Consider the following 191,992-nt stretch of genomic DNA (forward strand, 5'->3'; position numbering starts at 1 on the left):
AGAGACATCGACCACCTCCTCGGCCTCACCGGCACCACGATCCCGCACCCCAGAAATCGGCAGATACACGGCTGAGACAGGTGAAAACGACCTCTAAGACGTCGTTTCCTATGGCCTGATCATTGGTTGAGTCGTGCATGACGGATCTGGTTGAGCGTCTGGTGCCGGACGAGTTATGGGTGGTGTTCCGGCGGGTGGTAGCGCCGACAGAAGTGATACGTCCGCAGGGCGGTGGCCGATGTCGAGCAGGCGATCGAGAGTCGCTGGCCGCGATCATCTTCGGGGGCGACATCGGGCTGCACCTGGCGGCAGCTGCCGCCGGTGTTCGGCCCGAGCTGGCAGACGGTCTATCGCCGGTTCGCTAAGTGGAGCCGGGACCGGGTCAGGGTCCGGCTCCACCGCCGCGATGAACGGAAGGCCGAGCATTTCCTCGCCTTCGTCGGCATAGCAGCGGCCCTCATCGGCTACCGCCGCTTGGCCAGCCTTCTCACGGCCTGAGCCCGTTCTGCTGCACGTCGAAGCAGACCAGGCCCATGGACTCCGCAACGGCCGCCGCGTAGGCCGACGCCTCTTCAGCCATGCTCCACCGCATGGGGAAGTAGATCAGCGGACCACTGGCTTCGCCGATCAACGGCCCGGTTGACCAGGGCGAGGTGTCCTCCTCGTCCTCGGTGATGTCGCACCACCGCTCAAGCAGCACGGCCACGTAGGCCGCGATGCGTTCGGATGGAGGCTCTTCCACGTCGCCGTCGATGTAGCGGTCGTACAGGTCGCTGAAGACCTGGCCTGCAGCCTTGTCATCCGCCGGCCTGTCGCCTTCCCAGACAGCGAGGTCGTAGCTCATGCCAGGAGGCTCTCACACTGCTCTGACAGCCATGAGAAACGACGTCCAAGCCGTCGTTTCTCATGGCGGGATGGTTCTTGAGCTGTGCACGGCGGATCTCATCGAGCGGTTGGCGCCCGACGAGTTGTGGGTCTTGTCCTCAGTGCGAGGTTCCAACGCTGCTGGTCCAGACAAGCAAAGGCGTGACCTCAGGCTCCGTCATGGCCTGCTCCGAGTGACTCTCCGCGTCGTTCAGGTCCGACCAGGCGACGACGCCGGGCATGCTGTCGGCCAGGAAGCCCTCGACGACCGGACCAAGACCGTCGGACATCACATAGGCGCTGTTGAACGGCAACTCGTCCGGAGGCACCGAGCCTGTCGAGCACCGGAGCTGCCCGGCCTGCCCGTCGTGCCACACATAGAAGGTCGCTGCTCCGGGAAAGCCCAGCTCGCGAATGCGTTCCCGGATGCCGGCAGCAGTCTGCTCGAAGGCGGCGACCACCTCGGCAGCGGACAACGGCCGCCCGCCTTCGGCCTCTGGACCCAGCGACCAGGTGTTGGTCTCCCACTCCACCCGCCGGTTACCCGGTTCCAATGCCAACGGCTCTTCGGCCACCTCGGCTATCCATGTCAACAGCACTGAAGCAGTATCCCCGCCTGGAGAGGCCCGGCAACCTCCAGGAGAAACGACGGCCCCGCGTTCACCGGACGGCGGGGGTCACTGGCTGAGGATGCCGCTCGTCCACTGGCCGGCGGCGCCCTGGATGAGGGGTTCGTCGCTCAGGAGCTGGGTGCCGATGCCGGCGGCGGGGGCGGTGCCGTTGTGGGAGCCGACGGTGTTGTCGCGGCCGACGTTGAAGACGTCTTCGCCGGCGATCTGTTGCAGGTCGCCGAAGACGATCGAGTACGTGTTGTCGATCGGCGCGTAAACGGTGAAGCCGTCGTCGGCGCAGGCGGCGGACGCGCCCGCGAGGAGGATGCCGCCGGTGGCGAGGGCGGTCAGGGCGCAGCGGATCGATCGCACGGGTTCTGCCTTTCGGGGAGGGCGGGGGAGCAGTGCGACGGTAGGCCGCCCCGCGCGGCAAGTGCCCGCACCGGGCGCCGCGGGGCCCGAGTCCATCCGTACGGCGCAGCCTCGGGTTCAGCGCGGCCAGTCGGGCGCGGGGTCCTCGTCGAGGAGGGGCCGGATCGCCCCGATGAGGGCGCCGACGCAGATGTCGCGGAGTTCGGCGCGGGTGCAGGTCTGGGTCTGCGGCGTCAGCCAGTCCACGCACAGCACCTGGACGAAGACCAGCCAGCTCTTGAGGACCCCCGACACGGCGGCCCGGCGGGTCGTGCCGTCGGCGAGCGGGAGGACGCCGAGGAGGCGTTCGCGCAGCGCGTCGAGTTCACCGGTGATGATCGTCTGGACGACCGGGTCGCCCGCGAGGACGCGGTTCGCGGCCAGGACGGTGTTGCGGTTCTCCGCGAAGTACGTGATGTGCGCGTCCAGGCCCTGGGTGAGCTGTTCCACCAGGGTGGCGGCGGGATCGAGCCGCGTCTCCGCGAGCAACTGGTCGGCGACCTGCGCGTAGAGGGCTGCGAAGAGGTCCCGCTTGCCCGGGAAGTGCTGGTAGAGCAGGGCGCGGGAGACCCCGGCGTGCTCGGCGACGTGCTCCATCAGCACGTCGTCGTAGGGCTGTGCGGCGAAGAGCCGCGCCGCGACGCCGAGGAGCTGGGTCCGGCGTTCGGCGGGGCTGAGCCGCTTGCGGGGAGCGGGAGGAGCGGGAGCCATTCCGACAGCTTACTTGACACGCGTCCAGTAGTGGCGGCTAGCCTGGTAGACACGCGTCCAGTAGGCGGAGAGGTGATCAGCCATGACCAAGGCCAGGATCCTGCGGGGGCTCGCACGGGCGATGGGGTACGCCTGCCTCGCGATCGGGCTCGCACACGTACTGCTCGGCAACCTGGCCGTCCCGGGCGCCGGTTCGGCCGGACCGACCATCGACAGCCTCGGCCGCTTCTTCGGGGCGGTCTTCGCCGGATACGGCCTGGCCTGGCTCTGGGCGGCCCGGCAGACACCCGTGCCCGCGCCGGCCGTCCGCGCGCTGGCCGGGGTGTTCCTGCTGGGCGCGATCGGCCGGCTGCTCTCCCTCGCGGTGGCCGGATGGCCGCACTGGTTCCAGGTGGCGCTGACGGTCCTCGAACTGGTGCTGGCACCGCTGTTGTTCTGGCTGGCCGACGCCGACGCCGACGCCGACGCAGCCGCGGACACCGAGGAGCGGCCGGCCCCGGCCCCCTGACGTCAGCCGGCTCCGGCCCCGGCTCCGGTCCCGGCCACGCCGCGGTTCGCGTGACCGGATCCCCTTGACCCGTATCGACCCGTAGCGCGGTCGAGGCCGCACCGCGAGCCGTTCCGTGCCCCGTCAGAACCAGTGCAGGCAGTGCGGGGAACGCCCGGTCCGGAACAGGGCGTCGGCGAGGGCGGCCGCGCCCGGGTGGTGGGCCCTGATGTGCCCGGCGCGCACGAGGGTGCTCGGGGCGGTGCCGCCGAGGTAGACCGAGGCCAGGTCGCTCACGTCCAGCGACAGGTCGGGCTCCCGGTCCGTCGGGACGCACTCGGCCTTGCCGTCCCGGACGGTCAGCAGGTGGCGGCCGTGCTCGCCGAGGAACCGGTCCTCGACGTCGAGGACGATCTCGCCGTCCGCGAACCAGCCGCGCGCGGCCAGCGCCCCCGGGACGTCCAGCAGCCGCACCCAGAGCCAGTCGCCGGCGCCCGTCACCTCGCCGCCCCGGAAGTCCTCGAACTGCCAGCGCAGCGGATGGTCGGTCGGCACGTGCTTGAAGGAGACCTGGCTGACGAGGTCGTGCTCCAGCAGGAACCGGGCCAGGGCCGTGTGGACGGCGTCGTCGGCGGTGATGATCTCGTCGACCTTCATCGTCCTGGAGGCTCCGGGCTCGATCGTGTAGCTCGCGTACCCGTCCGGGACGCCGTCGGCGTCCCGGTGGACGGCGACGTACCGCGGCGCGGGCGCGATCGGGGGCTGTCCCGCGCGCAGGGACCACCAGCGGTGCGGGCGGGACAGCGCGCCGGGCTGCGAGCGGCGGTACCGGTCGTAGACCTCCTCCAGGACCTCGCCGCAGTCGCTGCTCCGCACCACCTCGATCGAGCCGCTCGCCCCGCCCGTGACCGGCCGGCCGTTCTCCCCGCGCATGCGGGGAACGGCGAGTGCCGCCCGGTGGCGCGGCACCGTCAGCCCTGCCGTGTACGTCGCCGGGCCGTAGCCGAACCTGCGGTAGATCAGGGCCTCGGAGGCCAGCAGCACGGAGAGGAACTCCCCGCGGGCGCGCAGCTCGGCGAGCTGATGCCGCATCAGCGCACTGAGCGCGCCCCGGCGCCGGTGGGACGGCAGGACGCCGACGGCGGTCACCCCGGAGACGGGTACGAGCACCTCACCGGGCAGGGTGAGCTCGAAGGAGTACGCCCCGGCGGTGCCGACGCGCTTCCCGTCCGCCGCGACGGCGAACAGGCACCGGTCCATTTCGAGCGCCGACCACCACTGCCCGCCACCGTCGACCGGGGGTTCCGGGTGGAACCCGAACGCGGCCAGCATGGTGCTGACGAAGTCGTCGAAGTCCTGGTCGGTCGTATGACGGATCTCCACCTGCACCGCTGCCTTCCCCTGGTGACCACACCGCCGCTCGCGGTGCCCCGCCACAGTGCAGCGCCGGCCCGTGGCCGGGTCAACCGAATTACCGCCCGGCCGGCGAGCGGACGGCGGAAAGACGGCAGAAAGACGGCAGAAAGCAGAAATGCGAAAGGCAGGGAGAGCTCTCCCTGCCACTACCAAGCTATAGCGCACTGGGGGGCTTGCCGCAAGACCCCTCCTCCGGCGCAGAATCGTCGGCCGAAGCAACGAATGACGAGGATCGTGAGGATCCTGAGGATCGTGAGGAATGGGGCCGACGAAGTGACAGTGCTGCCGTTGTCGACGTTCGTGCGGGACCTCCGAGAGGGCGACGCCGCGCAGGTCGCCGTCCTCGGCGGCAAGGCCGCGCACCTGGGCGAGCTGTCGCGGATCGAGGGCGTCCGCGTCCCGGTGGGCTTCTGCGTGACGACGGACGCGTTCCGGCGGGTCCTGGCGGAAGCACCGGCCGCCCTGGAAGACGGGATCGACCGGCTGCGGCGCGTGCGCCCGGGCGACCGGGAAGCCATCCGCACGCTCAGTGCGGAGGTCCGCCGGGCCATCGAAGCGATCCCCGTCCCGGACGGTGTCGCGGCGCGGATCACCGACGCGCTCGCCCGGTTCGGCGAGGAGGCCGCCTACGCCGTGCGGTCCAGCGCCACGGCGGAGGACATGCCGTCCGCCTCCTTCGCGGGCCAGCAGGACACGTACCTCGACGTCGTGGGACCGGCGGCCGTCCTGCGGCACATCAGCCGCTGCTGGGCCTCGCTGTTCACCGAGCGGGCCGTGACGTACCGCCAGAGCAACGGCATCGACCACCGTACGGTCCACATGGCCGTCGTCGTACAGCGGATGGTCTTTCCGCAGGCGGCCGGTGTCCTGTTCACGGCCGACCCCCTCACGGGCGACCGGAAGGCCGCCACCGTGGAGGCGGTCCCCGGTCTCGGCGAGGCGCTGGTGTCCGGCCTGGTGAACCCGGACGTCTTCAAGGTGCGGCACGGCGAGGTCGTGGCCAAGGAGACCGACGCGCAGCGGCGGGAGCAGCCGACGCTGACGGACGCGCAGGCCGTGTCGCTCGTCCGTCTCGGGCGGCGGATCGAAGCGCACTTCGGGCGGCCGCAGGACATCGAATGGTGCCTGGCCGACGGCGACTTCCACATCGTTCAGAGCAGGCCGATCACGACGCTCTTCCCCGTCCCCGTCCCCGTCCCCGTCCCCGTCCCCGTCTCCGATCTCGATGCCGATGCCGGCGGCGACGGGAACCGCGTCTACGTCTCCGTCGGGCACCAGCAGATGATGACCGACCCCATGAAGCCCCTGGGCCTGTCGGTGTGGCAGCTGACGGCCATGGCGCCGATGCAAGAAGCGGGCGGCCGGCTGTTCGTCGACGTCACCGGGCGCCTGGCCTCGCCCGCGAGCCGCGTCGGACTCCTGGACCTGATCGGGCGCGGCGATCCGCTGGTCAGGGACGCACTGGAGACCGTCATCGCCCGTGACGGCTTCCTCCCGTCGCCACCCGAGCCCCCCGCCGCGGCTCCCGCCGGCCCGCCGGCCGACCGTGCGCCGACCCCGCTCGAAACCGATCCGGCCGTCGTCACCGAGCTGGTCGAGCGCAGCCGGCGGTCCCTCGCCGGCCTGGAGCGGGACGTCCGGACGAAGACCGGACCGGAGTTGTTCGACTTCCTGTCGGAGGCCTTCCAGGAGCACAAGCGGCTTCTCGGCGATCCGCAGATCCTTCAGGCCGTCATGGCCGGGATGGAGGCCACCTGGTGGCTCAACGACAACCTGCGGGCGTGGCTGGGCGAGAAGAACGCGGCCGACACGCTCACGCTGTCAGCCCCCGGCAACGTCACGTCGGAGATGGGACTGGCGCTGCTCGACGTCGCGGACGTGATCCGGCCGTGGCCGGAGGTGGTGGCGTTCCTACAGGGCGTCGCAGGCATGCAGGGCGTCGAGGGCGTGGAGGGCGTAGCGGACGGTGAGGAAGCCGAGGGCGGCGGCTTCCTCGACGGGCTGGCGAAGCTCCCGGGCGGCTCCGAGGCACGCGCAGCCATCGAGGACTACCTCGGCCGGTACGGCATGCGCTGCGCCGGCGAGATCGACATCACGCGACCGCGTTGGCGCGAGCGCCCCGCCACGCTCGTCCCCGCCATCCTCGACAACGTCAGGAACTTCCGGCCGGGCGCCGCCGAACGGCGCTTCGAGCAGGGCCTGCGGAGGGCGCGGGAGAAGGAGCGGGAGGTGCTGTCGCGGTTGCGGGCACTGCCGGACGGGGAGCGGAAGGCCGACGAGACCAAGCGGATGATCGACCGGGTCAGAACCTTCATCGGGTACCGGGAGTACCCGAAGTACGACATCGTCAGCCGCTCCTTCGTCTACAAGCAGGCCCTGCTGGAGGAGGCCGAGCGGCTCGTGCGGGCGGGCGTGCTCGCCGAGCGGGAGGACGCGTTCCACCTCACGTTCCAGGAGCTGCGCGAGGCCGCCGTACGTTCGCACCGGGTGGACGACCGGCTCATCCGGCGGCGCAAGGACGAGTTCCGGTCGTACCGGGCGCTCACACCGCCCCGCGTCCTGACCTCGGACGGCGAGGCCCTCGACGGGTCGTACCGGCGCGACGACGTACCGGCCGGCGCCCTCGTCGGCCTGCCCGTCTCCGCCGGGACCGTCGAGGGACGGGCCCGCGTCGTCCTCGACATGGCCGACGCCGACCTGGAGGCCGGCGACATCCTGGTCACGGTCTTCACGGACCCCAGCTGGTCGCCGCTGTTCGTCGGGATCACGGCCATGGTGACGGAGGTGGGCGGGCTCATGACCCACGGCGCGGTCATCGCCCGGGAGTACGGCCTGCCGGCTGTCGTGGGCGTCGCCCGGGCCACCCGGCTGATCCGGGACGGGCAGCGGATCCGCGTGCACGGGACCGACGGCTACGTCGAGCTCCTGGACTGACAGGCGGCCCGGTCGAAAGTCGCTCCGCGGATGCCGTGACCTTTCGGAGAGGGAATCGTTTCTCCTGTTGTCGCACGGCATGCACACCGCTCCCCCGCGGTACCGCGACGCAGGGCCCGGGAAGCCGCCCCCCGACTTCCCGGGCCCGACCGGCCACCGCCGGCCACCGCCGGGCCCTCCGCCACCACCCCGAACCAGGGTGACGGCCGCGCCCACGCCGCGGGCACGGGCACAATCCGGGGGTGTCTTCCTCCATCCCGCCCGCGGAGAGCGCCTTCGTGGGCCGCAGCACCGAGCTGGCACTGCTGCGGCCCCGCCTGGCGGAACCCGGACTCCTCACCCTCACCGGACCGGGCGGAGTGGGCAAGACCCGGCTCGCGGCGCACCTCGCCGCAACGCTTTCGGGTGAACCAGGACCCCCGGAGGCCGAAGCTGAGGCTGAGGCTGAGGTCGAGGTCGAGGCCGAGGCCGAGGCGCCCGGCAGCGGACCGGTCGCCTGGGCGCACGTGTGGCAGCTGCGCGACAGCCGGCTGCTGGCGGCCGCCGTCGCCGACGCGACGGGCCTGTCCGACCACACCCCCCGGCTGCCCGCCCGCGCCCTGGCCGAGTGGATCGGTGCCCGCCGCCTGCTCCTCGTCCTCGATTCCTGCGAGCACCTCGTCCCGGCCTGCCGCGAGCTGGTCCGCGAACTGCTGGCCGCCTGCGCCGGGCTGACGGTCCTGGCGACCAGCCGCGAGCCGCTCGGCGTGCCGGGGGAGTCCGTGCACGAGGTGGGCCCCCTGCCAGCCGACACCGAGGCGCTGGAGCTGTTCCTCGACCGCGCGGCCGCGGCGGGCGCCCCGCTCGGCCGGCCCGCCGAACGGGCCGCCGCTGCCACGGTGTGCCGCCTGCTGGAGGGCGTACCGCTCGCTCTGGAACTCGCCGCGGCGCAGCTGCCCCGGCAGCCGGTGGCGGCCCTGGCCGCCCGGCTCCGGGCCCGGCTCGACCTCACCACCGGCCCGGACGGGCACGACGGGCCCGTCCCCCGGCCGCGGTCGAGCCCTCCCCGGCTGCGTGCCCTGCGCACCACCATCGGGTGGAGCCATGAACTGTGCACCCCGCCCGAACGGCTCCTGTGGGCCCGGATGTCGGTCTTCCGGGCGGAGACCGGTGCCGCGGTGCTGCGCGCGGTGTGCGGCGGCGGCCCGCTGGAGGCGGCGGAGCTCGACGCGGCGCTGGAGGGGCTGCGGCGCAAGTCCGTGGTGAGCGTCACCGCGGACGGCCGGTACCGCATGCTGGACACCGTCCGGGAGTACGGGGCGATGTGGCTGGACGAGCTCGGCGAACGCGAGAAGGTGGCCCGCCGGCACGCCCACTACCACCTCGGGCTGGTCCGCGAGGCGGACCGCACCTGGTTCGGGCCCGGCCAGCTCGTCGCCTACCGCACGCTGGGGCAGGGCCATCCGGACATCGCCGCGGCGCTGGGCCACCTCAAGGACTCGGATCCCGGCGCGGCCCTCGAACTCGCCGCGCTGGCCGGGTTCTTCTGGGCCTGCTGCGGCCGCCTGCACGAAGCCGGGCACCACCTGGCCGAGCTCGTCGCGCACACCCGGGCGCCGGCGGCGGTCCAGGCCCGGGCCTTCTGGGCCCTGGGGGTGGTACGGGCCCTCCAGGGCGACTACGCGGCCGCCTCCGACCTCGCCCACCACAGCCGCACCTGCGCCGAACTGTCCGGGGAGGAGGACCGCCTCCTGGACGCCGCCTACCTCCGAGGAGTGGTACTGCTCCTCCAGGGGAACCCCGAGGAGGCCGGCGCCCACTGCGCCCGGGCGCTGGAGCGGCCGGACGGCTCCCCCGCCCGGCGGGCGCGCTGCCGCCTGGTGGGCGTGTTCGCGCTGACCGCGTCGGGGAGGCTCGACGAGGCCGGCCGGGCGGCGGAGCTGCTGCGGGCCGAATGCGAACGCCGGGGCGAGTACTGGACCAGGGCCTACGCCGACCACCAGCTGGCGCTGTCCGCCCTGCTGAGCGGGCGCCCGGCGGAGGCCACCGCCTGCGCCCGCCGCATGATCGCCGGCAAACACGCCCTCGGCGACGCCTTCGGAGTGGCCCTCGGCCTGGACCTCCTAGCCGCGGGCCTCGCCGCACAGGGCCGCGCGGACGAGGCCGCCACCGTGAACGGGACCGCCTTCGCGTGCTGGAGGACGGTGGGACACCCCCAGCGCGGCACCCCCGAGCTGGCCCCCCTGCGCGAACGCGCCGAGCGCACCGCCCGCGCACGGATCGGGGACCGGGGATACGAGCGCGCCTTCCGGGCGGGCGCACACGGCCCCCCGGCCGCCGCGGTCCGCCTGATCCTGGCGGCAGGCCCCTGACCGGACCGCACGGCCACCACGGACGGAGGCCCGGGCCTGCCACGGCCACCACCCCGGGCCGGCACGGCGTTCGCCCTCGATCCGGCGGGGGCCATGCCCTGGGGGCACCTCCCGGGGTAGCGGTGGGACGGTCCGCCGAACGGTGTCAGGGGCGGCTGCTACCGTCCGGTCATGACACGCCCCGACCGCGTACTCACCGTCCTGCGCGGCAACGCCGACCTGGTGAGGCTGGCCGCAGGATCCTTCGATTTCGATCTCGACCGCGCCGAGCACGGGGAAGAGGTCCGTCTGGCGAGCGGGGCGCCGCTGAGGGCCGTGGCGGGCGACGACACCGGCGGGACGTACTTCGTGTGTGCCGACGGATCCGTGCTGTACGCGAGCTCCGAGGGCGAAGCGGGCCTCATCGGGGCCGACCTGGACGAGGCCCTGGAGATCCTCTTCGGCCTGCCGGGCTGGCACGACCACACCGACCTCGACCCCGCGGCCGACGGCGATGAGCTGGAGGCGGTGTTCGACCGGACCGAGGACGGGATCCGGGACGCCTACGGCCCCGGGCTGGAGGTCGACCGCGACACGCTGCTCAGCGGGCTGGGTCTGCGCCGGCTCCCCAGGCGCGAGCTGCTGCGCAGGCTCCAGGAGTCCCTGCTGCGGACCGAGCCGGAGTTCCTGCTGCTGAACGCGGAGGAAGGCTGCGCGTACGCCTTGCCGGACCGTCTTCCGCGGCCACCGCTCTGGCAGACGGTCCTGGCTCCCGGCCGAGACGATCTGGCCCGGATGCGGGCGGACCACGACCACCACCGGGAAGCGATCGCGAACGACCCCGTGCGGCGGGCCACCGTCCTGCGCGCGGCCCAGTACGACCGGCAGCCCGGGGACCTGCAGCTCCTGCGCATGCTCCTGCGGCACGAAGTCCACTGCGGCCCCACCGAGGAGCTCCGCCTCGCCGCGGTCCTGGTCGGCCTGCACGGCCGGCCGGAGGACCACGCGTGGCTGCGGTCCCTGCGGGAGTCCGAGCCCGACGTCCGCTTCCTGCTCGGCGGTTTCCCGGACTCCACACCGGCCCTCGCCCAGTGGGCGGCCGAGTTCGACGAGTCGAACTACGGCCAGGACCCCGACGAAGAACACGAGCTCACCTGGACGGCACTGGCCCGCCGCCAGGGGCGGACCGAGCTGGCCCGCGCCGCGCTCATCCGCATCCTCGACGGCACGGGCCCGCGCGACGAGGCCCTGCTCGGATGCCTGGTCGGCGAGTTCAAAGCCGTCGGAGACCTCGGGCAGGCGATCCGGGCGCGCCGTCTGCACGCGTCCCTGCAGGACGACGCCGACAGGCGCGGCATGGCCCTCGTCGACCTGGCCTCGCTGCAACGCCGCCACGGCGAGGCGGAGGCGGCCCGGCAGTCCCTTGAGCGGGCGGTCACGGTACTCGACGGTCCGCCGCCGCCGTCGCCGCTGCCGCCGGCCGACCGGCCGGAGCTCGCTCCCGGTCCCGGTCCCGGTCTGCCGGAACCGTCCTGCCGGACCTCCACGTGGCGGGAACTCGGCCTGGGGGTGAGAGTCACCGAGGAGTACCTCCTCATCGCGCAGGCCGCCGCGCCGCTCGGTCTGCACGAGACGGCCGGGGCGGCACTGCGGTCGGGCAAGGCCATGCTCGACGCCCTGGCCCACCCCACCGAGAACCTGCGCCAGGCCGCGCAGGCCGCAGAGGCCGCGCAGACGCTCGCAGCACCCCGCCCCGCCTGAGAAGCCGTCAATCCGAGACGGTCCGTGCAGGGGCAGCGGCGAACAGCAGCGCGGCGAACGCGAGGGGGGCGACCGTCTGGTAGCGCATCCAGACTTCGCCGCCGGCCCCGCTGCCCCGCCACGCCATCACCAGCCCGGCCAGGGCCGCCAGCACCCAGCCGCCGTCGTAGGCGACCATGAGCCGCGTGTACGTACGCACCGACCGGCTGCGCACGTATCCGATCCCGACGCCGCCGCCGACCAGCAGGGCCACGCCCGAGACGACCATCAGCCAGGCCGGCGTGCCGAGCAGCCGGCCGAGCGGGGCGGCGCCCGCGATGCAGACGACGCCGAGCAGCACCTTGAAGGCGCCATCGGCGATGGCCCCCACCTTCTGGCGGGGCATCCGCCGTGCGACGACGACCTGAGTCATGAACGTTCCCCCTCGAAGCCCATCCCGACTTGGTTCCATAATGAGATTACGGCAATAATCAAATTATGAGAATGACGAGAGCGGAAGCCAAGGAACGCAACCGCCGTGCCCTGCTGGACGCCGCGTTCGAGGTCGTGTCCCGGGACGGGTACCGGGCGAGGCTCGAAGAGATCGCCGAACGCGCCGACCTGACCACCGGCGCCGTCTACTCGCTGTTCGGGAGCAAGAACGGTCTGGTGGTGGCCCTCGTCGCCGACCACCTGCGGCCCTACTACGAGGAGATCGAGCAGGCCGTTCCCGCTGGACTCGATCTGCTGGAAGCGGTCGACGCCTTCGCCCGGCACTACCGGCGCGGTTGCGACGCCCCGGACGCGCTGGCCCGCATGTCGCTCCAGATCACCCTGCTGGACATGGCCCTGCACGACCCGGAGCTGGGGAGCCGGCTCGCCACGTCCATCCGGTCGCAGGAGGAGCATCTGGTCGCGCTGTTCGCCGGAAGGCCGCACGGCGGGCGCACCGTGACGCCGCATCAGGCGCAACGCCTGACCACCGCGCTCAGGGCGCTCTTCGTCGGCCTCAGCCAGGGCGTCACCCTCGGCCTCGCCCCCGGCGCCGACGAGCAGTACTTCGCCGCCGCCGCGCGCGCCCTGGCGTCCGGCATGTCCGAGGATCCGGGGGAGCCGACACCCTGAGCCGTCTCCGCGCGGTCAGTCCCTGATGAAGAACACGACGAAGCCCGCGACGACCCCGGCCGCCACGCCGAGCAGGGCGTACCGGGCCCGCGACTCGCGCAGCACCGGAAGGACGTGGTCGACGGAGAAGCGGCCCGGCCCGGTCAGGGTGAGCGCGACCACGGAGGCGAACAGCACCGTCTCCAGCTCGACGCCCTTGGGAGGGAAGTACGCGCTCAGGCCCCGGACGTCGAGGATGTTGACGAAGACGCCGATGAGGGCCGCACCCGCGAGCGGGGTGAGCAGGCCGAGGGCGAGGCCGAGGCCGCCCAGGGTCTCGGAGAGACCGGACACGACGGCCATGACCTCCCCGGCCGGGTAGCCGTTCATCGTGAAGCCCTTGCCGGTCGCGCCGAGGCCCGGCCCTCCGAACCAGCCGAAGAGCTTCATCGTCCCGTGGCCGGCCATGCTGAGCCCGACCACGAGCCGGAGCAGGAGCAGGCCGATGTCGTGCACGGGGGTGGGGGTCAGCGTGGCCGGGGCCGCCCCGAAGAGCGTGCGGTTTCCGCGTTCATGCACCATCAGCGTCCGTTCGTCCGTTCGTCCGTCGCCTGTGAGCGACGGCCACCCTAGGACGCGCGTCCGGAATCTCCACCCCGCAACGGCGACGGGCCCGGCCTGCGCCCCGTTCGGCGGCAGCACTCGCCCTCACCCGGGCGCATGCGGGCTCCGTCCGGCGGAGCCCTCGCGCACCTCCCGCGCCAGATCCAGCAGCTTCTCCACCGGCCACTGGTCGTCGACGTGCTCCCCGTGCCCGGCGGCCAGGATCCGCCCGTCCGGCCCGATCAGGAAGTCCGCCGGGAGGCCGTAGCGCCCGCCGTCCGGGAAGAACGACGGCGCCTTCGCCCGGCCGCGCACCAACTCGACGGTGCCGTGGGCGAGTGCCCGCACCACCGGCCCCCAGGCGCGGGGGCTGAGCAGGGACTGGTAGGACGACTCGACGCCGTAGTCGGCGTACAGCCGCTTGCCGGGGTCCGCGACGACGGCGAACGGGAAGTCCGCGACGTGCTCGCGCAGTTCCGCGGCGGTCGAGTGGAAGACGACGACCTCCCGGATCCCGGCCGCCTCGATCTCGGCGTGCCGGCGCACGACGGAGCGCAGGTGCAGGTGGCAGACGGGACAGCCCGCGAACCGGCGGAACTGGAGGTGGATCAGCCGGTCGGGTCCCGCACCCGGGTCGGGGACGGCGACGGGCGCGCCGTCCCCGACCGCGGTCAGGGTGCGGGAGGGGACTGCGGAACCTACGGAGAGCTTCATCGGAGCTGGACCCCCTGGTTAGGCGTATGCCGTACACCAACCAGCGTAGGCGTATGGCGTACGCTGTCAATCACCATGCCCCGACCCCGCTCGCTCACCCCGGCCCGGCTGGCCGCCGCGGCCCTCGCCGTCATCGACCGCGACGGACTCACCGGGCTGTCGATGCGCGCCGTCGCCGTCGAACTCGGCATCAGCACGATGGCCCTGTACCGCTACGTCCAGGACCGCGAGGAACTCGAAGCCCTCGTCGTGGAACTGGTCCTCAGCGCGGTGGACTCCACCCCGCCGGCCCCCGGCCGCCCGTGGCGGGACCGGGTCACCGAGCTCGTGGCCCGCCTCCGCGGCGCGGTGGCCGCGCATCCGGCCGTCCTGCCGCTGGTCCTCACCCACCGCCACCGCTCGTCGAGCGTGACGGGCTGGGGCGAAACGCTGCTGGGGGTGCTCGCCGAGGCCGGCATCGGCCCCGAGCAGCGGATCATCGCCCTGCGGGCCCTCCTCGCCTACGTGATCGGCGCCGTCCAGCAGGAACACCTCGGCGCCCTCTCCGGCGCGGGCACGGCAGCCATCGCCGAACTCCCGCCGACCCGCTTCCCACACCTGACCGAGGCCGCCCGCAAAGCCCCGGCCCTCACCCCGGCCCGGGAGTTCGACGGCGGCCTGACCCTCCTCCTGCGCGGCCTGGACCCGGCCTAGCGGCAGCGCCGCTCTCCGGGTCGCCTTTGACCCGCCGCAGTACTACTGGCGGTCAGGTCAGGCGGAAGACCGGGCCCTGTGGGGTGAAGGGGAGGCCGGCGCCCTGGGGGATCAGGTAGGCGTGTTCGCGGCGGATGCGCAGGGTGTCGCACCAGCCGTCGGTGATCACCAGGAGCGGTGCCGCCGGCGGGAAGTCCTCGGCGCGCTGGAGCAGGTCGATGCCCGGCTGGAGCACCGTGCCGCCCCGCCCGCGGATGCGGACCCGGCCCGCGATCTCGGCCGGCGGGACGTAGCCCGCGTCGTACGGGGCCGCGTCGCAGAAGACGACCCGTGCCGCCGGTACGTCGCGCGCCTCGGCGTACGAGGCGATCGCGCCCAGTGCCTTGCCGAGCAGGGCGGCGTTCATCGACCCGGAGGTGTCGAGCACCACGCCGAAGGTGCAGCGGGCGGTCTCCTCGGGCGGGAAGTACCGGCCCGCGCGCGGGATGTCCGGGGTCGAGGCCTGGCGGCGCGCCGGGCGCGCGTACGACCGTACGGCCTCAGGCCTCGGCACGTACTCGTCGAACCAGCGGGCGAGCCGGGCGTCCCAGGGCACCGGCGGGTGGGACAGGGCCCGGATCTCCTGGACGAGCCCGGCCGGCAGCAGGCCGCGCCCGCCGCGGACGTGCAGGTCGAAGCCCTGGACGAGGCCGCGCCGGTAGAACTCGTCGAGATCCGCGTACGCAGGCCGCCCCGCGCCGTGCGCGAGGGGTTCGCCCAGGATGTCCCCGGCGCCCTTGCCGCGCAGGGTGGCGAGGCGCCGCATCCGGCGCAGGTCGGCGGCGATCCGGTCGTACACCTCCTCGACGGAGAGCCCGCGCAGCGCCGGGTCGTGCAGCAGCCCCTCCGGCATGCTGCCGATCCGCATCTCCACCAGCCAGTCGTTGACGACGTAGTCCGCGGCGACGTTGTGCAGGTACGGGTCGCGGCCGCCGCGGCGCTCACCGTGGCGCAGGGCGGCGTGCAGCATCTCGTGGGCCAGGATGAACCGCCACTCCTCGTCCTCGAAGGTGCGCAGCGGGTTGACGTAGATCTCGCCGGCGGTGGCGCTGACGGCGGCGACGGAGATGTCCTGGGCGCGGGCCAGTTCGGCGTCGGCGACGACGGTCAGCCCGGCGGCGATCCCGCCGAGCAGCGGGTACGAGGACACGAACCAGTTCAGCGCCCGGTCCCAGGGGTGCTGGGCGACGCGTTCGCCGGTGGTCCGGTCGCGGCGGCCGCCGGCCACGTCCATGGCGGCGGAGACGCTGCGGGTCAGGGCCGCGGCGAAGGCGGTCTGCCAGTCGGGGACGGCGGCGCCGCCCCAGGCCCGCCAGGTGGTCAGGACCTGGTCGGGGCCGCGGCCCGCCGTGCCGCAGTGCTCGTAGGCGGGCGGGATGCCGTCGCGGCGCCAGCGGGCGGCGAGTTCGTCCTCGTCGCCGCCGGGGTACTCGCCGGGCAGGTGGTCGGGGGCGCGGCCGACGGGGAAGGTCAGCAGGAAGCGGTTGACGACCGCGCAGCGGGCGGCGAGGTCGAAGGGGTCCGGCTGGGTGCGGTTCTCGACGGCGGCGGCCGGGACGTGGCCGAAGCCGAGGTGGAGCAGGGCGTGGGCGACGGCCCAGGCCCACTCGCGGGGTTCGGCCCGCCGGGTGGGGTGGACGTGGACGACGCCGTTGGAGGTGACGGCGGCCAGGCCCCCGTCCGGGGATTCCGGGCAGCCGGTCTCGCGGCAGATCTTGCCGCTGAGGGCGCCGAGGGCCGGGTTCTGCTTGACCAGCACCATGCCCTCGGCGAAGGCCTGTGCGGCCGGATCGGGCTTGGCGGCGGCCTTCGCCCGGGCCTTGCCGCTCCGGCTCACCGGCGGGCCTCGACCAGGCGGGGCATGTCGCGGGCGGCCTCGATCAGGAACCAGCCGGGCAGCACGGGCTGGCCGTCGGCGTCGTCGGCGATGACGGTCTGGGCCACCTCGACGGAGATCTCGGCGAGTTGGACGAGGAGCGACTTGAAGCGGTGGGTGTGCTGGCGCAGCGCGGGCGAGACGTGCTCCTTCTGCGCCGGGAGGTCCTTGAGCAGGCGGCCCCGGAAGGCTTCCGCGAGGTAGTAGAGCAGGTCGCGGTCCTGGAGCCGGGTGGGCCAGGAGGCGTCGCCCTTCAGGATGGCCTCGATGCCGAAGGTGTGACGGACGATCTTGGCGTAGCCGCAGAAGGAGACGGCGTGCGCGGGGGTGAGGGTGCCGTGTGCGACGACCTTGAGGGTCTGCTCGTCGAGGTCGTCGCCGAAGGAGTGCAGGGCGTCGGAGAGCATGTGCCAGGAGCGCGGGGTGGAGAAGGGCTCCTCCGTCTTGGGCGGCTGCGACCAGAGGTGGTCGGGGCGGTCGGTGAGGTAGTCGGTGACCCACGGGTGGACCCCGTGCTCGCCGGCCCACACCAGCCAGTCCTGTGCGGACGCCTGGAGGTGGACGTGGGTGAGCCGGTTGACCAGGGCGGAGGCGATGGGCCGTGCGAGGGCGTTGTCCGTGGCGCGGTTGCCCGCGCCGATGACGATGGAGCCGGCGGGCAGTTCGTAGGAGCCGATCCGGCGGTCGAGGATCAGCGAGTAGAAGGCCTTCTGGACGTCCGGGCCGGCGGCGTTGAGTTCGTCGAGGAAGAGGCAGTACGGCTCGTCGCGGGCGATGGCCTCGGGCGGGCAGAAGACCGACCGGCCGTCGCGGATCTGGGGCACGCCGATCAGGTCCTCGGGGGCGAGCTGGGTGCCGAGGAGGCTGACGCATTCCAGGCCCAGGGAGTCGGCGAACTTCCTCACGAGCGAGGACTTCCCGATGCCGGGCGCCCCCCAGAGGAACACGGGCCGCACGGTGGCGAGGCCGAGCAGCAGTTCGGGGATCTGGGCGGGGGTGACGGTGACGGCAGCCTGCACGCGCGGGAACGTCCTTCGGGGGGTGGGCCGGTGTGTGGTGCGGCCGGTGTGTGGTGCGGCCAGTGTGGTCACACCGGGCCCCGCCGGGCATCCGGTTTTCCCGCGGACGGTGCGCAGGCGCCGGGCGGGCCCGTCTCAGCCGGCGGCGGTCGGCGCGCCCGGCAGCGCGCCCGGCAGCGTGCCCGCCGGCCCGACCGCCGGCCCGACCGCCGGCCCGACCGCAGGCCCGACCGAATGCCCGCCCGCCAGCGTGCCCGCCAGCCGGCCCAGTGCCGCCTTGATCCGGTCGGGCGTCACCCCCCGCGCGCGCTGCTGGAGGAAGACTTCCGGTGCCAGGGGCGCGAGCAGGCCGTCCACGAGGGCTTCCGGGTCCGGGGTTCCGGCTTCGCGCAGCAGGACGAGGACGTGGGCGCGCCAGAAGCCGTAGGCCCCGACGGTGAAGCGCTTCTCGCCGGTCTCGGCGCCCAGCACCAGGTGGCCGTGGGTGTCGAGCAGGTCGACCATGGCGGCGTAGAACGCGGTGAGCCGCTCCGGCGGCGGCGCGCCGGGGCCCAGCGGGGGAGCGCCGTGCAGCAGCCCTTCCTGCAGGCGGCGTTCGTGCTCGTCGAGGAGGGCCGCCGCGATGGAGGTGACGTCCGGGTAGCGGCGGTAGAGCGTGCCCCGGCCGATGCCGGCGGCCCGGGCGATGTCCTCCATGGTGACCGCCCGCGCGTCCCCGGCGGCGAACAGCCCGGCGGCGGCGGAGAGCACCTTGGCCCGGTTGCGGGCGGCGTCCGCGCGTTCCCTCGTCTCCATGGTGCCCAGCCTACCGGAATAAGTGGACGGACTGTCCGGTTGAGCTTCTCGTCCGGTATAACTGGACGCCGTGTCCGGTTACTGTCTCCGTACCGAGGGGTCCCGTCATGACCACGCTGCTGCACCTCGACGCCAGCGCCCGCCGCCGTTCCTTCAGCCGGGAGGCCGGCGACGCCGTCGCCGCCGCCTGGCGCGCGTCCCACCCCGGTGGCACCCACGTCCACCGCGACCTGGCCCGGACCCCGGTCCCGCAGATCGGCGAGGCCTGGACCGAGCTGTGCGACCACGTCCTGGAGCACGGGATCACCGACCCCGCCCGCTACCGGGAAGCCGTACGCACTCCCGCGCAGGAGGCGGCCTGGGCGGTCGTCGAGCCGCTGCTGTCCGAACTCCTCGCCGCCGACGTCGTGCTGATCGCCACGCCGATGTACAACTACTCGGTCCCGGCCTCCCTGAAGGCCTGGATCGACCAGGTCACCTTCCCGCGCATGTCCCTGGCCGGACGGCGGTTCGTCGTGGCGTACGCCCGCGGCGGCGCGTACGGCCCGGGCACCCCGCGCCACCCCTACGACCACCAGGAGCGCTACCTGCGCGACTTCCTCGCCGGACACTTCGCGGTGCCGGAGCAGGACATGACGTTCCTCGGCACCGAACTGGTCAACTCCCTCACCGACCCCGCCCTCTCCGGCCGACGGGGGGCGCACGACGCGTCCCGGGCGGCCGCGCTGGAGGCGGCCCGCACGACAGGGGGGTCCCTGTGAACTGGCTGCTCCTCGTGGCGGCGGGCCTGGTGGAGGTCGCCTGGTCGCAGAGCATCAAGCCGACGGCCGGCTTCACCCGCCCGCTGCCCACGCTGCTCTGCTTCGCGCTCGCCGCCGTCGCGGTCTACCTGCTGTCCCTGGCGATGCAGGGCCTGCCGGTCGGCACGGCCTACGCCGTCTTCACCGGAATCGGCGCGGCCGGCGCCATCACCCTGGGCGTGGTGCTCCACGAGGACCCGGTCACCCCGGGCCGCCTCCTGGCCCTCGCCCTGATCATCGGCGGCGTGGCACTGTCCCACGCGACCGCCCAGCCGGGCTGAGACGCCCGCCACGAGGCGCACGAAGCCGGAGGCCGACGGTGCGCGGCCCCGGTCCCGGTCTCGCCCCAGGCCTGACGAGACCCGTCCGAGGAGGCCGCCCGGATCAGAACTCCGCACCGGACTCCGTATCGGACTCCGGATCAGACTCCGCGAGGAGCCTGGTAGGTGATGCCGACGTCCCCGGCGGAGGTCGCGGCGAGGGCCACGACCTTCCACACCGCGGCGGGAAGACCGGCCCTGGGGCCGTCGCAGTCGTCGTTCAGCAGGTCCACGACCAGGACCACGGACTTGCCGTCCGACGCCTTGGCCGAGAACTTGACCTTCTCCGCCATCCACGGCCGCTCGTCGACGGAGGCGAACTCCACCAGGGCGTGGTGCGCCGCGAAGTCACTGCCGTTCTGGGTGAGGGTGAGGGTGCCTTCCCGAAGATGGATTCCGACGTCGACCTGGGTGTCCTCCTGCACGAAGACGGGTTCGCCGATGGCGCTCAGATCCACGGTGGTCTCCAAAAGGTGGGAAGGGGAGTTCAGCTGATCAGCATGTCAGCTGACTGCCCGTGAGGAGAGGTTCCCGTCACTCTGCACGTCAAGTCGGCGAAGAGACCCGTCAGGACGGCACGGCCGGGCATCGGGTGCCACGTGGCGGCACCGTCAGGCCGGTCAGGTAGCCGTCGACGGCGTGCTCCATGCACGGGCCGCTGGTCACACTGCCGTGGCCCTGGCCCTCGTAGGTGAGGAGCACGCCGCTGCGGCCGAGTTGCCGGGCCACCGAGACGGCCCAGGGGTAGCCGGTGGCGGGGTCGTGGAGTGCGTTGGACACCAGGACGGGCGGGACGCCGCGGGCCGCCAGGCGGTGCTGCGGATTGGCGGTCGGCGCGCCCAGGCACGCCACCGTCATCTGGAGCGGCAGCAGGGTGGGCAGGTCGGGTGCTGCCCTGTTCATCACGCCGACGAGCGAGGCGTATTCGCGGTAGTCGCGCACCGGCAGGCGCCAGTCGGCGCAGAAGACGGAGGCCGCCGGAGGCAGCGGCGACACCGGGGCGGGCGAGGAGGGGAGCGGGCGCGGGAGCGGGCTGCTCGCCGCCATGGCGGCGATGGCCTTCGCCAGGCCCGCGTAGTCGACGCGGTAGAACTTCCTGAAGGCGGTCCCGTTGACCAGGTCCGCTGATGAGAGAGCGGTTCCCGGCCTGGCGGGGTGCTCCAGCTCACCGCGTTGGGCCCGGGCCAGCAGACCTCGCCAGACCGTGCGGACGTCGCGACCGTGCAGTGCGCAGGCCGAGTCGCCGGCGCACCACTTCACGAACTCGTCGAAGGAGTCCTGCGCGGCGGTCGCCCCGGACCACAGGAACGGGACACGCTGTGGTCCATCACGCTCTCCAGCACCATCGCCCGTACCCGGTGCGGATAGGCCTCGGCGTACTCCGCCCCGAGGAGCGTGCCGTAAGAGCTGCCGTGGAAGGTCAGTTCGGCCTCGCCCAGGGCGGCGCGCAGCGCGTCTAGGTCGTGGACCGTCTGGGCCGTGTCGAGGTGGTCGAACACGGGGCCGGTGCGTGCTCGGCAGTCGGCGCGGAGCCGCTCGTTGTAGGCCAGGGTGGCGTCGAAGTCCGCTTGGCTCGCCAGCTCCGGCGACGGCCGCCGGGCGAGCAGGTCGGCGGAGCAGGTCACCGGGCTGCTGCGGCCCACGCCACGTGGGTCGAAGCTGACGACGTCGAACCTGCGGCGGCTCTCGGGACTGAACCGGCTGATGCCGCTCACCACCCGCTCCACGCCCGAGTCGCCGGGGCCCCCGGGACCGAACACCAGCGAACCGACGCGCGCGCCGGGGTCGGTGGCCTGCCGGCGGGCCACCGCCAGGCCCAGCGTCGGCCCGTCCGGGCGGGCCCAGTCGATCGGCACCGTGAGGGTGGCGCACTCGGCGCCCGGGTCGCCCGGGGCGTCGCACGGCACCCAGTGCAGGGTTCTGGCCGTCACCGGCGCCGCGTTCACGCTGGGCGGGGCGGCGGCCAAGCCGGCGACGGCGGCCCCCGCGAGCACGGCCGTGCTCCACACGGCGGTGCGCCGGGGCGCGGACCTGCCTCTGAACAGCATGGATCTTCCTCCTGGCGAGACCGGGTGCGGGAGACGTGCTCAAGACATGTGCAGGTGCGGGCCCGACCGGGCCCACGGGACTCGCCGAGAACGCTAGGCGCGCGGCTGGCCGCTCGGTGCCGTTCTCAGGGGCCGTTCAGGGACCGGTCAGGGACCGGTCAGGGGCCGGTCAGGGAGGAAGCAGGGAGGAAGCAGGAAGGAACCAGGGGCGCTGCAGGGTCCGCCGGCGGGTCCCGCAGGACGGTCCGCCGGGGCGCTCGCGGATCGCACGGGCGCCGCACACCGCACCGCCGGCAGCCGCACGGCAGGCGGTTTCGGGGACGGTGTACAAAGGGACCTCACACGACCGGCGACGACCGCCCGGTCGGACCCGCACTTCCCAGGGGGGAACCACCATGCGCACGCACGCGCTCCGAAGAACCTTCGTGTCCCTGCTCGTCGTCTCCGCCTCGGCAGCGGCCCTGGTCCCGGCCGCGGCCGCCCCCGCCGCGGCCGCCCCGGCCCAGTGCCGCGGACCGCAGAGCGGCGTCCTCGCGACGCTCAACCCGGGCCAGCGCCTGGACCCCGGGGCCCGCCTCGTGGACAAGGTGAGCACGACCGAACTGGTCATGCAGCCCGACGGCAACCTCGTGCTCTACGCACTCGGCACCCCGGGCGGCTACAAGCTGCCCCTATGGGCCAGCGGCACGCACGGGAACCCCGGCGCGTACGCCACCATGCAGGCGGACGGCAACTTCGTCGTCTACAAGAAGGACGGCGGCCCCACCAAGGGCGGCGCCCTCTGGCACTCGAACACGCACGGCAGCGGCCCGGGCACGGGCAGCGTCAGGGCCTCCCTCCTCGGCGGCGAGTTCCTCGTCGAGGGCCGTAGCGCCAACCCCCGCTGGTCCACCCGCAGCACGGAGCGGCAGGGCTGGTTCTGCTCCGAGTTCGCGACGGCCGCCGAGGGCTGGTGGACGGGCAACTGGGCCCAGTCCGCGACCGTGTGGCTGGTCCTCCAGCAGGACAACAACCTCGTCATCTACCGCAAGCGGGACGGCAAGGCCATCTGGAGCAGCGGTACGTACGGCGGCAGCCGCCGGGTCACCCTGCAGATGGCTCCCAAGGACCGCGGGGACCTGACGCTCGTCGAGGAGGGCCGCACCACGGCCCGCTGGCGGACGGGGACGGCGAACAACCCCGGCGCCTACGCCCTGCTCCAGGACGACGGCAACTTCGTCGTCTACAAGAAGGACGGCGGCCCCACCAAGGGCGGCGCCCTCTGGCACACCGGCACCTACAACAAGGTCTGACCGGGCCCGCATGACGCACACCCCAGGGGCGGGCCGGCCCGAGCCGCCCGCCCCTGGCGGACCGGTCATCCGAGGCGGGCAGGCCCGCTCGTGATCCCCGGTCCCGGCAGGAGCCAGGACAGCGCGCCGGAACGGCTCGTCACCCGCTGGGCGCCACCGGAGTCCACCTCCAGCCGGTAGGAGGCGGGTGAGCCGGCCGCACGCCAGCGGTCGGCGACGTCGTGGAGCTCGGCCCAGATGTCGCGCGGCCCCCGGCCGGTGACCTCCCAGCCGCCGGCACCTGCCGTGCGGGCCCGCAGCCAGGACCCGCACCCGGGTGCGCCGATGGTCAGGCCGTCGGCGCTGAAGTCCCGTACGAGACCGGGCCGGAGATGGTCCAGGGCCAGCCACACGCCGCGCTCGTCATCCGCGGGCGGCCGCCGTCCTGGCGAGCACGGCCAGGCCCGGCCAGGACGGTGAACGGGTCCCCAGCGTCATCAACGCCCGGCCACCCGGCGCGAGCTGCTCGACCAGCGCCGACGGGATACGTGGCACGGCGAACGACACGAAGATCCGGTCGTACGGGCCCAGCTCCGGCCGGCCGGCCAGGCCGTCCACCCGTCCGGGCGGGCCAGGACGGCGCGCGGGTACTCCGCCACGGACACTGACAGCCCCCCCGGCCGACGCGATCACCTCACCGGCCACCGGCCATCGTCCGCCGCACCGCCGCACCGCCGGAACCGGAACCCCGCCGGCCCTGGCCGCCTCCCCCAGGGCCAGGGCCTCCCGCTCCGCGGCCAGGTCGGTACCGGGCGGGTACGACTTCACGAACCACCGGCGGCCATCGCGGTCCCCGACCAGGTAGTTGCGGGTCACCGTTCCAGCCGGGCCCTCGCCGACCGCGGCCGGTGCGATCCGGTACCGCGACGCCAGGATCCCGGCCACGGCGTCCGCAGGACCGACGGCCTCCGGCAGGTGCGCGGCCCCATCGGCGCCGCAATGCTCGACGAACGTCAACGAGTTCCCCTCGGTGGACGCGACGATGGTGTCGCCGTGCTCAACGACGCCGCACCGATTTCGAACACCTGCACTTTCGGACGGGTTGCGCACCCTGCGGTTGAGCGGATCCCCGAAGGTGCTCGCTGTACCGACCCTTACCGCGCAAGACCACGCACCCGGTGGCGGATTGGCCGAAACGCCGACGCTCGGGCAGCAGGACCCGTAGGAGTGGCGCGTGTCGCGCGACCCCGTTCCTCCCCGGTCACCTGAACAGCAGTCCGGTGAGCGAGCGGAAGACCTCCTCGGGGTCCTGGTCGTCCACCGAGCCGCTCAGGTTCCGGCTCAGCAGCAGGGTGGCGAAGCCGTGGGCCAGGCTCCAGGCCGCGACCCCCGCCAGCCGGGCGTCGTCGCCCCGACCCGCGTCCGGCAACTGGGCCACGCCCATGCGCAGTTGCTCGCCCGCGCGCTGCCGGGCGGCCGTCAGGTCCGGGTCGTCCTCGCGCAGCAGCTCCGGCTGGAACATCACCTGGAAGTGCGCCGGATGCGTCATCGCGAACCGCACGTAGCGCACGCCCCGTTCGCGCAGTTCCGGCGCGTCCGCGTCCGTGCCCGCGAGGGACTCGGCGAGCAGGCCGAAGCCTTCCGCCGCGATCGCGGTGAGCAGGCCGGTGCGGTCCTTGAAGTGGTGCGCCGGCGCGGCGTGCGAGACGCCGGCCCGGCGGGCGAGGTCGCGCAGGCTCAGGGCGCCGGGGCCCTCGGCGGCGATGACGTCGAGGGCCGCGGTCAGGACGGCGTGGCGCAGGTCGCCGTGGTGGTAGGTGCGCTGGCTTGTCACGGTGAACAGACTACGCAGGATCTAGTCATTGACAAGTTGGGGGCGGCGCGAGCAATCTAGTCACCGTCAAGTTCGAAGCGGCCGAGTCCGGCCGAGTCCCGGATGAGCACCGAACCGGTGGACCTGTTGAGGAGACGTCATGTCGGACCAGAACCACCAGAACCACCAGAACCACCAGAACCACCAGAACCCCGTGCCTGACGCGATCGAGCCCCGTCGCGTACGCCACTTGTGGCAGCTGCTGGAGCCGCTGCACGCCGTGCTCTACTTCGCGCCGGAGTCCTTCGAGGAGGCGGCCGCACTGGGCCTCGACACCGGTGAGCGGTGGCCGAGCTACTTCGCCTGGCGGGCCGCACCGCTGGGCGCGGCCGGGGCCGATCAGGTGGGGTCCGCGTTCTACAGCTTCAGCCCGGAGATGGTCGGGCGCTACGTCCCCGCCGCCTGGGACGTGACGTCACCCGAAGCCGTCCTCGCCGCCCGCGAGCGCGCCGTCGACCGGGTCTACCGTGCGCTCCTGGGGGACCGCGTCGACAGCCCCGAGCTCGCGCAGGCCGCGACCCTGGCCCGCCGTGCGGCCGAGGCCGCCGACGTCCAGGGCCGCCCGCTCGCCGCCGCCAACGCGGCCCTGGCATGGCCCGATGCCCCGCACCTCGTGCTCTGGCACGCCGCGACGATCCTGCGCGAGCACCGCGGGGACGGCCACATCGCGGCGCTCCGCGCCGCAGGGCTCGACCCGGTGGAGGCGCTCGTGTCGTTCGCCGCGATCGGGGCTGCGCCGGAGGAGACCTTCCGGAGCCGGCAGTGGAGCGTCCCGGACTGGGCCGCCGCCCGCGAGCGCCTCGTACGACGGGGCCTGCTGGAGCCCGACGGCCCCGCGACGGCGACCGCGGCGGGGCGCGCCCTGCGCGCGGAGGTCGAAGGCCGTACCGACGAACTCGCCGCGGGACCGTACGAGGCGCTGGGCTCCGAGGACCTGGAGCGGCTCGCGGGCCTGCTCGGCGACTTCTGGGTCGCGGCGATCGGCTCGGGCCTGCTGCCCATGACCACGACGCTGGGAATCGGCAAGGCCTGACCACCTCGCTCGCGGGATCAGCTCTGCGTCTCCTCGCGGCGTCCGACAGCGGCCGCACCGGGTACGACGAGCAGCTTGCCGGTGGTGCGCCGAGCCTCCAGGTCGCTGTGGGCCCGGGCGGCCTCGGACAGTGCGTAGCGGCCCGTCACGGTGACCTCAAGCGCCTTGGAGCGCACCCACTCGAACACATCGGCGGCCCGTCGGAGCAGTTCGGACCGATCGGCGATGTAGTGCCCGAGGCTGGGCCGGATCAGGGTCAGCGAACCGCCCTGGGCGAGCCGCATCGGATCAAACGGCGGCACGGCACCACTCGCCGCGCCGAAGAGCACGAGATGGCCGCGGGCTCGCAGGCTGGCGAGGCTCGCGTCGAAGGTGGCCGCGCCGACGCCGTCGAAGACGACCGGCAGTCCCTGACCGCCGTTGAGCCGCCTCACCTCGGCTGCGAGATCCTCGACCGCGGAGGAGAGGATCACCTCGGCGGCCCCGGCACGCTTCGCCAGCTCGGCCTTCGCCGCGGTCGACGTCGTGCCGATCACCCTGCCGCCGAGATGGGTGATGAGCTGGGTCAGAAGCAGCCCCATGCCACCGGCGGCCGCATGCACGAGCACCGTGTCGCCCCCCTGGACCGGATAGGCGTCCTTGACGAGATAGTGCGCGGTCATGCCTTGGAGGAGCACGGCGGCGGCCGTCTCGAAGCCGATGTCGTCGGGCAGCGGCACCAGCCGGGAGGCGTCCACGACGGCCCGCTCGGCATACGAGCCGGGAGTCTCCACCCAACCGACCCGGTCCCCGACTGCGACGTCAGCGACGCCGGGTCCGACTTCGACGACCGTGCCGGCGCCCTCGGTGCCCGGGGTGAAGGGCAGCGGGAGGCTGTACCGGCCTTCGCGGTGGTAGACGTCGAGGAAGTTGACCCCGGATGCGGCGACCTCCACGATCGCCTCGCCCGGACCCGGCCGCGGCTGGTCCACCTCGACCTCCCGCAGCACCTCGGGACCGCCCACTTCGTACACCTGAATCGCTCGCATGGCTCTCCAATAACGGTTTATCCCCCACCAACCCCGCTGATGGCGAACCGATTCCCGGCAAGCAGCCCAGCCCGCCGCTCCCGCACCGCCGTACGGCCGCCCACCGCAACCGGCGTAGCCTGCGGCAGCTCCACCGCGCGGCGCACGAAATAGACCACCGCCTCCGGATGCTCCTCCGGCTCACGGGCGGCCGGACGCGGTCGTGTCGTGTGCTGCCAGTAGCCCTGCCAGTGCGTCTACGGCCGCGGGGCCCACGAGTTGGTTCCTCGCACCGCGGCGTCGCCGAGACCTTGACCTGAAGGTTGGTTGAGGTTTCCCGATGGGGTCGAGGCCGTGGAGGGCGACTTGGCGGAGCCGGCGGTGTTGAAGCGCCTGCTCAAGGGGGTGCGCTCGCTGTTCCTCCTACCGAGCCTCGGTTCGGACGCCGGCATACTCGACGCCGCGCGCCAGGCTGGTGTGGAGCACGTCGTGCCGGTGTCGTCCATCACCGTCCAGCCCCACCCGCACCTCGGCCCCGCCCGCGGGAACCTCGCGGTGGAGCGACTGCTCAAGGCGAGCGGCATGGCCTGGACGATCCTGCGGCCGACGCAGTTCGCCTCGAACACCCTGATGTGGGCGGACTCGATCCGTGCCCGCGGGACCGTCCGCGCGCCGTATGCCGAGACCGCGCTGCCGACCATCCATCCGGCGGACATCGCGGCGGTGGCACGGGCGGCACTGACCGAGCCCGGCCACCGCGGGCGCACGTACGCGCTGACCGGTCCGGCGCCGGTGACCGCCCGGCAGCAGGCCGAGGCCATCGGGGCAGCACTGGGCCGGGAGGTCTCCTTCGCCGAAACCACCCGCGGGCAGGCCCGCGCACAGATGGCCGCGGTCTTCGGCGAGGAGGCTGCGGACGCGGTGCTCGACGTCACGGGCGGAGACGTGAACGAGGGACTGCTGACGGTGCGCGACACGGTCCCGCGGATCACGGGAGCGCCCGCCCGCCCGTTCCGGCAGTGGGCCGAGGAGAACGCCGACGCCTTCCGTTGAACCGCCCGCTGTGCCCGCAGTGGCCGTGGCCGTGGCCGTGGCCGTGATCGGCGCGGTGTCAGTGCCTCGTGCCACGCTGTCGCCCATGATCGACAACCTTGAAGGCGTCCACCGCGTCGACTGGTCGTCCATGGGTCACGCCTACGGCCCGGCCGACGAAGTCCCCCTGTGGCTGGAGCAGATGGCCTCGCCCGACCCCGCCGTCCGGGAGAAGGCATTCAGCCGCTTCTACGGCGCGGCCCACCACCAGGGCGACGTCTACGCGTGCACGGCGGCGAGCCTGCCGTTCCTGCTCGCGCTCGCCGACGATCCCCGGGCACCCGACCGGGCGGCCGTCATCCGGCTCGTGCTCAGCATCGGCAGGGCGGCGCTGGACTGCGACCCCGACGGCGTCTGCTACAGCCCGTCCGGCCACGCGTCGACGCCCCATGCGGACGTAGTGCCCCAGCTGCGTGAGCGTGCCGGGGACTTCGTCCGCCACGCGGCCGACCCGGACCCGCAGGTGCGGCAGGCTGCCGTCCCGGCCCTCGGGCTGTTCCTCGACGACGTCGACCCGGCGTTCGGCCTGCTGCGTGAGCGGCTGGCCGCCGAGAGCGGCACTGCCGAGCGGCTCCTGGTCATCGAGGCGGCCGCGACGCTGGCCCGGCGGCTGCCGGCCGCGCTCGCCCCGGTGACGGCCTGGCTTGCCGCTCTGGAGGCCGACACCGCGCTGGACGCCGACATCCGCCTCGCCGCACTCGTCCACCGGAGCGCCTGCGCACCGGAGGCGATCGACGCCGGCCTCGTCCCGACGGCGACCGACCTGCTCCACCGGCTCACACCCGAGCCCCCGCCCCCGAGCGGGGCCGAGGCCGACGCCGGGCCGGCCGACCACCGGCAGTGCACCTGCGCGGACGCCCCCGCCGCACCGGCAGCCGACCCCACCGTTCCGCCGCAACTCGCCGCGGCCTTCGCCGACCTCGACCGGCACGGCCGCACCCACGCCCCGACCACCTGGCTGCTCACCACCCTGCACGGCGTCCTGGACTCCCGCGTTCCCGAGCGCACGGCCCTGCTCACCGCCCAGCTCCGCAGCCCGGACCGGGCCACCCGGTACGACGCCATCGCCATGGCCGCGGGCCTGATCGGCTCCTGGCGCGGCGACCACCGCGACCTCGTCCGGCTGCTCGCCGACTGCCTGCTGCCCCAGGACCCGTACACCGCCGCTGAAGCGGCCTCGGCCCTCGGCCAACTCCCCGCCGTCCTCGCCGAACCCGCCCGTGAGGCCCTCGCCGCCCTCGTCGAAGCCCACCGCGCCACCCACGGCCCCGCCGTGTGGGCCACCCCGGACCCCCTGCTGCGCCGCGCCCATCAGGAGGCGGTCACGGCACTGGCCCGCCTCGGCGACGAACGCGCCCTGCCCGGGCTGTTGACGGCGCTGGACACCGACACCGATGCCTGGCGCGCGATCCAGGCCTGCGACCACCTCCCCCAGGCCGCCGCGGAGCTGCTGCCCAGGCTGGCCCGGCGCCTGGCCGGGGCGGACTTCTCCCAGGAGTGGTCCTGGTCGGAACGCCGCGCGCTGGTCGCCGCCCTCGGCCGGCTCGGCGACCCGGCGGCCGTACCCGCGCTGACCGCGGCCCTCACCGCCTCCGTACGGCACGAACAGTGGCACGGCGCAGCCGCCGCCCTCGACGCGCTGGCCCGCTTCGGCACCGGCGCCGCCTCCGCCCTGGAGACGGTCCGGCCGCTCGCCGACGCCGAGGTCCTGGACCTGCGCTTCGCCGCGGCAGCGGCCCTCTGGTCCCTCGAACGCGACCCGGCAGACTCCGTACCGCGGCTGACCGGACTGCTCGACACCTCCAGAGGACGGGACGCCGCCGACGTCCTCGGCCGGATCGGACCACCGGCGTCCGCCGCCCTGCCCCACCTGCGGCGGATGCTCCGGGCCGACTACGAGTGGACCCGCGTGCACGCCGCCGCCGCGATCCACGACATCGGCGGCCCGCCCGAGGCGGCGGTCGTCCTGCCGGTGCTGCTGGAGGCCTGGGAGAAGAACGACTCGACCGCCGGCCACACACTGGAGTGCCTGCGGCGGATGGGCCCCGGTGCCGCGCCCGCCCTTCCCCGGATCCGCGCGGAACTCGCCCTGGCCCGCCGCAGCGGCGGCTGCTTCACGAGCGTCGAGCAGGACGAGGCACTACGGCGCGCCGCCCGGGCCGTCATCGAGGGGCTCACTCACCTCCGGTGATCGCCCGGGGCGTACCGGCTTCAGGTCCCGCCGGTTCCGACGACCGGGCGGGTGGCTTCGTGGGCCGTCTCCGAGAGAGGTTGTCTGCCCGGCGACGGCCCCGCGCCGGGCCGGCGACGGGCCGGATGAGGGTCGGTCCGGCCGTGGACTTAGGGTTCGGGATCATGACGAGGACCACGCCACCGCGCCCGCTCGACGTGGAGGCGCTCTTTCCCGGGCTCGCCGCCCACCGCGGCACGACCACCCGGCTGCACCCGCGGCCCGGCAGCCCCGACGCGTCGGTGAGCTCCGTGGGCGGGCCGATGCTCTGGCCCGCGGACGAGCCGTGGCCGGTGTGCACCGATCCGCACCCCCACGGGCGTGGCCGCCGCCCCGCGGACATCCACCGGGAGCGGCAGCTCCTGGCCGCCGCGTGGGCCCGGGACCCGGACTCCGGCCCCACGGACGGGGAGCGCCGGCTCCTGGAGGAGCTCAGGCGCAGGCACCGGGTGGCGGGGGAGAGCGGGGAGGCGGATCCGCTCCCGATGATCGGTGTCGCCCAGCTGTACCGCCGGGACGTGCCCGACCTGCTCGCGGGGCCGGAGGACTGCGATCTGCTCCAGGTGTTCTGGTGCCCCTTCGACGCGCACGGCGTGAACCGGACCGGCATGCTGCTGGACCTGCGCTGGCGCCGGTCTTGGGAGGTCGTCAGGGCGATGGAGCAGCCGCCCGTGCCGGAGGTCGTGGGCTTCGAGGGTTACGTGCCCGAGCCGTGCGTGCTGCACCCCGAGCAGGTGGTCACCTACCCCTTCGCCGGGCTGCTGCCCGAAGAGCTGTGCGCCCGGATCGAGGCCAGGGAAGAGGCCCTCGAAGAGGAGGCCGAGGAGGCGGGCGCGGAGGAATGGGACTGGCCGACCTACCAGTTCGACCTGTCCATCCCGCCCGGCTGGCGCGCGGGGGGCTACGCGTCCTGGAACCTGACCGACGCCGCCGCCACGGACTGCCCGGCCTGCGCGGCCCCGATGGAACTGCTGCTGACCATCGACAGCTCGGAGTGGGACGGCGGCAGCGCCAGCTGGATGCCGCTGGAGGAACGGGACCCGGCCGTCGGCGGGGGCGGGGCGGACACCGGCGTCACGGTGGGCCGCTGGGGCAAGCTGAACGTCTTCGCCTGCCCCGCCGACCCGGGACATCCGCACCTCAGGAGCATCCAGTAACTGCCGTACGGCCCACCGCACCGCACGAGGACCTGCCGCCGGAGCGCCACCCCGCCGGCAGGCCGGAGTTCTCCGTCCCGCACGCCCGCCGCTGGCTAAGCTGTCCGTCATGCGACCGATGACCCAAGAGGAACGAGAGGCCTTCCTCGCGGAACCGTACGTGGGAATCCTGAGCGTCACGGCCGAACCGGAACGCGCCCCCCTGACCACCCCGATCTGGTACGAGTACCAGCCGGGCGGATTCGTCAAGGTGATCACGGCCCCCGGCGCCCGCAAGACCCGGCTCATCGAGGAGGCGGGCCGGTTCGCGTTGTGCGCGCAGGTGGCCGAAGTCGAGGACTACCGCTACGTGTCGGTGGAGGGTCCGGTGACCGGGATCAGGCCGACGTCGGAGCAGGAGCGGTTCGACATGGCCGCGCGCTACATGGGCGCCGCCGCCACCGACTACGTGAACGCGACGGAGGAGTCCGCGGCCGACTACGTCGCGATCCACATGCGGCCCGAGCGGTGGAACACCTTCGACTTCCGCAGGCTGCCCGACTGACCGTCAACCCGGGACCCGCAGCCGCGCGCCGGCGCAGACGGGGCGGGTGCGGGCGGCGTAGGAGCGGGCGGCCACGACGAGGCCGGTGCCCAGACCGGCGAAGGCCAGGCCGCCGAACCCGGCCGTCCAGACGATCCCCGAGCTGCTGGTGTACGGCGGGGAGGGCGGGATCTCGGGCAGCACGCCGACGGCCGTGAGCGGGGCCATGACGATGAGGACGGCCCCGTACAGCATCAGGGGAACGCCGGTCAGCCAGGCCGGGACCAACGGCAGCAGGCGCGGGACCCGCCGCCCGGCCAGGACCGTCGTCCAGCGCGGGAACACCTGCCCCCACGCGTACAGCAGCGCCAGCAGCAGGAAGATCCCGACCGTCGCGGCCAGCACGGTCACGTCGATCCCCGCCGACGCGGTCGCCTTCGCCGGCCCGGAAGCGCCGGCGGTCGTGATCCTCCGCCAGTCCTCGCCCGCCACACCGAGCGCGTCCCCGCCCAGCGTCCAGACGGTCTTGACCCCCGCCCACGGCACGAGCCCGCCCATCAGCACGTACACCGCCACCCGCGTCCGCCGTGATGCCCGGGAGGGGGCCGGGTGGGCGAGCGGGCCGTCGGCCGGGCCGGTGTGCGTCCGCCCGCACCGCGGGCAGTCTCCGCGCAGCCGCCGCTGCCAGGACAGGCCGACGAGGAGCAGCAGGGCGGCGCCGGCCGTGTTCAACAGCACCTGGACCAGCCCGGTGGCGCTCTCGATCCCCGAGAGCGTCGCAAGGGTCACGAAGTGGATCGGCAGCCCGGTCATCCCCACGACGAACACCGGCAGCGTCACGACGAGGGCCGTCGCCACCGCGGCACGGCCGGGCCGGGAGAGCGACCGCGTGCTCGCCAGGCAGGCGCCGCCGGCGAGGAGGGCGAGGGCCGCCAGGAAGAGCTGGACCCCCGGCGCGTACGCGGAGTGGTCCTTCCAGGGCACGGTGGTGCCCGTCACCGCCCAGGTGACCTCGACCGCGGCGTACGCCACGCCCCAGGACGCGGCGGCCGCGGGCGCCCACACCGGCCACCGCCGCCACCACCACACCGAACCCCGAACGCCGCCCGTCTCCGAGCCCGCAGGAACGACCACCGTGACCCCCGTCCATCCGGATTGCCGACGCTCCAAGACTCCGCGTCACCGGCGCCGACCACATCCCTCCCGCGGATCACGCGGCTTCCCCCGTACGGGGGAAGGCCCACCCTTTTTCCTTTCAGGAAAGAAGGTGGTACTTTCCTCATGAGAAAGTACTCGGAAGACCGATGACGAGGGACGCCACCCATGAATCCGCACGACGCCCAGACCGCCCTCGACGCCATACGCCACCGTCAGGAGCAGACGTTCGACGAGTACCTGCGCCACGCCTACTCGCGTCCCCAACTGATCGTCTCGGCCCTGGGCCTGTTCACCGTGTGCTCGTCCTTCGACGTGCCGAGCCCTTGGAGAACCGCCGCGGTCCTCGTGGGGAACGCGCTGGTCCTGGGCGGGCTGTTCGTGCACCGGCGCCGGGCTCCGGTCAGCCGGAAGGCCGTCGGCTCGGACGCGCTGGTCTACGGGGTGGCGGGGGTCCTGGTCCTCGTGCTCTTCTGGTCGGTGGCGATCGCCGGCTACTTCCTCGGCCTGCCGGCCCGGCACACGATCGCCGCAGCCGTCACCGCCCTCGCGGCAGTGGGCGCCTCGTACCTGCTGCGCCCGGTCGTGGAGAACGCCATCCGCAGGAAGGGCCAATGCTGATGGATCCCGACTTCGACGAGTTCCTGCACGTTCCGGCGCGGCTCTCGGTCGTCGCGCTCCTGGCTCCCGCCGACTGGGTGGAGTTCGGCTTCGTCCGGGACACGGTGGACACCAGCGACTCGGCCCTGTCCAAGCAGGTCTCCGCGCTGGCGGGCGCCGGGTACGTCGAGGTCCGCAAGACGCGGAACCTCACGGGACGCCACACCCACCTCCGCCTCACCCCGCACGGGCGCCAGGCTTTCCAGCGGCACGCATCCGCGCTGGAGAGGATCGTCGCGGCGGCACGGATGCACCTGGAATAGCGGCCCCGCCGCCCGCGGGGCCCGGGCCCCGCCCTACGGCGCCTCGGGAGCCACGCCGGGGCGTTCGCGCCAGAAGGCTCCGGACCCGGCGCGGCGCAGCAGCATCAGCACCACTCCGGCGCCGGCCAGGAACAGCGCGATGACCAGCGGCGCGCCCAGCCCGAACCAGGCGGTCGCACTGGAGGCGTTGGCCGGATCGGCCATGTCGGCGACGGACTCGGCCAGCAGCCAGATCAGCATCGCCGACCCGAGCAGCGGGCCCGCGCCGAGCAGCAGGAAGGGGCCCGGCCCCCGCAGCAGCCGGCGCCGGTACCAGACGGCGCAGGCGATGCCGGTGAGGGCGTAGTAGAAGGCGATGAGCAGCGACAGGGCCGTCAGGGAGTCCGCGAGGGCGTTCTCGCTGATCCGGTGGATGACGACGTACCAGACGATCGCCGTGCCGGTGACCCACCACGTGCTGGTGCTCGGCGTGCCGCGGCGGGCGTCGATGTGGGCGAACCCGGCGGGCAGCGCCTTGCGGCGGGCCATGGACAGGGCGGTGCGGGAGGCCGGGATGATGGTCGTCTGGGTGGAGGCGAGCGCGGAGGTGGCGACGGCGAGGAGCAGGATCCAGTCCCAGCCGCCGAGCACCTCGCGTGCGAGCGTGGCGAAGACGTCCTCCTCCGCGTCGGCCTGTCCGGCGAGGTACGCGGTGCCGGCGTAGGCGACGACCGCGAAGGCCACGGCCACGTAGGTCGCCAGCAGGACCACCGTCGACCAGATGCCCGCCCGGCCGGGGGCGTCGGCGGAGTCCTTGGTCTCCTCGGTCAGGTTGACGGCGGATTCCCAGCCCCAGTAGGCGAAGACGCCGAGCAGCAGGCCGCCGGTGAGCGCCGAGCCGCCGGCCCCGAACGGGTTGAGCCAGCCGGCGGCCGGGCGGACGGCGTCCAGGGATCCCGTGCCGGCGTACACGCGCCACATGGCCACGGCCGCGAACACGACGAGGCAGAGGACCTGGACCAGCACGAGCGCGTTCTGGAAGCGGGCCGACACCTCGGTGCCGCGTACGCACATCCAGGACATGAGGAGGATCAGCAGGACGGTGAGGACCTCGCGGACCAGGGTGTTGCCGGCCAGGCCGTCGGCCCCGACGGCGAGCAGGCCGAAGCCGACGGCTACGTCGGCGAGCGAGCCGACGACGAGCACTCCGGTCATCGCGATGGCCCAGCCGCCCAGCCATCCGGTGGTGGGGCCGAGGGCGCGGGTGACCCAGGAGAAGGTCGTGCCGCAGTCGGGATCGGCCCGGTTGAGGAAGTGGAAGGCGGAGGCGATCAGCAGCATGGGGACGAACGACGCGAGCATCACGCCGGGGGCGTGTACGCCGACCAGGGCGACGAGGGGGCCGATGACGGCGGCCAGCGAGTACGCGGGGGAGGTGGCGTTGAGGCCGATGGCGAGGGAGTCGAGGAAGCCGATCGCATCGGGTTTGAGGGCTCCGGCCGCCGGGGCCTGTGCCGTCGGAGTGCCGTTCCCGCCCGGTACCGGGGGCGCGGCGGTGGCCGTGGCGGTGGCCGTGGCGGCTCGGGGGGTGGTTTCCGGCGGGGTGTCTGCGGCCATCGTCCCTCGCTGTACTGGTGCGGTGTGCGGGCCGCGCCGGGGCGGGCGCGGTGTGAACGGGGGGTGAACTGCGAAGAGGAAACCCGCGCGGGCGGGAAGGGGTCAATGGTGTTGGCATAAGGAGCCCGCACGGGCCCCGGCGCGCGGCTGGCGCAGCCCCCGCACGGCGGCCCGCGCAAGGCCCCCAGGGCCGCCCGCGCAGCCCCCGGAGGCGGCCCGCGCGAGCCGTCGGCGGTGGCCGGGTCAGCCGGCCCGCAGGGCCTGGAGCCGCGACTGCGCACTCGCGAGCAGCATGTCCAGCGCGACCGGGTAGGCGCTGTGGTTCATGCGGGCGGCGAGCAGCCGCCTGGTGGCGCTGATGTGCGGGTACTTGTCAACCGGCAGCCGCGCGTAGGTGGACTCCCACTGCCCCTCGTCGGAGGTCCGGGAGGGCTCGGACAGGGCGAGGGCGCCGGCGTCCAGGGCCGCGAACGCCAGGCTCTGGTCGATGAACGCGTGGTAGATCCGGGCCGCCTCCGGGTCGGGGAAGCCCGCCGTGCGCAGGATGCCGAGGACGGCCTCGTCGGCGTCGATCTCACGGGGGCGGCCGGTCACGCGGACGGCGGTCAGTACGGCCGCCTGCGGGTGCGCGAGGTACGCGCCGTGGATGCGCAGCCCGAGTTCGCGCAGGTCCTGACGCCACTGGCCGGTGGCGGTCCAGCCGTCGAGGGCCCGGCCGATGAGCTCCTCGCCGATGGCGAGGGTGAGGGCGTCCATGCCGTTGAAGTACCGGTAGAGGGTGCTGGGATCCGCTCCGAGGGCGGCGCCGAGCCGGCGGGCGGACAGGCCCGCGCTGCCGTGTTCGCGCAGCATGCGCAGGGCGGTCTCGACGATCAGCCGCTCGGACAGGACCACGCCCTGCCGGGTGGGGCGCCGCCGCCGGCGGGCTTCCTCGGGAACCACGGGCTTCGCCACCGGACACCTTCCCTTCTCCTGCTCCCACCTTATGCCAACACCATTGACCTTATCTCGCGACCCCGGCTTTCATCCCTCCCACGAGGCGCGGATCTCCGCGGACCTCACCGAGAGAGGGTTTCGTCATGCGTGTTCTGCTTGTGGGCGCCGGTGGCGTCGGTACCGCGATCACCCGGATCGCGGCCCGCCGGGACTTCTTCGACCACTTCGTGGTCGCCGACTACGACCTGTCCCGCGCCGAGGCGGCCGTGACCGCGCTCGGCGAGGCCGGCGGCCGGTTCCACGCGCGCCGCGTCGACGCCTCGGACCAGGCGGCGGTGGCCGCGCTCCTCACCGAGGAGCGGTGCGACGTACTGCTGAACGCCACGGACCCGCGGTTCGTGATGCCCCTGTTCGAGGCGGCCCTCGCGGCGGACAGCCACTACGTGGACATGGCCATGTCCCTGTCCCGGCCGCACCCCGGCAGGCCCTACGAGGAGTGCGGGGTCAAGCTCGGCGACGAGCAGTTCGAGCGGGCCGCGGCCTGGGAGAAGTCGGGCCGGCTGGCCCTGGTCGGGATGGGCGTGGAGCCCGGCCTGTCGGACGTCTTCGCCCGGTACGCGGCCGACGAGCTCTTCGACGAGATCGAGGAGATCGGCATCCGCGACGGGGCGAACCTGACCGTCGAGGGCCACGACTTCGCCCCGTCCTTCAACATCTGGACGACGATCGAGGAGTGCCTGAACCCGCCGGTGGTCTACGAGCGGGACCGCGGATGGTTCACCACCGAGCCGTTCAGCGAGCCGGAGGTCTTCGACTTCCCGGAGGGCATCGGCCCGGTCGAGTGCGTCAACGTCGAGCACGAGGAGGTGCTGCTGGTCCCGCGCTGGGTGGACGCCCGCCGGGTCACCTTCAAGTACGGCCTGGGCGAGGACTTCATCGGCAAGCTGAAGACCCTGCACGCGCTGGGCCTGGACTCGACCGAACCGGTCACGGTCCGCGGCGCGGACGGCACCCCGGTACGGGTCTCGCCGCGCGACGTGGTGGCGGCGTGCCTGCCGGACCCGGCCACGCTGGGCGAGCGGATGTCGGGCAAGACCTGCGCGGGGACCTGGGTGAAGGGCACCAAGGACGGCCGGCCGCGCGAGGTGTACCTCTACCACGTGGTGGACAACCAGTGGTCGATGAGCGAGTACGGCTCGCAGGCCGTGGTGTGGCAGACCGCGGTCAACCCGGTCGTGGCGCTCGAACTCATCGCCGCCGGCGTCTGGGCGGAGTCGGGCGTACTCGGCCCGGAGGCCCTCGCGCCGCGCCCGTTCCTGGACCTGCTGACCGCGTACGGCTCCCCGTGGGGCATCCGCGACGAGGCCTGACCGGACGCCCCCCGGCCGCCGGCGCGGCGCGGCCGTGGCGCTGTCCCCCCGGGGGGATCAGGGCCGCGTCAGCCGGGCGGTCAGGCCGTCGAAGTAGCTGCGGTGGAGGGCGACCAGGTCGATCCGGTCGGGGTCGAGCAGCCAGAGCAGGTGGGCTCCCTCCAGGAAGGCGGCGACCTCGGCGGCCAGGGTCTGCGCGTCGAGGCCCGGGCGCGTGGTGCCGTCCGCCTCGGCGCGGGTGAAGAGGGAGACGAGGTGGGACCGCAGTGCGCGCCCCCGGTCGCGGAACCATACGTGCAGGGCGGAGCCGGGGTCGAGGTTCTCGGCGGTCAGGGCCGTGTGGAGGGCGGCCAGTTCCCGTTCCGCGGCGGCGGTGTGCTCGGCGTCCCGTACGAACCAGTCGACGGCCTGCCGCAGCGTGGGCTCGGCGTCCGCGGCGATGGACAGGCGTTCGAGCGCCCGCCGGTCGGCCTCCTGGAGCACGGCGCGGACCAGTGCGTCCTTGCTGCCGAAGTGATGGATCAGGGCCGAGGGGGTGACGCCCGCCCGCGCGGCGACCGCGGCCACGCCGGTGCCGCGCACGCCCTGCTGGGCGAAGAGCTCGATCGCCGCGTCGACCATCGCGCGGCGGCGTTCGACGCCCCGCTTCTGTACCTGTCCCCTGACTCCTGCCATGGGGTTCAGGGTGCCCGTCGGCATGCGGCGGCGTCCAGCCGCGCCCTGGGTGCCGTAAACCGCTGGTGGCGGGCGGCCGGCGCCATTAACCTGCACGACCATGCAGGAAAATAACGAGAAGATGATCGATGCCGGCGCCGGTCTCACGCTCTGGGCGGAGGACTTCGGGGCGCCCGGGGACCCGACGGTGCTGCTGGTGATGGGCGCGCAGGCCCAGGGCGTCCAGTGGAACGACGGCCTCGTGCGGCGCCTCGTCGACGGCGGCCGCCACGTCATCCGCTACGACCACCGCGACACCGGCCGCTCCTCGCGGGTGGACTTCGCGGCCCACCCGTACACCGTCGCCGACCTCGCCTCCGACGCCCTCGCCGTCCTCGACGCCTTCGCGGTGGACCGGGCCCACCTGGTCGGGGCCTCCCTCGGCGGGATCATCGCCCAGCGGCTCGCCCTCACCGATCCGCACCGGGTGCTGACCCTGACCAGCCTCTCCTCCCAGCCGCTGGGTACGGACACCGCCGGCGCGGTCCAGCGGGCCATGGCCGGCCTCGCCCCCTCGCCCGGTCAGCTCCCGCCGCCGGCGGCCGAGTTGCTGGCCGTCCTCATGGCCTCCTTCCCCGAGCCGGGCGCGGGCCTGGAGGGGTACCTCGCCGCACGGCTGCCGATGTGGCGCGTACTGCACGGCCCGGAGCTCCCGTTCGACGAGGAGGAGTACCGCGCCATGGAGGAACGGGTCCACCGGCGGGCCGAGGACATCGGGGCCGCGCTGAACCACACGCTGGCCGGAGCCGCGGGGGACTCCTTCACCACGGCCGACCTGGCCGCGATCGCCGCTCCCACACTCGTACTGCACGGCACGTGCGACCCGATGTTCCCGCCGCCGCACGCCGAGGCCACGGCCGCCGCTGTCCCCGGCGCACGCCTGGTCATGCTCGAAGGGATGGGCCACACCCTGCCCCTGGCCGTCGAAGAGCGCCTGGCCGCCGAGATCCTCGCCCACACCGGGGGCTGAGCGGCGAGACCGCCGGCGGCCCGAGGGCGCGACCCGGCCGGCCCCTCGCGCGGGGCAGCAGGGCCCCGGTCAGATCGTGACCGGGCCGCGGGCGGTGGCGAACTCGACCGAGACCAGGCCCGGTTCCTCCTCCTCGACCCAGGTGACGTCGATCTGGTCGAGGGGGTGGTCGGCCGGTTCGCCGAGGAATTCGGCGATGGATGCGGCGTCGCCGGCGATGGAGACCCCGTGGATGCTGCTGGAGGTCCGCGGGCCGGCGCTCGGGCGCTCCTCGACGGGAACCAGCCACTGGAGGAAATAGGGGAGCTGCGGGTCCTCCATCAGTTCCAGCAGGCCGATCTGCTTCCACCTCAGGTCGAACCCGTCGGGACGGACGCGGTGGCCCTCGGCCGAGGTGCGGCCGAGGCGGGCCTCGACCGGGGCGATGTCGTCGACGGAGACCACCCAGCCGAGCCAGCCGCCGCCCTCTGCGGCACGGCGCGCGACCGCCTGGCCGAAGGGCGCGCGGTCGGCGGCGGGGTGGTCGAGCGTGGTGACGACCTCGACGTAGGTGCCGCCGCTCAGCGGGAGGATGAAGTTGCGGGTGCCGAACCGCGGGTGCACGCCCCCGTCGACGAACCCGGCGCCGAGGGCCGATCCGATCCACTGGACGGTCGAGACGAAGCTGTCGCGGGCCACCGCATAGGACACGTGATCAAGTCGCACCGCGCCATCATCACCCGGCGGCCCGCACAAATCCCGACGCCACGCCCGCCGCCCCGGCCTTGTCCGCCCCGCCAGACCCGAGACGGCCGACGACGCCCGGATCAGGAAGCGCCGGAGAAGGTGTCCAGGACCGCGCGGGCCTGGCGCAGGGCCGCGGCGTCGACGAGGTTGCCGTCCTCGTCGAGCCACGCGCCCGTGCCGTCCGCCCCGGCCCGCTCCACGCCCTCCACGAGACGGCGCGCGGCATCGACCTCCCCGGCCCGCGGCGCGAACACGGAGTTGACCACGTCCACTTGGGCGGGATGGACCACCGAGCGCCCGAAGAAGCCCCGCTCCCGCCCGCGTACGCAGTCCTCCGCCAGCCCGTCGAGGTCCCGCACGGCCGGGAAGACGCTCAGCGGCGGCCTGGGCAGACGGGCCGCCGCGGCGGCGAGCAGGACGCGGTGGGCCGCCGCGTCCAGCACGTCCCGGTGGCCGGTGCCCAGTTCGGCCGCGAGGTCGGCCTCCCCGAAGGCGAGGCCGGACACCATCGCGTGCCCGGTGGCGAGGGCGTGGGCGCGCTCGACGCCCAGTGCCGTCTCCACCAGCGGCACGAGCGGCACCCCCGGCAGGAGCCGGGCGGCCTCGGCGACCTGCTCGGGCCGCTCGCACTTGGGGATGCGCACGCCCGAGACCCGGGTGCCGCGCAGGGCGGCCAGGTCCTCCTCGCCGCCCCTCCCCGGCGGGTTGACGCGTACGTACACCGGGCGCCGGTGGCCGCGGTCCAGGAAGTCGACGACGGCATCGCGTGCCGCCGCCTTCCGGACGGGAGCCACCGCGTCCTCCAGGTCGACGACCACCGCGTCGGCCCCGCAGGCGAGGGCCTTGCCGAAGCGCTCGGGGCGGTCTCCCGGTACGTAGAGCCAGGTACGGACCACCGCGGCCGGGCGGGTGCCGCCCGGGCCCGCACCGGCCGGGGCGGCGCCCGCCCCGCGCGGGGTGGCGGCCCCCATCAGATGACCCCCGCCCCGCGCAGTTCCGCGCGGCGCCGGGCACCGATGCCCAGCCGCTCGAAGACCTCGGCATTGTCCGCGCCCAGCGCCCGCCCCGCCCAGCGGACCCGCCCCGGAGTGTCGGACAGGCGGGCCGGGACGCCCTGCATGGCCAGGGGGCCGAGTTCGGGGTCGTCGACGTGCACGACCGTACCGAGTGCCGCGAACTGCGGGTCGGCGACGATGTCCGCGGCGCTGTACACCGGTGCGACCGCCGCGTCGGCTTCGTCGAAGGCCGCGACGACCTCGTCGGCGTCGCGCGCCGCGATCCAGCCGCCGACGGCGGCGTCGAGCTCCTCGACGTGCCCGGCGCGCCCCGATCCGGTGGCGAACCACGGCTCCTCGATCAGGTGGGCACTGCCCACCAGCCGCATCACGCGCTCGGCGACGGACTGCGCGCTCGTGGAGACGGCGACCCAGCGTCCGTCGCGGCAGCGGTAGGTGTTGCGGGGGGCGTTGTGCGGGGACCGGTTGCCCGAGCGCTCCTGGACGATCCCGAGCTGCTGGTGGGCGGAGATCTGCGGGCCGAGCAGGTGCAGGATCGGCTCGATGAGGGCGGTGTCCACGACCTGGCCGCGGCCGGTCCCGGCGCGTGCGTGCAGGGCCACCATGGTCGCGTACGCCGCCATGACCGCCGCGACGCCGTCGGCGAGGCCGAACGGGGGCAGCGTCGGGGGTCCGTCCGCCGTGCCCGTGCAGTGGGCGAAGCCGCTCATCGCCTCGGCCAGGGTGCCGAAGCCCGCGCGGTGCCGCATGGGGCCGACCCGGCCGAAGCCGCTCACGCGGAGCATGACCAGCCCGGGGTTGAGCTCGCGGAGCCGCTCGTAGCCGAGGCCCCACCGTTCGAAGGTGCCCGGCCGGAAGTTCTCCACCAGCACGTCCGCGTCGCGCACCAGCGCCCTGCAGATCTCCTGGCCCTCGGTGCGGCTCAGGTCGAGGGTGACGGTGCGCTTGTTCCGGGCGACCAGCTTCCACCACAGGCTCTCGCCGCGGACCTGCGCGCCGTGCCGCCGGGCGGGATCGCCCGTCGGATGCTCGATCTTGATGACGTCCGCCCCGAAGTCACCGAGGAGCGTCGCCGCGCCGGGCCCCGCGAACAGGGTGGCGGCGTCCAGCACCCTCGTGCCGGCTAAAGGGAGGTCTGTCGTCGTGTCCACAGCACATCACCTGCGCTTCCCCCGGGCGTCGGCGAGGACGCCCGGACCATTGCCGTAAGCCTTACGGTAATGGTCACCGTAAAATGGTCCTCGGTGGCCCGCAAGAGCGGCCTCCGGTCACGGCCGGGCGGCCGGGCGGCCGGGCGGCCGGGCGGCCGCCCGGGCCGGTGAGGGGAGAACGATGGCGAAGGATCCGCAGAACACGGCGCCCGCGGCGGCCCGCAGACGGCGCCGCGGCTCCCTGTCCCGGCCGATGGTCGTGGCGGCGGCCCTGGAGCTGGCGCGCGAGGAGGGCCTGGCGGCGGTCAGCATGCCGCGGCTCGCGCAGGAGCTGGAGTGCGGGGTGATGTCGCTCTACGGCCATGTGGAGAGCAAGGAGCACCTGCTCGAACTGCTGGCCGCGGCCGTGCTGGAGGACTTCCCGCTGGAGCGTGCGGACGACACCCCGTGGCAGCCGGCCCTGGCGCGGTTCTCCGCGTCCCTGCGGCGGAGGATGCTGGAGAACGGCGCCCTCGCAGAGCTCCTGATCACCCGTCGCATGTGGAGCGCGGGCCTGGCGGAGGTCTTCGAGTGGCTGCTGGGCAGGATGACGGAGGGCGGCTGGCCCCTGCGCGAGGCGGTCCGGGCGTACCACTCCGTGCAGACCTACACCCTCGGCTTCGTCCTGTACGAGATCCGTCGGACCACGCCCGAGCACGAGGAGGAACACCGCGCGTGGTGGCGCCACACCCTCGCGGACCTGCCGCCGGCGTCGTTCCCCCTGCTGCACGCCGCGTCCGGGTTCGTGCCGGAGGGGGCGGGGGAGGAGCAGTTCGCCTGGGGCCTGGAGCGGCTGCTGCACGGCCTGGCGGCGGAGATCGCCGACCGCGGCGCGGCGGGCGGCGGGCCGGGGTGATGGACCCCGGCCCGCCGCTGTGACACCCGCCCGCCACGGCGGGCGACGCGGCATCAGCTCCGGAACAGCCGGAACCGCTCCTCGCCCACGCGGGCGCGTGCCTGCGCGTCGGCCACGCCGAGCCCGGCCCGCGGTGCGAGCCCGAGCACGCCCACCTTCCCGAGGTGCTCGTTCACCTGCACGCTGCGCGCCGCCTCCCCGGCGTCGTCCAGGGCGTAGGTGGCGGACAGGGCCGGCAGGACCCTGCCCCTCTCGATGAGCCGGTTGGTCTCCCACTGCTCGTTGAGGTTGGCGCCGTGGCTGCCGATGATGTTCTTCAGCTTCATCCACAGGTAGCGGTTGTCGTACTGGTGGTCGTAACCGGTGCTGGACCCGCAGGTGACGACGGTGCCGCCGCGGCGCGCCAGGAAGACCGAGGCGCCGAACGTCGCCTTGCCGACGTGCTCGAAGACGATGTGCGGGTCCTCGCCGACCGCGTCGCGGATCGCCTTGCCCAGCTTCTTCCACCCCTCGGGTCGCTGGAGCATGGTGCGGTCGCCCTGTTCGATCGCCGAGCGGTCGATGACCGCCTCGCAGCCGAGCCGCCGCAGGACCTCCGCCTTCTCCGCGGAACTGACGACGCCCACGGGGATGCCGCCGCCGTTGCGCACCAGCTGGACGGCGTACGCGCCCAGTCCGCCGGTGGCACCCCAGATCAGGACCACGTCGCCCTGCTTCATGCGGGCGCCGCGGTCGCTGACGAGCATCCGGTACGCGGTGCCCGCGCACAGCGGGTTGGAGGCGGCCTCCTCCCAGGTGAGCAGCGCCGGCTTGGGGAGGAGCTGGCTGGCGCGCACGACCGTGTACTCCGCCAGGCCCCCGAAGTTGGTCTCGAACCCCCAGGCGCGCTGGTCCTCGCCGAGCATGCCGTCGCTGTGGGTGGCGGGGTCCTGCTCGTCGACGTACGCCGTCCCGATGACGACGTGGTCGCCCGCGTTCCAGCGGCGCACGGCCGACCCGGTCCGCACGACCACGCCCGAGGCGTCGGAGCCGAGGATGTGGTACGGCAGGTCATGGCGCGCGTCCCAGCCGCCGCGCCTGCCCATCTGCTCCAGGAAGCGGAAGGTGGGTACCGGTTCGAAGGTCGCGGACCACACGGTGTTGAAGTTGATGGCGCCCGCCATCACCGCGACCAGCACCTCGTCGGGCGCGAGTTCGGGCATGGGGACGTCCTCGACGTGCATCGACTTGCGGACGTCCTTGTCCGCGACGCCGTCGAACATCCCCGTCTGGTCCTTGTGGACCGTCACGGCCTTCATGTGGCCGGGCAGGGGCAGGCTCAGCAGCTCTTCACCGCTGCGGCCTTCGATCACGGCGTCTGCGAGGGGAGTACTCATGGGATCTCCATAGGTTTCGTACGGTTCGGGACGGCCGGAGGCCTCAGGCCCGCAGGGCCTTGAGCGCCGTGAGCACGGCGTCGGTGGAGTCGACGCGGGCGATCAGCGGCAGGATCCGCCGGACGGCGAACTCCTGGTGCTCGGCGGAGAACGTGCTCGTCGCGTCCTCCGCGACGACCACGTGGTAGCCGTGCTCGTAGGCGGAGCGGGCGGTCGACTCCACGGCGAGGTTGGTGGCGACGCCGGTGAGGACGAGCTCCTCGATGCCGCGGCGGCGCATCTGGATGTCCAGTTCGGTACCGGTGAAGGCGCCCCACTGGCGCTTGGTGATGAGCAGGTCGGCGGGGTGCGCCGCGAGCTCGGGCGAGAGCCGCGCGTACTCGGGGTGCAGGGCCGGGGGGTTGTGCGGCACGTCGGCGCGCGGCTGGAGCGCGGCGCCGCCGTCGGGGCCGTGGGCCACGTTGACGAGGACGACGGGCAGGCCGGCCGCGCGGAAGGCGTGGGCCAGGCGGGCGCTGTTGCCGGCGACCTGGGCGGCCGGGTGGGGCTGCAGGGGCAGCCCGAGGATGCCCTCCTGGACGTCGAGTACGACGAGGGCGGCCTTGGGGCTGAGTTCCACGACGGGCACGGGTGGTTCCTTTCGGACGGTGCGGAGCAAGGGGTGCGGAGTGCGACGCCGCGCGGGCGATCGGCACGGAGTACGTGCGCGCGTGCGCGGGACGGGAGGGGACGGGACGGGAGGGGCGCTCAGCCGTGGTCGGCCGTACCGCGCAGGTGCCGGGTGGAGGCGGCGTTGAGGAGGAGCACGAGGCTGATGCCCGTGATCACGGCGGCCAGCAGGTGGAGCCCGGAGTCGCCGGCCTGCCGGCCGACCGCGATGCCGACCAGGGCCGAGGCGAGGTTGGCGCCGATGTACTGGGAGGTGCGCAGCAGCCCGGAGGCGGTGCCGATCTGTTCGGCGGGCGCGGTGCGGTACATCAGCGTCTGGTTGCCCAGGCTGTTGAACCCGTTGGGCAGGCCCAGCACCGCGGCGATGACGAGGATCTGCCAGAGCGGCACGTTCGACCCGAACAGAGCCAGTGCGGCGCTGCCCAGGCAGAGGGCGGCGGAGCCGGTGACGAGGACGGTGCGCAGGCCGCGGCCGACGAGCCGGGTGGCCCACATGGTGGTGACGACGCCGAGACCGGCCATGGGCAGCATGACCAGGCCCGACTCGGCCTCGGACAGGCCGCGCCCCTGCTGGAGCCATTGGGGGAGGGCGTAGGTGATGGAGTAGAAGACGACGTACGTCGCCATGCAGCGTACGTAGGTCGCGGCGAGCGGACGGTTGCGGGCGATCATCCGGAGGTCCACGAAGGGCCGGTGCGCGCGCAGTTCGCGCCATACCAGCGCGGCGGTCAGGACCACGAAGGCGGCGAGCGCCCACCACCGCGGGTGGTCGGGCAGCGAGAGCAGGAACAGCATCAGCCCGCACAGCTCGCCGGTGAACAGCGCCATGCCCGGCAGGTCCAGTTCGCGCAGGGTGACGCGGGCACGGCGCGCCGCGTCGTCGGGGGGCAGCCAGACCAGGGCCATGGCCAGGGCGGTGAGGGCGAGGGGGACGTTGACCCAGAAGATGGCCCGCCAGTCGACGAGCTGGACGAGCAGGCCGCCGAGCGGCGGGCCGAAGGCCACGGCGGCCTGGGAGGCGGCGGAGATCGCCCCGAGCCCGCCGGCGGGCGCGGTGCCCCCGGTGCCCCCGGCCGCCGGGAGGGCGTCGGCACGGAGGCGGATCATCGACATGCCGGCCGGGTACGCGGCCGAGGTGCCGATGCCCAGGACCACGCGTGCGGCGATCAGCCAGCCGAGGGTGGGGGCGAAGGGCGCCGCGGCGGCCGAGCCCAGGACCAGGAGGAGCCCGACGCCGAATATCCGGCGGGGGCCGAAGGCGTCGGCCAGGCGGCCCATCGTGGGCTGGGCGACCGCGGTCGCCAGGTAAAGGCCGGAGACCAGCCAGACGACCGCGGCTCCGGCGTCGAACGCCTCCTGTACGGAGAGCAGGGCCACCGCCAGCATCGACGAGTTGAGGGCGTTGAGCATGGTGCCCAGGACGATCGGGGTGAGGAAGCCGAGCGGCAGACGGGCGGGGGCGGGGGGAACCGGTTCTCTCGCGGTCCGTGCGGTGCGTAATGCCACGGTTCCCCCTTGGGGACTGTCTAGGTTTCGGACAAGAGGTCGAGGAGCTTGTTCGCGGCGCCGAGGACTTCCCGCTCGACCGGCGTCAGGCGGGTGGCGATGGCCCGTGCGAGCCAGGCGTCGCGCGACTGCCGGTCGGCCGCCACCAGTCGGCTGCCCGCGTCGGTGATCTCCATCAGGACCTGGCGGCCGTCGCGGTCGTGGGGCCGACGGGTGATCAGGCCGCGCTCCTCCAGGGCGGAGAGCTGGCGGGTGAGCGACTGGGGCTGGACGCCCTCATGGGCCGCCAGGTCCTTGGGGCTGAGGGCCCCGACGCGGTCCAGCCGGCTCAGGACCGAGGCGCTGGTGAGTCCGAGGCCGTGTGCGGGGCGTTCCTGACGCATGCGCCGGCTGAGCGCGGACACGCTGTCGCGGGTCTGTCTGGCCAGGTCGATGGTGTCTTGATTGTCTTCCACGAACGAAGCCTAGCTTATAAGCATGGCTTGGTATTTCGTCAACCTGGCTCATCACCTCGCCCGGCTTCGAGGTTCTTCTCGGGGGACTCGGGCCGGGCAACTCCCGCCCAACTCCCGGGCAATTCCCATGAAATCTGCAAGAAGAGGCAAAGCGTGGCTGGAAAGGGGGGCTCGGATCAGGGTGTGACGCTGCTCGCATTTACTTCGTTGCACTGAACATGTTGTCTAGGGGGCATGATCAATCGCTCCGGCCCCGATCCCCAGGAACACCCAGGGCCCACCGGCGCCCCGCTCCCACTCGCCGGCCTGAAGGTCATCGACACCGCCACCCTCTTCGCAGGCCCCTTCGCCGCCACCCTGCTCGGGGACTACGGCGCGGAGGTCGTCAAGATCGAACATCCGGACGGCGACCCCGCCCGCCGCTACGGCGCCCAGGTCGACGGCGTCCCCGTGTGGTGGAAGGTCGTGGCCCGCAACAAGCGCTCCGCCACCCTGGACCTCCACACGGACGAGGGCCGACTGCTCTTCTGCCGCCTGGCCGCCGACGCCGACCTCGTCGTGGAGAACTTCCGCCCCGGCACCCTGGAACGCTGGGGCCTGGACTACGCCACCCTCAGCGCGCACAACCCCCGCCTGGTGCTCCTGCGCATGACCGGCTTCGGCCAGACCGGCCCCTACGCCCACCGCCCCGGCTTCGGCACCGTCGGCGAGGCCATGAGCGGGCTCGCCCACCTCACCGGCAACCCCGACGGGCCGCCCACCCTCCCCTCCTTCCCCCTCGCCGACGCGATCGCCGGACTCACCGCGGCCTTCGCCGCGCTCACGGCGCTGCGCGCCCGCGAGGTCACCGGCCGCGGACAGGTCGTCGACCTCTCCATCGTCGAATCGATGCTCGGCGTACTCGCCGGGCCCCTCACCACCTACGACCTGACCGGCGTCATGCCCACCCGGCAGGGCAACCGCTCGCCCAACAACGCGCCGCGCAACGTCTACCGCACCAAGGACGGCCACTGGGTGGCCGTCGCCGCCACCACCGTCTCCGTCGCCGAACGCGTCGTACGCCTGGTCGGCCGCCCCGAACTGGCCGAAGAGCCCTGGTTCGGCACCGGATCCGGCCGCGCCGCGCACACCGGCGAACTCGACGCGGCCGTCGGCGGCTGGATCGCCGAACGCACCCGCGACGAGGTCGTGGACGCCTTCGACCAGGCCCAGGCGGCGATCGGCGCCGTCTACGACTTCGCCGACGTCCTCCAGGACCCGCACATCGCCGCCCGCCGCTCCATCGTCTCCGTACCCGACCCGGAACTGCGGGAGATCCGCATGCCGGACGTCGCCTTCAGGCTCCGCGACACCCCCGGATCCGTGCGCTGGGCCGGCCCCCGCCTGGGCGAGCACACCGCCGAGATCCTCGGCGAACTCGGCGTCGGCAGCGAGGAGTTATCCGCGCTCGCAGAAAGGGGAGTCATTTGAACGCCGCACTGCACCGCAGCTACCTGTACGTTCCCGCGCACAAGGCCCGCCTGGTGGAGAAGGCGTACGCGAGCGAAGCGGACGCCGTCGTCCTCGACCTGGAGGACGCCGTACCCCCGGCCGCCAAGGAGGACGCCCGCCGCGCCGCCGCCGAGATCCTGTCCACCACCCCGCCCAAGCCGACCTACGTACGCGTCAACTCCCTCCCCAGCGGCCTCGCCCGCGACGACGTACGGGCCGTCGCACGGCCCGGACTCGCCGCCGTCCGGCTGCCCAAGGTCGAGCACCCCCAGCAGGTCCGCGAAGCGGCCCGGTGGCTGGAGGAAGCCCACAGCCGCGCCGGCCTGCAGATCCTCGTCGAATCCGCGCTCGGCGTCGAAGCCCTGAGCGACCTCGCCCGCTCCACGCCGCGCCTGGAACGCATCGGCCTCGGCGAGAACGACCTGCGGGCCGACCTGCGCACCGACTTCGACGGCCCCACCATGGACGCCGCCCGGGTCCGCTGCGTGTTCGTCTCCCGGGCGGCCGGGCTCGTCAGCCCGGCCATGAGCGTCTACCCGCGCCTGGACGACCCCGAGGGCCTGCGGCGCTCCTGCCGGGACGGGCTCGGCATGGGCTACCTCGGACGCTTCGCCGTCCACCCCGGCCAGCTCCCCGTCATCAACGAGGTCTTCACGCCCTCCGCGCGAGAAGCCGACGACGCCCGCGCCGTACTGGCCGCCGCCGCCTCCCGGCCGGACGCCGGATCGTCCGTGTTCGTCACCGAGGACGGCCGGACCGTCGCCCCGCCCCTGCTCGCCCAGGCCCGCGCCGTCCTGGCGATGGCCGAAGCCCTGTCCGCAGGCGCCCGCCCCTCGTGACCCCGGCCGCACACCCCGGCAGCCCCGACCCGCACTCCGCGCCGCGCCGCGCCGTGCCGCCCCGCCCGCCCGTGAAAGGCAACCGATGACCGACGCCCCGCCCGCCACCGCCACCGCGACCGACCCCCTGCTGACGGCCATCGCCGCGGGGACCACCGTCCACGACCTCGCCCAGCCCCTGGAGAACGGCATGCCGTGCTCCCCCAACCACCCGGGCTTCCGCATGGCGCTCCTGCGCCGCCACGGCGACGGGACCCGCCCGGACGGAAGCTCGGCCGCCAACGAACTCATCGTCACCGGCGGCCACGTCGGCACCCACATCGACGCGCTGTCCCACGCCTCCCACCACGGCCGGCTCTTCGGCGGCCACGACGCCGCCGCCGCCCAGCAGGGCGGACGCTTCGCCGTCCACGGCATCGACACCGTCCCGCCCATGGTCTGCCGCGGCGTCCTCCTCGACGTCGCCGCCGCCCACGGCACCGACGTCCTCGGCGCCGGATACGGCATCACCGCCGACGACCTGGCCCACGCCGCCGCCCTCGCCGGCGTCCTCCCCGCCGCACAGGACGTGTGCCTCGTACGCACCGGCTGGGCCCGGCGGTGGAACGACGCCGAGGCGTACATCGGCCAGGAGACCGGTGTCCCCGGCCTCACCGAATCCGCCGCCGACTGGCTCGCCGACCGCGGGGTACGCGCCATCGGTGCCGACACCACCGCCGTCGAACGGATCCCGCCCGGCCAGGGGCACGCGGTACTGCCGGTCCACCGCACGCTGCTCGTGGACCGCGGCGTCCACCTCATCGAGCACATGAACCTGGAGACGCTGGCCGCCGCCGGAGCCGCCGAGTTCCTGTTCGTCCTCAGCCCGCTGAAGATCACCGGCGGCACCGGTTCCCCGGTCCGGCCCCTCGCCGTCCTCACCACCGCCCCCGGCACGCCGCGGGAGTCCCGATGACGACCACCCGCCCAGGGCCCGCCGCCGAACCCCTGGTCCGCCGCCTCGCCGCCTTCGCCGCCCGGGCCCGCGACCGGGGCCTGCCCGCCCGGCTGCGCGCCGAGGCGGCGGAACGCGTCCTCGACTGCCTGGGCAACAGCCTCCTCGCACGCGACGAACCCGCCCCGCGGGCCGTCCTTTCCGTCGCCCGCGACTGGGGCGGCACCGGCCCCGCACACGTCATCGGATCGCACGAGAAGCTGGCCGTGCCGGCCGCCGCCCTGGTCAACGGAACCCTGGCGCACGCCATGGACTTCGACGACTCCCACATGCTGTCCGTCCTGCACCCCAGCGCCGCCGTGATCCCCGCCGCGCTCGCCGTCGCCGAGGCCACCGGCGCCTCGGGGCCGCAGCTGCTCGACGCCGTCACCGTCGGCACCGAGGTGTGCATCCGGCTCGGCATCGCCGGCTTCGACCCGGACCTCGGGAACTCGCTGTTCTTCGAGCGCGGCCAGCACGCCACTTCCATCTGCGGCACCCTCGGTGCGGCCGCCGCGGCCGCCGTGCTCCTCGGCGCGGACGAGGACACCATCGCCGCCGCCCTGGGAATCGCCGCGAGCACCGGCGCCGGCCTGCTGGAAGCCAACCGCACCGGCGGTACCGTCAAACGCGTGCACTGCGGCTGGGCGGCCCACGCCGGCGTGGCCGCCGCCCAGCTGGCCCGGGCCGGCATCACCGGACCGCCGACGGTCCTGGAGGGCCGGTTCGGCTTCTTCCAGGCCTGGTGCGGCGACCGGGCCCGCCCCGAGGCGGTCCTCGACGGCCTGGGCGAACGCTGGGAGACCAGCGAGATCATCGTCAAGCCGTACCCGTGCAACCACTTTACGCACCCCGGCATCGACGCCGCACTGCGGCTGCGGGCGCTGGGCGTCCGGGGCGAGGACGTCGTCCACGGCGAGCTGCGGGTCCCCACGGCCATGCACCGTACGATCGGCGAACCCGGCCCCGCCAAGGCCGCCCCCGCCACCGGCTACGCGGCGGCCTTCTCCGGCCCCTTCACCGTCGCCACCGCCCTCCTCGGCGGCGGCGGACTCGGCGTCTGGTTCGACGACTTCACCGACGCCGCCGCCCACGACCCGGCCCGGCGCACGCTCGCGGGCCTGATCCGCTGCGTGCCCGACCCCGCCCTCGACCCCCTGTTCCCCACCCGGCTGCCGGCCGTACTGCGGGTCGCCGTGCGGGACGGCCAGACGCACGAGATCCAGGTCGAGACCAGCAAGGGCGGCCCGGACGCGCCCCTGACCGCCGCCGAGAAGGAACGCAAGTTCCGCCTGTCGGCCGGCACCGCGCTCCCCCCGCGACGCGCCGAGGCGGTACTGCGCGCCGTACGCGCCCTGCCCGAGGGCGGCAGCGCCACGAGCCTCCTCGCACTGTGCACCCCGGAAGCCGAGCCGGAGCCGTCACGCCCCCCGGCGGCGTGACGGCCCGCAACGCCCGAAACACCCACACCCACACCCACACCCACACCCACACCCACACCCACACCCGTGATCCGGGAAAGGACCCGACCCGACATGTCACCCAGCACCTCGAAGCGCCTGCGCACACGCCTGAACCGCCTCGCCGTGGGCGGCGCGGCCGCCCTGTGCGCCACCGTCCTCGCCGCCGGCACCGCCCTCGCCGCACCCACCGTGCGGACCGCCGCCGCACTGCCGGGCTTCGGCCTCTACCCGGAGAGCCTCACCCAGGACCCCTCGACCGGCGACCTGTTCGTCTCCGCCTACGGCGACGGCTCCGTCCTGCGCGTGCCGGCGGGCGGGACGCAGGCGTCCGTCTTCCTCCCGTCCGGCACGGACGGCAGGACCCACGCGGCAGGGGTCAAGGCCGACGGCTCCGGCCGCCTGTGGGTCTCCGGCGGCACGGACCGATCGGTCACCGTCTACGACGACACCACCGGCATACGCGTGGCCCGGTTCCGCATCCCCTTCGCCTCCGGCGGCGTCAACGACCTCACCTTCGGCCCCGACGGCACCGCCTACCTCACGGACTCGTTCAACCCCGCCGTCTACAGAGTCACCCCCCAGCAGCTGACGGCCGCTCAGGCGCAGGGCGCCGACACCCCGCTCGACACCTGGCGCGACCTCACCGGCACGCCCGCCGACTACACGCAGCACTCCGGAATCAACCTCAACGGCATCGCGTACGTCGACGGCGGAGCCCTGCTCACGGCGAACACCACCACCGGCGCCCTGTACCGGATCGCCGCCGACACGGGCGAGGTCACCACCGTCCCCGGCATCTCCCTGCCCGGCGCCGACGGCCTCGCCTACCGGGACGGCAGGCTCTGGGCAGCCCTCAACCGCACGAACACCCTGGTACGCCTGACCGTGACGCCCGCCGCCCGGTCCGTCCGGCAGGACGCCGTCCTCAGCAGCACCGCGCTGCAGATCCCGACGTCCGTCCTCCGCTCGGGCGACCACCTGCTCGTCACCCGCTCCCAGTACGACAAGGGCGGACCCTTCGGCGCGGGAACGCCCGTCCCCTTCACGCTCGCCGAGGTCGACGGCTTCTGACGCGCCCCCGGCGTCAGGCGATCGCCTCGATCCGCCGCAGGGGCTCCAGGGGCACCCGGGCATCGGACGACGGTCCCGCCCGGAAGGCCGGGACGGGCAGCGGCGGTTCGGTCACGCGGCCCCTGGCTCCGGCCGGCACAGGCGGCGGCGCAGCACGCCGGCGAACGGGGCCAGGCCCGCGGCCCCCAACGCGAGGCCGCCGCCGGTGAGGGCGACGGGGTTGACCCAGCCCGGCACCTGCTCGGTGGCGTCGGGGTCCCCCGGGTACTCCTCGCACACGACCGACACCGGGAACACCGACCGCGTGACGAGCCGGCTCTCGGGCACCGACGTGTCCCGGAACCCCCGGCTCACCCGGCCGTTGCACACGGACGAGGGATCGATCGGGTCGAAGCCGGTCAGGTGCCCGGACAGGAGCGCGAGCCCCGCGCAGAACAGCGCGGCGACGGCGGCCTGGACGAACACCCAGGGGTGCAGGAGGGGTTCGGCCGAGCGCAGCCGCACGGCGGCCGCGGTGTGCACGGCGAGCGTCACCATGGAGGTGAGCCCCACCAGCAGCAGCGCCAGGCCCAGAAAAACGATCATGAAAGGCAGGGACGCGCGACCACTGCACCGCGGTTCCCGACCGGTCCGGCGACCGGCGCGCGAGGCGACGGGGGCGCCGCTCTCAGCGGAGGCGGACCCCGATGGCCGCGACCGGGCAGGCCTGCGCGGCTTCCCGCACCAGGGGGTTGCCGTTGCCGTCCTCCCGGCCCGGCAGCACCTCGCTGAATCCGCTGTCGTCCTGGGTGAACACGTCCGGGGCCGTCAGGGCGCACTGGCCCGCTCCGATGCAGCGGCCGGTGTCGATCGCGATGTGGACGGGACGCACGGCGCTCACCAGGCCACGGGGAGCTGGACGATGCCCTGGATGGTGTCGCCCGGTTTGAACGGGATCTCCCGCGCGGGCGCGTCCAGCCGGAGCCCGGGAAGCCGGCTGATCAGGGTGCCCAGGGCGATCTCCATCTCCGCGCGGGCCAGGTTCTGCCCGAGGCACTGGTGGATGCCGAAGCCGAAGCCGACGTGGTGGCGGGCCGAACGCTGCCAGTCGAGCACGTCGGGGTGGGGGTAGACGCCCTCGTCGCGGTTGACGAGGGAGAGGGAGAAGACCACTCCGTCGTCCTTGCGGATCGTCTCCCCCGCGATCTCGATGTCCTCGACGGCGACGCGCAGCATGCCTTCGACGATGGACAGGTACCTCATCAGCTCCTCGACGGCCGCCGGTACCAGCGAGGGGTCCGCCCGCAGCTCTGCCAGCCGCTCGGGATGCTCCAGCAGGGTGTAGGCGCCCAGCGAGACCATGTTGGCCGTGGTCTCGTGGCCGGCGATGAGGAGGATGAACGCCAGCCCCGCCAGTTCCCCGGCGTCGAAGGCGCCCCCGGCGGTCTGCTCGCGGATGATGTCGTCGAGCATGCCCTCGCCCGGCTCCGCCCGCTTGGCCTCGATCAGCACCCGCAGGTAGTCCTCCAGCCGGTCCCTCGCGTCCTCCACATCGGACAGCTCGGGGCCGCGCAGCAGCCGGCGCGACTGCTCCTCGAAGAAGGAGTGGTCCGCGTACGGCACGCCGAGCATCGAGCAGATGACCTTCGACGGCATCGGCAGGGCGAAGTCGCCCACCAGCTCCGCCTTCGGGCCCTTGGCGATCATGTCGTCGATCAGCTGGTCGACGATCTCCTGGATCCGCGGACGCATCGCGTGGGTGCGCTTCAGCGTGAAGCCCGGGATCAGCAGCCGGCGCTGGCGGTTGTGTTCGGGGTCGTCGACGCCCAGCAGCGGCGTGCGCCGGCGCAGCAGCCCGACGTAGCGCTCGGACGGCACGGGGAACGCCTCGTTCTCGCTGTCGCTGGACAGCCGCGGGTCCCCCAGCAGCGCCCTCGCGGCGGCGTGTCCGGTCACCGCCCACACCGAGCGGCCGTCGAAGAACCGCACCCGCTTGAGCGGGGCGCCGCCCCGGAGCGGGTCGTAGGCGGCCGGCGGGTGGTAGGGGCAGGTGCGGTCCTTGGGGAACGCGACGGGCTCGGTCATCAGGCATCCTCACGCAGACGGGCGGCGGGCGGCACACCCGCCGCCCGCAGCGTGACCGGCACCGGCTGCGTGGCGCTGAAGCGGGACCGGCCGCCGCTGGCCGAAGCCCCTCCGGACACGGGGTCAGAGTCCGGCCGAGGTGTCCTCGCCGCCCACGCCGGCCCAGGCCTCGGCGATCGCCGCCCACGCCACGTCCTTCCCGGCACGGCCGACCGCGGCGACGACGCGCTGCGCGGCGGCGGGGTCGATGCGCGCCACCTGCCGCACCAGTTCGACCGGCACCGTCGTGTACCTGATCCGGCCGTCGGGCTCGGCGAGCGTCAGCCGTTCCGCGAGGTCGAGGACGAAGCGGACGGCGGCGCCGGGGTTGACCGCGAGGAGCTGTTCCGTGATCCGCTCCCAGGCTTTCGGCGCATTGCGGCTGTCCATGTGCCGGACGATGTGCACGGCTCCGGCCAGGTTGACCGTGGCGGCCGCTCCTGCGGCTTCGGCCAGCATCTCGTCACGCCGGTAGGGGTTGTTCGTCAATCGGGCCATTCGAATCGCCACGGACGGGTCGCCCTTGGCCGCTGCGACGACGACACGCTTGAACTGCCAGTCGTCCTGGATGTCGATCTTCTTCCTGGTCCTGCGGACCATCTTCTCGGCGGCGTCGGGATCGAAGGGAGCCAGGTGCTCGGCCACGCGCAGCACGGCCGTGGCGCCGAAGCGACCGTAGGGTGCCGGATTCCTACGCGTCCGGGCCAGCTCTCTGGCCTCTTCGAACAGGGCTGCGGCCCGCTGTCGGTCGTATGCCGCAACACTGGCCGCGAAACGTGCCAGATCCTCCGCATTCGAGAGATGGTCGGAGTCGTGTGCGCAGGCCAGCGCGTGACGGACGGCGTCGTCCAGCAGTCCGGCGGAACGGACAGGATCGTTGCCGGCGACGACGGCCGCGACACGCAGCAGAGCCTCGGCACGGTCGAAGGAGCCGGGCATCCCGCGGGCGTTCCGTTCCGCCAGGTCAGGTGCGACCGAGGCCAGTGCCTGGCAGACCTTGAGCTGAACCCGCGTGCTGTGACGGTCGAAGTCGGCGGAGGAGGCAAGGCGCGCAGCCGTGCTCGCGTCGCCGGCCAGCACGGCCAGGGCGACAGCGTCCCGGGCTTGCGAGCGCGCGGAGGAGTCGATGGCGACGATGATGCGTTCCGCGTCTGCGGGGTCGTGTCCTGCGACGTGGCCGGCGACCACGGTCAGCGCGCCGGCACGCTGCTTCGGGGTACGCAGGGCGCTCGCGAACCCTTCGGCAGCTGGGGCGTTCGCCGTGACCAGGGCTCGGATCACCTTGGTCAGCAGCCAGTCCTTCGCCGGGTCGATCATGGCGGCCACCCTCAACGCGCCGTAGAGGTCCGAAGGGGCCAACCCGATGGCCACTTCGGCCAGGAACGAAGCCTGGGCGAAGCCGGTGCCGCCTTGACCAGGGCCGTTGACGAGGCGTGCGAGGCGCTCAGCCGTCCGCGGGTGCGTCGTGGTGACCGCGAGCGCGATCCCGCGCACCGCCCGCCCCCTGATGTCCCGGTCGGAGATGTCGCGGGTGAGCGCCTCGGCGGTGTCGGGGTTCAGCACGCTCCATGCCGAGGCGAGGTCCGCCAGGGCATGGTCCAGCATGTTCCGGCCGAACTTCTCGTCGCCGGCCGCCGCGTCACGGGCGCGCCGTTCCGTCTCGTCCAGAAGGCCGGCCGCGTGCTCCGGGTCGAGTGGAGCCCACACGCGGGCGACGGCTGCGATCTCACGGCTGCGGCGACGAGCGCCCCCGGCCAACTCCCGCTCCGCCTCGGTCAGCACCGTGCGAGCCGTGCTCGCGTCACCCTCGGTCAGGGTCCCGGCGATCGCTGCCAGGGTCAGCGCCCGCCGGCCCGCCTCCTCGATGCGGCGTGCCGCTTGCAGCGCCGCTTCCAGGTCCCTTCCGTGCCCGACGGGGCGACGGACGGCGAGCGCCGGTTCACGCAGTTGCACGGCCGTTTCGGCGGCGGTCGGACGCCGGCGCGGCTCCTTGGCGAGCAAGGCGTCCACGAGCACCTCCAGCGCGAAGGAGACCTCCGCGCGCACCGAGCCGACCCGGGGGGCCGGTACCGCGACGTGCATGTGGCGCAGCCCGTCGTGGCTCCGCGAGGTGAACGGCGGGCTGCCGGTCGCCAGGTGGAACAAGGTGGCGCCCAACGCGTACATGTCCGCGGCCGCGTCCACGGGTCCGCCCTGGAACTGCTCCGGCGGCATGTAGGCCGGAGTGCCGATCACCATCCCCGTCTGCGTCAGCTGCGGATCCACCGACTGCTGAAAACGGGCTATCCCGAAGTCGCAGACCTTCACCGTCCCGTCATGCACGAGCATGAGATTGGCGGGCTTGATGTCGCGGTGCACGAGGCCGGCGGCATGCGCGGCGGCCAAGGCCCCGGCGACCTGGGCGCCGTATTCCACGACCTGTCCGAGGGGCATCCCACCGGGAAAGCCGTCCTTCACGACCGTCTTGAGATCACGCCCCCGCAGAAGCTCGAACACCAGGTAGGGGGTGTCCAGATGGCTTCCGACGTCGTACACGGCAGTGATGTTGGGATGCGAGAGCCGCGCCGTGGCCTGCCCCTCCCGCTCGAATCTGCCCAGCATGCGGCGCTGCTGCGTGCCGTCGCCCAACAGTTCGGCCCGTAGCAGCTTCACCGCCACGAGCCGGTGCAGATGGAGGTCCTCCGCCTGCCACACCTGCCCCATGCCCCCGCGGCCCAGCTCGCGCTCCAGCCGGTACCGCCCGGCCAACTCCGTGCCCGTCCACCTCATGCCCGCAACCTTCACCACGCCGCGTGCAGTTCATGCAACGCAAGACGCGCGAGCCGCCGGACCGGTTCGCTACGGCCCGCCGCGGCCGGGAGCGAGGCGTTCGACCGCGACGAGTGCCGCGTCGTCGCCGAGGTGGCCGCCCGCGTACGACCGCAGGTCCGCGCGCAGCCGGTCGAGCAGGGTCGGCGGGTCGTCCCGGGCCCAGGCCGTCAGCCGCTCGGCCAGGGGGTAGAAGGCGCGCGAGTCGTCGCGGGCCTCGACGACCCCGTCCGTGTAGAGCAGGAGCACGTCACCGACGTCGAAGGGGAACGTCGCCACCGCGACGTCGGCGGTGAGGACGTCCGAGAGACCCAGCGGCGGCCTCGCCTCGGCCGTGTCGAGGGGGATCACCCGCCCCTGTCTCAGGAGCAGCGGTGGCGGGTGGCCGCAGTTCACCAGCCGTACCACCGGCTCGCGGTCCGGGATGTCGAGCACCAGCGCGGTGACGAAGGCCTCGTCCGTGCCGTCGGCCGCCTCGCCGGTACCGGGTCCCGAGTCCGGCGCGCTCCGGGGCTCCTCGGCCGATCCGACGCCCTCCTCCAGATGCCCGATCAGTTCCGGCAGCTCGTGCTCGCGGTGGGCGGTGACCCGGAAGGCGCCCAGGACCAGCGACGCCTCGCCGATGGCGTCGAGCCCCTTGCCCCTGGCGTCCCCGATCAGCAGCCGGGTCCCGGAGGCCGTCCGGGCCGCCGCGTACAGGTCGCCGCCCATCTGCGCCTCCTCCTCCGCCGCCAGGTACACGGAGGCGATGTGCAGCGGCCCCGCCCGGTGGGGGAGGGGCCGCAGGACGACGCTCTGTGCCGCGTGGGCGATGGTGCGCAGCCGCGCGAGCCGGTTCTCGTCGCGCTCCCGCAGATGGGCGAAGAAGGTGACGATGACCGAGATCAGAACCAGCGCGACGATCTGGTAGGTGTGGTTGAGGTCGGTGAGGCTCGTCCGCGCGACCGCCACCACCGTCTGTGCCAGCACCGCGACCGCGCCCACGAAGGCCGTCATGCGCGGCCCCGCGAACGAGGCCGTCACCGCGGGCGCGGCGACCAGGAACGGCCCCAGGTGCACCTCGGGCGGCGAGAGGACGTCCACCGTGGTGACGGCCGCGACCAGTGCGAAGGGCACGACGAGCAGCAGTCGTCCGCCGCGCCGGGAGGGGAAGGGGGCGAGGGGCCGCGGGCGGGCATCCATGCGAAAGGCATACATCACGGGACGGCCGATGTCCTGGCGCCGGGCCGTGCGCCACCCCGGGCCGGTGCCCCGCGGCCGCCGGCCGGGAGGAGCGGCCCGTCGGCCGGGAGGAGCGGCCCGTCGGCCCGGCCCCAGGCCGGGGGAGTCCTCGACGGGCTGCCGTCAGACGGCCTCCGAGGGCAGCCAGCCCTGCTGGACCGCGCGGACACCCGCCTCGAAGCGGCTCCGTGCGTCGAGCCGGCCCATCAGGTCCGTCGCGATCCGCCGCGCCGTGCGCTGGGAGACACCGAGCCGTTTGGCGATGGCCTCGTCCGTGTGCCCCTGCGCGAGCAGGGCGATCGTGGCCGACTCCTGCGGGTTCAGCCCGTGCCCGTCCCGCACCACTGCCTCGCCCAGCACCTGGGCTCCCGCCCAGACCGTCTCGAAGAGCGCACACAGCGCGGTGAGCATGCCCTGCCCGGTCAGGACGACCGCCGCGGCACCCGAGTCCTCGCTGTTGACCGGGATGACAGCGGTCGTGCGGTCGGTGATGATCAGCCGAGTGGGCAGGGACGGAACCGTACGGACCTGACCGCCGAGCCGGGTCAGCCAGTGCGCGTAGTCGACCGTGTGCTGGTCGTTGCGGACGCTGCTCAGGTAGACGCTGCGCATCCGCACCCCCCGGCCCAGCAGTTCCTCGTCCAGGGGCCGCGACGCGTCGAGCTGTTCCACCGGCTGGGCGCCGCCCGGGAGGAAGGCCATGACGTCCGTGGCGACGTAGCGCGTCAGCCGGGCGAGCGTTTCGCGGATCGCGTCGATCCCGATGAGGTGTTCGACCCCGGGCGTGGTGGATGCCGGCCTGAGGTCGGCGTACTCCGCGATGAGCTGGGCCGCCATGCTCCGCGACGACTCCAGACGCAGCTGCTGCGCGGCCAGCTCGGCCTGCTGGCGGGCCAGCAGGGCCTCCATGCCGATGTCGGGGGAGACCGCCCGCAGGCCCCCCTCCCGTTCCGAGGAGGGTCGTACGAGAGCCAGCTCGCTCAACACGTCGAGGGCGTCCCGCACCTCTTCCACGGGCCTGCCCACCCGCGCGACGAGTCCGGCTACACCGCTCGTCGGATCGCTCAGCATCGCGCGATAGACCGATTCCGCCACCGGATCAAGTCCCAATGCGGTCAGCATGCTCAAATCCCCCCGAAAGTCCGAGAAACCCCGCCCCCGATTTTGGATCATGCTGCCACAGCAGAGGCTCCCAGGTCAGCGGGATTTCGCCCGGCTCCCACGGGGTGGCCCCTAGGGGCCATGGACCGAACGGGCCATACCGACTTCCTGGCCGGGGAGCCGCCCAGTTGGAAGAGTCGGTTCCATGTATCTCGTCCACACGGGTCTGCGCGCACCGTGCGATGCCTCCGTTCCCACGGACCTGCGCTCACTCATCCGTTCCCGTCTCGGCCCTGACGACGGGATCGAGCACGTCAGTGTCCATCCGCGCGCCCTCCCGGATCCCGTGATCGGCCTGTATCTGTGCGCGGGCAGTCTCAGGGAGGCGGAGGACCGGGCGGCCGGCCTGGTCCGCCTGCTGCTCTCGCGCTGCCCCGAGCTCGCCGGCTGGACGCCGTCGAGGCCGGAAGTGCCCCTCATCGCGGCGGCCTTCGAATAGCGGCCGCTCCTCTTCAGGGCCGCCTCCGCGCCGTCGGTGGCCCGAAGCGGCCAATGCCGTTTCGGGCCAGCCGGATCCCCTTCCGCCTCGTCCGGCCTGCGTCGAAAGTAGTTCTAGCCGGCAGGGAGCGACGCTCCGGGCCGGCCAGGACCGGACAGCGCCACCGCGGGGCGCAGGCCGGTTGAGGACACGAATCCGTCGCTCGAACCGTCAGAAGAGGACACCCCCATGCTCCGCATCCGTATCGCCCAGGCCGCCGCGGTCGCCGCCCTCTCCGCCCTCACCGTGCTCGGTGTCGCCGCTGCCGCTCAGGCCGCTCCGGCCGCTCCGGCCGCCACGCAGGCCGGAGCCTCCACGAACTCCATGGGCTGGTCGTAGAACCGGGACGTCCGCCCTCCCCAGCAGGAGCTCAGGCGAGTTCGCGCTCGTACCAGATGTCCGGTTCCCCGCCGGGGTCGGCCGGGCCGACGGGGACGAACCCCGCCTTGGCCAGCACCTTCTGAGACGCGGCGTTCCGGTGGGCCGTCGCCGCCCGCAGCGTGCGCAGCCCGTGCCGGGCCGCCGCCAGCCGGCACAGCTCCCGGACGGTCGCGGTCGCGATGCTGCGGCCGGCGGTGTGCTGCGCGACCCGGTAGCCGAGTTCCGCGGTGCCGTCCTCGATGTCGACCAGGTTGAACCTGCCGAGTACCGAGCCGTCCTCGGCGACCAGCACGTAGAAGGCGCAGGTTCCCGCCCCCTGCTCGGTCAGCAAGGCGTCGTACCGTTCCGCGAACCGGTCGAAGAAGTCGTCGCCGCGGTCCGGGACCGAGGCGGCGAAGTAGGCGCGGTTCGCCAGCTCGAAGGCCAGGACCGCCGGGGCGTGGTCGACGTGCAGCAGCTTCAGTTCGGGCATGGCCCGACCGTACCGGGACGGTCCGCCGGAGCCGCCGCGTCTCAGCCCCAGTCGGGGCCCGGCGCCCGGTGGAGGGTGATCAGCAGCCGCCAGACGCGTCCCGCGATCTCGGCGGGGGTGGCCTCGATGAGGCCGTGCAGCCAGTCGGCGAGGATCCCGGCGAAGGTCGCCGCGACGGCGGAGGCGATGAGGTCGGGCTCCGGGGCGCCGGCCAGGGTGCGTTCCGCGCGGCTGCGGGCGCGCAGGTCCTGGTGGAGGACGAGGCCGAGCGGTCCGCCGCCCCCGGGGCGCAGCAACTCCCGGTAGAGGCCTCCGTGCCGGGGGAGCGAGCCGAAGAAGGCGGTCAGGGCCGGCGGCGGGACGGCGGGGTCGGGGATGCCGCGCCAGGCGTGCAGGGCGTCGACGGCCTCGCGGACGATCTCGGCGCAGGCGTCGACGGACAGTGCCTCCAGGTCGGAGTAGTGGAGGTAGAACGTGGCCCGGCCGACCCCGGCCCGCCGGACCAGGGCCGCGACGCTGACCGCCTCCAGCGGGCGGCTCGCGCACTCCTCCAGCAGGGCCGTCCGCAGTTTGGCCCGGGTCCGTTCCGTACGGGGGTCTTCCGGCATGCCGCCTACCCTGCCAGCAGGACCGCGCCGAGCGCCAACGCGCCCGGCAGCGCCTGGGCGAGCAGGATGCGCCGGTTGGCCGTGAGCCCCCCGTACACCCCGGCGACCAGCACGCAGCCGAGGAAGAAGACCCGGACCCCGAACCCGGTCGGGTCGGAGGCGAACAGGCCCCAGAGCAGGCCGGCGGCCAGGAAGCCGTTGTAGAGGCCCTGGTTCGCGGCGAGCGGCGCGGTGGCGCGGGCCAGTTCCGCGTCGAACCCCGAGAGCTTGCGGCCGGGTGCCCGCTCCCACAGGAACATCTCCAGGACCAGGATGTACGCGTGCAGTGCGGCCACCAGGCCCACCAGTACGGTCGCGGTCGTCTCCACGGGTAGCCCTCCTGAGTAATCATGGACAGGTGTCCAGAATACATGGACAGTCGTCCAGGAGTCAGCCCGCCGGGGTCATGAGCAGCACATGCCACCGAGCCCGCAGCCCGCAGCCGGGGTCAGGCGGCCGGGGGGACCAGGCGGTTCTCGTGGGCGAAGACCACGGCCTGGATCCGGTCGCGGAGCTCCAGCTTCAGCAGGACCCGCCCCAGATGGGACTTGACGGTCGCCTCCGCGAGGGACAGGACGGCCGCGATCTCGGCGTTGGAGAGGCCGCGGCCGACCTCGACCAGCACCTCCCGCTCCCGGGCGCTGAGCCGGTCCAGCCGCCCGTCGCGGACGGCGGCGGCGGTGCCCCCGCCGGCCAGCTGCGGACGGAAGTCCTCCAGCAGGCGCCGGGTGATCCGCGGGGAGAGCACCGCGTCGCCCGCCGCGACGGCGCGGATCGCGGTGAGCAGCTCCTCGGGCCGGGTGTTCTTCAGCAGGAAGCCCGAGGCCCCGGCGCCGAGCGCGGCGAAGGCGTACGCGTCCAGGTCGAAGGTGGTCAGGATCAGCACCCTGCTCCCCGGTGAGACCTCGACAACCTGCCGGGTCGCCTCGATCCCGTCCGTCCCGGGCATCCGGACGTCCATCAGCACGACGTCGGGCCGCAGCTCCCGGGCGAGGCGGACGGCCTCTGCGCCGTCCGCGGCCTCGCCGACCGCCGCCATGTCGGGCTGGGCCTCCAGGACCATGCCGAAGGCCATCCGGAGCAGCGCCTCGTCGTCGGCGATCAGGATGCGGATCCTCATACGGCGCCCGTCCCGCCGCTGCCCAGCAGGAGCCGGGTCCGCACGCCCCAGCCGCCGCCCGGCAGCGGCCCGGCCCGCAGCGTCCCCCCGTAGGCGGCCGCGCGCTCGCGCATCCCGGGGATGCCGTGGCCGGACGGCGGTGCGGCGCCGGCGGGAAGCGCCGGCCGGGGGCCGCTGTCGGTGACCTCCACGCCGACGCTCCCGGCCGAGCACTCGACCAGGACCCTCGCGCGGGTGCCGGCGGGGGCGTGCTTGAGGGTGTTGGTCAACGCCTCCTGCACCAGGCGGTAGACGGTGAGCTGTGCGGAGGCCGGCACATGGGCGTGGCCGCCGCGGACCTCCAGGCCGGTCGGCAGCCCGGCGGCGGCCATCTGGCCGGCGAGCGCCGCGAGCTGGGCGATGCCCGGCAGCGGGTGGCGCCCGGCGTCCGGCTCGTCGGCCCGCAGCACCCCCAACGAGCGCCGCATGTCGGTGAGGGCCTGCCGGCCCGTCTCGGAGATCTGCAGCATCGCGGCGGTGGCCCGGTCGGGCGACCTGTGCTGCGCGTAGACGGCGGCGTCGGTGAGCGCGACCATGACGGACAGGTTGTGGGTGACGATGTCGTGCACCTCGCGGGTGATCCGGGCCCGCTCCTCGGCGACGGCCAGCAGCGCCTGCTGCTCCTGGTGCAGCGCCTGCCGTTCGGCCCGCTCCTGCACGGCGGCCAGGTAGGCCCGGCCGGTCCGCACGTTCACCCCGAGGACGGCGGCGGCGACCACCGTCGCGGAGAGCGCGACGAACGGGGTCCAGAACGCGCCGTCCGACGCCCAGCGCAGGCAGGCCAGTACGGCCCCGCCCTCCACGACGGCGGCGGCGAGCAGCGTGCCGCGCCGGCCCGTGTGCGCGGCCGCCGCGTACAGGGCCACCAGCAGGGCGACGTCCGCGGGCAGTTGGACGTCCACCAGCCACTGGACGCAGGCCGCGGCCACCACGGCGGCGAACACCGCGAGCGGGGCCCGGCGCCGCCACAGCAGGGGCAGCGCCAGGGCGGCGGTGAGCGCCGCCGCCACCGGCAGTTCCCGGGCCGGGTACGTGGTCGCGACGTTGAGCAGGAGCAGCGCCGGCAGCACCGAGTCCCACACCAGGGGCGGTACCCGGTCCCGGTGGCGCACCGTCACACCCCCCCACACCTCTTTGCCGATCGGCCGTCGTGGGAGGCCCGGCCGGGGCCGCCACCGCGTACAGCCGCAGCGTAGGCCGCCGGTCCGCGCCGCACATGGGCCCGGCGTCGGAACCGCACCGGGCACGGGTACGACCACAGGAGGAGGCCGCCACCTCCCGCGGTCGCAGGCCGGCCCCCGGTCCGGGGTGCGCGGTTGCCACCCCGGTCGCACCGGCGGCCCGCCCCGGCTGCCATCCCGGTCGCAGCCGGCGGCGACCCGGGGCCGATGCGACGGCGCGGGCCCGGCGCCGAGCATGGCGGGGTGACCGAAACCACCCCGGGGCCGTCCCTGCACCTGCCCTTGTCCCAGACCCTCTCCCTGTCCCAGACCCTGTCCCTGCCCCAGAGCCCGTTCCTGTCCCTTCCGGAAGTACTCGTCCTGCTGGGCGCCGTCGCGCTGCTGGTGGCGCGCTGGCTCCCCCCGGCCGCCCGCCGGCCCGGCACCCTCGCGGCCGGGGCGGTCCTCGTACCGTCGGCGATCGTGCTGGGCGTCGTGGGGATCCGCTGGCAGATGCTGCCGGTCCTGGCCGGCGCCGCCGCCGTCTCGGCGTTCGCCCTCCCGCCCCTGCTGCGGCGCCGTACCGGCCGGCCGGCGCGGCGGGCCCGCTGGTGGCTGGCCCTGCCGGGAACGCTGGCCTGCGCCGGCCTCATCGCCACCGGCCCGGTGGCCGCCTGGGCCTTCCCCGTGCCCGTCTTCCCCGAGCCGACGGGCGACTTCGCGGTCGGCACCCGGGTGCTGCAGTGGACCGACCCGCTCCGCCCCGAGGGCTTCACCGCCGATCCGGACGACCGGCGCACCGTCGTCGCCCAGCTCTGGTACCCGGCGCGGAAGAGCCCCGCCGGCGTCCCCCGGGCCCAGTACCTGGGACGCACGCAGGACGAGGCGCGGACCGTCGCCGAGGCCCTCGCCGACGGGGTCGGCCTGCCCGGCTTCCTGGTCGACGGCGTGCCGAGGGCCCGCAGCCGGGCGGTCGTCGACGCCCCGGTGGCCGACGGGGGCGAGCGTTTCCCGGTCGTCCTCTTCTCCCCGGGGTCGGGCGGGGTGCGGTCCCAGAACACCGCCTGGGCGGAGGAGCTGGCCGGCCACGGCTACCTGGTCGCCGCCCTCGACCACCCGTACGACTCCGCCGTCGTCGTCGTCGCCGACGGCCGCACGATCCGCTCCACCACCGTCTCCTCCGGGGACCGCGACAAGGACGAGGAGCTGGCCGTCGGCTGGACCGCCGTCCGGGCCGCCGACCTCGGCTTCGCCCTCACCCAGCTGGAGCGACTGGACCGCGGCGAGACCACCGACCCGCTGACCGGACGCCTGGACACCGGCCGCGCCGCGGTGGCCGGCCACTCCCTGGGCGGAGCCGCCGCCCTCCAGGCGGCCCGCCGGGACCACCGGTTCGACGCCGTCGTCGACCTGGACGGCTACCCCCACGGCCCCACCGCGCCCGCCCTCGGGAAGCCGGCGCTCGCGCTCACCCAGGAGATCACCGCCGGCACCGACCCGCGCTACCTCCCCCGGCTCACCGAGGCCCTCGACCACAACACCGCGACGAGCTACCGGCTCACCGTCCCCGGCGCCGGGCACCTCACCTTCACGGACGGCCCCCTCTACCTGCCGCCGGTGCCCTCGATCGTCGGCACCCTGGGCCGCACCGAGAGCCCGCGCACCGTCGCCGCGGCCACCCTCGCCTTCCTGGACGCCACCCTGCGCGGCCGCCCCGGCGACCCGGCCGACACCCTCCGGGCCTACGGCACGGTCTCGTCCTCAGGGGCGCGGGGCACCGCGGCACCGACCCCCTGACCGGCCTGCCGCGCCCGGGCGCTCAGGGCCGGCGTCCGGCCCAGGCCACCAGACGGTCGATGGCCCGGGCGCCGGGGTCCACGGCCACCACGTCGCCGAAGGGGACCCGCCGGCCGCGGAACAGCGGTGCCGCAGCCGCCGTTCCGCATTTCATCCGCCGTACATGGAACCGGGGTTCCGCTGCGCCTACTCTCGTCGCCATGGCAGCAGGAACCCTCACCTCGCGCCGCCACGTCGACCAGGGCCTGGTGGCCAGCGCCCTGTGTACGGTCGCCCCGGCGCGCTGACCGCGCCCCTTCCCCTACGGGATCCCCACCCGGCGCCCCCGCCCGACTCCCGTGTCTTCCCCTCGCGCGCCGCGGCCTGCGCCGCCGCGCGCCCACGCACCCATGCGCCGCAGCATCCAGGAGGAACGGACACCATGAGCGAGAACAGACGACACCCGGTGAGCCGCCGCGGCTTCCTCGGCGGCGCCGCCGCCGTGGCGGCCACCACGGCCCTGCCCGCCACCGCCGCGCACGCCGCCGCGGCCGGCCGCCCGAACATCCTGCTGATCGTCACCGACGACCAGCCCAAGCACACCGAATGGGCCCTGCCCAAGACCGTGGCCTGGCTCGCGGGCCAGGGAGTGAAGTTCACCAACGGGCACGTCACCACCCCGCTGTGCGCCCCCTCGCGCTCCAGCGTCTTCTCCGGCCGCCACGCCCACAACCACGGCGTGCGCAACAACAAGGCCTCGCACGCGCTCGACCAGAGCACCACCGTGCAGAAGTACCTCCAGCAGGCGGGCTACCGCACCGGCCTGTTCGGCAAGTACCTCAACTCCTGGACGCTGGCCGACAGTCCGCCGCACTTCGAGGACTTCGCCCTCCTCCAGCCCGCCTACGTCGACGCCCAGTGGAACGTCAACGGAACCGTCCAGACGATCAACGGCTACACCACCACCGTCGTCAAGAACCGCACCCTGAAGTTCCTCGACAAGGCCGCCACCGACACCCGGCCCTGGTTCGCCTACGTCACGCCGTACGCCTCCCACGGCCCGCGCACCCCCGAGGCGAAGTACGCGGGCACCGCCGTCCCCGCCTGGAACGGCCGCCCCTCGGTCCCCGAAGCGGACCGCAGCGACAAGCCGGCCTACATCAGGAACGCCACCGGCACCCTCGCCGACGGCCAGGCCATCCGCGCCGAGCAGCTGCGCACCCTGCTCTCCGTCGACGACGCGGTCCAGGCCTTCAAGGACCGGCTCCAGGCGCTCGGCCAGCTCGACAACACCCTCGTCGTCTACGTCGGCGACAACGGCTTCAGCTGGGGCGACCACGGCTGGACCGCCAAGTCCGTGCCCTACCGCCCGGCGCACGAGGTGCCGTTCTACCTCTCGTGGCCGGCCGGGGGCCTGGGGGCGGGCACCCAGGACGACCGGATCGTCGCCAACATCGACATCGCCCCGACGATCCTGGAGGCGGCGGGCATCACCCCGGCGGCACCCCAGGACGGCCGCTCCCTGCTCTCCTCCCACAGCCGCGACCACCTGCTGGTGGAGTGGTGGAAGCAGGGCGCCGGCGCCGGAGGGGCACCCACCTGGTCCTCGTACGTGGCCAAGGACAAGCAGTACACCGAGTACTACGACCTGACGACCGACGCGAACGGCACCGTCTCGGGCACCGGGCAGGTCACGTTCCGCGAGTACTACGACCTCGTGGACGACCCGCACCAGCTCACCAACAAGCTGTACCAGGCCACCCCGGCCCAGGAGCAGGCCCTGGGCATTCCCGCCCTGGCCGCCCAGCTCCACGCCGACCGCACCGCCTGACCCGTACCGCCTCCACCGCACCGCCTCCACCGCACCGCCTGACCCGCACCGCCGGCCGGGCACCCCGCCACCAGGGCGGGGTGCCCGGCCGCCCATCGTCCCCACGGAGCCGACATGCCCGCCTGCTGCACCCCCGGCCACGACCACGCCCCGGTGCTCACCCTCGCACCGCCGCCGCCCCCCGCGGCCCCGCCGTCCCGGGCGGCCCGGCAGCTGCTCGCCCTCCCCGGCGGACGGTTCCTCATGGGCACCGACGACCCCGACGGCTTCCCCGCCGACGCCGAGGGACCCGTCCGGGAGGTGGCCGTGGAGCCCTTCCGGATCGCCGCCACGACCGTGACGAACGCCCAGTTCGCCACCTTCGCCAAGGCCACCGGGCACACCACCGAAGCCGAGCGCTTCGGCTTCTCCTTCACCTTCGGCGCGTTCCTCGCCGACGAGGTCGCCGCCGTGTCCCGCCCGGTACCGGGCGTTCCGTGGTGGCGGGCCGTCGAAGGGGCGTCCTGGCGCAGCCCCGAGGGCCCCGGCTCCCACGTGACCGACCGGCAGAACCACCCCGTCGTCCACGTCTCCTGGAACGACGCCCAGGCCTACTGCGCCTGGTCCGGTACCCGCCTGCCCACCGAGGCCGAATGGGAGTACGCCGCGCGCGGCGGGCTGGAGCAGCGGCGCTACCCGTGGGGCGACGAACTGACGCCCGGCGGCCGGCACATGTGCAACATCTGGCAGGGCGAGTTCCCGGTGCTCAACACCGGCGCCGACGGCCACGTGTCCACCGCCCCCGTGAAGTCCTTCCGGCCCAACGGCTTCGGGCTCTACAACGCGGTCGGCAACGTCTGGGAGTGGTGCTCCGACCGGTTCACCCCCGGCGACGAGACCTCGCGGGCGATGCGCGGGGGCTCGTACCTCTGCCACGACTCCTACTGCAACCGCTACCGGGTCGCCGCCCGCAGCTCGAACACGCCGGACAGCTCGACCGGGAACATCGGCTTCCGGGTGGCCGCCGGTCCCGCGTAGGCCACGCGTTCAGGAGACGGTGACGCGGGCCAGGGCCCAGGAGGTGTGGTCGAAGGAGGTGCGGTCGTTGGCGTCCTCGACCACCAGCCGCAGGACCCGTACGCCGCGCACGTCCAGGTCGACCGCCACGGGACCGCCCGCCGCCGTGAGGACCGGGGTGGTCAGCAGCAGGCGGCCGTCGCCGTACACCTTGGCCCGGGTGGCACCGGCCGTGCTCTGCTTCGCGGAGCAGTCGTCGATGCCGACCAGCGAGGTGAGCCGTACGGCGGCCCCGCCGAGGTGGTAGGCGATGTCGCTGGGCGCGTGGACCCCGAGGCCCTTGGGGTACGCGGTGCCGCCGAAGGAGATCGGCGGGCCGTCCCCGGCGGCGTTCCTGCCGTTCGACGCGTCACGCTCCACCGGCCCCCAGCCGTTCGCGGCGCTGATCCAGGCGAGGTCGGAGAGGTACGAGTCGCGCGTCGGGGCCGGCGGCGGGGTCGGCACGGTCCCCGTCGCCGCGTACCGGACCGGTCCTCCCGGGGCGGTGGCGCTGCCCTCCGCGGTGAGCGTCCACGCCGTCGCGGGGGCGGCGTCCGCGGGCGGGGTGACCCGCCAGGACGCGGCGAGCCGGCCGCCCGCGGGGAGCTGTCCGGCGTCCGTGGCGGACGCGGGGGCCACCGTCCACCCGGCGGGCGCGCGCAGGGCGAGCGCGGCGGAGCTCCAGGGCCGCGAGGAGCCGTTGTCGAGGGTGGCGGTCACGGTGAACGCCTCACCCGGGACGGCCAGGGCGGGCGGCGACAGCCGCGCGCCGAACGGGACGCGCGGATACGGGTCCTTCCAGGAGGACCGCATCAGCGCCACCAGCTCCGCGGCCCGCGCCGGGTACGCGCCGGCGAGGTCGCGGCCCTCACCGGGATCGGCGGCCAGGTCGTACAGCTCGACCTGCCACTTCGCGTCCGGGAGGGCGTGGTCGCGTTCGGGTGCGAAGCGCACGGCCTTCCAGTTCTCCCGGCGGACCGCCTCGGCGAGCCAGGTGCCGCGCTTGGCGTCCTGGGCGTTGGCCCGGCTGGTGACGCCCAGCTCGTCGCGGAACCAGTACAGGTGCCCGTGGCGGGCCGAGTCCGGGCTCCCGGCGAGCAGCGGCGCGGCGGACAGCCCGTCCACGTCGGCGGGGGCGGGGGCGCCGCCGAGCTCGGCGAGGGTGGGCAGGACGTCGGTCAGGGGGGTGGGACGGTCGCTGGTGCCCTGCCGGACCCGGCCGGGGCCCCAGGCGATGAGGGGGACGCGTACGCCACCCTCGTAGAGGTTGCGCTTGTAGCCGCGCAGCGGCCCGTTGGCGTCGAACAGGTCGGGGTTGACCCCGCCCTCCTCGTGGGGGCCGTTGTCGCTGGTGACGAGGAGGACGGTGTCCTGCTCCAGGCCGAGGGCGCGCAGCCGGTCGACGACCTTGCCGACCAGGGCGTCGAACCAGCTCACCTGGGCGGCGTGCCCCTTGTTGGCGGCCGTCCAGGACCGGTCGGCGTACGCGCTGGTGTCGGGGACGTCGCTGGGGGCGTGCGGGACGTTCGGGGTGAGCAGGAGCATGAACGGTTCCGCGGCGTGCTCTCCGATGAACTCCAGGGCGCGCCGCTCCAGCAGGTCCGGGGCGTACACGGCCTTCGCGCCGCCCGCGTTCGCCGGGATCGGCTCCCTGGCGCCGTTGTGCCAGAGGTACTCGGGGTAGTACTGGTGCGCGTGGCCGTGGTCGATGTAGCCGTAGAACTCCTCGAAGCCGCGCGCGGCCGGGTGGCTTTCCTGGCCCGCGGCCTCCGGACCGAAGCCCCACTTGCCGATCACGGCGGTCCGGTAGCCGCGGGCCCGCAGCACCTGGGCGAACGTGGTGTCGGCGGCCGTCAGGGAACCCTGGCCGCCGGAGGAGGGGTTGGCGCGGACGGTGGCGTGGCCGGTGTGGAGCCCGGTGAGCAGGAACCCCGCGAGGGCGCGCAGCCGGCGGCGGTGGAGTAGGCGTCGGTGAACCGGAGCCCCTCGGCCGCGAGCCCGTCCAGGCGGGGGGTGGCGATCAGCTTCTGCCCGTACGCGCCGAGTTCGCCGTAGCCGAGGTCGTCGGCGAGGACGGCGACGAGGTTCGGCGGCCGGCCGCCGGGGGCGGCCGCCGGCTGAGGGGCCGTCACCGAGGGCGCGGCGTGGGCCGCGCCGGCGGCGAGGCCGAGCGCGGCGGTCGAACCGGCCAGGAACGTACGGCGGGTGGACATGGCGGGGTGCTCCTCGGGTGCGCGGGACCGGTCGTTGTGCGCCGATCATGGGCGCCGGGCTCGGCCAGGACCATGCACAGCACATGAAGACCTTGTGACGCCCCGCCCGGCCCGCGCCAGGCCCCCCCGCCCGGCCCCGGACTCCGGCCCCCGCCCGGCCCCGGACCGCCGGAGCTACTCGGCCGACCGGGGCCTGTCAGCGGGCCGTGCGACGATCGCATGCGTGATCGCTTCTCTGGAATCCCTGCTGCCCTCCGGCGGTACGCACACCTCGACCACCTACGCCGACTGGGCCGCCGCCCACGACCCGGGCGCGGCCGGGGCCGCGCGCGACCTGGTCGAGTTCATGAGCGCCGAGCTCGGCCGGTCCTACGACAAGCCCGGCGGCTTCGTGGACACGATGGCGTACCGGGCGCGGCAGCTGCCCCCGGCGCACCTGCCCTGGTTCTGGGACACGGTGGGCCACCGCCTGATCGGGTACGGGAGCCGGGCGGGCGGGCGGGCCTATGCGGCGGCGCGGACGGCCGAGGCGGAGCACGGACTGCCGGTGGATCCCGGCTACCGCCGGGCGAACGCACTGCTGTTCGCGGCGGGCGGGGCCATGCCGGCCAAGGAGTTCGGCGCCCACCAGCGCTTCCTCACCGCGACGCTGGAGCCTGCCGGCGCGCACGCGGAACTGGAGAAGTTCCTCACGGCCTGGGCCGGATCGCGGGCGGACCTGCCGGCGGACCTGGTACGGCGGGTCCGGGCCTCCGCCAAGGCCGCCGGTCACGGGGACGACGAGACCGCGCGGATGACCGGATCGATCCTGGCGGTCACCCGGAAGAAGTCCGTGCCGGACGCCCTGCTGGACGCTGCGTGCCCGGCCCTGGGCACCCATCCGCCGACGGACGCGGTCTCCGCCGGACTGGTGGAGGTGTTCCCGGAAGGCGCGACCGACGGCGGGGCGTGGCTGCGGCTGCTCGACGGCTGCGGCGCGGCCGCGGCGATGGCCGACGGGCGGATCGTGCCGGAAGGCGGACTGCACCGCTGGGTGGGGCACTTCGTGCACATGTACCAGTACACCCGGGCCGGCGGCGGCGGTGTCGCGCGGCAGCCGCTGCCCGGCGAATTCCTCGACCTGGTCGGCGTCCTGGGGCCGCGGCTGAGGGCGGAGGGAAGCCCGGTGACCGTGCACACCACCCGGCACCACTACCAGGGCTTCGACGCGGACGTGCTGGACGCCCTGCTGGCGGCGGGGGTGGCGGTCGTCGACCCGGGCCCGGAGACACGGATGCGGTTCTGGGGCGAGCAGTCCCGGCGCGACATGGCGGCCCTCGCCGCCGACCCGGTGTTCGGCCCCCGGCTGGAGGGCACCGTGCACCAGCACCTGCTGCCGAACTGGCCGATGGCGCGGGTCCGCCGGGCCGGTACGGCCATCACCCTGCTGCCGGGCAACGAGGGCATCGCCCAGGAGGTCGCGGCGCGCGTCGGCAAGCTGGTCGACACCGTCGGCGGCGGGGGCATGGCCGGTGCCGAGGAATCGATGGCGGAGCTGGAGACGCTGCTGGACCGGCCCACGGTGACGGCCCTCGGCGGGATCGTCGACGCCCTCGCCGGAGCGGGTGCGGCGGGCGCGCTGCGGCGTGCGCTGGCCGCCGGCCTGCCGGAGGAACTGGGCTGGCCCGAGCTGGAGTCGGTGTACGCCGAATTCGCGTCGGCCGCGGGCCCCGGCCCCGGCCCCGGTTCCGGCCCCGGCCCCGGCTCCGGTTCCGGCTCCGAGCGGGCCGGCGGACCCCTGCCGGGCGTCGAGGGCGTCACCTCCACCTGGCCGGTGCTGACGGTCTTCGGACGGGACCGGGCCGTGGCCGTCGCCCCGGACGGGGTGCGCGGCACCTGCCGCTTCACGGTGCCCGACGGGGCGACCATGTTCGCGGTCCACTACGCCGGCGGCTCCTTCCTCGTCAGCTGGACCCTGGAACCGAGCCCGTACTTCTGCGACACCGCCGTGTGGGCCGACCGGCCCGACGAGCCCTTCAAACCGGAGCAGTTGCGCGGACTGGTGCCCTTCGGCGGCTCCCTGGACGGGGCGTACGGCTTCCAGTTCGAGACCGCCGACAAGGGCGGGCGGCACTCCGGGCAGCGGGCCCTGCGCCCGGGCGGCCGCGAGGGCATCGACGGCGACGAGCTGCAGCTCGGCGACGGCGCCCGGATCTGGGTCAACGGCGTCTTCAACGACCGGGCGTGGGAGTCGGTCGACCCGGCCTCCGGCGAGCCCCGGGGCCCGGTGCTCCTGCCGGACTTCCCGGGCCGCCCGGCCGGCGCCGGTCCCGCCGCTTCCGCCGCTTCCGCCGGTCCCGCCGGTCCCGCCGGTCCCGCCGCCGAGCCGTCCGAGGCCGGGATGAGCATCGCCAGGGAGGCGCTGCAGCTGGCGCCGCTGCCCGACGGCCTGACCGGCTCCCCGTTGGGCAGCCGGGACGGGCTCGTCGGCACCCGGATCCTGTTCCGCACCCGGCACCGCGACCACGCACCCGACCACTACCTCGTGGAGAGCATCGACGGCCGCAAGGCCCTGTTCGACATCGACCGGGCGGGGCAGGAGCCGTGGGGCCTGTGGGCACCGCCGGAGGGAGCGGTCCAGGACGTGGTGCTCGCCGAGGCGGAGACCCGGACGGGCGTGCGCGCGTACACCGCGGACGGCGTCCTGCTGTGGGAGCTGGACGGGCACGCCTCGCCCCGGCACCCGCGGGTGAAGCCGGTCCGGAAGGCCACCGCCTCGGGCGGCGTGGCCCTGCCGCCCGCGTTCTGGTACCTGCTGCGCACCCGGGACACGGCCGGGTCCCGGGCGCTGCGCGCCGTGGGCCGGGAGACGGCGGAGGCGCTGCTGGCCGCCGCCGGCGCCGGAGCGCAGGCGCTGCGGGCCGCCGTGGCCCGCGAGCTGCCCGCCGTCACCGACCCGGTGCTGGCCGGGGCCGTGGCGGCCGTCGCCGCCCGGGCCCTGCGGGTGGAGGAGCGCCGGCTCGCCCTGCACCGCCGGGTGACCCTGCTCGCGCAGGCGCCGCCCGTCCTGCCGCGCCGGTCCGTGCCGGACGGCGAACTGATGCCCGCGCTGTGCGGACTGGTGTCGTACGGGGAGGAGGACGCGTGGCGGCGCACGGCGGACGTGGCCCTGGCCGCGACGCTGAGCGCACTGGTGGCCGACGGCGCCTGCCTGGCGGGGACCATCGAGGAGGAGGTGCGCCGGCTGTCGCCGCCGGCGCCGCCGCAGGACTGGTCGCAGCTCCTCGGCACGATCGGCGCGGCGGCCTGGCGGGCGGCGGTGGCACCGACCCCGGACGGGGAACGGGCCGCGCTGATCGCCCTGCTGGACACCTGGGCGGACCAGCCGTTCGCCCGGCCGGGCGGCCGCTGGTGGGCCGGGCGCGCGGCCGAGGAGGTCCTGGACGGGCTGCGTACGGGCGGCACCACCGTGGTGTCCGCCGCGGTGCGGCCCGGGAGTTCGCAGTGCTGGTTCGTGGCGGCCGCCGCCGGCGACGGGGCGGACGACCCGGTCCCGGCGGCCGTTCCGGCGGCCCGGCAGGTCCGCGTGGAACGGGACGACGCCGCCCGGCTGCGCGCCCTGATCGCCGCCGTCGAGGAGCACGGCCCGCTCCCGGTGCCCGAGTCGGCGGCCGCCCGGTTCGCCGCGCTGACCGGCGTGCGGCGGGCGGTGGCCCGGCTCGTGGTGGCCGGCCTGGTCGGCCGGTTCGACCGCGAGGAGCAGCGCACCCTGGTGCGCAAGGCCCCCTACAAGGCGACGCCGATGACGGCGGAGGCGTACGAGGCGCTGCGCGCCCGGCTCGGCGGCACGGGCCGCAGGGCCGTCCTGGCGGCGGCCCTGCCGGACGACCCGGCCGAGCTGTGGCGGCCCGGCGGGGTCGAGGCCGCGGTGGAGCGGATGGCCGCGGTGTGGCGGGAGCTCGTGGGCGTGCTGCCCGCCGTCCACGACGAGGCGGCGGACGCCCTGGAGGACGCGCTCGGGCTGTCCGAGGTGTGGGCGCGGCGGCTCGCCGGCGGTTACGGGGCGGCCGCCGACGCCACCGTGGAGGCCGCCGGCTGGGAGCTGGCGGCGACCCCGTACGGGATCGGGGTCGAAGTCCGTGCCGTCCCCCCGGCCGGGCCGGAGCTGCCCTACCGCACCCCGGTGGGCCTCGACCTCGGCCGGATCGCGAGCGCGCTGGTGTGGGCGTGGACGGACCGCCCCGCGGGAGATCCCGCGGTGGCCGGGGCGACGGCCCTGTACGAACGGCTGCGGGCGGAGCTGGACCGCCCCGAGCTGCTGCTGCCGCTGGGCGGCGGGCGCGTCCAGAAGACCTCGGCCGACATCGAGGAGCGGTTCGGGCCCGGACGGCTGCCGGTGGCGATGGACTCCCGCAAGGAGGAGGGGCCCGTCCCGGTGACCGCGTTCGACTCGGGACCGCTGGTCGTGTGCGCGCCCGGCGGAGCCTCCTTCCTGCGTCCGGCGGCCGTCGCCGACCCCGAGGCGTGGGAGCGGGTACGGGAGCTCACCGATCTCACGGAGGAACTGGACCGGGTGGCGCCGCTGGTGGCCGGCGGCGGCCTGGAGCGCATGCTGCGCCGGGCCGCCTCCGGGGCGGTGCCGGCCGGGGCGTACGAAGCGGATCCGCGGCAGTCCTGCCCCGAACTGGTCGCCCGGGTGGGCGACCGGCTGGGAACGGGCACCGACGCGGCCGCGCTCTACCTCCAGCTGGCGACCCTGCCGGCCCCCACCGACCGGAACGTCCGCCGCTGGAACGGCTGGACGACCAAACGGCACGCCGAGGTCCGCACGGAACTCCTCGCCACGGGCACCGTGGTGGAGGCCAAGCGGGCACGAGCCGGCCGGACCCTGTTCATGCCCGGGGAATGGACGGAACTCAAGTCGCCGCACCTGCCCCTGGAGGCGGCCAAGCTGGCCCCGCACGAGGTGCGCCCGCTGTGGGGAAACACCATCCGCTCCCCGTTCGGCCGGATCCTGCCGACGGCTCCGCTCCACGAACTGTTCGCCGCGGCATGGGACCGCCTCCACCCCGAGGACGGTGACGCGCAGCAGCACTGACAGCCGCCCGCGCGCAGCGCCCGGACCACCACCCCGGTGATCCGGGCGGGCCGGTCACTAGGCTTCAGGGCCATGACCAGCGACACCGGTGCCGCGCCGGCCGGCCTGAGCCCCCGAGCCCGGAGGTTCGTCGAGGTGGACGGCATCCGTCTGCGTCGACAGGACGTCAGACGACACCGCGACGTGTGGACCGGGCACGGGATTCCCGCCGCCGAGGTCGAACGGGCCGCGGCCTTCCAGGACCGCTGGGGCGGCCTCGCCCTTCCGCCGGCCCCGTTCTACGAGGGCGGCCCGCGCGTCCTGGACGCCGACTGCCCCGAAGGGTCGGACGCGGCGGGCTGGTCCTTCCCGGCGGGGGACTGCCGGGTGTCCATGGCCTACGGATTCATGATCGGCCCCGATGGGGCGTTCGGGATCGACGCCAACCACTGGACACCCCTGCACGCGAGCACCGACGGCTGGGTGGAGTCCCTGGCGCTCGCCGCGCACGCCCGCCTCCGGGCCGGAACCGTCACACGGCTCAGGGGCAGTGCCGTCGAGGCGCTGGACCTCGGCGGCTTCGAGCCGGTGCCCGAGGTGCAGGGCGTGACCGACAGCTGGTGGCGGGGCGAGGACTCGCTCGTCGCCGTGTACCGGGGCGAGGCCGTGGGGTTCAACGCCCCGTGGTGCCTCGAAGCCCACGTCTACGGCGGTCTCGACGAGTGAGGCCTCCACGGCGGCGGCCGGCCGGCCGCCTACCGGCCCAGGGCGCCGCGCAGGGTGATCCCGTACCGGGTGCGCAGCCGGCGCAGCTCCCAGACGGACAGGGCGCTCACCGACAGGGGCGCCCCTGCCAGGAAGAGGAACCACACGCCCTGCGGGGCGTTGACCGGTGGCCCGTCGACGGCCTGGAGGACGGACATCGCCACGACGACGACCGGCGACAGCAGGGGCGGCAGCACCTCGTGGACGTCGGCGGTCCGGAAGGAGTGGTGGACGCACAGCACCGAGGACGCCAGGACGAAGGGCAGCAGGAACAGGGAGGCCAGCCCGACGGGCAGGCTCAGGGCGAAGCCGACGTCCCCGATCGCCCTGAACACCGGGTCGTGCAGGTCGCTCCTGAAGGCGAAGACCAGCAGGGCCGCCGCGCCCAAGAGCACGCCGAACGCCGTCAGCGGGCCGCGCAGCCGCCGGCGGTACCGGTCGCGCAGCGGCGGCCGGGCCGCGACCACGAAGGCGCCGACGACCAGAGGTCCCACGACCATCAGCACGGCGGCGGCGAGCAGCATCTCGGAGAGCTTGTCGTCGATGACGTCCTTGGCCTCCTGGCGCAGCGAGTACGCGTAGAACAGCCAGGCCGTGGCTCCCAGGCCGATGCCCGTACGGGCCACCTGGGCCCGGGACATGGCGGGGTCGGCCAGCCGGTCCTCGCGTCCCGGGCGCTGGAAACGGGCGGCCGCGACGAAGGGGGCCATCAGTGCCGTCACACAGCCGTGGCGCCCCGTCCGCTCCCGGCCCGCCGGCGGCGGCGTCCCGTACGGCGGGGCGCCGGTCCGCCCCGCCGGAGCCCAGCCGCCCGGCTGCCCGCCCCGCCCGCCGTACCCGCCCCGCCCGCCGTACCCGCCCCGCTGTGCCATCCAGTGCCCCGTCCCCCGAGTTGATCATGATCGAATGGGGACTGTACCGGCAGCATCCCGGCCCCCGGCCGCCGGGTTCGCTATCGTTCGGCCGGAGCGAACGGGGGTGGGACGTGGCGACGGTCGCCGTCACCGGGCACATGCGCATCGATCCGCAGAGGTCGGCCGCCATCGCCGACTGCCTGCGCGCCGTCCTCGCGCGCTCGTCCGCCGACGGGCTGACCGGCCTCTCCTGCCTGGCGGAGGGGGCCGACGCCCTGTTCGCGGACCTCGTCCTGGAAGCCGGCGGCCGGCTGGAGGTCGTCCTCCCGTCGCACGACTACCGCGCGAGGATGGTCGCCCCGCACTACGCCGCACACTTCGACCGCCTGCACGACGCCGCGGCCGCCGTGACGGTCATGCCGGGCAGCCTTCGGTGTCCCTGTCCCGGCTGATCGCGGCGGCGAAGACCGACCAGCCGAAGGCCGCTACTACCGGCTGACGGAGTCCGTGGCCGGAGTGCCGGTGCCGGTGCGGGGGGTCTTCGCGCTGCCGACCGGCAACGGCTCGGCGGTCGACATCGAGGATCTCGCCGTCGCGGACCCCGGCCTGCCCGGCTACGTACGCGGCGCCGCCGGCCCACAGGGACCGGCTGGCCCAACTGGCGCCACCGGCCCGGCCGGCGCCCAGGGCCCGAAGGACGACACGGGGGACACCGGCCCTCAGCCGCCGCTCGGCGCCGCGGGGGCCGGTGCGGGGATCGCGCTGCGCTCCACCGACCCGACGACGACTAATCCCAGGACACCGGCCGCGCATGCAGCCGACCACTCGGCCGGCGGTACGGACCCGGGTCGCGCTCACCCAAGCGCAGATCACCGGCCCGGCTGCCGCGCTGGCTGGTCTGCTGCCGCTCTCGGGCGGCATCATGACCGGCACCCGCACCAACAACGTGGCCTCAGAGGCCACGCCCGCAGTCGGCGGCGGGGTCACTGGCGACACGTTCGACCGGTGGCGGGTTCTCGCCAATGGGACCCTGGAGCTGGGCCCCGGCAACGCGGCGCGCGACACCAACTTGCGGTGCTCCGCGGCGAACGAGCTCACCACGGACGACGCGCTCGTCGTCGCGCTGATGTTCCGCCACATGGGCAGCTTGCTGGGTGTCTACTGGGCCGCTGCCGTGGCCAAGCCCAGCGTCACGGGCAGCCGAGGCGGGAACGCGGCGGTCGGCTCACTGCTCACCGCGCTGAGCACCCTTGGTTTCATCACCGACAACACCACTGCCTGAGGCACTGGCCGACCTTGCCCCCTCTCGCCTGCGGGCGTGAGGGGGCGCTTCCGTGCGTCCGGGGCCGCGAGTGCGTGCTCCGCCCTACGAGATCACCATGCCCAATCCGCCAGTTGGCCGGTACGGTGCTGGTAGCTGAGGTTCAGAACGGAGCCCATCATGCCCTCGTGGTCCGACTACAGCACGGGCGAGCGCATCAAGATCCTTCGGGGGAAGCAGATCTCCCAGGAGCAGCTTGCCGCCATGACCGACCTCGCACCGGCCACCATCCAGGCAGCCGAGCAGGACCGGCGCCTCACCCTCCAAACCCTCATGAAGATTTCTGCCGCCCTCGGCGCGGACATCTCCGTCATCGAAGGCCAGCAGCCACCCCGCCGTGCCATGGACCAGGACGATCGCACGATGGTCCGCGCGCTCTCGGCGGCCGTCCACGACACAGCCGCTGGCATTCTGCCCGAGGCCGCCGAACCCGCCACCCTCGACGACCTTCAGCGCGCTACCGACCGGTGCTGGCACCTGTATTGGAGGGGCCGCTACACCGAGGCCGGGGCGACCGTTACGCCGCTCCTGGTGGCCGCCGCAGCCACCCTGAGAGATCGTCCCGCCGGCGACCAGAGCCCTGCTTGGGGGGCCGTCTCCGACGCTTACCGCATCGCCGCCTACGTGGCCAACCTGGTCGGCGTGCGGGACCTCGCGTACGCGGCCATCGGCCACGCCCGGAACGCGGCGGAGAAGAGCGACGACGGATTGCGGCCGGCGCTGGTCGACTCGGGCCGTGCCTGGGTCTACCTGCGTGACGCGCGCCTGGAGGACGCCGTGCGGCTGGCGGAGAAGGCGGCCATGGACATCGAGCCGCGGTTCTCCCGCGCGACGCCGGACGAGCTGACCGTATACGGCAGTCACGTCAACTTCGCGGCCGTGGTCGCCTCGCGGAAGGGAGACAAGGCGCGCGCGGCGGACTACCTGTCGCAGTCCAACGCAACAGGCGCGCGCATGGGCGCGGAGCACCGGGCTCACGGGACCCTGTTCGGTCCCGTCACCGCGACCACTCAGGCCGTCGGCATCAACGTGGCGATGGGCCAGACGGGGAAGGCGCTGACCCTCATCCAGTCCATCACCGAAGGCGAGGACGGGGACACCGCCCGGCTCACCGAGGCGGCCCGGAACCGCTACGCGATGGACAAGGCCATGGCGCAGGCGGACGCCAAGATGTGGGACGCCTCGCTCACGACCCTTGAGGATGCGCTCCGCGCGTCTCCGGAGTGGGCCCGGCATCAGACCCTGCCCGGCGTGATCGCCGAGAAGGTCGGGCGGCAGTCGAACGCCAGACTCGCCCGCGTCTCAAAGCTGATCGGCGTCCGAACGCCTGTGGACTCCGGGTTCGCGGCGGCGGACCGACGCACGGCGCTGTAGCTCTGACGGCTCGTACGAACACCACCGGTTTGCCGTTCAACGGTCCTACGCCCCGTGCGAGTTGGGCGCCCACTCGGCGTCAATGTCGCACGGGGCGTTTCTGTTGCTGACCATGCGTCAGCGGGACCCTCTACACCATGAACCGAAGCCCCCAGACCCGCGAGCGGCGCCGGAACATCGCGGACGGCGCCCTCGGCCTCACCCGCGTCAGCGTTGCCGTCTACGCCAACCTCACCGACGCCTCGGGCCTGCCCCCCTACAGCGTGCTCGACGCACTTCGACGGTACGCCGAGGCCAGAGACTGGACGGTCCGCCCCGGCGCGATCCTCTGCGACGTCGGCCCCGCCAGCACACCCCGGGAGGAGCGTCGGGTCTGGCCGAGCCTCGCGCAGCTCATCGAGGACCGGCAGGTGTCCGGCCTCGTGGTCCCCACCATCTCCCACCTCGCTTCCGGCCCGGCTGCGCAGGACCGCTGGAAGAACTGGCAGAGCCAGCGCGGCATCTTCGTCGTGGTCCTGCCCGACGCCCTGACAGCAAGGACCGGCTCGTGATCGGGAACGAGGCTCGGGACGTGCTGGGCCTTGACACTCCTGACGAGCCCGGGTCCGGGCTCGCCGAGGTTCCGCCGCCCAGCGCCGACCTCCTCGCCCGCGCGCAGGCCGGCTGGCAGCGCTTCGTCCTCACCGCTCGGGAGATGTCGGATGAGTGAGTGCTACGAGTACGTGCCGCACCGTCTGCTACGCCAGCGCGTCCGGGACATCGCGTCCGGTGTCGAGGGCGAGCTGATGGCCGTCATCAACGAGAACGTCTCGGACACCGGCATCGAGCACTGGACGGAGCTGGCCTACATCCGTGGGGCGTCCGGCCGGGAGTTCACGACCGCCGTCGACAACGTCATGCCGGCCATGGGCCAGTGACCGCGTTGCCGCCAGCCGGTCCGCACTGGCACGCCTACGCCTACACGGGCCAGCGCGGGCACCTACCCGACTACGAGCGGGAGGTACACCTCGACGCGGGAGGCTGGCTGCGCCGCCCGGCGGACGGGATCGCCGCCACGCTGGAGACGCCCGAGGAGGCCGAGGGCGGCCACGCGAGCGCCCTGCTCAATCTCCGCATGCAGCTCTACGTCGAGCACTCCCCTCCGTGGGCGTTTTACATCGACCGGCACGGCCGGCACCTGGCGCGCTACCTCGCACCGTCCCCCCACCCGCACAGGCCAGGCCGTTCGAGCGGGAGAGTCCCCCGCCGCCGTGCCCGCTGTCCGAGCCCACTCCCTAAGGCCCCTGGCCGGCCGCGCGAAGTCGGCGCCCTCATTCTCCCGGCCCCGCCCGGGCCCGGGTTCATCCACCGATCGGAGTCCCATGTCCATCACCTACTCCACGCCTGTCGCCCCGTGGGGCAGCAGTCGCCTCGCCCCGTACGCCACCACCGTGCAGGTTCCGCACGCCTCCGTCACGATCGACCCCGACACCCAGCTCGGCATCTACCGCGACCGGAACGGCCGGACGGTCGAGATGGGCCAACACGGCACCGCCAGCGCCACCGGCACCACCCAGACGACCAGCCCGGACGGACAGCCGGGCGCCACCGACCAGAGCACCGACCAGGACGACCAGCAGGACTGACGCCATGACCGAGAAGAGGCCGGTCCTGGTGGCCACTGAGGCGGACGACCCCACCGCCGACAGGGTCATCACCCACCTCAACCAGCGAGATGTGCCGGTGGTGAGGTTCAACCTCGCCGACATCGGCGACGGCCTGACGGTCTCGGCTCGGTACGGCACCCGCTCGGCCCACACGGCCGGGCGGGTGCTCACCCTGCTCACCCCATCGAGAGCCGCCCGCCTGGATGACGTACGGGCTGTGTACTGGCGCCGACCAACCTGGCCGACCTTCCCCCACCTGGGCCCCGACGATGCTCGATTCGCCGCCGCGCAGACGCGCCACGGACTCGGCGGCGTCCTACACGGCCTCGACGGCCTGCTGTGGGTGAACCACCCGGCGCGGAACGCCGAAGCCGACTACAAGCCCCACCAACTGGGTCTCGCCCAGCGCCTCGGCCTCGCCGTGCCACCCACGCTGATCACCAACGACCCACCCGAGGCCCGAGAGTTCGTCGCGGCGCATCCGAAGGTGATCTACAAAACTCTGCGGTTGACGTCCTACCAGCGAGACGGCGTGCGCCTGGCGCCCTGGGCCGAGCCGGTCTCCGCTGATGAGATCGACGACCGTGTCCGGGTCGCCCCACACCTCTTTCAGGTGTGCATCGACAAGACGTGCGACGTCCGTGTCTTGATCGTGGGCCGCCATGTCTTCGCCGTACGCATCAAGTCCGATCTCCTGGACTGGCGGCGGGACTACTCTGCCCTGACGTACTCGGTCGTCACCCTGCCCGCCCCGCTGGAGACGGCCCTGTTCGCCTTCCTCGACGTCTTCGGCCTCGCGTCCGGAAGCTTCGACCTCGCCGTCGACCGCGACGGAGCGCACTGGTTCCTGGAACTCAACCCCAATGGTCAGTGGGGGTGGCTGGAGGAGTGCTCTGGGCTTCCCATGGCGGCCGCTTTCGCTGACCTGCTTGCCCGAGGAGAAACCCCTTGATCGACACGAGCCCCCATCGTCAGGCCCTGGCCGACCGCCTCGAAGCGGCAGGCTCCATCCGCACCCCCGCGTGGCGGAAGGCCGTCGAAGCCGTCCCCCGCGAACTGTTCCTCAACCCGGGCGTCTTCCTACCCGCTGGAAACGGGCACTGGCGACCCGTGACCGCGGCCGACACAGACCCGGCCGAGTGGGCCGAGATCGCCTACTCCGACCAGTCCCTCGTGACGCAGCTCGACAACCACCTCACCGCCGACCAGGCGCCGAGCCCGGTCCCCGGCATCCCGACGTCGTCCTCCACGGATCCGAGCCTTGTACTGGAGATGATCGAAGAGCTGGAGGTCGAGGACGGGCACCGGGTGCAGGAGATCGGCACCGGAACCGGCTACTCCTCGGCGCTGATGTGCCATCGCCTGGGCCAGGACAACGTCACCACAATCGAGGTCGACCCGGGGGTGGCCGCCCGCGCGGACGCCGCCCTGGAGGCCGCCGGGTACTCCACCTGGACCGTAACGGGGGACGGACTCCTCGGCCTGCCCCGCCGGGCCCCGTACGACCGGGTGGTCGCCACCTGCGGCGTCCGGCGGATCCCTTACACCTGGGTCCGGCAGACCCGCCCCGGCGGGGTCATCCTGGCCACCATCGGGTCGCTGACCACGGGGACCGGGCTCGCCAAGGTCACGGTGCGCGAGGACGGTACGGCCGACGGGAGGTTCATCTCGCACGCGAGCTTCATGCCGGCGCGTTCGCAGGCCATCAGGCCGATCGCCGGAGACCTCTCCTCGCGCGTGGCGTACGCCGACAGTGACCGGCGGGCCCGCGTCGCCCCGACCACCCTCGACGAGCTCATGCCCGCCTTCCTGGCCCAGCTGGCGGCTCCGACCGCCCAGGTTCTGCGCGTACAGGACAGCGACGGCCGACCCCGCGTCTACCTCTTCGACCCGAACCAGGAGAGCTTCGCCGAGCTCGTCCAGGACGGCGACGAGTGGACCGTCCGCCAGGGCGGACCCGTCCGCCTCTGGGACGACGTTGAGCGGGCACTCCTGGGATGGGCAGACCACGGGCGGCCGGACGTCACCAAGGTCCGGCTAGCGATCACCGAGCGGGGGCACACGTACGGCCTGGGGAGCGCCCCCGAGCTGCGCTGGCATCACCCGGTCTGCTGACCGCAGCACGCAGCCCCGGTCGGCACCCCTCCCGCCGGCCGGGGCCCTCGGCTACCGCTCAGCCGTCTCCTTCAGCCACCCGCCGAACCACGCCATCAGCTGGAAGCTGCTCTTCAAGCCGAGCCGATCACGAGCCTCCCTCACAGCCCGCTGAACCATCCGGTCGCTGACCCCCAGGCGCCTACCCGCAGCCTCTTGGGAGTCGCCGGCCTGTAGCCGTTCGAGGACGTCCATTTGCAGTTCGGTGAGTACGACCTCGTCCTGCCGTACCGGCAGGCCTCCGCGCGGGCCTACAGCGCCGCCAACCGCGTGCTCCTGGGCCGGGCCGACCTGCTGGTGGCGGTGTGGAACGGCCTGCCGGGCCGCCCGGGCGGCACCGCGGACACGGTCGCCGCGGCACGGGCCGCCGGTCTCCCCGTCGAGGTCGTACCGGCTTGACCCGCCGTCCGCGCGCGCCCCGGCCGGGCTGCGGGCACGGCCCGGCAGGCCGCCCGCCCTCCCGGCTCGGCTCCTCCGTACGGGCGACGGCGGGCCCGGGGACGCCACCGGTTCGGACGGGCCGGGGTGCCGGATCGGCCGGCGATCCCCAGAGTGGGCCCTGAGGACGCACGGCCGCCACCCGGGGCGCAGACGCCAAGGGCCGGATCGTGCCGGTGCAGCGCAGCGCCCGGGCGCGGACGAGTAAGGACCCCCATGACCCAGCCCGTCCAGCCGGCGCAGCCACCCGCGGACCACGTCATCGTGCTGTTCGGCGCCACCGGCGACCTCGCGCGGCGCAAGCTGCTGCCCGGGCTGTTCCACCTGGCACGGGCCGGGCTGATGCCCCGGCGCTACCGGATCGTGGGCACGGCCCCGGCCGCCGGGGCCCCCACCGACGCGGAGTTCCGCGCCCACGCGCGGCAGGCAGTCGCGGAATTCGGCCGATCGCGGCCCGAGGGCCCGCAGTGGGAGGCGTTCGAAGCCGCCCTGTCCTTCGGCGCGGCCGACACGGGAGCCGCGGAACCCCTGCTGGCGGCGGTACGGGAGGCCGAGACCGCCCTCGGCGGCCGCCCGCGCCGGCTCTTCCACCTCGCCGTGCCCCCCGTCGCGTTCCGCTCGGTCATCGCCCTGCTGGGCGACACGGGGCTCGCCGAGGGAGGCCGGGTCATCGTCGAGAAGCCCTTCGGCACCGACCTCGCCTCCGCCCGCGCGCTCAACGCGGCCATCCACGCCGTCTTCGACGAGTCACGGGTGTTCCGGATCGACCACTTCCTCGGGAAGGAGGCCGTCGACAACGTCCTCGCGCTCCGCTTCGCCAACGGCCTCTTCGAACCGCTGTGGAACCGCGAGCACATCAGCCACGTACAGATCGACGTGCCCGAGCGCATCGACATCCAGGGCCGCGCCCGCTTCTTCGAGGGCACCGGCACCTTCCGCGACATGGTCGTCACCCACCTGTTCCAGCTGCTCGGCTTCGTCGCCATGGAACCCCCCGTCGCCCTGGAAGGGGACGCGCTGCGCGACGAACAGGCCAAGGTCTTCCACAGCATGCGCCCGCTGGACCCCGCCCACGTCGTCCGGGGCCAGTACACCGGCTACCGCGAGGAGCAGGGCGTCGACCCGGCCTCGGACACCGAGACCTTCGCGGCGCTGCGCGTCGGCATCGACAACTGGCGGTGGGCGGGGGTCCCCTTCCACCTCCGCACGGGCAAGGCCCTCGCCGAAGGCCGGCACGTGGTGACGCTCGGCCTGCGCGAGCCGGTCCTGCGGATGTTCCCGCTGGACGCCCGGGCCACCGCCGGCGGCCGGAGCAACGCGCTGGTCATCGACTTCGGCGACCCCGGCTCGATCACCGCCCGCTTCCTGGCCAAGGAACCCGGGCCGTCGATGCGGCTCGCCGACGCCGCCATGGTGTTCGACTACCGCACCTCGTTCGCCGCGCAGAACTCCCTGGAGGGGTACGAGCACCTCCTCCTGGAGGCCATGCGGGGCAACCAGGCCCTGTTCACCCGGTCCGACGGCGTCGAACGCCTCTGGGAGGTCGCCGCCCCCCTCCTCGACGCGCCCCCGCCGGTCGAACCGTACGCCCCCGGCAGCTGGGGCCCGGACGGCATCGAAGCCCTCGTCGCCCCCTACCGCTGGCACCTGCCCGACCGGGGCGCGACGCCCTCGTCGTAGGTACCGGTCGGCCGGTCGCCGGTCAGTCGCGGTACACGAGGACGAACTCCCCGTACGGGTGGGTGCCGTGGCCGTCCGCGGTCTCGTCGAGGGCCCTGCGCAGGGTGCGCAGATGGTCCACGGTGAGCTGGAGCGGCGGCTCGTCCGGCTGGTGCACGGTGCCGCGGGGGTAGTCCTCGCCCGGCGTGGTGGTCATCTCGACGTGGCAGCCGAGGACATGGCGGACCGGCCGGGTGGCGCAGAAGTCGAGCAGCCGGTCGACGGTGGCCGAGTAGGCCGCCCGGTCCTCGACGTAGAGGCGCCCCGGGTAGAGGGAGTCGCCGGTCAGCAGGAGGCCGGTGTGCCGGTCGTGGAAGACCAGCGCCGCCCGCTGGTGGCCGGGGCCGGGGATCAGGTCGACGATCCGCCCGCCCAGGTCCAGCGTCCCGGCGCGGTGCGGCCAGTCGGCGAGCCCGAAGGCGGCCGTGACCTCGTCCAGTCCCGGGCCCACGACCGTGGTGCGGGGCCGGTCCGCGAACTGCCGGTCCGCCGCGATGTGGTCGCCGTGCCCGTGGGTGTGGGCGACCAGCAGCGGGTACTCGGGCCTCGGATGGCGTTCCAGCCAGTCCGCGACGAGCCCGTCGACCGTCTCCCGCAGGGGGAAGTGGTCCGGGTCGGCGGACGCGCCGGTGTCGAGGAGCAACGCCCGGTCGTTGCCGAAGAGCAGGAAGAGGAAGGGGGCTTCGAAGTGCACGGACATGTTCTGGCGCAGGAGCACCGTGTGCTCGGAGTAGGCGTGGACCTGGATCTCCGGAGCGGGGTCGTGCTTGGGGGAGGGCCAGCCCGCGTGCCAGACGACGTCGAGGCTGCCTTCGACCGGAGCGTCCCGAAGAAAGTCGATCACGGTGCCAACCTACCCTCGCGGCGCTGCCCGGGGAACGGCCTCAACTCCCGGGGTGCCCCTCGTACGAGCGGACGAGGCGGGCAGCCGTCGACCCAGCCCGACTCGCGCAGCGCGGAGGCGAGTTGCCGGGAGCACGCGAGCACCGCCTCGGCGGGGTCGGCCTCCGCCGCCAGGGCGGTGCGCAGGATCGAGGCGAACTCCTCGCTGCTGTGCCGGATCGCGGCCACTCCGACGGCCTCCTTGCCGCCGGGGAAGAAGTGGTAGACGGAGCCGAGCGTGGCCCGCGCCTCGCCCGCGATCTACCGGCTCGCCATGGGCATGGCCAGCGTCGAGCACGTCCTGCACACCCACGCCGACGCCGGCGTCCGGAACCGGCGGGTGGCCTGCGGTGCTGCGGTCACGTCGGGGCAGGGCAGGGCATGGCACGGCCGACGGCCGGGACGCCCGTTCGGCGCTGAAGAGATCCGGCCAAGCGAAGCACCCCTCGGCGCGCCTGTGCGTCTTGTGCGGTCGTCTCCCCTTCGATGGTTGCCCACCCTCCCGCACCGGACAGGCGGCTCCATGACGTCCCACTCCCTGCGGCCCTCCCGCCGCGGCGTGTTCTCTGCCGCGTTCGCGTTCGGAGCCGCCACCCTCCTGCCCGCCGCCGCCTCGGGCGCGGCCCGCGCCGCCACCGGCCCCCGGCGGTCCGGCGGGTGGGACGGGGCCACGACGCCCACGATCACGGACTGCGACGGCTGGGGTGCCCGCGAGGCGTCCGAGGAGGTGGTGGTCCTCGGCACGCGCCCCGAGCGGATCATCGTGCACCACACGGCCTCGGCCAACGTGACCGACTACTCGCGGGAGCGGGCCCAGGCGCTGGCCCGGGCGATCCAGAGGTTCCACATGGACACCCAGGGCTGGATCGACACCGGCCAGCACTTCACCGTCAGCCGCGGCGCGTTCGTCCTGGAGGGCCGCCACCACAGCCTGGCGGCGCTGGAATCCGGGGGCCGGCTGGTGCGGGGCGCCCACTGCGTGGGGCAGAACAGCGTGGCCATCGGCATCGAGAACGAGGGCACGTACACGACCGCCGAGCCCCCCGCGGCACAGTTCTCCGCCCTCGCCGACCTGTGCGCCCACGTCTGCCGCCGCTACGGCGTCTCCCCTTCCGAGATCTACGGACACCGGGACTTCAACAGCACCGCCTGTCCCGGCGACCGGCTCTACGCGATGCTGCCGCGGCTGCGCCAGGACGTGGCCCTGAGGCTGGGAAGCACCCAGCCCGTGGAACAGCCCCGCTGGCCGGTGAACCTGCCCGTCGACTGGTCCGCCGACCCGGCCGCCGCCGCCCGGTCCCTCGCGGAGTACCTCCCGCCGGGACTCCTCGACCCGCTCCGAGCCCGCTGACGGGCAGCCGGCAGGGCCTCGGCCGACGCCGCAGAAGGTCTGCGCGAGCGCGTACCAGACCGTGGACACGGCCCTCCGGATCGAAGCCCCCGAAACCTGCCCTCCCCGGAGGTCAGGGCGGGAGCGCACGGGCCGATCGGATCAACCCGTGACGGGCAGGCACTCGGAGAGCAGGTCGACGATGTCACGCCAGGCCCGCTGGGCGTGCCGTGGGTGGTAGCCGACGCCGGGAGGCGTGGGGTGGTCGACCGGCGGGTGGTGGAAGGCGTGCAGGGCTCCGCCGTAGACCACGAGGCGCCAGTCGACGCCCGCGGCCTGCATTTCCGCGGTGAACGCGTCCCGTTGCGCGGGCGGCATGATCGGGTCTTCCGACCCGACCCCGGCCCATACCGGGCAGCGGATGCGTGCCGCCTCGCCCGGCCGGCCCGTGGTCACGGCGTTGACCGTCCCGATCGCGCGCAGGTCGACGCCGTCGCGGCCGAGTTCCAGTGCGACCGCGCCCCCGGTGCCGTAGCCGATGGCGGCGGTCCGGCGGGGGTCGGCCCGTGGTTCGGCACGCAACACGTCGAGCGCGGCGTGGCCGATGCCCCGCATCCGGTCGGGATCGGCGAGCAACGGCAGGCAGCGGGCCAGCATTTCCTCCGGGTCGTCCAGGTAGCGTCCGCCGTGGAGGTCGAAGGCCAGCGCCACGTACCCCAGCTCGGCCAGGGCCTCGGCCCGGCGGCGCTCCACATCGCCGAGCCCCATGCCCTCGGGTCCGATCAGGACCGCGGGCCGACGCCCGGCACCGGCCGGGAGCGCGAGGTGCCCGACCATCGTCAGGCTGTCGGCCGGGTATTCGACCGTACGGGTTGTGACCGTCGTCATGCGACGCGACGGTAATGGCCGTCGAGCCCGCTCGGACCGGTGTTCACTGATGGCAGACGGCGGTCTGTCCCGACTGCATCACCCGGACGCATGAGCGGATCAGGCCGGCCCTGTCGCCCGGCGGCGTTCGGCGTGGCGCGCGACCCGGGCGCGGTTGCCGCAAGACGGCTTGCACCAGGCCTGTCGCCCGTGGCTCCGCAGGAAGTACCGCACGCAGCGCGGCGCCGAGCAGGAGCGGAGCTGTTCGCGCTGCGGCCCGGCCAGGAACTCGATCGCGGCCCGGGCCAGCGCGGCGAGCACCCGGTCCCGCACCCCGGGCTCGGAAGCGGCCCCCGCCCCGGCCCCGGACGCGGCGGCAGCCGGGTGCAGGGCTGCGGAGGAAGGTCCGGCGGCTGGCCAGGCCAGCTGCGGAACGACGGGTTCCAGTGCCGCCGCCGCGTTGAGCGCGGCCACCGCCTCCGCAGCCGGCATCAGCCGGCCGGCGTCCGCCGCGCTCGGCGGCGCCGGGCTGACCGCGCGGGCGAACAGGGCCCGCACCGCCCTTCGCAGCCCGGTGACTTCCTGCCGCAGACGCTCATCGACCGGCAGTCCCGTCGGCAGACCGCCCGGCAGCAAGTCCGACTGCTCGTTCAGCCAGACCGCCAGGCCCTCGACTCCCGCCAGGTCGTCCGCGACACCCCCCGCCCCGTCGTGCCGGATGGTGCTTGCCAGCTCCAGCGCCAGCCAGCGCTCCACAGTCGTCTCCGCTCTCACGCCCTTGCCCGCTTCCCTCCGTACACCTTAGGGTCAGCCTCGCTAACGGTAAATGAAAAAATTCCATTAGGGGGAGCTGGAATGACTCTGCTGCTGGCCCAGATCAGCGATCTGCACCTGGACGGCACCCCGCGAGCCACCGCACGCGCCGCGCGCGTCCTGGAGCACCTGCGGAGCCTGGCCCGGCCCGTGGACGCCCTGCTGGTCACCGGGGACATCGCGGACCACGGAACCGAGGCCGAGTACGAGGAGGCCGCCCGCCTGCTCGACCTCCCGTTCCCGGTCCTGACCTGTCCCGGGAACCACGACATCCGGCCGGCCTACCGCAAGGCGCTGCTCGGGGAGGCCCCCGCCGAGGGGCCGGTCAACCGGGTCCACCACATCGGCGCCACCGCCGTCCTGATGTGCGACACCACCGTCCCCGGCCACGACCACGGCCTGATCGACACCGAGACCGCGCAGTGGATCGACGCGACGCTCGCGGGACTGCCGGACGGCGTTCCGGCCCTGCTCGCCTTCCACCAGCCGCCGGTGGACGTGTACCACCCGCTGCCCGACGCCAGCCGGCTGGAACAGCCGGAGCGGCTGGCCGCACTGCTCGACGCGCACCCCCGGGTGGCCGCCGTCCTCACCGGCCACGCCCACACCGCCGCGGCCTCGTCCTTCGCCGGGCGCCCGCTGATCATCGGCCCGGCGGTGACCTGGACCCTGCGCCTGCCCTGGGAGGGCGAGGCACCGGCCGACCGGGACCAGCCGCCCGGCCTGGCCTTCCATCTGCTGGACGGAGACCGGCGGCTGACCACCCACTTCCGCGTGGTGCAGTGACCCGTGCCCGACCACCCGTACGTCCATCCGTACGCCCTGGCCGGCTTCCGGGCCGCGGTGAGCCGGGTCACCGCGGTGGCGCTGATCGGCCTGGGAGTCCGTACCGCCGCGACGGCCTGAGGCCGGCACGCCGTCAGCGAGACCGGCGGCGGTCCTCAGGGGCGAGCCGGGCGGCACCGCCCGTTTGTCCACCGAACGCGCGGGTAACGGGGCGGAACCCGCCCGCATTTGATAGATGTGGGTTGGTTGGCGTCCTGCGGGGCCTGGAGGGGGTGGGGTGATGGGGCTACTGCCCACCACGCTGTGCAGGTGCCGGTTGTGCAAGGCGGACGAGGACAGCGGTGAGGCGCGCACGGTGGTGGTCGTCGAGGGCGGCCTGTCGGTGACCTGGCACCTGCTGGACTGCCCGCACTACCAGGCCGATCGGGTCCTCGCCGGTCGCGAACCCTGAGCCGTCTTCCACCGGTGTGCCCGACCGGAAGCCCGGACACAGGCACGCTCCAGCCCGACCCGACCCGACCCGACCCGACCCGACCGCGCCGCGCATACCTCACCCGGCACGCGAGAGGCTTCACACGATGGCGTGAACGTCACCGCCCGGAGGCTGTCCGCGACCGCCTGGACGGCATGTGCGCGACGGCTTGCGCGCGGGCGCCGACCCTACACTCCACGCACATGTCCCTATGGCTGCTCAACCACTTCAGCACCTTCACGCTCGCCGTCGTCGCGGTCGGGGGAACCGTCCTCCTGGCCGTCGGCGGCAGCGTGCTGCTGCGCCGCAGGCACCCCTCGCTGGCGGGCGGCGAGCACAACGACATGGTCGGCGTGACCCTGGGGATGTTCGGCGCCATCTACGGGATCATCCTCGCCTTCGTGATCGTCACCCTGTGGACGCAACTGGACGACGCCGAGACCATCGTCGCCAACGAAGCCACCAGCGCGGCACTCATCACACGCGACGCCGCCGCGTTCCCCCAACCGGTGCGCGCCCGCCTCGACTCGGCCATGAGCGGCTACGTCCACGCGGTCGTCGAAGACCAATGGCCCCGGATGCGGCAGGGCAACCCGAGCTACGGCGCCACCGAAGTCCACCTGCAGAACGCGTTCCGAGTGCTCCAGACCTACGTCCCCCAGAGCCCGGCACAGCAGGTGTTCTACGAACAGGCCGTCGACCACCTCGACGACGTCGCCTCCCAGCGCCGCGCCCGCATCACCATGGCCCGCCAGGAACTGCCACCGCTGCTCCAAGCGCTGGCCTTCGGGGGCGCCCTGGTCCTCATCCCCCTCACGTTCCTCTACGGCCTGCGCAAGCTACGGGTCCAGATCCTCTTCGTCGCCTCGGTCGCCGGACTGATCGGCTTCAGCCTGCTCCTGGTCTTCGTCCTGGACCGCCCCTTCTCCGGCGACCTCAGCGTCAGCCCCGCCCCCTACCGGGAAGGGGCTCTCGCCCGGTACTGGGCCCCTTGAACCGCGGCGACGACGGAAGCATCCGGTCCAGCCACTTCGGCAGCCACCAGTTGGCCCGGCCGAGGAGCGTCATCGTCGCCGGTACCAGCACCATGCGTACGACCGTGGCGTCGATGAGGATCGCGGTGGCCAGGCCGAGCCCGAACATCTTGGCGGAGGGGTCGTCGGCGACGGCGAAGGACAGGAAGACCGCCACCATGATGAGCGCGGCCGACGTGATGATCCTGGCCGTACCCGCGATGCCCTCCACGACCGCCGTGGCGTTGTCGCCGGCGCGCACGTATTCCTCACGCACGCGCGAGAGGAGGAACACCTCGTAGTCCATCGACAGGCCGAACAGGATGGCGAAGAGGAACATCGGGATGAACGACACGATCGGAACCGTCGCTTCCAGCCCGATGAGGGAGCCTCCCCAGCCCCACTGGAAGACCGCGACCATGACCCCGTAGGCCGCGCCGATGCTCAGCAGGTTCAGCAGTACCGCCTTCAGCGGTACGAGTACCGAGCGGAAGACCAGCATCAGCAGCAGGAACGACATCGCCAGCACGGCGGCGACGAACGCCGGCAGGCGCTGGCTGGTGCGCCGGCCCACATCGGCCAGGCTCGCGGCGGCACCGCCGACGTGCGCCCTGGCCGGGCCGTCCCCGATCGCCGTGGGCAGCACCTCGCCGCGCAGCCGGGCGAGGGTGTCGGCCGTGGCCCCGTCCTGCGGGCTGGTGGTCGGGAACACCACGAGGGTCGCGATGCCGGTGTCCCGGTCGACGTGGGCCGGCGCGACGGACGCGATGCCCGGATCCGCCGCGACCGCCCCGACGAGACGGTCCAGCACGCCCGGATCACCGGCGGGGTCGGCGGCGATGACGAGGGGACCGTTGGTGCCCGGCCCGAACCCCTCGGCGACGAGGTCGTACGCGCGGCGCTCGGTACGGCTCCGAGGCAGCGACCCGTCGTCCGGCAGGCCGACGTGCAGGCCGAGCACCGGCAGCGTCGCCGCCAGCAGCAGCCCCGCCGCGCCGGCCGCGTACGGCACCGGGTACCGGCTGACGTGCCCGATCCAGCGACGCCACCCGGCGGCGGGGACGGCGCCCGCCTCCGGGTCCCGCCGCCGCCCGAACCGGCCAGGCCGCCCCGCCCGAAGAGCCCGCGCGATCCGGCCGGCCCGGCCCAGGCGCGGGCCGGCCGCGCCGAGGAAGGCCGGCAGCAGCGTCACCGACGCGAGCACCATCGTCAGGACGACGATCGAGACGGCGACCCCGCCCACCGTCATGAACGGCACGTTCGCGACCGCCAGCCCGAGGATCGACACGACGACGGTGCCCCCGGCGAAGACCACCGGCCGCCCCGCCGTCGCCACCGCGCGACCGGCCGCCTCGTGCGGATCGAGCCCGCGCGCGAGGTACTCCCGGTGCCTGGCGAGCACGAACAGCGCGTAGTCGATGCCCACTCCGAGCCCGACCATGCTGCCCAGCACCGGTGCGAAGGCGGGCACGTCCGTCACCCGCGCCAGAACCGTCATCGTGGCGACCCCGACGGTCAGCCCGAACACCGCCATGCCGATCGGCAGCGCGGCGGCGACGAGCGAACCGAACGCCAGGAACAGGACCGCGGCCGCGGCGAGGAGGCCGATCAACTCGCTCACGCCGCCGTCGGGATCGGAGAAGGCGTAGAAGAGGCTGCCGCCCATCTCGACGCGCAGGGGCAGTTCGGCGCGCAGCCGGTCGCCGAGTCCGACGAGGGCGTCGAGGTCCCCGGCCGACAGCCGGCTCTGCTCGGGGTACTGCACCCGGACGACCGCGATCCGCCCGTCGGCCGAGACGAGGCCGCCGCGCACGGCGGTGTCCCCGCCCGCGCCGAGCGCCCCGGCCGGATCGCTCGCGCCGAGCACGTGCGGCAGCCGCTCCACCTCGGTCCGCAGCCGGGTGAGAGCGGTGCGCGCGCTCTCGTCGCCGAAGAACGTCGCACCCTCGTCGAGGGGGGTGACGACCAGTTGGGCGGTCATCCCCTCCTGGCCGGTGCCGGCCCGCCCGATCAGTTCCGCCGCCCGCTGGGAGTCCAGCCCCGGAGCGGTCATCGAGTCCGCGGTCCGCCCGCCGAAGGCGACGGCGGCGAGGACGGCGAGCACGGCGGCGACCAGCCATGCCGCGATCACCCGCCAGGGATGGCGGGCGGCGCCTGCGCCCAGGCGCAACAGGGCTTTCGAGAGCATCGGGTCCTCCAACCACCTCGTCGGCCGTCCTTGTACGGCCGCCGATGCCGAGGCTCGCCGCCACGGCGCTCCACGGCATCGGCCCGCGGGCCGCGGATCCGTCGGCCCCAAGTCGGAGTGAGAACCCGTCCTTTCGGCCGATGCGCGGCGCGGCGCGGTCCCTAGGCTGAGTACGTGCTGCGAGACGACCTGCGAACCCTGTGGACCGAACCCCGGCCGCCCGGCGCGCCCGCCCGGGTGCGGCGGGACTGGGCGCTGCTCGCCGCGGGCCTCGCCGGTGTGGCGCTGGAGGCCGCCCTGCGTGAGGACGTCGTGTGGCGGCCGGTGGCGGTGGTGTTCGCCGTGTGGCTGTGCCTGCTGCCCCTGTGGCGCCGGACCCGCCCGCTGGCGACGGTGACGCTGGCGTTCGGTTCGGTGGTCCTGCTTCCGGTGGCCTCGCTCGTCGCCGCGCCGCGCGAGCAGCCCGTCGGCCTCTACACCGACGCGGTCGTGCTCGTACTGGTGTACGCGCTGCCGCGGTGGGGATCGGGACGCGAGGTCGTGCTGGGCGGCGCGGTGATCCTCGCGGCCGGCGCGCTGTGTTCCGCCATGGACGAGACCCCGGTCGCCGAGAACGCCGTGGGCCTCGCCTTCCTGCTGCTGCCCGGCGTGCTCGGGGCCGCCGTGCGGTTCCGGGTGACCGCTCACGAGCGGCAGCTGGAGCAGGTGCGCTCCCGCGAGCGCGAGCGGCTCGCCCGGGAACTGCACGACACGGTGGCCCACCACGTGTCGGCCATGGTGATCATCGCCCAGGCGGGCCGGGTGCTCGCGGGCACCGACCCGTCGGCCGCCGTCGAGGCGCTGGAGGGGGTCGAGGAGGAAGGGGCGCGCACGCTGGAGGAAATGCGCGCCATGGTCGCCGCGCTGCGCGACCGCGGGGTCGGCGCCGAGCTGGCGCCCCCCGCCGGAGTCGCGGACCTGGAGCGCCTGGTGCGCACCCCGGGCGGCCGCCTCCGGGTCGACCTGGGGCTCGACGGCGAACTGGACGCGCTGCCCCCGGCCGTGGACGCGGCCGTCTACCGGATCGTGCAGGAGTCGGTGACCAACGCGCTGCGCCACGCGGTCGACGCGACCGAGCTCGTCGTCCGGGTCGCCGCGGAACGGCACACGGTACGGGTGAGCGTGCGCGACGACGGCCGGCGCACCGGCCGGGGCCGCGACGGATACGGACTCACCGGACTGCGCGAGCGCGCGACCCTGCTCGGCGGGACACTACTGGCCGGCCCGGGTACCGACCGGGGCTGGCACGTCGAAGCCGAACTGCCGAGAGCGAGGAGCGAGAGCGGTGCCCATTCGCGTCCTCGTCGCTGACGACCAGACGATCATCCGCACCGGGTTGCGGATCATACTGAACGCCCAGCCCGGCATCGAGGTGGTCGGCGAGGCCGCCGACGGGGGCGAGGCGGTACGTCTGGCCCGCGAACTGCGCCCCGACGTCTGCCTGTTCGACATCCGCATGCCCGTACTCGACGGGCTCGAAGCCACCCGGCTGCTCGCCGGCCCCGGCGTCGCCGACCCGCTGGCCGTGGTCGTGATCACCACGTTCGACCTCGACGAGTACGTCTACGGCTCACTGCGTGCCGGCGCCCGCGGGTTCCTCCTCAAGGACACGGGGCCGGACCTCCTGGCGCAGGCCGTACGGTCGGCGTCCGACGGCGAGGCGCTCATCGCGCCCAGCGTCACCGTCCGCCTGCTCCAGGCCTTCGCGGACCTGCCCGCCGGCCGGCCCGCGGCCCAGCCGGTCTCCCCGGTCACCGCCCGCGAGGAGCAGGTGCTCCTCGCCGTCGCCCGCGGGCTGACCAACACCGAGATCGCCGACGCACTGCACATCAGCCTCAGCACGGTGAAGACGCACCTGGCCAGCCTGATGGCCAAACTCGGCGCCCGCAACCGGGTCGAGATCGCGATGTGGGCCTACGAAACGCGCCGCATCCTCCCCGGAACCTGAGCCGGGTGCCGGGCCTGCCGCCGAAGAGCCCGTCGGGCCGCCGCGTCGGTCCGTACTCGTGGGGCCGACTCACGGGAGGCTGGCGGCATGCGGAAACTGATCTACGGCATGAACGTGACCCTGGACGGCTACATCGCCGCGCCCGGTGACGACATCGGCTGGAGCGTGCCGAGCGACGAGCTGTTCCGGTTCTGGTCCGACCAGCTGCTGGCGACCGAGCTGTCGCTGTACGGGCGCAAGCTGTGGCGGACGATGAGCTCGTACTGGCCGACCGCCGACCGGCAGCCCGGCGCGACCCCGGCCGAGATCGAGTTCGCGCGCCGCTGGCGGGACATGCCGAAGGCGGTGTTCTCCTCGACGGTCGGCGAAGTCGACTGGAACACCCGCCTGGTCACCGGCGACGCGGTCGCCGAGATCACCCGGCTCAAGGCCGGGGACGGCGGCCCGATGGACATCGCCGGCGCGACACTCGCCGGCGCGGCCATGCGCGCCGGGCTGATCGACGAGTACGTGCTGGCCACCGCGCCGGTCCTGGTGGGTGGCGGCACGCCGTTCTTCACCGCGCTCGACAGCTGGGTGAACCTGAACCTGGTGGAGACGCGGACGCTGCCCTGCGGGGTGGTCCTCACCAGGTACGAGACGAGGCGCTGAGCGCCCGTCGTACGGATCAGTGCTCGCAGAGGGAGAACTCCCGTTCGTAGAGCTGCTCGTTGTGTTCGGCGACGAAGAACTTCCGTTCCTGCATGAGCTGTTCGCGGTACTCCACGGCCTGCGAGAGCGTCATCGTGGAAGTGGCGGCCCACGGCTGCTGCGGCGGGACGTCGGAGGTCGAGACGATCGTCGTCGAGGGGTCGACCAGGAAGAAGGCGAGGATCTTGCGGTGCCCCGGCCGGGTGGGGTCCGCGAGGCGGAACGAGCCGACGCGGTGCTGCAGGATGTTCGGGAACGCCAGGCAGCGGCCCGCCGGCGTCGCCGCCGATCCCAGCACCTGGTTGAGCGCTTCCTCGTTCTCCAGGCCGTAGACCTCGCGCACCCCCTCGTCGTCGTTCTGCTCGTAGTCCGGGTCGTCGAGCGCCGCGCGGAAGCCCAGGCTGCTCTCGGTGATGTTCTCGCCGTCCCAGTAGTAGATGCCGGTCGACACGATCCGCTCGTTCAGCATTCCCTCGACGTGCCAGGAACCGCCCGCGTACTCGGGCCGGTCCGGGGTGAGGTGGATGGTGGCGAGCTTGACGATCACCTGGAGGCGGCGCCCGCGCAGGTCGACCCGCGCGGCTTCGTCCGGCAGCGCCGGCGGGGCGAAGTCCGGCGCGTCGGGGACGACCGGGCGGCGGGTGTCCCACCAGATCTCGTGGGCCTCCTCCCACGCACTGCGCGCGTCCGCGTAGGCGGCGTCGTCACTGAAGGACGACTTGACCGGATACTCCGGCTCCGAGTCGTACCACCCGTAGGGATCGGCCTCGATCCGAGGCGGCCGGGGATGGCGCAGATCGGTGAGGACGTTCTCCCACAGCGGCCGCATGCGCGCGAAGACGTCCGGCAGGACGGCGGCGAGCTCGCGATGGGCCTCGGGATGGACGTTGTTGACGTACGAACGGAAGACGGCACCGCCCTCGTCGCCGACCTCGACGTCCGTGGGCAGCCACTGGAACTTCTCCGAGAACTCGTGCTTCGAGTAGTGGTTCGTGGGGTTGCGCCAGGCCTCCTCGGGGCCCCCGCTCACCTCTCGCACCAGGCAGAACAGTGAGGGGTGCACCAGGTCCAGCACCTGCCCGTCCGATCCCGGATGCCAGTCCCGTTCCGCTTCGGGGACCTCCTCCAGGGGCCGGACCGCCTCGCGCAGCCGGGACCGGAGCTCTTCGTCGACCAGGGTGTCCGACTGCCACACCCCGTCGACGGCGGACACCTCGATGCCCGTCCGCCCGTCCCGCAGCCCGGCGTAGTGCCCGAGTTCAGCCAGCACGTACCGGACCTGTGCCTCGGTGAGCCCCTGGGCGACCGCCTCCTGCCGCCACCGCGCCACGATGGCGGCATCGTGCATCTTCTCGAACCACCCCGGCTTCGCCCGGATGTGCGCGCTGCACTCCATCATCTCCAGTTCCCGCAGCGTCCGGGCTTTCGCGAACGCGATGGAACGCGACGCTTCGAAGGGCAGGGGGAAGGCAGGCAGGCCGGTCAACTCTGATGATCCCAACATTCGGCGAGCGGTGCCGGAAGGATAGCCCAGCGCACCGACACCCCGGCCGTACCCCAGCCCGAGGCCGTCACGGCCTGAGCGGCCCCGTCGCTCACGCAGGGTCCGGCAGGTCCACGAGGGCGAGCTTGGCCGGGTCGGTGACGGCCGTGATGCGGGTGATCCGGCCATGGGTGACGGTGAACGCGAGGAGTGAGAGCGGGGAGCCGTCCGCGTGCCAGGAGATGACGCCGGGGGAGCCGTTGACGAGCGCCGGCCGCCCCCGCGCGGCCGCGCCGGCGGCCGACTGCGCGCCGGCGGCGACCTTGGTGGCGCCGAGGACGACGATCTCCCCGGCCGGGGCGTCGACGGTCAGCCTCACCTCCGGGTCGAGCAGCCGGAGCAGTGCCTCGAAGTCACCGTCGCGGGCCGCGGCCAGGAAGGCGTGGACCACCTCCCGATGCCCTGGTTCGACCACGGGCGGCCGTTCGGCGGCCCGCACCTTCCTGCGGGCGCGACTGGCCAGCATCTTGGCGGCCGCGGGGGACTTGCCGAGGATCGTGCCGATCTCGTCGAACGGCACGGCGAACAGGTCGTGCAGGACGAACGCCAGCCGCTCGCCCGGCCGGAGCGATTCGAGGACGACGAGGAGCGCGAGCCCGACCGAGTCGGCGAGCACCGCGTCCTCCTCCGGCACGGGGCCGTCGTCGAGCCTCACCACGAGCTCGGGCAGGCGATCCTGATAGGACGCCACGGGGCGGGCCCGGCGCGATCGCAGGACGTCGAGGCTGATCCGGCCGACCACCGTGGTCAGCCAGCCGGCGAGGTTGTCCACGGCCGCGGCGTCCTGGCGGGAGAGCCGCAGCCACGCCTCCTGCACGACGTCCTCGGCGTCGGCGTGCGAGCCGAGCATCCGGTGGGCGACCGCCCGCAGCCGGTCGCGCTGGGACTCGAAGACCTCGGTCACCGGGGTCTGGGTGCTGCTGTCGGACATGTTGTTACCTTCCTCGGATCCGCGCCGTCATGGGTGATGACGGGCCCCGAGGGGCTCAGGTAACCGGAACCCCTGCCGGAAGGCAGAGGCGGACATGCGGAAGGACGACAGGATGCTGACCAATGTCATGTACGTGACGCTGAAGGTGACGGATCAGGACCGCGCGTTGAGCTTCTACACGGAGCGGCTCGGCCTGGAGAAGCGCATCGACCATCCGGGCCCGGACGGCCGTTTCCTCACCGTGGGCGTTCCCGGAAGTCCGCTCGAGATCATCCTCTGGCCGCACGCCGCGGCCGCAGGGCAGCGGGCCGACGTGCAGCCGGACTCCGTGCCCGGCCCGATCTTCCTGGAGTCCGACGACCTGTGGGCGGACTTCAAGGTGTTCCGCGAGCGTGGTGTGGGGTTCGACGCACCGGAACCGGTGGAGTACCCCTTCGGGATCCGTATCGAGGTGGTGGACCCGGACGGCAACCGCATCGCACTGCGTGAGCGCGGCCGGGCGGGCCGGGGCAACGGCTGACCGGCGCAAGCCCCGGCGTGGCCCTGGCACGCCGGGGCCACGCGGGCCACGTGCCCCGAGGCCGGCTCAGGGCCGGTCGACGGCGAAGGCCCGCGCGGGGTCCCGCGTGACCGGTTCGAGCCGTAGCGTCCGGCTCGGCCACGGCGGTGGCTGCGCCGCGCCGAACCAGAGCCTGAGGTCCTGCCCGGTGCGGACCGGCAGGCGCGGGTAGTCGTTCTCGGCGTGCTCGGTGCGGTGCAGGGCGTGGCCCGGGCCCAGGTGCCGGGCGGCATACCTGTCGAAGGCGGTCGTCCCCGACGGACGGCAGATGGTGGCGAGCACCTCACGAGCACCGGGCGCGGGCGTGAAGCCGGGCCCGCGCAGCAGCAGGACGTCGTCGCTGTCGACCATGGTGGCGTTGGCCGCCTCCCGGTGTTCCCGCCAGACCGGGCCGGAGTAGAAGGACTCCAGTGAGCGCCGACGGCGCGCCATGTCGGGGAACGACCGCAGCCAGACGAAGCGGTTCGGGTCGTCCAGGTCGCGGAACCGCCCGCCGACGGTGATGCCGACCGCCTGCTGGCCGGTCACGAACTCGTGCTCGAACAGCTCGATCAGGGTTTCCCGGGCTCCGGGACGCAGGGTGTACTGCCGGAGTTCGACGATGCTCATGCGCGGGCCCACCCGTTTCGGGCGCTCTTCGTCGGTGTCGTAGTCGTTCATGCGCCGCAGGTTAGAGACGGTCCCCTGACATCTCCTGTCAGTGGACGGATGCGGATACTGGGCGGCATGCGCGCGAGCCGGCTGGTCACTCTGCTCCTCCTGCTCCAGAACCGGGGCCGGATGACGGCCCGGGAACTGGCCGAGGAGCTGGAGGTGTCCGTCCGTACGGTCTACCGGGACGTCGAGGCGCTCGGCGCCGCCGGCATCCCGCTGTACGGCGCCGCCGGACACGCGGGCGGCTACCGGTTGGTCGGCGGTTACCGGACCCGGCTCACCGGACTCACGGCGGACGAGGCGCAGGCCGCCTTCCTCGCCGCGCTCCCCGGCGCCGCCGCCGACCTGGGGCTGGGGGAGGTGCTCGCCACCGCTCAACTCAAGCTGCATGCCGCCCTTCCGGCGGAGCTGCGCGAGCAAGCCGGACGCATCCGCAAGCGCTTCCTGCTCGACCCGCTCGGCTGGTACCGCGACGCCGACCACACGCCCTGTCTGGCCCCGGCCGCCGCCGCGGTGTGGGAGCGGCGGGCAGTGGTGCTGCGGTACCGGCGCTGGCGGGCGCCGGAGGAGATCGAGCGCCGGGTGGAGCCGTACGGGCTCGTGCTGAAGGCGGGCCGCTGGTACCTGGTCGCGGGCGGACGGTCCGGGATACGCACCTACCGGGTCGATCAGATCCTCGGCATCCGGCCGCTGGAGGAGTTCACCGCTCCGGAGGGGTTCGACCTGGCCGCGTACTGGGACCGGTACCTGGCCGACTTCCGCGGCCGGCTGTACACGGGGAAGGCTCTGGTGCGGCTCACCCCCGAGGGCGCCCGCCGGCTCGGCGTGAGGCCCGAGGGCGACGGCTGGACGGAGGCCTGGGTGCCGATCGAGTCGGTCGACCACGCCTACGGGGAGTTCCTGCGGCTGGGCACGGACGTCGAAGTGGTGGCACCGGCCGAACTCCGCGACCGCATCGCCGCGACCGTACGGGCGTTGGCCGCCCGATACGATCGCTGACCCGCACTTCCTTCCGGCGGACGCCGGGGTCCGTCAGACGAGGTGGATCGTGAAGCGCCTGGTGACCGGGTCCGGGGAGGTCGTGATGGAGTGGACCGAGCCCCGGGCCTTCTCGTACTTCCCGGTGCCGCCGGTGATCGCGCTGTCGAAGGGGCCCTGGTCGAGGTAGTTGAAGTACACCCCCTGCGTGGTGAGCTGGCCGCCCGGGAGGATGTAGGTCACGAGGCACTGCTCCGCTTCATTGGCGCCGCCCCGGGTGGTGACGCAGCTGCCGTGGGTCTCGCCGATCTGGTGGTCCTCCTCGTCGAAGAGGAGCGAGCGGACGACGACTTGATCGCCCTGCTTCGGGCTGCCGGTGACGACGGGGGGGACGGGGAAGCGCTTCACCTCCTGCACCACGGCCACGACCGTGATGGTCCGGCCCTTGTCCCGGGCCTGGGCGGAACCGGTGTCCGTCGCGGCGCCCGCGACGGAGGTGCAGGTGAGGAGGGTGACCAGTGTGGCCGTGCCGAGGCAGGCCGCTTTGATGGGGCGCATCGTGCGACTCCTGAGGCTTATGTTCTGGAATGACCGGATGGCTAACTTCCATCCGATTTAGGTCGATTCCTTTCATAGCCTCGACTCCGCCGCCGCACGGAGTACCCCGGCACGACCCACCGGCACATCCAGCCTGTCGGACCAAAGTCAGCCGTCGAAGCGGTGGCGGGAGGCTTCGATGTGGCCGAGGTGGCGGTGGGTCCAGTCGCACAGTCCGTCGATGGTCGCGCGCAGGGCCCGGCCCGGTTCGGTCAGGGTGTACTCGACCCGCGGCGGCACGACGGGGTGCACGGTGCGCTCGACCAGGCCGTTGCGTTCGAGCATGCGCAGGTTCTGGGTGAGCATCTTGTGGCTGATGTTCTCGATCCCGTCCCGCAGTTCACTGAAGCGCAGAGTGCGCTCTCCCAGGGCGTCGATGATCAGGAGGGCCCATTTGTTGGCGACGTCCGAGAAGATCTCCCGGGCCAGGGTGTCGGCGCGCCTTACGTCCGCTTCGTTGATCGAGCTGCTGAGCTGCTTGGTTCCCATGAGGTTCCCCAGTCACTGAAAAGTGCGTTCTTCCAGGTCAGCGAAGACTCTCTTACGGTTCCCGAGTAACCACAAGAGAGCACGTGCGTGGCGGAGCGCACGCTCCACGACAAGGAGGTACCGGCATGCCCATCACCCTGGTGAACCCCGGCGGACTGCCGAGGATCGACGCCTACCGGCAGGTGTCGGTCGCGACCGGCTCGAAGCTGGTCTTCGTCGCGGGCCAGGTCGCCTGGGACGCGGACGGCGTCGCGGTCGGTGAGGGGGACCTCGCCGCTCAGGTCGAGCAGTGCTACCTCAACGTCGGTACCGCCTTGGCGGAGGTCGGCGCCTCGTTCGACGACGTGGCGAAGCTGACCGTCCACGTGGTCGACTGGACCCCTGACAAGATGCCGCTGCTCATGGAAGGGATCGCCCGGGCGGCCGCGAAGTTGGGCGTCACCCCGACGCCCCCCGCCACCTTGCTGGGCGTCGCGGCGCTGGACGTACCCGAGCACCTGGTCGAGGTCGAAGCCACCGCGGTCTGCGGCTGAACAGGCCCTGCGCACCCGGGGCCGGATCAGCGCGACTGCGGTAGCCGCAGTCCCTGGAGGAGCAGTTCGACCAATCGGCGGGGGTCGTAGCGCGGGTCGCTGTCGTGGCCGATGCAGAGGTTGCCGATGCCGCGCATCAGCTCGTAGGCCTGCGTGCCGGCCCGGATCTCACCGGCCTCGACCGCGGCGTCGAGGAGTTGCGTGCAGACGGGCACCAGGCGGTCGAGGAAATAGGCGTGGAGTGCGTCGAAGCCGCTGCCGTCCGATTGCAGTGCGCCCGCGAGTCCGTGCTTGGTGACCAGGAAGTCGATGAAGAGCTCCACCCACCGGCGCAGTGCCTCGATCGGCGGGCCGCCATCGGCCAGCAGGTCCGGGCCGGCCGCGGCGCACGCCTCCACCTGGTGGCGGTAGACGGCGGCGACGAGATCCGCCCGGGTGGGGAAGTGGCGGTAGATCGTCCCCATTCCGACGCCCGCGCGGGCCGCGATCTGCCGGATCGGTGCCTCTACTCCCGAGGTCGCGAAGACCTCGGCGGCGGCATCGAGCAGTGTCTGCTGATTGCGCACCGCGTCAGCCCGCCTGCTGCGGGCTGACGTTCCTCCGGGCTTGCCGGCAGTGGGCACCGCACTCTCCTTCCAACGCCTTTGACGATGACGGCCGTTGACGAAACGGAACAGTGCTCCGTATTCTGAAACGGAACCGCGCTCCGTTTGCAGCAGGATAGCCGAACCCGCGGTCCGCTCCTGCCCCGATCCAGCCCTGCCCCGCCCCGCCCCGCCCGCGGCCCGGCCCTGCGCGCCGGGCCGCCCGGGCCCTCGAAGGGAATGCGCATGATGACCGCACCGACGCACACGGCCGACACCCTCGGCTCGCCCACTCCCGTCATCTCCGTCAGCCCGGTCGTGCTGCCTGCTCCCGGCCGAGCCTCGGACCTCCAGGTACGCGTTTCCGCCCCGGTGTCCGGAGACGACCTGCCCGTCATCCTCCTCTCCCACGGCCTCGGCTTCTCGAACAACCTCTCCTCGCTGAACGGCTACGCCCCCCTCGTCGACTTCTGGGCGGCGCACGGCTTCGTCGTGATCCAGCCCACCCACCTGGACTCGCGGACGCTGGGCCCGGACCCCGGCGCCCCCGCGGCGGCCCCTCACTGGCGCACCCGCGCCGAGGACATGACCCGCATCCTCGACCAGCTCGACGCCATCGAGGCCGCCGTCCCCCGGCTCGCCGGACGCCTGGCGCGGAACAAGGCCGCCGTGGCCGGGCACTCGATGGGCGGGCACACCGCGAGCCTGCTCCTGGGCGCCCGGCTCACCGATCCCCGCGACGGACGGGAAGTGAACCTGGCCGAGCCCCGGATCAAGGCGGGCGTGCTGCTGGCCGCACCGGGCCGAGGCGGCGACGCCCTCACCGAGTTCACGGCCGAGAACTACCCCTTCTTCCTGACCACGGACTTCTCCCCGATGACGACGCCCGCCCTCGTGGTCGCCGGCGACAAGGACGACTCCGCCTTCCTGACCGTCCGGGGCCCGGGCTGGCACACCGATCCCTACACCCTCGCCCCGGCCCCCAAGGCCCTGCTCACCCTCTTCGACGCGGAGCACGGGCTCGGCGGGATCTCCGGCTACGACGTCGCCGAGACCACGGACGAGAACCCCGAACGAGTCGCCGCCGTCGCGCGCCTCACCCTGGCCTACCTCCGCACCGCGCTCCACCCCGGTGACCCCTCCTGGCCGTCAGCGCGCGCCGCGCTGACGGCCGGCCCACACCCGATGGGCCGGGTCGAGACCAAGGAGACGGCCTGACCGGGCCGGCGTCCCAGCCCCTGACCGGCGCCGTCCTCACGCCAGGGTCAGGGCCTCGCGCGCCAGCCCGCGCAGCCAGGCGTGGGCGGTGTCGGTGTCATAGCGCTGATGCCACGACAGGTACACCGGTGCCGACGGCAGTTCCAGCGGCAGGGGGAGCACGACCAGGCCGAAATCGTCGACCCCGGAGCGCGTCGTGGCCTCGGGGACGCTGAGCACCAGATCGGAGCCGCGCGCGAACGCCAGCGCGGCCGCTTCCGTGGGCGCGGTCGCCACCACGCGGCGGCCGAGGCCGAGCCGTGCGAGGGCCTCGTCGAGGGCGTTGCCGAAGTTCCCGCGCCGCGAGACGGCCACGTGCTCGGCCGCGGCGTACGCCTGCGCGGTGAGGGTCCTCGCGCGGGTGAGGGGGTGCCCGCGCCGCACCACCACGACGAGGCGGGTCTCGCCCACCTCCTCGGCGCGGACGTCCGGTACGCCCGGGCGGTTCGCGTTCGCCTCCAGGTCGACCTCGCCGCGCCGCAGTCCGGGTGTGTCGACGCCCGATTCCGCGACGAAGCGCAGCCGTACGCCCGGCGCCTGCGCGCGCACCGACGCGAGCAGCGCGGGTCCGCCCAGGGCGACCAGGGAATCGTGCCAGCGGAGCGTGAAAGTGCGCTCCAACGTCGACAGATCCAGTTCACGGCTCGGTGCCAGTACCCCCTGGACCTGGTGCAGCAGCTCGTGCACCTGCGCCCGGACGGCGATCGCATACGGCGTCGGGGTCATCGTTCGGCCGGTGCGCACCAGGATCTGATCCCCCGTCGCGCGCCGGATCCGGCCCAGGCTCCGGCTCATCGCGGGGGCGGTGACATGGAGGCGCGCGGCCGCCCCGGCCACGCTCCCCTCCTCCAACAGCGCGTCGAGCGCGGTGAGCAGGTTCAAATCCAATTGCATGCGAGTAATCCTAGGAGTGCTTTACATGCAGTTGAAGTCAACGGTGCGGCTCCATACCGTTGAGGCGAAGCGCACGACGGAACGCGGAGGCCCGGCCCGCCCGGCCTCACCGACGCCCCTGACCGACGCCACCTCGCCAACCCCACCTCACGACAGGAGCACCACCATGTCCGAAACGCTCCGGACCAAGGCCGTCACCACCTCCGACGCCGACCTGCTCGCCCACACCGTGACCGCCGTACGCACGGCCGGTTCGGCGCTGCGCGAGCGCTTCGGCGAGGTGGTCCGCCACCAGACCCGCGACGAGCTGATGCGCGCGCTCGCCGCCAACGACGACACGGCCCTCGACATCCTGCGCCCCCGCCTCACCCAGCTGCGCCCGGACGCGGGCTGGGTGGAGGACGAACTCGACGGCGGCGCGCTGCCGCCCGGCGAATGGTGGGTCGTGGACCCGGCCGAAGGCAACGTCAACCACCTCCACGCACTGCCGGAATGGGCGGTCACCGCCACCCTCGTGCGCGAGAACCAGCCGGTACTCACCGTGGTCCACCTGCCGTTGACCGGCGAGACCTACACCGCGCTCAGCGGAGCGGGAGCCCACCTCGACGGCCGGGCCCTGCGCGTCTCCCACACCGCGGACCTCGGCCTGGGCATCGTCGCCACCAGCCAGGCCCGGCCGGACGAGGACGAGGAGGTCGTGCGGCGCGTCGGCTCCTCGATCACCGCGATGCTCTTCGACGCACTCGTCGTCCGCACCGCCGTCCCCGCGACCCTGCACCTGGTGGACGTGGCCGCCGGCCGGACCGACGCCTTCTGGCAGTTCGCCGGGGCCCGCGCCGATCTGCTCCCCGGCGCGCTGCTCGTCCTGGAGGCCGGCGGACGGATCTCCGACGCCGAGGGCAACCCCTGGACCCCGCGGAGCGACAGCTTCCTGGCCGCCGCACCCGGCGTCCACGCCGAAGCCGTCGCGACGCTCTCCCGCTGACCCCTGACGAGTACCGGAAGACCAAGAGCAACCAAGAAGAACCAAGAAGAACCAAGAGGAGCGAATCGCCATGAAGAAGATCGCAGTACTCGGAAACGGCCGCGTCGGCGGCAACCTGGCCACCGCCCTCACCCGGACAGGGCACCAGGTCACCGTGGCGGACCGCACGCCGGGCGCCGCCGCCGACGCCGCCCGCACCGCCCGGATCGTCATCAACGCCACACCCGGCGCCGGCTCACTGGAACGCCTCACCGCCCTGCGCGAGGAACTCCGCGGCAAGATCCTCGTCGACGTCTCGAACGCCACCACCGACGGCCCGGACGGGCTGCCCGCCGACCTCCTCCTCCCCGGCTCCAGCCTCGCCGAGCAACTCCAGGAAGCCCTCCCCGACACCCACGTCGTCAAGACCCTCAACACCATGCTCTTCCCGGTGATGACCGCACCGGCCATGCTCACCCGGCCGCCGACCGCGTTCCTCTCCGGCGAGGACCCGCACGCCAAGCAGACCGTCCACGAACTGCTCACCGACCTCGGCTGGCGGAAGGAGTGGATCACCGACCTGGGCGGAATCCAAACCGCCCGCGCCACGGAGGCCGCGATCCTGTTCGTGCCCCACGTCATCCGCTCCGGCGGCCTCGCACCCTTCGCGCTCACCATCGCCCGCTGACCGCCCACCGCACCGCCGCGGACGGCCTCCGTACCCTGTCGGCCGGCCCCGCGCCGGGAAACCCACTGGACAGGACGAGGCCGCCGGCGGTGTGATGGGTCGGCCGCCCGCCGCACCGAGCGGGCCCAGCTTCGGAGGCAACCCTGACGGCACCCATCCGCCCCGAGATCGGCACGGCACTGGTCCGCCGGCTCGTGGACGCGCAGTTCCCGCACTGGGCGGGGCTGCCGCTGCGCCCCGTCGAGCCCGCAGGGTCCGACCACGTGATCCACCGTCTCGGCGAGGACCTCTCCGTACGGCTGCCCCGGCACGCCGACGCGGCCGGCCAGGCGGACAAGGAGGCCCGCTGGCTGCCCCGGCTCGCCCCCCGCCTGCCGCTCGCCGTCCCGCAGCCGGTGGCGGTGGGCCGGCCGGGGGAGGGGTACCCCTGGCACTGGGCGGTCACCCGCTGGATCCCGGGCGCGACCGCCACGGTCGAGGCGCTCGGCGAATCCCGCACCGCCGCCCGCCAACTGGCCGGATTCCTCGGCGCCCTGCACCGCATCCCGGTCGGGTACGGTCCTCCCGCGGGCCTCGGTACCGCCGGTCCGGCAGCCGAGGCGGCCCCGCTGGCCGACCGCGACCGGGACACCCGGGCCGCCATCGCCGCGTCGGCGGACGTCTTCGACGCCGACGCGATGACCCGGCTGTGGGACGCCGCCCTCGACGCCCCGGGCTGGGCCGGCCCGAGGGTCTGGTGCCACGGCGACCTGCACACCGGCAACCTGCTCACCAGGGACGGCCGGCTCAGCGCCGTGATCGACTTCGGCGAACTGGCCGTCGGAGACCCGGCGGTGGACCTGACCATCGCCTTCACCCTGCTCACCCCGCGGACCCGCCCGGTCTTCCGGCAGGCACTCGCCCTGGACGCCGCCGCCTGGACCCGCGGCCGCGGCTGGGCCCTGGCCACCGGCCTGAGCGCCCACACCGCCTACGCCGCGACGGTCCCGCGCGTCGCGGCCCAGACCACCCGGCAGATCACCCAGGCACTGCTCGGCTGACTCGTCGCGGGGCCGTATCGAACGCTCCTGCCCGGTGCGACCGGTCGGTCAGACGAGCGCCGGTGCGGGAGCGGTCAGGTACGGGGCGATGTTGCGCCAGGCGCGCTCGACGTATTCCGTCTTCTCGCCGACGGGGGCGACGTAGTGCAGCGCGTCTTCGGCCGCGTCCTTCCCCTCCAGGCGGGCGATGACCCAGGCTGCGAGGTACTGCGAGGCCAGGCAGCCGCCGGCGGTGGCGACGTTGCCCTTGGCGTAGAAGGGCTGGTTGAGGACCTCGACGCCGGCGGCGACGACCCACGGCTTGGTGGTGAGGTCGGTGCAGGCGGGGACGTCGTCGAGCAGGCCGAGCCTGGCCAGCACGAGCGCGCCGGAGCACTGCGCCGCGATGAGCTGGCGTGAGGGGTCCAGGCCCCGCAGGACGTTCATGATCGCCGGGTCCTCGGTGACCTCGCGGGTGGCGATGCCGCTGCCGACGATGACGGCGTCGGCCTCGCAGGCCTCCTCGAGCGTGGACATCTGCTCGATGACCACCCCGTTCATCGACGTCACCTTGGGGCTGGGGGTCGCGATGGTGACGCGCCAGTCGTCGGACTTGATGCGGTTGAGCACACCGAGCGCGATCAGGGAGTCGAGTTCGTTGTAGCCCTCGAAGGTGAGGATGGCGATGTGCACGACGGGTGTCCTTTCCGGATGGGTGGCCTGACGGTAAGGAACCGCGCGCAGGACAGCCAAAGAATTGTCATGGATACAATCCGGCGCATGGCAGCTCCGCGGTACAAGAAGCTGGTCGACGCGCTGGCGTCCGACATCCGGACCGGGCGCCTCAGCCCGGGGGCGAGGCTGTCGACCCACCGCGAGCTCGCCGCCCGCGAGGGCATCGCCGTGGTGACCGCGACCCGGGTGTACGCCGAGCTGGAAGCGATGGGCCTGGTGAGCCGGGAACAGGGCCGCGGCACGTTCGTCCGTGACATCGCGGTCCCCGCCGGCCACGGCATCGATCAGCAGCCCGTCGCCGCGGACGCGGTCGACCTCAACTTCAACTACCCGTCACTGCCCGGCCAGGCCGATCTCCTGCGGCAGGCCCTGCGCGAGGTCGCCACCTCCGGTGATCTCGACTCGCTGCTGCGCTACCAGCCGCACCGGGGGCGTCCACAGGACAGGGCCTCCATCGCACGACACCTCGGACTCCGCGGGATCACCGCCGACCCGGAGCAGGTCCTCATCGCGGGCGGCGCCCAGCACGGCCTGGCCATCACCATCATGGCCACGCTGAGCGCCGGCGACGTCGTCGCGGTCGACGCACTCACCTACCCGGGCTTCAAGGTGCTCGCGCACGCCTTCCAACTCGACCTGGAGCCCGTCCCCACCACCGCCGACGGACCGGATCTCGATGCCCTGGAGAGACTCTGCGCGACCCGCCCGGTGCGCGCGATCTACACCATGCCCACCCTGCACAACCCCCTGGGCTGGGTCATGCCGGCAACCGACCGCAACCGCCTGATCAGGATCGCCCGACAGTACGGTCCGCTCATCATCGAGGACGCCTCGTACGCCTACCTGGTCGAGGCCCCTCCACCGCCTCTGGCCGCCACCGCGCCGGACATCACCGTCTACGTCTCCGGACTGTCCAAGAGCATCGCCACCGGGCTGCGGGTCGGCTTCGTCCTCGCCCCGCAACCCTTGGTGCCCTCGCTCGAACGCGCCATCCGGGCGACCACCTGGAACACCCCCGCCCTCACCACCGCCATCGCCTGCCGCTGGCTCGACGACGGCACGGTGAACCACCTGGAGGCGCAGAAACGCGCCGACGCCAAGACGCGCCAGGCCATCGTCAGCCAGGAGTTGGCGGGCCTCCCGCTCATCGGTCACCCCTCGTCCTACTTCACCTGGCTCCCGCTGCCCGACGACGCACGCGCCGACCGCCTGACCGCCACCCTCGCGCGCCGGCACATCTCGGTCACCACGGCGGAGCCGTTCACCACCTCGACGCACACACCACAGGCGATCCGCCTCGCCCTGGGCTCCACCGACCTGGACGGTCTCCGGTCGGCGCTGCGCACGGTGCGCCGGGTCGCCACCGAGGACGCCTACGCCTGACGGCCGTTCCCGCGCTTCGCCCGTCCCTCCGCAGGACCGATACCCAGCTGAAACGCAACTGCGCGGCCCCCGAAGGGCTCCCCTCACGCCCCGGAAGCGCGCGTCTTCGAGGCTGTTCCCGTACCCGATCACCGGCGTACGCGACACCGGAAGGCAGTTGCCGTGCTGAGCACCCCTTACCGTTCCGAGGCCACTGGGGAAGAGGAGCCGCCCGGCGGCCCGCTTCCGCCCCGTCCCGTCGGCCGCCTCCGCGCACTCGTGGCCACCGGCCGTGGCCGGCTGACCGCCGCCGGCGCGGTGTGCGCGGCCCTGGCGATGGCCCTGCACCCCTGGATCCCGAACGGGGCCGTCAACCTCGGCAGCCTGTTCCAGACCTTCCTGCCCTGGGCCGGGCTGAGCATCCCCGTCCTCCTCCTGGCGGCGGCGGTACGTCGCTCCCGGCTCGCGGCCGTCGCCGTCCTGGCCCCCGTGGCCGTCTGGGGCTGCCTCTTCGGCGGGACCCTCACCGACAAGCGGTCCGAGCGGTCCGAGCGGCCCGAGCGGTCCGGTGGCGGGAACTTCACCGTGGTCAGTCACAACGTGGACGAGGAGAACCCGGATCCGGCGCGGACCGCGCGAGCGCTCGCCGCATCGGACGCTGACGTGCTGGCCCTGGAGGAGATGTCCTCGAAGGCCACGCCCGCCTACGAACGCGAGCTCGCCGCCGGCTATCCGTACCGCTCCGACACCCTCGGCGTCAGACTGTGGAGCAAGCACCCCCTGAGCGGCGTGGAAGCGGTGCCGATCATGCCGTGGACGCGTGCCGTACGGGCCACCGTCGAGACCCCGGGCGGCCCGGTTGCCGTCTTCGCCGCGCACCTCGCCTCGGTACGCGTGACCCCGGACGCCGGATTCACCACCGCCCGCCGCAACGAGGCGGCCCGGAAGCTGGCCGAGGCCGTGCGGGCGGAGCCGCTGGCCCGGGTCGTCGTGATGGGCGACTTCAACGGGACGGAGCAGGACTCGGCCCTGCGACCGGTGACCTCCCAACTGACCTCCGCGCAGCGCGAGGCGGGCGCCGGCTTCGGCTTCACCTGGCCCGCCCGGTTCCCCGTGGTCCGCATCGACCAGATCCTGGTGAAGGGGATGGGCGTGACCTCCGCATGGACCCTTCCCGCCACCGGCAGCGACCACCTCCCCGTCGCGGCCTCCCTCCGGCTGTGACCGCACCGCAGACCCCACTGACTAGGATGGACTCAACAAATGTCCGTTTCTGAGGAGGTAGGTGGCGTGTCGGTACCCCGGGTCCCGGACCCCGTCAGCGTCCTCGTCGTCGAGGACGACGCCACCATCCGCCGCGCCGTCCAGCTGTCCCTGGAGCGGTACGGCTATCAGGTCGCCGTGGCCGCGGACGGACTCGACGGCCTGGAGGCGTTCCGGGCCGGCAGGTACGACCTGCTGATCCTGGACGTGATGCTGCCCGAGCTCGACGGCATCGGGCTGTGCCGCCGGATCCGCGAGGAGAGCCTGGTCCCGGTCCTGATGATGTCCGCGCGCGGCGACGCCCTCGACGTGGTGTCCGGACTGGAGGCGGGCGCCGACGACTACGTCGTCAAACCCGTCGACACCCCCGTCCTCGTCGCCCGCATCCGGACGCTGCTGCGCCGAGCCACCTTCCGGCCCGCCGAACCGGAGACGACTCCCGCGGTCGTCCCCGCGGATGCCGGGACGACGGCCCCCGGGGAGCTGGTCTTCGGCGACCTGTCCGTGAACACCCTCGGTCTGGAGGTACGCCGGGGCGGACGCCCCGTTCCGCTGACCCCCACCGAGCTGCGGCTGCTGCTGGAGTTCGCGGCGGCTCCCGGCGCCGTGCTCGACCGCCGGCGTCTCCTGAGGGACGTGTGGGACTACGGCTGGGAGGGCGACACCCGCGTCGTGGACCTGTGCGTGCTGCGGCTGCGCAAGAAGATCGGAGCCGAGCGGATCGAGACCGTCCGGGGCTTCGGCTACAAACTCGTCCGCGGCTGAGGGGCCGACCGCACCCATGGCCCTCTTCAACCCGCGCGCCCTGCGCTGGAAGATCGCCGCCCTGACCGCGGCCGCCTGCTGCGCGGTGGCCGCCGTGATCGGCGTCCTCGTCCACCAGGCGATGGCCGAACGAAGCGACCGCACCGGCGACGAACGCCTCTCCGCCCGCCTGGCAGCCGCGGAGCGCGAATACACCCGCACGGGCACCGCACCGCTCGACGTCGAAGTCCTCACCCCGCAACAGCTCGACGCACCGCTCGCGCGGGCGCTGGCCGCCAAGGACCCGGCCGCTCTGTACGCGACGTGGAACGACCGCAAACCCCCCAACTGGTACTGGATGTGGGCGGCCATGCCCGTCGACGGCGGCCGGGTACTCGTCGCCCGGACGGACATGAGCTCCGAGGTGCGCGGCCTCCAGCTCCTGGACCGCAGCATCGTCAAGGCCGTGCTCGCCGCCCTCCTGGTCGTCGTACCGCTCGCCGCCCTGGCCACCGAACCGGTGAACCGCAGGCTGCGCCGGGGATCCCGCACGGCCCGGGCCATCGCCGACGGCGACCTCGACGCCCGGATCGGACCGGGCGGCCGGGCCCGTGACGAGATCACCGAGATGTCGGCGGCCGTGGACGAGATGGCCGCGGCCCTGCAGCGCAAACTGGAGGGCGAACGCCGCTTCACCGCGGACGTCGCGCACGAACTGCGCACCCCGCTGATGGGGCTGTCCACCGCCGCCGGACTCCTCCCGGAGGGCGACGAGGTGGCCGACCTCGTCCGGGACCGTGCCCGGGCCCTGAACGGACTGGTCGAGGACCTCCTGGAGATCTCCCGGCTCGACGCCGGAGCCGAACGGGCCCGGACCGACGCCGTGCCGCTGGACGAACTGGTCGCCGACATCGTCCGCCGCACGGGGACACCGACCACCGTGACCGTCCGTGCCACCACGACCCTGGAAACCGACCCGCGCCGGGTGGAACGGATCGTGACCAACCTCGTCACCAACGCCCACCGGCACGGAGCCGCCCCCGTCGAAGTCACCGTGGACGCCACCGCCACGGGCGCGCGGATCCTCGTACGGGACCACGGTCCCGGCTATCCCGCGACGTTGCTTACGGAAGGCCCGCAGCGCTTCCGCACGGGAAGCCCCGAGCGGGGGCGCGGCCACGGGCTCGGGCTGACCATCGCGCTCGGGCAGGCGGGCGTCCTCGGCGCCGGGCTGGCCTTCGCGAACGCTCCGGAGGGGGGCGCGGTCGCCACCCTCGACCTGGACGGCGTACCCGGTCCGTCCCAGCCGCCGGCGCAGTGAGCCATTCCCGTGGACCGACCCGCGCCCTAGACTGCGACCGCTCCAACACCTGGCGATCATCGAGAGGGCGTGCGGGATGAAACGAACACTGATCAGCGCATTCGCGGCCGTGGCGTTAGTCGTGTCCGGGGGGAGCGTCGCCACCGCTTCCGACGGCGCTCCGCCGCGCACCACGCACGGACCCTGCCAGTACACCCAGACCCCGGACGAGCCGCCGGCGCGCCCCGTTCCGCTGCCGCCCGACCCGCGGCGCACCCCCAGCCGCGGCACGGTCGACATGGCCGTCCCGACCAGCCGGGGCCCGCTCCCGCTGCGCCTGGACCGGGCCAAGGCGCCGTGCACGGTCCAGAGTTTCCTGCACCTGGCACGGCACGGGTTCTACGACCGCACGGTGTGCCACCGTCTGACGGCGTACCCGACGCTGAAGGTCCTGCAGTGCGGCGACCCGACCGGTACCGGTGAGGGCGGGCCCGGGTACAAGTACAAGGACGAGCTGCCGGTCGACCTGCCGCCGGCACCCACCGATCCCACCGGCGCGCGCCGCCTCTACGGGCGAGGCCTGCTGGCGATGGCCAACGCCGGTCCGAACACGAACGGTTCACAGTTCTTCGTCGTCTACGGCGACTCCGCGCTGCGACCGAACTACACGGTGTTCGGCACGGTCGGCGCCGACGGCCTGACGACACTCGACGAAGTCGCCGCCGCAGGCATCGAGCCGACCGCGGAGAACCCGACACCGGTCGACGGCACACCCGCGCTGCGAACCGAGCTGCTCCGCGTCCGGCCGTCCTGGCCCTACTGACGCGGCCCCGCAGGGTGCGTCGTCGTCTCTGCCGGGAGAATCAGGTGGTCCGAGTACGGCCGACAAGATGACCGGAGAAGCGAGTGACGGCTCAGCAGCCCCCTGACGAGGCCCCGGCGACGGTGGCCACGGATGCCGGAATGCTCGTCCTGTGGGATCCGCGGCGGTTCGAGGCCGTCGTCGATGACGACACCTGGGAGGACGAACTCCTGGAGGACGAGGACATCGTCCGTCACATCGAGGCGGGCGCTCTGGTCCCGCTCAACGTCGGTGGCGACGGCGCGTTCCGTGTTCTGGTCCGGTCGGGCACCGCGGCCGCCCCGGCCGGGTTGACCGAGCGGGAGACAGCCCATCAGCTGGTGGCCTCCCAGCCCTACCTCTTCGTCTGCCACGGCCGCGCGCTGCTGGGTGGCATCGAAGACGTCAGCGGCGACGCCTCGGACGGTGTGATCGAACACCCCGTGCCCGAGGGCCGCTGTGCCGTGGTCGTCCACCTGATCGACTGGCAGGCCGAACCCGGCAGTCAGGACGGGGCGGGGCGGCCCGTTCCCGGAGCCCTGCCGGACTTCGCGGTGCTGATCAACCCTGCTCGGCCCGGTCGGGAAACCTTCCGGACGGCGGTGCGGACGTTCGAGGCGCCGAACGGCTGAGGCCGCTGTGCCCGCCCGGAACCGGATCGGGCCAATCCTGTCCTGCGGCCTTGACCGCCACGGCGCGCTCGTCCAGCGTCGTCCGCAAGTACCCGCAACTGGCTGGACAGGGGAGATCGCCATGGCGCTACGGTTCGTCGGGATGGACCCCAACACCGGCGGCGGGGGGTCGCCAACCGTCTGGGTCGACGAGGAGCAGCAGGAAATCGTGATCCAGGGCTGGAACCTCGACCCCGCCCGCACGGCCGAGGCGGCGTCGACCGAATGGGTCGCAGGACACGCGGTCGGCATCCCCGACGGCGAGACCCCGGTACGTGTGCCGTTCCGGCTGGTTCCGATCCTGAGGGAGGCATGTGATGTCGCAGAACGCTCCGGACTTCGCCGCGCTGATGAAGAAGGCTGAGCACAGCGCGGTCCACCTGGAGATGCGCGACGGCTACGGAGTCGGCGACGAGGCCGAGGAGTTCGCGGAGTTCAAACGCACCGGCAAGGTCGACCTCGACCCCACCGCCCGGTGGTGGCCCGAGTGGCTCGGCATCGTCCGCGACACCGTGGGCCGCGGCGTGGCCATGCGGCGGGCGCGGATCGTCTCGGAGCCGGTCACCGACTACATCCGGTGGGAGCACGCCGTCACCCCGCTGAACATCGAGGCCGGCGAGCGGGTCCGCTGGTTGCCGCGCCGAAAGGCGTCCGACATCGCGCTGCCGGGAAACGACCTGTGGCTGATCGACCGCCGCCTGGTGATGTTCCACTGGTGGACCGGTGACGGCGACTGGGCCGGTCACGAGTTCGTCGAGGAGCCAGCCGTGGTCAAGATGGTCTCCGACGCCTTCGAGAGGGTGTGGGAGCGCGCCACCCCTCACGACGAGTACGACGTCTGACCGCCGGCCCACCGCCTCATGCCCGCGTCCCCTTCCTCCAGCGCCCAGGCTGCCCGCGAAGCCCTCGCGGTACGGCTGACGCACCTGCGCCGGGACGCCGGCCTCAGCGGCAAGGAGCTCTCCTCCCGCTGCGGCTGGCACCCCGCCAAGACCACCCGCATCCAGAAGGGCGAGGCCGCCCCGTCGGACATGGACATCAGGGCGTGGTGCTCCGCCTGCGACGCCGAAGACCAGGCGGCCGACCTCATCGCCACCGCCCGCGCGGTCGACTCCATGTACGTCGAATGGCGCCGACGGCACCGCGACGGCATGCGCCGCACCCAGGAGGACTTCAACGCCCGGCACGCCCAGGCCCGGATGTGCCGCGTCTACGTCTCCAACGTCGTGCCCGGCTTCCTCCAGACCCCCGCCTACGCCAACGCCCTGATGCAGTCCATCACCGAATTCCAGGGCACCCCGAACGATGTGAGCGAGGCGGTGGCGGCCCGCGTCGCCCGGTCCCGCTACCTCTACGAAGGCGGCCACCGGTTCGTCGTCCTCATCGAGGAGTGCGTGCTGCGCTACCTCCAGGGCGACAACACGACCATGGCGGCCCAGCTCCGGCACCTGCACACCGTGATGCCGCTCCCCTCGGTCTCGCTGGGGGTCATCCCATTCACCGCACGGCGCACCATCTGGCCCCTGGAGGCGTTCTACGCCTACGACGAGCACCTCGTGGTCGTCGAGACGCTCACCGCCGAGATCGACGTCCGCCAGCCCCGCGAGATCGCCGACTACCTCAAGGCGTTCAACGAGCTGCGCGAGCTGGCCGTCTACGGCGACCAGGCCCGCGCCCTGGTCGACTCCGCGATCAGCGCACTCGGGTGAGTTCCCGCAATTACCCGCAACTTCGTTGAGCCCGGCTCCCCCGCCTCCCTACGGTGTTCCCGCACCCCGGATCAATCCACCGGCTCCGGAGCGGGCCGCAGGCTCCCCACGGCCCGGGGCGGGCAGCACCGCACCACGCACCACTCGAATCACGATCGAGAGGAGCACCACATGACCATCACGCTCGACACCCCGGCCAAGCAGGACGCCGGCGGGTACCGCGACCCCCGGGACCACGTGAGCCCCGAGGTGTGGGACCGCGAGGTCACCCTGCTGATGCGGGACCACCCCTTCGACGAGGTCATGGCCACCCGCCTGTTCCACGCCGCGGTGTCGTACCTGATCACCGCGATGGAGAAGTGGGACGGGCCGACACCGCTGGAGATGTGCTGCGGCCGGATCGTGGACATCGCCGTGCACGTGTTCATCCTCGACACCAGGAACTACCGCGAGTTCTGCGCAGAGCACTTCGGCGGCCGGTTCCTGGAGCACGTCCCCGAGATCGCCTTCAAGTACGACGGGTCGGTGGAGCGGACCGCGCAGATCATCCACGACAACGGGTTCGAGGTGGACTGGAAGCTGTGGGAGGCCGACTACGCCAAGTGCGGCCCGTGCCACCCCGGATCCAAGTGCCACTGACCCCGTAGGCCCGTGAGGGCCGCCCCGCCCGGAGGTGCCCCGCGCACCTCCGGGCTCCTTTCATGCCCATACATCCAAGTTCATGCGTTCTGTCCCCACCGGAACCCCGACGGGAGTAGCTTGGCGGCCGCCCCACATGCCCCACCCCTCCCGGAGGACCCTTCATGTCCAGCGCCGCCCCCAGCACCGCAGCCGAGTACTGGGACAAGTACCGCCCCCACCGCGAGCGCCCCGCAGCCGACCGCTTCGACTGGACGGGCCTGCCGGACACCGGCCCCGGTGCCGAGATCCTCGGCACGCCGAAGACCGCGCTGGACCTCGGCCCGGCCGAGGGCGAGAACGCCGCCTTCCTCGCCCGCGCCGGCATCCAGGTGACCGCCGTGGACTTCTCCCCGGTCCAGGTCGACCGCGCCCGCGCGTTCTGGACCGACGTCCCGGGCCTGGAATTCGTCCACGCCGAAGCCTGCGCCTTCCTCGACCGGGACGTGCGGCCGTGGGACGCCGTCTACTCCACGTGGGGCGCCGTCTGGTTCACCGACCCCGACGAGCTGTTCCCCCGCATCGTCAAGCGCCTCGCCCCCGGCGGCACCTTCGCCTTCTCCCACCGCGAACCCGTAGCAGGCCAGTACGGCGCCCAACGTATGGGCGGCCGGTGGCTGGAGGGCCGCGAGGGCGAACTGACCGTCCTGCGGTGGCAGCACACCCCGCCGCAGTGGACCGACCTCCTCAAGCGCCACGGCTTCACCGAGGTCCGGGCCGAGGTCGTTCCGTCCCCCGACGCGACCCCGGGCACCCTGTTGGTGACCGCCAGGACGGCCGGGTGCGACCCCGACGCGCCCGGCCGGGGGAGCGGCCGGGGCCGGGGAGACGCCGACGCTTTCCGGTGAACCTCACCCGAACTCCCAGCGCAGCCGCCGCTGTTCGTCCACCGCGGGCGTGTGGCCGCCCAGGGGCCGGCCCGTTTCGAGTGCATCGGCCGTCCCCTCCAGGAGCGCCGGGAGCGAGGTCCACGCCTGGTGCGCCACCCGCACGAGGCCTGTCACCGGCTCGGCTTCGTGGACCCGGCCACGGTCGCTCCAGGTGCGCTGGTCGAGCACGAGGCGGCGCCCGGTGACGTCCCGGGCGACGGGGATGAAGTCCGGGTGCCCGTAGAGGGCGAAAGCGGCCCCGTTCCCCAGGAAGTGGTCGTCGGCGTCCGCTTCCTCTTCCTCCGGCATGGTCCGGTCGTGGTAGCGGGTGAGGAGCCGCCAGTCGTCCGCGATCTCGCGCGCGCTCATCGGCGCGTAGAACCCGGGCAGCAGCGTGACCCCTTCACCGGCCGAGCCGTCGTGCCGCAGCAGCGACGTGACCAAGGGCTTCAGGAGCGGCGAGCCGATGACGCGTTCGGCCGCGGCGATGTCGGCCGGATCTGCCGGCGGTGCCAGTGCGGCGCGGCTCGCCGGCGCGTGCTCGGCCAGCCAGTCCTCGATGCGCGTCCAGGATTCACTCACGTGTGCGGTCATGGCACGCCATGCTGCCGCACACCGCTGACAGCGGTGAGGTGACGGGTCTGTTCCTCGGGGACACTGACACCGGCGCCGAACCCGGCACCGGCACGCGGGCACCGAGCGCGCCTTCACGCTGTCCTCTGCCCCTCGGCCGGACCGAGGGGCAGAGGGGCGGCCAGGCTGGTCAGCCTTCGGCAGCGGCCAGTTCCGGTTCCAGGGCGCGTAGGTTCTCCAGAGCCCTGGCGTAGTCGACGGGCAGTACACGGCCCGACCGGATCAGGTCCAGGGCGGCTCGTGCTTCGACGAGCCCGAGTCCGGACGCCTTCCGCATCCTCGACAGGGCCTTGGAAGCGCGGCCTTCGGCTGCCAGCGCCAGTGCCTCGTGCTGCACCTCCAAGGACATGGGGGTGATCAACGCGGTGGTCTCTTGTTTACCCATTGTCATCACCTCTGCCTGCCCGGCCTACCGGCAATTGTTCCTGATGCTGTCGATGCCCAGGATGGAGCCGGCCAGGCCACCGAGGGTCGCTCCGCCGGACTCGGGCCGCGCTGTTCCTGCGGCGCGTTCAGGCCAGGAGCCGGACCACCTGCCAGGCGAGGACGAGGTGGACCCCGGCGCAGGTCGTCCAGCCCGTTGCCCGGCGGAGGCCGTTGCGGACGGCCTGGATCCATCCGGTGGCGATCAGGAGTACCGCCAGGCCGACGCAGATCCAGGCCCCGATGAGCCATGGAGCGGCCAGGTCGGTGATGATCACGATGAGCCCGGAGGGGAACAGCACGAGCATGGGAACGGCCCATGTGCCCTCCGTCGCCACGTTCTCGACGGCCTCTTCGCTCATATCCGTCCGAACCCTCCTTCCATGGTGTTCGGCCGGGTCAGTGGTTGAAGTGCCACCAGATGTCATACAAGGACAGGCCGGGCATGACGGCCTTGATGGGGTAGCGGACCCATGCGGGCTTGCTGTCGAACCACTTCTGGAAGTCGGCGTACTTGCCGCCGACGGCCCTGGCGAAGCCGCCGATCTTCTGGAAGGCGGATGCGATCGCCTTCCAGTTGGGGTCGGCGACCACGGGGAAGGCGGTGTTCTCGTCGAAGGCGACCGTCTGGACGATGCGGTTGCCTTCCACCCGGTAGGAGGTGGCGACGGGGTCGCCGTTGGCGTCCTTGGCCCACGGGGCGTCGAGGAGGCCCAGCGGCATCCGGTCCTTGACCACGAGGAGGGAGCCGTCGGCCAGCTGCTTCACCTCGGCGCCGGCGGGCAGCCCGAGGTCGAAGCCGTACTCCTTGGGCGCGCTCTTGTCCTTGACGACGACCAGGGCCCGCGCCCCGTCGGCGGTGGCCTGCACGGCGAGGTCGGCGCCGGGCACGGCGTCGGGGTAGACCGTGGTGCCCCTGCCGGTGCTGACACCGGCGCTGTCCTTCGTCTCGGGCAGGCCGATCGAGACGCGTTCACCGGTCCCCGTCGCCACGAAGACCTCGCCCGCCGAGCTGGCCGGAAGGCTGTTCCCCGGGACGGCGGCAGCCAGGAGCCCGGCCGTGCCGGTGGCCTTCTCGACCGCCTGCCCGCTGCGCTCGACCCCGGTCGGGTTCGAGTCGGCCAGGGCGGCGGAGGACATGCCGCCGACCAGGGATACGGACACGAGGCCGGCCACGGCCGCGCCGCGAAGTGATGCTCTGTACACGGATTTCCTCAACACGAGTCGTTCAGGCGCCTGGCGGGGAGTCGCTCCGGGCCGCGGCGCCGTCGGTCCGCACCAGCATCGGATCGGCCGGGCCCGCGCCGTACCCCCCGCAGGGCGGTACCCACCCCGCCGACCGGCGGGTTTCCGGGTCCTGCCCCGGGCCGTGACGCCGGCGTCGTCGCCCCCCGCGGGCTCCGCTGCGGTCACCGCGCGGGTGCCTCGTGCGCGTGGGGGAAGACCGCGGTGACGGTGTAACCGCCGTCGGGGGCGGGGCCGGCGGTCAGGGTGCCGCCGAGGAGGCGGGCGCGTTCCGCCAGCCCGGTGAGGCCCTGGCCGCTTCCGGGGATGGGAAGGGGGCGTGCGTCGTCAGCAGGAGGTCCAGGGGGTCCAGGGGGTCCGTTGCGGACCCTGACGTGCAGGCCGTGGCCGTCGGCCGTGACGGCCACCTCCACGGGGGATCCGGCAGCGTGCTTGCGGACGTTGGTCAGGGCTTCCTGGACCGTGCGGTAGACGGCGCCCTCGACCTCGCGCGACGCGTGCGGCCAGGCGCCGGGGAGGTCGAGGCGGACGGCCAGGCCGCTGTCCCCCACCAGCTCGCCGAGGCTCGCGAACCCTGGCGCCGGCGGTGGCCCGGCCCCGGCGCCCTCGGCGGTCCGCAGCATGTGGAGCAGGCCGTGGAGTTCGGTGACGGTCTGCGCGGCCAGCCGCTGGATCTGCCGGGCACTGTCGTGGACGTTCACGCTTTCGGGCCGGGCGACCTGGAGTGCCCCGGCCCGCAGGCTGATCAGGCTGATCTTGTGGGAGACCGTGTCGTGCATCTCCCGTGCCAGCCGGCTGCGTTCGGCGTTCAGCACCTGCTGGGTGTGCAGCCGTTCCTCCAGCACCCGGCGGGCCCGGGCTTCTCTCAGCTGCTCGTGTCGGGCCCGTGTGGAGCGGCCGATGACGATGGCGAGGACCGGTCCGACGCAGCACTCCAGCGGAGAGGCCGCGTCCAGGTTCTCCAGGCCGACCGTGAGGGGGATGTTGCCGGAGGCAGGGGAGACGAGGCCGTAGAGGAAGGCGGTCACCGCTGCCGCGGACCACCCCACCACCACCGGTCCGCGCCGGGCGGCCACGTAGTACAACGCGATCAGCGGTGCCAGGTTGAGGTACCCGAGGCAGTACGCGGGCAGCGTGACGAGCAGGGCCACCTCCGGGGCCCTGTAGCGCAGGAGCAACGAGGTCGCGGACGCCAGGGAGAGGGCCAGACTGGTGACCGACTGGGAGGGGACGTTGATGATGAGGGCATCGGCCATTGCGCCGAGAACGGGCACCAGGCTCCAGGCAGGACGCCCGCCGGCCGAAGCGTGATGGTCCTCGACCGACGCGCCGGGGACGGTCGCGCCAGGAGCAGGACCCGGCCTGCTGCGCAGGGCCGGGAGGCCGGCGCGCAGACCCGTCGGCATCCGCACGATCACGACCGGTCCCGCCCGGGCCCGAGCAGCCCCGCACGGTCGGCGACGACGGCGGCCTGGACACGGTTGAGGCCGCCCAGCTTCGTCAGCACCGAACTCACGTGGTCCTTGACGGTGCCGTGAGCCAGGTGCATCCGCTGCGCGATGCCGAGGTTGTTGTGGCCGGCGGCCACCTGGGCCAGTACCTGGAGCTCACGCCTGCTCAGCCGGCCCACGAGCCCGACCGCCTCGGCGTCGTGGCCCGAGGCGAGGTACCCCTCGATCACGGGTCCTGCCGCCTCGGGCGCCAGTACCCGGCCGCCGGCCGCGAGGGTCCGCACCGCGTGGACCAGCTGCTCCGGCGAGGAGTTCTTCATCAGGAACCCGGCCGCCCCGGCCCGCAGCGCCTCTTCGACGTACTCCTCCAGCCCGAAACTGGTGAGCATGGCCACGACCGGAGCCCCCGGTGCGCCGACGGTCCGGCGGAGCACGGACATCCCGTCCACGCCCGGCATCCGGATGTCCAGCAGCAGCACGTCCACGCGATGGGACCGCACGCTCTCCACCGCGCCGACGCCCCCGGCCTCGGCCACCACCCTGATGTCGTCAGCGGAGTCCAGGATCAGCCGCAGCCCCGCCCGGACCACCGGCTCGTCGTCCACGACCGCGACTCGAATCACAGCTTGTTCCCCGCCCCATGTACGTGTGCTACCGCCTACGACGGCATTCCGCCGCAGCGCGTTGCCCCGCCCGAGTGTGCCGCGCGACACACCGCCCGCCGTGCCCGGCGCCCGACCACCCCGTCGTGGCCGTCCCGGGGTCTTCACGCTCCGCGGGATGCCGGGCTGGTCCGCGAGTACTACGCCGACACCACCGCGAAGTTCCCCAAGACCAAGCGCTTCGCGTGACGGTGTAGGCCCGAGCGCCCCTCCGCCTGGTGGAGGGGCGCTCACCGCGATCACGCTCAGGGTGGTGGTGGCGGTGGGGTTCGTGCGGTGTCGGCGGGCCGCCTGGTCACGGGCGTGGATCCGGCGGGGCGGGGGCGTCGTGCGGCCGGGCCGCCGCGAGCCGCAGCGCGTCGAGGACGGCGGCCGCGACGCGCTGTTGGCCGGACGGGGTGAGGTGGACGCCGTCGTCCTCCAGGTGGCCGTGGGCGGCGGCTCGCGTGTCGACCGTGACCTCGGGTTCCGCGAGCAGGAGTTCGGCGACGGCGTCGAGGTCCGCTCCGGACCAGCCGATGCCCGCCCGCCGGAAGTGGACGTAGCGCACGACCCGGTCGGGATCGATGCCGGTCGGGGTGAGCCAGACCCACCGGGCCCCGGTGCGGCGGACCGTCAGGTCGCGCAGGGTCCGCAGGGCGCGGCGGGTCTCGGCAGCGGCGACGAGCGGGACCCCGTCCAGCCGCTGGACGTCGTTCGCCCCCAGCATGCACAGCACCCAGTCGGGCCGCTGGAACGCGAGCATCGGTACGTTCGCCAGGGCCTGGGTCGTCGTACTGCCGGACACGGCCAGGTTGGTGCAGCGGACGTGCTCGGGGAGCAGGTGCCGCAGGATCTCGAACCAGGAGAGCCGGTCGGCGGTGGAGCTCTCCCCGACGGCCACGACGTGCTCGCCGGGCCGGAACGGCAGCGCGGCCGGCTGCGCGGCTGCTCCCGGCGTGGCCGCGAGCGCGGCGGCGGCCGCCCGGTTCCGTGCCGTGAACCGGTCCAGGCGCGCCCGGTAGCCGGCCGTGTCGAGCCCGAACAGGGCTGCCAGCGCGGCCTCGTCGGGGGTGGGGCCGAGGTGGCGCAGGACCTTCTCGGGCTGGTGGAAGCGGAGCATCCGTTCCGCCGGATCAGGGGTGGTCGCAGTGCTCGTCATGGCGGTCAGCCCTCCGTGCGGACGCGGCGGCGCGGGAGCATGAACCCGGCCGCGACCAGCCACAGCAGGCCGGTGAACCGGGCGATCGGCAGCAGCAGGGCGGCGCCGTCGGCCAGCAGGACCAGCGTGGACAGTTCGGCGACCGCCGCGACGGCCAGGCCCGCCACGGCGAGGGCGCGCGGGAGCAGGCCCGCGAGCAGCGCCGGTACGGCGATCCCGGCGACCAGCAGGCCGAGCAGGACGACGTGGGCGGGACCGCCGAGCCCGAAGGTCAGGTAGTGCAGGGCCCGTACGAGGTCACCGCGGGCGGTGACCTCGGGCCGCGACAGTACCCAGGTGACCAGGCCGGAGCACGCGAGGAAGGCCGCGGCGAGGACGCCTCCGGCGAGGGCGATGGTGGCGCCGGGGGCACGGACGCCGAGCTTGTGCAGCCGCGCCGAGACGGTGGCCGCGTAGATCGCGAGCGGCACCGAGGCGGCGAACTGGAGGGCTCCGAGCACGCGGACGGCACCGGTGTGGTCGCGGAAGTAGGAGGTCGCGGTGTCGGTGGAGCCGAAGGGCGAGGGGAAGGGGTGCCCGTCCGCGAGGAGGATGCTGAGCAGGAGCCCGGCGAGGAAGAGGGCGGTGAAGACCACGGCGAGGATGCCGGGCGGCGGCCCGGCCTGCGGGTCGCGGCGGCTGCGTGTCCCCGCGGTGGCGGTGGTGCTGGCGGTGGTCGCGGCGGTGGAGGTCACGGCACAATCCGTTCTCTCAGGTTAATCGTTCACCGGTCAGAATCATTTCCGTGGCTTACGATAGACGCGTGAACAGTCCCCGGCAACCGCATACGACGGGCCCCACCCCGGCCGCCGGGCCGCGCGGGGCCGCGTTCCTGCTCGCCCAGATCGGCGCGCACGCCGCCGGACGCTTCGCCGAACGCGTCGGCCACCTGGGACTGACCCCGGCCGACGTCGGACTGCTGCGCATGATCGCCGGGCAGCCGGGGCGCAGCCAGCGGGCCCTCGCCGAGGACCTGGGCGTCGTACCGAGCCGTGTCGTCACGCTCATCGACACCCTGGAGGGCAAGGGCCTCGTCGAACGGCGGCGCAGTGCGGAGGACCGCCGCAACTACGAACTCCACCTCACGGCGGAGGGCGGACGCACCCTCGGCGCGGTCTCCCGCGCGGCCGCGGCCCATGAGGACGCCCTCCTCGCCGGCCTCGACCCGGAGCAGCGCGCGCACCTGCTCGGCCTGCTCGAACGCATCGCCGCCGAACAGCAGCTGACGCCCGGAGTCCACCCCGGCTACCGCGGCCGCGGCTGAGACCCGTACCGGTCCGGGGAACAAGGGCGGGGTCGGCGGCCGACGGCGAGGACCATGGGTGCGCGGCACCCGACCCGTCATCCACGACGACGCGGAGCGGCCGGGCGACGGCAAGTCGGCTGCAAGTGGGCTGCAACAGGCGTCCGCAGAGTGGGGGTCATGACTTCGAGCAACGCCCCCGAACCCACCGTCCACGCCTACACCCGCGAGATGGCGATGATCCACCAGGTGTTCCGCCGCGAATCGCGCCTGCTCGCCGAGCTCGTCCAGGATGTCCGCCCCGCCGACACCGCCCGCGCCCGGGTGCTCGCCGAGCACTGGCGGCTGTACGCCGTCGGCCTGCACGCCCACCACACCGGCGAGGACGAGATGCTCTGGCCGGTGCTCCTGCCCCACCTGGACCTCGACGCCGAGCAGGTCCTGGCGATGGAGGCGCAGCACCGCGAGCTCGACGAGGGGATCACCGAGGTGCACCGGCTGATGGACCGGTGGCAGGCACAGGCCCTGGCCGCCGACCGCGACGAACTCTCCGACGCCCTGCGCCGGCACCACCGGCAGCTGTGCGCCCATCTCGACGAGGAGGAACGCGAGGTCATGCCGCTGGTCGCGCTCCACGTGAACCAGGAGCAGTGGCAGGCGGTGGGCGAACGGGGCCTGGCCGAGACCCCGAAGAACCGGCTGATGATCGCCCTGGGCGCCATCCTGGAGGACAGCTCACCTCAGGAACGCGAGGAGTTCATGGCCCGGCTGCCCCTTCCGGCCCGGGTGCTGTGGCGGCTGCTGGGGCAGCGGCAGTACCGCCGCGAGACCGACCGGATCCGCGGCGGCCGCGGCACCGCCGCCTGACGCACCGTCCCGCTCCGCCCGCTCCCCCCGCTCCCCCCGCCCCTCCCGCACCGATAGACCGATAGAGGACCCCGCACCGATGCGCATCGGATTCTCCGTCCCCCAGTTCGGCCCCTTCGCCGACCCCGACCGCACCGCCGCGATCTGCGTCGCGCTCGAGGACCTGGGCTGCCACAGCCTCTGGGTGGCCGACCGGCTCCTGGCACCGCTCACCCCCGCCGAGGGATACCCCGGCGGGAAGGAGATGCCCGCCCGGTACGCCACCCACCTCGACCCGCTGCTCGCCCTGGGCCTGGCGGCCACCGTCACCGAACGGGTCCGCCTGGGCAGCAGCACCCTCAACGCCCTGTGGCAGCCGCCCCTGGTGCTCGCCCGGGCGCTGACGACCCTCGACCTGATCAGCCACGGCCGCCTCGACGTCGGCATCGGGCTCGGCTGGATGCGCGAGGAGTACACGGCCGCCGGAGTGCCCTGGCAGGGCCGCGGCGCCAGGCTGGAGGAGACCCTCGACGTCCTCGACGCCGTCTGGCGCTCCGAACGGGTCGCCCACACCGGCCCCCTGTGGACGATCCCCGAGTCGACCGTCCTGCCCAAGCCCCTCCAGAGCCCGAGGCCCCCGGTCCTGCTCGGCGGCTTCACCCCGTACGCCCTGGAGCGGGTCGGCCGGCGCGCCGACGGCTGGCTCGCGGCGTCGATGCCGCTGCCCCACCTCCAGGGGCTGTGGGCCGTCGCCGCCGAGGCCGCCGAGCGGGCCGGCCGGGACCCGGCGGCGCTGCGCCGCGTGTTCCGGCTCAACCCCGAGGTCACCACGGCGGACGCGGACCCGGGGGAGACCCACTTCCGCGGCACCGTCCGCCAGCTCTGCGACCACCTCGCGGTGATGTGCACGCGGGACACCGACGAGGTGCTCGTCGACCTCCAGCTGACCACGGACACGCCCGAGGAGTACCTCGACCTCGCCGCGGAGTTCACGGCGGAACTGGCCTAGCGCCTAGGAACCGTCCGGCGGCCCGTCCAGCTCCGCCAGCCCGGCCCGCGCGGCCTCCGCCCACAGGGGCGAGTCCCACGCGGCGGCCACGCGCGCGGCCTCGTGGAAGTGGCGGCGGGCCCGTTCCGGCCGGTCCAGGAAGCGGGCCAGCTCGCCCAGCGTCTGGGCGACGGGCCGGAAGACGACGCTGAGGCTGCTCGCCCCGCCCGCCATGTCCGCCAGCGGCAGCAACTGCTCGTACACCTCGGCGGCCGCCCCCCGGTCCCGGAAGGCCACGGCGGCCATGCCGCGCAGGCCGGACAGGATGCCGTACGCGAAGTCGCGCCGCAGCGGCACGCGCTGCCCGAAGACCGCCCGGGCCTCGTCGGGGCGGCCCGCGGCCAGCAGCGCGAGCGCGGCGAGCGACTCGTTGTGCGGCTTGTACTGCTCCCACACCACGAGCAGTACGGGCAGCATCTCCGCGAGCCGGCCCTGCTGCAGCCGCATGCACCCGACGCTCAGGGCGGCCAGACCGCTGAGGTCCACCGCCCCCAGGGCCCGCAGCTCCGCCACGGCCGCCCCCAGGTCCCGCTCGGCCTCCTCGAAGCGCCCCTGGGCCATGGCCAGCATCGGCCGGCGCAGCCTGGCCACCGCGAACGCGCCCTGGAGACCGTACGTACGGGCGATCCCGTCGGCGCGCACGAGGCAGCGTTCCATCTCCGCCGGGTCGTTGCGGGAGGCGGCGATCCGGGCGGCGATGTAGGCGCTCATCCACGCGTACTCGGGACCGTCCTGCGCCCCGGCCACCTCCGCGAGCTCCCGGTGCAGCTCCAGGTAGGCGGCGGGTTCCAGCTCGACGTCGACCTTGCGCAGCAGCGACGTCAGCGTCAGCCCCCGCAGCCGGGGGTCCCCCGTGGCGCGGGCGAGGTCCACGGCCCGGCGGGCCACGGCCACCGCGCGGGGGTCGGTGTCGTCGAGGGCGTCCGACAGCTGGTCCAGCAGCAGGCACCGCGTGCGGTCGTCCGGCCCCGAGTCCGCCGGCAGCCCGCCCAGCAGCCCGCCCAGCTCCTCGACGGCCTCCGGATCGGACGCCGCGTACGGGCGCACGCGCCACGGCGTCGGCTCCGTCCACGTCGAGTACGCGGCGGTCAGCAGGTCGGGCCGGCCCTCCGCACGGGCCACCCGTACCGCCTGCTCCTGCGCCTCGCGCGCCGGCACCACCGCCCCCATCCGGATCCGGCAGTCCACCAGCTGCCCCAGCAGCACCACCCGCAGCAGGGCCGCGTCCTGGTCGGCGAAGGCCGCCGGATGGTCGTCGAGCAGGCCGAGGGCCGCGCCCAGCAGGGCCTCGGCGTTCTGCGGGGCGTAGCGGCGCACCGCCTGCTCGCCCGCCAGCCGGGCGTGACGCACCGCCGGCCCGGCGTCGGCCGACACGACCGGGGCCGCCCGCAGCAGGTGGTGGGCGGTGGCGGCGACGTCGTCCGAACCGAGGGCGATCAGGCCCCGGCCCAGCCGGGAGTGCATCCGGGCCAGCCGCAGCCGCGTGAGCTCGCCCTCCAGGGCGTCCCGCACGAGGGCGTGCGTGAAGCGGACCGTACCCGGACGCGGCTCGGTGAGCAGACCGGCCGTCACCCCCGCGTCCAGGGCGTCGAGGAGCTGCTCGCCGTCGCCGTCCGAGGCGTGCAGGAGCAGGGCGACCGGAGCCTCCCGGCCGGCGACCGCCGCCAGCCGCAGTCCGGCCGCCACGGCCGGCGCGAGCAGCGCCAGCCGCCGCCGCAGCACGTCCTGCACCCCCTGCGGGACCCGGGCGAGCGCCTGCTCCTCGCCCTCACCGGCCAGCAGCAGCGAACTCTCCCGCAGGTGGAAGGGGTTGCCCCCGGCCCGCTCGGCCAGCGCCACGGCCGCGTGCTCGCTCATCCCGGCCGCGCCGCGCCGCAGCAGCTCCTTGGCCTGGTCCGCCGACAGCCCGCCGAGCGCCAGCCGTACGGGCGAGCAGGCCGCCAGCCGGGCCAGCGCCCCGGTCAGATCGCCCTCACCGGTCCGGTACGAGCCGACCAGCAGCAGCGGTACGTCGCGCAGCCGCTCCGCGCACAGCAGGAACAGCTCGACGCTCTCCTGGTCGCCCCGGTGCAGGTCGTCCAGCACGACGGCCAGCGGCCGCCGCCGGGCGACGTCCCGCAGCCAGCCGAGCAGCGCCCTGTGCAGCCGGAAGCGCCGCGCCGGGCTGCCGTCCGGCTGCGCGGAGCCGCCCGCCGCGCCCGGCGCCAGCAGCGGGGCGAGCTCGTCGGCGTACGGGCCCGGCGGAGCGTCCTCGGCCAGGCCGGGCAGCATCTCGAACCAGGCCCACCCGGGCGGGGCGCCGTCGGTCTCCGGACACTGCCCGGCACCGACCAGCCAGCCCTGCGGCGGCAGTTGGCGTACGACGGCCTCCAGGAGGCTCGACTTCCCGATGCCCGCCTCACCGGAGATCAGCACCACCTGCGCCCGGCCCGCCCGCGCCCGGTCCGCGGCGGCGGCGAGAGCGGCCAGCTCCCCGTCACGGCCCAGCAGCCGGTCGGCGTCCAGCACTGTCCCCGCGCCCGCGCCTGTGACCGCGTCCGCTGTCGGCCCCGCCTCCGCCTCCGCCGCGACGCCGGCCACCCGGACGGCCCCTTCTGCGGGATCACCGGCCGGGGCGGGCGTCCCGGTGGCCCGGTGGAGCACGTCCAGCCGCTGGTGCAGCAGGGCCTGCTCCAGTTCCAGCAGGGCCGGCCCGGGCTCGACGCCGAGTTCCTCGCCGAGGACCCGGCGGGCCTGCCGCAGCGAGGCGAGGGCGTCCCCCTGCCGGTCACGGGCCCACAACGCGAGGGCCAGCAGCCGCCAGCCCTCCTCGTGCAGCGGCCGCTCCCGGGTCAGCGCGCCCGCCTCGGCGAGGGCCTGCGCGGCCTGCCCGCAGCCCAGCCGGGCCGCGGCGAGCCGTTCGCGGGCGCTGCGGTGCACCTCGTCCAGGCGGGCACGCTCACCGGCGGTCCACGGCTCGTCCGAGAACTCCGCGTAGGGCTCGCCGCCCCAGGCCGCGAGCGCCCCGGCCAGCCCCTCGACGACGGCGCCGGCGGGCACCTCCCGCGCCGAACAGGCCGCCACCCGCTCCTCGAACACCCAGGCGTCGACGGCACCGGGCTCCACGGCGAGGGCGTAACCGTACGGCGCGCTCACCAGCACCCGCGCGGGCGTACGCGGCGCACGCCCCGGTTCGAGGACGCGCCGCAGGCGCGCGATGTAGGCGTGGAGCGAGGCCTGCGCGCTCGACGGAACACGGGCCGGCCACAACCGCTCGATGATCAGCTCGGTGGGCACGACCGCCCCGCGCGCGAGCAGCAGCTGGACCAGAACCATCCGGGCGAGCCGGCCGCCCGCGTCGACCGCACGCCCGCCGACCTCGACCCGGAACGAGCCGAGCACCTTCAATGTGACCATGACAAGCACATCGTAGATCGCCGTGAAAGGGCCCAAGTACCGCGGCACCACCCGCTGCCGGCCTACGGCGTGGCGGGAAGCCGGATCGTGACGAGGAGACCCCCGCTGGGGCGGGGCGTGAGGTCGAGGGTCCCGTCGTGTGCCCGGACGATGCTGTGCACGATGGCCAGCCCGAGGCCGACACCGGCGTGCTCGTCGGTGCGGATGCGTGTCGTTCCGCGTTGGAAGGGTTCGGTGAGGGTCGGCACCAGTTCCGGTGGGAGCCGATGGCCGCTGTTCTCGACCCGCAGCACGCTCGCGCCGTGCTGCGCTTCGGTGTGGACCGTTACGGCGCCGTCGGCGGGGAGGTTGTGGACGACGGCGTTCTGGACGAGGTTCGTCACCATCCGCAGCAGGAGCGCCGCGGAGCCGACGGTCCGTGCCTCCTCGCCGGTGACGTTGAGCGTGATCCGGCGCTGCTCGGCGAGGGGGAGCAGCGTTTCGGCGGCTTCTTCGGCGAGGAGGGACAGGTCGACGGGCTCGCGGGCGAAGCTCCTGCGGTCGGCGCGGGTGAGCAGCAGCAGGGCCTCGGTGAGGTCGATCGCCCGCGTGTTGACGGTGTGGAGGCGTTCGATGAGTTCGCCCCGGTCCCGTGTGGGGTCGTTGCGGGCGACGTCGAGGAGTGTCCGGGAGATGGCCAGAGGGGTGCGGAGTTCGTGGGAGGCGTTCGCGGCGAACCGTTGCTGTTCGCCGAGGTGGGACTGGATCTGTTCGAGCATGGTGTCGAACATGTCGGCGAGTTCGCGGAATTCGTCCGTGCGGCCTTCCATGCGGATCCGGTGGGACAGCGATCCGTTCGAGGCCATCCGTGCCGCGTCCGCGATCCGTGTGAGCGGTGCGAGCATCCGGCCGGCGAGGACCCATCCTCCCAGGAGGCCGAACACCAGGAGGAAGGCCATCGCCGTGGCCGCGGCGGGGGCGAAGACGCGCACGAGGAGGTAGCGGTTGGGCGCGACCCCGAGAAGCCCCTTGGGGCTGTCCGGTACGTAGCGCAGCAGGAACACCCGTACCACGGCCAGCAGGAGAGCGCCGGCGAGGAGGAGGAACCCGGCGTAGCTGATGGTGAGTTTCAGCCGGGCGCTGAGCCCTGGGCGTCTAGTCATGAGGGTTGCCGGTGTCGATCCGGTAGCCGACGCCGGGCACCGTGGCGATGAGCCCGGGTTCGCCGAGTCGTTTGCGCAGGGCGGAGACGGTGATGCGGACGGCGTTGGTGAAGGGGTCGGCGTTCTGGTCCCAGGCCCGCTCCAGGAGTTCTCCGGCGCTGATGACACCGCCTTCGGCGGCGAGGAGGACTTCGAGTACGGCGAACTGCTTGCGGGTGAGAGCGACGTAGCGTCCGTCACGGAAGACCTCCCGGCGGAAGGGGTCCAGCCGCAGGCCCGCGATCTCGCGGACCGGGGGCCGGGCGTAAGCGCGCCTGCGGTCGAGTGCCCGCAGCCGCATGACGAGCTCGCGGAGCTCGAACGGCTTGGTGAGGTAGTCGTCGGCGCCGAGTCCGAACCCGGAGGCCTTGTCGTCGATCCGGTCGGCGGCGGTGAGCATGAGGATCGGGACACCGCTGCCGGAGGCGACGATCCGCCGGGCGACCTCGTCACCGGAAGGGCCGGGAATGTCGCGATCAAGAACAACGATGTCGTAGACGTTGATGCTCAGCAGTTCCAGAGCGGTGTCGCCGTCACCCGCGATGTCGGCGGCGATCGCTTCCAGCCGGAGACCGTCACGGACGGCTTCGGCCAGGTAGCGCTCGTCCTCCACGATCAGCACACGCATCCCCGAAGCCTAAGCGGCACGGCATATCGCCGGCATATGGAGCATGCCTCAACGGATGTGACGGCGAGCCACGTATCGCGGGCGTATCGAAAACCGCATACGCCACCGCAACGGTCCTCCGTCTTCAGTGGAGGCATCGACCGCAGCAGACCCGCAACGGTCGGCTTCTCGATCGGGAAAGGATCGTGATCATGAACTCGGATTCCGTACGCGCTGTCGACCGGCGGCGGCTGCTCGGGTGGGGCGGGTTGGTGGCCGCCGGCGTGGTGGCGGCCGGCGCGCCGCCGGCGGGCGCCCGACCCGGCCACGCCGCAGCCGGGGGACAGCACCGTCCGGCCCCGTCCGGCCCCGACGTCCCACCGGACACCCGGCCCGGCGGAGCCTACGACCGGTACGTGGCGAAGCTGGCCGCCGAGGGCAGGTTCTCCGGCGTGGTGCTGTTGTCGCACCAGGGCCGGACGGTGCTGTCGCGCAGCTACGGCACGGCCGACGAGGAGAAGGGGATCCGCAACCACGAGGACGTCGCGTTCAGCCTCGGCTCGGCGGGCAAGCCGTTCGAAGCGGTGGCCGTCCTGCAGCTGGCCCAGCAGGGCAGGCTGCGCCTGTCGGACACGGTGGGCAAGCACCTGACCGGCTTCGCTAAGGACATCGCCGATCGGGTGAACATCCACCACCTGCTGTCCGGCACCTCCGGGCTGGACAGCCCGGACGGGGACGTGCAACGCACCTTCCAGAGCCGGGACGAGGTGCACCAGTACTACGAGCAGCGGGCCCGGCAGGCGAAACCGCTGGGCGTCCCGGGTACCACCGGCACCGCTCACGCGGAGGCGGAGGTCACCATTGCCGCGCTGTTGGTGGAGGCCGTCACAGGCACGACGTACTGGGACTACGTCGAGGAACACATCTTCGAGCGCTGCGGCATGACCGGCTCGGCGTTCTACACCAGGCCGCAGTGGCTCACCGACCGGCACATCGCGCACCCGTACATGACGCTGGCCGACGGGAGCCGGGTCGACGCCGTCCGCAACCTCGACAAGAGCAGCCCGAACTCGGAGGTACTCGGCAGGAATCCGGGCCGCGCCTTCATCGATGCCCCCGGGGACGGCGGCTTCGCCACCGCCTCGGATCTGGTCCGGTTCGCGCACGCGCTGGGCGACGGCACGCTCCTGGACCGGCCCTGGGCCGACGTGCTCACCGGGGCCAAGATCCCCCACGGACCGGCGTCGTTCGGCGCCTACGGGATTTCGGTCTCCATCGTCAACGGCCAGTGGGTGTACCAGCGCGCCGGAGCCAACCCCGGCGTCGCCGCCAACTGGACCGTCTACCCGTACACCGGCTGGGTCGGCGTCATCCTCGGCAACGTCGACGGCGTGCCGCTGCGGGACATGATCGGGCGGGAGACCCAGGCCGTCACCGGGGCCGCGCCCGGCGGCGGGTCAGGTGGCTGAGGCGGCCGGCCTTCAGGAACCGGGGTACACCCGGACGACCGTGCGGGCAGCGGAAGCGGAGGCAGTGTGATCATCAAGGGATGGCACGGCTGGGTCGGTACGTTCACCGGCGTGGCCCTCATCACGGTGGCCGTACTGCCGTTGGCCGCGCTGACGGTGGCGCTTCTGGCACGTCGCCGGAGGGCCACCGGCACCGCGCGGGCGTGGGCGGTGTCGCTGGCCGAGGTCGGCATCGTCTACGGGACGCTGCCGTGGGTATGGATGATCATGCTGCCGGGCGGCCGGGCCGGCACCGTCCCCCCGCGAGTGAGCCCGGTGCCGCTGCGGGACCTGCTCGCGACCCTCGCAGGCGACCCGCTGACGGCGACGGTCCAGGTCGTCGGCAACCTGTTGGTCTTCGCGGCGCTGGGGTTCCTCGCCCCGCTGCGGTTCGCGGCGCTGGCGTCGCTACCGCGGATCCTGGCGCTCGGCGCGGGCTGCTCGATCCTGGTCGAGACCGCACAGTACGCCCTGCGGCTGGACCGGGTGTCCTCCGTGGACGACGTACTGCTCAACGCCGCCGGCGCCGGGCTGGCCGCACTGGCGTCGCACCGCTGGTGGCCCACTACGCCCAGAGCGCCGTCGACCCGCCCCCGACCGGCCCCGGCACGGGGCCCCACCACCCCGCCCAAGCAACCGGTCGGCTCGGGCCTGGGTCGTGGTCGCGGGCGGTGGTGGAGGCCGCCGACCCGGAGGCGGTGCGGGCGCCCGGCCCGACCCCGCCACGGTCCCTGACCCCCGCTCGAACACGGCGTCGGTGTTCGTCCCGTTCTCCACCCGGCGATATGGCCGAATTCCCGGTTGCCGTTGCCGTTGCCGTAGGAATGGCCCGCGATATCAACCGCGGGCCGGTGATCCCGCGCCGCGGTAAGGAGCCGCCTTTCGCCGCGCGGGGACCGGAATACGGCTAACCCATCAGGGGCGAGTTCGTGAGCTGCCAGGTGATGGGGCCCTTGGTGTCGCCCGCGATGTCGTACACGACGGTCGCGCCGGCGGACCACTGCTTCTTCGGGTCGAGTGCCGCCGACGGGGTCAGGCAGTCCAGGTTGCCGATGTCGATCGAGTTGATGCGGCTCGTGACGTCACAGGTCCTGCTGGTGACCACGGTGTCGGTACCGCCTGGTACCCGGCCCTCCAGGCGGACGGTCACCTTGAACGAGCTGAAGCGCTTGCTCCGGTCGATCTGGCCGTCGTGGGTGAAGCTCCAGTTGACGTCGGTCTTTCCTCGGACCTTGCCGCCCGGGACCGCCTCGATGCAGGTCGGAACGTACATCACCGCCTCGGGGATGCCGCCGGGCATCGACTGGATCCGGCTGTTCTCGATCGTCGTGCACGTCTCCGCCGCGCTGGCGGACTGCGAAACGGAGATGACCCCGGAGAAGGCGACTACGGCAGCGCCGACTGCAGAGGCCCGAAAAAGGCTACGGTTCATGGCTTGATTTCCCCCCATGGAAGTACGGAACAATGGCTGTACGCCTCGCAAGACAGCGAATGCGGCCCCGCCGCTCCCCCTCCGGAACGGTGATATGAGCGGGTGGTCCGGAGCCGCCAATGAAGTTGATCTTAGGTGATTACATCGCCCCTGGACAAACAGAAAAGCATTTCGGATCGGGCAGCGAAACCGCTTGGACGCGCGGCCTCCGTCGTACGAGGCGGTCAGGTCAGGGAGCGGTGCCGCGGGCGGGAAGTCCTCGGCGCGCTGGAGCAGGTCGATGCCGGGCTGGAGGACCGTGCCGCCCCGGCCCGCGCTGCGGGGGCCGGGGCGCGGAGGCCTTGGGGGAGCCGTTGTGGTGCCGGGCCGCGGGTGACCGCGGTGGCGGCCGGCCACCTCGTGCGTGCGGGTCTGTTGGCCCGCCTCGGCGAGGACCTGGGGTTTCCCGACGTCGACCGGACCAGGTGCCGGGGGCGTGGCGGATGTAGACGATGCGCAGCGGGGAGCCGTTGCGGGCGGCGACGTCGTACTCGTGCACCAGGTGCTGCTTGAGGGCGGAGCGGACGGCCGGGGTCACCGGCCTGTCGGGCAGCCGGGACGGGAACGGCAGGAACTTTGCGCCGTTGACGGTGGTGTGCTGCAGGGCCTGCCTCGGCCGGAAGCGGGAGGCGTTCGTCGCGCTGTGGTCGCGCAGGGTCCGGGTGTGAGCGGCGTAGTACGCCTTCGCGGTCTCGGACAGGGGCATGGACGGATCTCCTTCGGATCAGAAGCCGAGGTCGAGGTGGACCGTGATGGGGATGCGGTGGCCGCCGTGGTTGCGGCGCGGGTTGGACGGTGCGCTTGTGCGCGGAACCGATGATGCGGGCCTCCGGCGGGAGGCTGTCGTCGTTGAGGCAGTGGAGCAGCTGTTCGTCGTCGAGTTCGTCCAAGCGCTCGTTGAACAGGGCGGGGCGCCCCGCCTGCCTCGCCATGCTGAACTCCCCGCACGCCAAGACCCGGAGCCGGCCACCTGCGGGGACACGCACTCCGGCTGGTCGCTCGTGCCGGCGCCCCACCGCGCGCCGCCGCCCAGCAGCTGCGGCAGGTCCTGGCGCTGCTGATGGAAGATGGCCGAAGGGCCCATCACGCCGGCCGTCACCGAGTGGGTCGACTTCCGCGCGGCCGCGCACGCCAGCCCAGCACGTCCCGGGCACGTACGACGCAGGGGCGTCTGGCGTGTCCGTGGCCGTGTGCGCCCGGCGTAGGAAGATCTGCTTCGTTCCGGCATGTGGAGCTCGACCCACGGGATTTGGGCGGGTGGGTGCCCGCGCCGCAGACTTCCTCTCGTGACGACACCTTCCCGCGAGCGAGGCCTCGGCCGAGGCGTTGCCCAGCTCATTCCCCAGTCCCCGGCCGCGCCGGCCGAACAAGCGGCGGCAGCCCTCGCGGCGCTCCTGACCGTGCCCGTGCACGTCGGTGTGCTCCAGGCGGCCGTCGTCCTCCTCGACGCCACCACCTGCCAGTCCGACGACGGCCAGCTCCGCGCGGCCGCCCAGGCCACCGTCGCTCACCTCCGCAAGTCCATGGAGACCTCGCCCGCCCCCGGTCCCGGAGCGAGCGGTGTGGGCCCTTCCCCGGACGACAGCGACTGGCTCTCCGTGCTGACGCCGAGAGCACCCGAGTAGGACCTCCGGCCACGTCGTGGCCGGTGCATCCGGGCGGGCGGGCCCGGCCGCACGCCTCGGCCCGAGGTCGCCGTCGTCCGTCCGGAAGACCGTCGGGAGGACGACGGCGGCTGAGCGGGGGCGGCGCGGAACCGTTGAGGCCCACCCCGTACCGGGGTGGGCCTCCTCGCTGTGTGCTTCAGCGCCTGTTCCACTGGACGTCCTCGCCGAGCGCCTTGCCGAGCGGCCCGCCGAGGGACGTACGAATGAGCACCGGGCAAAGCCCTCCGGGCCGCGTTCGCCCCCGTCAACGGGGAGTCCGGGACAGGGTGGTGGCGGTGACCGCCACCTGCACAGCAGGCTGCTTATCGGCACCAAGCTTCCGTTCGGGGAGCGGTCACTGTGACCGCTCCCCGAACCCGTTTCGCGGCGGCTGTCACTGGAATCGGGCCTCTACCTGCGGAAACGGGGATATGGAAAAGTCGCTTCAAGCTGCCGCTGAGCACGCAGTCCCGCCGGCTGTCAGTTGCCTCGGAGCAGGCGTTCGAGTTCGCGGCGGGCGGCTTCCTCGGTCAGCCCGAGCGCGGCCGCGGCCTGCGCCGGGGTCGAATCCTGCTGGGCGTGGCGGGCCGCCCAGTACCCGACTCCGCCGACCGTGGTCTCGATCCTGCGCACCGCGCGGATCGCGGCAAGGGGCGAGGTTTCGGCGAGTTTGCCGATCTCGGCTTCCAGCCGGTCCAGGAGGCTGGTGACCGTCTCGGGCAGCGGAATGGTGGTGGCTTCGACGGCGGAGGTGTGGCCGTCCCAGTCCTGGCAGCACGCGTCCGCCTGTTCGTCGGCGGCGTCTTCCAGGTCCTGCTCACCGATCGCTTCCCAGTCCAGGGGGTGCTCCGGACCGGTCCACCCGCACGAGCACACGCCGCGGAGCGCGGCCGCGCGGGGGATGTGGGGGAGGCGGCCGTCGTAGACGGACCAGTGGGAACTCTCGTGCACGTCCGGGCCCGACCCGGTGTCGAAGAGCGCCGGCCGCGGGACGCTGCCGTCGGCCAGGAGGACTCCGACCGAGCCCTCGTGGGAGCGGCCGAACTCCTCCGCCGTCCAGGTCTCCCGGTCATCCCTCATGCTGTCACCCTGCTTCCGCGTGGCGGGCCGCCACGATGACAGGCCCCTGCCACGAACATGGCGTACGTGCAACGGCGCGGTCAGAGGAACGGGGAAAGTTTCCCCTGCCGTCCTGCGCTGGGCCTGGAAGGTACGCACTGCTACCACCCGAACCCGGGTCCGGTCCGGTCCCCGGACGGCGGGGAGCCGGGCTGTCAGTCGGTGCAGGGGCCGATCGGTGTCGGGGCGCAGTTGGTGGGGATGTTGTCGGTGACGGTGGTGGTGCCGGTGAGGTTGAAGATGCCGCCGGGGCGGCCGGTGCGGGCGGAGTTGCGGGTCACGGGGCTGTCGCGGACGGTCAGGATGGCGCCGCGGTTGGCGAGGCCACCGCCTCCGTCATCGCCGAAGGAGCGGTTGGCGACCCGCTTTCGAGGCGTTCAGTGGTCGATGCCGAAGCGCTGCTGGGCGTCGGACGGTCACTGTGACCGTTCTCCGAACGATTCGTTCCGCGACCGCCAAGCCCCCATTACGCACCGCCGGGAGCAGTAGACGACGTCCGAACGCCGATCCACGCCGGCCGGCCACCCAGGCCGTCCCGCACTCGGGACACGTCACCCGACCCGCCCCGTTCAACTCCGCCCGCCGTCACCCGGCGCCTCCCTCACTGGAGCACGACGGTGACGCCCTTCTCGCGCAGAATGTTCACGGTCTCCTCGAAGTAGGACCGGCCGCCGAGGTGGGCCAGGACATGTCCGGCGAGGGCGCGGCGGGCGATGTCGGCGTGGTGCCAGACGAGGGTGAACGGGGGGACGACGGAGGGCCCGCCGCACAGGCTGTCCGCGACCGAGTCCAGACATCTGCCGTAGTTGGCGCCAGGGCCGAGCAGGGCTTCGCCGAGCGCCAGGAGCAAGCCGCTCCTGTCGGTGACGTGCTCTCCGTCCAGGTGGTACGTCCCGCCGGAGTGGCCCTGCAGCCCGTACGGGCCGACGCGGGTGAGGGCCAGCCACTCGGACCGGCCCTCGGCGTCGAACTCTGCCCACTGGTTGGGCCGCGTGGGAACACCGCCGGACCAGATCTCCCAGACCGCGCGGGCGGCCAGGGTGGGGCGGTCGTCACCGGGGTCGGTGACGGTGACGTCGATCAGGGCTCCGCCGAGGACGGATGGGCGTGCCTCGACGGTGCCCAGGTCGAGGCGGTACCCGGTCATCGTCCGGCCGTGGCGATCGAGGCGCCGGAGCGTGACCGGGCCGCCCTCCTGCGGAAGGGGACGACACAGCAGGGCCTGGAGTGGTGCGGCGGGTTCGCAGCCGATCAGGTGCACGGGCTGGGCGGGTCGCTGCGGGCGCGGGGTGAACAGGCCGTCGACGGAACGGCAACCGCCCGATGGGCTGTCCCCCCGGATCGAGGGGAACCACAGGTCGAACCGCGGACTCGAAGGCAGCCGCTTGCTGCCCCGGTAGTCGTCCTCCCTGACGCCGGCGCCCACGACGATGTCCACGCGCCCGGGATCGCCCGGCGTGGGCCACTGGGCCAGGACAGCCGTGTCCTCCAGGTCCCAGAAGCGGGACGGCCCGCCGTGCGAGGGATCCACAGGCTCGATCGAGAGCATTCCGTCCCCCAGCAGCCGCATCGGTTCGGCGCCGGCCGCCACGGCCCGGACCAGCAGGCTCTCGCGCGGGCAGCCGCGCAGCGTCAGGACCTCGCGCGGCAGCGGAGGCGCGTCCATGAACAGGCCCTCGACCTCCGCGCACCGCCCCCACAGCACGCCTTCCTCCTCGCCGTCGAGGTCCTCCCGCACCAGGAGATACCGGACCGGGAAGTCCCGCTCCCACCCCGCATGTTCCTCGGACCGCACGCTTCTCCCCTGCTGCCAGGCTGTCTCGGCGCGCCAACCCTACGACTTGCTGACGCCGAAGCCCTCCGAATATCGCTTGCTCGGAATGACGCTCCCCGCCAGTCGGGGGGTCGCCGCCGGACCGACTCCGAGCCCCGTCATCGGCTTGACGCCGCTCGCGCACCGGCAGCCGCTGCTCCCCGTGCCGTGCCGTGCCGTGCCGTGCGGTGCCGTGCCGTGTCTTGGCGAGCGCCCGAGCCCGCGTCGGCGAACACGAAGCGCCGCGGGCTGACCGTTCTCAGCGCGTCACACGTCGGCGATCAGGACATAGCGTTCATCGTCCACAGGGCCACCCCAGAGATCCGGGTCATCATCGAGCGGCTCAACGCGCAGCCCAGAAACAAGGGACCGCACTGCTGCTGCCAGGTCGCCGGCACGGATTCCGCCGTTCCACGGCAGCGATTCGGCGCCGCTCACGTACGGCACACCGCTTTGGCCCGACTCCCTCCACCGGCCTTCGACCAGCACCAGCCGACCGCCCGGACCCAGGCGGGACACCCACTCACGCAACGCGGCCTCCGGATCAGGCAGCGTCCACACCAGGTGCCGCGACAGCACGACGCCGAAGCGCTGTTCCCCAGTCGGGGGCATCATCGCGTCGCCGACCAGGAAACGGCCTTCGAGACCAGCGCTGCTGAACTTCGCACATGCCTGCTCGACCATGCGCGGGGCCAGATCAACTCCTGTTACCCGGTGCCCTGCCTCGGCCAGCAGTGCGGACATCGATCCGGTGCCGCAACCGATGTCGAGCACGTCGACGGGATCGGCCGGCATCCAGGAACGCAGGAGTCGAGCCCAGGCAGCACGTGTGTGGTCAGCCCGCAGGCCGTGGTCGGGCTCGTCATCGAAGGCCGCTGCAGCGGCATCCCAATACGCGGTGATCAAAGCAGTGCGGTCAGTCATGAACCAATGTTCCCCGCAACCACTGACACTCCCGAAGCTCGGTGCGGTGTCAGTCCTCGGTTCTGGCACAGATCTTGGGGAGCGGTCGCGGAACGTCACCGGGGCAACAGCACGAGTTGGGTCAGCCCTCGGGGTGGTGTGACGGACAGTCGAAATTTCCGGGCACTCTCGCGCGATCATGTGGAACTGGTCGGCGGCCCGCTGGACGGGCTGCTGCTGATGTCCGATCACGGCGGGTGCGCTCCGGCGAGCCCCGTCAGGCCAGCAGGAGGAGCGGCTGCCACCTGCGGCGACGGTCAGGACTGCCGGGCCGGTCCGTCAGCGCACCGGCCGCCAGGACGCCCCGCTGCGGGGAGTGGGCGGAGAGGGTACGGACCAGGACGGTGGCGGCCATCGCGGAGAGGGCCACAACGGTCAGGGTGCCGGGGCGGGGCGTGGACATGGCGGGTTCCGTTCCGTGGGGCCGCGGGCCGTGTGCCCGGCCCGTCGGCCTATGGGACGCAGAACGCCGGTCGGCGCGGGGTGTCCGCCGCGCCGGTCACCGCCACGCCACCCGAACGGCCGCCGAGGCAGGCGGCGGATGCGCCGTACGGGCCAATCCGGCGCTCTCGGCTGGCCCTCCCGCCCAGGAATCGATCAAGGTGTCCAGCGTGGCCGAGTATCCCGCCGCCCCGGCATCCTGTGCCCCGGCACCCCCCACCGCACCGCCCCCGCCACCCCTCGTGCCCGAACCGCGCCGCCCCGTCGCGCGGTCGCGGTCCGCCCGCCCGGGCCCGGCGAAGTCCCCGGTCACGGGGCGCCTCTTCGGCCTCCTCCACGGCCGCAGCCTGGTCTACAACGTCTGCTGGGAGGACCCCGCCCTCGACCGCGCCGCACTGCGGCTCGGCCCGGACGACCACGTCCTGGTCATCACCAGTGCCGGATGCAACGCCCTCGACTACCTCCTGGCCGGCGCCGGCCGGGTCAGCGCCGTCGACGTCAACCCCCGCCAGACCGCGCTGCTGGAGCTGAAGAGGGCCGCCGCCCGCAGGCTGGAACACCCCGAGTTCTTCGCCCTGTTCGGCCACGGCCGCACCCCCCGCGCCCGCGTCCTGTACCGCGACGTCCTGCGGCCCGACCTGTCCCCCTTCGCACGCCGCTACTGGGACCGGCACATCGACGCCTTCGCGGGACGCGGCCCGCGCGGCTCGTTCCACCACCACGGCACCGCGGGCCTCCTCGCCGCAGTGATCATGTTCGTCCTGCGCCGCGCCGAAGGGGTCGGCCGCGCCTTCGAGGACCTCTTCGCCGCCCCCACCCCCGCCCACCAGGCCCAGGTGTACGAGTCCCGGCTGCGCGAGCCGCTGCGCACCGCGGCCCGCCTCGCCTCCCACCCGCTCGCGCTGGCCCTGGCCGGAGTCCCCCCGCAGCAGCGCCGGGAGATCACCACCGAGTACCCCGGGAGTACGGAGGGGCTCGTCCAGGACGCCTTCGACGCCGTGTTCGGCCGGCTGCCCCTCCAGGACAACTACTTCTGGCGCGGCTACGTCCTCGGGTCCTACACCCCCGACTGCTGCCCGGAGTACCTGAAGAGGGAGAACTTCCTCCCGCTGCGCGACGCCCTCGACCGGCTGGACGCGCACACCGCCACCGTCACCGGATTCCTCACCGCAGCGCCGCGACCGAGCGTCTCCAAGTTCGTCCTGCTGGACCACATGGACTGGATGGGCTGGGCCGATCAGGGCGCCCTCGCGCAGGAGTGGCAGGCGATCGTGGACGCCGCCCGCCCCGGCGCCCGGATCATCCACCGCAGCGCCGGACTGACCACCCGCTTCCTCGACCCCGTCCGTGTCACCCACGGCGGCCGCCCGCGCCCCGTCAACGACCTGCTGCGCCGCGACACGGACCTCGCCGCCCGGCTCCACGCGCGGGACCGGGTCCACACCTACGGCAGCTTCCACATCGCGGACCTCCCCTGACCCGCCCCGCCCCGCCCCGACCCGACACCCGCCCTACCGAACACGGAAAGGACGCGCCCCGCATGGGAATCAGGTCGGAGCTCCAGGTCGTCCGCCACATGCTCTTCCCCCGCGCCCGCGGCACCAGGCCGACCGAGCGCATGGAGTCGTACTACGCCCCCACCGCCCACGCGTACGACGCGTTCCGGGCGGGCGACCGCCTGCTGCACGCGCGCGGGGCCCTCTACGGCAGGCTGCCGCTCCGCGAGGGCGACCACCTGGTCGACTTCGGCGCGGGCACCGCGACGGGCATCGAACGCCTCGGCGACGAACGGCGGCGGCTGTGCCGCCGGATCACCCTCGTCGACGCGTCGGAGTCGATGCTGCGGGTGGCCCGCGACCGCGTCGAGCGGCGCGGCTGGCACAACGTCACCACCGTCCACGCCGACGCCACCCGCCACCGCCCGTCCGACGGCCCGGCCGACGTCGTGGTGTTCTCGTACGCGCTGACCATGATCCCGGACTGGTTCGGCGCGATCGACCACGCCCTGTCGCTCCTGCGGCCCGGCGGAGTGATCGGCGTCTGCGACTTCCACGTCTCCGCCAAGCACCCGCCCGCCGGACTGGTCCGCCACGCGGCCTGGCAGCGGCTGCTGTGGCCGGTGTGGTTCGGCCACAACAACGTCTTCCTCTCCGCCGACCACCTCCCCTACCTGCGCCACCGCTTCGAGACCGTCCACCTGGAGCAGTGCCTGGCACCGGTCCCCTACGTACGCGCCCGCGTCCCCCACTACGTCTTCATCGGCCGCAAACCCGCCGCCGCTTCCCCACACCCCGCCGAGGAACCATGCGCCTGCTCCTGATCCGCCACGGCCAGACCCCCGCCAACCTCGACCACGTCCTGGACACGGCCGAACCGGGCTCGGCCCTGACCGGCGAAGGACTCCGGCAGGCCGCCGCGCTGCCGGACGCGCTGGCGGGGGAGGACATCGGCGCGCTGCTGGCCTCCACCCTGCTCCGCGCCCGGCAGACCGCCGCCCCCCTCGCCCGCGCGCTCGGCGTGGAGCCGCTCGTCCGCCGGGAACTGCGGGAGCTGGAGGCCGGGGTGTGGGAGGGCCGCCGGGACGCGGACGCCGTCAGGTCCTACATGTCCACGGCCGTCGCGTGGGGGGCCGGGCACACGGGCGTCCCCATGCCCGGCGCCGAGGGCGGCGCCGCCTTCCTCGCCCGCTACGACGCCGCGGTCGCCGAGGCCGCCGCCCTGGGCGCGCGGACCGTCGCGATCGTGGCGCACGGGACCGCGTTCCGGGTGTGGACGGCGGCGCGGGCGCGGAACGTGTCCGTGGAGTTCGCCACCGCCCACGCCCTGCCCAACACGGGCGTCGTGACCCTGGAGGGCAGCCCGGAGGAAGGCTGGACGGCACGGTCCTGGACCGGCACGGCACTGGGCCGGGACGCGCCCGCCGCCGTCAGCGGCTGACGACCCGCTCCGCCGCGAGCTCCCCGGCACACCCCCGCACCGAGGGAGCGGCCCCGTCCGCACGCCGGCCGGGGCGCCGCCGCCCCGGCCACCCCACGGCGCTGGCCACCGCCTCCCGCGTGTCCGCGCCGGCCTCGTACGCCTCCACGGCCCGGCACAGCAGGAGCACCTCGTAGTCCATGGACAGTCCGAAGGCCACGCACAGGACCAGCACGGGAACCAGGACATCGGTCACCCCGGTGGACGTGAACCCGCCGAGCACGCCCCGCAGGTGCCCCCGCTGGAAGACCAGCACCATCGTGCCGAACACCGCCGTCAGGCTCAGCACGTTCAGGACGAGGGCCTTGAGGGGCAGCAGGACGCTGCGGGTGTACCGGCCGTGGTCGCCCTGGCCGTGGTCAGGGCGACCACGGCCAGGGCCCACGGAAGACCTGCCCGGACGTCGTCCTCCAGGTCCGCCAGCCATGCACGAGTGCGGACCGGCCTCCCCGGCCCGCTGCCGCCTCACGGCCGGCGCCCTGCCCGTGGCGCGTAGGTGTCGACGTAGACCTGACCGGACAGCCGCGACACCCTCCGCATCAGCAGCAGGGTGAGCTCCCGCAGGACCGCCGTGGTCGCGAGACCGTCCGGGCGCCGCTCCCGGGCGAGGAACCCCTCGTAGGGCAGGGGAGGTCCGAAGCGCACGGTCACCGGGTGCGGGCGCAGCCCCGAACGCCCGACGGGCTGTACCCGGTCGGTGCCGGTGATGCCGAACGGCACCAGCGGCGCGCCCGAGGCGAGGGCCATGGCCGCGACCCCCGACCGGCCCCGGTGGAGCCGGCCGTCCGGGGAGCGGGTGCCCTCCGGGTAGACGACCAGGCCGGCGCCGCCGGCCAGGGCGCCGGCGGCGAGGGCGAGGGACCGGCGGGCGGCGGCCGGCCCGCCGTCGCGGTCCACCGGCAGGAAGCCCAGCCCGGTGCACCAGGCCCGGGACAGCAGCCCGCCGGGAGAACGCGTACGGAAGTACTCGGCCTTGCCGAGGAACACCAGCCGTCTGGGCACCGCTGCCATCAGGAAGAAGGTGTCGCAGGCCGACAGGTGGTTGCCAGCGAGCAGGGCCGGCCCGTCGCGCGGCACGTGCTCGGCCCCTTCGACCCGCAGGGGGCAGAGGGTGGAGGCGGCGAGGCGCATCACCGCCCGGGTCCCGGCGTAGACGAGCACCGCGCTCAGCCCGCCCGGGCGGCGCCGGCGCCGCCCGCGTCGCGGACGAGGACGTCCACGGCCTCCCGCCAGTGCCCGGCCAGGACGGCCGCGTCGGGCACCGAGGCGTCGGCCGTGAAGGAGCACACCGCCTCGTCGCGCCACAGGGCGAGCACCGGCTGGTACGGGAAGTCGGCGGGCAGGCAGTTCAGGCCGGTGAGCCGTACGGCGGGGCGGCCGGCGAACCCCAGGTCGGCTGAGGTGGTCAGGACCGTCGTCTGCACCCCCGTACGCGCGAAGATCCGATCGGACACCGCCCTGGTACCGGCGACCCCGAGCCGGCCCAGCGCATCGCCCAGTGCCCAGCGCGTCGCGGGCTCGCGGCAGCGGCGCGTCTGCCGTGACAGCAGCCGGGCCCGGCGGGCGAGGTCGGGCTCGTCGTACGGGACGTCGAGGAGGACGACCGAGAACCGGTTGCCCGGGTAGGGGTCCCGTCCCGTGCGGGCGAGGGAGACGGGGACGGCGATGCCGCGCGGCCGGCCCAGTTCCGTGGTCCAGCCCGTCCGGTCCGTCCGCTGCGCGGTACGCGACAGGGCGCTCAGGTGGACGTCGAGGACCGAGCAGCCGAGACGGCGGGCGGTCGACCGCAGCAGGTCCACGCTCACCGAGGCCGTGGACAGCACCCGCCGGCCCGCGCGGGGACCGGGCGTGAGGGCGGTGCGCGGCGGGGGGAGGAAGAGCCGCAGCGAGGCCGCGGCCTGGCGCGCCTGCGCCGGGAGCCGGGCGGTCAGGGGAGGCACGGCCGGGCGGCCGGTGGCCGCGGGACGGTCGGTGCCAACCTCCCCGGTCCGTTCTTCCGCGCCGAAGAGGACGGGCAGGAGCCGGGCCATGCTGACGCCGTCGTGCAGGCCGTGGTGGCCGCGGTAGGCCAGCAGGTGGCGGCCGGGCTCGTGGCCGTGGACCAGCCAGACCCCCCACGGGCGTCCCACGCCCGGCACGGGGGCGTCGAGGAGGGCGTCGTACGGCTTCGCCCCGGGCGCCAGGCGCAGTTCCCGGACCCGGTCGCGGAGGGCGGTGCCGCCGTCCGCCGCCTGCGGGAGCCCCGCGCTCCGCCGCAGGACGTGCTCGCGCACCGCGTCGAGCCGGGGCGGCGGGCCCTCGAACTCCAGCGCGGCGCCGATGTGCAGGTAGTGCCCGGAGCCGGTGCGCTCCATCTCCCAGATGACCTGGTCCACCGCCGGGTAGGCGGCGGCGTCCGGCACGGCCATCGTGCTCCTCTCGTCCAAGGGCCGCCGCTCAGCCGTCATGCGCGAGCTCGGGCCAGGTCAGGGTCGTCGCCGCCCAGGCCAGGCCGGCGCCGAAGGCGGCGACGGCCGTGCGCTGCCCGGGCAGGAGCAGGCGGCCGCGGTGGGCGTGGTCCAGCAGCAGGGGCACGGACGCGCCCGTGGTGTTGCCTACGTGCTCGATGTTCGACAGCCACCGCTCGCACGGAACGCCCAGCCGGGTGGCGAGGGCCCGCGAGATCCGGGCGTTGGCCTGGTGGACGGCGAACCGGTCCACCTCCTCCAGGGCCCAGCCCGCCCCCGCGGCAGCTGCCGTGACCGCGCCGCCCATGCGGTCGAGAGCCTGCCGGAACACCTCCCGGCCGTCCATCCGCAGATAGGGGTCCGGGGCGTGCGCGGTGTACCGGTACCGGGTGAGCGAACCGCCGGCCGGGAGCTGGATCAGGTCCGCCCGGTCGCCGTCGCTGCCCAGGACGAACGGACCCAGGGCGCCCGGTTCGCCGGAGCGCCCGGCCCGCAGGACGACGGCACCGGCCCCGTCGCCGAAGATCGGCGAGGTGGCCCGGTCGTCCGGGTCCAGCACCGCCGACATGGTGTCCGCGCCGATCACCAGGATCCGCCGGCAGGTACGGGCGCTGATCAGTCCGGCGGCGACCGAGAGGGCGTAGACGAAGCCCGAGCACGCCGCCGACACGTCCAGGGCGGCCGCTCCGTTGAGCCCGAGCCTGGCGGCCACCTCGGGGGCGCTCGCCGGGCAGAGCCGGTCCGGTGTCGCCGTCGCGAGCACCACGGCGTCCGCCTGCCCGTGGCCCTGCGACTTCAGCGCCCGGGCCCCGGCCTCCACCGCCATGGTGACGGTCGCCGTCCCGGGTTCGGCCCGGCGGCGGCTGCGTACGCCGGTGCGCTGCCGGATCCAGTCGTCGGTGACCCCGAGCCGGGCGGCCAGGACGTCGTTGCCCACCACGTCCGGAGGCAGCCACGACCCGACCCCGCACAGGACGGCCGCTGGGGGCTGGGGCCCGGTCACCGAGTGGCGGACGGCTGGACGTGCCGCTCCATGAACGCGGCGACGTCCCCGACGGTCCGCAGGGCGTAGAGCCGGTCCTCGTCCAGGGTGACGCCGAGTTCGTCCTGGACGATGAGCACCAGTTCCGTGACGGCGAGGGAGTCCAGCCCCGCCTCGTCGGCGGTGGCCTCCGGCCGCACCGCGTCGGCCGGTAGCCGGAGGCGTTCGACCATGATGTCCCGCAGCCACTCGTACATGGGGCTCTCCTCTGGTGGACGTCTGATTGGACGGATCCGTCGCGGAAGAGAAGCTTCCATATGGCGCGGTCCGATGGCCGCCGTGGCGGCCGCCCGGCACACGGCAACCGCAAGATCAACACGAACGGCGGAAGCACCCTCCGTGCCGCCGCCCCGAAGGAGCGCCCACTGCGGCCCCCAACCACCAGTTCCTCAGGGCCGGTTGGCGGAGGCTGCCCCGAGCTCGCGGCATGCGTGAGGTACCCGCCCGCCGTCAACGCGCCGCGCGGAGGTTACCGGTTAGGGGGCCGAGGCCCCCGTACGCCAGGCGGCTCGGCGCCGGCCGGTGCCACCGCACGTCAGGTGTCAGCACGAATCCGGGTGGGGTGGGGAGACGTAGATCGCGGACAGCACCCCGGCGCCGTTCACCGTGACCGGGACGGGCGCGGTGGTGTCGGCCAGTTTCAGGTCGTACGGCAGGGCCTGCAGCGGCAGGTCCTCGCCGAGGTAGGCCACCGAGACGGTGCCGCGACAGGCCGAGGCCCCCGGCGGCGCGGTGTCGGGTATCCGGCCGTCCTGCGGGCCGGCCGGGTGGGAGGCGGTGCCGACGAGGGTGTACGAGTACTCGTAGCGGGCCCCGCTGACGACGTTCGCCTCGTGCGTCTTCTTCAAGTCGACCCAGTAGTGGGCGAGTTTGACCGCGACCGCCTCGCAGGGGCGCTTAATGTCCTCCGGGGTGAAGTTCAGCCCGGAGGAGTCCAGCGTCAGGCCCTTGGTCTGGTAGCCCCCGCTGGCGCTGCGCAGTTCCTTCAGATACCCGGTCAGCTGCTCGACGCTCATCCCGGCGGTCCGCACGCACTCCTTGGGCGCGGTGGACGACGGGCTCGCGCCCGGGGCGGGGGAGCCGGTGGCGGGCGTGTAGTGCGCGAGCCCGGAGGGCGTCGGAGCCGGGCCCCGGGCGGAGGTCTCGCCACCCCCCGAACATCCCGAGAGGGCCGACAGCGCGGCCACGAGGGTGGCGGGCAGTACGAACAGCGCACGCGCGCGGTGCATGTGTCCCTCCGGGTGTGATCGGGGCGGCTCCACCAGCCGGATCCTCTCAAGCGCGGAAGGACACGCGCAGGCGTTCGGACCAGGAACCGGGTCGGGAGGGACATGACATCCGGCTGCCGGCCGGACCTGGCCTTGAGCGGCCGACCGGACGCGTCCCGGAACGTACCGGCCTGCCTCAGCCGGTACCGTCCCGTACCAGATAGTTGATGATGGCCACACCGCCGGTGGCGTAGTTGGCGACATCGGCTGCCAGCCGCTGGCCGTGCGGCGACGCCAGCGCCGCGTCCATGGCGGCGGCGTCGGCGAAGTCGGCTTCGAAGACCGCGAAATACGGCGCTTCTCCCTCGCTCGCCGCCACGTCGAGGCTGTAGCGCCACGCGATCGGGCCGGGCCAACTCGCGACCAGCGGGAGGTGGCTGGTCACGTAGTAGTCGCGGAAGTGCTCAGGGTCGGCGGGCTCGGGATACAGGACGACGAGCTTATGCACGCCGACCTCCGTCCGGAGACGTCAGCCGGCTGCCCCACTCGCAGGCACCCCACCCGTGCATGGCCGTCTGCGCGAGCGCGCCGGCCTGGTCGGTGTCCGGCGGTTCCAGCTGGGCTGTCCGTGACATCGGCTCTCCCGTCGAGTTCGTTTCGGAATCAGAAACGCCAGGGATGCTAGTGTTTCGAATAACGAAACGCAAGGAGGGGGAGGGTCATGCCGACACCGCGCCCAGGAACACCGGTTCGCGGATCGACGACCGGCCGTCCCCTCATGGCCGCGATGGACCTGTTCGGCCGGCGGTGGGCGCTGCGCATTCTCTGGGAACTCCGGGCGGGTCCGCTCGGTGCCCGCGCGTTGCTGGCACGGTGCGAAGGGCTGTCGTCCAGCGTCCTCTACCAGCGGCTCCGCGAACTCGCATCGAGCGGGATCATCGCCCCCTCGGACGATGGCTACGAGCTGACCCGGCTGGGGACAGCGCTCCGTGATGCCCTCGGTCCGCTCGACGACTGGGCGATCACCTGGGCGAAGGAGCAGGAACGCAACGATCAGGAGCCCACGGAGCCGTGAGGGTCACGCCTGACCGGGCGGACCGGTGACGTCCCGGACACCGACTCGGGACACGGGCTGCTCAAGCGGCCTGTGAGAACCCCTCGGCCACGGTCTCGTCGCCGCGCAGAGGGACGGAAGCTGACGTCGTCCACGTCCATGGCCCGGTCCCGGACGGTACGACCGCCCTTCCTCCGGAGGATCGAGGAGGGCACCAGCGACCCCCTCTTCACCGCCCCGCTGGACGGTACCGGCCTGGCGTCCGCCGGGTGGTGACCGGCCGTGAGGTGTGTGTTCTGCCGGCGGGCGCCCTCCTGTTCGGACTGGGGCCGTTGGGCTACCGGCTGGCCGGCGCCGAACCGGGCACCGTCCCCGAGCAGGTCCGGTGGGTCCTGCGGCGGCGGACTGAGGAAGGGCTGTCAGCGGTCACGCACTTCCCCACGGTCTACACGATCAGCGTCACGTAATTCCCCACCCTCGCGGTCGCGCTTTCCCATGGGGACGGCGGTCGTGTCTGGACGCAGTGGAGGCACAGGCAGGGGACCGACTCACTGAGCGGGCGTCATCTGTAGTCGTCGGCTTTCCGCACCTCGCCGAAGCGCGGGAAGATCCGCTCCACGGCGAACTCGTGCTCATCCGCGGTCAGTCCGGACATCGCGTCGGCTACGAACTCCAGTTGGTAGCCGTGGTCCGCCGCGGCCCGCGCGGTGGACTCGACGCCCATCGTGGTGACCAGTCCGGCGATCACCAAGGTGTCCGCACCCAGATTGCGCAACTGCTCGTCCAGATCGGTTCCGTAGAACGCGCCGATGGTGCGCTTGACCACCACGATGTCGCCGCCGTGTACCAGGCCGTCCGCGAAGTCGCTGCCCGGCGGTTGCTCGGCGACGTTCGGGCGCTCCACTCGCACCAGTACCACTGGCCGCCCGCTCGCCCGGAACGACTCGGCCAACTCGCGGCAGAGTGCGAGGACTTCGTGACCGGAGTGCGGGGCGAGGGGGAGGGCGATGATGCGCGGCATCAGGTCGATGAGGATCAGTGCGGAGGTCATGACGCCGATCGTAGGGCCGGCCGGTGCGCCGGCAGTCAGGTACCCCGCCGGCACCCGTTGCGTGCTCGCTGCACAGACGGCGCCAGCCTCGGCCCGGCCACCGTATCAACCGGGAACGGGGGAATCGCGCGACGTCTTCCCTGGGGAATCGCGTGACCGTCGACAAGGGCACGCACGAGCGCCTCGACGCCCTTCCACCGTGGGAGGGGCTGATGGGGCGGGGCCGTGGAGGCGGCGGCCGGCCGCTCGCGTACCCAGCACTATGAAAGGCTGTGGCATGCCCCATCACCTGCGGTTCTTCTTTGAGTGCGGCGTCGACACTCCGTTGTGGCCAGGCCCATCGGGCATGCCGGACCTCGACAGTCCCTACGGATACCCCTGCGCTCCGGAGGAGCTGCCCATCACTCCGGGTACCAGCGATGAGCTCGCCAGGCTCGCCGACCTGTATCAGTCCTCACTCGACTGGGACAACCCGGCGGGCCCCTCGCCCTGGACCCGCGACCAGCAGGAATCGTTCCAGCGCGAGGCCGATGCAGCCCTGGAGGCATTGCGCCGGGAGCTGGGGGACGACTGGACGGTTGAGGACCAAAGGCGCTGACGGCCGACAACTCGGCTCAGCCCGCCAACCGGAACGCTCAGCCACACCCGGGTGACCTCTGACAGGTGACCTTGACCGTTTGCCATCGGATCTTGACCGCCACCTGGCTCCTGCCACCTGATCTTGACCAGTGTTGGGGAAACGGTGGGGGTTGCTGCACACCCACGCGATGCGCACCGGCAGGGCCGTCATCCGGCGAAGTTCCTCGGCGGTCGGCGTCTCGGAGCTTCGCCGGAGCGGTGACCGCCGGGACGTCTGCACGGCCTCCACGGGACACGTGGAGATCGACCCGTTCTGAGTTTCGTGTAACCGGTCTGCGACAGCGGTGTACTGGAACGAAACGTCGGGAGCTCTTTGATGCATGTTGCATTCATAGTGATCGGACAACGGCCGAGATCCAGACCGCCTCGGCCCGACCATTGATGACCAAGGGGCTCTTCCATGTCCGGCAACCGCCGCAAGGCCATTCTCGTCTCCGCAGCCCTCATCGGCGGCACCATGCTGATGACCGCGTGCCAGGCCTCGGACGCGGCCTCGGACACCGGCGCCGCACAGGGCTCCACCCCCTCCGCCCGGTCCACGCCCTCCGCTGCTCCGTCCGGGAAGCCGGGTACCCCGTCGGGCTCGCCCGCGGCCAACGGCAAGGGCTCGGGCGCCGGCGACGGCAGCGGCGGGCCCAAGCAGGTCGGGCAGGCCTGCCGCGCCAACGACATCGCCTGGAGCACCAAGTCCGAGAGCCAGGCCGGCGGATACATCCTGATCACCGCTAAGGCGAAGCCGGGGATCACCTGCTACCTTCCCGCCAAGCTGCCGACGGTGGCGTTCGGATCCGACGGTACGGAGGCGGGCCCCGCCGAGCAGTCCCCCGGCCGGCAGATCGAGCTGACCGGCGGCACGGCCGCCTACGCCGGGGTCAACCCGAAGACCACCAAGGAGAACGGCGGCAAGGAGCTGGACAGCATCATCGTCGCCGTCGGCAACGACGACCCCGACCCGGTCTCCCTGAAGGTCGGCACGATCACCGTCAACCGCCCCGTCGTCACCAACTGGCACACCTCCCCGAAGGACGCCGTCCCCGTGAAGTGAACGGCCCGTTCATCCACGGGCGCGGGCCTCGGCGGCGGCCTCCAGGTCGCCCATCCAGGCTCCGAGTCCCCGGCGGAGGACGGCAGTCGCGGCAGCTCGGGTGCACGGCGTGCCCCTGCTGCCGTCAGGCGCCGCATCGATCGCGCCCGCCTGGGCGAACCGGAAACCAGACCTGATCGCGTCGGTCAGGGGCAACCACCCTGATGAATGCCTGCGGGACAACCCTCAGGTGCCGTCCTCCGGGAGCGCGGCGAGGGCCTCGGCGGTCGCGAGGGCCCCCAGCGCCGTCCGGCGGACCGACTCGTCCGCGTCCTCGGCGGCCCGTTCGCGCAAGAAGCCGAGGGTGGCGGGCAGCCTCGGCCATCCGAAGGCGGACACATGCAGCGCGGCCGCACGGACCGTCCTGCTCGGGTCGGTCGACGCAGCCGTACGCACCGCCTCGCGGGCGGCCGGATCCGCCTCCATCAGCCAGGCCATCCAGTGCAGGGCGTTCCGCCGCACGTCGCTGTCGGGATCGGCGGTCATGCGGTCGAGCAGCAGACTCCGTACCTCCGGACGGTCGGGCCAGTGGCGGGCCAGGATCTCCAGGGCCAGCCCACGCGGACCGCGTGCCTGGTCGGTGCCGGCGCGCCGCAGCAGCAGCTCCCGGATCTCGTGACCGTCAGCCCACACCTCTCCCAGCAGCCACATCGCCTCCTGGCGGGGCCCCGGGTGGGGGTCGGCGTCGGCCCGTCGCAGCAGCAACTCCCGGACTTCCGGGTGCTCTCCCCAGCGGCGCACCAGGAACTGCATGGCCACCCGCCGCACGTCGTGGTGGGGATCGGCCGACGCTCTGCTCAGGACCAGTTCGCGGGCGTCCTCCCGGTCACGCCAGCGCCAGGCCAGGGCCTCCAGGGCCTCGATGCGCGGTGCCGGATCGGGGTCGTCGACCGCCCGCCGGAACAGCAGTTCCTCCACGCCCTCGTGGTCCTTCCACCGCCAGGCCAGCACTTCCAGCGCCCCGCGCCGGGGTTCGGGGTCCGGATCGGCCAGCGCCTGACGCAGGGCCAGGTCCCGGACCTGCGGGTCGGTACCCCAGATGAGGGCCATCGCCTCCAGCGCCTCCCCCCGGGGGCCCGGGTCCGGGTCGGCGTCGACCCGGTCGAGCAGCAGCTGCCGGACGCCCTCGTCCTTCCGCCGCTCCTGCGCCAGGAGTTGCAGCGCACCCTGACGGGGTCCGGGGTCCGGGTCCGCGCCGGCCCGGGCGCTGATCATCCGCCAGGTGTCCGCGTGCTCGGGCCAGTGCTCCCGGAGCATCCCGAGCGCCTCCCGCCGGCACCCCGGGTCCTCGTCCATGACGGCCTGACGGAGGACCAGCTCACGGGCGTCCTCGGCGTGCCGCCAGCGTCCCGCCACGGATTCGAGGGCGGAGCGGCGGGGGCCCGGTTCCGGGTCGGCCACCGCCCGGTCGAAGAGCAGCCGGCGGATGCTCTCCTCCTCCTTCCACCACCGGCCGATGTTCTCCAGCGCCGCCTGGCGCGCTGCCCCGTCCTCGGCGTCCAGAGCGGCCAGGACCAGCTGCCACGCCTCGTCGAGGTCCGGCCGGCGGTTGATCACGGTGCGCAGTACTTCCCAGCGGGCGGGAGCCGGCGAGTGCCGCGCGAGGAGGAGCGGCATCCCGGGTTCGGCGTGCAGGGCGCAGGCGATCCTCGGGGGCAGCGGGAACGGGGAACGGAACTGGCCGCGCAGCAGGTACCAGCGCAGCAGCCGGCGGCGTCCGCTCCAGCGGGGGCCGAGCACCGCCAGGGCGGGCAGTACGCCCTCCAGGGCCAGCTGGGCCGTCCGGCCCGGGTTGCGTTCCAGCGCGTCGATCAGGGCGTCCGTGACCGCCCGGCTCTGCGCGCCGAGCGCGCCGACCCTGCGGACCTCCGCCAGCGCCCGTACGGCCAGGACCAGCATGTCGTGCCGGGTCGTCCGCGCATCCCGGGCGTGCAGCTCCAGGAACGCGTCGACGGCGTGCGCGGCGTCCCGGTCGCCGAGCTGCCCGATCAGCAGGAGCAGGACCTCGTGCCAGGCCGGGTCGTCGGCGCGGCGTACGAAGACCTCCCGGACCAGCTCCTCCTCGTCCCAGGCGCGGTCGCGCTGGTAGCGGCGGGCGATGTCGTCCGCCGCCAGGTACTCCAGGAACGCGCGGTGCACGAAGCCGTACACCTCGTCGCCGAAGCGGCTGAGGATGAAGTTCCGCTCCCGGAACTGCCGGATCATCTCCCGCCCGGCAGCGGCGGCTTCCTGCCGCGGCAGGTCGTACCGCTCGGCCAGGTAGGCGGCGAACACCGACTCCACCTCCTGGCCGTGGATGTGGTTCCCGGCGATCCCGTACGCCCCCTCCTGCATGCGCCGGGCCAGCAGCCGCAGCAGTTCGCGCCGGTCCTCGTCGTCCAGGTAGCGCAGGGCGTCGGCCCGCGCCGGGGCCGCCAGGTACTTGGCGTCCTGGTCCCAGTGGGCCACCAGGATGTCCACCGCGTGCCGGTAGACGCCCTGCCGGTCACGGGGCAGTTCCTGCCGCCGTCCGATGATCGACAGGATGGTGAGCAGGAGCGGGTTTCCGGCGAGCTCCCGTACGGGCCGTGAGGACGCGACGGTGTCGGTGAGGCGCCCGCGCAGCCGTGCGGCCGAGTCCGGGTCGTCGGGACAGACCACGGCGTACCAGCGCCGGACGAACTCGGCGATCTGGTGCCGGGCGAGATCCTGGATCATCCAGTGACCGAAACCGGCTTTGCGCAGGACCTCGTGGTGGTAGCCGATCACCCGGGAGGTCACCACGATGCGGGTCTGCGGATACTGCCCGGCGAAGCCGGCGATGCGCCGTGCCGTCTCGGCCCGGACCCCGGGGTCGAACAGCTCGTCCAGGCCGTCGAAGACGACGAGGGCCCTGCCCGTCTCCAGCAGGACCGCCAGCACCTCGCGCGGCACCGACATCCCCTCCATGGTGCACACATGGTCGAGGTAGTCCTCGAAGGACCGGTCGCGCCAGCGCGCGTCGGCGTACCTGCGCAGTTCCAGCACGACCGGAACCCGGTCGGCCAGACCGGCCAGCGACGGGGGCGGGGAACCGGAGGTGAGGGCCAGCGCCAGGTAGTGGGCGAGGGTGGACTTGCCGGCTCCTGGATCGCCCAGCAGCACCAGGCGCCCCTGCTGGGGGTCGGCCAGCACCTCCAGGGCCTCCACCGGCGGCCGGTCCCGGTAGGCCCGGCGCACCCGTTCCAGCCACTCCCCGTCGAGCCCCGGAGGCAGTTCCTCCGGGCGCAGCACCCCGCCGTTGTCCGCCAACCGCTCGCGCAGCTCCCGGGGCAGCTCCACCGGGGGCGGGTCCGCCCGGAGCCGCGGCGGTACGAACACCTCGCGGAGCTCCACGGCAGGATGCTCCCATTCCTGGCGGGGGATCAGCACCTCCAGGTCCAGCCGCCCGTACGCCGACCGGACGCGGGCCGCGTACCGCTCCACCTCACGGGCGATCCGCTGCTCGTCGGGGGGCACGTCGGCGGCGGGCCCCAGGTGGATGTTGGTGACGACGGCGCCCGCGGCCATGGCGTTGCCCACGGCGTTCCCGCCGACGCCGATCGAGTTCCGGCCGTTGGCCGAGACCTGCCGGGGCGCACCGTGGGGGCCGGGAGCCGCATCCGCGCCCCCGCCGTTCGGCCGGCCGCCGGCGGGCGGGGGCGGGGGCGGGGGCGGTGCGGGCGGGGAAGGGGCCGAGGCGTCCCGCTGCCCGTCGGCGCGGGAGCGTCGCCACGGCCGCCGGCGCCAAGGGGTCACCGGCCGTCGACCTCGCTGCCCTCGCCCGGGGCACTGCCGGTGACGTCGCCGCCCGCGGCGAACGCCCCGTCGCCCTCGGCCGTCACCGGACCGGCCGCAGCGGCACCGGCACCGGCGCCCCGCGCCGGAGCGGCGGGCCGCCCGGTGACCTTGCTGTTCCTGCCCGGGGCGCTGCCGGTGACGTCGCCGCCGACGGCCACCGCGCCCCGCCCGTGGGCCCGCACGCCGGCCGCGCCGGCCGCGCCGGCCGCGTCAGCCGCGGGCCGCAGCGCCACGACCGACCACGCCAGACCCACGAGCCCGGCCACCGCCCCGGCCACGCTCGCGACCCGGTCCCCGGTGTCGAGGTCGACCAGCACCGCGACCAGCACCAGCGCCACCGCGCACGCGGCGCAGAGCATCGCCGCGATCCGCACCAGGACCCGGGACGCACCCGACGACCCCACCATCTCCGGCCCCCTCGCCGCCTCGCCCCCCGCCGCCTCCTGCCCCTGGCGGAAAGCATCCTCGCAGCCCGCGCCGGATGTCGAGGGGACCGGCAGAAGTACGTCGTCCGCGCCGCCCGATACCGTTCAACAACCGTATGGTCAACGGATTGTGACGATCCCTCACCCCATGTACTTTCGGGGTGGCCGCGGAGCACGAGCCGTCCGGGGGAGCGATGAAGATCGGCCTTGTCCTGCCTCTCGCCGAGTACCCGTCGGGGCAGCCTTCGTACGCGGAGATCAGATCGCTGGCCCTCCAGGCGGAGGAGTCGGGCTTCGACTCGGTGTGGGTCTTCGACCACCTCCTGTTCCGGGGGGCGGACGGGGCGAGCGAGGGCATCTGGGAGTCCTGGACCGTCCTGGCGGCCCTGGCCGAGGCCACCGATCGGGTCGAACTCGGCTCGTTCGTGATGTGCACGGCGTTCCGCAACCCCGCCGTACTGGCCAAGATGGCCGTGACCCTCGACGAGGTCAGCCGGGGCCGGCTCATCCTCGGCCTGGGCGTCGGCTGGCACCAGCCCGAGTTCGAGGCCTTCGGCGTCCCCTTCGAGAACCGGGTGGACCGGTTCGAGGAAGCGCTGCAGATCATCGTCGGGCTGCTGCGGACCGGGCGCGTCGACTTCACCGGCAGCCACCACTGGGCGCGCGCCGGCGAACTGCGCCCCCGCGGGCCCCGGCCCGGCGGCCCGCCCGTCCTGGTCGGCGCGAACCGGCCGCGGGTGATGGGGCTGGCGGCGCGCTACGCGGACCTGTGGAACTCCTGTTGGTTCGGCTCTCCCTCCGGTGCCGTGGAGGTCCTGGCCAGGGTGCGGGAGAGCTGCCTGAAGGAAGGGCGCGACCCGGCGACGCTGGGCATCACGCTCGGCGTCAACGTCAGCGTCGAGGGGGAGGACGGCCGCGGCGAGCAGGCGCCTTTGGGCGTCGACGTCCTGACCGGACCGCCGGGAGCGGTGGCCCGGGAGTTGCGCCGGTACGAGGCGCTCGGTGTCTCCCACCTCGTCCTCAACCTCAATCCGCATCACGGGGAAGCCCAGAGCCGCCTCGGCGCGGCCGTGCGGCTGTACCGAGCCGGAGTCCGGCCGACCACGGAAAAGGTGGACCAATGACGTGGACCGTCGACGAATCACGGGTGCGGCCCTTCCTGTCGGCCGCCGAACGGCGCGATGTCAGCGGCATGCTGAGAGGGGCGCCGCAGCGGGGCCGGACCTTCTCGGAGACGGAGGAGGCGGACGCGGGTCCCGATCCCGTGGTGCCCGAGGCGCGCAAGAGGTGGAAGGACAGCAAGGACTTCAAGGACTACAAGGACATCAAGGACGGTAAGGACGGCAAGGACGGAAAGGAGTCCAAGGACGTCAAGGACGGCAAGGAAACCAAGGACATCAAGGACTACAAGGACAGCAAGGACAGCAAGGACTACAAGGATTCGAAGGACAGCAAGGACAGCAAGGACTACAAAGACTCGAAGGACAGCAAAGACGGGAAGGACGGGAAGGACGGCAAGGACGGGTTCGACGGGGCCATGACCCCGCCTGGCCCCGGCACCTTCGTCGACCGGTCACCCGGGTCCGCCGCCGGGGTCGACGACCCCGGCCGGGCGGGCACCGGCATGCGGAACGCGTCACCGGCCCCGGCGGGACGGCTCACGGAGGAGCAGGAGGTCGCGGCGGAGCTGCGGGACTCTCGGATCAACCGACTGCTGAGGAGGCGCGGTGTCGTCATCTGAGGTGCCCCACGCCGAGTTCTCCGGACTGGTCATCGTCGCCGACCCCGAGGACCAGGTGGCGGTCGAAGTGCGGGACTTCGTCCGGGAGAGCGGGCACGAGGCGGCCGTCCTCGACGTGTTCGACGCCGCGCAGATGTTCACCGTGACCGTCGACGAGGACACGGCCGTCGTCGAGCCGGCCTTGCCGATGGTGCTCCGACTGCCCGCGCCGCCCCTGCTCAGGATCAGCTTCGACGCCGAGTTCCAGCTCAACGAGTGTCTGGCGCACCTGTGGGCCGTCGCCGCCCTCACTCCGGCACCCGTGATCAACCGTCCGGCACCGGGCGCCCTGGGCAGCAGCGTCTCCGCCTCCGCGGCCCTGACAGAACTCCGGGCCGGACTGCCCGCAGGCTCGGTGGAGGTGTTCTCCTCCCGGCCGCCGGAACCCGACGGCCCGCCGGCAGCGGGCGGGGCGGGGGAGCACGGGGACGGCGCCCAGTGGTGGGTGCAGGACCTGGGCTCGTGGACCACACGGCCCTGGCCCGAGCAGCCGGCCGGCACCGGCCCCTACCGCGCGCGCTGGTCGGACCCCGAGCCCCTGTTCGAGAACGTGGTGGTCCTCGGGGACCACGCCTGGCCCTGCAGCGCCGTCGAACTCGACGGGCTGCGCCTGGAGGAACGCAGCAGCGAGGTCGTGGCGCGACTCGGACTCCTACTGGCCTCCGTGGTCTGGCGGATATCTCCGGACCTCACCAGCGCGCAGCCCGTCCTCGTCGAGCCGTTTCCCGACGTGGAACAACTGCGCATGGTCTGGCTGGGCCTCGGCCCCCGACTGCTGAAGGTGCTCTTCCCGTGATCTACACCGTCGGACTCGCCTCCGAAAGCACCATCGCGCACTTCACCGACGCCGCCGACGCGGCCGGAGTCCACGTCGAGACCGTCGACCTGAGCGAGGCGGTGCAGCACGACGACTGGTGGCTGGCCATCGGCGGGCCCCGTCCCGCACGGCTCGGCGAGCACACCCTCGACCCCGAAGGCTCGTACTACTGCCGGATCAGCGACCTGTCGTCCCTCGCCGAGGACCGGGAGCAGGCACTGCGCTGGCGCTGGCTCACCACCGCCCTCACGGCCTGGCTCGACCAGATACCCGGTCTGGTCGTCAACCGCCCCTCCATCCGGTCCGACAACGGCTCCAAGCCGCTCCACGAACGGTCACTGGCCCGGGCCGGCTTCAGGGTTCCGCCCGCCGTCACCGGCTCCTCGCCGCAACGGCTGCGGGCCTTCGCCGAGGCCGGGCCGACCATCGTGAAGGCGGTGTCCGGGGTACGGGCCGACAGCCGGCTCCTGCGGCCCGGCGAGCTGGCCGACTTCGACCCCTGGCAGGGACCGGTCCACCTGCAGCGCTACGTCCGGGGCCTGGACGTCCGCGCCCATGTCGTCGGCGACCGGGTGCACTCCGAGGTGATCTGCTCCGGCGCGGCGGACTACCGTACCGACCCCGACGCGGTGTTCACCCCGTACGAGCTGCCCGGACCGCTCGCCGAACAGGTGGTCCGGCACACCGCGGAGCTGGGCATGACCCTCGCGGGCTGGGACTTCAAGGTCGCCGACGACGGCACCCACTGGTGCCTGGAGGTCAACCCGATGCCGGCGTACGACTGGTACGACCGGCGGCTGGGCGGTGACATCACCGCATCGCTCCTCGCGCTGCTCCAGGGGAGGCATCCGTGATCGACAGGCTGACCGTACTCACCGAACCCGACAGCGAAGCGCTCCGCGAGACCGTGCACGGCCTGCGCGAGCACTGGATCCCGCGCGGCGCCGACCCCGCCTCCTTCTTCACCCTGGGCACACCCAGCTACCTCGACCTCGCCGAGGGCCCGGACACCGGCGAGTACCGGAAACGGGCCGACACCTCCAGGCCGCTCCTGTGGGAGGCCTTCGGCGGGCTGTACGAGCGGCTCGCCGACCTCCTCGAAGGACATCTCGGCGCCCCCGTCCACTACCCCGGACACCTGGCCATGCCCGGATTCCACGTGTGGCTGTCCGCCGCCGTGTTCACCAAGCCCAAGGCTCCCGTCCACTTCGACATGCAGTACCGGGCCTTCGACTGGCCCCCCGGGACCGACCTGACCCGGCTGCTGTCCTTCACCCTGCCCGTGCGGCTGCCCGCGGCCGGCGGAGGCCTGAACATCTGGGACGCCGACTACGAGGACTTCCGGCGGGCCGCCGGCAAGGGCTGGATCGAGAGCGCCTCCGACCTCAAGCGCTTCCACACCAAGCAGTACGTCCCCTACACGCCCGGCCAGATGGTGATCCACTCCGGCCACACCCTCCACCAGGTCGCCCCGAGCAGCCGCGTGGAACCCGACGACGAGAGGCTCACCCTCCAGGGACACGGAGTCTGGTGCGACGGACGCTGGCTCCTGTACTGGTGACCGGCGGCCGCAGGGTCCGTAGGATGCGCTCGTGGCTGAGTTCGACGAGGTCAAGACGACGTTCTGGGGCGAGGGCCGGTATGGGGTTCAGCCGCCGTTGACCGACGCTGCCGTTCAGGACGCCGAGCGGCAGCTCGGTGTCCGTCTGCCGGCTTCGCTGCTGGAGATCCTGCGGGTCCAGAACGGCGGTGTGGTGTCCCAGCGATGGAACGCGTTCCCGACCGACGTGCCGACGTCGTGGAGCGAGGACCACGTTCCGCTCGACGAGATGATGGGCATCGGCCGTGCCGAGGGCCGGCTGTCCTTGCTGGACACGACGTACCTGGTCGAGGAGTGGGGTCTGCCTTCGCCCCTGGTACTGCTGTCCGGTGACGGCCACTGCTGGATCGCTCTCGACTACCGGGCCTGCGGAGAGCACGGAGAGCCGTCCCTGATCTGGCTCGACGTGGACGACGGCACGCAGCTCCTGCTGGCCGCGGACTTCCAGACGTTCGCCGAGCGGCTGAGGGCGGCCGCGCCGCTCGATCTCGATCACACGGACGGCAAATGAACCAGCACCGCCTCTCAGCCGAGCGGATCGCAGACCCGCTCGCACCGCCGCTGCGCGACAAGCTGCTCGCGCAGGTCGCGAAGGACGTCCTGGCCACAGGCAGCTAGATGCACGAACCCAGCACCGCAAGCCGCCCGTGCCCGCGACCTCATCACCGCAGCCGGGCCCCGAGCCGAAGCCGCATGTCTCCGGCCGCACGACGGACATCCTCTGACAGGGCCTCGACTTCCAGCACCCCGAGGAGCACCATCAGCGCCCGTGCCTCGTCCTCGGCCAGCAGCCGCAGGCGCGGCTCGGGCACACTGTCCAGCAGCGAATCCAACAGGTCCAGCACACCGTCATCCATGCCGGGACAACGCGGCAGGCCAGCCGGAGTCACCGGCCCGCAAGGGTCACCCCTGTGGCGGAGGCGGCACCTGCCGCGCCCACCGCCACGGCCGCACCGGCCATCCGTTCGCCAGGCGTTCCGTGCTCCCCGAGGCACGTTGAGAGCGCGGACGCGGCCCTCGAAGAACGCCTCCCGACCCGCCGAGGCGAAGATCCTTCTCCGCACTGTCGAGGGTGCCGGAGCGGCTCCCGGTCAGACCGCGATCGGCAGCTCCTCGATCCAGCAGGCGACTGACTTCGCAGTGATCACGGCTTGTGCTTCCTCGGCGTCGGCTCTGGTCAGGAAGACACCCGCTCCGGTGACATCGGGTCCCTCGGGGCGGATCACCCGTGTCATGACCACGCAGACGTGGCGGTGACGCTCTCGGCGGATCGTGACGTGGGCGGCGTCGGCGGCCTTGCGCAGGTCGGCCGCGTCCAGCCCGCAGCTCTCGACGTCTTCGGCGATCACGTGCAGCGACGCGACGACGGTCTCCCTCCACCGCCCGTGGCCGGAGCCGCCCACCGGGCCCAAGCAGGGCCCGGCGACCGCCTGGATCTGGAGGCCGGTGAGGCCCTGCTGAAAGGCGTTGGCGGGCCGCTCGACGACGTGGAGTTCCACGGGACTTCCTTCCGGGCTGTGAGGACTTGGAGGGGGCGGGGCGGCAGTCTGCTGGTCAGGCCTTGCGGTTGCGGGGGCGGCCGCTGAGCTCCAGCACGACACCGAGCTGCGAGGGCCGCATCGCGGCGGCGATGCCGGTGGCCCGGCGGTTGGCGTGCGGGCTGGTGGCGTCGGCCGCCGCGATGTGACGCTCGCGGGACAGCGTCAGGTGGGTGACGAGCCGACTCGGCAGGCCGGTGGAAGCGAGGGGCTCGGCCGCACAGGGCGGGAGCACATCCCCGCGCACCCTCACCGCTGTCCCGAGTCACCCGCACGCCCTCGCCCCGGGCCCTGTCGCTGGTCCTACCGCCGCTCACCAGCCATCGGGTGCGCTGCCCACCCACGTGACGGGCCGACCTTGTACGGCCGTGGCGTGGGGCCTGGTCATCGCCGGGGCCGCGGGTATGTTCGCCACGAGCCCCGGCCGCGACTGCCCCCCCTGCGACCGCGTCCCCTCCACGCCGAGTTCACCGAGCCGGCCTTGCTGCTCTTGGCGCGTCCGGTTTGATTTCTCTCGCGCCGATGGCGATGCCGATGCCGATGCCGGGGACGGGGTGCTGTGGTCAGGTGAGGATGGGCAGGATGATGGCCTGGGTGTCGGTGATCTGTCCGTTGTTGTCGATCCAGACGTAGCCTTCGCGGTTGTCCTCTTCGGATTCGATGGTGGGGTATCCGCCCATGACCAGGAGTTTCCTGCCTTCGGGGCAGGTGCACACGGCTTCGACGACGACGTCGATGTCGGTCCGGTCGAACTTGAGCATCTGCGCTACCTTCGCGACGGCGCCGGGGGTGGCGAGGAAGTTCTTGGTGTCGTCGTTGCTGCCTGCTACGAACTTGGTGCACTTGAATTTGGCCATGGGGCTGTTCCTTCCGTGAGCGGGGGAGCCGGTCGGCCATGCCTGGTGCGGGGCAGGTCCGGCCCGGACGGGGGTGCGTCCAGAGCGGATCTTTCTCGCCCTGATGCCTGGGTGCAACGCCCTTGGGCTGGAGTGGCCCGATCGTGTGCCGGTCGTCTGATCTTCGACGTCTCACCCCGGACATCCGTTGGTGAGTCCCGAGAACCGGCCTCCTGGGCCACCTGCAGGCCTCAGTTCGCCCAGTCGATTCCGAGCCCGGCGCGTGCGGCGGGCTGTGCCGGGCGGAGCCGGTCGCGGCGCTGCTTCCGGTTGGCGAGCCACACCCCGGTCCGGTGCTCGGTCCCGTGCGGGAGGCGCTCGACGTGCCGACGGCGGGGCAGGCCGCCGCCTTCCCGCTCGATGTACTGCGTCAGGGCTCGGAGGCCGGTCCGGAAGGCTTCTGCGCCGCGCCCGGCCTGCCGGCCGTGCCGGTCTTCGCGGCCGCGGTACGGGCCCGTACGACCCTCGCCGGGGTGATGCCGAGCGCACGGAGCCGGGCCTGCTGCTCGGCGTTCAGCAGCGCCCGGTTCCGTCGTTGGGTGGCGACCCAGCGGCCCACGTCTTCGCCGACCAGGTTCACCTTCCGCGCCACGCCGTAGGTCGTGCCGCCGAGGATGCCGGCCGCGTGGGTGCCCTGGCCGTTGCAGTCGCCGCCGCTACGGCCGTCGCCGACCGCGTCGAAGCCGCGGACGACACGGCCGCCGAGGTCGGGGTGGCCGTAGTCGATGCCGGTGCCGAGGACGTATGCGGTCACGCCCTGGCCGCTGCCGTGGGCGCTGAAGTTGTTGTCGAGGGGCAGGGCACGCTGGTCGATCCGGTCCAGCCCCCAGTTCCCCAGCCACTGGCAGTCGGTTCCACGTTGGGCCTGCTCGCCGCTTGCTGGTAGCCCTGGCCGCGACCACCACAGCCTCGGTCTTCCCTGCTGCCTTCCCTTCGCCCAACCGCCCCGGCCCTCTGCGACCGCGCCCTGGCCCTGACGCGGGACCGGTCAGGGCATCCGGGGACACGGCGGCCGCCGCGGGCCCATGGTCTGGGCGAGTCCGGCTGTGGGTACCGCCTCGGCGATGTCGCCGGGCTCCACATATCCTTCCCGGCCCGTCTTGGGGGTCAGGAGCCAGATCATGCCGCCCTCGGCCATGGCCCCGGTCGCGTCGACCAGGGTGTCGAGGAGGTCTCCGTCCTCGGCGCGCCACCACACGAGCACGCAGTCGGCGTTCTCGGCGTCGTTTTCGCCGAGCAGCTCGGATCCGGCTCGCTCCTCGACTGCTGCTCGGAATTCGTCGTCGGAGCCATGCGGCTTCCTCCATTCGGACACGCTTAACGCTTCGCCGTAGTCAAGAAGCTACAGAGAGTCCTGACCACTGGCGGGGGTCTCGGAGAACGGCTCCGCCCGGAGTTCCGGGGCCAGGTCCTGGACGCCGGGCTGCTGGTGTCCGGGTCCGACCCGGCGGGTCCGGCCGGGCGGTTTCAGTGGAAGCCGAGCATGCCGGGGGTGTCGATGCCGATGGCGAGGATGCCGGGCGGGTAGCGGTGTTCGTCGTCGGTGAGGAGGATGGGCATGCCGTCGGTGCCGGTGCGGCGCAGGGCGGTGTAGAGGGCGTGGCAGGTGTCCATGCCGCCGTACCCGTCGCGGAACATCGTCCCGACCGCGGGCGCGTCGATCTGCCCGAACGTCTCCACGTCCGTGCACGGATACCCCAGCACGGCTCGGGCGGCGCCCGCACGGTCGGCTTCCGCCTGCGCCAGGCACAGGGCCGGCACCAGCAGCCGGTCGCCGCCGGCGGTCACGTTCACCGCGAGCGCGTTCAAAGCCTTGTGCCCGTCGGCGAGGGCGGTCACGGCACTCGTGTCGAGGATGATCACGCAGCGTCCCGCCCCGGCAGCGCGAGGACCTTCTCCGCGGCGATCCGCCGCAGGTTCCCCAGCACGTCCAGGGAGGCGAACTCCTCGTCGCTGATGTCGACGCCGATCACCTCACGCGCGTGGGCCCGCGCGGCGGACACCTGCTCGGCCCGCTGCGCGGCGGTCGGCTCGCCTGCGGCCAGGGCGTCGACGAGCTGCCCGATGCTCAGTCCCCGCTCGTCGGCGAGCTGGGCGAGGTGGTCCCGGGTCTGCTTGGTCACCTGGATCGTCGTATTCGCCATAGAGCCACCATAGCGTTCCTATGGCATGTGGGAAATCTGGTGGGCCAAGGTCCTGCCGGCCGATACCGGGCCCTGACAGCGGTCAGGCGGGCGCCGTCGTCGGGGAGCTGCGCAAGGTAGACGTCCGGTGCCCGGACGGTGCGGGCCGCCGGCGGACGAGGCGCGCGCGGAAGCATCGTCGTGCCCGGCGGCCCAGGACACCTGCCGACCCATGGCCGAGGCACGCTTCGCGACCGGCATCGAACCGCCGGGCCACCGGGGAACCCGTTGTAGGCCGGCGTGTTCGTGAGCTGGACCATCGCTGGGCGGCTGACACCCACTCGTGCCAGTCGGCGCTGGGCGCCTGATGACCGCGGTGATCCGCGGAAGCATCCGGTTCCCACAGAAGGCCGCTGGAAAGCCTGCTCTCTTCCCCCAGCCCGCGACCCACCGGGGCCGACTCGACCCCCGCACCATTCCCGCGGTCCTGCCCGAGCGCTGGACCGCCCCGCTCGACGAGCGCGACGCACCGAGACGGCAACTGCGGCGGGACGCGGCGATCCGGCTCGTCCAGATGGCCACCGGCTGTTCCCGACGCTCCGCCGCTCTCTACCTCCGTATCCCTATGGGATTGCTGCACGCTGCCACCGTCATCGTCCACCCCTGGCAGCAGGAACCAGGCAATGCTTTGGCGTACCAGAGCGCCCTCCACCGCGTCGCCGAGATTGCCATCGCCGAAGGCCAAAGCGACGGTGAGAGCGTCCCGGCCGGGTGACAGCACTCCTGGATGGGCGAGGCTTTGAGCGTCGAACACCGACGACGCCCGTAGGCGCCCGGCTCCGAGCCTGGAGTGGATACGGCAAGGGGACCGGGGGCCTCCTCCCGCCAACGCGTCATCCCGAAGGCTGACTCAAGGCTCCCCCATGCAGACGGCGGTACCACCTCGGGGATGACGACCGGCCGCCGGGGACCGAAGAGGCTGATGCCATGACAGCGATCGTAGGACCTCGCCCGACCACGACTGCGCACGGCACCGAACGGCCGGTCCCGCCATGGGCTTCCATCACCGCGCATGCGATCCCGTTGCTGCTGCTGCCCCAGTGCTTGTGGCGGTTGCCATTCGCCTTCGGCTTTGAGATGGGGCTGGACGTGGACGGGGCGATACCGTCGTTGTGGGTGTCCGTCCCCTATGTCTTCGGGCTCAGCTTGATCACGGAGGGGTTGGCACTGCTGTCCTTCGGATTGGTGCGGGGATGGGGCGAGGTCGCCCCCGCATGGCTACCGTTCATCGGAGGGAAGCGGATCGCTCCCTCTGCGGCGATCATCCCCGCCACCCTCGGCGGCCTGGGCGCGACCGTGTTCTGGGCACCCGTGCTGCTGAGCTGGTTCGGTGTGGGTGACGCCGCCCCGTTCAGCAGTGACGGCTGGCGGACACTGGCCCACCTCTGCATCGCCCCCGGGATGCTGTGGGGCCCGCTCGTACTGGTGCTGACCTACGCCTACTACACGCGCCGCCGCCCTGCCAAACACCATGGGCACAGTGGCGGTTCAGTGGCTGCCTGAAAACACGTCACGAGGTCCGGACAGGCGTCACGGCGACGCCTGTCCGGACCTCGTCGAGTGCTGGACCGCGTCGGTGCCACATTGGTGCCGCGGAGTCGGGTGTCAGCGGATGGCGACGATCAGTGCCTCCCGGGTGGCTGATCAGGCGTGAAGCGTGACGGTCACGATTCGCCCGGGCCACCTGCCACCGGCCCTGACCGCACGCCCTATCCGCGCGAGCGCTCGGTCCACGTCAGCAGGGGCGGAGCATCGGGCGGTGTCAGTGGTGCTGCTCCAACAGGACGGCGAAGCCGTCGAGGATGCGCTGCAGGCCGAACTCGAACAGGGCGTCCAGATCGAAGTCGTACCCGGTCTGGGTAAGCCTTGACAGGACCGGGAAGTCGCCGGTGGCCAGGATCTCTTCGAATGTGGATTCTTGACTGTCCATCCACTCCTCGCTGTCAAGTCCGCTGAGCGCCTCCGCGTCCGCCTCCAGCTCGACGCTGACCGCGGTGCCCCGGATGTAGTTGAAGAGGGTGAGGTGCGCGGTCATGACCGTCGGAACGTCGAGACCGCGGCCATCCAGGGCGGCGAGCGCCCATTCGGTGTAGGGGACCGCACCGGCGACCGGCTGCGGGCGGGTCACCGACAGGGCCGGCGCCAGCCACGGGTGCCGGCGGAACATCGCCCACAGCAACCGAGCCACGAGTTCGAGCCGCTCCCGCCAGCCCTCCGGTGGATCTGCGGGCAGTGGCGAGTCGCAGAAGGCCCGGTCCATCATCTGTACCAGCAGGTCGTCCTTGTCGGCCACATGCCGGTACAGCGACATGGTCGCCACGCCCAGTTCGGCCGCCACCCTTCGCATCGAAACCGCAGCGAGCCCTTCCCGGTCGGCTACCTCGACGGCCACGGCGACGATCCGTTCAGGCGCGAGTGCGGCTTCCGATGCGTTCCTTCGCCGCCTACGCGCTGCCCGCTCCCCGGTATCGGCGGGCGTTGCGACGACGGTACCGACGCCCGGCACGGCGCGGACCAGGCCCGCCTGCCGGAGTTCGGTGAGGACCCGGGTGGCGGTCGCCATCGCGACGCCCCACTGCCGGGTGATCTCACGGGTCGATGGCACCCGGTCGCCCGGCGCCAGCTCGCCCGATTCGATGCGCTGTCGCAGTTCCGCGACGATCTGGCTGAAGCGCGGCACGACCTGCTTGTCCACGAATTCCCCTCCGCACTAGTGCACCTATGGCGGTTGCCCACCTTAGCCGCAGTGCGCCAGATAGCCCCCGACTCCTCATCCGCACTAGTGCAGTGGATTGCCAACTCCCCTGACTGAACAAGGATTTGACGGCTTGCAGCGCATCTGCGTGCGCCGTATATTCCGATGCTGTGCAGAACACCAAGATACTCATCTCTGGCGGCGGCATCGCGGGACCCGCCCTTGCGTACTGGCTACGCAAGGCAGGCTTCACGCCGTACGTCGTCGAGCGCGCGCCGGCTCCCAGGCCGGGTGGTCAGACCGTGGACCTGCGCGGCGCCGGCCGTACCGTGATCACCCGGATGGGCCTGATGGATCGGGCCCGGGCAGTGACTGTCGACCAGCGCGGCCTCGCCCTGGTCAACGCCTCCGGCCAGATCACCGCCCGGATACCCGCGGACAGCTTCGGCGGCGAGGGCATCGTCTCCGAGATCGAGATCCTCCGCGGCGACCTCGCCGACCTCCTCTACGGGGCGACCCGCCACGACACCGAGTACCTGTTCGACGACACCATCACCGCGCTCGACCAGGACGAGGACGGAGTCACCGTCACCTTCGAGAAGGCCGCCCCGCGCCGGTTCGCCCTGGTCGTCGGCGCGGACGGACCGCACTCAGTGGTGCGCGCGCTGGCCTTCGGCCCGGAGCCCGACCACGTCCGCCCGCTGGGCCTCTACCACGCCTGGTTCACCGCCGCCGGCACCATGGAGCTGGACGGCTGGTTCCAGATGTACAACGCACCCGGCGGGCTCGTCGCCAGCGCCCGGCCGGGCCGCCTGCCCGGCGAGATCAAGGCCGGACTCAGTTTCCGCTCGACACCGATCCCGTACGACCGCCGCGACAGCGCCGCGCAGCGGGAGCTGCTGGCCCGGCGCTTCGCCGGCGTCGGATGGGAGGTCCCGAAACTGCTGCGGGCGATGCACACCGCGTCCGACTTCCACTTCGACTCGATGGGCCAGGTACACCTCGACACCTGGTCGCGCGGCCGCACCGTACTGCTCGGTGACGCCGCATACTGCGCGACGCCGCTCACCGGCCTGGGCACCAGCCTGGCCCTGGTCGGCGCCTACGTACTGGCCGGTGAACTGGCCGCCGCCGGCGGTGACCACCGCGCCGCCTTCCGGAACTACGACCACGTCATGCGCCCCTACGTCGACCAAGCGCAGGAACTGCCGCCGGGCGGCGCAAAGGGATTCGCACCGTCCAGCGCCCTGGCCATCCGCCTACGGGCCGCCTCGATGCGCTCGATGACCCGATGGCCCATGCGGAACCTGCTGGCCGCGCAGTTCGCCAAGGCCTCGAACATCGCCCTGCCCGACTACGGCCATCTGCCCCCGCACCAGCGCTCGCACGGCTGAGAGGCCGCAGGCGGGCCGGGTCCCAGCGGGGCCACTGGGGCAGCTGCGACGGAGCAGGTGACGATCACCTACGAAGACATCACCGCCGAGTAGCGATCGTTTCTGCCCGGCGGAACATGTCCGGAGCCCCATGCCCGTGCCGGGGCGCGCCCGTGGCGGAGCGGTGTCTTCCTCAGCCCAGGAGCCCGGCGGCTTCCCGGCGGGCCTGCTCCAGCCAGGAGGCGCGCTCCTCGGCGGTGGAGTCGCTGACGGTGCGGAAAACCGTCCGGCGCACGTCGCGCACTCCGACGTACGGCAGGACGCACGCCGACCAGATGCTTTGCAGCGGGTCGCCGAACTCGCTCTCCTCCCGTCCGGCAGGAGTGTCGGAGGTGTTCAGCACGAGGGCCTTCCCCGCAGTGAGGAGTCCGGCGGGTTCGCCTTCCGCGGCTCCCAGTTTGTACGCCACCCCCGGCACGAGCACCCGCTGCACCCAGCCCGTGAGGACCGCGGGCGGCATGCCCCACCAGTTCGGGTGGATGAACACCAGCGCGTCCAGCGCGGCCACCTCCGCCCGGTGGAGGGCCACCCGCGCGTCCTGCGCGTCCGCCGCCGACTCGACCGTGTCCGTCTCGGCGCCGGAGAGCAGGGGCGGGAAGCCCTCGGCGTAGAGGTCGTGCGCCGACACCGCCGCTCCCCGCTCGCGCAGTTCCCGCACGACGGCGTCGAACACCGCGTGGTTGAAGCTCCCCGGCCGCGGATGAGCCACATACACCCCGATACGCACCTGTCCCCCAGCTGGTTCGACCCGACGAGCGTCCTGCGCCATTGTCCCCCAGCGGTCAGTCCGCCGGCCGGCCCCCGTCGGACCGACGTGCCCGGGCCGCCTCACCCGATCGCCCCGGCATTCGGGCGGACGTCCACTCCACCGGCGGACTCGGGCGGCGGGCGGGTGGACGACACGCAGGACCTGGCGCGCCTGTGCGAAGTCGCCCACGTCGGACGCCTGAACGCCGAAGAGGCCGGCATGGTCGGGGCGCTGCTCGGCCTGCCCGCCCGGGCCGTCGCCGAGATTCCCGGCCTTGCCCCCGGCGCTCGGGGGTGCGCGGCTTCCCGGGAGCGAGGGCTCATGCCTGGCGGATCGCGTGCCCCAGATACGTCACCAGCGGGGCTGTCCCGGGTTCGAGCACCATCTCGACCAGCTCCGGCAGCTGTTCATCGGTCAGCGTGCCGCGCCGGCGCCCGCGCGCCGCCCGCACGAGGCTCCGAACGTCGCGCGGCTTGAACGCCGTGACGTCCTGCGGGGCCAGACCCACCCGCTCGAGCGCCTCGGCGAGTTCTGCGGGGCGGCGCAGCCGGTGTGCGGCGTAGCGGCCACGGGGCATGATCCGTGTGGCCGGCACGGTCTGGAAGGCGCCCAGGTAGACGAGGCGGGACACGGGGGTGCGGTTGACCGTGTCGTAGGCGAAGACCCCGCCGGGACGCAGTACCCGGGCCGCCTCCGCGAGGACCGCGTCCGGCCGTTCGGTGATTTCGAGGGTGTCGGCGCAGTACAGGAGGTCGAAGGAGCCGCCCGGAAGGCCGAGTTCCTCCGCGGGTGCCGTCACGTAGGTGATGCCGAGGCCGTGGTCCGCCTCCCGGGCGAGGGCCGTGGCGGCGCGGGACGGGTCGACGGCGGTGACCTCGCAGCCGAGCCGGGCCAGGCCCCGGGCCAGCACGCCGCGCCCGCTCCCGACGACGAGTACCCGGCTTCCGGCCGCTGCGACACCAGCCTGCGGGAGCACGCTCCGCAGGTACTCGAGGCGGACGGACTGGAAGGTCACGGCCCGGATGTGACGGCCGTCCGCGGCCGAGGGGCCGGCTTCGTCGAGTGCGATGTGCGGGGTGGTGGCCATGGCGGACTCCCTCGACAGGTAGCGGTTGGGTTCCCTGAGTAAACCTAGCATCGTCGAGTTTCCTCAGGGAACCCGACGGCGCTACGATCGGTTCGTGACCCGTACCCCGCTCTCTGGCGTCGCGTGCTCGATCGCCCGCGCGGCCGATCTCTTCGGCGACGCGTGGACGGCCTTGATCATGCGAGACGTCCTCCTCGGCATCCGCCGGTTCGACGAGCTGGCGCAGGACCTGGGCCTGTCCCGCAAGACCCTCGCCGCGCGCCTGGCCCGACTGGTCGAGGAGGGTGTCGTCACGCGCGAGCGCTACCAGGCCTCCCCGCCGCGCGAGGAGTACGTGGCCACGGAGAAGGGCCGGGAACTCTACCCCGTCCTGCTGGCGTTGATGGCCTGGGGCGACAAGTGGTACGCGGAACCGGCGGGGCCCCCGGCGCGGGTCCGCCACGACGCCTGCGGGCACCTGGCCACCCCGCTCGTGACCTGCGACGCCTGCCGGGAGCCCCTCACGGTGGCCGGCACGACCCAGCTGCCCGGCCCCGGCGGCCGGGTGGGGCCGGGCACGCTGCTGCTCGGACCGCTGATCGCCGCGCGCGGCGGGGAGGGGGGACCGGGGCCGGCTCCCGGCCGGCCGTCGACCCCCGGGTGATCCCGCGCGCGATCCACCGGCTGGCCGGGGCCTTCCCCGGTTCCTCCCCGGCGCGGCACGCCCCCAGCTACGCCGCCCGGTTCGCCTAGCGCCCGGCGCCGGACCGCCGCAGGACCAGCAGGATCAGCAGCGCGAAGGCGGCGAACGCGGCGCCGCTGCGGGCCAGGTCAGCGGTCCAGGGTCCCGGCATGGTCCACGGGCGCCGAGGTGACGGCCCATTTCTTGATCCGGCCGTTGACGGGGATGTCGTCCAGCCGGGTTGTCCCGAAGGACGCCGGCGCCGGCAGCCCGCCCCGCCGGCCGGCCACCGCGGCGTGCGGGCCTCAGGAGCCGTCCGGCCGGACCATCCTGCGACCCGCGGTGCTCCCGCCGTCCACCGCGATCGAGGCGCCCGTCATGTAGGGGAAGTCGTCGGACGCGAGGCCGAGCACCGCCCGCGCGATCTCCTCGGCATCGGCCATCCGTTCGAGACCGTCGACGTTGAGCGGACCCCACGCCTGCTTGTACTTCAACCAGTCCGCGTCCGGAATGCCAGGCGGTCGCACGAAAGCGGTGTCAGTGGTGCCGGGCAACAGGGCGTTGACCCTGATCCCCTTCGGCCCGTACGCGAGGGCCGCCGACTTCACCAGCCCCTGCACCGCCCGCTTGCTCGCGGTGTACGCGGCGCTGTTCGGCCGCGCCTGGTCGGCCGCTGACGACGAGGTGCAGATGATGACGCCGCGCTGGGCCCTCAGCATGTGCGGGATCTCGTACTTGACTGCGAGGAACGTGCCCCGGGCGTTGGTCGCCTGGACGTCGTCCCATTCTTCGACGCTCATCTCGTGGGGCAGTTTGCCGCTGCCGATGCCGGCGTTGTTGAAGGCCACGTCGATGCCGCCGTAGCGGCTCGCGACCCCGTCCACGAAGGCGCGCACCTGCGCCTCCACCCGGACGTCCGCCTGGATGTAGGTCGCTTCGCCGCCCGCGTCCCGGATCTCCCGTTCCACCTGGCGCCCCAGGTCGCTCCGTCTGCCGCAGAAGCCCACGTGGGCCCCCTCGGCCGCGAACGCCTTCGCGGCCGCCCTGCCGATGCCCGACGTGGCACCGGTGACGAGGACCGACTTCCCCTGGAAGCGGCCGGTCCTGCCGCGGGAGCTCGACGGGGCGGCGGCCGCGCGGGCGGTGGTGCCGAAGGCCGCGCCGCCCATGCCCAGAGCGGCCGCACCGCCGAGGAGGGAACGCCGCCCCAGCAGCGCGGACCGCGCTTCGGTGCCGGTACCCGTGTCCGTGTTCTCGTCCATGGCCGTATCCATGGCCGTATCCATGGCCGTATCCGTATCCGTATCCATGGCGATCACGCTCGCAGCCCGCACCGTGCCCCCGGCTCCCCCCGCGGGACGGACATCGCGGCCGGTGGGAGGAGGCGGCCTCCTCCCACGGCAGGACCCCCGGCCCGCGGACGAGCACTTATCGTGAGCGGTGTGAACCGACCTTGGATCGAGCCCGCGTTCGACAGGAGATTCGCCACCTTACGGATCCTGGCGCTCGCCGGAGTCCTGGTCGGATACTCCCTGCTGCTCCAACGGCCCTCCGGGGCCCAGGACTGGAGCCTGGCAGCGGCCGGGCTGGTGCTGTGCCTGGTCGCGGGCAGATGGGTGTTCGCCGCGCTCCTGGCGCAGTCGGGCCTGCTCGCCGTCGCACACGCGGTGGGCTCGGGCACCGTCTCCCCGCTGAAGGTCCTCGCCGCGGTCACCCTCTTCGAGCTGGCCGTACAGACGTCCGGGCGCCGCCTCGCCGCCGGGACCGCGGTACTGGCCCTCGCCGTCGCCGTGAACCGCTTCGGGGAACTGCCCGCCGGCTTCCTCCCGGTGCTCTACAAGATGGGCATCGTCGCCGGCACGCCGCTGCTCCTGGGCGCATACGTACGCGTGACCCGCGACGCCGCACTGCACGCGCGGGAGTACGCGACGCAGCAGGAACTCCGGGCCGAACAAAGGCTGCGGGACGCCCGCGCGGCGGAGCGCACCACCATCGCCCGCGAACTGCACGACCTCGTCGCCCACCACGTCTCCTCCATGGTGCTGCGCGTCGGTGTCGCCCGGCACGTCACCGCCACGACCGGCACCCCCACCGACCCGCGCATCACCGAAGTCCTGGACGATCTGCACGCCAGTGCCGGAGCGGCCCTGACGGACCTGCGCCGCCTGGTGGCCGTCCTGCGCGCCCAGCACCGGAACGGTCCCGACACCGGCTCCCTGGCCGCGCCCGGGGCGCTGCCGGCCGCGCTGGAATCGGTGGTGGAGCACAGCCGCCGTACCGGCCTGGCCGTGACCGTTTCCGTCGACCCCCGTACCGCGCGGCTCGACGCGGTGCGCGGCCTCGCCGTCCTCCGCCTGGCGCAGGAGGGCCTGGCCAACGCAGCCAAGCACGGCGGGCCCGGCACACAGGCCGAACTGGACGTCCGGGTCACCGACGACGTCGTCCGCGTGACGATCCGCGACGACGGGTCCGGGAAGGCCCGTACACCCGCCCCCGGCCCTTCCGGACACGGCTTGATCGGCATGCGGGAACGCGTGGACCTGCTCGGCGGCCGCCTGGACGCCGGCCCCACAGCCGAGGGCTGGCTGCTCGCAGCCGAACTTCCCGCCCTCGTAGGAAACTTGGAGACCAGGCAGTGATCCGCATCCTCGTGGTCGACGACCAGCAGCTTGTCCGCATGGGACTGCGCATGCTCTTCGAGCAGGCGCAGGACACGAAGGTCCTGGGCGAGGCGGACAGCGGCGCGGAGGCCGTGCGGCTGGCCGGACACCTCGTTCCCGACGTCGTCCTCATGGACCTGCGGATGCCCGGCATGGACGGCATCACCGCCACCCGCCGCATCCTGGACGCCCGACCCGCCACCCGGGTCGTCGCCCTCACCACGTTCGACGACGACGACCACCTGTACCCCGCGCTCGCGGCCGGAGCCTGCGGGTTCCTCGTCAAGGACACCCCGCCGGCCGAAATCCTGGAAGCCGTACGCCGGGCCGCCGACGGCCAGGCCCCCTTCAGCCGGGACGTACTCGACCGCCTCGTGCTCCAGGCCCTCCACACCCGCTCCGCTCCGGACACCCGGACGGACACCCGGGTACCGGCGCTCACCCCGCGCGAACGGGAGGTGCTCGGCTTGCTCGGCGTCGGCCTCTCCAACAAGGAGATCGCCGACCGGCTGCACCTGGGGGTCACCACGGTCAAGACGCACGTGGCCAGCCTCATGGCGAAGACGGGCCGGGACAACCGCATCCGGCTCGCGGTCCTCGCCGTCCTCACCGGCATCACTCCGGACTGACGACCGTCGCGGCCCCGGGCGACCGGGACGGGTCCGGCGCGGGAGCAACCCCGTCGGTCAAGCGGGGGTGGCACGTTCGTTGGGTGTGTCGTCGGCCGAGGAGTATCCGCAGGTCGCGGCGGTGTGATGCCGCGCGGCTGTGCGCAGCGCTGCGATGACGGCCGTGGTCGTCGGGTTCTCGGTTTCCGTTTGACGGGTCGCGGCGAACAGGAGGCGCTGGATCGGGTGGTCCTCGATGGGCGCGGTTTGGATTCCGGGTGTGGCCGGGTCGATGGCTGTCCGGGGGATGAGCGCGGTCGCGAGGCCGGCTCGTGCGAGGGTGAGCTGGGCGGCGATGTCGGCGGTGATGTAGTGCGTCGTGGGTGTGAAGCCGGCCTGGCGGCAGGCGTGCAGGATGGCCTGTCCGCAGTCCGTGGTCGCCGGCGGCATGGCAAGGCTGTGCGTGGCCAGTTCGCGCAGGGCGACGGGCCGTTCGTCGGCTCGGCCGGCTGCGGTGACGACGAGCAGCGGATCGTCCAGCAGCGGCGAGACCGCGATGTCCCGGGGCGGGGTGTCGGGAAGGTGGTGATACCGCTGCCCCAGCACCACGTCGACGGCGCCGAGGGTGAGCTCCCGCAGTTGCGCCTGGTCGGTGACGAGACAGGTCACGGTGAGCTGCGGCTGCTGTGAGCCCAGCTCGTTGAGTGCGGGGGCCACGATCCGGGCGACGGTCGACGGCAACGCGGCGAGCGTGACTGTGGTCCCGACCGTGCCTTTGACCGCCGCGACGGCGCTTTCGGCCTCCTGCACGGCGGCGAGGATCCGGTCGGCGTGTTCAAGGAGCACCCGGCCCGCCTCCGTCAGCGCCACGGTTCGCCCGTCGGGGCGCAGCAGATCGACTCCCACGTCACGTCGCAGCGCGGACAGCTGCTGGGAAACGGCACCGGCGGAGAGTCCCAGGGCCTGGGCGGCTGCGGCGATGGAACCGCGGGCGGCGACGGTTTTGAGCATGTACAGACGGCGGATATCCAACATGACTCGATAGATTACCTAAATGGTTTCATCAGAAAACATCCCCTTGACCTATCGGGTCATGGTGGGCGACCTTCAGCGCATGGAGATCTTCGACTGCATCGCCGCGGTTGCCCGGCCCATCCACGATTTCGGTGACGAGTTCATGTCCGACGAGACGACCGCCACTGTGGGGCTGCGTGCGGGGTTCTCACCCGGGCGCGGCTTCTACTGCCGCGGCCGGTTCGGAGTGCTCGGCGAGGCACCGGTCCCGGTGGTCCAAGCGGTACAGGGCTTCCTCGGTCCCAACCTGGTCACCGCGGGCTGGCTGGCGGGGCGGGCCGTGATGCCTGCGGAGGACGCCGTCGCCTGTTACGCACAGGCCGTCCGGGCATGGGGGCACGCCAACATCCCCGCCTACGTCGACGTGGAGCACTTCAACCACTTGGCCCAGCAGCTGATCGACGCCGCTGACGCCGACGCCCTGCCCCTGTTCGCGGGCTGGCGTGCGCAGCCCTGCCCCGCCGACGACCCCGTCGGGGCGGCCATGCAGCGCATCCACGTACTGCGAGAGCACCGGGGTGCCTGCCATCTGGCGGCGGTGCGCCTGTCCGGGCTGACCGCCCAGATGGCAATGGTCATCAACCTCGGCGTCGAGCAGGCGACCCACTACGGCTGGCAAGAGCCACATCCCGTCGCCGCAACCCTGATCCCCCGATGGCAGCGCGCCGAGCAGCTCACCGACGAGCTGCAGGCGCCGCTCTACACCACGCTGACCGACCGGCAACGCACCGAATTCGCCCAGCTCGTCAACGCCTTGACCGCCTCTCCCACCTCATGACCGGACGTCGAGAACACCAACAGGAGCACGAGGCCCAGCCGACCGTCACCACTTGTCCACGCCGAGGGCCGGCATGGCCGTCGCCGCAGCGACCGGCGTCATGTACCTCGACGCCGTGGGCATCCCCGTCAAGCCCACCCGCGACGACGCGATCGCCCTCAAGGACCTGCTCCTGGACCCCGCCTGTACCGCCGGGAGGATCGCGGATCTGCTGCGGACCTGGCCCACGGTGACCTGACGCACGCACAAGGGCCCCAGCGTTGGGGGCGCCGCAGGGTGACAGGGCAGGCCGGCAGCCTCGTTCGCGCCGGTCTGCTCCTTTACCCCGGCGGGGCGCCCGAGCTCCCCGACATCCACCCGGACCAGGTAGCCGCCCTCCGACATCGCCGGGACCTGCCGGTCCTCCTTGAACGGGACGTTCCCCTCGGCCCGGACGAGGCCCCGTCGGCTTGCGGTCCGCCGAGCTGACTTCGATCACATCGCCGGTCGCCTCGGTTGGCTGCGCCCGGGTCAGCTCGGTGGAGATCGACTACAAGCGGCAGGGCGGCGGTCGTGGGGTGGCTGCTCGCGCATGGCAAGGCCAGGGGGTGCGACCACGCTGGGTGATCAATCGGGTGCTTCAGGGGGCATTGACCTTGAGTCAGAATGGCGGGTCGTCGCTGTAGCCGCCGGCCCAAGAAGCGCGGCCGGCCCTGAGACGGGCGTAGTGCTCGCGCGCCGCGATGTCGGACGCGTTCTCCAGTTCAATCGTGTCGTGGCCCCAGGCCTTCAGCGCGTCTAGGACGCGGTCTCGGTGGCGCCGGGGAGCGCTGCCGGCCAGCAGGAGGCGGGCATGGTGGGCCAGATCGGCCTGGTACCGGGTGAGGAGGGGGTGCTCGATCAGGGGGATAGCGGTGACCAGGGCGGTGTGGCGGACGTCGGCATCGTCATGACCGAGCAGGGGATGAACAGCGGAATAGATCGCCGGGCGTGCGTCACGGAACGCACGCATCTCGTCGTACTCATCGAGGAAGCCCCCGTCGAAGAGGCGTTCGCCGGTGGCGACGCACTCGTCGTCGGCGTCGTAGGCGGTGTCGCCGAGCCAGTCGAGCAGCTGCACAAGGGTCGGGTGGTTCCGGGTCTCGTCGTCGCGGTTGTCGTCGCCCGCCGTGACGGCTGGGTGGTTAAGGATCGCCGCGACGTAGAGAGCCACCGGGACGGTTGCCTCGTAGATGCTGTTCTGGTGAGTCACGGGCTCCAGGGCATCGTGGAGGGCGGACTTCCTGACGGCCGGGTCAGGGTCGGTGAGGAGTATCAGTGCGGCCGGCAGGGCTTCGCCGGTCCCGCAGGCTGTGGCGAGCGAGGCCCAGTCCGTACTGTCCAGCAGTGTCTGAAAGGGAAGGAGCTCGGCGGGGTGAGGCGGCTCGGTCCGTCTGCGGCGCGGGGTCACAGGCTGAGGCTATTGCGCTGGCGAGCCAGCCCTGTGCCCGGGTGTCCGTCGCGGGAGTCGGTGTTGGCCGCGCTCCGCGCTGCGGTGCTGCGCGAGGAGCCGTTCGGGCCGCAGGGCGGGCTCCCGGAGAAGGTCCGGGTCGACCGGGGGCAGGGAGTTCTAGTCGAAGACGGTCGCGGCGGCGTTCGGTGCGCTGGTGGTCGAGGTGGAGGACTTGCCCGCCGACACCCCGCACCTGAAGGGCACGGTCAAGGGCCTGAACCGGGCGGTGGAGTCGATGTTCCTCGCCCCGTTGCCGGGCTACGTACGCCAGCCGCGTTCGGGCCGGCGCCCTGTGCGTCCGAAGGACGAGCTGCTGCTCGGTTGTCGGAGGAGCCTGGCACTATCCGGGATGTGAACGCAATACGTACAACCCCACCGCGGCCGTGCGATATCACCGCGGTGTTTCCGCAGTTGGCACCGCTGGCCCGCACCACGACCCGGCTGCATCCCCGGGCCGGATCGCCGACGCCCTACGACAGCTCGATCGGCGGGCCGCTGCTGTGGCCCTCCTCGCAGCCATGGCCGTACTGCGACAAGTGGCACGAGGGCCCTGTTTCCCCGATGGTGCCCGTGGCCCAGCTGTACGTACGCGACGTGCCCGAGCTGCCGAAGCCCGGACGGGCAGACCTGCTGCAGGTCCTGTGGTGTCCCTCCGAACACCCGCCGTTCTACAAGCCCACGACCAAGCTGGCCTGGCGGACTGCTGCCGACGTCACCGACATCCTCGACACCCCGCCCACCCCGGCCGATCCGCAGTACGGCTACCTGCCGACGCCGTGCGTGATTTCACCGGAGCAGGTCACCGAGTACCCCAACTTCCTGGAACTGAGCGAACAACTACGAGAACAGGTCAACGACTGGAGCACCTGGCGGGCGGCCGGCATCGCGATGGACGATGACTACGAGGAGCCGCAGGAGTACTACTCCGACGAGCTGTCCGAGGCCCCCGGGTGGAAGGTCGGCGGGTGGCCGCCATGGGGCCTGACCGACCCCGCCCCACGGTTCTGCATCAACTGCGGAACCGTGATGGCCCCGCTGCTGACCATCGCCTCGGAGGAGTCCCGCGACTACCGACGCGGTTGGCTTCCGACGGAGGACCAAGGCATCGCCGTGATCGACGACGACCCTGTGCACAACCCGCCCGGCATCCAGGTCTCCAAAAGCAACCATCTGCAGTTCTACCTCTGCAGGACGTGCTCCAACCACACCACCCTGATCCAATAGGCCCGGACCCAGGACTTGTCCGGGACGATCATCTGGTAAAGCGGCTTGGTGACCCTTTGGCCGGGATCGTGGGAGGGGTGGGCGGATCTGTGGAGAGAGACCTGCGGCGTGCGGTCGTCTTGAAGCTTGGCGAACTCGGGCGGAGCGATGACTGGCGTGACCGGGCGGACGCCGGTCACGGCCCGGGCCGCCCTGCCGCTCGCCCCGCAGCTCCTCCTCTCACCGCTCATCGCTCAGAGCCGGCCAGGGGTCACGACAGGGTCCAGCAATTCGGCTATGAACACCTGATAGCGGGCCACCCCCCCCACGCGATGGCGTCTGCGAGCGGCAGCTCGTACACGACCGGCCCGAACACGCTCGGGTCGTCCATCGAACACGCCGGCTCCGCCGGTCTGCTCAAAGGCGCTCTCGTTGACGAGGACGCGGGGCTGGTGAGAGCCCACAGAGGGACATGGCCGCGCCGTACTTGGCCTACGAGTACACCTGCCACCAACGGTCCGCCTCGGCACGAGCCACTTCGGTGTCGTACTGGCTCGCGTCGAAGTGGAGCTGCGGCGGGGGATAGGGCATGTCCGTGTGCGCCGCCCACGGGACCTCCCAGTCCGACCACTGCACGATCTCCCCGAACCGCTGCACGACCACGGTCAGGAAGCCGCAGCACCCGCCGGTGCACTCGGGTTCCCCCAGCTCCAGGCGGCGGGCCCTTCCGGTCGCCCGAAGAGGGCTGGGTCGCCCCGCCGGCAGCACATCGGCGGCGTACGGTCCGCGGCCGCCCTCGTCGACCGCCTCTTCGACGATGTCCTCGCCGTTGACCCAGAAGCGCACCTGAGCCGCGAACCGGGGTCCCGGCGGCAACACCCTGATCTCCAAACGATCGAACATCAGACCACCCTACGGGGCGCGCCGACGTCTGCGCGTAGCCCAGCCGACGCCTACCTCTACCCGGCCGACGGAAGGGCCCAGGATCTCGCCGCCGGCCGTGACGCAGCGTTTGCCGGTGTTCCAGCGGTTTCCGGTGTGAAGGTGGGCCGGGAGCCAGCCGACGCCCGTACCGCGTTCCACCAACCACGCCGGAGGCTCGGGTTGTCCGGCTGGTCGACCGATGCGGGCGCCGACCAGCCGGCCGCCCTGGCGGCGGAGCAGGTGGCCGCCCTCGCCCGCCCGCCGGGACCTCCCCGTCCTGCTCGACCGGCATGTCCCCCTCGGCCCGGACCAGGCCGCCCGCCGCCGCCTCGGGGTCCGCAGGGTCGACTTCGACGCCGTAGTACTGCTCGGGTTCGTCACGCCCGTGGGATCGGTGGAGATCGACCACAAGCGGCAGGGCGGCGTCACTGCCGTCCCGCTGTACTCCGCCGAGGAGGGCGCGCTGCTCCCGGTGGTGCGGCCGTTGTGGACCGGCGGGCGTACGCCGTCCCTGCGGGTGCCCGCTCCGCGCTCGCCGCGCTGGACGCGAGTCCGGTGTGGGAGCGGGTGCTGCTGGCCGAGGTGGCACGCATGGCCCGTGTGGGCGCCGGGCCGCGGTTCGTGCCTTGCCCGCGGCACCCTCCATCCATATACTCGGATCCGAGTGATCGATACCGAGTGAATTGGCGTGCCGACGTATTGGAGTCCCATGCCCGCCCGTGAAGCTTCCACCGCCTGCCAACACCCGAAACGCCCTGCCAACGCCCTTGCCCTTGCCGTACTCGGGCTGCTGCTGGAACATCCGGCGCACCCCCATGCCATGGCCGGCGCGCTCCGCGACCGCGGCATGGACCGCACCTTCAAGCTGACGACCGGATCGCTCTACGACACCGTCCGGGCGCTCGTGCGGGACGGGTGGATCGAGGCGGACGGCACCGAGCAGGTCGGCAACCGCCCGGCCCGCACCGTCTACCGCCACACCGCCGCCGGGCGGGAGGGCTTCACCGACTGGCTCGACGAGCTGATCCGCGAACCCTCCCCCGAGTACCCGCGGTTCCTCTCCGCCGTCGGATACCTCGGCGCGCTGGGCCGCGACCGCGCGGCGGGGGCGCTGCGTGAGCGGGCCGCCGCGCTGAGGGAGCGGATCGAGCGGGACGCCGAGGCCTACCGTGCGGCCCGGGAAGAGCACGCCGTGCCGCGCCTGTTCGTCATCGAGGCCGAATACGCCGCCGCCATGGCACGGGCCGAGCTGGCCTGGGTGGAGGACACCGCCCGCGAGGTCGAGCACGGCACGCTGGCATGGCCGCAAGAGGGCGGGCGGTGAGCGGCGGCGTGCCGCAGGACGAGGCCGTCGACGTCCTGATAGCCGGAGCCGGCCCGGCCGGGCTCACGCTCGCCGGGGAGCTGGCGCGCGCGGGGGTGCGGGCACTGGTCCTGGAGCGGGACCCGCAACCGCCCGGCTTCTGCCGCGGGTTCAACCTCAACGCCCGGAGCCTGGAACTGCTCGGCCGCCGGGGCCTCGCCGACCGCTTCCTCGCCGAGGGGCCGACCGTCCCGACGACGGCGTTCGTCGGCACCTCCCGCCTCGACCTCGCCGCCATGCGAACCGGACACCCCTACGTGCTCGGCATCCCCCAGACCCGCGTGGAGGAACTGCTCGCCGAGTGGGCCGTGTCCTCGGGTGCGCGCCTCGTCCGCGGCCGAAGCCTGACCGGCCTGCGGCAGGACGCCGACGGCGTGACCGTCGAGACGGACGGCGCCGGCGGCCCGGCAACCGTGCGCTGCCGATGGCTGGCCGGCTGCGACGGCAGCCGCAGTACGGTGCGCAAGGCGACCGGGACCGGCTTCCCCGGGACGCCCGCCCGCAGGTTCACCCTGCTCGGAGACGTGGTCCTCACCGACCCGTCGGCCGTCCCGTTCGGCCCCCACACCGGGCCCGGCGGCCGCTCGGTGTTCGCGATCCCGCGTCCCGGCCACGTCCGCCTCCTCACCGAGGACCCGGCACCGCCCCAGGACCCGCACGAGCCGGTGCCGCTCAAGACCTTCCAGCAGGCGGTCGACGCCGCGCTCGGACGCCAGGCCGAGATCGCCGAGGCGCTGTGGCTGACCCGGTTCGGGGACGCGGCGCGGCTCGCCGAACGCTTCCGGACGGGCCGGGTGCTGCTCGCCGGGGACGCCGCGCACATCCACCCCCCGGCAGGCGCCATCGGCGTCAACGCGGCCATCGACGACGCCGTCAACCTGGGCTGGAAGCTCGCCCTGGTGACGCGCGGACAGGCACCGGACACCCTGCTCGACACCTACCACGACGAACGCCACGCGGCGGGCCTGCGCCTGCTCCGCAATACCCGCGCGCAGGCGGTCCTCGCCCAGGCGAAGGGAGACGAGGACCTCCTGGCCCCCGTCCGCGACCTCCTCGCCGAGCTGGCCTCGGACGGTGACACGGCCGGACCGCTGGCCGAGGCGATCACCGCCGTAGCCACCCGCTACCCCGCCTCGGGAGACCCCCGACACCCGTGGGCGGGGAAGATGGTGCCGGACGTCCCGCTGGGCGGGGACGGCGGGGACGGCCTCGCGGCGCTGCTGGCCCGGTCGCCCGGCGGCGGCGCACTTCTGCTCGACGGCGCGGCGGGCACGGACGCCCTCACCGCCGCCGCCCTGCCCTGGGCGGACCGCGTCACCGTCGCCCGTACCCGCGCGGACGCCCTGGCGGGCGCCCGCGCGGTCCTCGTCCGCCCGGACGGGCACGCCGCCTGGACCGGCGCCGCGCAGGCCCCCGCGGACGAGGCCGCCGAGGAGCTGCGGACGGGCCTCACACGCTGGTTCGGGCATCCGACGCGAACCCCAGGGGCGGCATAGGACGCTGTGGCACGCGCAAGCCGAGGGACTGGGGTGTCGGCGGAGGCCGCGGACTGGAGCGGCCCGCCATGCTGTTCCGCCACGTGCCGCGCGGCCCGGACCAGGCCGCCCGCCGGCTCGGCGTCCGCCGCGTCGACTTCGACGCCGTGGTGCACCGGGTCCGGGTCGCACGTCCCCTCGGTGGAGACCGGCTACGAGCGGCAGGGCGGCGTCGACGTCGTCCCGGTCGGCGCGGCCGGTGGCATCGACGACGGGTCGGCGTGCAGCTGCTCGGTGCGCTGTCCGCCGGTGGCGGCGATGACGGCACGGCGCCGGTGACTTGGCGGCCGTGGAGGTGGACCCGGAACTGGGTCGGCATGGCCGCCGTAACGGCTCCGTCGGTGACGTACTCCGGCGGGCTTGCCGGCGCGGGAGCCCGCTCCCCGCTCGCCGCTCTGGCCCCGGTCGTCCCGGGCGTTGACCGGGTGTTCCCGGCGGAGGTGGCGGGGATCGCCCGGGTGGGCCGGGCCCCGGCCAGGACCTCAGGCTGGGGCCGGTGACATCCCAAACTCCCGAGCCCGAAACTCCCGAACCCGATGACCTTGCACAATGGTCAAGGATCGTTGACCATTACTCGCATGCCTACCGATGATCTTCCCGAAGCCCTTCACGTCACCACGGACGAGCAGTTGCGCGCCGTCTCCAACCTCACGCGCCACCGCATCATGGCCGTGCTCCGCTTCGAGCCGGCGACGATCACGCAGATCGCCGACCGGGTGGGCCTGGCGAAGGGGAGTTCCAGCTATCACGTGCGGCTGCTGGAGCGGGCCGGGCTGGTGAAGGTGGTGCGGACGCGGAAGGTGCGGGGGGTCACCGAGCGGTACTACGCGATGGCCGCGCGGTCGATCGTGCTGCCGGATCCGGGCGAGGGCGGCCCGGACGTGCTGATGCGGCACGCGCTGGCGGACCTCGAGGCGTCGCCGGCGGACGGCGAGCGGCACGTACGGATGGCGCACCTGCGACTCACCGACGAGCAGTTCGCGCAGTTGGGGGCGCGGCTGCAGGCTCTGGCGGACGAGTACCGGGAGCTGTCCGATCCTTCGCTCCCGGACTCGTCACTGGTCTTCGCCCTGTTCCACCCGGCACGCCGCGACCAGGCCGAGGGGGACGTCAAGTGACTTCGGACGTAAGAAAGTTGCCGACCGGGTTCGGGCGGCTGTGGACCGCTCAGACGGTGTCCTCGCTCGGTGACGGGGTGTCGCATGCCGCGCTGCCGCTGATCGCGCTGACGCTGACGCGGGATCCGATGGCGCTCGCGGTCGTCACGGCCGCCGGGACGCTGCCGTGGCTGCTCTTCGGGCTGCTCGGCGGTGCGCTGGTCGACCGCTGGGACCGCCGGCGCACGATGTGGGTCACGGACGCGGCGCGTGCGGTGCTGCTCGCGATACCGGTGGCAGCCGCCGCGCTCGACGTGCTGAGCATCCCGCTGCTCGCCGCCGTCGCCTTCCTGCTCGGCCTCGGCGGACTCTTCTTCGACACGGCCGCCACCGCCTACCTGCCGGATCTGCTCGGCCGAGACCCCGCGCTCCTGGAGCGCGCCAACTCCCGCTTGCGCGGCACCCAGACCGCCGCGTCCGGCTTCGCCGGGCCGCCCGCGGGCAGTGCCCTGCTCGCGCTCGGGCGGGCGGTCCCGCTGCTCGCCGACGCGGTGTCGTTCCTGCTCTCCGCACTGCTCGTACGGTCGCTTCCCGCGATGCCCCGGCCCGTGCCGGAGAACCGCGAGTCGCTGCTTCGGCAGGCGCGCGCCGGAGCCTCGTACGTCTTCCGGGACCGCCTGCTGCTCGGGCTCGCACTCCGCCCGGCGGTCGGGAACGTCGCCTTCGTCGCCGTGGAGACCGTCCTGGCCCTCTTCGCGCACGACCGCCTCGGCATCGGCTCCTTCGGCTTCGGCCTGCTCCTGACGGCGGAGGCCGCCGGCGGCCTGCTCGGCGCGGGCATCGCCTCCTACCTCGGCCGCCGACTCGGCACCGGCACCGCACTGACCTGCACGGCCGCGATCGAGGGACTCGCCATCCTGGGCCTTGCCGCCGCCCCGAACTCGTACGTCGCCGGCCTCGCGCTCGCCGTCTGCGGAGCGGGCATGGGCGCCACGATGGTGCTCGCGCCCTCCCTCCGGCAGACGATCGTCCCGGCCCACCTCATGGGCCGGGTCGCCTCCACCTCCCGCATGCTGGCCATGTGCGCCGCCCCCTTCGGGGCCTTCCTCGGCGGCTGGCTGGCCACCGCCTACGACATCCGCACCCCGCTCTACGCGGCCGCCGTCCTCCTCCTGGCGATGACGGCCGTCACGGCATCCATGACCACCAACCGCCGGGTCGAAGCAGCGCTGCGCGCCGCCCCGACCGATGATCCTGACCACCCGGAATCCAGGGATCCTGTTCAGGCAGGTGCCCTTTAGGGCTCCGAGGAGCCGTTGAGGCAGCGCCAAGCCCAGCTCGGCGTGCCTGGCCCACAGCGCGGCCATGTCCAGGTCCGCGTCGGGCTCGGTATCCAGGTCCGACTCATCGGCGAGGACCTTCGATACCTTCGCCAGGATGCGCGCCGCCTTCTCCGGCTGCGGCAGCATCGCGAGCGTCGGAGCCGGCCGATCCCGCCCCCGGCCCCGGCCCGCGGCCGGGTCACGACTACGTGGAACTCGTCGGCGGCCTGCTGGACGGGCAGCTGCTCGACGTCACCGGCCGGCCTGCCCAAGAGGTCGTGGACGGGGCGCTGCTGATGTCCGATCACGGGCGTTCGGTCCGGGCGGCCGATCCGGGGGCCGCTGTCGCCCTGGAGTTCGTTCACCCACACCTGCGCCGCCGTGAGGTTCGGGGCCGTGCCGACGGGTTCGTACGCGAACCCGTTCCACTCTTCCAGGACGCGCGCTTCGCCGGGCCGGAGGTGTCCGGCGCCGCCGTGGACCGGCCGGTGGCCCTACCCGGGTGTGAGTGGTTGCCGTACGGAAAGTGCCGCTGAGATTGATCTTGCCGACGCCTGGCTACTTCGCGGGGGCTTGGAGCCGGCGGGGTACGGCTCGCAGTACCCGCAGGTCCGGGATGTGGTTGTAGAGGGTGCCGGGCGAGCCCCCCAGGAGTTTGGCGATCGAGGTGATCGAGCGGCCGGTCGATCAGCGGGGCAGGATGCGCATGACTGCCTCGCGTTCGCCGCTGACCCGCAGGCCCTGCTGTACTGCGGCGCTCAGATCGAGGTCGCCGAGCAGGGTGGCGGCCAGCAGGTGCGGCGGTCCGGTCAGTGACGCGGTGGGGTGGTCGACCCGGCCGGTGTGTGTGTGCACCGAGCCGTCCTTGACTTCGATGACCAGGTCTTCGTTGCCGTCGGCGTGCAGTTGCAGGGCGATTGCCGGCTGGTCGGGGCGGTGGTCGATCAGTGCCCGGGCTGGCATGTCCAGCCAGTGGGTGCGGAAGGTGTCGTTGCCGCCCGGCTCACGCAGCAGCGGCATGCCCCACCGGCTCAGTTCCCGCAGCACCGGCTCGAGCTCGCGGCCACGCTCGGTGAGGGAGAACAGGGTGGTGGCCACCGGCGGCGGGGCGGCCTCGCGGCGGATCAGGCCGGCTTCCTCCAGTTCGCGGAGCCGGTCGACCAGCAGGTTGCTGGCGATCCCGGGCAGCCCGTTGCGCAGGTCGGTGTGCCGGCAAGGACCCAGGGCGAGCAGTTCGCGGACGATCAGCAGGGTCCATCGGTCGCCGACGGTGTCCAGAGTTTTCGCGATGCCGCAGTACTGCCCATAGGTGCGCATGCCACCACCCTACATCGTGGTGTTGAGATTCAAAACTAGCTTGTTGACTTTCTCAACAAGGTCGGTCTAGCGTCGCTGCCCATGACCCCCACCCTTTCCGTCCGTCGGCTGGCCTGGGCCGGCGTCGAGATCCGTCTCGGCGACACCCGCCTGCTGATCGACCCGCTCGAGAACGTCGCTCCGCTGGCGCCGGTGATGGGGCCGCCGCACCGGCCCGTCGACCCGGTCGACACCCCGCCCGGCACCCACGCCCTCATCACCCACCTGCACCCCGACCACTACGACCACGACCTGATCGCCCGGATCGCGGCCACCGGCACGATCGGCTGCCACACCCCGAGCGCGGCGGCGCTGCGCGAGTCGGGCATCACCCCCGTAGCCCAGGACCTGGGCCGGTCACGGCGCATCGGAGAGCTGACCGTCACCCCGGTGACCTCGCTGGACTGGCGCGGCAACGACTGTGACCAGGTCGCCTGGGTCGTCGAAGGCGCCGGCCGGCGGGTCATCCACTGCGGCGACACCCAGTGGCACGGCAGCTGGTGGCAGATCGCCCGCGACCACGGCCCGTTCGACGTCGCGTTCGTCCCGGTCAACGGCGTCATCGCCCACTTCGAGGGCTACGCGGCCAACGTCCCGGCGACCATGACCCCCGAGCAGGGCGTCGAGGCCGCCGTCGCACTCGGCGCCGGCACCGTCTGCGCCATGCACTACGGCCTGTTCCACAACCCGCCGTTCTACACCGAACAACCCGACATCGAGCAGCGCTTCCAGCACGCCGCCGACGAGCGCGGCATCACCGCGGCCATCGTCGCCGACGGCCAGACCGTCCTCTGACCATCAGAAACGAGGAGCAACACATGAAGATCGTCCTGTTCGGTGCCGGCGGCAACATCGGCCGGCCCACCACCGAGGAACTACTGCGTCGCGGCCACACCGTCACCGCGGTCACCCGAGCCGGCCACATCGACGGACTGGGGCACACGGCCCTGACCGTGACCACCGGTGACGTCACGGACGCCGCCGCGGTCGCCGGCCTCGCCGCCTCCCACGACGCCGTGCTGTCGGCCGTCGGCCCCCGGATCGGCCAGGAGAACGACCGCGCCACGATCGTCGGTGCCGCCCGTGCGCTGATCGACGGACTCCGCCGAGCCGGTGTCACCCGCCTGGTCACCATCGGCGGTGCCGGCAGCCTCCGCACGCCGACCGGCGCCCGGGTCATGGACGACCCGGACTTCCCCGCGCTGTGGAAGGCCAACGCCGAGGCCCAGTCCGAAGCGCTCGACCTCTACCGCGGCGTGCACGACCTCGACTGGACGTATGTGTCGCCCGCCGCAGTCATCGGAGCGGGCGAGCGGACCGGGGCCTACCGCAGCGCCGGGGACACCCTGCTCACCGACGACGACGGCAACAGCCGCATCTCGTACGCCGACTACGCGATCGCCTTGGCCGACACGATCGAGAGCGGCACCGCGATCCGCCGCCGCATCACCGTGGCGTACTGAGCCATGAGCAACGACGCCGCCGGCCGGCAAACCCGATTCATCGTCCTGCTCGCAGCGCTCGTGGCCCTGGGACCACTGTCCATCGACGGCTACCTGCCCGCACTGCCGGACCTCGCCGGCGACCTGCGCGCCGGCGCCGCGGCCACCCAGCTCACCATCACCGCCTGCCTGGCCGGGCTGGCCATCGGGCAGCTGATCGCCGGGCCGCTGAGCGACACCTACGGCCGGCGGCGTCCGTTGCTGGCGGGCCTCGCCCTCTACACGATCGCCAGCGCGCTCTGCGCGGTGGCGCCCGACGTCCGGACCCTCGTCGGCCTACGCCTGGTCCAGGGCATCGGCGGGGCGTTCGGCATCGTCATCGCCAACGCCATGGTCCGCGACCGCACCTCCGGAACCCGCACCGCACGTCTCTTCTCCGCACTGACCTTGATCACCGGCCTGGCGCCGGTGTTCGCGCCGGTCCTCGGCGGCCAGCTACTGCGCGTCACGGCCTGGCCGGGGATCTTCGTGGGCCTGGCCGTACTCGGCGCCGTGATGCTGGCGGCCTCCGCTGCAGGACTGCCGGAGACCCGGTCCTCCGCGTCACGCCAGCCGCTGCCGGCCGTCGTCGGGCAGCTGCTCGGCGACCGGGTCTTCACCGGGTACGTCCTGGCCAACGGCCTGGTCTTCGCGGCGATGTTCGCCTACATCTCCGGCTCGCCGTTCGTCCTGCAGGAAATCCACGGCCTGTCACCGCAGCAGTACAGCGCCGTGTTCGCCGTCAACGCCGCCGGACTCATCGCGGCCGCCCAGATCAGCGGCCGGCTGGTGGCCCGGGCCGGCGCCCGCGTGCTGCTGCTCGCCGGTCTGCTGGGCGCGACAGCCGGTGGCACCACGGTCCTGGGCGCGGTGCTGACACGGGCACCCCTGCCCGCGCTCCTGATCGGCCTGTTCGTCCTGGTCTCCAGCGTGGGCCTCGTCATGCCGAACGCCGCGGCCCAGGCCCTGGCCGACCACGGCGGACACGCCGGATCGGCCGCCGCTCTGCTCGGCTTCGGCCAGTTCATGATCGGCGGGGCACTGGCTCCGCTGGCCGGCGCGGGCGGCGCCACCAACGCCTTGCCGATGGGAATCATCGTCGCCGTGCTGCCGGCGCTCGCCCTGCTCACACTCGGCGTCCTCACCCGGTCGATGCCCGGTGCGCGCACTCGCAGGCCGGCTCGCCAAGGACATGCCGGGCACCGGCGACCGCCCTCGCCCAGCGCCAGTTCTGTGCCGCGGTCGAAGTGCACCAGGTAGGGGAACGGTGTGATGTACTGCCGGACCGCCACCACGGTCCCTTCCGCCCCGCACGGGACGTGGTCCCCCCCCCATTACCTTCTTGGTGGCCCCGCAATGGGGCGCCCGGCCTCCGGAGTTGGCATGACTTTCTCCCCCTGTCGATCGCATGGCCTGGGGGGTGG

General features: G+C 73.2%; 204 protein-coding genes and 3 pseudogenes. 105 read left to right on the forward strand and 102 right to left on the reverse strand.

The window, feature by feature from the left end:
• Positions 1-231: 231 nt before the first annotated feature.
• Complete coding sequence (locus ACQKM2_RS12850; RefSeq protein ID WP_427709007.1) at positions 232-498, forward strand: transposase; 267 nt, start codon at positions 232-234, stop codon at positions 496-498.
• Here ACQKM2_RS12850 and ACQKM2_RS12855 read toward each other — a convergent pair.
• From ACQKM2_RS12855 to ACQKM2_RS12870, 4 genes are all read right to left on the reverse strand, one after another.
• On the reverse strand, positions 488-844 hold the full coding sequence (locus ACQKM2_RS12855) for a hypothetical protein (protein WP_427709008.1): 357 nt from the start codon (positions 842-844) through the stop codon (positions 488-490). The two genes, ACQKM2_RS12850 and ACQKM2_RS12855, sit on opposite strands and share 11 nt — an antisense overlap.
• Before the next feature lie 139 nt (positions 845-983).
• Positions 984-1,439 carry a hypothetical protein gene (locus tag ACQKM2_RS12860; RefSeq protein ID WP_427709010.1) on the reverse strand — a complete coding sequence of 152 codons (456 nt, stop codon included), beginning with the start codon at positions 1,437-1,439 and terminating at the stop codon, positions 984-986.
• A gap of 102 nt (positions 1,440-1,541) precedes the next feature.
• Positions 1,542-1,847 (reverse strand): hypothetical protein, encoded by a 306-nt coding sequence (locus tag ACQKM2_RS12865; protein WP_427709012.1) that lies wholly within the window; start codon positions 1,845-1,847, stop codon positions 1,542-1,544.
• Between the two features lie 117 nt (positions 1,848-1,964).
• Positions 1,965-2,597 carry a TetR/AcrR family transcriptional regulator gene (locus ACQKM2_RS12870; protein WP_427709014.1) on the reverse strand — a complete coding sequence of 211 codons (633 nt, stop codon included), beginning with the start codon at positions 2,595-2,597 and terminating at the stop codon, positions 1,965-1,967.
• An 82-nt stretch (positions 2,598-2,679) separates the two neighbouring features.
• Here ACQKM2_RS12870 and ACQKM2_RS12875 point away from each other — a divergent pair, with 82 nt between their 5' ends.
• Positions 2,680-3,105 carry a DUF4345 domain-containing protein gene (locus ACQKM2_RS12875; RefSeq protein WP_427709016.1) on the forward strand — a complete coding sequence of 142 codons (426 nt, stop codon included), beginning with the start codon at positions 2,680-2,682 and terminating at the stop codon, positions 3,103-3,105.
• A gap of 123 nt (positions 3,106-3,228) precedes the next feature.
• Here ACQKM2_RS12875 and ACQKM2_RS12880 read toward each other — a convergent pair whose 3' ends face one another.
• A complete protein-coding gene (locus ACQKM2_RS12880) occupies positions 3,229-4,467 on the reverse strand; it encodes a GNAT family N-acetyltransferase (RefSeq protein ID WP_427709370.1) in 1,239 nt (412 codons plus the stop codon).
• A gap of 321 nt (positions 4,468-4,788) precedes the next feature.
• On the opposite strand from ACQKM2_RS12880, the gene rph reads away from it, so the two are divergent.
• From rph to ACQKM2_RS12895, 3 genes are all read left to right on the forward strand, one after another.
• On the forward strand, positions 4,789-7,434 hold the full coding sequence (rph, locus tag ACQKM2_RS12885) for a rifamycin-inactivating phosphotransferase (RefSeq protein WP_427709018.1): 2,646 nt from the start codon (positions 4,789-4,791) through the stop codon (positions 7,432-7,434).
• Positions 7,435-7,676: 242 nt separating this feature from the next.
• Positions 7,677-9,785: an ATP-binding protein gene (locus ACQKM2_RS12890; RefSeq protein WP_427709019.1), complete on the forward strand. Its 2,109-nt coding sequence runs from the start codon at positions 7,677-7,679 to the stop codon at positions 9,783-9,785.
• A 171-nt stretch (positions 9,786-9,956) separates the two neighbouring features.
• The gene (locus ACQKM2_RS12895) at positions 9,957-11,525 is read left to right on the forward strand and encodes a hypothetical protein (RefSeq protein ID WP_427709021.1); all 1,569 of its coding nucleotides are present in this window, start codon (positions 9,957-9,959) and stop codon (positions 11,523-11,525) included.
• A 7-nt stretch (positions 11,526-11,532) separates the two neighbouring features.
• Here ACQKM2_RS12895 and ACQKM2_RS12900 read toward each other — a convergent pair whose 3' ends face one another.
• Positions 11,533-11,937, reverse strand: coding sequence for a hypothetical protein (locus ACQKM2_RS12900; RefSeq protein WP_427709023.1), 405 nt, complete (start codon positions 11,935-11,937; stop codon positions 11,533-11,535).
• Positions 11,938-12,008: 71 nt separating this feature from the next.
• Here ACQKM2_RS12900 and ACQKM2_RS12905 point away from each other — a divergent pair, with 71 nt between their 5' ends.
• Positions 12,009-12,629: a TetR/AcrR family transcriptional regulator gene (locus tag ACQKM2_RS12905; protein ID WP_427709025.1), complete on the forward strand. Its 621-nt coding sequence runs from the start codon at positions 12,009-12,011 to the stop codon at positions 12,627-12,629.
• A 15-nt stretch (positions 12,630-12,644) separates the two neighbouring features.
• Here the strand turns inward: ACQKM2_RS12905 and ACQKM2_RS12910 are convergent, their stop codons facing one another.
• A complete protein-coding gene (locus ACQKM2_RS12910; RefSeq protein ID WP_427709027.1) occupies positions 12,645-13,190 on the reverse strand; it encodes a DoxX family protein in 546 nt (181 codons plus the stop codon).
• A gap of 126 nt (positions 13,191-13,316) precedes the next feature.
• The gene (locus tag ACQKM2_RS12915; protein ID WP_427709029.1) at positions 13,317-13,925 is read right to left on the reverse strand and encodes a peroxiredoxin-like family protein; all 609 of its coding nucleotides are present in this window, start codon (positions 13,923-13,925) and stop codon (positions 13,317-13,319) included.
• Between the two features lie 75 nt (positions 13,926-14,000).
• Between ACQKM2_RS12915 and ACQKM2_RS12920 the strand changes: the two genes are divergently transcribed.
• The gene (locus ACQKM2_RS12920) at positions 14,001-14,618 is read left to right on the forward strand and encodes a TetR/AcrR family transcriptional regulator C-terminal domain-containing protein (protein WP_427709031.1); all 618 of its coding nucleotides are present in this window, start codon (positions 14,001-14,003) and stop codon (positions 14,616-14,618) included.
• Between the two features lie 52 nt (positions 14,619-14,670).
• Here ACQKM2_RS12920 and ACQKM2_RS12925 read toward each other — a convergent pair whose 3' ends face one another.
• The 3 genes from ACQKM2_RS12925 to ACQKM2_RS12935 form a co-directional block, all read right to left on the reverse strand.
• Positions 14,671-16,494, reverse strand: coding sequence for a vWA domain-containing protein (locus ACQKM2_RS12925; RefSeq protein ID WP_427709033.1), 1,824 nt, complete (start codon positions 16,492-16,494; stop codon positions 14,671-14,673).
• Positions 16,491-17,552 (reverse strand): ATP-binding protein, encoded by a 1,062-nt coding sequence (locus ACQKM2_RS12930; RefSeq protein WP_427709035.1) that lies wholly within the window; start codon positions 17,550-17,552, stop codon positions 16,491-16,493. Before ACQKM2_RS12930 ends, ACQKM2_RS12925 begins: the two co-directional genes overlap by 4 nt.
• Before the next feature lie 135 nt (positions 17,553-17,687).
• Complete coding sequence (locus tag ACQKM2_RS12935) at positions 17,688-18,347, reverse strand: TetR/AcrR family transcriptional regulator (RefSeq protein WP_427709037.1); 660 nt, start codon at positions 18,345-18,347, stop codon at positions 17,688-17,690.
• 107 nt (positions 18,348-18,454) lie between these two features.
• Here ACQKM2_RS12935 and ACQKM2_RS12940 point away from each other — a divergent pair, with 107 nt between their 5' ends.
• Positions 18,455-19,108 carry an FMN-dependent NADH-azoreductase gene (locus tag ACQKM2_RS12940; RefSeq protein ID WP_427709039.1) on the forward strand — a complete coding sequence of 218 codons (654 nt, stop codon included), beginning with the start codon at positions 18,455-18,457 and terminating at the stop codon, positions 19,106-19,108.
• The gene (locus ACQKM2_RS12945; RefSeq protein ID WP_427709041.1) at positions 19,105-19,428 is read left to right on the forward strand and encodes a DMT family transporter; all 324 of its coding nucleotides are present in this window, start codon (positions 19,105-19,107) and stop codon (positions 19,426-19,428) included. Before ACQKM2_RS12940 ends, ACQKM2_RS12945 begins: the two co-directional genes overlap by 4 nt.
• Positions 19,429-19,568: 140 nt before the next feature.
• Here the strand turns inward: ACQKM2_RS12945 and ACQKM2_RS12950 are convergent, their stop codons facing one another.
• Positions 19,569-19,925: a hypothetical protein gene (locus ACQKM2_RS12950; RefSeq protein ID WP_427709043.1), complete on the reverse strand. Its 357-nt coding sequence runs from the start codon at positions 19,923-19,925 to the stop codon at positions 19,569-19,571.
• A gap of 109 nt (positions 19,926-20,034) precedes the next feature.
• Positions 20,035-21,515, reverse strand: a pseudogene (locus ACQKM2_RS12955) (alpha/beta hydrolase).
• A 395-nt stretch (positions 21,516-21,910) separates the two neighbouring features.
• On the opposite strand from ACQKM2_RS12955, the gene ACQKM2_RS12960 reads away from it, so the two are divergent.
• On the forward strand, positions 21,911-22,807 hold the full coding sequence (locus ACQKM2_RS12960) for a hypothetical protein (protein WP_427709045.1): 897 nt from the start codon (positions 21,911-21,913) through the stop codon (positions 22,805-22,807).
• Positions 22,808-22,872: 65 nt separating this feature from the next.
• Here ACQKM2_RS12960 and ACQKM2_RS12965 read toward each other — a convergent pair whose 3' ends face one another.
• The 3 genes from ACQKM2_RS12965 to ACQKM2_RS12975 all read right to left on the reverse strand — a co-directional run bounded on the left by ACQKM2_RS12965 (position 22,873) and on the right by ACQKM2_RS12975 (position 24,620).
• A complete protein-coding gene (locus ACQKM2_RS12965) occupies positions 22,873-23,199 on the reverse strand; it encodes a hypothetical protein (protein ID WP_427709047.1) in 327 nt (108 codons plus the stop codon).
• Between the two features lie 10 nt (positions 23,200-23,209).
• Positions 23,210-23,896: a phosphotransferase gene (locus ACQKM2_RS12970; protein ID WP_427709049.1), complete on the reverse strand. Its 687-nt coding sequence runs from the start codon at positions 23,894-23,896 to the stop codon at positions 23,210-23,212.
• Positions 23,897-24,047: 151 nt separating this feature from the next.
• Positions 24,048-24,620 carry a TetR/AcrR family transcriptional regulator gene (locus ACQKM2_RS12975; protein ID WP_427709050.1) on the reverse strand — a complete coding sequence of 191 codons (573 nt, stop codon included), beginning with the start codon at positions 24,618-24,620 and terminating at the stop codon, positions 24,048-24,050.
• A 139-nt stretch (positions 24,621-24,759) separates the two neighbouring features.
• Between ACQKM2_RS12975 and ACQKM2_RS12980 the strand changes: the two genes are divergently transcribed.
• Positions 24,760-25,692 (forward strand): SCO6745 family protein, encoded by a 933-nt coding sequence (locus ACQKM2_RS12980; RefSeq protein WP_427709051.1) that lies wholly within the window; start codon positions 24,760-24,762, stop codon positions 25,690-25,692.
• 17 nt (positions 25,693-25,709) lie between these two features.
• Here ACQKM2_RS12980 and ACQKM2_RS12985 read toward each other — a convergent pair whose 3' ends face one another.
• The gene (locus ACQKM2_RS12985) at positions 25,710-26,720 is read right to left on the reverse strand and encodes a quinone oxidoreductase family protein (RefSeq protein ID WP_427709052.1); all 1,011 of its coding nucleotides are present in this window, start codon (positions 26,718-26,720) and stop codon (positions 25,710-25,712) included.
• Positions 26,721-27,026: 306 nt separating this feature from the next.
• Between ACQKM2_RS12985 and ACQKM2_RS12990 the strand changes: the two genes are divergently transcribed.
• The 4 genes from ACQKM2_RS12990 to ACQKM2_RS13005 all read left to right on the forward strand — a co-directional run bounded on the left by ACQKM2_RS12990 (position 27,027) and on the right by ACQKM2_RS13005 (position 31,722).
• Positions 27,027-27,752, forward strand: a complete 726-nt coding sequence (locus tag ACQKM2_RS12990; protein ID WP_427709054.1) for an NAD(P)H-binding protein — start codon at positions 27,027-27,029, stop codon at positions 27,750-27,752.
• Between the two features lie 85 nt (positions 27,753-27,837).
• Positions 27,838-29,982 carry a HEAT repeat domain-containing protein gene (locus ACQKM2_RS12995; RefSeq protein ID WP_427709056.1) on the forward strand — a complete coding sequence of 715 codons (2,145 nt, stop codon included), beginning with the start codon at positions 27,838-27,840 and terminating at the stop codon, positions 29,980-29,982.
• Positions 29,983-30,146: 164 nt separating this feature from the next.
• The gene (locus ACQKM2_RS13000) at positions 30,147-31,178 is read left to right on the forward strand and encodes a hypothetical protein (protein ID WP_427709058.1); all 1,032 of its coding nucleotides are present in this window, start codon (positions 30,147-30,149) and stop codon (positions 31,176-31,178) included.
• Between the two features lie 109 nt (positions 31,179-31,287).
• Positions 31,288-31,722 carry a pyridoxamine 5'-phosphate oxidase family protein gene (locus ACQKM2_RS13005; RefSeq protein ID WP_427709060.1) on the forward strand — a complete coding sequence of 145 codons (435 nt, stop codon included), beginning with the start codon at positions 31,288-31,290 and terminating at the stop codon, positions 31,720-31,722.
• Positions 31,723-31,725: 3 nt separating this feature from the next.
• Here the strand turns inward: ACQKM2_RS13005 and ACQKM2_RS13010 are convergent, their stop codons facing one another.
• Positions 31,726-32,835: a hypothetical protein gene (locus ACQKM2_RS13010; RefSeq protein WP_427709062.1), complete on the reverse strand. Its 1,110-nt coding sequence runs from the start codon at positions 32,833-32,835 to the stop codon at positions 31,726-31,728.
• Positions 32,836-33,024: 189 nt separating this feature from the next.
• Between ACQKM2_RS13010 and ACQKM2_RS13015 the strand changes: the two genes are divergently transcribed.
• Both ACQKM2_RS13015 and ACQKM2_RS13020 read left to right on the forward strand, forming a co-directional pair.
• Complete coding sequence (locus ACQKM2_RS13015) at positions 33,025-33,477, forward strand: hypothetical protein (RefSeq protein WP_427709064.1); 453 nt, start codon at positions 33,025-33,027, stop codon at positions 33,475-33,477.
• A complete protein-coding gene (locus ACQKM2_RS13020) occupies positions 33,477-33,779 on the forward strand; it encodes a winged helix-turn-helix domain-containing protein (protein WP_427709372.1) in 303 nt (100 codons plus the stop codon). Before ACQKM2_RS13015 ends, ACQKM2_RS13020 begins: the two co-directional genes overlap by 1 nt.
• A gap of 33 nt (positions 33,780-33,812) precedes the next feature.
• On the opposite strand, the gene ACQKM2_RS13025 is transcribed toward ACQKM2_RS13020, so the two are convergent.
• Positions 33,813-35,375 (reverse strand): APC family permease, encoded by a 1,563-nt coding sequence (locus tag ACQKM2_RS13025; protein ID WP_427709066.1) that lies wholly within the window; start codon positions 35,373-35,375, stop codon positions 33,813-33,815.
• Between the two features lie 243 nt (positions 35,376-35,618).
• A complete protein-coding gene (locus tag ACQKM2_RS13030) occupies positions 35,619-36,329 on the reverse strand; it encodes a TetR/AcrR family transcriptional regulator (protein WP_427709068.1) in 711 nt (236 codons plus the stop codon).
• Between the two features lie 125 nt (positions 36,330-36,454).
• Here ACQKM2_RS13030 and ACQKM2_RS13035 point away from each other — a divergent pair, with 125 nt between their 5' ends.
• Positions 36,455-37,681: a saccharopine dehydrogenase family protein gene (locus ACQKM2_RS13035; RefSeq protein ID WP_427709070.1), complete on the forward strand. Its 1,227-nt coding sequence runs from the start codon at positions 36,455-36,457 to the stop codon at positions 37,679-37,681.
• A 57-nt stretch (positions 37,682-37,738) separates the two neighbouring features.
• On the opposite strand, the gene ACQKM2_RS13040 is transcribed toward ACQKM2_RS13035, so the two are convergent.
• Positions 37,739-38,356: a TetR/AcrR family transcriptional regulator gene (locus tag ACQKM2_RS13040; protein WP_427709072.1), complete on the reverse strand. Its 618-nt coding sequence runs from the start codon at positions 38,354-38,356 to the stop codon at positions 37,739-37,741.
• A gap of 100 nt (positions 38,357-38,456) precedes the next feature.
• Between ACQKM2_RS13040 and ACQKM2_RS13045 the strand changes: the two genes are divergently transcribed.
• Entirely contained in the window at positions 38,457-39,365 is a 909-nt protein-coding gene (locus tag ACQKM2_RS13045) for an alpha/beta fold hydrolase (protein ID WP_427709074.1), read from the forward strand.
• Between the two features lie 69 nt (positions 39,366-39,434).
• Here the strand turns inward: ACQKM2_RS13045 and ACQKM2_RS13050 are convergent, their stop codons facing one another.
• The 3 genes from ACQKM2_RS13050 to ACQKM2_RS13060 form a co-directional block, all read right to left on the reverse strand.
• Positions 39,435-40,070 carry a VOC family protein gene (locus ACQKM2_RS13050; RefSeq protein WP_427709076.1) on the reverse strand — a complete coding sequence of 212 codons (636 nt, stop codon included), beginning with the start codon at positions 40,068-40,070 and terminating at the stop codon, positions 39,435-39,437.
• A 101-nt stretch (positions 40,071-40,171) separates the two neighbouring features.
• Complete coding sequence (locus tag ACQKM2_RS13055) at positions 40,172-41,062, reverse strand: HpcH/HpaI aldolase/citrate lyase family protein (RefSeq protein ID WP_427709078.1); 891 nt, start codon at positions 41,060-41,062, stop codon at positions 40,172-40,174.
• Positions 41,062-42,258: a CaiB/BaiF CoA transferase family protein gene (locus ACQKM2_RS13060; protein WP_427709080.1), complete on the reverse strand. Its 1,197-nt coding sequence runs from the start codon at positions 42,256-42,258 to the stop codon at positions 41,062-41,064. The genes ACQKM2_RS13055 and ACQKM2_RS13060 overlap by 1 nt, the downstream gene beginning before the upstream one ends.
• 181 nt (positions 42,259-42,439) lie before the next feature.
• On the opposite strand from ACQKM2_RS13060, the gene ACQKM2_RS13065 reads away from it, so the two are divergent.
• Entirely contained in the window at positions 42,440-43,153 is a 714-nt protein-coding gene (locus ACQKM2_RS13065) for a TetR/AcrR family transcriptional regulator (RefSeq protein WP_427709082.1), read from the forward strand.
• Between the two features lie 53 nt (positions 43,154-43,206).
• Here the strand turns inward: ACQKM2_RS13065 and ccrA are convergent, their stop codons facing one another.
• From ccrA to ACQKM2_RS13085, 4 genes are all read right to left on the reverse strand, one after another.
• On the reverse strand, positions 43,207-44,529 hold the full coding sequence (gene ccrA / locus ACQKM2_RS13070; RefSeq protein WP_427709084.1) for a crotonyl-CoA carboxylase/reductase: 1,323 nt from the start codon (positions 44,527-44,529) through the stop codon (positions 43,207-43,209).
• Between the two features lie 43 nt (positions 44,530-44,572).
• Positions 44,573-45,157 (reverse strand): isochorismatase family protein, encoded by a 585-nt coding sequence (locus ACQKM2_RS13075; protein ID WP_427709085.1) that lies wholly within the window; start codon positions 45,155-45,157, stop codon positions 44,573-44,575.
• Positions 45,158-45,276: 119 nt separating this feature from the next.
• Positions 45,277-46,704: an MFS transporter gene (locus ACQKM2_RS13080; RefSeq protein WP_427709087.1), complete on the reverse strand. Its 1,428-nt coding sequence runs from the start codon at positions 46,702-46,704 to the stop codon at positions 45,277-45,279.
• A gap of 20 nt (positions 46,705-46,724) precedes the next feature.
• Positions 46,725-47,159 (reverse strand): MarR family winged helix-turn-helix transcriptional regulator, encoded by a 435-nt coding sequence (locus tag ACQKM2_RS13085; RefSeq protein WP_427709089.1) that lies wholly within the window; start codon positions 47,157-47,159, stop codon positions 46,725-46,727.
• A 234-nt stretch (positions 47,160-47,393) separates the two neighbouring features.
• Here ACQKM2_RS13085 and ACQKM2_RS13090 point away from each other — a divergent pair, with 234 nt between their 5' ends.
• The 5 genes from ACQKM2_RS13090 to ACQKM2_RS13110 all read left to right on the forward strand — a co-directional run bounded on the left by ACQKM2_RS13090 (position 47,394) and on the right by ACQKM2_RS13110 (position 52,996).
• Complete coding sequence (locus ACQKM2_RS13090) at positions 47,394-48,629, forward strand: CaiB/BaiF CoA transferase family protein (RefSeq protein WP_427709091.1); 1,236 nt, start codon at positions 47,394-47,396, stop codon at positions 48,627-48,629.
• Positions 48,626-49,489: an HpcH/HpaI aldolase/citrate lyase family protein gene (locus tag ACQKM2_RS13095; protein WP_427709093.1), complete on the forward strand. Its 864-nt coding sequence runs from the start codon at positions 48,626-48,628 to the stop codon at positions 49,487-49,489. The genes ACQKM2_RS13090 and ACQKM2_RS13095 overlap by 4 nt, the downstream gene beginning before the upstream one ends.
• 85 nt (positions 49,490-49,574) lie before the next feature.
• Positions 49,575-50,444 carry a cyclase family protein gene (locus ACQKM2_RS13100; RefSeq protein WP_427709094.1) on the forward strand — a complete coding sequence of 290 codons (870 nt, stop codon included), beginning with the start codon at positions 49,575-49,577 and terminating at the stop codon, positions 50,442-50,444.
• On the forward strand, positions 50,441-51,904 hold the full coding sequence (locus ACQKM2_RS13105) for an MmgE/PrpD family protein (protein WP_427709096.1): 1,464 nt from the start codon (positions 50,441-50,443) through the stop codon (positions 51,902-51,904). Before ACQKM2_RS13100 ends, ACQKM2_RS13105 begins: the two co-directional genes overlap by 4 nt.
• A gap of 93 nt (positions 51,905-51,997) precedes the next feature.
• The gene (locus ACQKM2_RS13110) at positions 51,998-52,996 is read left to right on the forward strand and encodes an SMP-30/gluconolactonase/LRE family protein (protein WP_427709097.1); all 999 of its coding nucleotides are present in this window, start codon (positions 51,998-52,000) and stop codon (positions 52,994-52,996) included.
• A gap of 111 nt (positions 52,997-53,107) precedes the next feature.
• Here the strand turns inward: ACQKM2_RS13110 and ACQKM2_RS13115 are convergent, their stop codons facing one another.
• The 6 genes from ACQKM2_RS13115 to ACQKM2_RS13140 all read right to left on the reverse strand — a co-directional run bounded on the left by ACQKM2_RS13115 (position 53,108) and on the right by ACQKM2_RS13140 (position 60,250).
• Positions 53,108-53,581, reverse strand: a complete 474-nt coding sequence (locus tag ACQKM2_RS13115; RefSeq protein ID WP_427709099.1) for a hypothetical protein — start codon at positions 53,579-53,581, stop codon at positions 53,108-53,110.
• A gap of 82 nt (positions 53,582-53,663) precedes the next feature.
• Entirely contained in the window at positions 53,664-53,876 is a 213-nt protein-coding gene (locus ACQKM2_RS13120) for a ferredoxin (RefSeq protein ID WP_427709101.1), read from the reverse strand.
• Positions 53,873-55,060 carry a cytochrome P450 gene (locus ACQKM2_RS13125; protein WP_427709103.1) on the reverse strand — a complete coding sequence of 396 codons (1,188 nt, stop codon included), beginning with the start codon at positions 55,058-55,060 and terminating at the stop codon, positions 53,873-53,875. The genes ACQKM2_RS13120 and ACQKM2_RS13125 overlap by 4 nt, the downstream gene beginning before the upstream one ends.
• A 123-nt stretch (positions 55,061-55,183) precedes the next feature.
• A complete protein-coding gene (locus ACQKM2_RS13130) occupies positions 55,184-57,868 on the reverse strand; it encodes a protein kinase domain-containing protein (RefSeq protein ID WP_427709105.1) in 2,685 nt (894 codons plus the stop codon).
• Positions 57,869-57,937: 69 nt separating this feature from the next.
• On the reverse strand, positions 57,938-59,089 hold the full coding sequence (locus ACQKM2_RS13135; protein ID WP_427709107.1) for a PP2C family protein-serine/threonine phosphatase: 1,152 nt from the start codon (positions 59,087-59,089) through the stop codon (positions 57,938-57,940).
• 162 nt (positions 59,090-59,251) lie between these two features.
• Entirely contained in the window at positions 59,252-60,250 is a 999-nt protein-coding gene (locus ACQKM2_RS13140; protein ID WP_427709109.1) for a helix-turn-helix domain-containing protein, read from the reverse strand.
• A 184-nt stretch (positions 60,251-60,434) separates the two neighbouring features.
• On the opposite strand from ACQKM2_RS13140, the gene ACQKM2_RS13145 reads away from it, so the two are divergent.
• Both ACQKM2_RS13145 and ACQKM2_RS13150 read left to right on the forward strand, forming a co-directional pair.
• Complete coding sequence (locus tag ACQKM2_RS13145; protein WP_427709111.1) at positions 60,435-60,728, forward strand: hypothetical protein; 294 nt, start codon at positions 60,435-60,437, stop codon at positions 60,726-60,728.
• A 228-nt stretch (positions 60,729-60,956) separates the two neighbouring features.
• Positions 60,957-61,106: a hypothetical protein gene (locus tag ACQKM2_RS13150; RefSeq protein ID WP_427709113.1), complete on the forward strand. Its 150-nt coding sequence runs from the start codon at positions 60,957-60,959 to the stop codon at positions 61,104-61,106.
• A gap of 31 nt (positions 61,107-61,137) precedes the next feature.
• Here the strand turns inward: ACQKM2_RS13150 and ACQKM2_RS13155 are convergent, their stop codons facing one another.
• The 5 genes from ACQKM2_RS13155 to ACQKM2_RS13175 form a co-directional block, all read right to left on the reverse strand.
• Positions 61,138-61,620, reverse strand: a complete 483-nt coding sequence (locus ACQKM2_RS13155; protein ID WP_427709115.1) for a GNAT family N-acetyltransferase — start codon at positions 61,618-61,620, stop codon at positions 61,138-61,140.
• 41 nt (positions 61,621-61,661) lie between these two features.
• Entirely contained in the window at positions 61,662-62,228 is a 567-nt protein-coding gene (locus ACQKM2_RS13160) for a TetR/AcrR family transcriptional regulator (RefSeq protein WP_427709117.1), read from the reverse strand.
• A 5-nt stretch (positions 62,229-62,233) separates the two neighbouring features.
• Positions 62,234-62,596, reverse strand: a complete 363-nt coding sequence (locus ACQKM2_RS13165; RefSeq protein ID WP_427709119.1) for a DUF1304 domain-containing protein — start codon at positions 62,594-62,596, stop codon at positions 62,234-62,236.
• 119 nt (positions 62,597-62,715) lie between these two features.
• Positions 62,716-63,387: a response regulator gene (locus ACQKM2_RS13170; protein ID WP_427709121.1), complete on the reverse strand. Its 672-nt coding sequence runs from the start codon at positions 63,385-63,387 to the stop codon at positions 62,716-62,718.
• Positions 63,384-64,544, reverse strand: coding sequence for a sensor histidine kinase (locus ACQKM2_RS13175; protein WP_427709122.1), 1,161 nt, complete (start codon positions 64,542-64,544; stop codon positions 63,384-63,386). The genes ACQKM2_RS13170 and ACQKM2_RS13175 overlap by 4 nt, the downstream gene beginning before the upstream one ends.
• A gap of 270 nt (positions 64,545-64,814) precedes the next feature.
• Here ACQKM2_RS13175 and ACQKM2_RS13180 point away from each other — a divergent pair, with 270 nt between their 5' ends.
• Positions 64,815-66,383, forward strand: coding sequence for an alpha/beta hydrolase family protein (locus ACQKM2_RS13180; RefSeq protein WP_427709124.1), 1,569 nt, complete (start codon positions 64,815-64,817; stop codon positions 66,381-66,383).
• 22 nt (positions 66,384-66,405) lie between these two features.
• Here the strand turns inward: ACQKM2_RS13180 and ACQKM2_RS13185 are convergent, their stop codons facing one another.
• Positions 66,406-66,537, reverse strand: a complete 132-nt coding sequence (locus ACQKM2_RS13185; protein WP_427709125.1) for a hypothetical protein — start codon at positions 66,535-66,537, stop codon at positions 66,406-66,408.
• Between the two features lie 267 nt (positions 66,538-66,804).
• Between ACQKM2_RS13185 and ACQKM2_RS13190 the strand changes: the two genes are divergently transcribed.
• Both ACQKM2_RS13190 and ACQKM2_RS13195 read left to right on the forward strand, forming a co-directional pair.
• Positions 66,805-68,193, forward strand: a complete 1,389-nt coding sequence (locus ACQKM2_RS13190) for a sulfatase family protein (RefSeq protein WP_427709126.1) — start codon at positions 66,805-66,807, stop codon at positions 68,191-68,193.
• Positions 68,194-68,307: 114 nt separating this feature from the next.
• Positions 68,308-69,210: a formylglycine-generating enzyme family protein gene (locus ACQKM2_RS13195; RefSeq protein WP_427709128.1), complete on the forward strand. Its 903-nt coding sequence runs from the start codon at positions 68,308-68,310 to the stop codon at positions 69,208-69,210.
• 9 nt (positions 69,211-69,219) lie between these two features.
• On the opposite strand, the gene ACQKM2_RS13200 is transcribed toward ACQKM2_RS13195, so the two are convergent.
• Positions 69,220-71,055 carry an NPCBM/NEW2 domain-containing protein gene (locus tag ACQKM2_RS13200; protein WP_427709129.1) on the reverse strand — a complete coding sequence of 612 codons (1,836 nt, stop codon included), beginning with the start codon at positions 71,053-71,055 and terminating at the stop codon, positions 69,220-69,222.
• A gap of 26 nt (positions 71,056-71,081) precedes the next feature.
• Positions 71,082-71,441 (reverse strand): sulfatase-like hydrolase/transferase, encoded by a 360-nt coding sequence (locus tag ACQKM2_RS13205; protein WP_427709131.1) that lies wholly within the window; start codon positions 71,439-71,441, stop codon positions 71,082-71,084.
• 223 nt (positions 71,442-71,664) lie between these two features.
• Here ACQKM2_RS13205 and ACQKM2_RS13210 point away from each other — a divergent pair, with 223 nt between their 5' ends.
• Complete coding sequence (locus ACQKM2_RS13210; RefSeq protein ID WP_427709133.1) at positions 71,665-76,518, forward strand: hypothetical protein; 4,854 nt, start codon at positions 71,665-71,667, stop codon at positions 76,516-76,518.
• A 72-nt stretch (positions 76,519-76,590) separates the two neighbouring features.
• Positions 76,591-77,223, forward strand: a complete 633-nt coding sequence (locus ACQKM2_RS13215) for a hypothetical protein (RefSeq protein ID WP_427709135.1) — start codon at positions 76,591-76,593, stop codon at positions 77,221-77,223.
• Between the two features lie 29 nt (positions 77,224-77,252).
• Here ACQKM2_RS13215 and ACQKM2_RS13220 read toward each other — a convergent pair whose 3' ends face one another.
• A complete protein-coding gene (locus ACQKM2_RS13220; protein WP_427709137.1) occupies positions 77,253-78,134 on the reverse strand; it encodes a hypothetical protein in 882 nt (293 codons plus the stop codon).
• A gap of 113 nt (positions 78,135-78,247) precedes the next feature.
• Between ACQKM2_RS13220 and ACQKM2_RS13225 the strand changes: the two genes are divergently transcribed.
• The 9 genes from ACQKM2_RS13225 (at position 78,248) to tgmC (ending at position 84,572) form a co-directional block, all read left to right on the forward strand.
• Positions 78,248-78,568, forward strand: a complete 321-nt coding sequence (locus tag ACQKM2_RS13225; RefSeq protein WP_427709138.1) for a hypothetical protein — start codon at positions 78,248-78,250, stop codon at positions 78,566-78,568.
• Positions 78,569-78,927: 359 nt separating this feature from the next.
• The gene (locus tag ACQKM2_RS13230) at positions 78,928-79,398 is read left to right on the forward strand and encodes a hypothetical protein (RefSeq protein WP_427709140.1); all 471 of its coding nucleotides are present in this window, start codon (positions 78,928-78,930) and stop codon (positions 79,396-79,398) included.
• Positions 79,399-79,557: 159 nt separating this feature from the next.
• Positions 79,558-80,811 carry a helix-turn-helix transcriptional regulator gene (locus ACQKM2_RS13235; RefSeq protein WP_427709141.1) on the forward strand — a complete coding sequence of 418 codons (1,254 nt, stop codon included), beginning with the start codon at positions 79,558-79,560 and terminating at the stop codon, positions 80,809-80,811.
• 137 nt (positions 80,812-80,948) lie between these two features.
• On the forward strand, positions 80,949-81,362 hold the full coding sequence (locus tag ACQKM2_RS13240; RefSeq protein WP_427709143.1) for a hypothetical protein: 414 nt from the start codon (positions 80,949-80,951) through the stop codon (positions 81,360-81,362).
• Positions 81,359-81,520: a hypothetical protein gene (locus ACQKM2_RS13245; RefSeq protein ID WP_427709145.1), complete on the forward strand. Its 162-nt coding sequence runs from the start codon at positions 81,359-81,361 to the stop codon at positions 81,518-81,520. Before ACQKM2_RS13240 ends, ACQKM2_RS13245 begins: the two co-directional genes overlap by 4 nt.
• On the forward strand, positions 81,513-81,728 hold the full coding sequence (locus ACQKM2_RS13250) for a hypothetical protein (protein ID WP_427709147.1): 216 nt from the start codon (positions 81,513-81,515) through the stop codon (positions 81,726-81,728). Before ACQKM2_RS13245 ends, ACQKM2_RS13250 begins: the two co-directional genes overlap by 8 nt.
• 444 nt (positions 81,729-82,172) lie before the next feature.
• Positions 82,173-82,436: a putative ATP-grasp-modified RiPP gene (tgmA, locus tag ACQKM2_RS13255; RefSeq protein WP_427709149.1), complete on the forward strand. Its 264-nt coding sequence runs from the start codon at positions 82,173-82,175 to the stop codon at positions 82,434-82,436.
• 4 nt (positions 82,437-82,440) lie between these two features.
• On the forward strand, positions 82,441-83,409 hold the full coding sequence (gene tgmB, locus ACQKM2_RS13260) for an ATP-grasp ribosomal peptide maturase (protein ID WP_427709150.1): 969 nt from the start codon (positions 82,441-82,443) through the stop codon (positions 83,407-83,409).
• A complete protein-coding gene (gene tgmC, locus ACQKM2_RS13265; RefSeq protein ID WP_427709152.1) occupies positions 83,406-84,572 on the forward strand; it encodes an ATP-grasp peptide maturase system methyltransferase in 1,167 nt (388 codons plus the stop codon). Before tgmB ends, tgmC begins: the two co-directional genes overlap by 4 nt.
• A 51-nt stretch (positions 84,573-84,623) precedes the next feature.
• Here the strand turns inward: tgmC and ACQKM2_RS13270 are convergent, their stop codons facing one another.
• Positions 84,624-84,806: a hypothetical protein gene (locus ACQKM2_RS13270; RefSeq protein WP_427709154.1), complete on the reverse strand. Its 183-nt coding sequence runs from the start codon at positions 84,804-84,806 to the stop codon at positions 84,624-84,626.
• Here ACQKM2_RS13270 and ACQKM2_RS13275 point away from each other — a divergent pair, their 5' ends adjacent.
• Entirely contained in the window at positions 84,807-85,010 is a 204-nt protein-coding gene (locus ACQKM2_RS13275; protein ID WP_427709156.1) for a hypothetical protein, read from the forward strand.
• Positions 85,011-85,265: 255 nt separating this feature from the next.
• Positions 85,266-86,729: a glucose-6-phosphate dehydrogenase gene (gene zwf / locus ACQKM2_RS13280; protein ID WP_427709157.1), complete on the forward strand. Its 1,464-nt coding sequence runs from the start codon at positions 85,266-85,268 to the stop codon at positions 86,727-86,729.
• Positions 86,730-86,751: 22 nt separating this feature from the next.
• On the opposite strand, the gene ACQKM2_RS13285 is transcribed toward zwf, so the two are convergent.
• Positions 86,752-87,612 (reverse strand): MBL fold metallo-hydrolase, encoded by an 861-nt coding sequence (locus ACQKM2_RS13285; protein WP_427709159.1) that lies wholly within the window; start codon positions 87,610-87,612, stop codon positions 86,752-86,754.
• Between the two features lie 77 nt (positions 87,613-87,689).
• Positions 87,690-87,911 (reverse strand): annotated as a pseudogene (locus ACQKM2_RS13290) (TetR/AcrR family transcriptional regulator); the annotation flags it as partial.
• 262 nt (positions 87,912-88,173) lie between these two features.
• On the opposite strand from ACQKM2_RS13290, the gene ACQKM2_RS13295 reads away from it, so the two are divergent.
• Positions 88,174-89,001 carry a peptidoglycan recognition protein family protein gene (locus ACQKM2_RS13295; protein WP_427709161.1) on the forward strand — a complete coding sequence of 276 codons (828 nt, stop codon included), beginning with the start codon at positions 88,174-88,176 and terminating at the stop codon, positions 88,999-89,001.
• A gap of 141 nt (positions 89,002-89,142) precedes the next feature.
• Here ACQKM2_RS13295 and ACQKM2_RS13300 read toward each other — a convergent pair whose 3' ends face one another.
• Positions 89,143-89,868 carry a dienelactone hydrolase family protein gene (locus ACQKM2_RS13300; protein WP_427709163.1) on the reverse strand — a complete coding sequence of 242 codons (726 nt, stop codon included), beginning with the start codon at positions 89,866-89,868 and terminating at the stop codon, positions 89,143-89,145.
• A gap of 99 nt (positions 89,869-89,967) precedes the next feature.
• Positions 89,968-90,603 carry a CGNR zinc finger domain-containing protein gene (locus tag ACQKM2_RS13305; protein WP_427709373.1) on the reverse strand — a complete coding sequence of 212 codons (636 nt, stop codon included), beginning with the start codon at positions 90,601-90,603 and terminating at the stop codon, positions 89,968-89,970.
• 99 nt (positions 90,604-90,702) lie between these two features.
• Between ACQKM2_RS13305 and ACQKM2_RS13310 the strand changes: the two genes are divergently transcribed.
• The 3 genes from ACQKM2_RS13310 (at position 90,703) to ACQKM2_RS13320 (ending at position 92,913) form a co-directional block, all read left to right on the forward strand.
• Positions 90,703-91,446 carry a phosphodiesterase gene (locus ACQKM2_RS13310; protein WP_427709165.1) on the forward strand — a complete coding sequence of 248 codons (744 nt, stop codon included), beginning with the start codon at positions 90,703-90,705 and terminating at the stop codon, positions 91,444-91,446.
• Between the two features lie 280 nt (positions 91,447-91,726).
• Positions 91,727-91,897: a hypothetical protein gene (locus tag ACQKM2_RS13315; protein WP_427709167.1), complete on the forward strand. Its 171-nt coding sequence runs from the start codon at positions 91,727-91,729 to the stop codon at positions 91,895-91,897.
• Between the two features lie 224 nt (positions 91,898-92,121).
• A complete protein-coding gene (locus tag ACQKM2_RS13320) occupies positions 92,122-92,913 on the forward strand; it encodes a DUF4239 domain-containing protein (RefSeq protein WP_427709168.1) in 792 nt (263 codons plus the stop codon).
• Here the strand turns inward: ACQKM2_RS13320 and ACQKM2_RS13325 are convergent.
• Entirely contained in the window at positions 92,861-95,119 is a 2,259-nt protein-coding gene (locus ACQKM2_RS13325) for an MMPL family transporter (protein WP_427709169.1), read from the reverse strand. The two genes, ACQKM2_RS13320 and ACQKM2_RS13325, sit on opposite strands and share 53 nt — an antisense overlap.
• Before the next feature lie 174 nt (positions 95,120-95,293).
• Between ACQKM2_RS13325 and ACQKM2_RS13330 the strand changes: the two genes are divergently transcribed.
• The 3 genes from ACQKM2_RS13330 to ACQKM2_RS13340 all read left to right on the forward strand — a co-directional run bounded on the left by ACQKM2_RS13330 (position 95,294) and on the right by ACQKM2_RS13340 (position 97,757).
• Positions 95,294-96,469 carry a sensor histidine kinase gene (locus ACQKM2_RS13330; protein ID WP_427709171.1) on the forward strand — a complete coding sequence of 392 codons (1,176 nt, stop codon included), beginning with the start codon at positions 95,294-95,296 and terminating at the stop codon, positions 96,467-96,469.
• The gene (locus tag ACQKM2_RS13335; protein ID WP_427709172.1) at positions 96,444-97,106 is read left to right on the forward strand and encodes a response regulator; all 663 of its coding nucleotides are present in this window, start codon (positions 96,444-96,446) and stop codon (positions 97,104-97,106) included. The genes ACQKM2_RS13330 and ACQKM2_RS13335 overlap by 26 nt, the downstream gene beginning before the upstream one ends.
• Before the next feature lie 87 nt (positions 97,107-97,193).
• Positions 97,194-97,757, forward strand: coding sequence for a dihydrofolate reductase family protein (locus ACQKM2_RS13340; protein ID WP_427709174.1), 564 nt, complete (start codon positions 97,194-97,196; stop codon positions 97,755-97,757).
• Between the two features lie 16 nt (positions 97,758-97,773).
• Here the strand turns inward: ACQKM2_RS13340 and ACQKM2_RS13345 are convergent, their stop codons facing one another.
• Positions 97,774-99,282: a DUF4246 domain-containing protein gene (locus tag ACQKM2_RS13345; RefSeq protein WP_427709176.1), complete on the reverse strand. Its 1,509-nt coding sequence runs from the start codon at positions 99,280-99,282 to the stop codon at positions 97,774-97,776.
• A 109-nt stretch (positions 99,283-99,391) separates the two neighbouring features.
• Positions 99,392-100,270 carry a sigma-70 family RNA polymerase sigma factor gene (locus tag ACQKM2_RS13350; protein WP_427709177.1) on the reverse strand — a complete coding sequence of 293 codons (879 nt, stop codon included), beginning with the start codon at positions 100,268-100,270 and terminating at the stop codon, positions 99,392-99,394.
• 112 nt (positions 100,271-100,382) lie between these two features.
• On the opposite strand from ACQKM2_RS13350, the gene ACQKM2_RS13355 reads away from it, so the two are divergent.
• Positions 100,383-100,790, forward strand: coding sequence for a VOC family protein (locus tag ACQKM2_RS13355; RefSeq protein ID WP_427709179.1), 408 nt, complete (start codon positions 100,383-100,385; stop codon positions 100,788-100,790).
• 66 nt (positions 100,791-100,856) lie between these two features.
• Here the strand turns inward: ACQKM2_RS13355 and ACQKM2_RS13360 are convergent, their stop codons facing one another.
• Positions 100,857-101,489 carry an NIPSNAP family protein gene (locus ACQKM2_RS13360; protein WP_427709181.1) on the reverse strand — a complete coding sequence of 211 codons (633 nt, stop codon included), beginning with the start codon at positions 101,487-101,489 and terminating at the stop codon, positions 100,857-100,859.
• Between the two features lie 66 nt (positions 101,490-101,555).
• On the opposite strand from ACQKM2_RS13360, the gene ACQKM2_RS13365 reads away from it, so the two are divergent.
• Positions 101,556-102,482: a helix-turn-helix transcriptional regulator gene (locus ACQKM2_RS13365; RefSeq protein ID WP_427709183.1), complete on the forward strand. Its 927-nt coding sequence runs from the start codon at positions 101,556-101,558 to the stop codon at positions 102,480-102,482.
• A gap of 33 nt (positions 102,483-102,515) precedes the next feature.
• On the opposite strand, the gene ACQKM2_RS13370 is transcribed toward ACQKM2_RS13365, so the two are convergent.
• Together ACQKM2_RS13370 and ACQKM2_RS13375 are read right to left on the reverse strand one after the other, a co-directional pair.
• Positions 102,516-103,019 (reverse strand): allene oxide cyclase barrel-like domain-containing protein, encoded by a 504-nt coding sequence (locus ACQKM2_RS13370; protein ID WP_427709185.1) that lies wholly within the window; start codon positions 103,017-103,019, stop codon positions 102,516-102,518.
• 147 nt (positions 103,020-103,166) lie between these two features.
• Complete coding sequence (locus tag ACQKM2_RS13375) at positions 103,167-103,547, reverse strand: winged helix-turn-helix transcriptional regulator (protein ID WP_427709187.1); 381 nt, start codon at positions 103,545-103,547, stop codon at positions 103,167-103,169.
• A 125-nt stretch (positions 103,548-103,672) separates the two neighbouring features.
• Here ACQKM2_RS13375 and ACQKM2_RS13380 point away from each other — a divergent pair, with 125 nt between their 5' ends.
• Positions 103,673-104,080: a RidA family protein gene (locus ACQKM2_RS13380; RefSeq protein ID WP_427709189.1), complete on the forward strand. Its 408-nt coding sequence runs from the start codon at positions 103,673-103,675 to the stop codon at positions 104,078-104,080.
• A 26-nt stretch (positions 104,081-104,106) separates the two neighbouring features.
• On the opposite strand, the gene ACQKM2_RS13385 is transcribed toward ACQKM2_RS13380, so the two are convergent.
• Positions 104,107-104,703, reverse strand: a complete 597-nt coding sequence (locus tag ACQKM2_RS13385; RefSeq protein WP_427709191.1) for a TetR/AcrR family transcriptional regulator — start codon at positions 104,701-104,703, stop codon at positions 104,107-104,109.
• A 210-nt stretch (positions 104,704-104,913) separates the two neighbouring features.
• On the opposite strand from ACQKM2_RS13385, the gene ACQKM2_RS13390 reads away from it, so the two are divergent.
• The gene (locus tag ACQKM2_RS13390; protein WP_427709375.1) at positions 104,914-105,882 is read left to right on the forward strand and encodes an alpha/beta hydrolase family protein; all 969 of its coding nucleotides are present in this window, start codon (positions 104,914-104,916) and stop codon (positions 105,880-105,882) included.
• Between the two features lie 36 nt (positions 105,883-105,918).
• On the opposite strand, the gene ACQKM2_RS13395 is transcribed toward ACQKM2_RS13390, so the two are convergent.
• Positions 105,919-106,815: a LysR family transcriptional regulator gene (locus ACQKM2_RS13395; protein ID WP_427709192.1), complete on the reverse strand. Its 897-nt coding sequence runs from the start codon at positions 106,813-106,815 to the stop codon at positions 105,919-105,921.
• 166 nt (positions 106,816-106,981) lie between these two features.
• On the opposite strand from ACQKM2_RS13395, the gene ACQKM2_RS13400 reads away from it, so the two are divergent.
• From ACQKM2_RS13400 to ACQKM2_RS13410, 3 genes are all read left to right on the forward strand, one after another.
• On the forward strand, positions 106,982-107,800 hold the full coding sequence (locus ACQKM2_RS13400; RefSeq protein ID WP_427709194.1) for an inositol monophosphatase family protein: 819 nt from the start codon (positions 106,982-106,984) through the stop codon (positions 107,798-107,800).
• A gap of 70 nt (positions 107,801-107,870) precedes the next feature.
• Positions 107,871-108,467: an NADPH-dependent F420 reductase gene (locus ACQKM2_RS13405; RefSeq protein ID WP_427709196.1), complete on the forward strand. Its 597-nt coding sequence runs from the start codon at positions 107,871-107,873 to the stop codon at positions 108,465-108,467.
• 194 nt (positions 108,468-108,661) lie between these two features.
• Positions 108,662-109,507 (forward strand): aminoglycoside phosphotransferase family protein, encoded by an 846-nt coding sequence (locus ACQKM2_RS13410; protein ID WP_427709198.1) that lies wholly within the window; start codon positions 108,662-108,664, stop codon positions 109,505-109,507.
• A 48-nt stretch (positions 109,508-109,555) separates the two neighbouring features.
• Here ACQKM2_RS13410 and ACQKM2_RS13415 read toward each other — a convergent pair whose 3' ends face one another.
• The gene (locus ACQKM2_RS13415; RefSeq protein ID WP_427709200.1) at positions 109,556-110,179 is read right to left on the reverse strand and encodes a DJ-1/PfpI family protein; all 624 of its coding nucleotides are present in this window, start codon (positions 110,177-110,179) and stop codon (positions 109,556-109,558) included.
• An 87-nt stretch (positions 110,180-110,266) separates the two neighbouring features.
• On the opposite strand from ACQKM2_RS13415, the gene ACQKM2_RS13420 reads away from it, so the two are divergent.
• From ACQKM2_RS13420 to ACQKM2_RS13470, 11 genes are all read left to right on the forward strand, one after another.
• Positions 110,267-111,604 (forward strand): PLP-dependent aminotransferase family protein, encoded by a 1,338-nt coding sequence (locus ACQKM2_RS13420; RefSeq protein ID WP_427709202.1) that lies wholly within the window; start codon positions 110,267-110,269, stop codon positions 111,602-111,604.
• Between the two features lie 315 nt (positions 111,605-111,919).
• The gene (locus tag ACQKM2_RS13425; RefSeq protein ID WP_427709377.1) at positions 111,920-112,807 is read left to right on the forward strand and encodes an endonuclease/exonuclease/phosphatase family protein; all 888 of its coding nucleotides are present in this window, start codon (positions 111,920-111,922) and stop codon (positions 112,805-112,807) included.
• A gap of 39 nt (positions 112,808-112,846) precedes the next feature.
• A complete protein-coding gene (gene cseB, locus ACQKM2_RS13430) occupies positions 112,847-113,611 on the forward strand; it encodes a two-component system response regulator CseB (RefSeq protein ID WP_427709203.1) in 765 nt (254 codons plus the stop codon).
• 16 nt (positions 113,612-113,627) lie between these two features.
• Positions 113,628-114,911 (forward strand): sensor histidine kinase, encoded by a 1,284-nt coding sequence (locus tag ACQKM2_RS13435; RefSeq protein WP_427709205.1) that lies wholly within the window; start codon positions 113,628-113,630, stop codon positions 114,909-114,911.
• A gap of 76 nt (positions 114,912-114,987) precedes the next feature.
• Positions 114,988-115,713 carry a peptidylprolyl isomerase gene (locus ACQKM2_RS13440; RefSeq protein ID WP_427709207.1) on the forward strand — a complete coding sequence of 242 codons (726 nt, stop codon included), beginning with the start codon at positions 114,988-114,990 and terminating at the stop codon, positions 115,711-115,713.
• Between the two features lie 83 nt (positions 115,714-115,796).
• A complete protein-coding gene (locus ACQKM2_RS13445) occupies positions 115,797-116,363 on the forward strand; it encodes a hypothetical protein (protein WP_427709209.1) in 567 nt (188 codons plus the stop codon).
• Between the two features lie 121 nt (positions 116,364-116,484).
• Entirely contained in the window at positions 116,485-116,766 is a 282-nt protein-coding gene (locus tag ACQKM2_RS13450; protein ID WP_427709211.1) for a hypothetical protein, read from the forward strand.
• Positions 116,720-117,244, forward strand: coding sequence for a DUF6879 family protein (locus ACQKM2_RS13455; RefSeq protein ID WP_427709213.1), 525 nt, complete (start codon positions 116,720-116,722; stop codon positions 117,242-117,244). The genes ACQKM2_RS13450 and ACQKM2_RS13455 overlap by 47 nt, the downstream gene beginning before the upstream one ends.
• Positions 117,245-117,262: 18 nt before the next feature.
• On the forward strand, positions 117,263-118,111 hold the full coding sequence (locus ACQKM2_RS13460; protein WP_427709215.1) for a helix-turn-helix domain-containing protein: 849 nt from the start codon (positions 117,263-117,265) through the stop codon (positions 118,109-118,111).
• Between the two features lie 171 nt (positions 118,112-118,282).
• Positions 118,283-118,750: a glycine-rich domain-containing protein gene (locus ACQKM2_RS13465; RefSeq protein WP_427709216.1), complete on the forward strand. Its 468-nt coding sequence runs from the start codon at positions 118,283-118,285 to the stop codon at positions 118,748-118,750.
• Between the two features lie 164 nt (positions 118,751-118,914).
• The gene (locus ACQKM2_RS13470; protein WP_427709218.1) at positions 118,915-119,637 is read left to right on the forward strand and encodes a class I SAM-dependent methyltransferase; all 723 of its coding nucleotides are present in this window, start codon (positions 118,915-118,917) and stop codon (positions 119,635-119,637) included.
• Between the two features lie 3 nt (positions 119,638-119,640).
• Here the strand turns inward: ACQKM2_RS13470 and ACQKM2_RS13475 are convergent, their stop codons facing one another.
• The 8 genes from ACQKM2_RS13475 to ACQKM2_RS13510 all read right to left on the reverse strand — a co-directional run bounded on the left by ACQKM2_RS13475 (position 119,641) and on the right by ACQKM2_RS13510 (position 125,947).
• Entirely contained in the window at positions 119,641-120,252 is a 612-nt protein-coding gene (locus ACQKM2_RS13475) for an SMI1/KNR4 family protein (protein WP_427709220.1), read from the reverse strand.
• 169 nt (positions 120,253-120,421) lie between these two features.
• On the reverse strand, positions 120,422-120,676 hold the full coding sequence (locus ACQKM2_RS13480) for a hypothetical protein (protein ID WP_427709222.1): 255 nt from the start codon (positions 120,674-120,676) through the stop codon (positions 120,422-120,424).
• Positions 120,677-120,803: 127 nt separating this feature from the next.
• Positions 120,804-121,076 carry a hypothetical protein gene (locus ACQKM2_RS13485; protein ID WP_427709224.1) on the reverse strand — a complete coding sequence of 91 codons (273 nt, stop codon included), beginning with the start codon at positions 121,074-121,076 and terminating at the stop codon, positions 120,804-120,806.
• 37 nt (positions 121,077-121,113) lie between these two features.
• A complete protein-coding gene (locus ACQKM2_RS13490; protein WP_427709226.1) occupies positions 121,114-121,920 on the reverse strand; it encodes a hypothetical protein in 807 nt (268 codons plus the stop codon).
• Between the two features lie 203 nt (positions 121,921-122,123).
• Positions 122,124-123,215: a sensor histidine kinase gene (locus tag ACQKM2_RS13495; RefSeq protein ID WP_427709228.1), complete on the reverse strand. Its 1,092-nt coding sequence runs from the start codon at positions 123,213-123,215 to the stop codon at positions 122,124-122,126.
• Between the two features lie 158 nt (positions 123,216-123,373).
• Complete coding sequence (locus tag ACQKM2_RS13500) at positions 123,374-124,033, reverse strand: response regulator (protein WP_427709230.1); 660 nt, start codon at positions 124,031-124,033, stop codon at positions 123,374-123,376.
• Positions 124,034-124,367: 334 nt separating this feature from the next.
• Entirely contained in the window at positions 124,368-125,213 is an 846-nt protein-coding gene (locus tag ACQKM2_RS13505) for an SGNH/GDSL hydrolase family protein (RefSeq protein WP_427709232.1), read from the reverse strand.
• A 5-nt stretch (positions 125,214-125,218) separates the two neighbouring features.
• Positions 125,219-125,947 (reverse strand): hypothetical protein, encoded by a 729-nt coding sequence (locus ACQKM2_RS13510; RefSeq protein WP_427709234.1) that lies wholly within the window; start codon positions 125,945-125,947, stop codon positions 125,219-125,221.
• A 68-nt stretch (positions 125,948-126,015) separates the two neighbouring features.
• Between ACQKM2_RS13510 and ACQKM2_RS13515 the strand changes: the two genes are divergently transcribed.
• The 3 genes from ACQKM2_RS13515 (at position 126,016) to ACQKM2_RS13525 (ending at position 128,350) form a co-directional block, all read left to right on the forward strand.
• The gene (locus tag ACQKM2_RS13515; protein ID WP_427709236.1) at positions 126,016-126,516 is read left to right on the forward strand and encodes a MarR family winged helix-turn-helix transcriptional regulator; all 501 of its coding nucleotides are present in this window, start codon (positions 126,016-126,018) and stop codon (positions 126,514-126,516) included.
• Positions 126,517-126,675: 159 nt separating this feature from the next.
• Complete coding sequence (locus ACQKM2_RS13520) at positions 126,676-127,362, forward strand: hemerythrin domain-containing protein (RefSeq protein ID WP_427709238.1); 687 nt, start codon at positions 126,676-126,678, stop codon at positions 127,360-127,362.
• Positions 127,363-127,441: 79 nt separating this feature from the next.
• Positions 127,442-128,350 (forward strand): TIGR03619 family F420-dependent LLM class oxidoreductase, encoded by a 909-nt coding sequence (locus ACQKM2_RS13525; protein ID WP_427709240.1) that lies wholly within the window; start codon positions 127,442-127,444, stop codon positions 128,348-128,350.
• 3 nt (positions 128,351-128,353) lie between these two features.
• Here the strand turns inward: ACQKM2_RS13525 and ACQKM2_RS13530 are convergent, their stop codons facing one another.
• The 3 genes from ACQKM2_RS13530 to ACQKM2_RS13540 form a co-directional block, all read right to left on the reverse strand.
• The gene (locus ACQKM2_RS13530; RefSeq protein ID WP_427709242.1) at positions 128,354-131,785 is read right to left on the reverse strand and encodes a BTAD domain-containing putative transcriptional regulator; all 3,432 of its coding nucleotides are present in this window, start codon (positions 131,783-131,785) and stop codon (positions 128,354-128,356) included.
• 62 nt (positions 131,786-131,847) lie between these two features.
• Positions 131,848-132,927 carry a sensor histidine kinase gene (locus ACQKM2_RS13535; RefSeq protein WP_427709244.1) on the reverse strand — a complete coding sequence of 360 codons (1,080 nt, stop codon included), beginning with the start codon at positions 132,925-132,927 and terminating at the stop codon, positions 131,848-131,850.
• Positions 132,920-133,594, reverse strand: coding sequence for a response regulator transcription factor (locus tag ACQKM2_RS13540; protein WP_427709246.1), 675 nt, complete (start codon positions 133,592-133,594; stop codon positions 132,920-132,922). The genes ACQKM2_RS13535 and ACQKM2_RS13540 overlap by 8 nt, the downstream gene beginning before the upstream one ends.
• A 191-nt stretch (positions 133,595-133,785) precedes the next feature.
• Between ACQKM2_RS13540 and ACQKM2_RS13545 the strand changes: the two genes are divergently transcribed.
• The gene (locus ACQKM2_RS13545; RefSeq protein WP_427709248.1) at positions 133,786-135,042 is read left to right on the forward strand and encodes a serine hydrolase domain-containing protein; all 1,257 of its coding nucleotides are present in this window, start codon (positions 133,786-133,788) and stop codon (positions 135,040-135,042) included.
• 66 nt (positions 135,043-135,108) lie between these two features.
• Complete coding sequence (locus ACQKM2_RS13550; RefSeq protein ID WP_427709250.1) at positions 135,109-135,816, forward strand: VanZ family protein; 708 nt, start codon at positions 135,109-135,111, stop codon at positions 135,814-135,816.
• Positions 135,817-135,988: 172 nt separating this feature from the next.
• Here ACQKM2_RS13550 and ACQKM2_RS13555 read toward each other — a convergent pair whose 3' ends face one another.
• Both ACQKM2_RS13555 and ACQKM2_RS13560 read right to left on the reverse strand, forming a co-directional pair.
• The gene (locus ACQKM2_RS13555) at positions 135,989-136,513 is read right to left on the reverse strand and encodes a hypothetical protein (protein ID WP_427709381.1); all 525 of its coding nucleotides are present in this window, start codon (positions 136,511-136,513) and stop codon (positions 135,989-135,991) included.
• Between the two features lie 229 nt (positions 136,514-136,742).
• Positions 136,743-137,258, reverse strand: a complete 516-nt coding sequence (locus tag ACQKM2_RS13560) for a hypothetical protein (protein WP_427709383.1) — start codon at positions 137,256-137,258, stop codon at positions 136,743-136,745.
• 580 nt (positions 137,259-137,838) lie between these two features.
• Between ACQKM2_RS13560 and ACQKM2_RS13565 the strand changes: the two genes are divergently transcribed.
• Entirely contained in the window at positions 137,839-138,177 is a 339-nt protein-coding gene (locus tag ACQKM2_RS13565; RefSeq protein WP_427709252.1) for a hypothetical protein, read from the forward strand.
• A 501-nt stretch (positions 138,178-138,678) separates the two neighbouring features.
• Here ACQKM2_RS13565 and ACQKM2_RS13570 read toward each other — a convergent pair.
• From ACQKM2_RS13570 to ACQKM2_RS13590, 5 genes are all read right to left on the reverse strand, one after another.
• Positions 138,679-139,278 carry a hypothetical protein gene (locus ACQKM2_RS13570; protein WP_427709254.1) on the reverse strand — a complete coding sequence of 200 codons (600 nt, stop codon included), beginning with the start codon at positions 139,276-139,278 and terminating at the stop codon, positions 138,679-138,681.
• 194 nt (positions 139,279-139,472) lie between these two features.
• Entirely contained in the window at positions 139,473-139,598 is a 126-nt protein-coding gene (locus ACQKM2_RS13575; RefSeq protein WP_427709256.1) for a hypothetical protein, read from the reverse strand.
• Between the two features lie 320 nt (positions 139,599-139,918).
• Positions 139,919-141,112 (reverse strand): barstar family protein, encoded by a 1,194-nt coding sequence (locus tag ACQKM2_RS13580; RefSeq protein WP_427709258.1) that lies wholly within the window; start codon positions 141,110-141,112, stop codon positions 139,919-139,921.
• Between the two features lie 285 nt (positions 141,113-141,397).
• On the reverse strand, positions 141,398-142,054 hold the full coding sequence (locus tag ACQKM2_RS13585) for a class I SAM-dependent methyltransferase (RefSeq protein ID WP_427709260.1): 657 nt from the start codon (positions 142,052-142,054) through the stop codon (positions 141,398-141,400).
• Between the two features lie 256 nt (positions 142,055-142,310).
• On the reverse strand, positions 142,311-142,496 hold the full coding sequence (locus ACQKM2_RS13590; protein ID WP_427709262.1) for a hypothetical protein: 186 nt from the start codon (positions 142,494-142,496) through the stop codon (positions 142,311-142,313).
• A gap of 208 nt (positions 142,497-142,704) precedes the next feature.
• Between ACQKM2_RS13590 and ACQKM2_RS13595 the strand changes: the two genes are divergently transcribed.
• The 3 genes from ACQKM2_RS13595 to ACQKM2_RS13605 all read left to right on the forward strand — a co-directional run bounded on the left by ACQKM2_RS13595 (position 142,705) and on the right by ACQKM2_RS13605 (position 145,471).
• A complete protein-coding gene (locus tag ACQKM2_RS13595) occupies positions 142,705-144,012 on the forward strand; it encodes a DUF3419 family protein (protein WP_427709264.1) in 1,308 nt (435 codons plus the stop codon).
• A gap of 62 nt (positions 144,013-144,074) precedes the next feature.
• Positions 144,075-144,854 carry a class I SAM-dependent methyltransferase gene (locus ACQKM2_RS13600; RefSeq protein ID WP_427709265.1) on the forward strand — a complete coding sequence of 260 codons (780 nt, stop codon included), beginning with the start codon at positions 144,075-144,077 and terminating at the stop codon, positions 144,852-144,854.
• Entirely contained in the window at positions 144,839-145,471 is a 633-nt protein-coding gene (locus ACQKM2_RS13605; RefSeq protein WP_427709267.1) for a histidine phosphatase family protein, read from the forward strand. Before ACQKM2_RS13600 ends, ACQKM2_RS13605 begins: the two co-directional genes overlap by 16 nt.
• Here the strand turns inward: ACQKM2_RS13605 and ACQKM2_RS13610 are convergent.
• The 7 genes from ACQKM2_RS13610 to ACQKM2_RS13640 all read right to left on the reverse strand — a co-directional run bounded on the left by ACQKM2_RS13610 (position 145,461) and on the right by ACQKM2_RS13640 (position 150,715).
• Positions 145,461-145,895 carry an MMPL family transporter gene (locus ACQKM2_RS13610; protein WP_427709269.1) on the reverse strand — a complete coding sequence of 145 codons (435 nt, stop codon included), beginning with the start codon at positions 145,893-145,895 and terminating at the stop codon, positions 145,461-145,463. The two genes, ACQKM2_RS13605 and ACQKM2_RS13610, sit on opposite strands and share 11 nt — an antisense overlap.
• Positions 145,896-145,975: 80 nt before the next feature.
• The gene (locus ACQKM2_RS13615) at positions 145,976-146,671 is read right to left on the reverse strand and encodes a lysophospholipid acyltransferase family protein (RefSeq protein WP_427709271.1); all 696 of its coding nucleotides are present in this window, start codon (positions 146,669-146,671) and stop codon (positions 145,976-145,978) included.
• 5 nt (positions 146,672-146,676) lie between these two features.
• Positions 146,677-147,918: a hypothetical protein gene (locus ACQKM2_RS13620; protein ID WP_427709273.1), complete on the reverse strand. Its 1,242-nt coding sequence runs from the start codon at positions 147,916-147,918 to the stop codon at positions 146,677-146,679.
• A 28-nt stretch (positions 147,919-147,946) separates the two neighbouring features.
• Positions 147,947-148,960, reverse strand: a complete 1,014-nt coding sequence (locus ACQKM2_RS13625) for a beta-ketoacyl-ACP synthase III (protein WP_427709275.1) — start codon at positions 148,958-148,960, stop codon at positions 147,947-147,949.
• Complete coding sequence (locus tag ACQKM2_RS13630) at positions 148,957-149,196, reverse strand: acyl carrier protein (protein WP_427709277.1); 240 nt, start codon at positions 149,194-149,196, stop codon at positions 148,957-148,959. The genes ACQKM2_RS13625 and ACQKM2_RS13630 overlap by 4 nt, the downstream gene beginning before the upstream one ends.
• Before the next feature lie 345 nt (positions 149,197-149,541).
• On the reverse strand, positions 149,542-150,228 hold the full coding sequence (locus ACQKM2_RS13635) for a hypothetical protein (RefSeq protein ID WP_427709279.1): 687 nt from the start codon (positions 150,226-150,228) through the stop codon (positions 149,542-149,544).
• Between the two features lie 175 nt (positions 150,229-150,403).
• A complete protein-coding gene (locus tag ACQKM2_RS13640) occupies positions 150,404-150,715 on the reverse strand; it encodes an EthD family reductase (protein ID WP_427709281.1) in 312 nt (103 codons plus the stop codon).
• A gap of 270 nt (positions 150,716-150,985) precedes the next feature.
• On the opposite strand from ACQKM2_RS13640, the gene ACQKM2_RS13645 reads away from it, so the two are divergent.
• Positions 150,986-151,282, forward strand: a complete 297-nt coding sequence (locus tag ACQKM2_RS13645) for a winged helix-turn-helix transcriptional regulator (RefSeq protein ID WP_427709283.1) — start codon at positions 150,986-150,988, stop codon at positions 151,280-151,282.
• A gap of 248 nt (positions 151,283-151,530) precedes the next feature.
• Entirely contained in the window at positions 151,531-151,728 is a 198-nt protein-coding gene (locus ACQKM2_RS13650; protein ID WP_427709285.1) for a hypothetical protein, read from the forward strand.
• A gap of 95 nt (positions 151,729-151,823) precedes the next feature.
• Here ACQKM2_RS13650 and ACQKM2_RS13655 read toward each other — a convergent pair whose 3' ends face one another.
• Positions 151,824-152,312, reverse strand: coding sequence for an isochorismatase family protein (locus ACQKM2_RS13655; protein WP_427709287.1), 489 nt, complete (start codon positions 152,310-152,312; stop codon positions 151,824-151,826).
• Between the two features lie 346 nt (positions 152,313-152,658).
• Here ACQKM2_RS13655 and ACQKM2_RS13660 point away from each other — a divergent pair, with 346 nt between their 5' ends.
• Both ACQKM2_RS13660 and ACQKM2_RS13665 read left to right on the forward strand, forming a co-directional pair.
• On the forward strand, positions 152,659-152,910 hold the full coding sequence (locus tag ACQKM2_RS13660; protein ID WP_427709288.1) for a hypothetical protein: 252 nt from the start codon (positions 152,659-152,661) through the stop codon (positions 152,908-152,910).
• A gap of 441 nt (positions 152,911-153,351) precedes the next feature.
• Positions 153,352-153,996 (forward strand): DUF4232 domain-containing protein, encoded by a 645-nt coding sequence (locus ACQKM2_RS13665; protein ID WP_427709290.1) that lies wholly within the window; start codon positions 153,352-153,354, stop codon positions 153,994-153,996.
• A gap of 225 nt (positions 153,997-154,221) precedes the next feature.
• Here the strand turns inward: ACQKM2_RS13665 and ACQKM2_RS13670 are convergent, their stop codons facing one another.
• Together ACQKM2_RS13670 and ACQKM2_RS13675 are read right to left on the reverse strand one after the other, a co-directional pair.
• A complete protein-coding gene (locus tag ACQKM2_RS13670) occupies positions 154,222-157,575 on the reverse strand; it encodes a HEAT repeat domain-containing protein (protein WP_427709292.1) in 3,354 nt (1,117 codons plus the stop codon).
• 212 nt (positions 157,576-157,787) lie between these two features.
• Positions 157,788-158,240 carry a hypothetical protein gene (locus ACQKM2_RS13675; RefSeq protein WP_427709294.1) on the reverse strand — a complete coding sequence of 151 codons (453 nt, stop codon included), beginning with the start codon at positions 158,238-158,240 and terminating at the stop codon, positions 157,788-157,790.
• A 212-nt stretch (positions 158,241-158,452) separates the two neighbouring features.
• Between ACQKM2_RS13675 and ACQKM2_RS13680 the strand changes: the two genes are divergently transcribed.
• From ACQKM2_RS13680 to ACQKM2_RS13705, 6 genes are read left to right on the forward strand one after another with little or no spacing between them, the layout of a single operon-like run.
• The gene (locus ACQKM2_RS13680; protein ID WP_427709296.1) at positions 158,453-159,382 is read left to right on the forward strand and encodes an LLM class flavin-dependent oxidoreductase; all 930 of its coding nucleotides are present in this window, start codon (positions 158,453-158,455) and stop codon (positions 159,380-159,382) included.
• Complete coding sequence (locus tag ACQKM2_RS13685) at positions 159,379-159,999, forward strand: hypothetical protein (RefSeq protein WP_427709298.1); 621 nt, start codon at positions 159,379-159,381, stop codon at positions 159,997-159,999. Before ACQKM2_RS13680 ends, ACQKM2_RS13685 begins: the two co-directional genes overlap by 4 nt.
• Positions 159,986-160,834, forward strand: coding sequence for a hypothetical protein (locus tag ACQKM2_RS13690; protein ID WP_427709299.1), 849 nt, complete (start codon positions 159,986-159,988; stop codon positions 160,832-160,834). Before ACQKM2_RS13685 ends, ACQKM2_RS13690 begins: the two co-directional genes overlap by 14 nt.
• Positions 160,831-161,709, forward strand: coding sequence for an ATP-grasp domain-containing protein (locus ACQKM2_RS13695; protein WP_427709301.1), 879 nt, complete (start codon positions 160,831-160,833; stop codon positions 161,707-161,709). Before ACQKM2_RS13690 ends, ACQKM2_RS13695 begins: the two co-directional genes overlap by 4 nt.
• A complete protein-coding gene (locus tag ACQKM2_RS13700) occupies positions 161,706-162,416 on the forward strand; it encodes a hypothetical protein (RefSeq protein ID WP_427709303.1) in 711 nt (236 codons plus the stop codon). The genes ACQKM2_RS13695 and ACQKM2_RS13700 overlap by 4 nt, the downstream gene beginning before the upstream one ends.
• Before the next feature lie 31 nt (positions 162,417-162,447).
• A complete protein-coding gene (locus tag ACQKM2_RS13705) occupies positions 162,448-162,966 on the forward strand; it encodes an SMI1/KNR4 family protein (protein WP_427709305.1) in 519 nt (172 codons plus the stop codon).
• A 151-nt stretch (positions 162,967-163,117) separates the two neighbouring features.
• On the opposite strand, the gene ACQKM2_RS13710 is transcribed toward ACQKM2_RS13705, so the two are convergent.
• From ACQKM2_RS13710 to ACQKM2_RS13745, 8 genes are all read right to left on the reverse strand, one after another.
• The gene (locus ACQKM2_RS13710) at positions 163,118-163,300 is read right to left on the reverse strand and encodes a hypothetical protein (protein WP_427709307.1); all 183 of its coding nucleotides are present in this window, start codon (positions 163,298-163,300) and stop codon (positions 163,118-163,120) included.
• A gap of 246 nt (positions 163,301-163,546) precedes the next feature.
• Entirely contained in the window at positions 163,547-163,954 is a 408-nt protein-coding gene (locus tag ACQKM2_RS13715) for a hypothetical protein (RefSeq protein ID WP_427709308.1), read from the reverse strand.
• A gap of 55 nt (positions 163,955-164,009) precedes the next feature.
• A complete protein-coding gene (locus tag ACQKM2_RS13720; protein WP_427709310.1) occupies positions 164,010-164,228 on the reverse strand; it encodes a hypothetical protein in 219 nt (72 codons plus the stop codon).
• Positions 164,229-164,556: 328 nt separating this feature from the next.
• A complete protein-coding gene (locus tag ACQKM2_RS13725; RefSeq protein WP_427709312.1) occupies positions 164,557-164,850 on the reverse strand; it encodes a hypothetical protein in 294 nt (97 codons plus the stop codon).
• A gap of 409 nt (positions 164,851-165,259) precedes the next feature.
• Positions 165,260-165,643 (reverse strand): hypothetical protein, encoded by a 384-nt coding sequence (locus ACQKM2_RS13730; RefSeq protein ID WP_427709314.1) that lies wholly within the window; start codon positions 165,641-165,643, stop codon positions 165,260-165,262.
• A 234-nt stretch (positions 165,644-165,877) separates the two neighbouring features.
• The gene (locus ACQKM2_RS13735) at positions 165,878-166,204 is read right to left on the reverse strand and encodes a DUF3052 family protein (protein ID WP_427709316.1); all 327 of its coding nucleotides are present in this window, start codon (positions 166,202-166,204) and stop codon (positions 165,878-165,880) included.
• Between the two features lie 152 nt (positions 166,205-166,356).
• On the reverse strand, positions 166,357-166,752 hold the full coding sequence (locus ACQKM2_RS13740) for a hypothetical protein (RefSeq protein WP_427709317.1): 396 nt from the start codon (positions 166,750-166,752) through the stop codon (positions 166,357-166,359).
• Positions 166,749-167,033, reverse strand: coding sequence for a hypothetical protein (locus tag ACQKM2_RS13745; RefSeq protein WP_427709319.1), 285 nt, complete (start codon positions 167,031-167,033; stop codon positions 166,749-166,751). The genes ACQKM2_RS13740 and ACQKM2_RS13745 overlap by 4 nt, the downstream gene beginning before the upstream one ends.
• Positions 167,034-167,379: 346 nt before the next feature.
• Here ACQKM2_RS13745 and ACQKM2_RS13750 point away from each other — a divergent pair, with 346 nt between their 5' ends.
• Entirely contained in the window at positions 167,380-167,787 is a 408-nt protein-coding gene (locus tag ACQKM2_RS13750; protein ID WP_427709320.1) for a hypothetical protein, read from the forward strand.
• Between the two features lie 212 nt (positions 167,788-167,999).
• Positions 168,000-168,575: a hypothetical protein gene (locus ACQKM2_RS13755; RefSeq protein ID WP_427709322.1), complete on the forward strand. Its 576-nt coding sequence runs from the start codon at positions 168,000-168,002 to the stop codon at positions 168,573-168,575.
• Positions 168,576-168,834: 259 nt separating this feature from the next.
• Here ACQKM2_RS13755 and ACQKM2_RS13760 read toward each other — a convergent pair whose 3' ends face one another.
• A complete protein-coding gene (locus tag ACQKM2_RS13760) occupies positions 168,835-169,767 on the reverse strand; it encodes a TetR/AcrR family transcriptional regulator C-terminal domain-containing protein (RefSeq protein ID WP_427709324.1) in 933 nt (310 codons plus the stop codon).
• A 170-nt stretch (positions 169,768-169,937) separates the two neighbouring features.
• Between ACQKM2_RS13760 and ACQKM2_RS13765 the strand changes: the two genes are divergently transcribed.
• On the forward strand, positions 169,938-171,161 hold the full coding sequence (locus tag ACQKM2_RS13765; protein ID WP_427709326.1) for an FAD-dependent monooxygenase: 1,224 nt from the start codon (positions 169,938-169,940) through the stop codon (positions 171,159-171,161).
• Positions 171,162-171,333: 172 nt separating this feature from the next.
• Here the strand turns inward: ACQKM2_RS13765 and ACQKM2_RS13770 are convergent, their stop codons facing one another.
• Positions 171,334-171,969 (reverse strand): NAD(P)H-dependent oxidoreductase, encoded by a 636-nt coding sequence (locus ACQKM2_RS13770; protein ID WP_427709328.1) that lies wholly within the window; start codon positions 171,967-171,969, stop codon positions 171,334-171,336.
• Between the two features lie 298 nt (positions 171,970-172,267).
• Positions 172,268-173,035, reverse strand: coding sequence for a class I SAM-dependent methyltransferase (locus ACQKM2_RS13775; RefSeq protein WP_427709330.1), 768 nt, complete (start codon positions 173,033-173,035; stop codon positions 172,268-172,270).
• A 94-nt stretch (positions 173,036-173,129) separates the two neighbouring features.
• Here ACQKM2_RS13775 and ACQKM2_RS13780 point away from each other — a divergent pair, with 94 nt between their 5' ends.
• Entirely contained in the window at positions 173,130-173,678 is a 549-nt protein-coding gene (locus ACQKM2_RS13780) for a winged helix-turn-helix transcriptional regulator (RefSeq protein ID WP_427709332.1), read from the forward strand.
• 323 nt (positions 173,679-174,001) lie between these two features.
• On the opposite strand, the gene ACQKM2_RS13785 is transcribed toward ACQKM2_RS13780, so the two are convergent.
• Positions 174,002-174,958 (reverse strand): SDR family NAD(P)-dependent oxidoreductase, encoded by a 957-nt coding sequence (locus tag ACQKM2_RS13785; RefSeq protein WP_427709334.1) that lies wholly within the window; start codon positions 174,956-174,958, stop codon positions 174,002-174,004.
• A gap of 180 nt (positions 174,959-175,138) precedes the next feature.
• On the opposite strand from ACQKM2_RS13785, the gene ACQKM2_RS13790 reads away from it, so the two are divergent.
• Both ACQKM2_RS13790 and ACQKM2_RS13795 read left to right on the forward strand, forming a co-directional pair.
• Entirely contained in the window at positions 175,139-176,335 is a 1,197-nt protein-coding gene (locus ACQKM2_RS13790; RefSeq protein WP_427709336.1) for a sensor histidine kinase, read from the forward strand.
• The gene (locus tag ACQKM2_RS13795; protein ID WP_427709338.1) at positions 176,332-176,985 is read left to right on the forward strand and encodes a response regulator; all 654 of its coding nucleotides are present in this window, start codon (positions 176,332-176,334) and stop codon (positions 176,983-176,985) included. The genes ACQKM2_RS13790 and ACQKM2_RS13795 overlap by 4 nt, the downstream gene beginning before the upstream one ends.
• Positions 176,986-177,042: 57 nt before the next feature.
• Here ACQKM2_RS13795 and ACQKM2_RS13800 read toward each other — a convergent pair whose 3' ends face one another.
• On the reverse strand, positions 177,043-177,999 hold the full coding sequence (locus tag ACQKM2_RS13800; RefSeq protein WP_427709340.1) for a LysR substrate-binding domain-containing protein: 957 nt from the start codon (positions 177,997-177,999) through the stop codon (positions 177,043-177,045).
• A gap of 19 nt (positions 178,000-178,018) precedes the next feature.
• Here ACQKM2_RS13800 and ACQKM2_RS13805 point away from each other — a divergent pair, with 19 nt between their 5' ends.
• On the forward strand, positions 178,019-178,816 hold the full coding sequence (locus ACQKM2_RS13805; RefSeq protein WP_427709342.1) for a helix-turn-helix domain-containing protein: 798 nt from the start codon (positions 178,019-178,021) through the stop codon (positions 178,814-178,816).
• 64 nt (positions 178,817-178,880) lie between these two features.
• Positions 178,881-179,054 (forward strand): annotated as a pseudogene (locus ACQKM2_RS13810) (fic family toxin-antitoxin system, toxin component); the annotation flags it as partial.
• A gap of 402 nt (positions 179,055-179,456) precedes the next feature.
• Here ACQKM2_RS13810 and ACQKM2_RS13815 read toward each other — a convergent pair.
• The gene (locus ACQKM2_RS13815; protein ID WP_427709344.1) at positions 179,457-180,245 is read right to left on the reverse strand and encodes a hypothetical protein; all 789 of its coding nucleotides are present in this window, start codon (positions 180,243-180,245) and stop codon (positions 179,457-179,459) included.
• A gap of 196 nt (positions 180,246-180,441) precedes the next feature.
• On the opposite strand from ACQKM2_RS13815, the gene ACQKM2_RS13820 reads away from it, so the two are divergent.
• Positions 180,442-180,642 (forward strand): hypothetical protein, encoded by a 201-nt coding sequence (locus tag ACQKM2_RS13820; protein WP_427709346.1) that lies wholly within the window; start codon positions 180,442-180,444, stop codon positions 180,640-180,642.
• A 44-nt stretch (positions 180,643-180,686) separates the two neighbouring features.
• A complete protein-coding gene (locus tag ACQKM2_RS13825; RefSeq protein ID WP_427709348.1) occupies positions 180,687-181,511 on the forward strand; it encodes a hypothetical protein in 825 nt (274 codons plus the stop codon).
• 471 nt (positions 181,512-181,982) lie between these two features.
• Here ACQKM2_RS13825 and ACQKM2_RS13830 read toward each other — a convergent pair whose 3' ends face one another.
• The gene (locus ACQKM2_RS13830) at positions 181,983-182,393 is read right to left on the reverse strand and encodes a hypothetical protein (RefSeq protein WP_427709350.1); all 411 of its coding nucleotides are present in this window, start codon (positions 182,391-182,393) and stop codon (positions 181,983-181,985) included.
• Between the two features lie 730 nt (positions 182,394-183,123).
• Between ACQKM2_RS13830 and ACQKM2_RS13835 the strand changes: the two genes are divergently transcribed.
• From ACQKM2_RS13835 to ACQKM2_RS13855, 5 genes are all read left to right on the forward strand, one after another.
• Positions 183,124-183,738: a PadR family transcriptional regulator gene (locus ACQKM2_RS13835; protein WP_427709352.1), complete on the forward strand. Its 615-nt coding sequence runs from the start codon at positions 183,124-183,126 to the stop codon at positions 183,736-183,738.
• Entirely contained in the window at positions 183,735-185,273 is a 1,539-nt protein-coding gene (locus ACQKM2_RS13840; RefSeq protein ID WP_427709354.1) for an FAD-dependent monooxygenase, read from the forward strand. Before ACQKM2_RS13835 ends, ACQKM2_RS13840 begins: the two co-directional genes overlap by 4 nt.
• Before the next feature lie 180 nt (positions 185,274-185,453).
• On the forward strand, positions 185,454-185,591 hold the full coding sequence (locus ACQKM2_RS13845; RefSeq protein WP_427709356.1) for a hypothetical protein: 138 nt from the start codon (positions 185,454-185,456) through the stop codon (positions 185,589-185,591).
• A 299-nt stretch (positions 185,592-185,890) separates the two neighbouring features.
• Complete coding sequence (locus tag ACQKM2_RS13850; protein ID WP_427709358.1) at positions 185,891-186,430, forward strand: ArsR/SmtB family transcription factor; 540 nt, start codon at positions 185,891-185,893, stop codon at positions 186,428-186,430.
• 17 nt (positions 186,431-186,447) lie between these two features.
• Positions 186,448-187,710 carry an MFS transporter gene (locus tag ACQKM2_RS13855; RefSeq protein ID WP_427709360.1) on the forward strand — a complete coding sequence of 421 codons (1,263 nt, stop codon included), beginning with the start codon at positions 186,448-186,450 and terminating at the stop codon, positions 187,708-187,710.
• Here ACQKM2_RS13855 and ACQKM2_RS13860 read toward each other — a convergent pair.
• Together ACQKM2_RS13860 and ACQKM2_RS13865 are read right to left on the reverse strand one after the other, a co-directional pair.
• Positions 187,707-188,168 carry a hypothetical protein gene (locus ACQKM2_RS13860; protein WP_427709379.1) on the reverse strand — a complete coding sequence of 154 codons (462 nt, stop codon included), beginning with the start codon at positions 188,166-188,168 and terminating at the stop codon, positions 187,707-187,709. The genes ACQKM2_RS13855 and ACQKM2_RS13860 overlap by 4 nt on opposite strands.
• A 250-nt stretch (positions 188,169-188,418) precedes the next feature.
• Complete coding sequence (locus tag ACQKM2_RS13865; RefSeq protein WP_427709362.1) at positions 188,419-189,048, reverse strand: winged helix-turn-helix transcriptional regulator; 630 nt, start codon at positions 189,046-189,048, stop codon at positions 188,419-188,421.
• Between the two features lie 81 nt (positions 189,049-189,129).
• Here ACQKM2_RS13865 and ACQKM2_RS13870 point away from each other — a divergent pair, with 81 nt between their 5' ends.
• The 3 genes from ACQKM2_RS13870 to ACQKM2_RS13880 are packed head-to-tail and all read left to right on the forward strand — an operon-like array spanning position 189,130 to position 191,828.
• Positions 189,130-189,882, forward strand: a complete 753-nt coding sequence (locus tag ACQKM2_RS13870; RefSeq protein WP_427709364.1) for an MBL fold metallo-hydrolase — start codon at positions 189,130-189,132, stop codon at positions 189,880-189,882.
• A gap of 23 nt (positions 189,883-189,905) precedes the next feature.
• On the forward strand, positions 189,906-190,550 hold the full coding sequence (locus tag ACQKM2_RS13875; protein ID WP_427709366.1) for an NAD(P)-dependent oxidoreductase: 645 nt from the start codon (positions 189,906-189,908) through the stop codon (positions 190,548-190,550).
• A gap of 3 nt (positions 190,551-190,553) precedes the next feature.
• Positions 190,554-191,828 (forward strand): multidrug effflux MFS transporter, encoded by a 1,275-nt coding sequence (locus ACQKM2_RS13880; protein ID WP_427709368.1) that lies wholly within the window; start codon positions 190,554-190,556, stop codon positions 191,826-191,828.
• Positions 191,829-191,992 lie beyond the last annotated feature (164 nt).

It is taken from the genome of Streptomyces sp. NPDC004126 (genome assembly GCF_050275515.1).
GTDB lineage: Bacteria > Actinomycetota > Actinomycetes > Streptomycetales > Streptomycetaceae > Streptomyces.

Coding starts and splice junctions, on each gene's coding strand:
- ACQKM2_RS12855 (WP_427709008.1), bottom strand. CDS start 844: ATGAGCTACGACCTCGCTGTCTGGGAAGGCGACAGGCCGGCGGATGAC.
- ACQKM2_RS12870 (WP_427709014.1), bottom strand. CDS start 2,597: ATGGCTCCCGCTCCTCCCGCTCCCCGCAAGCGGCTCAGCCCCGCCGAA.
- ACQKM2_RS12875 (WP_427709016.1), top strand. CDS start 2,680: ATGACCAAGGCCAGGATCCTGCGGGGGCTCGCACGGGCGATGGGGTAC.
- ACQKM2_RS12895 (WP_427709021.1), top strand. CDS start 9,957: ATGACACGCCCCGACCGCGTACTCACCGTCCTGCGCGGCAACGCCGAC.
- ACQKM2_RS12900 (WP_427709023.1), bottom strand. CDS start 11,937: ATGACTCAGGTCGTCGTCGCACGGCGGATGCCCCGCCAGAAGGTGGGG.
- ACQKM2_RS12905 (WP_427709025.1), top strand. CDS start 12,009: ATGACGAGAGCGGAAGCCAAGGAACGCAACCGCCGTGCCCTGCTGGAC.
- ACQKM2_RS12910 (WP_427709027.1), bottom strand. CDS start 13,190: ATGGTGCATGAACGCGGAAACCGCACGCTCTTCGGGGCGGCCCCGGCC.
- ACQKM2_RS12915 (WP_427709029.1), bottom strand. CDS start 13,925: ATGAAGCTCTCCGTAGGTTCCGCAGTCCCCTCCCGCACCCTGACCGCG.
- ACQKM2_RS12920 (WP_427709031.1), top strand. CDS start 14,001: ATGCCCCGACCCCGCTCGCTCACCCCGGCCCGGCTGGCCGCCGCGGCC.
- ACQKM2_RS12935 (WP_427709037.1), bottom strand. CDS start 18,347: ATGGAGACGAGGGAACGCGCGGACGCCGCCCGCAACCGGGCCAAGGTG.
- ACQKM2_RS12940 (WP_427709039.1), top strand. CDS start 18,455: ATGACCACGCTGCTGCACCTCGACGCCAGCGCCCGCCGCCGTTCCTTC.
- ACQKM2_RS12960 (WP_427709045.1), top strand. CDS start 21,911: ATGCGCACGCACGCGCTCCGAAGAACCTTCGTGTCCCTGCTCGTCGTC.
- ACQKM2_RS12980 (WP_427709051.1), top strand. CDS start 24,760: ATGTCGGACCAGAACCACCAGAACCACCAGAACCACCAGAACCACCAG.
- ACQKM2_RS12985 (WP_427709052.1), bottom strand. CDS start 26,720: ATGCGAGCGATTCAGGTGTACGAAGTGGGCGGTCCCGAGGTGCTGCGG.
- ACQKM2_RS12995 (WP_427709056.1), top strand. CDS start 27,838: ATGATCGACAACCTTGAAGGCGTCCACCGCGTCGACTGGTCGTCCATG.
- ACQKM2_RS13000 (WP_427709058.1), top strand. CDS start 30,147: ATGACGAGGACCACGCCACCGCGCCCGCTCGACGTGGAGGCGCTCTTT.
- ACQKM2_RS13005 (WP_427709060.1), top strand. CDS start 31,288: ATGCGACCGATGACCCAAGAGGAACGAGAGGCCTTCCTCGCGGAACCG.
- ACQKM2_RS13015 (WP_427709064.1), top strand. CDS start 33,025: ATGAATCCGCACGACGCCCAGACCGCCCTCGACGCCATACGCCACCGT.
- ACQKM2_RS13020 (WP_427709372.1), top strand. CDS start 33,477: ATGGATCCCGACTTCGACGAGTTCCTGCACGTTCCGGCGCGGCTCTCG.
- ACQKM2_RS13025 (WP_427709066.1), bottom strand. CDS start 35,375: ATGGCCGCAGACACCCCGCCGGAAACCACCCCCCGAGCCGCCACGGCC.
- ACQKM2_RS13035 (WP_427709070.1), top strand. CDS start 36,455: ATGCGTGTTCTGCTTGTGGGCGCCGGTGGCGTCGGTACCGCGATCACC.
- ACQKM2_RS13040 (WP_427709072.1), bottom strand. CDS start 38,356: ATGGCAGGAGTCAGGGGACAGGTACAGAAGCGGGGCGTCGAACGCCGC.
- ACQKM2_RS13045 (WP_427709074.1), top strand. CDS start 38,457: ATGCAGGAAAATAACGAGAAGATGATCGATGCCGGCGCCGGTCTCACG.
- ACQKM2_RS13055 (WP_427709078.1), bottom strand. CDS start 41,062: ATGGGGGCCGCCACCCCGCGCGGGGCGGGCGCCGCCCCGGCCGGTGCG.
- ACQKM2_RS13065 (WP_427709082.1), top strand. CDS start 42,440: ATGGCGAAGGATCCGCAGAACACGGCGCCCGCGGCGGCCCGCAGACGG.
- ccrA (WP_427709084.1), bottom strand. CDS start 44,529: ATGAGTACTCCCCTCGCAGACGCCGTGATCGAAGGCCGCAGCGGTGAA.
- ACQKM2_RS13090 (WP_427709091.1), top strand. CDS start 47,394: ATGATCAATCGCTCCGGCCCCGATCCCCAGGAACACCCAGGGCCCACC.
- ACQKM2_RS13100 (WP_427709094.1), top strand. CDS start 49,575: ATGACCGACGCCCCGCCCGCCACCGCCACCGCGACCGACCCCCTGCTG.
- ACQKM2_RS13105 (WP_427709096.1), top strand. CDS start 50,441: ATGACGACCACCCGCCCAGGGCCCGCCGCCGAACCCCTGGTCCGCCGC.
- ACQKM2_RS13110 (WP_427709097.1), top strand. CDS start 51,998: ATGTCACCCAGCACCTCGAAGCGCCTGCGCACACGCCTGAACCGCCTC.
- ACQKM2_RS13115 (WP_427709099.1), bottom strand. CDS start 53,581: ATGATCGTTTTTCTGGGCCTGGCGCTGCTGCTGGTGGGGCTCACCTCC.
- ACQKM2_RS13125 (WP_427709103.1), bottom strand. CDS start 55,060: ATGACCGAGCCCGTCGCGTTCCCCAAGGACCGCACCTGCCCCTACCAC.
- ACQKM2_RS13130 (WP_427709105.1), bottom strand. CDS start 57,868: ATGAGGTGGACGGGCACGGAGTTGGCCGGGCGGTACCGGCTGGAGCGC.
- ACQKM2_RS13135 (WP_427709107.1), bottom strand. CDS start 59,089: ATGGATGCCCGCCCGCGGCCCCTCGCCCCCTTCCCCTCCCGGCGCGGC.
- ACQKM2_RS13140 (WP_427709109.1), bottom strand. CDS start 60,250: ATGCTGACCGCATTGGGACTTGATCCGGTGGCGGAATCGGTCTATCGC.
- ACQKM2_RS13145 (WP_427709111.1), top strand. CDS start 60,435: ATGTATCTCGTCCACACGGGTCTGCGCGCACCGTGCGATGCCTCCGTT.
- ACQKM2_RS13150 (WP_427709113.1), top strand. CDS start 60,957: ATGCTCCGCATCCGTATCGCCCAGGCCGCCGCGGTCGCCGCCCTCTCC.
- ACQKM2_RS13155 (WP_427709115.1), bottom strand. CDS start 61,620: ATGCCCGAACTGAAGCTGCTGCACGTCGACCACGCCCCGGCGGTCCTG.
- ACQKM2_RS13160 (WP_427709117.1), bottom strand. CDS start 62,228: ATGCCGGAAGACCCCCGTACGGAACGGACCCGGGCCAAACTGCGGACG.
- ACQKM2_RS13170 (WP_427709121.1), bottom strand. CDS start 63,387: ATGAGGATCCGCATCCTGATCGCCGACGACGAGGCGCTGCTCCGGATG.
- ACQKM2_RS13180 (WP_427709124.1), top strand. CDS start 64,815: ATGCGACGGCGCGGGCCCGGCGCCGAGCATGGCGGGGTGACCGAAACC.
- ACQKM2_RS13185 (WP_427709125.1), bottom strand. CDS start 66,537: ATGAAATGCGGAACGGCGGCTGCGGCACCGCTGTTCCGCGGCCGGCGG.
- ACQKM2_RS13190 (WP_427709126.1), top strand. CDS start 66,805: ATGAGCGAGAACAGACGACACCCGGTGAGCCGCCGCGGCTTCCTCGGC.
- ACQKM2_RS13195 (WP_427709128.1), top strand. CDS start 68,308: ATGCCCGCCTGCTGCACCCCCGGCCACGACCACGCCCCGGTGCTCACC.
- ACQKM2_RS13205 (WP_427709131.1), bottom strand. CDS start 71,441: ATGTCCACCCGCCGTACGTTCCTGGCCGGTTCGACCGCCGCGCTCGGC.
- ACQKM2_RS13215 (WP_427709135.1), top strand. CDS start 76,591: ATGACCAGCGACACCGGTGCCGCGCCGGCCGGCCTGAGCCCCCGAGCC.
- ACQKM2_RS13220 (WP_427709137.1), bottom strand. CDS start 78,134: ATGGCACAGCGGGGCGGGTACGGCGGGCGGGGCGGGTACGGCGGGCGG.
- ACQKM2_RS13230 (WP_427709140.1), top strand. CDS start 78,928: ATGCAGCCGACCACTCGGCCGGCGGTACGGACCCGGGTCGCGCTCACC.
- ACQKM2_RS13235 (WP_427709141.1), top strand. CDS start 79,558: ATGCCCTCGTGGTCCGACTACAGCACGGGCGAGCGCATCAAGATCCTT.
- ACQKM2_RS13240 (WP_427709143.1), top strand. CDS start 80,949: ATGAACCGAAGCCCCCAGACCCGCGAGCGGCGCCGGAACATCGCGGAC.
- ACQKM2_RS13250 (WP_427709147.1), top strand. CDS start 81,513: ATGAGTGAGTGCTACGAGTACGTGCCGCACCGTCTGCTACGCCAGCGC.
- tgmA (WP_427709149.1), top strand. CDS start 82,173: ATGTCCATCACCTACTCCACGCCTGTCGCCCCGTGGGGCAGCAGTCGC.
- tgmB (WP_427709150.1), top strand. CDS start 82,441: ATGACCGAGAAGAGGCCGGTCCTGGTGGCCACTGAGGCGGACGACCCC.
- ACQKM2_RS13270 (WP_427709154.1), bottom strand. CDS start 84,806: ATGGACGTCCTCGAACGGCTACAGGCCGGCGACTCCCAAGAGGCTGCG.
- zwf (WP_427709157.1), top strand. CDS start 85,266: ATGACCCAGCCCGTCCAGCCGGCGCAGCCACCCGCGGACCACGTCATC.
- ACQKM2_RS13295 (WP_427709161.1), top strand. CDS start 88,174: ATGACGTCCCACTCCCTGCGGCCCTCCCGCCGCGGCGTGTTCTCTGCC.
- ACQKM2_RS13300 (WP_427709163.1), bottom strand. CDS start 89,868: ATGACGACGGTCACAACCCGTACGGTCGAATACCCGGCCGACAGCCTG.
- ACQKM2_RS13310 (WP_427709165.1), top strand. CDS start 90,703: ATGACTCTGCTGCTGGCCCAGATCAGCGATCTGCACCTGGACGGCACC.
- ACQKM2_RS13315 (WP_427709167.1), top strand. CDS start 91,727: ATGGGGCTACTGCCCACCACGCTGTGCAGGTGCCGGTTGTGCAAGGCG.
- ACQKM2_RS13320 (WP_427709168.1), top strand. CDS start 92,122: ATGTCCCTATGGCTGCTCAACCACTTCAGCACCTTCACGCTCGCCGTC.
- ACQKM2_RS13325 (WP_427709169.1), bottom strand. CDS start 95,119: ATGCTCTCGAAAGCCCTGTTGCGCCTGGGCGCAGGCGCCGCCCGCCAT.
- ACQKM2_RS13340 (WP_427709174.1), top strand. CDS start 97,194: ATGCGGAAACTGATCTACGGCATGAACGTGACCCTGGACGGCTACATC.
- ACQKM2_RS13350 (WP_427709177.1), bottom strand. CDS start 100,270: ATGTCCGACAGCAGCACCCAGACCCCGGTGACCGAGGTCTTCGAGTCC.
- ACQKM2_RS13355 (WP_427709179.1), top strand. CDS start 100,383: ATGCTGACCAATGTCATGTACGTGACGCTGAAGGTGACGGATCAGGAC.
- ACQKM2_RS13360 (WP_427709181.1), bottom strand. CDS start 101,489: ATGAACGACTACGACACCGACGAAGAGCGCCCGAAACGGGTGGGCCCG.
- ACQKM2_RS13365 (WP_427709183.1), top strand. CDS start 101,556: ATGCGCGCGAGCCGGCTGGTCACTCTGCTCCTCCTGCTCCAGAACCGG.
- ACQKM2_RS13370 (WP_427709185.1), bottom strand. CDS start 103,019: ATGCGCCCCATCAAAGCGGCCTGCCTCGGCACGGCCACACTGGTCACC.
- ACQKM2_RS13375 (WP_427709187.1), bottom strand. CDS start 103,547: ATGGGAACCAAGCAGCTCAGCAGCTCGATCAACGAAGCGGACGTAAGG.
- ACQKM2_RS13380 (WP_427709189.1), top strand. CDS start 103,673: ATGCCCATCACCCTGGTGAACCCCGGCGGACTGCCGAGGATCGACGCC.
- ACQKM2_RS13390 (WP_427709375.1), top strand. CDS start 104,914: ATGACCGCACCGACGCACACGGCCGACACCCTCGGCTCGCCCACTCCC.
- ACQKM2_RS13395 (WP_427709192.1), bottom strand. CDS start 106,815: ATGCAATTGGATTTGAACCTGCTCACCGCGCTCGACGCGCTGTTGGAG.
- ACQKM2_RS13400 (WP_427709194.1), top strand. CDS start 106,982: ATGTCCGAAACGCTCCGGACCAAGGCCGTCACCACCTCCGACGCCGAC.
- ACQKM2_RS13405 (WP_427709196.1), top strand. CDS start 107,871: ATGAAGAAGATCGCAGTACTCGGAAACGGCCGCGTCGGCGGCAACCTG.
- ACQKM2_RS13420 (WP_427709202.1), top strand. CDS start 110,267: ATGGCAGCTCCGCGGTACAAGAAGCTGGTCGACGCGCTGGCGTCCGAC.
- ACQKM2_RS13425 (WP_427709377.1), top strand. CDS start 111,920: ATGGCCCTGCACCCCTGGATCCCGAACGGGGCCGTCAACCTCGGCAGC.
- cseB (WP_427709203.1), top strand. CDS start 112,847: ATGTCCGTTTCTGAGGAGGTAGGTGGCGTGTCGGTACCCCGGGTCCCG.
- ACQKM2_RS13435 (WP_427709205.1), top strand. CDS start 113,628: ATGGCCCTCTTCAACCCGCGCGCCCTGCGCTGGAAGATCGCCGCCCTG.
- ACQKM2_RS13440 (WP_427709207.1), top strand. CDS start 114,988: ATGAAACGAACACTGATCAGCGCATTCGCGGCCGTGGCGTTAGTCGTG.
- ACQKM2_RS13450 (WP_427709211.1), top strand. CDS start 116,485: ATGGCGCTACGGTTCGTCGGGATGGACCCCAACACCGGCGGCGGGGGG.
- ACQKM2_RS13455 (WP_427709213.1), top strand. CDS start 116,720: ATGTCGCAGAACGCTCCGGACTTCGCCGCGCTGATGAAGAAGGCTGAG.
- ACQKM2_RS13460 (WP_427709215.1), top strand. CDS start 117,263: ATGCCCGCGTCCCCTTCCTCCAGCGCCCAGGCTGCCCGCGAAGCCCTC.
- ACQKM2_RS13465 (WP_427709216.1), top strand. CDS start 118,283: ATGACCATCACGCTCGACACCCCGGCCAAGCAGGACGCCGGCGGGTAC.
- ACQKM2_RS13470 (WP_427709218.1), top strand. CDS start 118,915: ATGTCCAGCGCCGCCCCCAGCACCGCAGCCGAGTACTGGGACAAGTAC.
- ACQKM2_RS13475 (WP_427709220.1), bottom strand. CDS start 120,252: ATGACCGCACACGTGAGTGAATCCTGGACGCGCATCGAGGACTGGCTG.
- ACQKM2_RS13480 (WP_427709222.1), bottom strand. CDS start 120,676: ATGGGTAAACAAGAGACCACCGCGTTGATCACCCCCATGTCCTTGGAG.
- ACQKM2_RS13485 (WP_427709224.1), bottom strand. CDS start 121,076: ATGAGCGAAGAGGCCGTCGAGAACGTGGCGACGGAGGGCACATGGGCC.
- ACQKM2_RS13495 (WP_427709228.1), bottom strand. CDS start 123,215: ATGGCCGATGCCCTCATCATCAACGTCCCCTCCCAGTCGGTCACCAGT.
- ACQKM2_RS13505 (WP_427709232.1), bottom strand. CDS start 125,213: ATGACGAGCACTGCGACCACCCCTGATCCGGCGGAACGGATGCTCCGC.
- ACQKM2_RS13520 (WP_427709238.1), top strand. CDS start 126,676: ATGACTTCGAGCAACGCCCCCGAACCCACCGTCCACGCCTACACCCGC.
- ACQKM2_RS13525 (WP_427709240.1), top strand. CDS start 127,442: ATGCGCATCGGATTCTCCGTCCCCCAGTTCGGCCCCTTCGCCGACCCC.
- ACQKM2_RS13530 (WP_427709242.1), bottom strand. CDS start 131,785: ATGGTCACATTGAAGGTGCTCGGCTCGTTCCGGGTCGAGGTCGGCGGG.
- ACQKM2_RS13535 (WP_427709244.1), bottom strand. CDS start 132,927: ATGACTAGACGCCCAGGGCTCAGCGCCCGGCTGAAACTCACCATCAGC.
- ACQKM2_RS13540 (WP_427709246.1), bottom strand. CDS start 133,594: ATGCGTGTGCTGATCGTGGAGGACGAGCGCTACCTGGCCGAAGCCGTC.
- ACQKM2_RS13545 (WP_427709248.1), top strand. CDS start 133,786: ATGAACTCGGATTCCGTACGCGCTGTCGACCGGCGGCGGCTGCTCGGG.
- ACQKM2_RS13555 (WP_427709381.1), bottom strand. CDS start 136,513: ATGAACCGTAGCCTTTTTCGGGCCTCTGCAGTCGGCGCTGCCGTAGTC.
- ACQKM2_RS13560 (WP_427709383.1), bottom strand. CDS start 137,258: ATGCCCCTGTCCGAGACCGCGAAGGCGTACTACGCCGCTCACACCCGG.
- ACQKM2_RS13570 (WP_427709254.1), bottom strand. CDS start 139,278: ATGAGGGATGACCGGGAGACCTGGACGGCGGAGGAGTTCGGCCGCTCC.
- ACQKM2_RS13585 (WP_427709260.1), bottom strand. CDS start 142,054: ATGACTGACCGCACTGCTTTGATCACCGCGTATTGGGATGCCGCTGCA.
- ACQKM2_RS13590 (WP_427709262.1), bottom strand. CDS start 142,496: ATGTCCACGCCCCGCCCCGGCACCCTGACCGTTGTGGCCCTCTCCGCG.
- ACQKM2_RS13600 (WP_427709265.1), top strand. CDS start 144,075: ATGGGAATCAGGTCGGAGCTCCAGGTCGTCCGCCACATGCTCTTCCCC.
- ACQKM2_RS13605 (WP_427709267.1), top strand. CDS start 144,839: ATGCGCCTGCTCCTGATCCGCCACGGCCAGACCCCCGCCAACCTCGAC.
- ACQKM2_RS13620 (WP_427709273.1), bottom strand. CDS start 147,918: ATGGCCGTGCCGGACGCCGCCGCCTACCCGGCGGTGGACCAGGTCATC.
- ACQKM2_RS13630 (WP_427709277.1), bottom strand. CDS start 149,196: ATGTACGAGTGGCTGCGGGACATCATGGTCGAACGCCTCCGGCTACCG.
- ACQKM2_RS13635 (WP_427709279.1), bottom strand. CDS start 150,228: ATGCACCGCGCGCGTGCGCTGTTCGTACTGCCCGCCACCCTCGTGGCC.
- ACQKM2_RS13645 (WP_427709283.1), top strand. CDS start 150,986: ATGGCCGCGATGGACCTGTTCGGCCGGCGGTGGGCGCTGCGCATTCTC.
- ACQKM2_RS13655 (WP_427709287.1), bottom strand. CDS start 152,312: ATGACCTCCGCACTGATCCTCATCGACCTGATGCCGCGCATCATCGCC.
- ACQKM2_RS13660 (WP_427709288.1), top strand. CDS start 152,659: ATGCCGGACCTCGACAGTCCCTACGGATACCCCTGCGCTCCGGAGGAG.
- ACQKM2_RS13665 (WP_427709290.1), top strand. CDS start 153,352: ATGTCCGGCAACCGCCGCAAGGCCATTCTCGTCTCCGCAGCCCTCATC.
- ACQKM2_RS13675 (WP_427709294.1), bottom strand. CDS start 158,240: ATGGTGGGGTCGTCGGGTGCGTCCCGGGTCCTGGTGCGGATCGCGGCG.
- ACQKM2_RS13680 (WP_427709296.1), top strand. CDS start 158,453: ATGAAGATCGGCCTTGTCCTGCCTCTCGCCGAGTACCCGTCGGGGCAG.
- ACQKM2_RS13685 (WP_427709298.1), top strand. CDS start 159,379: ATGACGTGGACCGTCGACGAATCACGGGTGCGGCCCTTCCTGTCGGCC.
- ACQKM2_RS13725 (WP_427709312.1), bottom strand. CDS start 164,850: ATGGCCAAATTCAAGTGCACCAAGTTCGTAGCAGGCAGCAACGACGAC.
- ACQKM2_RS13745 (WP_427709319.1), bottom strand. CDS start 167,033: ATGGCGAATACGACGATCCAGGTGACCAAGCAGACCCGGGACCACCTC.
- ACQKM2_RS13750 (WP_427709320.1), top strand. CDS start 167,380: ATGACCGCGGTGATCCGCGGAAGCATCCGGTTCCCACAGAAGGCCGCT.
- ACQKM2_RS13755 (WP_427709322.1), top strand. CDS start 168,000: ATGACAGCGATCGTAGGACCTCGCCCGACCACGACTGCGCACGGCACC.
- ACQKM2_RS13770 (WP_427709328.1), bottom strand. CDS start 171,969: ATGGCGCAGGACGCTCGTCGGGTCGAACCAGCTGGGGGACAGGTGCGT.
- ACQKM2_RS13775 (WP_427709330.1), bottom strand. CDS start 173,035: ATGGCCACCACCCCGCACATCGCACTCGACGAAGCCGGCCCCTCGGCC.
- ACQKM2_RS13785 (WP_427709334.1), bottom strand. CDS start 174,958: ATGGACGAGAACACGGACACGGGTACCGGCACCGAAGCGCGGTCCGCG.
- ACQKM2_RS13800 (WP_427709340.1), bottom strand. CDS start 177,999: ATGTTGGATATCCGCCGTCTGTACATGCTCAAAACCGTCGCCGCCCGC.
- ACQKM2_RS13805 (WP_427709342.1), top strand. CDS start 178,019: ATGGTTTCATCAGAAAACATCCCCTTGACCTATCGGGTCATGGTGGGC.
- ACQKM2_RS13830 (WP_427709350.1), bottom strand. CDS start 182,393: ATGTTCGATCGTTTGGAGATCAGGGTGTTGCCGCCGGGACCCCGGTTC.
- ACQKM2_RS13835 (WP_427709352.1), top strand. CDS start 183,124: ATGCCCGCCCGTGAAGCTTCCACCGCCTGCCAACACCCGAAACGCCCT.
- ACQKM2_RS13850 (WP_427709358.1), top strand. CDS start 185,891: ATGCCTACCGATGATCTTCCCGAAGCCCTTCACGTCACCACGGACGAG.
- ACQKM2_RS13865 (WP_427709362.1), bottom strand. CDS start 189,048: ATGCGCACCTATGGGCAGTACTGCGGCATCGCGAAAACTCTGGACACC.
- ACQKM2_RS13870 (WP_427709364.1), top strand. CDS start 189,130: ATGACCCCCACCCTTTCCGTCCGTCGGCTGGCCTGGGCCGGCGTCGAG.
- ACQKM2_RS13875 (WP_427709366.1), top strand. CDS start 189,906: ATGAAGATCGTCCTGTTCGGTGCCGGCGGCAACATCGGCCGGCCCACC.
- ACQKM2_RS13880 (WP_427709368.1), top strand. CDS start 190,554: ATGAGCAACGACGCCGCCGGCCGGCAAACCCGATTCATCGTCCTGCTC.